The organism is Naasia sp. SYSU D00948 (genome assembly GCF_017916515.1).
GTDB lineage: Bacteria > Actinomycetota > Actinomycetes > Actinomycetales > Microbacteriaceae > Naasia.
In genome coordinates, this window is sequence record NZ_JAFMTA010000001.1 from 2,660,271 (window position 1) to 2,887,938 (window position 227,668).

The window sequence follows — 227,668 nt, forward strand, 5'->3', positions numbered from 1 at the left end:
CGGTGCCGGATCCGCGCGAGGTGGCCGCGGTCGCGCGAGGGCTGTATCACCTTCACCCAGGCGCCGTCGTCACCGTCCGCCCGACGGCGGGACCCGCGGGCGCCGTGTCCGTGTGCGAGGGATGAGAGACCTCCGGCACTAGGCAGAGCGGATGCGACACGCCACACTTGCTGGCGTGCCCGAGGAAGAGCGCGAAGCCGAGTTATCAGTCTGGACGGAATGTCCGCGGTGCCTGATCCCGCTGGAACTGGACGCGCTCGGCTCCGTCTATTACCTCGTCTGTCCCTGTTGCAGGAGAACGAGGATCGCGCTGTGAGTCGCCTCCCTTTCCACCACGAGAAGTGAAGCGTCAGAGAAAAGGGGAAGCCCCGCACCGGGGAGATGGTGCGGGGCTTCGGCCTGGGGAAGCGGTCAGACGAGCGGGTCGCGCTCCGTCGAGCGGGACGTGATCCGCTCGCCGCTCGCCGGGTCCACCGCCGACCGGGTCGTCGAGACCGACTGGCGGCGCCGCATGAGCAGCATCACGCCGAGCAGTACGCCGACGATGCCCGCGATCATGAGGATGTATCCGACGACATCGAGACTGATCCAGTCGAGCTGGATGTCCGTGGCGAATACGAGAATCGCGCCGATCACGAACAGCGCGATTCCGGTTCCGAGGCTCATTTCTGGTCACCTTTCTGCGGCCGCCCGATATCGGCTAGGCCGCGTGGATATGCCCAGAATAGGACTTGCTGTGAGTCCTGTTTATCGCCCTTGTGGGGGCGTCTCTTCATCCATTATCGTTTGCCGCCTTTTTCTTCTTTCCCGCCGTCGTCGCCGCGCGGCCGTGTCGGCGGCGGGGTGCGGCGCGGCTGGGCTATAACATGGACGTCGCGCCGCGGGCGCTCCTCCCCGAGAACACCAGGAATCTGCAATGGGAAAGCTGATCTACGGTCGCGACTCGTCCATCGAGGTCGAGGATCGTCTCCTCGCTCATCTCAAGCTCGCGGTCATCGCCAAGCTGCGCCGCGACGAGAAGTTCACCCTCTCGTGGACGCATGAGGGCGACTCCGGTCGCAGCACGATCTGGATCCACCCGGCGATCCCTCTGCAGTTCAAGTTCGACGGCAGTCGCGCTCCCGTGATCAACCGGGCGTGGGTCGAGGCGCTGATGGTCTCGGCGAACAGCACCGGAGGGCTGCAGATGATCCCGGAGCCGGCTCCGCAGGCCCAGCAGGTGCGTCAGTAGCGCGAGCTCGGTCCTCTCCGAGCAGGCCGGATAGGGCATTTCGTCCCGTCGTGGACAACTTGCTTCAGGTTTTGGTTGAAGGTTGCGCGCCGAGCGGCGCGCCCGATCCGGCTGTCGGAAAAACCCCTGGTCGTGGGGCGCTTCTAAGAGAAGCCCGCGCGTGTTCCGGAAGTCGCCTCGACGCTGTCCGCCGTTTGGGGGACCGGTCCAGGCTACCCCCGCGCCGGTTCCGGGGGGCAGGGGCTTCGTAGGCTGGCTGGGCCGTCGAAAGGAGACCCGATGCCCCAGACGCTCGCCCTTCCCTACGCGCCAGCGCCGCTCAAGCTCCACCCCAAGCAGGAGGAGCACCCGTTCGACACCTGGCTCCCGCCGGTGTCCACCGCTCGTGCCTACGCCCTGATGCTGTTCGGACTCGTCGGAGTCTTCGGCATCCCGCACTTCTACCTCGGCAAGCCCGTGAAGGGCACCGTCTGGCTGCTCACCTTCGGCGTCTTCGGACTCGGGGCCCTCGTCGACCTCTTCACGATGCACTGGCAGGTCAAGCGCATCAACGGCTGGCGCAGCGTCGGCGTCGGCGTCCACTGACCCGGTTCCTGCCGGCCATCCCGAGGGCGATCGACTCAAGGCCTTCCTTCTTCCCAGTCCGCCGACCTAGCCTCGGCGCATGGAGATACCACGCATTGGCCTGAGCGCTCGCGCCAGCCGTGAGCTCGACGAGCACGGGCACAGCGACCTGCACACGGCCGTCGGAGAGGCGATCCGCAGCGTGTCCGCCACGCACTGGGGACGGCCGATCGACGAGATCGAGTCCGTGCTCCGGGAGGCGGTGACCTCCGCCACGCACGATCGCGAGATCCTCTCGAGCGAGGCGATCCACGAGCTGGCCGAGCAGATCCACTGGAGCACCAAGCACGCCTGACCGCGGCGTAGTCCGCCTCCCGTGCGAGGCGGGGCGCCCTGCGGCCCGGCGCTACAGTGGGGGAGTCCCCGTCCCTGCAGGAAGACCGCCGTGACAGAACCCCTCTCGCCCGCCGCCGAAGCATCGACCGACAGCGCCGGGGGAGGGACGAGGACCGGGTTCGACCTGTTCCCCGACAAGAGCGTCGTCGCCATGCGGGTGGACGGCCAGCTGTGGGATCTCGCACGCGAGGTGCCGGACGGCGTCTCGCCCGAACCGGTCGCCATCGATTCCGCGGACGGCCTCAGCATCCTCCGCCACTCAACCGCGCACGTGCTCGCGCAGGCGGTGCAGTCCATCAACCCGGACGCGAAGCTTGGGATCGGGCCGCCGGTGACCGACGGCTTCTACTACGACTTCGGGGTCGGCGAGCCCTTCACGCCCGAGGACCTCAAGGCGTTCACGAAGGAGATGGAGCGCATCCAGCGCTCCGGTCAGCGGTTCCGCCGCCGCGTGGTCACCGAGGACGAGGCGCGTGAGCTCTTCGCGGCCGAGCCCTACAAGCTCGAGCTGATCGGCATCAAGGGATCCATCGGCGAGGGATCCGAGGACGGCGAGTCGGTCGAGGTCGGCGGCGCCGAGCTGACGGTCTACGAGAACGTCGACCCGAAGAGCGGCGAGGTCGTCTGGCAGGACCTCTGCCGCGGACCGCACGTCCCCAGCACCCGGGTGATCCAGAACGGCTGGGCGCTGACCCGGATTGCCGCGGCCTACTGGCGCGGGTCCGAGAAGAACCCGCAGCTGCAGCGCATCTACGGCACCGCCTGGCCGTCGAAGGACGAGCTCCGGGCGTACCAGGCGCGCATCGAGGAGGCGCAGCGCCGGGACCACCGGCGCCTCGGCGCCGAGCTCGACCTCTTCTCGTTCCCGGACGAGATCGGGTCCGGCCTCCCGGTCTTTCACCCGAAGGGCGGCATCATCCGCCGCGCGATGGAGGACTACTCCCGCAGGCGACACGAGGAGGAGGGGTACGACTTCGTCAACACCCCCCACATCACCAAGTCGAGCCTCTTCGAGGAGTCCGGGCACCTCGACTGGTACGCGGAGGGCATGTTCCCCGCGATGCACCTCGACGAGCTGCGCGACGAGCAGGGGCACTTGACGCGTCAGGGCGCGGACTACTACCTGAAGCCCATGAACTGCCCGTTCCACATCCTCATCTACCGGTCGCAGGCTCGGTCCTACCGCGACCTCCCAATGCGGATGTTCGAGTTCGGCACCGTGTACCGCTACGAGAAGTCCGGCGTCGTGCACGGGCTGACCCGGGTCCGGGGCATGACGCAGGACGACGCGCACATCTTCACGACGCAGGAGCGGATGAAGGAGGAGCTCACCCGCACGCTCGAGTTCGTCCTCGGGCTGCTGCGCGACTACGGGCTCACCGACTTCTACCTCGAGCTGTCCACGAAGGACCCGGACAAGTACGTCGGCGGAGACGAGATCTGGGAGCAGGCGACGGCAACGCTGGCCAAGGTCGCCGAGGAGTCCGGGCTCGAGCTCGTCCCCGATCCCGGGGGAGCGGCGTTCTACGGGCCGAAGATCTCCGTGCAGGCGCGCGACGCCATCGGCCGCACCTGGCAGATGTCGACCGTGCAGCTCGACTTCAACCTGCCCGAGCGGTTCGGGCTCGAGTACACCGCGCCCGACGGATCGCGGCAGCGTCCCGTGATGATCCACCGCGCGCTGTTCGGCTCGATCGAGCGCTTCTTCGGCGTGCTGCTCGAGCACTACGCGGGCGCCTACCCCGTGTGGCTCGCGCCCGTGCAGGTCGTCGGCATCCCCGTGGCCGACGAGTACGCGGACTACCTGGGAGGCGTCATCGACCGGCTGCGCGGCGAGCGCGTCCGCGCGGAGCTGGACGCGAGCGACGACCGCATGCAGAAGAAGATCCGCACGCACACCAAGGCGAAGGTCCCGTTCCAGCTGATCGCCGGCGAGGAGGACCGGGCAGCGGGCGCGGTCAGCTTCCGCTTCCGCGACGGCAGCCAGCGCAACGGCGTGCCCGTCGACGAGGCCGTCGCGCTGATCCGCGGGAGCATCGCCGACCGGCGCCAGGTGCTCACGGCGGACGACCTCGTATGACCGACGCGCCCTACTCGCCGGAGGAGTTCTCCGGCGAGTCCGTCGAGTCGTCGGCCGGCTTCGCCGGGGTCCCCGACGCGTTCCAGCGCCTGTGGACGCCGCACCGGATGGTCTACATCGAGACCGGCGGCCAGCCCGAGGACTGCCCGTTCTGCGATGCCCCCAGCCGGACCGACGAGGAGGCGCTCATCGTCGCCCGCGGGCGGACCGCCTACGTGCTGCTCAACCTCTTCCCGTACAACTCGGGCCACCTCCTCGTGTGCCCCTACCGGCATGTCCCGCTGTACGACGAGGCGACGGAGGAGGAGATCGACGAGATCGCCCGTCTCACGCAGACGGCGATGCGCGTGCTCCGCCAGGTGGCCGGCACCGACGGCTTCAACATCGGCATGAACCAGGGCCGGATCGCGGGGGCCGGCATCGCCGCGCACCTGCACCAGCACGTGGTCCCGAGGTGGGCGACGGACGCGAACTTCTTCCCGATCATCGCCCGCACGAAGGCGCTTCCGCAGCTGCTGGGAGACGTCCGCGCCAGCCTCGCCGCCGCCTGGCCGGGCGTAGAATAGAGGGGTGCCGGTGCGGGATGCACCGGCTCTTGGCGCGCACTCGGCGCGCAGACTTCGAGGATTGGCGACACGGACGTGACGGACAGCACCCAGAACCAGGGCAACGGCTCCTTCGGCACCAGCAGGGTCAAGCGGGGCCTGGCCGAGATGCTCAAGGGCGGTGTGATCATGGACGTGGTCACCGCCGAGCAGGCGAAGATCGCCGAGGACGCGGGCGCGGTCGCCGTCATGGCGCTGGAGCGCGTCCCGGCCGACATCCGCGCCCAGGGCGGTGTGGCCCGGATGAGCGACCCCGACCTCATCGAGCAGATCATCGACTCGGTCTCGATCCCCGTCATGGCGAAGGCCCGCATCGGTCACTTCGTCGAGGCGCAGGTGCTTCAGGCCCTCAAGGTCGACTACATCGACGAGTCCGAGGTGCTCTCGCCCGCCGACTACGTGAACCACATCGACAAGTGGGACTTCACCGTCCCCTTCGTCTGCGGCGCGACCAACCTCGGCGAGGCGCTCCGCCGGATCACCGAGGGCGCGGCCATGATCCGCTCGAAGGGTGAGGCCGGCACGGGCGACGTCTCCGAGGCGACCAAGCACATCCGTCAGATCAAGGGCGAGATCGCGGCGCTCGGCGCCAAGAGCCCCGACGAGCTCTACGTCGCGGCCAAGGAGCTGCAGGCCCCCTACGACCTCGTCGTCGAGGTGGCCCGCACCGGCCGCCTCCCCGTCGTCCTGTTCACCGCGGGCGGCGTCGCGACCCCGGCGGATGCGGCGATGATGATGCAACTCGGCGCGGACGGCGTCTTCGTCGGGTCGGGCATCTTCAAGTCCGGCGACCCGGCGAAGCGCGCGGCGGCGATCGTGCGGGCGACCACGTTCCACGACGACCCGATGGCGGTCGCGGACGCGTCGCGCGGCCTGGGCGAGGCGATGGTCGGCATCAACGTCGCCGACCTCCCCGCGCCGCACCGCCTCGCGACGCGCGGCTGGTGACGACCCCGAGGGTCGGTGTCCTCGCCCTGCAGGGCGATTTCCGGGAGCACCTGTCGGTGCTTCGGGGCCTCGGCGCCGACGCGCGCCTCGTCCGGCGTCCCGAGGAGCTCGAGGGCATCGACGGTCTCGTGATCCCCGGCGGCGAGTCGACGGTCATGGACAAGCTCTCGCGCGCCTTCGGCGTCGCAGAGCCGATCAAGGCGGCGATCGCGGACGGGATGCCGGTGTACGGCACGTGCGCCGGCCTCATCATGCTCGCGGACACGGTCCGGGACCGCATCGAGGGACAGCAGAGCTTCGGCGGCCTCGACGTCGTGGTCCGCCGGAACGCGTTCGGCACGCAGCTGGACTCCTTCGAGACCGACCTCGACATCCCGGAGCTGGGGGAGGAGCCGGTGCACGCCGTCTTCATCCGCGCCCCGATCGTCGAGGAGGTGGGGGAGAAGGCGCACGCCCTCGCCGAGCTGGAGGACGGCCGCGTCGTCGCCGTCGAGCAGGGCAGCCTCCTCGGGACCTCGTTCCACCCCGAGGTGACGGGCGACGACCGCTTCCACCGGTACTTCCTCCGCAAGCTCGGCTGACGGCCCCGTTCCGCGACCGGGGCCGTTCCGGTGGATCCGGGCCGGCGTCCCGGCCCGGATTCACCTAACCGGCCCGGGATGCGGTCCCCGCGGCGTCCGGTCCCGGTCCCTGCGACACGCGGCTCTACAATGGTCGGGCTGAATCGAGGAGGCGGATACGCATGTCGGGTCATTCCAAGTGGGCGACCACCAAGCACAAGAAGGCGGTCATCGACGCCCGGCGCGCCAAGTCGTTCGCCAAGCTGATCAAGAACATCGAGGTCGCCGCCAAGATCGGCGGCGCCGACATCACGGGCAACCCGACGCTCGCCGACGCCGTGCAGAAGGCGAAGAAGACGAGCGTCCCCAACGACAACATCGACCGCGCCATCAAGCGCGGCGCCGGCCTCACCGGCGAGTCGGTCGACTACCAGACGATCATGTACGAGGGCTACGGCCCGAGCGGCGTCGCGCTCCTCATCGAGTGCCTCACGGACAACAAGAACCGGGCCGCCGCCGAGGTCCGCACCGCGATGAGCCGCAACGGCGGCACGATGGCCGACCCGGGCAGCGTCGCCTACAACTTCAGCCGCAAGGGCGTCATCCGCGTCGAGAAGACCGACGGACTCACCGAGGACGACATCCTGGCAGCCGTGCTCGAGGCGGGCGTCGAGGACGTCACCGACAACGGCGACAGCTTCGAGATCGTCACCGACACGGCGGACCTGGTCGCGGCGCGCACCGCACTGCAGGAGGCGGGCATCGACTACGACTCAGCCGAGGCCGAGTTCGTGCCCGGAGTCGAGGTGCAGGCGGAGGCCGAGACCGCTCGCAAGGTCTTCAAGCTGATCGACGCGCTCGAGGACCTCGACGACGTGCAGAACGTGTTCGCGAACGTCGACGTCTCCGCCGAGGTCCTCGCCGAGCTCGAGAACGACTGAGCCCGCTGTGCGGGTCCTCGGCGTCGACCCCGGCCTGACCCGCTGCGGCGTCGGGGTCGTCGACGTCACGCCCGACCGGCGCGCGACGCTCGTCCACGTAAGCGTCATCCGCACTCCGCACGAGCTCCCGCTCGAGGAGCGGGTGCTCGCGATCGGCCGGGGAATCGCCGCGCTGCTCGACGAGCACCGCCCGACCGCGGTCGCGCTAGAGCGCGTCTTCGCGCAGCACAACGTCCGGACCGTGATGGGCACCGCCCAGGCGAGCGGGGTCGCCATGCACGTCGCCGCGGAGCGCGGGCTGGCCGTCGGCCTGCACACGCCCTCCGAGGTGAAGGCGGCGGTGACGGGTTACGGCTCGGCCGACAAGAAGCAGGTCGCGACCATGGTCGCGCGGGTCCTCGGACTCGACGCGCCTCCGACACCGGCCGACGCGTCGGACGCCCTCGCCCTCGCGATCTGCCACGCGTGGCGCCTCCCGCCTGTCTCGGCGCCGGCCGCGGGCGCGGCCGGGCTCACTCCTGCGCAGCGCGCCTGGCAGGACGCGGAGAAGGCGTCCCGCCGTCGCGTGCAGTGAGCTGCTGCGCGGATCAGGAGATCCCGTCCGGCACTCGGCGTGTCCTCCTGAACCGTGTGCGAATCCGGGAGTCTTTCCTGATCGGCGACGGATCTCCTGATCCGCGCAACTCGCGGGAGCCGGGACAGCGGGCGCGGAACGCGCGTCGAACACTCCTTCGACTCGCCGTGGCGGCTCCCGGGGACGGTCCCAGGGGCCGCCTAGCCTGACGGCATGATCTCCTCCCTTCGCGGCACGGTCCTCGGGCTGGCGGGAGGGTCGGTCGTCGTTGAGGTGGGCGGCATCGGCTACTCCGTCGCCGTCACGCCCCAGCACGCGCTGAGCCTCCGCACCGGCCAGGAGGTCCTCCTACACACGGCCCTCGTCGTTCGGGAGGACGACCTGTCGCTCTTCGGGTTCGCCGACGTGGACGCGCTCCGCGTCTTCGATCTGCTCCGCGGGGTGACGGGCGTGGGGCCGAAGTCCGCCATGGGGGTGCTCGCCTCGATGACCCCGGACCAGGTCGCGACCGCGGTCGCCTCGGAGGACGACTCCGCCTTCCGCAAGGTGTCCGGCATCGGGCCGAAGACCGCGAAGCTCATCGTCGTCTCGCTCGCCGGCAAGCTGTTCGCCCCGGCACGCCCCGCCGTCGCCTCCGTGCCCGCTGCCGTCGGCGCGGACGTCGTCGTCGCCCTCGTCGGTCTCGGCTGGCCCGAGCGGACCGCCCAGCAGACGGTCGACGAGATCCTCGCCGACGCCTCCGCCGACCGCTCGACGCCGGCGCTGCTGCGTGCCGCCCTGGCGCTGCTCGGACCGCGCCAGCTCAGCGGGACCGTGTCGTGAGCGATGTCACCGTCCGGCCGGAGCCGGAATCGGAGGCCGAGCTCGCCTTCGAGGGCGCGCTCCGTCCCAAGTCGCTCGGGGAGTTCGTCGGGCAGACGAAGGTGCGGGGCCAGCTCCAGCTGCTGCTCCAGGCCGCCACGATGCAGAGCCGCACCCCGGACCACATCCTGCTCGCGGGCCCGCCAGGACTGGGGAAGACGACCCTCGCGATGATCGTCGCGCACGAGAGCGGCCGGCCCCTCCGGATGTCGAGCGGTCCCGCGATCCAGCACGCCGGCGATCTCGCGGCCGTCCTCTCCGCGCTCATCCCGGGCGAGGTCCTGTTCATCGACGAGATCCATCGCATGGCGCGGTCCGCCGAGGAGATGCTCTACCTCGCGATGGAGGACTTCCGGATCGACATCATGGTGGGCAAGGGCGCGGGAGCGACGTCGATCCCTCTCGACCTCGCTCCGTTCACCCTCGTCGGTGCGACGACCCGCTCGGGTCTGCTGCCGAACCCGCTCCGGGACCGCTTCGGCTTCACGGCCCATCTCGAGTTCTACGAGACCGAGGAGCTCGAGAAGGTGCTGGAGCGGGCCGCCCGGCTCCTCGAGCTCGACTTCGAGAAGGCGGCGCTGCGAGAGATCGCCTCCCGGAGCCGTGGCACGCCCCGCATCGCGAACCGCCTGCTCCGCCGCGTCCGGGACTACGCCCTGGTGCACCGGACCGTCGCGGGTCGGGATGCGGTCGACGCGGCGCTCGAGCTGTACGACGTCGACCCGCTCGGCCTCGACCGGCTCGATAGGGCCGTCATGCACGGGATCCTCACACGCTTCGACGGGGGACCCGTCGGTCTCAACACCCTCGCGGTCTCCGTGGGGGAGGAGGCCGAGACGATCGAGTCCGTCGTCGAGCCCTTCCTGGTCCGCACCGGCCTGATCACGCGCACTCCGCGCGGTCGGGTCGCGACTCCCGCTGCGTGGGACCACTTCGGCCTTGCGCGGCGGGAGGCGTCGGTGCCGACCGCCCTCTTCGGCGACGGGCTATGATTCAGGGGACGCCGGCGCCTGCTGAGCCGGCCTTCGACGCGCTTTCCTAGCGCTCCCACACCGCGTCACTACACTGACCCGGACCTCTTCCGGAAGGCTTCCATCGTGGATCCGTTGACCATCGTCATGCTCGCAGTGCTCGCACTGCTCATCTTCTTCATGTTCCGCAACAGCCGGAAGCGGCAGCGCGACCTCGCCGAGATGGCCGAGAGGACCGTGCCCGGCGCGGAGGTCATGACCAGCTTCGGCGTGTTCGGCACCATCCTCTCGGTGGACGACGAGGAGAACCGGGTCCAGATCGAGACGAGCCCCGGCACCGTGCTCACCGTGCACCGCCAGACCATCGCGAAGGTCGTCGAGCCCCACGAGGTCGTCACCGACGACGAGGCCGAGGCCATCGAGGAGGGCGAGGTCGACCCCGGCACGCCCACCGAGGCGACGTACGGCGAGCGCACCACCGATGCGGTCGACGACACGAACCCGGCCACCCGCGCCCGCAAGAAGATCGACGAGTAGTCTGTAGCGTCGCCCGCCGGCCGCCGAGCGCGGCCGCGATGCTCCCTGCCACACGAGAAAGCTGAGTCCTGCCCTTGGCGAAGCCAACGAGCCCCGTCCGGAAGGCCTGGCAGTCCCTCGCCGGCCTGGGCGCGATCATCGCCGTCCTCGCCGGCCTCAACCTGCTCGGCGCCCTCACCGCGGGCGCCTCCTGGACCCCGAAGCTGGCCCTCGACCTCGAGGGCGGCACGCAGATCATCCTGGCGCCCGTCGTCGAGGGCGGCGAGGAGGTCTCGCAGGAGCAGCTCGACCAGGCGGTGGGCATCCTGCGGCAGCGCGTCGACGCCGCCGGTGTCTCCGAGTCGGAGATCAACACCCAGGGCGGGCAGAACATCGTCGTGTCCATCCCGGGTCAGCCGGACGAGGAGACGCTGCAGCGGATCGAGGCCTCCGCGAAGCTCGAGTTCCGTCCCGTGCTGCTCGCCGGGGTGCCGTCTCCGGACAGCATCACGGAGGAGGGCGCGACCGCGACCCCGACCCCGACTGCTCCCGCCACTCCGGCGCCGACGCCGACGGACCCGAGCGACCTCGCGCAGATCACTCCGGAGCTGCAGGCGCAGTACGACGCATTCGACTGCTCGACCATCGACCCGAGCGTCCCGGCGCCCGAGGACCAGCCTCTCGTCACCTGCGATCCGGACGGGGCGATCAAGTACCTGCTCGGACCGGTCGAGGTCAGCGGCGAGGACATCGACGACGCGACCAGCGGCCTCGTGCCCACCCAGACCGGCGGCAACACCGGCGTGTGGGCCGTGAACCTCGACTTCAACGGCGAGGGCACCGAGAAGTTCGCCGCGGTCACGACCCGGCTCACGGGTCTCGCCGAGCCCCAGAACCAGTTCGGCATCGTCCTCGACAAGCGGGTCATCTCCGCTCCCCGCTCCGAGGTCGTCATCACGGACGGCAACGCCCAGATCACCGGCTCGTTCACGCAGGAGACCGCGAAGTCCCTCGCGGATCAGCTGAAGTACGGCGCCCTCCCCATCAGCTTCGAGACGCAGAGCTCGGACACGATCTCCGCCACCCTCGGGTCGGAGCAGCTGCGGGGCGGTCTGATCGCCGGACTCATCGGCCTCGGCCTGGTCGTCGTCTACTCGCTGATCCAGTACCGGGCCCTCGGGCTCGTGACCGTGGCGTCGCTCGTCGTCGCCGCCGGGCTCACCTATCTGATCGTCACGCTGCTGTCCTGGCGCGAGGGATACCGTCTGTCGCTCGCCGGCATCGCGGGCCTCATCGTCGCGATCGGCATCACGGCGGACTCCTTCATCGTCTACTTCGAGCGCATCCGGGACGAGCTGCGCGACGGGCGCAGCCTGAACGGCGCGATCGAGGCGGGCTGGAAGCGCGCCTGGCGCACCGTCCTCGCCTCCGACGCCGTCAACTTCATGGCCGCGATCATCCTGTTCTGGCTCGCCGTCGGCAACGTCCGCGGCTTCGCCCTGACGCTCGGCCTGACGACGATCGTCGACATCATCGTCGTGGCGCTGTTCACGCACCCGCTGCTCCAGCTCCTCGGCAGGACACGCTTCTTCAGCGAGGGTCACCCGGCGTCCGGCCTCAACCCGCAGGCGCTGGGCGCGGTCTACCGCGGCCGCGCGCAGTTCCGGGCCCCGGTCGAGGCGAAGGGCCGGCTCGCGGCCAGCCGCGCCGAAGCCGTGCGCCGTCAGACGATCGCCGAGCGCAAGGCGGCGGCGGACACGAGCACGATCACGCTGGAGCGTCCCGAGGAGACCCCCGTCGAGTCCGGATCGGCCGACGCCCCGGCCGAGCGCAGGTCGGGAAGCGTCCCCGTGGAACGGACAGCCAAGAGCGGCAGGAAGGGGACGCGGTCCTGATGGCGAGCTTCTCCCAGTTCGGCAACGACCTCTACACGGGCTCCCGCTCGATCGACTTCGTCGGGCGCCGGCGGGTCTGGTTCACGATCTCCGCGGTCGCCGTGCTCCTGTCGCTGCTCGTGCCGTTCCTCCGCGGCGGCTACACCTTCGGCATCGAGTTCACCGGCGGGTCCGAGTTCCGGATCAGCGGGGTCGAGACGACGGACCAGACCCCGGCGACCGAGGCCGTCACGAGCGTCGTCCCCGACCTCGCTCCTCGCGTGTCCTCCGTGGGCAACGACGGCATCCGGGTCCAGACCGACCAGCTCGAGGACGAGGAGAGCGCCGAGATCCGGCAGGCCCTCGCGGACGCCTACTCGGTCCCCCTCACCGAGGTGACGGAGTCCTTCATCGGCCCGTCCTGGGGTGCCGACATCACCGGCCAGGCTCTGCGCGGCCTCCTGCTGTTCCTCGCGATCGTCGCGGTGTTCATGGCGCTCTACTTCCGCACGTGGAAGATGTCGGTCGCGGCCATGGTCGCCCTGCTGCACGACCTCGTGCTGACCGCCGGCATCTACGGCATCGTCGGCTTCGAGGTGACGCCCGCGGCTGTGATCGGCTTCCTCACGATCCTCGGCTACTCGCTCTACGACACCGTGGTGGTCTTCGACAAGATCCGCGAGAACACGCTGGGCGGCGAGGGGGGCGGACGGACGTTCGCCGACTCCGTCAACCTGGCGGTGAACCAGACGCTGGTCCGCTCGATCAACACGTCGATCGTGGCGATCCTCCCGGTCGCCGCCATCCTGTTCATCGGCGCGATGCTGCTCGGCGCGGGCACGCTCCGGGACATCGCGCTCGCCCTCTTCATCGGCATCCTCGTCGGCACCTACTCGACGATCTTCGTGGCCGCGCCCCTCTACTCCCTGCTGCGGGAGCGGGAGCCGGCGATCCAGAAGGAGACGAAGCGCATCCAGGAGACCCGCGCGAAGGGCGCCCTTCCGGTCGGATGATCTCGGTCGGGAAGACGGAGGGCCGGTGCTAGCGTTGAGGCCTTCGGAGGTGAGGGCATGACGGAGACATCGCCGACCACTACCTCCACGTCGCTGCGGCGGCTCGTGCCGCGCATCTTCTCGCGGGCGCAGCCGACGGGCGCGCTCGAGACGCTGCTCCGCACCGTCCGCACCCACCATCCGCGGGCCGATCTGTCCGAGATCGAGCGCGCATACGCCGCCGCGGAACGTGCCCATCAGGGCCAGAAGCGGGACAGCGGGGAGCCCTACATCACCCACCCGGTCGCGGTCGCGCAGATCCTCGCCGACCTCGGGATGGGGCCGAAGACGATCGTCGCCGGCCTGCTCCACGACACGGTGGAGGACACCGAGTACACCGTCGACAAGGTGCGCCACGACTTCGGCGACGAGGTCGCGATGCTCGTCGACGGGCTCACCAAGCTCGACAAGCTGAAGTACGGCGACAGCGCGCAGGCCGAGACCGTCCGCAAGATGGTCGTCGCGATGTCCAAGGACATCCGGGTGCTCGTGATCAAGCTCGCCGACCGGCTGCACAACGCCCGCACCTGGGGCTTCGTCTCCGCCGAGCGCGCCACGCGCAAGGCCAAGGAGACCCTCGAGATCTACGCCCCGCTCGCGCACCGCCTGGGCATCCAGACCATCAAGCTCGAGCTCGAGGACCTGTCCTTCGCGGTGCTCTATCCGAAGCTGTACGCGGAGATCGAGAGCCTCGTCCGCCAGCGGACTCCGCAGCGCGAGGGCTTCGTGCAGGACATCATCGACACCGTCCAGGAGGATCTGCGCGCCGCGAGGATCCGGGCGAAGGTCGTCGGCCGGCCGAAGCAGTACTACTCGATCTACCAGAAGATGGTCGTCCGCGGACGCGAGTTCGAGGAGATCTACGACCTCGTCGGCATCCGCGTCCTCGTCGACTCGCTGCGGGACTGCTACGCCGTCCTGGGCGCGATCCACGCGCGCTGGACGCCCGTCCCCGGCCGGTTCAAGGACTACATCGCCACTCCGAAGTTCAACCTGTACCAGTCGCTGCACACCACGGTCCTGGGTCCCGGCGGGCGACCGATCGAGATCCAGATCCGCACGCACGAGATGCACCAGCGGGCGGAGTTCGGTGTCGCCGCGCACTGGAAGTACAAGGAGCAGGTGAACGGAGGACGCGCCTCCGACCGGGTCTCCGCCGCCGACGCCGACATGGCGTGGCTCGCGCACATCACCGACTGGCAGGCCGAGACGGCCGATCCGGGCGAGTTCCTGGACTCCCTGCGCTTCGAGATCGGGGCGAAGGAGGTCTACGTCTTCACCCCGAAGGGGAAGGTCATCGGACTGCCCGCGGGCGCCACGCCGGTGGACTTCGCGTACGCCGTGCACACGGACGTCGGGCACCGCACGATGGGCGCCAAGGTGAACGGCCGCCTCGTGCCGCTGGACAGCGTGCTCGAGAGCGGCGACGTGGTCGAGGTGTTCACATCGAAGAACCCCGACTCGGGGCCGAGCCAGGACTGGCTGACCTTCGTCAAGAGCCCGCGCGCGCGGAACAAGATCCGCCAGTGGTTCACGAAGGAGCGGCGCGACGAGGCCATCGAGCAGGGCAAGGACGCGATCAGCCGCGCCATGCGCAAGCAGAACCTGCCGCTGCAGCGCCTCATGAACCAGGACGTGCTCGTCGAGGTCGCGGCGCAGATGCGCTACGACGACGTGTCGTCGCTGTACGCGGCGCTCGGCGAGGGACACGTCTCCACGCAGTCGGTCATCGAGAAGGTGCTCGCCCAGGTGCAGGGCGCCCAGGAGACCGAGGAAGAGGAGGAGATCGCCTTCCCGTCGCGCCGCACGCAGCGGACCCGGGGGAGCGACTCCGGTGTCCTCGTGCGCGGCGCCCCGGACATCCTGGTGAAGCTCGCGAAGTGCTGCACCCCGGTCCCGGGAGATCAGATCGTCGGGTTCATCACCCGCGGGTCCGGCGTCTCCGTGCACCGCACGGACTGCAACAACGTGAGCTCTCTCACCCGGCAGCCGGAGCGCATCGTCGACGTCGAGTGGGCGCCGTCCTCGAAGAGCGTCTTCCTCGTGCAGATCCAGGTCGAGGCGCTCGACCGGTCGGGGCTCCTGTCGGACGTCACGCGCGTGCTGTCGGAGCACCACGTGAACATCCTCTCGGCGACGGTGTCCACGTCGAGCGACCGCCTGGCTCTTAGCCGCTTCGTCTTCGAGATGGGGGACACGACGCACCTCGACCGGGTGCTCAACGCCGTGCGGCGCATCGACGCCGTGTACGACGTGTATCGCGTCTCCGCGGGCTGATCCGGTTCCGCTGAGGGGGCGCAGGCTCGGGGCCTTCGGCTCATGACGAGAGCGCGTCCGGTTCCTATCCTGTGTGCCATGAGCGGCACGACGGAGAAGGTCGATCGGTTCTTCGCCCGCTACGGGATGGCTCTGCTCGCCCGCGACGCCGGCGCTCTCGCCCGGATGTACGCGGTCCCCGGGCTCATCCTGTTCCCCGGGCAGTCCATTGTGGTGACGGAGCGCGCGCAGACGCAGGCGTTCTTCGAGTCCGCCTTCGGGCAGTACGCGGGCGTGAACGAGCTCGACCGGTACATCGCGATCGCCGCGGCGACACCGAGCAGCGTGTGGGCCGACGTCACCTGGAGCTGGCACGACGAGCCCAGGGAGCGGTTCATGTACCAGCTCGTGAACGGCGGTGAGGGGTACGAGATCGCCGTGCTGACGCGGATGCCCGTCGTGGGCTGACCCCGGGGGCGTGTCGGAGGGTCCCGCTACTGTGCAGCCAGACCCGAGAGGGGAGGCCGCACCCGGATGAGCGAGGACCTGTACGACGTGGACGCGCACATCGCGCGCGTGTGCGACGAGTACGGGCTGGGCTCGCCGCTCAGCGGCGGGAGCGCCGACCTCGAGGAGTCCCGGCGCCTCGTCGAGAGCCTGCAGGCGGATCGGGCCCGGCAGGCCGCGCAGGCGGCCCGGCGGCTGCGGACGGTCGACGAGCTCCGGCTCCTCTGGGAGCGCACGCGGGGCGCCTCGATGGCGCTCGGCCCACACGCGATCGCGTTCCGGTCGCTGCGCGCCCAGGTCGCCTCCGCGCTCGGAGTGCGCGAGGCGACAGCGGAGACGATGCTGTGGACCGCGCGAGCTCTCGTGCACGAGCTTCCCGCCACTCTGCGGGCGCTCGAGGAGGGGCGGTTCAGCGAGCGGCACGCGCGCATCCTGGCTCTCGCGGCCGCCGACCTCGACCCTGAGCAGCGCACCCTGCTGGAACGGCGTGCCCTGCCGCACGCCGCCGCGATGACCCCCGCGAAGTTCGAGCAGAAGGTCCGGATGCTGAGCGCCCTGCTCGAGCCCGAGAAGCTCGCCGAGCGGGCGCGGACGGCGAAGGACGAGCGCGATCTGGTGCTCGAGCCCGGCCGCGACGGCATGGCCTGGCTCCACCTCCACCTCCCCGCGGAGGACGCTGTGGCGGGCTTCAACTTCGCCGACGAGACGGCGCGCAGGCTGCAGGCCGAGCCGGGGGAGACCCGCACCCTGCCGCAGCTGCGCGCCGACGTCGTCCGCGACCTCGTCCTCGACGGAGCGGCCCTCCTGCCGCCCGCCGAGAGCGGGAGCGAGCTGCGGGAGCAGACGGCGCGTCCGCGCGGCGTCGTCCCCACCGTTCACGTGACCGCTCCCGCCCTCGCTCTCTCCGGCTCGCAGGACCTGCCGTCGGATCTCGACGGATACGGACCCATCGACCCGGAGACGGCGAGACGGCTGTGCGGTGCCGCCTCGGGCTTCTACCGCATCCTCACGGACCCCGGCACCGGCGCCGTCGTCCAGTTCGGGCGCGAGAGGTACGAGGTGCCGCCGGAGCTGCGGAGATTCCTGAAGCAGCGGGACGGCACCTGCCGGTTCGTGGGCTGCAGCCGTCCCGCCAAGCTCTGCGACATCGACCACACCGTCCCGTGGGAGGACGGAGGCGAGACGGAGGACCGCAACCTCGCGTACCTGTGTCGCGGCCATCACCGGGTGAAACACCGGGGCGGATGGTCGGTCCGCCACGATCCCGACCGGCCAGGGGTTCTGATCCGGAACGATCCGGACGGGTTCGAGTACCGGACAGAGCCGCGGATGGTCCTGACGCATCGCGGGGAACGCCCGGCGCAAACGCCTGCCCGACATCCAGCGGCGGGCATGAGCCTGCGGGTGCAGACCGAGTGGGCGGACGATCCGCCGCCGTTCTGACGGTCGCAGTTGGTCCGCTCCCGCTGGGCATTCAGCGTCGCGGCTCAGTTCCCGTCCCCAGGCGATGCCGGGTCGTCCGCCATCCGGGTCAGCCGGCGCACCCTTCTCGCCCGATGGGTGCTGAAGCGGCGCTCCTCGAGCATGCGGCCGAGCCGGTTCCGGGACTCCGTCCGCAGCAGCCGAGCCACCACGCCCGATACGCCCTCACCCCAGGCCTCGCCTCCGAGCAGATCGACCGCCGTTCGCAGCGGACTCGTGAGCCGCAGGTCCCCGATCCGCAGCACGTCGCCGTCCGCCAGCCGGACCTCGCGGATGTCGAGTTGCGGCGTCCCGGCCGCGCCCCGATCCTCGATCGGCACACAGCACTGCAGGGGCGACGGGACGCGTTCCGCGGCGCCCAGCACCCATGCGGCTGTGAGCCGGTCCGCCACCAGGCGGTCACGCAGTGTCAGAGCGACCGCCGCGGCCCGCGCCTCGCCCGTCTCCGGAAGGTCCGACGGACGCCACACGCCCGCGAGACAGTACAGCGTCCCGTCGAGGCGCAGGGCCTCCAGCTCGGCGGCGGGCAGTTCGATCGGACCGAGGAGGTCGGGCAGACGCATGCGGAGAGGGTGCCGCACCCGGAGGGGCGCAGTCCGGTGCTTCCTCGACCTGGGGAGAACCGTGCACGGCAGGGCGCGTGCAGGGGGCCCCGGTCGTCAGCTGCCGAGGGCGTCCAGCCAGATCCGCCGGGCCGCGAGGGCGTCCTCGGCCTCCTTGATCTTCCTCGCGTCCCCGGCGACGCGGGCCGCCTCGAGCTCGGCCTCGAGCTTCTCGATCGCCGAGTTCAGCTGGGCGGCCAGCCCCTCCGAGCGTGCCTTCGTCTCGGGGTTCGTCCGGCGCCAGTGCTCGTCCTCGAGGGACTTCACCGCGTTCTCGACCCGCCGGAGCCGGTCGCTGAGCGGCTTGACCTGGTCGCGCGGCACCTTGCCGATGGCGTCCCAGCGGCGCTGGATGTCCGTCAGCTTCGTGCGAGCCGTGCGGGCGTCCGTCTCCTTGAGGAGCGGCTCGGCCTCGTCGAGCAGGGCGACCTTCTGCTCGTAGTTCGCGGAGAACTCCTCGTTCTCGCGGGCGTCCACCTCGGCCTTCGCCGCGTACAGCACGTCGCCGGCCGCCTTGAACCGGGCCCAGAGCGTGTCGTCCTGCTTCTTCCCGGCGCGGCCGGCCCGCTTCCACTCCTCGAGCAGGTCCCGGTACTCCGGGATGCCCTGCGAGCCCTTCGACGCGAGCGCCTCGGCCCGGTCGACGAGCTCCTGCTTGCGGCGGCGCACGTCGCGCTGGGCGGCGTCGAGCTCGGCGAAGTAGGCGCGGCGGTGGTGCTCGACGGTGCTGCGCGCGGCCCTGAATCGCTTCCAGAGGTCGTCGGCGACGTTCTTGGGGAGCCTCGGCCCCTCCTGCTGCTGGTGCTGCCAGGCGGCGAACAGCTCGTCCAGGCGGGCGGTGGCCTGCTTCCACTGCGTGCTGGCGGGGTCGCCGGCCGCGATCGTCTCGGCCTCCGCGACGATCGCCTCACGATCCGCGACCGCGCGATCCAGCTCGGCCTTCGCCTCGGCGCTCTGCTTCTCGGTCAGCTCCGCGACGTTGCCGCTCAGCTGGCCGAGGCGGTCGAGCAGGTTCTGCAGGTCGCCGACCGCGTTCGCCGTGCGGACCGCGTTCTCGAGCTTTCGCACGGCCTTCGCGATGTCCGCGGCGGGCGCCCCGCGACGGGACCGCTGCTCGAGCAGTCCGACCTGGCCGGCGAGGTCCGCGTACTTGCGGCCGTAGTAGGCGAGGGCCTCCTCAGGCGTCGCCCCCGGGTACTGACCGACGAGCCGCTCCTCGTCGCCCTGCCGGACGTAGACGTTGCCCTCGTCGTCGACGCGCCCCCAGAGGGCGGGATCGGTGCTGGTCACGGGAATTCCCTCGAAGTCGCTGCACGCCGAAGGCAGCCCCGGCGCGCGATCAGCCTATTGCACCCCGCTCGCTCGGACTTTCGCTTTACCGGACTGTGATGCAGTCCGGTCGGGGGGCACAGCCGGACTGTGATGCAGTCCGGTCGGCGGGCACAGGCGGACTGTGATGCAGTCCGGTCGGTGGGCACAGCCGGACTGTGATCCAGTCCGGTCGGCGGGCGCAGCCGGCGGGCGGGAACCTCTACTGGACGGTCACCGAGGTGATCGTCGTCGGCACGGCAGGCGGCCCATCGGGGCTGCCGTCCGCGGTGCCCGCGTCGGTGACGGCGGCCTTGAGCTGGTCGAGGCCGCTCGTGACCTGACCGAGGACCGTGTAGCCGCCCGCCTCGTCGGCGGGGATCGTCGTGTCCTCGTAGACGAGGAAGAACTGGCTGCTGTTGCTGTACGCGTTGCCCGACTGCCGGGCGAGGGCGATGGTGCCGGCGGGGTAGACGTTGTCGGCGGGAGCGTTCTCGATCGGACCGAAGGCGAATCCGGGGTCGCCCGTGCCGTCGCCGTTCGCCGAGCCGCACTGCAGCACGAAGAAACCGCCGTTGGTGAGCCGGTGGCACGTCTTGCCCGGGTAGAACCCGCTCTGGGTGAGGCTCACGAACGCGGCGACGCCCTGCGCCGCGGCGGCGCCGTCGAGGGTGATGCCGAGCGGCACGTCGTTGAGGGTGAGCGTTCCGGTCCAGGTGCGGTCCTCGGCGAGCGCGGGATCCGGCACGGCGCCGGTGTTCGAGCCCTCGGGGGCGGTGGCCGACGGCGAGGCGCTCGGAGTCGGGGTCGGCGTCGCGACTCCGGGCCCGGCAGTGAAGTAGAGCAGCTGTGCGCCGACGGCGAGTCCGATGACGACGAGCGCGGCGACCGAGGCGAGGATGTTGTCCCGGCGCCGGCGGCGGATCCGCTCCTCGTGGAGCGTCTGCCGCGCCGTGTAGTCGCGCAGCCGCTGCCGCGCCTCCCGCTCGTCGCGTGTGCCGCGTCTTGCCACCGGAAATCCCTCCCGCCCGTCGTGCCGATCCAGCATAGGGGCGGCCCTCCGCCCGGCTCTGTCGGCCCCGCCGCCTACCATGTCAGCGTGAACAGCCAGCCCGGCCTGCGCACCGGCTCGACCCCGCTGGCGGTCCGGATGCGCCCGCGGACCATCGACGAGGTCGCCGGACAGCGTCACCTCCTGCGCCCGGGGTCCCCGCTGGTCGCGCTCGCCAGCGACCGCACGGGGGAGCGGGGCAACGTGTCGGTCATCCTCTGGGGCCCGCCGGGGACGGGCAAGACCACGCTCGCCCAGGTGATCGCGCTCAGCTCAGGGCGCCGGTTCGTCGAGCTGTCCGCGGTGACCGCCGGAGTCAAGGACGTGCGGCAGGTCATGGACGAGGCCCTCTCGCAGCGGGACCTCTACGGGCTCTCCACGGTGCTGTTCCTCGACGAGATCCACCGCTTCACCAAGGCCCAGCAGGACGCTCTGCTGCCGGGCGTCGAGAACGGCTGGGTCATCCTCGTGGCTGCGACCACCGAGAACCCGTCCTTCTCCGTCATCTCGCCGCTGCTGTCCCGGTCCCTCCTCCTCACCCTCGAGACCCTGACCGACGACGACCTCGGGACCCTCGTCGACCGCGCGGTCGCGGACGAGCGCGGGCTCGCCGGTCGTGTCGAGCTGGATCCGGAGGCGCGCGCGGCGATCATCCGGCTGGCCTCCGGCGACGCGCGCCGGGCGCTCACCGCGCTCGAGGCGTCGGCGGTCGCCGCGGCGTCCGCCGCGGCGGGCGAGCCCGACGCCCTCGAGGACGGGGAGAAACCCTTCATCACGCCGGACCTCGTCGCCCAGGCCGTCGACCGCGCGCTGCTGCGCTACGACCGGCAGGGCGACGAGCACTACGACGTCATCAGCGCCTTCATCAAGTCGGTGAGGGGATCCGACGTCGATGCCGCGATCCACTACCTCGCCCGGATGATCGAGGCGGGGGAGGACCCGCGCTTCATCGCCCGTCGGATCATCGTGTCCGCCGCCGAGGACATCGGCATGGCGGATCCGCAGGCGCTCACCATCGCGGTCGCCGCGGCGGACGCCGTGCAGTTCCTGGGCATGCCCGAGGGGCGGATCCCGCTCGCGGAGGCGGTCACGTACCTGGCGACGGCGCCGAAGTCGAACGCGTCGTACCTCGCGATCGACAAGGCCATCGCCGACGTGCGGGCCGGGCGGATCGGCCGCGTGCCGAAGCACCTGCGCGACGCGCACTACCCCGGGGCGCGGCGGCTCGGCCACGGCAAGGGGTACCGATACGCGCACGACGGGGAGCACGGCGTCGTCGAGCAGCAGTACCCGCCGGACGAGCTCCGCGGCGTCGACTACTACCAGCCGACCGGCAACGGCTACGAGCGCGAGGTCGCCGCCCGCCTGGAGCGGCTGCGGCGCATCGTCCGGGGCGGCTGAGGCCTCGCGACGCGCCCGGCCGGGTGCTAGAGTATTCGACGGCCTGAAACGGGTCCCGAGCGAGCGGCTGCGCGACGGACCGGTGAAGGAGCCGATGCCTGTAGCCGGCCGGTTCCGCGGCGACACCTTCTTCGTGGTCGAGCACTCGTGCTCGGCGAACAACTTCGCCGGACGCGCGACGCGTCCGGCAGCACAACGTCTGCAGACTCCTTCCGAAAGGCTTCCGTGTCCACCAAGTCACGCACCCGCAGCAAGACCCGGCTCTCCCGGGCTCTGGGCATCGCCCTCACCCCGAAGGCCGCCCGCTACCTCGAGAAGCGCCCCTACGCCCCGGGCGAGCACGGGCGCACCAAGCGCAAGACCGACTCCGACTACGCCGTCCGGCTCCGTGAGAAGCAGCGTCTGCGCGCCCAGTACGGCATCCGCGAGGCGCAGCTGCGCCGCGTCTTCAACGAGGCCCGCCGCACCGCCGGCCTGACCGGTGAGAACCTGGTCGAGCTGCTCGAGCTCCGCCTCGACGCGCTCGTGCTGCGCGCCGGCTTCGCCCGCACCACCGCCCAGGCCCGCCAGCTGGTCGTGCACCGCCACATCCTCGTCGACGGCGAGATCGTGGACCGCCCGTCCTTCCGCGTGAAGCCGGGTCAGCTCATCCACGTCAAGGCGCGCAGCGAGGGGACCGAGCCCTTCCAGGTCGCCGCGGCCGGCGGTCACGCCTCGGTGCTCCCGAAGGTCCCCGCCTACCTCGACGTCGACCTCGAGCGCCTGCAGGCCCGCCTCGTGCGTCGCCCGAAGCGCGCCGAGGTCCCGGTGACCGCCGAGGTCCAGCTCGTCGTCGAGTACTACGCCGCACGCTGACCTTCGCAACGTCGCTACTGTTGGAGCGGACCGTCCCCTCGGGGCGGTCCGCTCCTCGCATTCTCGGGAAGGAATAGGCCGATGGACGGTGGCGACATCGCCGGACTGATCGCGGCGGGCGTCTTCGCGATCCTCGTGGCCCTCATCGCGGTCCCGCTGCTCAAGCTGGGCAAGGTGTTCGACCAGACCACGATCGCCATCCGCGAGGCGACGGACGGCGTCACGCCGATCCTCAACGAGACGACGACGACGATCCGCGAGGCCAACAAGCAGCTCGCCCGCGTCGACACGATCACCGGCAACGTCGCCGAGATCTCCGGCAACGCGTCGGCGCTGGTCGCGCTGTTCGCCGCCTCCGTCGGCGGCCCGCTCATCAAGATCGCCGGCTTCAGCGCCGCGGTCCGCGCCGGCATCGCGGGCCTCCGTGGGGCGGAGCGGGCGGCGAAGTCCGGCAAGTCCCGCACGAAGTAGACTGAGCCGCTCCCCGCAACCACCGTCCCGAAGGGATCCTCATGAAGAAGGCACTGTGGCTGCTCGTGGGCGTTGCGATCGGAGTCGTCGCAGCACAGCGTCTCGGCAAGTCCTCGCAGAGCCAGAGCCAGGAGGGGCTGGGCAGCCTCGAGGCTCGGGCGCGGGAGTTCGGGAAGACGGTCGCCGACAGCTACCGGGCGCGCCAGGCAGAGCTGCGCGCCGCGATCGGCACGCCTCGCGACGCCGCGGACGACTTCCGCAACTAGTTCCCCGCGACGAGCGGCTCCGCCCCGTCGCGCCCACCTCCACAAAAAAGGTTCCATGCAGACTGCCGAGATCCGCCGGCGCTGGCTCGAGTTCTTCGGCGAGCGCGGGCACACCGTGGTGCCGTCCGCCTCCCTCGTGAGCGACGACCCGACCCTCCTCTTCACCGTCGCGGGGATGGTGCCCTTCATCCCGTACCTCACGGGACTCGTGCCCGCCCCGTATCCCCGGGCGACCAGCGTGCAGAAGTGCATCCGCACCCTCGACATCGAGGAGGTCGGCAAGACCACGCGCCACGGCACGTTCTTCCAGATGAACGGCAACTTCTCCTTCGGCGACTACTTCAAGGAGGGGGCCATCGGCTTCGCCTGGGAGCTGCTCACCGGGCCGGAGTCGCAGGGCGGCCTCGGCTTCGACGAGAAGGACCTGTGGGTCACCGTCTACCACGACGACGACGAGGCGGCGGGGCTGTGGCGGGAGATCGCCGGCATCCCGGAGAGCCGCATCCAGCGCCGCGGCAAGGCCGACAACTTCTGGCACACCGGGCAGCCCGGCCCCGGCGGCCCCTGCTCCGAGATCTACTTCGACCGCGGCCCGGCCTACGGCGCGGAGGGCGGCCCCGAGGCCGACGAGGACCGGTACCTCGAGATCTGGAACCTCGTCTTCATGCAGTACCTCCTGAGCGACGTGCGCGGGAAGACCGAGTTCGACATCGCGGGCGACCTTCCCCGCCGCAACATCGACACCGGCATGGGCCTCGAGCGCGTCGCGTTCCTCAAGCAGGGCGTCGACAACCTCTACGAGATCGACCAGGTACGCCCCGTCCTCGACCGCGCCGCGGACCTCTCCGGCCGCCGCTACGGCGCCGACCACACGGACGACGTGCGGATGCGCGTCGTCGCCGACCATGTGCGCAGCGCCCTCATGCTCATGGCGGACGGCGTCGCGCCCGCCAACGAGGGCCGCGGCTACATCCTGCGCAGGCTCCTGCGCCGCACCGTGCGGGCGATGCGCCTCCTGGGCGTCGAGGACCCGACGCTGCCCGAGCTGCTCCCGGCCTCGCGGGACGCCATGCGCGACGCATACCCCGAGGTGCAGCACGACTTCGACCGGATCTCCCGCACCGCCTACGGCGAGGAGGAGACCTTCCTCCGCACCCTGGCGGGCGGAACGTCGATCCTCGACGTCGCTGTGGCCGACACGCGCAGGTCGGGCAGCTCGCAGCTGCCCGGCGACACCGCGTTCCTCCTGCACGACACGTACGGCTTCCCGATCGACCTCACGCTCGAGATGGCGTCCGAGGCGGGCCTGTCCGTGGACCGCGACGCGTTCGACCGGCTCATGTCGGAGCAGCGCGCGCGGGCGAAGGCCGACGCGAAGGCGAAGAAGAAGGCGGTCGCCGACCTGTCGGCGTACAGCCCGTTCCGCGCGCACGGCGAGACGGTCTTCACCGGCTACGACTACCTGCAGACGGAGACGACCGTCCTCGGGATCCTCGCCGACGGCCAGTCGGTGACGTCGGCGAAGGCGGGGGAGACCGTCGAGGTCATCCTCCGGGAGACCTCGCTCTACCCGGAGTCGGGCGGTCAGGAGGCCGACGCCGGCACGATCCTCGGTGCGGGCTTCGAGCTCGAGGTGCTCGACGTGCAGCGCCCGGTCAGGGGCCTCATCTCGCACCGCGTCCTCGTGAGCTCGGGCGAGGTCGGGGTGGGCGACGCCGCCATGACGCTCGTCGACCCGGTGTGGAGGAAGGGCGCCACGCAGGCGCACTCCGCGACCCACCTCGTGCACGCCGCGCTCCGCCAGGTCCTCGGCCCCGACGCGCACCAGTCCGGCTCCTACAACAAGGCCGGCTACCTGCGTCTCGACTTCAACTGGAACAAGGCGCTGTCGCCCGCGACCCGCACGGAGATCGAGGACATCGCCAATCGCGCCATCCAGCAGGACTACGAGGTCGTGACCCGCATCCTCCCGCTCGAGGAGGCGAAGGCGATGGGCGCCATGGCGCTCTTCGGCGAGAAGTACGGCGACCAGGTCCGCATGGTGGACATCGGCGGACCCTGGTCGCGGGAGCTCTGCGCGGGCACGCATGTCGCCTCCAGCGCCGAGGTGGGGCTGATCAACCTCGTCAGCGAGTCGTCGGTGGGATCCACCAACCGGCGCATCGAGTCACTGGTGGGGCCCGACGCCTTCCGCGAGTTCGCCGCCGAGCGCGCGATCGTGAGCCGGCTGAGCGCCGAGCTCAAGGCGCCGAAGGACCAGCTGCCGCAGCGCATCGGCGACCTGCTGAGCCAGCTCAAGGCAGCGGAGCGCCGCATCGCCGAGTTCGAGCGGCAGGCCCTCGCCTCCCGCGTCCCCGCGCTGGCGGAGTCCGCCCGGCCGATCGGCCGCGTGACGGCGGTCCTCGAGTCCGTAGGGTCCCTCGCGTCCTCCGACGACCTGCGCTCGCTCGCCACCCGCGTGCGGGAGCGCCTCTCGGGTCAGGCCGCGGTCGTCGCCCTCGCGGCGGAGGTCGGCGGGAAGCCGGCCGTGCTCGTGGCGACCACGCCCGCGGCGCGCGAGGCGGGAGCGAAGGCGGGAGCCCTCGCCAAGGCCGCGGCGGGCGTGCTCGGCGGCGGAGGCGGCGGCAAGGACGACATCGCCCAGGGCGGCGGGTCCGACGCCGCGGCGATCCCCGCCGCGCTCGAGGCGATCGCGGCGCAGCTGCCGAGGTGAGCGGCGTGCGCCCCGGGGTGCGGCTCGCCGTCGACGTCGGACGCGCCCGCGTCGGCCTCGCCGCGAGCGATCCGGCGGGCTCCCTCGCCTTCCCCGTCGAGACGCTCCCGCGGGACGAGCGCGTCGTCCAGCGCATCGCCGCCGAGGCCGCCGAGCGGGACGCTCTCGAGATCGTGGTCGGCCTGCCGGTCTCGCTGTCGGGCGGTGACACACCGTCCACGACGGACGCGCGTGAGGTCGCGGCGGCCCTCGCGGCGGCGGCGCCCGTGCCGGTGCGCCTCGTCGACGAGCGGCTCAGCACGGTGAGCGCCCAGTCGGCCCTGCGGTCGGCCGGCCGGAGCACCCGCCGCTCGCGCTCCGTCGTGGACCAGGCCGCGGCGGTTATCATCCTTCAACACGCTCTCGACTCCGAGCGCGCCGGCGGCATCCCTCCCGGCGTCATCGTCGAGCCGGACTGAAAGCTTCTGATGTCGCATACTCCTCCGCCCCGCACCGACGCGACGGCGCCCAGCTGGGACGACCTGCTGGGCGCGGAAGCCGCCCGTGAGCGGGAGGCGGCCGACGTCGTCACCCGGCGCGAGGCCCGGGAGCGCGAGGCTGCGCACGCCGCCGGGCGGGTCCGGTCGCGGTCCCGCGACGTCTCGACGGAGAGCTTCGGCTTCCCGTCCAGCGAGCCGCCCCGCCGCCGCCGGCGCTGGATCGGCTGGATCGTCGCGCCGCTCGTCGTGGTCCTGCTCATCGGCGGCGGAGGGATCGGTGCCGCGTTCCTGATCATGCCCGACTGGCCGAGCCGGCTGGAGTCGCTGATGGCCGGGCCGGAGACCCTCGACTACGAGGGCTCGGGCAACGGGACCGTCGACGTCGTGATCCGCGAGGGCGACATCGGTTCGGACGTCGCCGTGACCCTGCAGCAGGCCGGGGTCACCAAGACGTTCGAGTCCTTCTACAACCTGCTGCTCGCCGAGCCGTCCCCGCCCGTGTTCCAGCCGGGCACCTACCGGCTGAAGGCGGAGATGAGCGCGCGCGCCGCTCTGATCGCGCTGCTCGACCCGGCCAACAAGCTCCAGAACGAGGTGCTCGTCGTCGAGGGCGAGCGGGTCTCCGACGCCCTGCCGACGATCGCCGCCGGCACCCAGCTGCCCCTCGACCAGCTGCAGGCCGCCGCGGCCGACGTCGCCTCCTTCGGCCTCCCGGCTGGGGCGCTCAGCCTCGAGGGCTTCCTGTTCCCCGCGACCTACCAGTTCCAGCCCGGCGTCACGCCGCACGACGCCCTCCAGCAGATGGTGGACCGGATGCGGCAGGAGCTCGACCGGCTGGGGGTGCCCGAGGCGGACCGGGTCCGCGTCGTCACGCTCGCGTCGATCGTGCAGCGCGAGGCGGGCAGCATCCAGGACATGCCGATGATCGCGCGCGTCTTCCAGAACCGCCTGGACCAGGGCATGCCGCTCCAGTCGGACGCGACGGTGCACTACGGGACTGGGAAGTCGGGGACGGTGTGGACGACTGACGCCGACCGCGCCGACGCCTCGAACCCGTACAACACGTACGCGAACCCGGGGCTGCCGGTCGGACCGATCGGAAGCCCGGGAGCGGACGCCATCGCCGCTGCGATGAATCCGGTCCCCGGCGACTGGCTGTACTTCGTCACCGTGAACCTGGAGACGGGCGAGACCGTGTTCTCGAACTCGCTCGGCGAGCACGAGGCGGCCGTCTCCCGGCTGCGCGAGTGGTGCAGCGCGAGCGACGCCAACGCCGCCTACTGTGGCTGACCGCCGGCTGGCGGTCCTCGGCTCGCCCATCGGGCACTCGCGCTCGCCCGCGCTGCACGGTGCCGCGTACCGGGAGCTCGGCCTCGACTGGGAGTACGACCGGCGCGAGGTGCGCTCGGGCGAGCTCGCGGAGTTCCTCGAGGGTCTCGACGGGAGCTGGCTCGGGCTGTCGCTGACGATGCCGCTGAAGCGCGAGGTCCTCCCGATGCTCGACACGGAGGACGACCTCGTCCGCCTCACCGGCGCGGCGAACACCGTGCTGCTCCAGGACGGGCGGCACGGGTTCAACACCGACATCGGGGGCATCGGCGCCGCCTTCGCCGAGCGGGGCGTGCCCCTGCTCGAGAGCGCCCTGGTCCTCGGCGGCGGCGCCACGGCGTCCTCCGTGCTCGTGGCGCTGCGCGACCACGGCGTCCGCAGCGCGACCATCGCGGCGCGCTCCCCGGAGAAGGCGGCCCCGCTGGCCGAGCTCGGCGACGCGGTCGGCGTGGACGTCACCCTGACCGGGCTCGACGATGACCTCCCGGTCGCGGACATCCTCGTGAGCACGCTGCCGGGGGAGGCGCCTCTGCCCGCGCTGCCGCCGTTCCCGCCGTCCGCGGCGCTCCTCGACGTCGCGTACGACCCGTGGCCGAGCCGGCTCGCGCAGGGCTGGGCAGGACCCGTGGTGAACGGCCTGGACATGCTGCTGCACCAGGCCCTCCTCCAGGTCCGCGTGTTCCGCAACGGGGATCCTGCCGCTCCGCTGCCCGGCGAGGACGCCGTGCTCAAAGCCATGCGCGACGCCGTGGGAGGATGAGAACCATGCTTCGATGGCTCACCGCCGGGGAGTCGCACGGTCCCGAACTCGTCGCGATCCTCGAGGGGCTCCCCGCCGGGGTGCCCGTCTCGCTCGACGGCATCCGCGCCGACCTCGCCCGCCGCAAGCTGGGCTACGGACGCGGATCACGGCAGAAGTTCGAGCAGGACGAGCTCGCGCTGTCCGGTGGCGTCGTCCACGGCCGCAGCATCGGCAGCCCGGTCGCCCTGCGCATCGGCAACACCGAGTGGCCCAAGTGGGTCGAGGTGATGAACCCGGAGCCGGTCGAGCTCACGGAGCGGTCCCGCGGTCGCGGCGCCGCCCTCACGCGTCCCCGCCCGGGCCACGCCGACCTCACCGGCATGCAGAAGTACGACTTCGACGAGGCCCGCCCGGTGCTCGAGCGCGCGAGCGCCCGCGAGACGGCGGCCCGGGTCGCGCTCGGCGCCGTCGCGCGCGCGTTCCTCGAGGAGCTCGGCGTCCGGCTGATCAGCCACACCCTGGCCGTCGGCCCGGTCCGCGTCCCGGAAGGCGCTCCGCTGCCCCGCCCCGCCGACCTCGCGTCGGTCGACGAGGATCCGCTGCGCTGCTTCGACCCCGCGACCTCCGCCCTGATGGTGGCCGAGGTCGACGCCGCCCGCCGCGACGGGGACACCCTCGGAGGGGTCGTCGAGGTCCTCGCCTACGGGCTCCCGCCGGGCCTCGGCTCGTACGTGCACTGGGACCGGCGGCTCGACGCGCAGCTCGCCGCCGCGATCATGGGCATCCAGGCGATCAAGGGCGTGGAGGTCGGCGACGGGTTCACGACGGCGACGCGCCGCGGCTCCGCCGCCCACGACGAGCTCGTGCCCGGCCCGGACGGCATCCAGCGGGTCACCGACCGTGCCGGCGGCACCGAGGGCGGCATGACGACCGGGACCGTCCTCCGGGTCCGCGCCGCGATGAAGCCGATCTCGACCGTCCCGCGCGCGCTCCGCACCATCGACGTGGCGACCGGCGAGCCCGCGTCCGCCCACCACCAGCGATCGGACGTGTGCGCCGTGCCTGCGGCCGGCGTCGTCGCCGAGGCGATGGTGGCGCTCGTGCTCGCGAACTCGGTGCTCGAGAAGTTCGGCGGCGACTCCGTGGGGGAGACCCGGCGGAACCTGGACGCCTACCTCGCCGCGATCCCGGAGGCCCTCCGCACGAGCCCCACCGCGGACCTCCGTGGCGTCTGACGTCTCCGGCCCCCTGCTCGTGATCATCGGGCCGCCGGGAGCGGGCAAGACCAAGGTCGGCAAGCGGGTCGCGCGGCGCCTCGGCCTGCCGTTCGCGGACACCGACAAGCTGATCGTCGCGCGCCACGGCGCCATCGCGGACATCTTCGCCGAGCACGGGGAGCCGTACTTCCGGGCGCTGGAGCGCGACACCGTGGTGGAGGCCCTGACGACGGAGGGCATCGTGTCGCTCGGCGGGGGAGCCGTGCTGGATCCCCGCACGCAGGCGGACCTGCGGGAGCGCAGGGTCGCGCTCATCATGGTCGACGAGGATGGGGTGGCCGAGCGCATCGAGGGCGAGAAGCGCCCTCTGCTCGCCGCGGGCGGCGTCGCCGCCTGGAAGGCGCTCGTCGATCAGCGCCGTCCGATCTACGAGGCGCTGGCGACCCGCACCTTCGACTCCTCCCACCGGCCGATGGACGACGTCGCCGCCGACGTGACGGAGTGGCTGCTCGAGGAGGGCGACCGATGACCGAGCCGACCCGCATCCCCGTCCGCGGCACGGATCCCTACGACGTGCTCGTGGGGCGCGGACTCACGGGCGCCATCCGCGACGCCCTCGGTCCCGGCGTCCGCAAGCTCCTGATCATCCACCAGCCGACGCTCGCCGTCCGCGCCGAGGCGCTGCGCGAGGAGCTCGCAGGCAGCGTCGAGGTCCTCCTCGCGGAGGTGCCGGACGGGGAGTCCGCGAAGCGGGTCGAGGTCGCCGCGTTCTGCTGGCAGGTCCTCGGGCAGGCCGACTTCACGCGGTCGGACGCGGTGCTCGGCTTCGGCGGCGGAGCGGTCACCGACCTCGCCGGGTTCGTCGCCGCGACCTGGCTTCGCGGCGTCGCCCTCGTGCAGGTCCCCACGACCGTGCTCGGGATGGTGGACGCCGCCGTCGGAGGCAAGACCGGCATCAACACCGCTGAGGGCAAGAACCTGGTCGGCGCCTTCTACCACCCGAAGGCCGTCGTCGCCGACCTTGAGCACCTCGACGGGCTGCCGCGGAACGAGATCCTCGCGGGCTTCGCCGAGGTCGCGAAGTGCGGCTTCATCGCCGTGCCCGAGATCCTCGACCTGATCGAGGCCGATGCCGACCGCGTGACCGATCCGACCGCGCCGGAGTTCCGCCGCGTCATCGAGCTCTCGATCGGCCTCAAGGCCGACGTCGTCTCCGAGGACTTCAAGGAGGCCGGCCGGCGCGAGATCCTCAACTACGGCCACACCCTGGGGCACGCGATCGAGCACGCCGAGCGCTACCAGTGGCGGCACGGAGCGGCGGTGTCCGTCGGGATGGTCTACGCGGCCGAGCTGGCACGCCTCGCCGGGCGCCTCGGCGACGCCGCGGTCGACCGGCACCGCTCGGTCCTCGGCTCGCTCGGGCTGCCGATGGAGTACCCGCTCGGCCGGTGGAACAGCCTCCTCGCGACGATGCGCCGGGACAAGAAGGCGCGCGGCTCGATGCTGCGGTTCATCGTGCTCGACGCCATCGCGAAGCCGACGGTCCTCCAGGGACCCGAGGACGCCCTGCTCTTCGCCGCTTACCAGGAGATCGCGAGCTAGCCGGAGGGCCAGATTAGGCGGCCCGATAGGCTGGCCGCCGTGACTCGCGTGCTGGTGCTCAACGGACCGAACCTCGGACGGCTGGGGACCCGCGAACCCGATGTCTACGGGCGGGGCACGCTCGAGGATCTGCGCCTGCAGCTCGAGGAGGACGCGCCCGACGATGTCCTCATCGACCTCCGGCAGACCGACGACGAGGGCACCCTCATCGGCTGGCTGCACGAGGCCGTCGACAAGCGGATGCCCGTCATCCTCAACCCCGCGGCCTTCACGCACTACTCCTACGCCCTCCGGGACGCGGTCGCGATCGTCACGGACTCCGGGCTGCCGCTCCTCGAGGTCCACCTCTCCAACCCGCACTCCCGGGAGGAGTTCCGGCACACGAGCGTCGTCACCGGCGTCGCGACCGGAGTGATCGCCGGTCTCGGCTTCGACTCCTACCGCCTCGCGCTGTCCGCGGTCCTGCGACGGTCCGGCTCCTAGCGCCCCCGCACATCCGCGCGCACGCGCCTCGACTACACTTTCCGGGGCGTTCCGGACGGCTCCGGCGCCCCTCCGCCTCACGAATAGGACCCCAATGGCCTCTACCGCTGACATCCGCAACGGCGTCGTCCTCAACATCGACGGCCAGCTCTGGAACGTCGTCGAGTTCCAGCACGTCAAGCCGGGCAAGGGCGGCGCGTTCGTGCGCACGAAGCTCAAGAACGTCGTGACCGGCAAGGTCGTGGACAAGACGTACAACGCGGGCGCCAAGGTCGACATCGAGAACGTCGACCGCCGCGACTTCCAGTACCTGTACCGGGACGGCGACGACTTCGTGTTCATGGACACCTCCGACTACGACCAGATCCACGTGCCCGCCACGGTCGTCGGCGACGCCGCCAACTTCCTGCTCGAGAACCAGACCGCGACGATCGCCCTGAACAACGGCAACCCGCTCTACGTCGAGCTCCCGGCCTCGGTCGTCATGGAGATCACCTACACGGAGCCGGGCCTGCAGGGCGACCGCTCGAACGCGGGCACCAAGCCGGCGACGATCGAGACCGGCTACCAGATCCAGGTGCCGCTGTTCGTCGAGATCGGCACCAAGGTCAAGGTGGACACCCGCACGGGTGACTACCTCGGCCGCGTGAACGACTGACGTGAGCGCACGCTCGAAGGCCCGCAAGCGGGCGCTGGACATCCTCTACGCCGCCGACGTCCGCCAGGTCCCCGTAGGCGACATCCTGGAGGCGGAGGCGCAGCGCGCCGCGGGGGAGCCGCAGCGCGCCGCCAGCTGGCTCTACGCGCGCGACATCGTCGACGGCGTCCAGGACCACCGGGCCGAGATCGACGACCTCATCGCCCAGCACGCGCAGGGCTGGACGCTCGCGCGCATGCCCGCGGTCGACCGCGCCGTCCTGCGGATCGGCGTGTGGGAGCTCGTCTACAACGACGAGGTGCCGTCCGCCGTCGCGATCGACGAGGCGGTGGAGCTCGCGAAGGAGCTCAGCACGGACGAGTCCTCCGGCTTCGTGCACGGGGTGCTCGCCGCGGTGGGACGGGCGGCCGCCGCCGGCTGACGACTCACGCACACGAACGGCCGAAGGGCGCCCCCGGTGAGGGGCGCCCTTCGGCCGTTCCTGTTCGGTGATGGGGGAGGGGTCAGCGGCGGACGCGGCGGCCGGAGAAGGCGGCGACCACCATCGCGGCGGCGATGAGGACCAGGTTCTTGGCGATGAACTCGCCCTCCATCGTGGCGAGGAGCGGGTTGCCGTCGGTGAAGACGACGCTCGGGTGCACGATGCCGACGAGGAACGTCGTGGCGAGGTGCGCGACGATCGCGGCGGAGACCCAGGAAACGAGGAACCCGGCGATCAGGGCGAGCCCGGCCACGACCTCGAAGACGCCGAGGCCGATCACGACCGTGTCGCCGGGCAGGAACGGCAGCATGCTCGCGACGAGGTCCGCGATCGGGCTCTTGCCGATGATCTTCAGCGCGCCGAACCAGACGAACACGACGCCGAGCGCGATCCGCAGTGCGGGGACCGAGGCGACCCGGAGGATCCGGAGCACGGCCTCCTCGGTCCGCAGCATCCATCCGAGCAGGCCGGGGGCGGGAGGCACCGTGCGGCCGGCGGCCTCGAGCGAGGAGGAGGCGGCGACGGGCTTGGCGGGGGTGAGGAGAGTGGACATTGCGGTGCCTTTCTGAGGGAGTCGGTGCAGTTCTTCTGCGTGTCTCCGAAGCTACGGAGACGCCCGTCCCGGGCCCCAGGGGAGCGGATCCCGACGTTTCCGGGACGCGTCCCGCCCTCCTGGGACCCCGGTGTCCCGCCCTCCCCGGGACACCGGCGCACGTCCGCGAGCGCACCCTGAAACGCCGAGTGCCTGTCCGCCGGCGGGGCGCGAATCCGCCACTTGCGCGGATCAGGAGTTCGCACGCCGATCAGGACGGAGGTGCCGTTTTCGTCGCGGATCAGGGCGACACGCCGGGCCCCGACCGGGATCTCCTGATCCGCGCAAGCCACGGAAGTCCTCCACACCGCCGCCTGCCGCCACACGTCACTCCGAGGGGGCTGGGGCCTCTCCGCCTGGCCTCCGCACGCGGCACCCTGTGGGGATGCCCGACCTCACCTCCGCGCTCCTCCGCCTCGAGGGTGTCGCTCACCTCCAGGACCTCCTCGCGGAGGAGTTCAGTCGCCATCAGGTGGCGGCGCTGCTCCACCAGGGCCGGCTCGTCCGTCCGCGCATCGGCTGGTATGCGGCTCCGTGGCACGATCCCGAGACCATCCGGGCCATCCGCGTGGGGGGCCGGTTGACGTGCACCTCGGCCGCCCGGTCCTACGGGCTGCCGGTGCCGTCCGACGGCCGTGTCCACGTGGCGCTCGCCGACAACGCGTCGCGGCTTCGTGCGGCCGCCGACGGCCGGCGTGTGTCCGCGGGCGAGGACCGGGCGGTGGTCTGGCACTGGAGCGACGCGCCGGGGAGGTACCGCGTCGACCCCACGGAGTGCCTTCGTGCTGCGAGCGCGTGCGTCCCGGCCCGCTGGTTCGTCGGGATGGTCGACAGCGCCCGACAGCGCGGCCTCCTGCCGGAAGAGCGGCTCGTCGCGCTCCGGGCCGAGCTCAGCAGGGAGAAGAGGCTGCTCCTCGACCGCAGCGACCCGGCCGCGGAGAGCATCCTCGAGTCCCTGCTCCGGGTCGGCCTCGAGGACGCCCGGCTGTTCCCCGAGACGCAGGTCCGGATCGGCGGCTTCCGGGTCGACTTCCTGCTTCACGGCTGGCTCGTGATCGAGTGCGACGGTGCGGAGCATCACGCCGGCCGCGATGAGTTCGAGAGCGACCGACGGCGGGACTCGTTCCTGAACCGGTCGGGCTACCGCGTGCTCCGCTTCTCGTACCGCCAGGTCGTCGACGGCTGGGCGGACGTGCTGGCCACCATCCGCGCCGTCCTCTACGCGGGACCCGGAGTTGCGCGGATCAGGACGGACGGGCGATCGGCCGGCGTGTCGTCCTGAACGGCGTCCGGGAGCGCCCCTGCGTCCTGATAGGCGTGAGTCGTCCTGATCCGCGGAAGGTAGGGTGGAGGGGTTCGACATCCTTTAAGGGCCGTCCTGTGAGGCGGGGAAGGAGGTCAGGTGGCTGCGCGTGCCGTGCTGCAGCAGGCTGACATTCAGCGGGCTCTGACCCGCATCGCCCACGAGATCCTCGAGCAGAACCGGGGCACCGAGGGCCTCGTGCTCCTCGGCATCCCGACCCGCGGGGTGGAGCTCGCCGAGCGCATCGGCAGCCTCCTCACCGAGTTCGCGGGCGAGCCGGGCTGGACCTGCCCCGTGGGATCCCTCGACGTGACCATGTACCGCGACGACCTCGCCCGGAACCCGGTCCGCAGCACCGCGCCGACCCGGCTGCCCGCCGAGGGCATCGACGGCCGCACCGTCGTCCTCGTCGACGACGTGCTCTACTCCGGGCGCACGATCCGCGCCGCCCTCGACGCCCTCGCCGACCACGGGCGTCCCGCCGCGGTCCGCCTCGCCGTCCTCGTCGACCGCGGCCACCGCGAGCTGCCCATCCGGCCCGACTACGTCGGCAAGAACCTGCCGTCCGCGGCGAGCGAGCGCGTCAACGTGCGGCTCACCGGGACGGACGGCGTCGAGGCCGTGACCATCGAGGACGGAGCCGCCGAGTGAAGCACCTGCTCTCCACCCGCGACCTGGACCGCGACGCCGCGCTCCGGATCCTCGACACCGCGGAGGACATGGCCGCGACCCAGCAGCGCGAGGTCAAGAAGCTGCCGACCCTGAGGGGCCGGACCGTCGTGAACCTGTTCTTCGAGGACTCGACCCGCACCCGCATCTCCTTCGAGGCCGCCGCGAAGCGGCTGTCGGCGGACGTCATCAACTTCGCCGCCAAGGGCTCGAGCGTCTCGAAGGGCGAGTCGCTGCAGGACACCGCGCAGACGCTCGAGGCGATCGGCGCGGACGGCATCGTCATCCGCCACTGGGCGTCCGGGGCACCGGCCGTGCTCGCCGCGAGCGGCTGGATCGCGTCCAGCGTCGTCAACGCCGGCGACGGCACGCACGAGCACCCGACCCAGGCCCTGCTCGACGCCTTCACCCTCCGGCGCCGCCTGCACGGGGAGGCGAGTCGGGGACGCGACCTCGACGGCGTCTCCGTCCTCATCGTCGGCGACATCCTCCACTCGCGGGTCGCGCGGTCCAACGTCTGGCTGCTCACGACCCTCGGCGCGCGCGTGACCCTCGTCGGCCCGCCCACCCTGCTTCCCCACGGCATCGGCGGCTGGCCGGTCGCGGCCGTCCACGACCTCGACGCCGCGATCGCCGACACCGCCCCGGATGCGGTCATGATGCTGCGCGTCCAGCGCGAGCGGATGAACGAGGCCTTCTTCCCGAGCGCCCGCGAGTACTCGGCGGGCTGGGGGCTCACCTCGTCGCGCTTCCGCGCCCTGCCCGAGCGGGCCGTCGTCATGCACCCGGGCCCCATGAACCGCGGCTTCGAGATCGCGTCCGAGGCCGCCGACTCGCCCCGCTCCACGGTGCTGGAGCAGGTCGCGAACGGCGTCTCCGTTCGGATGGCAGCCCTGTACCTCACTCTCGCCGGAGGCGCCGAATGACCAGCTACCTCCTCACCGGCGTGACCCTGCCCGACGGCCGCCGCGGCGACCTCCTCCTCGACGAGGGGATCATCGCCGAGGCGGGCACCGGGCTCTCCGCGGCCGGCGCCACGCGCATCGACGCGGACGGGCTGCTGGCGCTGCCCGGCCTCGTCGACCTCCACACGCACCTGCGCGAGCCGGGCGGCGAGGGGTCGGAGACGGTTCTCACCGGCTCCCGCGCCGCGGCCGCGGGCGGCTACACCGCGGTCAGCGCGATGGCCAACACGAGCCCCGTCGCCGACACCGCGAGCGTCGTCGAGCAGGTCCAGGCTCTCGGGGACGCCGCCGGGTATGTCACGGTGCGGCCGATCGGCGCCGTGACGCGCGGGCTCGCCGGCGAGCAGCTCGCCGACATCGGCGCGATGGCCCGGTCGCGCGCGAAGGTGCGCATGTTCAGCGACGACGGGTTCTGCGTCGCCGACCCGCTGCTCATGCGCCGGGCGCTCGAGTACATCCGCGGCTTCGGCGGCGTCCTCGCCCAGCACGCGCAGGAGCCCCGCCTCACGGTGGGCGCCCAGCTCAACGAGGGCCCCGCGAGCGCGGAACTCGGGCTCGCGGGCTGGCCCGCCGTGGCGGAGGAGGCGATCATCGCCCGTGACGTCCTGCTCGCCCAGCACACCGGCGCGCGCCTGCACGTCTGCCACCTCTCCACGGCCGGCTCGGTCGAGATCGTGCGCTGGGCGAAGAGCCGCGGCATCGCGGTGACCGCCGAGGTGACGCCGCATCACCTCCTCCTCACCGACCGGCTCGCCTCGGGCTACGACGCCCGCTACAAGGTCAACCCGCCGCTGCGGTCCGACGAGGACGTCGAGGCGGTGCGGGCCGGCCTCGCCGACGGCACGATCGACGTCGTCGCCACGGACCACGCGCCGCACCCGGACGACAGCAAGAGCTGCGAGTGGAGCGCCGCCGCCAACGGCATGGTCGGCCTGGAGTCGGCGCTCTCCGTCGTGCACGAGGCGATGGTGGACACCGGCCTCCTCGACTGGGCGGGCGTCGCACGCGTCATGTCGGAGGCGCCCGCGCGCATCGGCGGGATCGACGGGCAGGGCGAGCCCGTCGCGGCCGGCTCCGCGGCGGAGCTCACCCTCTACGACCCCTCCGCTCGCCGCGACTTCGGCCTCGGCGACCTCGCCGGCCGGAGCCGGAACTCGCCGTACCTCGGCCGCAGCCTCCCCGGACGCGTGGTCGCCGTCTTCCACCGCGGACGGCCGACCGTCCTCGAGGGCGAGCTGCGGGACGCCGCGGAGGTCGCAGGTGCCTAGCCAGCTGATCCCCACCCTCGTCCTGGCCGTCTTCGCCGCCCTGGCGGGTGTCGGGATGCTCGCCGGCTGGCGGCGCCGCGCCCGCGGGCAGGCCGCCCTCGGGCCCGTGGCCGAGCTGCCCACCGACCCCGGCGTGCCGGCGGCCACCGCCGAGGCGCTCTACGTGGCGACCACGCTCCGCGACCAGCCGCTCGAGCGGGTCGCGGTCGCGGGGCTCGGGCATCGCGCCCAGGCGACCGTGCAGGTCTTCCCGGGCGGCGTCTCGCTCGTGCTGACCGGCCGCGACGCCGCCTGGATCCCGGCCGCCGAGCTCGACGCCGCCGGCCTCGCGTCCTGGACGATCGACCGCGGCGTCGAGCCGGACGGCCTCGTCCGCCTCGGCTGGCGCCTCGGCGGCACCCCGGTCGACACCTACCTGCGCCCGAGGTCCGCCTCGGACGCCACCCACCTCCTCGACGCGGTCCAGGGCATCCTGCCCGGAGCGGTAGCGTCGAGAACCGACCCCAGCGAAAGAGAGAACTGAGTGCTTTCCCGCGAGCCAGCAGTCCTGGTCCTGGAGGACGGCCGCCGCTTCCGCGGCCGCGCCTACGGGGCCCGGGGGCGCACCTTCGGCGAGGCGGTCTTCGCGACCGCCATGACCGGCTACCAGGAGACGATCACCGACCCGTCCTACGCGGGCCAGATCGTCCTGCAGACCGCGCCGCACATCGGCAACACCGGCGTCAACGACGAGGACCCCGAGTCCTCGCGCATCTGGGTCGCCGGCTACGTCGTGCGCGACCCCTCCCGCGTCGTCTCCAACCACCGCGCGGTGCGCAGCCTCGACGAGGACCTTGTCGCCCAGGGGATCGTCGGCATCAGCGGCATCGACACGCGCGCCGTCACGCGTCACCTCCGGGACAAGGGCGCGATGCGCGCCGGGATCTTCTCGGGGGCGGACGCCGAGCTCGCCGAGGACGAGCAGCTCGCGCTCGTGCAGGACAGCCCGCGCATGGAGGGCCAGCACCTCTCGCAGGTGGTCTCCACGGCCACGAGGTACACCGTCTCGGCGACCGCGGAGCGCATCGGCTCCGTCGCGATCATCGACCTCGGGATCAAGGCCGCCACCATCCGCGCCCTCGCGGAGCGGGGCTTCGACGTGCACGTCGTCCCCGAGTCGGTCACGACCGAGGAGCTCTACGCCCTCGAGCCGAGCGCGGTCTTCTACTCGAACGGCCCCGGCGACCCCGAGGCCTCCGACGACCACGTCGAGCTCCTCCGCGAGGTGCTCCGGCGCGGCACGCCCTTCTTCGGCATCTGCTTCGGCAACCAGCTGCTCGGCCGCGCGCTCGGCTTCGGCACGTACAAGCTGCCCTTCGGGCACCGCGGCATCAATCAGCCGGTGCTCGACAAGCGGACGGGACGCGTCGAGATCACGGCGCACAACCACGGCTTCGCGGTCGACGCGCCGCTCGACGGACCGGTCGAGACGCCCGCCGGCTTCGGCCGCGCCGAGGTCACCCACGTCGACCTCAACGACGACGTGGTGGAGGGCATCGCCTGCCTCGACATCCCGGCGTTCAGCGTCCAGTACCACCCGGAGGCCGCGGCCGGGCCGCACGACTCCCAGTACCTGTTCGACCGGTTCCGCGACATGGTCCTCGCGAGCCGGCGGTCAGCCGCCGAGGCGATCGCCGTCGAGGCGGAGCCCGAGCTCAGCCCGCGGGACGTGTCCCCGCAGGCGGGAGCGGACGCTGCCGGGCTCGGCCACGAGACTCCGGGCCACGAGACAGGGGAGAAGGCCTGATGCCCAAGCGCGACGACATCCAGAGCGTCCTGGTGATCGGGTCCGGCCCGATCGTCATCGGCCAGGCGGTCGAGTTCGACTACTCGGGAACCCAGGCCTGCCGCGTGCTGCGGGCCGAGGGCGTCCGCGTGATCCTTGTGAACTCGAACCCCGCCACGATCATGACGGACCCCGACTTCGCGGACGCCACCTACGTCGAGCCGATCACCCCCGAGGTGATCGAGAAGATCATCGCCAAGGAGAAGCCGGACGCGATCCTGCCGACCCTGGGCGGCCAGACGGCGCTCAACGCCGCGATGGCCCTGCACGACCGCGGCATCCTCGACAAGTACGGGGTCGAGCTCATCGGCGCCAAGGTGGACGCCATCCGCAAGGGCGAGGACCGGCAGCTGTTCAAGGAGCTCGTCGTCGAGGCGGGCGCCGAGGTGGCCCGGTCCCGGATCGCGCACACGCTCGACGAGGCGCTCGAGTACGCCGAGGAGCTCGGCTACCCCCTCGTCGTCCGTCCCTCGTTCACGATGGGCGGCCTCGGCTCCGGCTTCGCGTACAACCCCGAGGAGCTGAAGCGCATCGTCGGCGACGGCCTCCACTCGAGCCCGACCGCCGAGGTCCTGCTCGAGGAGAGCATCCTCGGGTGGAAGGAGTACGAGCTCGAGCTGATGCGCGACTCGGCCGACAACACGGTGGTCGTGTGCTCCATCGAGAACGTCGACCCCGTCGGCGTGCACACCGGGGACTCGATCACGGTCGCGCCCGCGCTGACGCTCACCGACCGCGAGTACCAGCGGCTCCGCGACATCGGCATCGACATCATCCGCGCCGTGGGCGTCGACACCGGCGGCTGCAACATCCAGTTCGCGGTCGACCCGGCGACCGGCCGCATCATCGTCATCGAGATGAACCCGCGCGTCTCGCGCTCGAGCGCGCTCGCGAGCAAGGCGACCGGCTTCCCGATCGCGAAGATCGCCGCCAAGCTCGCGATCGGCTACCGCCTCGACGAGATCCCGAACGACATCACGCGCGTGACCCCGGCGAGCTTCGAGCCGACGCTCGACTACATCGTCGTCAAGGTGCCGCGGTTCGCGTTCGAGAAGTTCCCCGCGGCGGACGCCCGCCTCACCACCACCATGAAGAGCGTCGGCGAGGCCATGGCGATCGGCCGCAACTTCACGACGGCCCTGCAGAAGGCGCTCCGCTCCCTCGAGAAGCGCGGCTCGTCGTTCTCCTGGGCGCCGCACGTCGAGCCGGTGGCCGAGCTCCTGGCCCGGGCCGAGATGCCGACCGACGGCCGCATCGTCACCGTGCAGCGGGCGCTGTTCGCGGGAGCGAGCGTCGACGACGTCTTCCAGGCCACGGGCATCGATCCGTGGTTCCTCGACCAGATCGTGCTGATCAACGAGATCGCGGCCGAGATCGCGGCCGCGGAGGAGCTCGACGCCGGCCTGCTCCGGCTCGCCAAGGAGCACGGCTTCTCCGACGCCCAGATCGGCGAGCTCCGGGGACTCGACGAGGGCGAGGTCCGGGCCGTCCGGCACGCCCTGCGGGTGCGCCCGGTCTACAAGACCGTGGACACCTGCGCGGGCGAGTTCCCCGCGCTCACCCCCTACCACTACTCGTCCTACGACGAGGAGACGGAGGTGGAGCCGAGCGATCAGCGCAAGGTCATCATCCTGGGCTCGGGCCCGAACCGGATCGGCCAGGGCGTCGAGTTCGACTACTCGTGCGTGCACGCCGCGTTCGCCCTGTCCGCGGCCGGCTACGAGACCGTGATGATCAACTGCAACCCGGAGACGGTCTCGACGGACTACGACACCTCCGACCGCCTCTACTTCGAGCCGCTCACGCTCGAGGACGTCCTCGAGGTCGTCGAGGCCGAGAGCGCGACCGGCACCCTCGTCGGGGCCGTGGTCCAGCTCGGCGGGCAGACCGCGCTGGGCCTCGCGAAGGGGCTCGAGGCGGCCGGCGTGCCGATCCTCGGCACCTCGCCCGCGGCGATCGACCTCGCCGAGGAGCGGGGCCTGTTCGCGGGCATCCTCCGCGACGCCGGCCTCGTCGCCCCGAAGAACGGCACGGCCACGGACCTCGCGGGCGCCCTCGAGGTCGCCGAGTCCATCGGCTTCCCGGTGCTCGTCCGGCCCTCGTACGTGCTCGGCGGCCGCGGCATGGAGATCGTGTACGGACGCGAGCAGCTCGAGGACTACTTCTCGCGCATCGAGGGCCAGGGGATCGTCGGTCCGACGCATCCGCTGCTCGTCGACCGCTTCCTCGACGACGCGATCGAGATCGACGTCGACGCGCTCTACGACGGGGAGCGGCTGTACATCGGCGGGATCATGGAGCACATCGAGGAGGCGGGGATCCACTCCGGAGACTCGAGCTGCACCCTCCCGCCGGTCACCCTCGGCCAGACGCAGATCCAGGCGGTCCGGGAGGCCACGCTCGCGATCGCGCAGGGCATCGGCGTGCGCGGGCTGCTCAACGTGCAGTTCGCCATCGGCGCGGGCGTGCTCTACGTGCTCGAGGCGAACCCGCGCGCGTCCCGCACGGTCCCGTTCGTGTCGAAGGCCCTCGGCATCCCGCTCGCGAAGGCCGCGTCGCTGCTCATGGTGGGGGAGAGCATCGCGTCCCTCGTCGAATCGGGGATGCTGCCGGCGCAGGACGGCTCCCGCGTCCCGGCCTCGTCGCCCGTCGCGGTCAAGGAGGCCGTGCTGCCCTTCAAGCGGTTCCGCACGACCGACGGCCGCATCGTCGACACCCTCCTCGGCCCGGAGATGCGCTCCACCGGCGAGGTGATGGGGATCGACCGCGACTTCCCGCGCGCGTTCGCGAAGAGCCAGGACGCCGCGTACGGCGGCATGCCGGAGGGAGGGACCGTGTTCGTCTCGGTCGCCGACCGGGACAAGCGCGCGATCATCCTCCCGGTGCTCCGCCTATCCCAGCTCGGCTTCTCCCTTCTCGCGACCGAGGGCACGGCCGAGGTGCTGCGCCGGAACGGCATCGAGGCCACCGTGGTCGCCAAGCACAGCGAGCGCGGCGCCCCCGGTGCAGGCCCCACGATCGTCGACGTGATCGAGCAGAACGCGGTCGACGTCGTGATCAACACGCCGAGCGGCGGAGCGGCCCGAGCGGACGGCTACGAGATCCGGGCCGCGGCGGTCGCCGGCGACAAGCCGCTGTTCACGACCATCGCCCAGCTGTCCGCCGCGGTCGCGTCCATCGAGGCGACCCGGGCAGGATTCGAAGTCACGTCGCTGCAGGAATACGCTGATCAGCGCGCCGCCTCGGCTGGGCTGGCGGGGGACACCAAACCGGGAAGGAGCGCGATCGGATGACCGCATCGGAACCGGCGCCGTTCGGCGATCGGCTCGCAGCGGCTTTCGGCACCTACGGCCATCTGTGCATCGGGATCGACCCGCATGAGTACCTGCTGAAGGAGTGGGGGCTGCCGCTCAGCGCGGTGGGCGCGCACGAGTTCGGCCTGCGGGTCATCGAGGCGTGCGCGGGCCGGGTCGGGATCGTGAAGCCGCAGGTCGCGTTCTACGAGCGGTTCGGCTCCATCGGCTACCGGGTCCTGGAGGAGGTCCTCGTCGAGGCCCGCGCGGCGGGGCTCGTCGTCATCGCCGACGTGAAGCGCGGCGACCTCGGCTCCACGCTCGAGGCGTACGCCGAGGCGTGGCTCAGCCCGGGATCGCCGCTCGAGGCGGACGCCATGACGATCAGCGCCTACCAGGGCTTCGGGGCGCTCGAGGCGCCGCTGCGGTTCGCCGAGACGTCGGGGAAGGGCCTCATGGTGCTCTCGGCCACGTCGAACCCCGAGGCCACCGCGGTCCAGACGTCGATCATCCAGCGCGAGAGCCAGGCGGGGAAGACGGTCGCGGGCGGAATCGCGTCGCGGGTCGCCGACTGGAACGCCGCCCACCACGACGGCCAGCAGCTCGGGTCCATCGGAGTGGTGATGGGGGCGACCATCGACTTCGAGGACGTGGGGATCGACCTCGACGAGCTGGCCCGCGGGCCGGCCGCTCCCATCCTCGCGCCGGGCTTCGGGTACCAGGGGGCCGACTTCTCGCAGGTGCGCAGCATCTTCGGCGTGACCGCGGGCCAGGTGATCGTGACCGCCTCGCGCAGCATCCTCTCCGCAGGGTCGGAGGGGATCCGGGACGCCATCGACCGCCAGGTGGCGCAGGTGGCGGAGGCCTACGCGTGAAGCCGCCCGAGGTCGACCGGATCGCGGGCTCCCGCGCCGCCGTCGCGGCGCGGCGGGCCCGGGCCGAGGTGAAGCGGCAGATCGCGAGCGGCGAGCGGACGGCGAGCGAGGTCCTCGACGCCGCGACGCCCGACCACCCCGCGGAGTCCACCCTCCGCGTCAGCGAGCTGATCGGCAGCATCCCCTGGCTCGGCCCGACCCGCACCGCGCGGATCATGGCCGAACTCGGGATCTCGCCCTCGAAGCGGGTCGGGGGGCTCGGCGTGCACCAGCGCAAGCGGCTGCGCGAGTTCCTCGTCGAGCGGCAGAAGCGCAAGCTCGAGCCCGGCTCGCTCGTCGTGCTCGCCGGCCCGACCGCCGTCGGCAAGGGCACGGTCTCCGCGCACATCCGCGACAACTACCCGGACGTGCTGCTCTCGGTCAGCGCGACGACCCGGCCGCCGCGCCCCGGCGAGATCGACGGCGTCCACTACTACTTCGTCAGCGACGACGAGTTCGACCGGATGATCGAGGCGGGCGAGTTCCTCGAGTGGGCGACCGTGCACAACGCCTACCGGTACGGCACCCCGCGCGGGCCGATCACCCTCGCCCTCGCCGAGGGCAAGAACGTGCTGCTCGAGATCGACATCCAGGGCGCGCGGCAGGTCCGCCAGGTGTTCCCGGAGGCCCGGCTCGTGTTCCTCCTGCCGCCCAGCTGGGACGAGCTCGTGCGCCGGCTCACCGGCCGCGGCACCGAGGACGCGGAGGAGCAGGACCGGCGGCTGCGCACCGCGATGGAGGAGCTCGCGATGCAGGACGAGTTCGATTTCAAGGTCGTGAACGTCAACGTGCCGACCGCAGCCCGCGAGGTCGTAGAATTGATGCCGACTTCGCCCGGGGCCTGATCCCCGAGCAGACCAGGAGGAACCTCATGACCAGCACCAAGTCCGCGGGCATCATCGACCCGCCCATCGACGATCTGCTCAGCAAGGTGGACTCCAAGTACGCCCTCGTCCTCTTCGCTTCGAAGCGGGCCCGCCAGATCAACGACTACTACGCCGACCTCCACGAGGGCAGCCTGTTCGACAACGTCGGCCCGCTCGTGGACTCCTCGATCGACGACAAGCCCCTCTCGGTGGCGCTGCGCGAGATCAACGAGGACAAGCTCGTCGTCAAGGCTCTCTGAGCCTGACCCGGGAATGACATCGGGCGAGGGCGACCGCCTTCGCGTCGTCGTCGGCATCACCGGCGGCATCGCGGCGTACAAGGCGGTCGCCCTCGTCCGTCTCTTCGTGCTCGGCGGGCACGACGTCTCCGTCATCGCGACCGAGGCGGCGCTGCGCTTCGTCGGCAAGCCGACCCTGGAGGCGATCAGCCGGAACCCCGTCGGCACGGACCTCTACGAGGGCGTGTCCGAGGTGCGGCACGTCGCCCTCGGGCAGCGCGCGGACGTCCTCGTCGTCGCGCCGGCGACCGCGAACACGCTCGCGAAGCTCGCGCACGGCCTCGCGGACGACCTGCTCGGCACGACCGTCCTCGCGAGCGCGGCCCCGCTCGTCGTGGCGCCCGCGATGCACACCGAGATGTGGGAGCACCCGGCGACGGTCGCGAACCTCCGCGTGCTGCGCGAGCGCGGCGTCCGGATCGCCGGTCCCGGCACGGGAGCTCTCACGGGCTCGGACGTCGGCGCCGGCCGGATGGCGGAGCCCGACGAGATCTACGCCGCCGCCCTGGCCGCCGTCCGGCCCCAGGACCTCGCCGGCCGCCGCTTGCTCGTGACCGCCGGCGGTACCCGGGAGCCGCTCGACCCCGTCCGCTTCCTCGGCAACCGGTCGAGCGGGCGGCAGGGCGTCGCGATCGCCGAGGCGGCCCGCGACCGGGGCGCGTCGGTGATCCTCGTCGCGGCCCACCTCGAGATCCCGGCCCCGCACGGCGTCGAGGTCCACTCGGCCGGGAGCGCCCGGGAGCTCGCCGACGCCGTGGCGCGGCACGCGCGCGACGCGGACGCGGTCATCATGGCCGCCGCGGTCGCGGACTACCGGCCCGAGCGGGTCGCCGACGCGAAGCTCAAGAAGGACGCGCTCGGCGACGAGTACGACGTCCGTCTCGTCAAGAACCCCGACATCCTCCGGGAGCTGACCTCGGGCGCCCTCGCGCCGTCCCGCCGCGACGGACAGGTCGTCATCGGCTTCGCGGCCGAGACCGAGCAGGACCCCGAGCGGCTGCTCGCCATCGCCCGGGAGAAGGCCGCGCGGAAGGGCGTCGACTACCTCGTCCTCAACAGGGTGGGCTGGTCCGAGGGTTTCGGCACCGAGGGCAACGCCGTGACGGTGCTCGATTCGGCCGGCTCTATAGTGGGGGAGGCCGCGGGCGACAAGCTGTCGGTGGCCCACCGCATACTCGACGTGCTCGTCTGAGCCGCTGCTCGTCACACCGTTCGCGGGACGGGCCCCCGCCGACCGTTGGAGCCATCTTGGCAGCACTGCGCCTGTTCACCTCCGAGTCCGTGACCGAGGGACACCCCGACAAGATCTGCGACCAGATCTCCGACTCGATCCTCGACGCCCTGCTCGAGCAGGACCCGCAGAGCCGCGTCGCCGTCGAGACGCTCGTGACCACGGGCCTCGTGCACGTCGCGGGCGAGGTGAGCACGACGGGCTACGCCGACATCCCCGGGATCGTCCGCGGCAAGATCCGCGAGATCGGGTACGACTCGTCGGAGAAGAGCTTCGACGCCGACAGCTGCGGGGTCTCGGTCTCGATCGGCGCGCAGTCACCCGACATCGCCCAGGGCGTCGACCGCGCCCTCGAGGTGCGCGAAGCCGACGCCGAGGGCCGGCACAGCGACGACCTCGACCTGCTCGGCGCGGGCGACCAGGGCATCATGTTCGGCTTCGCGACTCACGAGACGCCCCAGCTCATGCCGCTGCCGATCTGGCTCGCGCACCGGCTCGCCGAGCGGCTCGCGCAGGTGCGCCGCGACGGCGTCCTCGACTACCTGCGGCCGGACGGCAAGACGCAGGTCACGGTCGGCTACGACGGCCGGGAGCCGGTGAGCGTCGAGACGGTGGTGCTCTCGACCCAGCACGCCCCGCACGTCGACACCGCCCGGCTCCAGGCCGAGGTGACCGAGGCCGTCATCCACCCCGTCCTCGAGCACGCTCCGCTGCACACCTCCGACGTCCGGCTCCTCATCAACCCGACCGGCAGGTTCGAGATCGGCGGACCCAAGGGCGACGCGGGGCTCACGGGCCGGAAGATCATCGTCGACACCTATGGCGGGGCCGCCCGCCACGGCGGCGGCGCCTTCAGCGGGAAGGACCCCTCGAAGGTGGACCGGTCCGCGGCCTACGCGATGCGCTGGGTCGCGAAGAACGCGGTGGCCGCCGGACTCGCCGAGCGGCTCGAGGTGCAGGTGGCCTACGCCATCGGCAGGGCGGCCCCGGTCGGCCTCTACGTCGAGACCTTCGGCACGGGTGCGGTGCCGGACGAGACGATCATCCGCTCCATCCGCGAGGTGTTCGACCTCCGGCCGGCCGCGATCATCCGCGACCTCGACCTCCTGCGCCCGGTCTACGCGCGGACCGCGACGTACGGCCACTTCGGCCGCGAGCTGCCCGGCTTCACCTGGGAGCGGCTCGACAAGGTCGACGACCTGCGCAGCGCGGCCGGGCTCTGACCGGGCGATGGACGGGGAGCCGCCCGCGGTAGCGCGGGTGCTGATCGACACCCCGCTGCCGCAGCTCGACCACCTCTTCGACTACCGCATCCCCGAGGAGCTCCGCGCCACGGTCCGGCCGGGCGTCCGGGTCCGCGTACCGCTGCGGATGGCGGGGCGCATCGCCGACGCGTACGTGGTCGAGACCGCGGCGACGTCCGAGGTGCCGGGGGAGCTGAGCCCGATCGAGGCGCTCGTCTCCGAGCAGCGCGTGCTCACCCCGGAGGTGTACGCCCTCGCCCGCGCCGTCGCGGACCGCGCCGCGGGCAGCGCGAGCGACGTCCTGCGGCTCGCCATCCCGAAGCGTCAGGTGCGCGTCGAGAAGGCATGGCGGGACGGGAAGCGCCCGCCCGAGCCGGACGGCCCGCCCGCCGCAGTCCCGGTCAGCGGCTACCCGGACGACGTGGCGTCGAGTGCCGGAGATCGCGTCGCGGCCGATGCGGTCCCCGGCCTCGTGCAGGCGGGCGATCGCTGGATCGGCGCCTGGGCCCTGACCCTCGCCCAGCTCGCGGTGCGTGAGGTGGCGGCCGGGCGCAGCGCCATCCTCGCGCTGCCGGACTACCGGGACCAGGACCAGGTGCAGGCGGCCCTGGACGCCGTGGCGGACGGCGCCGTCGTCCTCCGGCTGGACGCGCGGCAGACCAACTCCGAGCGCTATCAGGCCTTTCTCTCCGCGCTCGAGGAGCGCCCGTGCATCGTCATCGGCAACCGGTCGGCGGTGTACGCCCCGGTCCACCGCCTCGGGCTGCTCGCTCTCTGGAACGACGGCGACCCCCTGTTCGCCGAGCCGCTCGCCCCCTACGTCCACGCCCGCGACGCCGCGCTCGTGCGGCATCAGCAGTCCGGCTGCCGCCTCGTGCTGCTGTCGCTCTCGCGGTCCACGGCGGCGCAGCGGCTCGTCGAGCTCGGCTGGCTCCGCCCCGTCGCGCCGCGCGTGGTCCGCGCCCCCGCCGTTGTGCTGACGCCGGACGATCCGGGCGCGCCCCGCATCCCTCAGGCGGCCTGGCGCGCGGCGAGCCAGGCCCTCGCGACCGGGCCCGTGCTCCTGCAGGTCGCGCGCCCGGGCAGCGCCGCCCTCGACGCGATGCGAGCCGGGACCCCCATGGCCGCGGACGCCGGGCGCACGGCGCACGACCTCGCGCGGGCATTCCCCGGTGTCCCGGTGCGGATCTCGGACGGCGAGCGGCCGATCGAGCGGGTCGGGGACGAGCCCGCCCTCATCATCGCGACGCGCGGCGCCGAGCCCCTCCCCGACGGCGGCTATCGCGCCGTGCTGCTCCTCGACGGGCAGCGGATGCTGATGCGCGAGAGCGCGAGGGTCGCCGAGGACTGCCTCCGCTGGTGGTCCGCCGCCGCCTCGCTCGCGGCCCCGGGCGCGCCCGTGCACCTCGTGGGCGTGGGCGGCCCGATCGCGACCGCGCTGGCCACCTGGCGGCAGAGCGACTTCCTGTCCCGGGAGCTCGCGGACCGCCGCCAGCTGCGCTTCCCCCCGGCCGTCCGCGTCGCCACGGTGACGGGACCGCTCCGCCTGGTGGAGCCGCTGCTGACCGAGGCGGAGGCCGCGGGCGCCACCGTGGTCGGCAGCGAGCACGTCGAGGAGGGCGTGCGCACCGTCCTCCGCTTCGACTATGCGCACGGCGCTGCCGTCGCCGGGGTGCTGCGCACCGGCATCCTGCGCGCCGCGACGGGTCGCCGTCCCCGCTCCGCCGACGCGCGCGACCGCCGTCCCGCGCCGACCCTCCGCGTCCGTATGGACGACCCCGACGCCCTGTGACCTCGCGCCCGATCCGCGGGACCTACACTCGTTCACCGGATGCTCGGCCGGTCGTAAGCGCCGCGGGCAGGAGAGGCGAGGGATGAGGCTGGTCTTCGCGGGAACCCCCGCGGCCGCGGTCCCCAGCCTGGAGCGCCTCGCGGCAGGGCCCCACGAGATCGCGACCGTCCTCACCCGCCCCGATGCGCCCGTCGGCCGCAAGCGCGTGCTCACCCCGTCCCCGGTCGCCGCTCGCGCGGCCGAGCTCGGGCTCTCCGTCGACCGGCCGGCCGCGCTGGACGAGGAGTACCAGTCGCGGCTGCGCGACCTCGCGCCCGACCTCGGCGTCGTCGTCGCCTACGGCGCGCTGCTGCGGGCGCCGGTGCTCACGCTTCCCCGGCATGGATGGATCAACCTCCACTTCTCGCTGCTGCCGCGCTGGCGCGGGGCGGCGCCCGTCCAGCGCGCCCTGCTCGCGGGCGACCGGGAGACCGGGGCGAGCGTCTTCCAGCTGGAGCGCGGGATGGACACCGGACCCGTCTTCGCCACCCGCCGGCGCTCCATCGCCCCCGACGAGACCGCGGGGGATCTGCTCGAGGCCCTCGCCCGGGACGGCGCCGGTCTCCTCGCCGACGTGGTCGACCGGATCGCGGACGGCACCGCCGTCGCGGTGCCGCAGGAGGGCGAGGCCACCCTCGCCCCGAAGCTCACGCTCCTCGACGGCGCGATCGACTGGCGGGAGCCGTCGCAGCGGGTGCTCGACCGCATCCGGGGGGCCACGCCGGAGCCCGGCGCCTACCTCCTGCTCGGCGGCGACCGGCTCAAGGTGCACGCCGCCGCGCGCGTCCCGGACGCCGAGGCGCTCCCGCACGGTGTCATCCGCCTCGTCCGCGGGCGACTGCTGCTCGGCACCGCGGACGCGCCGGTCGAGCTGGTCCGGGTGCAGCCGCCCGGCGGCAGGCCCATGGACGGCGCCGCCTGGTGGCGCGGCCGCGGGGTGGACGCGCTGACCGCGGATCCCGTCGAGGTGCCGGCGTGAGCGCAGCGCCGGCCCGGAAGCCGGCCGTGCAGCCGGCCCGCCGCGTGGCGCTCGAGGTCATCCGCGCCGTGTCCGCCGAGGACGCCTACGCCAATCTCCTGCTCCCGGCCCGCGTGCACCGCGCCGGCCTCGGCACCGCGGACGCCGCACTGGCGACCGAGCTCACCTACGGCACGCTGCGGCGCTCCGGCTACTACGACCGCGTCATCGAGCTGGCCGCCGGGCGTCCGGCCTCCCGGATCGATCCGCCGCTGCTCGACATCCTCCGGCTCGGCGCCCACCAGCTCCTGTCGATGCGCGTCGCCCCGCACGCCGCCGTGAACGAGGCGGTGCTCCAGGCCAAGACCTCCGGGGTGCGCTCCGGCGCCGGCTTCGTCAACGGCGTCCTGCGCGCGATCTCCCGCGTCGACCGGGAGGAGTGGCTGCACCGGGTCCTCGAGGGGACCTCGGGCGAGGACGAGCGGCTGTCCGTGCTGCACTCGCATCCCGCCTGGGTCGTGCACGCCTTCCGCGAGGTGCTCGCCCTCGACGGTCGCGAGTCGGAGCTCACCTACCTGCTCGAGGCCGACAACGCCCCGCCCAAGGTCGGCCTCGTCGCCCTGCCCGGCATCGGGAACCGCAGGGCGGTCGGGCTGCCGCCGACCGAGTTCTCGCCGCTCGGCATGGTGCTCGGCGGCGGCGACCCGCTGAGCCTCCCCGCCGTCCGCGAGGGCAGCGTCCGCGTGCAGGACGAGGGTTCCCAGCTGGCCGCGCTCGCCCTCACTCGTGCGCGCCCGGTGGGACTGGGGGAGCGGTGGCTGGACATGTGCGCGGGACCCGGCGGCAAGGCCGCCGTGCTCGCGGCCGAAGCGGCGCAGGGCGGTGCATCCCTCCTCGCGAACGAGGTCGTGCCCGGCCGCGCCGACCTGGTGCAGAACGCGCTGGACGCCGTGCCGGGCGTGCACGAGGTCGTGGTCGGGGACGGGCGCCGCTTCGGCGACGGCGCCGAGGGGCTCTTCGACCGCATCATGCTCGACGCCCCGTGCACCGGGCTCGGCGCGCTGCGGCGGCGCCCCGAGGCGCGCTGGCGCAAGTCGGAGGACGACGTCGCCTCCCTCGTCCCGCTGCAGCGCGAGCTCCTCGCCTCCGCGGTCGCGGCGCTCAAGCCCGGCGGCGTCCTCGCCTACGTCACCTGCTCGCCCCATCGCGACGAGACGCGCGAGGTGGTCGCGGGCGCCCTCGCGGCGACTCCCGAGCTCGTGCCGCTCGACACCGGCGCCGTTCTCGCCGAGGTCACCGGAGGCGCCCTGCGGGACGCCGCCGTCGGCGAAGCCGTGCAGCTCTGGCCCCACCGGCACGGCACCGACGGCATGTTCATCGCCCTCCTCACCAAGGACGGCGGCCTCCCCAGGGCGTCGCGGGGCCGTCAGTAGACTTCCCGGGTGTCCCTGACGATCCACCCGAGCATCCTGGCCGCCGACTTCGCGAACCTGGAGCGGGAGCTCCAGCGCATCCAGGAGGCGGACCTGGTGCACGTCGACGTCATGGACAACCACTTCGTGCCGAACCTCACGCTCGGCCTTCCAGTGGTGCAGCGGCTCGCCGAGGTGAGCCCCCTGGACCTCGACGTCCACCTCATGATCGAGGATCCCGACCGCTGGGCGCCGGACTACGCCGCGGCCGGCGCCGCCTCCGTCACCTTCCACGTGGAGGCCGCCGCCGACCCCGTCGCAACTGCTCGAGCGATCCGGGAGCGGGGCGCGCGAGCCGCGATCGCGCTGAAGCCGGGGACTCCGGCGGACCCGTGGCTCGACCGGCTCGACGAGTTCGACATGGTCCTCGTGATGACCGTCGAGCCGGGCTTCGGGGGCCAGGAGTTCCTGCACCACACGATGCCCAAGCTCCAGCAGGTCGCCGAGGCCGCGGCGCGCGCCGGACGCGACCTCCGCATCCAGGTCGACGGCGGCATCTCCACGGCCACGATCGGGACCGCGGCGGCTCACGGCGCGAACACGTTCGTCGCGGGCTCGAGCGTGTTCCGTTCCGGGGATCCCTCGAAGGCGATCCAGGAGCTGCGGAGGGTCGCGCACCAGCACCCGGCGAAGGCGCTCCACGCGGACCGGTAGCCTGTTGCGGTGAAATCCTTCGACGACCTGTTCGCCGAGCTCGCGGACAAGGCCCGCACTCGGCCCGCCGGTTCCGGCACGGTCGCCGAGCTCGACGCCGGCGTGCACGCCATCGGCAAGAAGATCGTCGAGGAGGCCGCGGAGGTCTGGATGGCCGCGGAGCACGAGTCGGACGAGCGGCTCGCGGAGGAGGCCTCGCAGCTCCTCTACCACCTCCAGGTGATGCTCCTCGCCCGCGGCCTCGGTCCGGAGGACGTCTACCGACATCTGTGACCGGCTCCGCCTCGCAGCCCGGTTCGCCCACCCTCCCTCTGCCGAAAGCCCACATGCTGAAGATCGCAGTGCCCAACAAGGGCACGCTCAGTGAGACCACCGTCGACATGCTCCGCGAGGCGGGGTACGCGGTGCGCCGCGACCCCAAGGAGCTCATCGTCGCGGATCCCCGCAACGACGCCGAGTTCTTCTACCTCCGGCCCCGCGACATCGCCACCTACGTCGGATCCGGGGCGCTGGATGTCGGCATCACCGGACGCGACCTCCTCCTCGACTCCGGCTCCGCCGCGACCGAGGTGCAGGAGCTCGACTTCGGCGCCTCCACGTTCCGCTTCGCGGGACCGATCGGCCGCTTCGAGGCCCTCTCCGACCTCGAGGGCGCGCGGATCGCCACGAGCTACACCGGCCTCGTCGGCGAGTTCCTGCGCCGCGAGGGCGTCGCCGTCGACCTGATCCGCCTGGACGGCGCGGTGGAGTCCGCGGTGCGGCTCGGGGTCGCGGACGCGGTGGCGGACGTCGTCGAGACCGGCACGACCCTGCGCCGGCAGGGCCTCGAGATCTTCGGTCCCGTCATCCTGCGGTCGACCGCCGTGCTCGTGAGCGCGGACGCGTCGAGGCCGGGCATCGACACGCTCGTGCGCCGGCTCCAGGGCGTCATGGTCGCCCACCAGTACGTGCTGATGGACTACGACCTCCCCGCCGGGCTCATCGACGAGGCGTCGTCCATCACTCCCGGCCTCGAGTCGCCGACCGTCTCGCCGCTGCGCGACACCGGCTGGGTCGCCGTCCGCGTCATGGTCCCGCGCAACGACACGAACCTCGTCATGGACCGTCTCTACGAGCTCGGCGCGCGCGCCATCCTCGTGAGCCCCATCCACGCCGCCCGCATCTGATGTCGCTCGCCGTCCGGGTGATCCCCTGTCTCGACGTGGCCGCGGGCCGCGTCGTGAAGGGCGTCAACTTCAAGGAGCTGCGGGATCAGGGCGACCCCGTCGAGCTCTCCCGCGCCTACTACGAGCAGGGAGCCGACGAGCTCACGTTCCTGGACGTCACGGCGACGACCGAGGACCGGGCGACGATGTACGACGTCGTCACCCGTACCGCCGAGCAGGTGTTCATCCCGCTGACGGTGGGCGGGGGAGTGCGCTCGGTCGCGGACGTCGCCCGCCTGCTCGCGAGCGGCGCGGACAAGATCGGGATCAACAGCGCGGCCATCGCCCGTCCGCCCCTCATCGCGGAGATCGCCGACCGGTTCGGCGCGCAGGTCGTCGTGCTGTCGCTCGACGTGACGCGCGCCCCCGGGACGCCGTCCGGCTTCGTCGTGACGACGCACGGCGGCCGCCGCCTGACGGAGCTCGACGCGCTGGAGTGGGCGGCCGAGGCCGTCCGCCTGGGGGCGGGGGAGCTGCTCGTCAACTCGATCGACGCGGACGGCACGAAGGCGGGGTACGACCTCGAGCTCATCACCGCGATGCGCTCGGTGAGCTCGGTGCCGGTCATCGCCTCGGGCGGAGCGGGCGCCCTGCGCGACTTCGCCCCCGCGGTCCAGGCCGGCGCGGACGCGGTGCTCGCGGCGTCCGTGTTCCACTCGCGTTCGCTGACGGTGGGCGAGGTCAAGCGGGAGCTCGCAGCGGAAGGGATAGAGGTGCGGTCATGACCGACGCCGAGGCGATCGATCAGGTGCTCGCGCGGGCGCGCTTCGACGCGTCCGGGCTGCTGCCCGCGATCATCCAGGAGGAGGGCAGCCGCGACGTCCTCATGCTCGGCTGGATGAACGCAGAGGCGCTGCGCCGCACGCTCACCGAGGGGCGGGTCACGTTCTGGTCCCGCAGCCGGCGCGAGTACTGGCGCAAGGGCGACACCTCCGGCAACGTGCAGTACGTGCGCGGCGCCGCGCTCGACTGCGACGCGGACACGCTCCTCGTCACGGTGCACCAGGTGGGCCCGGCCTGCCACACCGGTGCGCACGCCTGCTTCGACGTCGACCCGCTCGAGCCCGTTCTCGGCGGGACCAGGGGAGGGGACCGTGCCTAGCACCACGCGCGCCGAGTTCGACCGGCTCGTCCCGGATCACCGGGTCGTGCCCGTCGTCCGCGAGCTCTTCGCCGGCGAGGAGACCCCGGTCGGCATCTACCGCAAGCTCGCGACGCGGGCGGGCGGGCAGGCCCGGCCGGGCACGTTCCTCCTCGAGTCGGCCGAGCAGGGCGGCATCTGGTCGCGCTGGTCCTTCGTCGGCGTGTCCTCCTTCGGCGTGCTCACCCAGCAGGGCGACGAGGCCGTCTGGCTCGACACGGGACTCGACGCCGAGCGCGCGCTCGGCACGGACCCGGTCGCCGGGCCGCTCGAGGCCATCGCCCGCCTCGTGGAGCGCTGGCGGACGCCGCGGATCGCCGGGCTGCCGCCGCTCACGGGGGGTCTCGTCGGCTTCATCGGCTGGGAGGCGATCCGCCAGCTCGAGCACCTGCCCGACGCGCCGCCCGCCGAGTTCGACGTGCCGGGGCAGGCGCTGAGCTTCGTCTCCGAGCTCGTGGTCGTCGACCACCAGAAGGGCACCGTCCTCCTCGTCGTCACCGAGCTGGCCGACGGCGACGCGGACTCCGGCCGGCTCTGGACGGAGGCGCAGGCGCGACTGGACTCGCTGCAGACCCGGCTCGCGGCGCCCCTCCCCGCCGACCTCGCCGAGGCCGACTTCGCGATCGTGCCGACGCCCCGGCTGCGGACCGAGCGGGCCGACTTCCTCGCCTCGGTCGACACCGCGAAGCAGTACATCCGGGACGGGGACATCTTCCAGGTCGTGATCTCGCAGCGGTTCGAGCTCGACACCACCGCGTCACCGGTCGACGTGTACCGGGTCCTGCGTGCGCTCAACCCGAGCCCGTACATGTACCTGCTGTCGCTCGAGCGGCCGAACGGGACGCCCTACTCGGTCGTGGGCTCGTCGCCCGAGGCCCTGGTCAAGGTGACCGGGGGCCGGGTGTACACGCACCCGATCGCCGGGTCGAAGCCGCGCGGCGCGACGCCCGAGGAGGACGCGGAGCTCGCGGAGACGCTCGCCGCGGATCCGAAGGAGCGCGCCGAGCACCTCATGCTCGTCGACCTCGCCCGCAACGACATCTCGAAGGTCTGCGTCGCGGGCACCGTCGAGGTCACGGAGTTCATGCGGATCGAGCGCTTCAGCCACATCATGCACCTCGTCTCGTCGGTCGAGGGCGAGCTGCGACCGGATGCGGACGCGGTCGACGTGTTCCGGGCGACGTTCCCCGCGGGCACTCTCTCGGGAGCGCCGAAGCCGCGCGCGCTCGAGATCATCGACGAGCTGGAACCCGCGCAGCGCGGCGTCTACGGCGGGGTGGTGGGCTACTTCGACTTCGCAGGCGACGCCGACCTCGCCATCGCGATCCGGACGGCCCTCCTGTCCGACGGCGTGGCGCGGGTGCAGGCGGGCGGCGGCCTGGTCGCCGACTCGGATCCGCCGTCCGAGTACCTGGAGTCGCAGAACAAGGCGGCGGCGCCGCTGCGCGCGGTCGCGATCGCGAGCGCCCTGCGGAGGGTCCGCTGACCGCGACCCCTCCCGATGCCCGGCGCCTGAGGAACCTCCTCCTCGGCGGCGTGCTGGCGGCGGCCGGGATCCTCCTCGTCGCGGCGAACGCGCCCTGGTTCACGGTCGCGCTGCGCGACGACCGCGGCACAGTCGAGGTGCCCGGGTCGGCCGCCGCGCCCGCGCTCAGCGGCCTCGCCCTCGCGTGCATCGCGTGCGTGGGCGCCGCGGCGCTCGCCCCGCGCGTCCTCCGCTACGTGCTCGCCGGCGTGCTCGCCGTCCTCGGCGCCGCGGCCGTCCTCGTCCCCGCCGCCGTGCTGGGCGATCCGCTCGGGGCCGCGGAGGGCAGCGTGTCGGCGGTCACCGGAGTGAGCGGCCGCGAGTCGGTCGGCGCCCTCGTCGGGGGCATCGCGGCCACACCCTGGCCGGGAGCGGCGCTCGTCGCCGGGGCGGCGCTCGTGGTGCTGGCTGTCGGCATGGCCGTCACCGCGAGTCGCTGGCCGGCATCCCGCCGCCGGTACGACGCGCCCGAGCGCGCCGCGGAGGCCGACCCGTGGGACGCCATCAGCCGCGGCACGGATCCCACCCGCGAGGCGGGCGACGGACGAGCCCCGCTAGACTCGGAGCCATGACCAACGCCTCCGAGCCCGGACACGGCGACTCGCCTGCTGCCTGGACCGCCGTCGCCGTCATGCTCCTCGGATTCGCCGTCGGCACGGTCGCGCTGTTCCTCGAGTTCACCTACCCGATGGAGCTGACGTGGCTCATCTGGGTGGGCGCCGGCCTCGTGGTGCTCGGCCTCATCCTCGGCTTCGTGCTCGCCCGGCTGGGCTACGGCGTCAAGGGCCCGAAGTACGCGCCCAAGTCGCACTCGTAGTCCGGTGTCCCTCCTCACCGACCTGGTCGAGGGAGCGCGGGCGGACGCCGAGGCGCGGCGCTCCTCCGTCTCCTACGCCGAGCTGGAGAAGCTCGCCGCCGACGCCCCGCCTGCTCTGGACGCGCTCGAGTTCCTGCGTCCCACCGAGCGGGTGAAGATCCTCGCCGAGGTCAAGCGCGCGAGCCCCTCGCGCGGCCGTCTCGCCGACATCCCCGACCCCGCAGCCCTCGCCGTCTCGTACGAGACCGGAGGCGCGAGCGCGATCAGCGTCCTCACGGAGCAGCGGCGCTTCCAGGGCTCGCTCGACGACCTCCGCGACGTGCGGGCGGCCGTGTCGCTGCCCGTGCTGCGCAAGGACTTCCTCGTCGACGAGTACCAGGTGCTCGAGGCGCGCGCGGCGGGCGCCGACCTCGTGCTGCTCATCGTCTCGGCCCTCGAGCAGCCGGCGCTCGCCCGGCTGCACTCGTTCGCGACCTCGCTCGGCATGACCGCGCTGGTCGAGACCCACGACGCCGACGAGGTGGAGCGCGCGCTCGACGTCGGCGCCGGCCTCATCGGCGTCAACGCCCGCGACCTCGCCACGTTCGAGCTCGACCAGGACCTGTTCGGCCGGCTCGCCGACCGCATCCCGAGCTCGGTCATCCGCGTGGCGGAGTCCGCCGTCAAGACCGCGGCCGACGTCGCCCACTACCGCCGTGCCGGCGCGGATGTGGTCCTCGTCGGCGAAGCCCTCGTCACGGGCGACCCCGTGGCCACCCTCCAGGAGTTCCTCGCCGCATGACCGATGACCTCGCCGGGCGCCTCGCTCACCTCGAGCCGCTCCCCGGCCCCTATTTCGGAGAGTTCGGCGGACGCTACTCGCCCGAGCCGCTCGTCGCCGCGCTCGACGAGCTGACGGAGGCGTGGGAGGCGGCCAAGGTCGACCCCGCCTTCAAGCTCGAGCTGGAGGAGCTGCACCGCAGCTACACCGGCCGGCCCTCGATCCTGACCGAGGTGAAGCGGTTCGCCGAGCACGCGGGCGGCGCCCGCATCCTGCTGAAGCGCGAGGACCTCAACCACACCGGCTCGCACAAGATCAACAACGTCCTCGGGCAGGCCCTGCTCACCCGGCGCATCGGCAAGACCCGGGTGATCGCGGAGACGGGCGCGGGCCAGCACGGCGTCGCCACGGCGACCGCCGCGGCCCTGTTCGGGCTCGACTGCGTCATCTACATGGGCGAGGTCGACACCGAGCGGCAGGCCCTCAACGTCGCGCGCATGAGGCTCCTCGGCGCCGAGGTCGTCGCCGTCAAGGCGGGGTCGCGGACGCTGAAGGACGCGATCAACGAGGCGATGCGGGACTGGGTCACGAACGTCGCCACGACGAACTACCTCTTCGGCACGGTCGCCGGTCCGCATCCGTTCCCCGCCATGGTCCGGGACCTGCAGCGCATCATCGGCGACGAGGCCCGCGAGCAGGTGCTCGCCCTCACCGGTCGGCTCCCGGACGCCGTCGCGGCCTGTGTGGGCGGCGGCAGCAACGCGATGGGCATCTTCACGGCGTTCCTCGACGACCGCGAGGTCGGCCTCTACGGCTTCGAGGCTGCGGGCGAGGGCGTCGACACGCCGCGGCACGCGGCCACGATCACGAAGGGCCGCCCCGGCGTCCTGCACGGCGCCCGCAGCTACCTGCTCCAGGACGAGGACGGCCAGACGCTCGAGTCGCACTCCATCTCGGCGGGCCTCGACTACCCGGGCGTCGGACCCGAGCACGCGTGGCTGTCCGACATCGGCCGGGCGCAGTACCGGCCGGTGACCGATGCGGCCGCGATGTCCGCGCTGCGCCTGCTGAGCAGGACCGAGGGCATCATCCCGGCCATCGAGTCCTCGCACGCCCTCGCCGGCGCTCTCGACCTCGGCCGTGAGCTCGGGCCGGAGTCCGTCATCCTCGTCAACCTCAGCGGCCGCGGGGACAAGGACATGACGACGGCCGCGCATTACTTCGACCTCCTCGACCGCGGCGCGGAGCAGGTGTGAGCGCCGCGGAGACGGCGACCGGGTCGGCCGCCGCCATCGCCGAGCGCCGCAGGGCCGGCACGGGCGCGCTCATCGGCTACCTTCCGGTCGGGTTCCCCGACCTGCCCACGAGCGTGGACGCGGCGGTCGCCCTCGTCGAGAACGGCGTGGACGTGCTCGAGCTCGGCCTGCCGTATTCCGATCCCGTCATGGACGGCCCGGTCATCCAGGCCGCCACGCAGCAGGCGCTCGCGAACGGGTTCCGGCTGCGGCACGCCTTCGAGGCGGTCGCCGCGGTGCGGGAGCGCGTCGACGCCCCCATCCTGCTGATGACCTACTGGAACCCGGTCCTGCAGTACGGCGTCGACCGGTTCGCCGACGACCTGAAGGCGTCCGGCGGCGCGGGCCTCATCACGCCCGACCTCATCCCCGACGAGGCGGGACTCTGGCTCGACGCCTCGAAGCGGACCGGACTCGACCGCGTCTTCCTGGCCGCGCCGTCATCCAGTGACGAGCGCCTCACGCGGGCCGTCGAGCTGAGCCGCGGCTTCGTGTACGCGGTGTCGACGATGGGCATCACCGGCGCGCGCTCCGACGTCGACCGCGCCGCTCGCGGCCTCGTGGAGCGGCTGCGGGAGGCGGGCGCGGAGAACGCCTGCGTGGGCCTCGGCATCTCGACCGCGGACCAGGTCCGCGAGGTGCTCGAGTACGCCGACGGCGCCATCGTGGGCTCGGCGCTCGTGAGCGCTCTCGCCGAGGGCGGCGTGAGCGCGGCGGCCGCGACGGCGGCGCGCCTCGCCTCCGGCACCAGCTGACGCCCCGTCCTCCCGTCCTTTCTCCCGTCGAGATGCCACCTGGTGCTGTCATCGCGCGCCTTTGAGCGCACCAGGTGGCATCTCGAGCGCGCTGCGGACCGCGAAGAACCGGTGACGCGGGGGCGCGGGTGGCGCCGCAGGACGGGGTCGCCGCTGTAGTAGCCTGAGCCATCGTGACGCCCCGCAGCATCCCGAGTCCGCCCCCGGAGTGGGCAGTGTTCGACGTCTGGATCTTCCAGATCCACACGTACGCGATCTGCATCCTCCTCGGCATCGTCGTCGCGATCCTGCTCACGTCGCGCCGCCTCACCAAGCGCGGCGCCGAGCCCGGCGTCGTCATCGACGTGGCGCTCTGGGCGGTGCCGCTCGGCATCATCGCCGCACGGCTCTGGCACGTGTTCACGCACCCCGGCGACTACTTCGGCGGCGACCGGACCATCGGCGACACGCTGTGGGGCATCATCCAGATCTGGGAGGGCGGCAACGCGATCTTCGGCTCCCTCGTGGGCGGCGCGGTCGGCGTCTGGATCGGGTGCCGGCTGACGGGGCTCCGCTTCTGGAGCTTCGCGGACGCCCTCGCCCCGGGCCTCCTCCTCGCCCAGGCCATCGGCCGCCTCGGCAACTGGTTCAACCACGAGCTGTTCGGCCAGCCGACCGACCTGCCGTGGGGCCTCGAGATCGAGTCCACGAACCCCGCGTTCCCCGCCGGTCTCGCGCCGGGGACGCTCTTCCACCCCACGTTCCTCTACGAGATGCTCTGGAACATCTTCGGCGCCGTGCTCCTGCTGCTCATCGAGCGCGAGTGGCGCCTGCAATGGGGCAAGCTCTTCGCCCTCTACCTCGTCTGGTACGGCCTCGGCCGGATCTGGTTCGAGTCGATCCGCGTCGACCCGAGCGAGGTGATCCTCGGCCTGCGCATCAACGTGTGGGGCGCGATCCTCGCGGTCGTGCTCGGCCTCGTGATCTTCCTCGTGCAGCGCCGGCGCCACACCGGCATCGAGCCGAGCCCGTACGTGCCCGGCCGTGAATGGGGCCGCGACGAGGACCAGGTAGAGTCGGTGTACACCGCCGAGGACTTCGAGCAGGACCGCGAGGATGTCGCGGCCGTGCCGGCGGGAGCCTCGGCCACAAGCGCGGGCTCCGCGGGGAACAGCGCCCGGCGCTAGCCGATCCGGCCTCACCTCGTCGAGATCCTGCCGCGAGCGGGGGAACCGTCAGCAAGGACGGGTCTTCCGTGCTGCACAATGGAATGCTGAGCACGGCACTGCTGAGGCTGCAGCGCTCCCGTCCCCTTCCCTGGGCCGCCGACGTCCCGCTCCTGCATCTTCCCCCTTCCTAAGGAGGTTCGATGACTTCCGCACAGCACGAGGTCGTCTCGCCCTATCGCGGCTTCTCCGCCGTCCCGGACGCCCAGGGCATGTACGACCCTCGGGACGAGCGCGACTCCTGCGGCCTCGCCATGGTCGCGACCATGCGCGGCGTGCCGGGCCACGACATCATCGCGGCCGCCCTCGGCGCCCTCCGCAACCTCGAGCACCGCGGTGCCGTGGGCTCGGACGCCGGCACCGGCGACGGCGCGGGCATCCTGACCCAGATCCCCGACGCGTTCTTCCGGGCGGTCGTGCCCTTCGAGCTGCCCGAGGCGGGTCAGTACGCGGTCGGCCTCGGCTTCCTGCCGACCGGCCAGGCCGAGCGCGAGCAGCTCAAGGAGTCCATCGCCCGCATCGCCGAGGAGGAGAACCTCGTCGTCCTCGGCTGGCGCGAGGTCCCGCACCGGCCCGAGGTCATCGGCAACCTCGCTCGCGGGGCGATGCCCGCGTTCGAGCAGCTCTTCGTCGCGAGCCGCCGCCACGACCGGGACGGCGTCCCGTTCTCGGGCATCATGCTCGACCGCCAGACCTTCCGCCTCCGGAAGCGGGCCGAGCGCGAGCTGAGCGCGTTCTTCTGCTCCCTGTCGAGCCGCACCCTCGTCTACAAGGGCATGGTCACGACGCTGCAGCTCGAGCCCTTCTACCCGGACCTCTCGGACGAGCGGTTCGCGTCGACGCTCGCGCTCGTGCACTCGCGCTACTCGACGAACACCTTCCCTTCCTGGCCGCTCGCGCAGCCGTTCCGGATGATCGCGCACAACGGCGAGATCAACACCATCCAGGGCAACCGGAACTGGATGCGCGCCCGCCAGTCGCAGCTCGAGAGCGAGCTCGTCGGCGACGTCCGCCCGCTGCTGCCGATCGTCACGCCGGGCGCCAGCGACTCCGCCTCCTTCGACGAGGTCGTGGAGCTCCTCAGCCTGACCGGCCGGTCCCTGCCGCACGCCGTCATGATGATGGTGCCCGAGGCCTGGGAGAACAACCCGGCCATGGACCCCGCACGCCGGGCGTTCTACGAGTACCACTCGTTCCTCATGGAGCCGTGGGACGGCCCCGCCGCGATCACCTTCACCGACGGATCCCTCGTCGGCGCGACGCTCGACCGGAACGGCCTCCGCCCCGGCCGGTGGGTGGTGACCGACGACGGCCTCGTCGTCGCCGCGAGCGAGATCGGCGTCATCGACATCGACCCGAAGCACATCGTGCGCAAGGGCCGCCTGCGCCCGGGCCGCATGTTCCTCGTGGACACGGTCGCGGGCCGGATCATCGAGGACGACGAGATCAAGGCCGAGCTCGCCGCAGCGGAGCCGTGGGGGGAGTGGCTCGAGCAGGGCCGCATCCACCTGCAGGACCTCCCCGAGCGCGAGCACGTCGTCCACACGCCGGCGTCCGTCACCCGGCGCCAGCGCACCTTCGGCTACACCGAGGAGGAGGTGCACATCCTCGTCGAGCCGATGGCGCGCGCGGGAGCGGAGCCCCTCGGAGCCATGGGATCGGACACCCCGATCGCCGTGCTCTCGAACCGGCCGCGCCTGCTGTTCGACTACTTCACCCAGCAGTTCGCCCAGGTCACGAACCCGCCCCTGGACTCGATCCGCGAGGAGGTCGTCACCTCGCTCGGCACCGCCCTCGGTCCCGAGGGCAACCTGCTGACCTCGGTCCCCGAGCACGCCCGCCGGGTCGTGCTGTCGTTCCCCGTGATCGACAACGACGAGCTCGCCAAGATCCAGCACATCGACCTGTCGCCCGGCAGCGCGACCACCACCGTCATCCGTGGCCTGTACCGGGTCGACGACGGGCCGCAGGCGCTCGAGCGGCGCCTCGCCGCGATGTGCCAGGAGGTCGACGAGGCGATCGAGCGCGGGGCGGAGTTCATCGTGCTCTCCGACCGCGACTCGACGGCGGACCTCGCCCCGGTCCCGTCGCTGCTCATGACCTCGGCGGTGCACCACCACCTGATCCGCCGCCAGAACCGCATGAAGGTCGGGCTCATCGTCGAGGCGGGCGACGTCCGCGAGGTGCACCACGTCGCCCTGCTCATCGGCTACGGCGCGGCGGCGGTGAACCCCTACCTCGCCATGGAGACCGCCGAGCAGCTCGTGCGGACCGGCCGCCTCAACGGGATGACCCCGGAGAAGGCCGTCCGGAACCTGATCAAGGCGCTCGGCAAGGGCGTGCTCAAGATCATGTCGAAGATGGGCATCTCGACGGTCGCGTCCTACAGCGGCGCCCAGGCCTTCGAGGCCGTCGGCCTGTCCACCGAGCTCGTCGAGCAGTACTTCACGGGCACCACGACCAAGCTCGGCGGCGTCGGGATCGACGTCCTCGCGCAGGAGAACGCGGCGCGGCACCGGGCGGCGTACCCCGACGACCCGGCCTCGATGGCGCACGAGAAGCTGTGGGTCGGCGGCGAGTACGCGTGGCGCCGCGGCGGCCCGCCCCACCTGTTCAACCCGGACACGGTCTTCCGGCTCCAGCACTCGACCCGCAACCGCCGGTACGACATCTTCCGCGACTACACGCGGCTCGTCGATGAGCAGGCGGAGGAGCTTCGCAGCCTCCGCGGCCTCTTCCGGCTGAAGACCGGGATGCGTCCCGAGATCCCGCTCGACGAGGTCGAGCCGATCGAGTCGATCGTCCGCCGCTTCAACACCGGCGCGATGAGCTACGGCTCGATCAGCAAGGAGGCGCACGAGACCCTCGCGATCGCCATGAACCGCCTCGGCGGGCGCAGCAACACGGGCGAGGGCGGCGAGGACGTCGAGCGCCTCCTCGACCCGGAGCGACGCAGCGCGATCAAGCAGGTCGCGTCCGGCCGCTTCGGCGTCACGAGCATGTACCTCACGCACGCCACGGACATCCAGATCAAGCTCGCGCAGGGCGCCAAGCCCGGCGAGGGCGGTCAGCTGCCCGGCCAGAAGGTGTACCCGTGGGTCGCCCGCACGCGGCACGCGACGGCGGGGGTCGGCCTCATCTCGCCGCCCCCGCACCACGACATCTACTCGATCGAGGACCTCAAGCAGCTCATCTTCGACCTGAAGCGCGCGAACACCGATGCGCGCATCCACGTCAAGCTCGTGAGCGAGAACGGCATCGGCGCGGTCGCGGCCGGCGTGGCGAAGGCGAAGGCCGACGTCATCCTCGTTTCCGGCCACGACGGCGGGACGGGCGCGAGCCCGCTCAACTCGCTCAAGCACGCGGGCACGCCGTGGGAGCTCGGCCTCGCGGAGACCCAGCAGACCCTCATGCTCAACGGGCTGCGGGAGCGCGTCGTCGTCCAGGTCGACGGCCAGATGAAGACCGGGCGCGACGTGATCATCGCGGCGCTGCTCGGCGCGGAGGAGTACGGCTTCGCCACCGCCCCGCTCGTCGTGGAGGGATGCATCCTGATGCGGGTGTGCCACCTCGACACGTGCCCGGTCGGCGTCGCCACCCAGAACCCGGAGCTGCGCGCGCGGTTCACCGGCAAGCCCGAGTTCGTCGTCAACTTCTTCGAGTTCCTCGCTCAGGAGGTGCGCGAGCACCTCGCGAAGCTGGGCTTCCGGAGCCTCGACGAGCTCATCGGGCACACCGAGCTGCTGGACGTCGACCGCGCCATCGCGCACTGGAAGGCGGACGGGCTGGACCTGACGCCCATCCTCCGCGGCCCTGCGTTCAGCGAGGACGAGCCGCGCGTCGGCCGCGTCCAGCAGGACCACGAGCTCGACGAGCACTTCGACAACCAGCTGATCCGGCTCGCGGCGGACGTCCTGGACCACGGCGGATCGGTCAAGCTCGACCTGCCCATCCGGAACACGGAGCGCGCGGTCGGCACGATGCTCGGCCACGAGGTGACCAAGCGCCATGGCGAGAACGGCCTGCCCGACGGGTCGATCGACATCACGCTGCGCGGCTCCGCGGGACAGTCCCTCGGCGCGTTCCTGCCCGGCGGGATCACGCTCCGGCTCATCGGGGACAGCAACGACTACGTCGCGAAGGGGCTCTCCGGGGGCTCCGTGATCCTGCGCCCGCCGGCCGACGCCGGGTACGTCGCCGAGGAGAACGTCATCGCCGGCAACGTGATCGGCTACGGCGCGACCCAGGGGACGCTGTTCCTCCGCGGGATCGTGGGGGAGCGGTTCCTGGTCCGCAACTCGGGGGCGACCGCCGTCGTCGAGGGTGTGGGCGACCACGCGCTCGAGTACATGACCGGCGGCCTCGCCGTGATCCTCGGCGCGACCGGACGCAACCTCGGAGCGGGCATGTCCGGCGGCACCGCCTACGTCCACGACCTCCGTCAGGAGGACGTCAACACGGCCGCGCTCGCCTCGGGCGAGCTCGTGCTCGAGCCGCTCGGCAGCGCCGACCAGGAGATCCTCCGCGACCTCCTCGAGCGCCACCTCGCCGAGACGGACTCCGCCGTGGCCGCGCGCCTGCTCGAGGACTTCGAGCAGGCCGCGGAGCGATTCACCAAGGTGCTGCCGCGGGACTACGCCGCGGTCATCGCCACCCGCCAGAGCGCCGTGGAGGAGGGGCTCGACCCCGACGGCGACGTGGTGTGGACGAGGATTCTGGAGGTGACCGGTGGCTGACCCCCGGGGATTTCTGAAGACGCGGCAGCGGGAGCTGCCGCCCCGCCGGCCGGTGCCGATCCGGCTCATGGACTGGAAAGAGGTCTACGAGCAGCACGACCCGACCGTGATCCGGCGGCAGGCCGGGCGCTGCATGGACTGCGGCATCCCGTTCTGCCACCAGGGCTGCCCGCTCGGCAACCTCATCCCGGAGTGGAACGACCTCATGTGGCGCGGCGAGAACCGCGCCGCGGTCGACCGGCTGCACGCGACCAACAACTTCCCGGAGTTCACCGGCAAGCTGTGCCCGGCCCCGTGCGAGGCGTCCTGCGTGCTGGGGATCAACCAGCCGCCGGTGACCATCAAGCAGGTCGAGGCGGCCATTGCCGAGGACGCCCTGACGAACGGGTGGCTCGAGCCGCACCCGCCGCAGCGCCTCACCGGCAAGACCGTCGCCGTGGTCGGCTCCGGGCCCGCCGGCCTCGCGGCCGCGCAGCAGCTCACGCGCGCCGGTCACACGGTCGCCGTGTACGAGCGCGACGACCGCATCGGCGGCCTCCTGCGCTACGGCATCCCCGAGTTCAAGATGGAGAAGCGGATCCTCGAGACCCGCCTGAACCAGATGCAGGCCGAGGGCACCCGCTTCCGCGCCGGCGTCGAGATCGGCCGGGACATCTCCTGGGCGGACCTCCGCGCCCGCTACGACGCGGTGATCGTCGCGACCGGCGCTCCGGTGCCGCGCGACCTGCCGATCCCGGGTCGCGACTTCGAGGGCGTGCACTTCGCGATGGAGTACCTCGTGCAGGCGAACCGCGCGGTCGCCGGCGACCAGGTGCCCGGCCAGATCAGCGCCGAGGGCAAGCACGTCGTCATCCTCGGCGGCGGCGACACCGGAGCCGACTGCCTCGGCACGGCGCACCGGCAGGGCGCGGCGTCGGTCACGACGCTCGCGATCGGCAAGCAGCCGCCGTCGGAGCGCCAGGCGAACCAGCCGTGGCCGATGTACCCGACCCTGTTCGAGATGCAGAGCGCCCACGAGGAGGGCGGCGAGCGGATGTACCTCGCCTCGACCGTCGAGTTCCTCGCCGACGACGAGGGGAACGTCCGGGCGCTGCGCGTCGCGGAGACGGAGTACCTCGACGGCCGGCGGGTGCCGAAGGCCGGCACGGAGCGCGAGATCCCGGCGGATCTCGTCCTGCTCGCGCTCGGCTTCACCGGCCCCGAGCAGCACGACCTCCGCGAGCAGCTCGCGATGCCCTTCGACGCCCGCGGTAACGTGGAGCGCGGTGGCGACTACCAGACCAGCACTCCGGGCGTCTTCGTGGCGGGGGACGCGGGCCGGGGTCAGTCGCTCATCGTGTGGGCCATCGCGGAGGGCCGCGCGGCAGCTGCCGCCGTCGACGCCTACCTCGAGGGGGAGACGGATCTCCCGTTCCCCGTGCGTCCCACCGACCGCGCTCTCGCGGTCTGACCAGTACAAGCCAGAAGGAATCATCCACGCATGAGACGTGCCAAGATCGTCGCGACGCTCGGTCCCGCGACCTCCTCGTACGAGCAGATCCGGGCGATCGTCGATGCCGGCGTCGACGTGGCGCGGCTGAACCTGAGCCACGGGGACTACTCCGTGCACGAGGGGGTCTACGCCAACGTCCGCAAGGCGGCCGAGGACAGCGGCCGCGCCGTCGGCGTCCTCGTCGACCTGCAGGGGCCGAAGATCCGGCTCGGCCGGTTCGCCGACGGGCCCTACGACCTCGCCGAGGGCGACACGTTCAAGATCACGACCGACGACATCATCGGCAACAAGGACATCGTCGGCACGACCTTCAAGGGCCTGCCGGGCGACGTCCAGCCGGGTGACGCGCTCCTCATCGACGACGGCAAGGTGCGCGTCCGCGTCACGGACACCGACGGCACGACCGTGACGACCCAGGTCGTCGTGGCCGGCGCGGTGTCGAACAACAAGGGCATCAACCTGCCGGGCGTCGCGGTCAACGTCCCCGCGCTCTCCGAGAAGGACGAGGCGGACCTCCGCTGGGCGCTCCGCATCGGGGCGGACATGATCGCCCTCTCCTTCGTGCGCAGCGCGGACGACGTCAAGCGCGTGCACGAGATCATGCAGGAGGAGGGGCGCCGGATCCCCGTCATCGCGAAGATCGAGAAGCCCCAGGCCGTCGACGCCCTCGAAGAGATCATCGACGCGTTCGACGCGCTGATGGTGGCCCGCGGCGACCTCGGCGTCGAGCTGCCCCTCGAGGCGGTGCCGATCGTGCAGAAGCACGCGATCGAGCTCGCGCGCCGCATGGCGAAGCCCGTCATCGTGGCGACGCAGATGCTCGAGTCCATGATCCACAGCCCGGTGCCGACCCGCGCCGAGACCTCCGACGTCGCGAACGCCGTCCTCGACGGGGCCGACGCGGTGATGCTCTCGGGCGAGACCAGCGTGGGGGAGTACCCGGTCGTCACGGTGCAGACCATGGCGCGCATCGTGGCCTCCACGGAGGACCACGGGCTCGACCGCATTCCGCCGCTCGGCACCAAGCCGCGCACCCAGGGCGGCGCGATGACCCTCGCGGCCGCCGAGGTGGCCGACTTCGTGGGCGCCAAGTTCCTGTGCGTGTTCACCGAGTCGGGCGACTCGGCACGCCGCATGGCGCGCCTGCGGTCGCCGATCCCGATGAAGGCGTTCACGCCCGAGCCGGGGATCCGGGACCGGATGTCGCTCATCTGGGGCATCGAGTCGTTCGTGGTCGACCGCGTGAAGCACACCGACCAGATGTTCCACCAGGTCGAGGACGTCCTCCTGCGCGAGGGCCTCGTCGAGATGGGGGACAAGGTCGTGGTGATCTCCGGATCCCCTCCCGGCATCCCGGGCTCCACGAACGACGTGCGGGTGCACCGCATCGGCGACGTGGTCGCCGGCGCCGCCCCGGTCTGGGCCTAGCAGCGGCGCGGTCGTGCCCGTCCTGACGGCGACCCCGCTCGCCGGGAACGACCGCGCCGATCCGCTGATCGTCCTGCCCAGTCTGGGCGGGAGCCACGAGGACTGGCGCGCCGCAGCTCAGCGGCTCGGCGCCCGGTGGCGGGTGTTCGCCGTCGACCTCCCGGGCCACGGCGCTTCGCCCGTCGCGACGGAGCCCTTCACGGTCGTCGACCTCGCGCAGGCGGTGCTCGACATCGTGGACCTGCTCGACGTCGACGACTTCGGCGTGGTGGGCACGTCCTTCGGCGGCGCGGTCGCTCAGGAGCTCGCCCTGGCGGAGCCGGAGGGTCTCGTGTTCACGGGGGTCGTCTGCTCCGCCCCGCGGATGGGCGACCCCGAGTCCTGGCGGGAGAGGGCCGCGACCGTCCGCCGCAACGGCACGGGGACGCTCGTCAGCACGCTCGTCGAGCGGTGGTTCTCGCCCGGGTTCGCGACGGCGCACCCGACGGTGGTCGGGCGGGTGCTCGCGGGCGTCGCCGCGACCGACGACGAGAGCTACGCCCTCTGCTGCGAGGCGCTCGGCGCCTGGGATGCGACGGAGCGGATCGGCGGCCTTCGAGTGCCGGTGGTCGCGGTCCGCGGCGAGCACGATCCCGTCGCGACCCCGGAGGCGATGCGCCCGCTGCTCGCGGCGAAGGGCGTCGTCGAGCGGATCATCCCCGGCGTCCGGCACCAGGCGGCGGTCGAGGCGCCGGACCTCGTCGCGCGGGCGCTCCTGGCCCCGCGGGCCTAGCCGCTTCACGATGGGGTCGCCGCCGTGGAAAGGTCCTCGCCGCGGCAGGCGGTCGCTCTGCGCCGCGTGCGTCCCGCCCGCCCGCCGCGTGCGGGTCCGGGACCGTGCCGGTGGTGAGACTCGAACTCACACGCCCTTGCGGGCGGAGCATTTTGAGTGCCCTGCGTCTGCCATTCCGCCACACCGGCCGTGCCCGCCCCCGCGGGACCGGCGCGCCCACCCTACAGTAGGCTCTCCCTGTGGCAGATCAGGCTGAAGCTCCGGCGGCACCGCGACGCGTCGTCGTCGCCGAGGACGAGTCGCTGATCCGGCTCGACATCGTCGAGACCCTCCGCGACAACGGGTTCGAGGTCGTCGGTGAGGCCGGCGACGGCGAGACCGCCGTCGCTCTGGCGACCGAGCTGCGCCCGGACCTCGTGGTCATGGACGTCAAGATGCCGCAGCTCGACGGCATCTCGGCCGCCGAGCGCCTGTCGAAGAACCGGATCGCGCCCGTCGTGCTGCTGACGGCGTTCAGCCAGAAGGAGCTCGTCGAGCGGGCGAGCGAGGCGGGCGCCCTCGCGTACGTCGTCAAGCCGTTCACGCCGAACGACCTCCTCCCGGCCATCGAGATCGCGCTGAGCCGCTACCAGCAGATCGTCACGCTCGAGGCCGAGGTCGCCGACATGGTCGAGCGGTTCGAGACCCGGAAGCTCGTGGACCGCGCGAAGGGCCTGCTCAACGAGAAGATGGGCCTCACGGAGCCCGAGGCGTTCCGCTGGATCCAGAAGGCGTCGATGGACCGCCGCCTCACGATGCGCGACGTCGCCCAGGCGATCATCGAGCAGCTCTCCGCCCCGAAGAAGTAGCCCTCCAGGAACCTGTCGACTTGCCGAAAAGTCGGCCCTAGCCGCCCTTTGGACCCGACTTTCCGGCAAGTCGTCGTCCTCCTGACGCGATCCGTGCCGCCACCCGGCGGACCGTCTCGTCCCGCCGCGCCGTGAGGTCGTCCGCGGTGAGGCGGAGCACGGACCAGCCGGCGTCCTCGAGCCGCTCCCGTCGCACGATGTCGCTCCGGAAGGTCCGCGCATCCGTCCGGTGGTAGTCGCCCTCGTACTCGATGACGAGACGAGCCTGCGGGTAGACGAGATCGCACTCCGCGACGAAGCGCCCTCCCTCGTCGGTGATGCGGCGGTTGATCTCCGGATGGGGCAGTCCGGCGCGCACGAGCAGGAGCCGGAGGCGGGTCTCCGCGGGGGACCGCACGCCCCGACGGACCTCGGCGAAGGCGTCCCGCAGCCGGCCGATGCACGGCCGGTTGTCATCCGAGACAGCGGAATGCATCGCGGCGTAGTCGCCCTCCGCGTCGCTGACGCCGTGTCCCACCACCGCGTCGCCGACCTCGATCAGCTCGTCGACCGTGAGCAGGGTGGCGAGCTGGCACCAGGTCTCGACCGGACTCGCGACCGGCAGACCGTCGACCAGGCGCATCATGCCGGGACGGTCGATGAGCTGGTGACCCCGGGCGCCGGCGACGCGGACGGCCCGGCCGGGTGCGAGCACGGACACGTGCACGGTCCGGTCGTCGGCCAGCCGCAGCGGCAGCGGCAGCCCGTGCAGCCGAGCGCTCGTGGTGTGGCTGAAGAACTGACCGTCCCGGAGCCGAGGCAGGTAGGCCATGCACAGCTCGCGCACGCCCTCCGGATCCGCGGTCACCGAGCGGACGCCGTGGAAGGGCCGAGCCAGGTCCTTGCGGTAGAGCCGCCGCCGGGGAACGCCGGCTCGCCGGGCCTCGGCGACGCCGAAGGGGGCCGCGTCGAAGGGTGCAGGAAGAGGGTCAGAGTCGCGCATCCGCACACGGTGGACCGGAGAGCGACTCTTCGCCGCCGCTCTCCACAGCTCCGCGGCGACTTGCCGGAAAGTAGTTCTCGGCGCGCCTGATTCCCGTACTTTTCGGCAAGTCGGCCGGGCAGGCAGCGCGGCAGCCGGCCGAGCTCCGCGGCTGCCCGCGGGGTCAGCGGTCGCGGAGCATGTTCGTCATGCGGATGGTCGAGAGCCGGCGACCCTCCTCGTCCCGCACGACCGTCTGATGCGTCGTCAGGGTCCGCCCCAGCACGAGCGCCTCGCACGTCGCCGTCACCCAGCCCTCGCTGATCGAGCGCGAGTGGGTCGCGTTGATCTCGATGCCCACCGCATAGCGTCCGGGTCCGGCGTGCACGGCTGAGGAGATCGAGCCGAGCGACTCCCCGAGGACCACGTGCGCCCCGCCGTGCAGGATCCCGACGACCTGGGTGTTGCCCTCCACGGGCATGCGCGCGACGGAATACGACGCGGACACCTCGACGAACTCGATGCCCATCTTCCTCGCCAGGGCGCCGCCGCCCGAGGTGATCAGCCGCTCCACGAGCTCCGGATCGAGGTCCTCGGGGAACGTCGTCATCGGTCCTCCTGGCCGCTCCGGGCCTGTCGGTCGCCGCGGTTAGGCTGGCAGGGTGTCAGAGAGCGATCAGCCTACCCTCCTGTTGATCGACGGCCATTCGCTCGCATTCCGGGCCTTCTACGCCCTTCCCGTCGACAGCTTCACAGCCGCGAACGGTCAGCACACGAACGCGATCCACGGCTTCCTGTCGATGCTGCTCCTGCTGCTGCAGAACGAGAAGCCGACCCACCTCGGGGTCGCGTTCGACATTTCCCGCTCGTCCTTCCGCACCAGGGACTACCCCGAGTACAAGGGCACCCGCAGCGAGTCCCCGCCCGAGTTCAGCGGCCAGGTGCCGCTGCTGCAGGACGCGCTGAAGGCGATGAACATCCCCACGATGACGAAGGAGGACTTCGAGGCCGACGACGTCATCGCCTCCCTGGCCAAGCGCGGCATCGAGGAGGGCTACCGCGTCCTGCTCGTCTCCGGCGACCGCGACGCCATCCAGCTCGTCAACGACAGGGTGACGCTGCTCTACCCGTCCCGGCAGGGCGTCAGCGACCTCACCCGGTACGACGTCGAGAAGGTCCGCACCCGCTACGGGATCGAGCCGTGGCAGTACCCGGACATCGCCGCCCTCGTCGGCGAGACCAGCGACAACCTCCCCGGCATCGACAAGGTGGGGGAGAAGACCGCGGTGAAGTGGCTCAACCAGTACGGGAGCCTCGAGGCCATCCTCGCGAACGCCGACCAGATCAAGGGCGTCGTCGGCAACAACCTCCGCGAGCAGCGCGACCGCGCGGAGCGCAACCGGCGGCTCAACCGGCTCGTCGACGACCTCGAGCTGGAGGTCGGACCGGCGGACCTCGAGCGCAAGCCCGTTGACGTGAAGGCGCTCCGCGAGCTGCTCGGCGGCCTCCAGATGCGCAACATCCTCGAGCGGATCCTCAAGTACGAGGGCGAGCGCGGCTCCGCCTCCTCGGCCGCGACTCCGGAGGCCGTGATCAAGGAGGAGCCCAGCCTCGCCCCGCCCGCGCCGGCACCCGCGCTGCTCCGCGGCGCGGAGCTGGCCGCCTGGCTCGAGCGGCAGACGGCGGCGCATCCGGGCGGACTCGGGCTGGCGGTCGAGCTGGCCGGGGACCGGATCCTCGGCATCGGCGTCGCAGGGGAGACCGAGTCCCTCACGGTGCCCTGGGTGCCGGGCAGCGCCGACACGGCGCCGTTCGAGGAGTGGCTCGCGGGTCCGCACCGGAAGCTGATGCACGAGGCGAAGCCGCAGCTCAAGGCGCTCACCTCCGCGGGTCTGCCGCTCGGCGGTCTCGCCTTCGACAGCCAGATCGCGGCCTGGCTGCTCCGGCCGAGCGGAGTCGACAAGACCCTCGGCGACGTCGTGCTGCGCTACCTCAACGAGGAGCTGCCCCAGTCGGATCCGAACCAGCTCGTCCCCGAGGACGACGGCGCCGGCGTCGCCACCCAGGCCTGGTTCACGTTCCGGGCCGTGGACGCCCTCCGCGGCGTCCTCGACGAGCGGGACACACGGGTCCTCACCGAGATCGAGCTGCCCACCCTCCGCGTGCTCGCGCGCATGGAGACCAACGGCGTCGCGGTCGACGCGCCGCTCCTCGCGTCGCTGTCGGGCGAGCTGGGCGAGCGGATCGAGAGCCTCGCCCAGGAGGCGTACGGCGTGGTCGGCCACGAGCTCAACCTCGGCTCGCCGAAGCAGCTCCAGCAGGTGCTCTTCGACGAGCTCGGCATGCCGAAGACCCGCAAGACGAAGTCGGGCTTCTCGACCGACGCGGACTCCCTCGCCGACCTCATGGAGACGCACCCGCATCCGTTCGTCGACCTGCTGCTCCAGCACCGCGACGCGAGCAAGCTGAGGCAGATCATTGAGACGCTCGAGCGGAGCATCGGCGGCGACGGGCGGATCCACACGACCTACGCGCTGACCGGCACCACGACCGGCCGGATCTCGTCCAACGACCCCAACCTGCAGAACATCCCGATCCGCGCCGAGGAGGGCCGGAAGATGCGCGCCGCCTTCGTGAAGGGCGACGGCTACGAGACGCTGCTGACCGCGGACTACTCGCAGATCGAGATGCGGATCATGGCGCACCTATCCCAGGACGCGGGGCTCATCGAGGCGTTCAACACGGGGGAGGACCTGCACCGGTTCGTCGGCGCACGGGTCTTCGGCGTGGACCCGGCGGACGTGACGCCCGCGATGCGGACGAAGGTCAAGGCCATGTCCTACGGCCTCGCCTACGGGCTCAGCGCCTTCGGGCTGTCCAAGCAGCTGCGCATCGACACGAGCGAGGCGCGGCAGCTCATGGGCGACTACTTCGCGCGGTTCGGAGCAGTGCGGGACTACCTCCGCAACGTCGTCGAGGAGGCGCGGGCCGACGGCTACACCGAGACGATCTTCGGCCGCCGGCGTCCCTTCCCGGACCTCAACAGCCCGAACCGCGTCCTCCGCGACAACGCCGAGCGGCAGGCGCTCAACGCGCCGATCCAGGGCTCCGCGGCGGACATCATGAAGCTCGCGATGATCGCGATCGACCGCGACATGCAGGAGCGGGAACTGCGGTCGCGCATGCTGCTCCAGGTCCACGACGAGCTCGTGTTCGAGGTCGCGGCGGGGGAGTGGGACGACGTCGAGGGCATCGTCCGGGACCGGATGGCGCACGCCGCCGAGCTCCGGGTGCCGCTCGACGTCCAGGTCGGCCGCGGCGACGACTGGGACGCCGCCGCCCACTGAGGCGACGCGGACACGACATCCAGGAGGAGCGATGGCCGGCCCTACACGACAGCCCCTGAGCGAGCTGCTCGGGGAGTCCTCGATCCGGCTCGACTGCCGGGCCGAGGACCGCTTCGATGCCGTGCGGCAGTGCGGGGACGCGCTCATGGCCTCCGGCGCCGTCACCGAGGCCTACGTCGAGTCGATGCTCGAGCGCGAGCACGCCGTCACGACGTACATCGGCGAAGGCGTCGCGATCCCGCACGGCACGCTCGCCGGGAAGGACGCCGTGCTGCGCAGCGCGATGGTCGTGCTCCGCTTCCCGGAGGGCGTGGACTGGGGAGGCGACCGCGTCGACGTCTGCGTCGGCCTCGCGGCATCGGCGGGCGGCCACGTCGCGCTCGTGGCCCGGCTCGCCGAGATCCTCCTCGATCCGGGCGGCGCGGAGCGCCTGCGGAGCGCCCGCACGGAGGAGGAGATCCTGACGCTCTTCGGCGCAACCGCCGCGCAATAGGCTCGATCCTCGTGACCGACGCGAGGACACCGACCGAGATCGACCGCATCGCCGACGGCTGGGTGGACACCCTGGTCGAGCTGTGCCCGGAGTGGGGCATCTGGCTGGGCCGCCCCGGCAACGAGGGCGCCTACAGCGACTACTCGCCCGAGGGGCGCGAGCGGGTGCTCGAGGCGGGCCGTCGCGTCGCGGAACGGCTGCGCGCAGCGGTCCCCGCTGATCCGGTCGACGAGGTCACCCGCACGGACCTCCTCCGCGAGCTCGACCTCGCCGCGGAGAAGCACGCCGCAGGCTTCCCTCTGCGCGACCTGAACGTCATCGCGTCGCCCGCCCAGGACATCCGCGACATCTTCGACCTCATGCCGACGGCGTCCGAGGCGGCGTGGACCCACATCGCCACGCGCCTCGCGAACGTCCCCGAGGCGCTCCACGGCTACACGCAGACGCTCCGGCGCGGCATCGAGCAGGGCGTCGTCCCTGCAGTGCGGCAGGTGCGCGAGGTCGCGAAGCAGGCGCGGGGCCACGCTGCGGGCGACGGCTTCTTCTTCGACCTCGTCGGCGGAGCGGCCGTGGACGGGATCCCCGTGAGCGACGGCCTCCGCCGCGACCTCGAGGCGGGCGCCACCGCGGCGGCCGCCGCCTACGCGGAGCTCGCGGAGTTCCTCGAGCAGGAGCTCGGACCCCGCGCACCGGAGCGGGACGCCGTCGGCCGCGAGATCTACGCTCTCGCGTCCCGCGACTTCCTCGGCGCCACCGTCGACCTCGACGAGACCTACGAGTGGGGCCTCGAGGAGCTCGCCCGCATGACGCGCGAGCAGGAGGAGATCGCGGACGCGATCCTCTCCGGCGCCAGCGTCCGGGAGGCGATCGCGCACCTCGAGAACGACCCATCGCACAAGCTCGCCGGCACCGAGGCGCTGCAGCGCTGGATGCAGGACCTCAGCGACCGGGCGATCGAGGACCTCGGCCGCACCCACTTCGACATCCCCGCCGAGGTCCGCGTGCTCGAGTGTCGCATCGCGCCGACCCAGACCGGCGGCATCTACTACACGGGCCCGTCCGACGACTTCGCGCGTCCGGGCCGGATGTGGTGGTCGGTGCCCGAGGGCGTCACCGAGTTCGACACCTGGCGCGAGGCGACGACGGTCTATCACGAGGGCGTCCCCGGCCATCACCTCCAGATCGGCATGGCGACCTACAACAAGGGCGAGCTCAACTCGTGGCGCCGCATCGCCGGCACCTCGGGACACGCGGAGGGCTGGGCGCTCTACGCGGAGCGCCTGATGGAGCAGCTCGGCTACCTGGACCAGCCGGCCGACCGGCTCGGGATGCTCGACGGGCAGCGGATGCGGGCGGCGCGCGTCGTCCTCGACATCGGCGTCCACCTCGAGAAGCGCCGCCCCGACGGCCGGGGCACCTGGGACGCCGACTACGCGCTGGCGTTCATGCGCGAGAACGTGAACATGGACGACGCCTTCATCCGCTTCGAGGTCGACCGGTACCTCGGGTGGCCCGGCCAGGCGCCGGCCTACAAGGTCGGCCAGCGGATCTGGGAGCAGCTGCGCGACGAGGTCCGGCGCCGGGAGGGCGCGGACTTCGACATCAAGCGGTTCCACCACCGGGCCCTCGACATCGGCGGCGTCGGACTCGACACTCTGCGCTCCGCGGTCCTCGGCTGACCCAGGCCGGAATGCCGGAAGCGCTCAGGATGTGTCCCGGAAGGTAACCCGGACGGGGCCGGGTGGAGCCCGACCCCCCGTCCGGGTTAGACTGTCCCGTTGTCTCGGTGGCATCGCGCCGCCCTGGCACGCACCCGTCCGCTCGCCGGAGCGAAGACAACATAATCCCTCTTCGTCATCGGCCTGAACTCTGTCCACTTCTGGAGCAACCACTACATGTCAACCGCTACGACCGCCCCGGCCACCAAGCAGATCGCGATCAACGACATCGGATCCGCCGAAGACTTCCTGGCCGCGGTCGAGAAGACCCTCAAGTTCTTCAACGATGGAGACCTGATCGAGGGCACTGTCGTCAAGATCGACCGCGACGAGGTCCTCCTCGACGTCGGCTACAAGACCGAGGGTGTCATCCCCTCCCGCGAGCTCTCCATCAAGCACGACGTCGACCCCAACGAGGTCGTGAACGTCGGCGACTCCGTCGAGGCCCTTGTTCTCCAGAAGGAGGACAAGGAGGGCCGGCTCATCCTGTCGAAGAAGCGCGCGCAGTACGAGCGCGCCTGGGGCGACGTGGAGAAGATCAAGGAGGCCGACGGTGTCGTCACCGGAACGGTCATCGAGGTCGTCAAGGGCGGCCTGATCGTCGACATCGGCCTCCGCGGCTTCCTCCCTGCCTCGCTCATCGAGCTGCGTCGCGTCCGCGACCTCACGCCGTACCTCGGCCAGCAGCTCGAGGCGAAGATCCTCGAGCTCGACAAGAACCGCAACAACGTGGTCCTGTCGCGCCGCGCCCTGCTCGAGCAGACCCAGTCCGAGAGCCGCAGCACGTTCCTCGCGAACCTGCACCCGGGCCAGGTCCGCAAGGGCGTCATCTCCTCGATCGTCAACTTCGGTGCGTTCGTGGACCTCGGCGGCGTCGACGGTCTCGTCCACGTCTCCGAGCTCTCCTGGAAGCACATCGAGCACGCCAGCGAGGTCGTCGAGGTCGGCCAGGAGGTCACCGTCGAGGTCCTCTCCGTCGAGCTCGACCGCGAGCGCGTCTCCCTGTCGCTCAAGGCGACGCAGGAGGACCCGTGGCAGGTCTTCGCCCGCACCCACGCGATCGGCCAGATCGCGCCGGGCAAGGTCACGAAGCTCGTGCCGTTCGGTGCGTTCGTCCGCGTCGCGGACGGCATCGAGGGCCTCGTCCACATCTCCGAGCTCTCCAGCAAGCACGTCGAGCTGGCCGAGCAGGTCGTGTCCGTCGGTGACGAGGTCTTCGTGAAGATCATCGACATCGACCTCGAGCGCCGCCGCATCTCGCTGAGCCTCAAGCAGGCCAACGAGGGCATCGACCCGAGCAACCACGAGTTCGACTCCGGCCTCGCCGCGCTGTACGGCATGGTCACCGAGTACGACGAGCAGGGCAACTACAAGTTCCCGGAGGGCTTCGACCCCGAGACGAACGAGTGGAAGGAAGGCTTCGAGGAGCAGCGCGCCAACTGGGAGCGCGAGTACGCCGAGGCCCAGGCCCGCTGGGAGCAGCACAAGGAGCAGATCGTCAAGAGCATCGCCGACGAGGCGGCCGGTATCACCGACACCCCGTCGACGTTCACGAGCGAGTCCCGCTCGTCCGGCGCCCTCGCCGACGACGAGCAGCTCGCCGCTCTGCGCGAGCGCCTCTCGAGCAACTCCTGATCGCCCGCTAGGCACACCAACTCGCCGCCCCGGATCCGTCCGGGGCGGCGAGTCCGTCAACGGGCGGGCGCGTCGCCGGGGCGCCCCGGTAGCGTGAAGAGGTGACCCTGCTCGGCCTCACCGGCGGAATAGCCTCCGGCAAGTCCACCGTCGCCGCCCGGCTCGCGGAGCACGGCGCGGTCGTCGTCGACGCGGACGTCCTCGCACGAGAGGCGGTCGCTCCCGGGAGCCGGGGGCTCGCGGAGGTCGTCCGCCAGTTCGGCGAGAGGGTGCTCCAGCGGGACGGCGGCCTCGACCGCCAGGCCCTCGCCGCGATCGTCTTCCGCGATCAGGACGCGCTCGCGCGGCTCAACGCGATCGTGCATCCCGAGGTCGGCCGTCTGTCGCGCGAGCGCTTCGGCGAGATCCTCACGGAGAACCCGCATGCCGTCGTCGTCTACGACGTGCCCCTGCTCGCCGAGTCCCGGAAGGCGGACGAATTCGACCGCGTCGTGGTCGTGCACGCACCGGCGGAGACCCGCGTGCGCCGCCTGGTGGAGCTGCGGGGCATGGACGAGGAGGAGGCGCGGCGGCGCGTGGCGGCGCAGGCGAGCGACGACGAGCGGCTCGCGGTCGCCGACGAGATCATCGACGCGGGCGGCACCCTCGACCACACCCTGGAGCAGACGGACGCCCTCTGGCGCCGCCTCACTCTCTGACGCCGTCCCGGCGCCGTCTCCGACGCGCCGCACCTCTCACTCAGCAGGAACGTCGGCCCTTCAGCAGGCGGATCGGGCGCAGAGATCCCTGCTGGACCCTCGATCCTCCTGCTGAGCGAAAGAGGGCGCGAGAGGGTCAGGGAGCGGATGGGGAAGCTGCCGCGAGGCGGCGGGCGACGGCATCCCGGCGGGCGGAGCCGAGGACCGCTGCCGCGTTCGCGAGGCTGATCGCGGCGAGGCCGACGAGCTCCGGCACCGACAGGACCTGGTGCAGGATCACGAAGCCCGCGAGGGCGGCCGCGGCCGGGTGCAGGCTCTGCAGAACGCTGAACAGGCTCCGAGGGATGCGGCGGAGCACGACGAGGTCCAGCGAGTAGGGCAGCGCCGACGACAGGACGCCCACTGCGAGGCCGATTCCGAGCACGAGCGGCAGGTGCTGCGGAGCCAGGTTCGCGAGTGCGACCGCGAGGAAGGGGAGAGTGCCGAGCGAGGCGACCACGCTGGCGACCGCGGTGCCCTGGACGCCGGGGAGGCGCGTCGCGGTCCGGGCGCCGAGCACGATGTACGCCGCCCAGGCGGCGCCGGCGAGGAGCCCGAGGGCCACGCCGATCGGGTCCAGGGCGACGACGCTGCCCGTCAGCAGCACGACGCCCGCGCCGGCGGCGAGTCCGCACACGACGTCGAGGATGCGCCGCGAGGTGAAGAGGGCGACGGCCAGCGGCCCCAGGAACTCGAGGGTGACCGCGAGACCCAACCCGATGCGCTCGATGGACGCGTAGATCGTCACGTTCATCACGAGCAGCGCGAGTCCGAGCAGCAGCGCCGGTTGCATCGTCCGGAGCCCGATCCGCCGGCCGACGATCGCCGGGAGCAGGACGAGCGCCGCGAAGAGCTGCCGCAGGCCCACCACGCCGACGGGTCCGAGGAGGGGGAGGAGCGTCGCGCCGAAGCCGGCGCCGGTCTGCACCGAGACGGCGCTGACGACGGGCCCGACCGCGGCGAGGGTGCCTCCCCGCCCCCGCGTCGTCTCGTCCCGCACCCCACGACGCTACCCCGGCTCGGCCGGCCCTCCGATCCCGCCGCGATCCGGGCCGGTTCGGCCTTTCCGGGCCGTTCCGCAGGCCCGGAAACGCCGGATCGGCCCGACTCGCGCGACTCCGCCCGGACCGAGCGGCGCGCTCCGTGCGCCATCCGCGAACCCGGGACCCGGTGTCGGAGGGCGAACCTACACTCGGAGGCATGCAAGCCACCCGAGCCGTGCGCCCCTTCGAGGTCGTCAGCGAGTACAAGCCGAGCGGCGACCAGCCCGCGGCGATCGCCGAGCTCGCCGGCCGCATCAACGCCGGGGAGGCGGACGTCGTCCTGCTCGGCGCGACGGGCACCGGCAAGTCGGCGACGACGGCCTGGCTCATCGAGCAGGTGCAGCGCCCGACGCTCGTCATGGCGCACAACAAGACGCTCGCCGCGCAGCTCGCGAACGAGTTCCGCGAGCTGCTGCCGAACAACGCCGTCGAGTACTTCGTCTCCTACTACGACTACTACCAGCCCGAGGCGTACGTCCCGCAGACGGACACCTTCATCGAGAAGGACTCGTCCATCAACGCCGAGGTCGAGCGGCTCCGCCACTCGACCACCAACTCGCTGCTCAGCCGCCGCGACGTCGTGGTGGTCTCCACCGTGTCCTGCATCTACGGCCTGGGCGCCGCCGAGGAGTACCTCGAGGCGATGGTCGCGCTGCAGGTGGGGGAGCGCATCCCGCGTGACCGGCTCGTGCGCCGGCTGATCAACATGCAGTACGAGCGCAACGACTACGACTTCTCGCGCGGCCGCTTCCGCGTCCGCGGCGACACGATCGAGATCATCCCGGTCTACGAGGAGCACGCCGTCCGGATCGAGATGTTCGGCGACGAGATCGAGGCGCTCTACTCGCTGCACCCGCTGACCGGCGAGGTGCTGCAGCAGATGGACGCTGTCTCGATCTTCCCGGCCACCCACTACGCCGCCAGCCCGGACACGATGAAGCGCGCGATCGGCACGATCCGCGTCGAGCTCGCCGAGCGGCTGAAGGAGCTGGAGTCGCAGGGCAAGCTCCTCGAGGCCCAGCGGCTGCGGATGCGCACCACGTTCGACCTCGAGATGATGGAGCAGATCGGCTTCTGCTCCGGCATCGAGAACTACTCCCGGCACATCGACGGGCGAAAGCCGGGCGAGGCGCCCAACTGCCTCCTCGACTACTTCCCCGAGGACTTCCTCACGGTCATCGACGAGTCCCACGTCACCGTCCCGCAGATCGGGGCGATGTACGAGGGCGACGCGTCCCGGAAGCGGACGCTCGTCGAGCACGGCTTCCGGCTGCCGAGCGCCATGGACAACCGCCCGCTCACGTGGGAGGAGTTCAAGGCCCGGGTCGGCCAGACGGTGTACCTGTCGGCGACGCCCGGGCGCTACGAGCTCGGCATGTCGGACGGCGTCGTCGAGCAGATCATCCGTCCCACGGGCCTCGTCGACCCCGAGATCGTCGTCAAGCCGTCGAAGGGGCAGATCGACGACCTGCTCGAGGAGATCCGCATCCGGGTCGAGCGCGACGAGCGCGTGCTCGTCACGACCCTCACCAAGAAGATGGCGGAGGAGCTCACCGCGTTCCTCGGCGAGCACGGCGTGAAGGTGCGGTACCTGCACTCCGACGTCGACACGCTCCGCCGCGTCGAGCTGCTCACCGAGCTGCGCGCGGGCGTCTACGACGTCCTCGTCGGCATCAACCTCCTCCGCGAGGGCCTCGACCTGCCCGAGGTGTCGCTCGTGGCGATCCTGGACGCCGACAAGGAGGGCTTCCTCCGGTCCTCGACGTCGCTCATCCAGACGATCGGCCGCGCCGCCCGCAACGTGTCCGGCGAGGTCCACATGTACGCGGATAACGTGACCGACTCCATGGCGAACGCCATCGAGGAGACGAACCGGCGCCGCGAGAAGCAGGTCGCCTACAACGCGCAGCACGGCATCGACCCGCAGCCGCTGCGCAAGCGCATCGCCGACATCACGGACGTCCTCATCCGCGAGGGCGCGGACACCAAGGAGCTGCTCGCCGCCCGCGGATCCGGCAAGCGGTCCCCGACGCCGAACCTGCGTCGCGGCGGGCTGGCCGCGGCGGGCGCCACCGAACTCGAGTCGATCATCGCGGACCTCAACGACCAGATGCTCCAGGCTGCGGCCGAGCTCAAGTTCGAGCTCGCGGCGCGGCTCCGGGACGAGGTGTCCGAGCTGAAGGGCGAGCTCCGGCAGATGGCGAAGGCCGGCCACCTGGTCTGACGTCGCGCCGGCTCAGCCGAGGCCTCGCCACCCGGCGGCCCGCCCGGTGAGGCGACCGATCGGAGGCCCACGCCGGGCCTCCCGGACGCGCCGGGCGGCGACCGCCGACAGCGAAACGCGACCGGGGTGTCGGAGGGTGCGACCTACACTTCTGGGGTGCCGATTTCACACGTCCACGGACCCAAGCTGAGCGTACGCGGCGCCCGCGTGCACAATCTGAGGGACGTCGACCTCGAGATCCCGCGCGACTCCCTCGTCGTCTTCACCGGCCTCTCCGGGTCGGGCAAGTCCAGCCTCGCGTTCGACACCATCTTCGCCGAGGGCCAGCGGCGCTACGTCGAGTCCCTCTCCGCGTACGCCCGCCAGTTCCTCGGCCAGGTGGACCGACCCGACGTGGACTTCATCGAGGGCCTCAGCCCTGCGGTGTCGATCGACCAGAAGTCGACGAACCGCAACCCGCGCTCGACGGTCGGCACGATCACCGAGATCTACGACTACATGCGCCTCCTCTGGGCGCGCGTCGGCATCCCGCACTGCCCGCAGTGCAACGAGCCGATCTCCCGCCAAAGCGTCCAGCAGATCGCCGACCAGCTCATGGAGCTCCAGCCGGGCACCCGGTACCAGGTGACCGCCCCCGTCGTGCAGCAGCGGAAGGGCGAGTTCGTCGACCTGTTCAAGGAGCTCGCCGCCAAGGGCTTCTCCCGCGCGATGGTCGACGGCGAGATGGCGCAGCTGACGAACCCGCCGACGCTCAAGAAGCAGTTCAAGCACGACATCGCCGTCGTCGTGGACCGGCTCGTGGCCTCCGACGACCTGCTCACGCGACTCACCGACTCCCTCGAGACCGCCTTGCGGCTCGCGGACGGCGTCGTCCAGATCAACTTCGTCGACCTCGAGGGCCCGGAGGCCTGGCGGACCTACTCCGAACGCCTGTCCTGCCCGAACAACCACCCGATCCAGCTCACCGAGATCGAGCCCCGGACCTTCTCCTTCAACGCGCCGTTCGGCGCCTGCCCGGAGTGCTCGGGCCTCGGCACGCGGATGTCCGTCGACGCGGACCTCCTCCTCGGGGACCCGGACCTCAGCATCCGCGAGGGCGTCATCCTGCCCTGGGCGAGCCAGGGCAAGGGCCTCTACAACTACTACGAGCGCCTCCTCGTCGGCCTTGGCAAGGACCTCGGCTTCTCCCTCGACACGCCCTGGAAGCGGCTGCCCGAGGAGGCCCGAAACGCGGTGCTGCTCGGCAACGACTTCGAGGTCCGCGTGCGGTGGAAGAACCGCTACGGCCGCGAGATGAGCTACACGCAGGGCTTCGAGGGCGTGATCCCGTACCTCGAGCGCAACTACATCCAGGCCGAGTCGGACGCCGCCCGCGCGCGCTGGGCCGAGTACCTCCGCGAGGTGCCCTGCCCCGTCTGCGACGGCAAGCGGCTGAAGCCCGAGGTGCTCGCCGTGCTCGTGAACGGGCACAGCATCGCCGACGTGTCGGACCTCAGCCTCGCCGAGGCCAGCACGTTCGTGAACGGCCTGACCCTGAACGAGCGCGACGTGAAGATCGCCGCGCAGGTGCTCCGCGAGATCCGGATGCGGCTCGACTTCCTCATCCAGGTCGGGCTCAACTACCTCACCCTGTCGCGCTCCGCCGGCTCGCTCTCCGGCGGCGAGGCCCAGCGCATCCGCCTGGCCACGCAGATCGGGTCCGGCCTCACCGGCGTGCTCTACGTGCTCGACGAGCCGAGCATCGGGCTGCACCAGCGGGACAACCGCCGGCTCATCGACACCCTGGTGAAGCTCAAGAACCTCGGCAACACCCTGATCGTCGTCGAGCACGACGAGGACACCATCCGCACCGCGGACTGGATCGTCGACATCGGACCGGGCGCCGGCGTGAACGGCGGTGTCGTCGTCCACTCCGGCGACTACGCGTCGCTGCTCGACGACCGGGAGTCGATCACGGGGGACTACCTGGCCGGCCGCCGCGCGATCGAGGTGCCGAAGAAGCGGCGACCGATCGACAAGAAGCGCAAGATCACGGTCGTCGGCGCGCAGGCGAACAACCTCAAGGACGTGACGGTCGACTTCCCGCTCGGCGTCTTCGTCGCGGTCACCGGTGTGAGCGGCTCGGGCAAGAGCACGCTCGTCAACGACATCCTGTACCGGCAGCTCGCCAACCGGCTCAACGGCGCCCGCAAGGTGCCGGGCAAGCACACCCGCGTCAGCGGCCTCGACAACCTGGACAAGGTGGTGCACGTCGACCAGGCTCCGATCGGCCGCACCCCGCGGTCGAACCCGGCGACCTACACCGGCGTCTTCGACCGGATCCGGACGCTGTTCAGCGAGACCGTCGAGGCGAAGGCGCGCGGCTACCAGCCCGGCCGGTTCAGCTTCAACGTCAAGGGCGGCCGCTGCGAGAACTGCCAGGGCGACGGCACGATCAAGATCGAGATGAACTTCCTGCCCGACGTGTACGTCACGTGCGAGGTGTGCCACGGCGCCCGCTACAACCGGGACACGCTCGCGGTGCACTACAAGGGCAAGAACATCGCCGAGGTCCTCGACATGCCGATCGCCGAGGCGGCGGACTTCTTCGAGCCCATCTCCGCCATCCACCGGTACCTGAAGACGCTCGTCGACGTCGGCCTGGGCTACGTGCGCCTGGGCCAGAGCGCCACGACCCTGTCCGGCGGCGAGGCGCAGCGCGTGAAGCTCGCCACCGAGCTCCAGCGCCGCTCCAACGGCCGCACGGTCTACGTGCTCGACGAGCCCACCACGGGTCTGCACTTCGAGGACGTCCGCAAGCTGCTGCTCGTCCTCAACTCGCTCGTCGAGAAGGGCAACACCGTCATCACGATCGAGCACAACCTCGACGTGATCAAGTCGGCGGACTGGATCATCGACCTCGGTCCGGAGGGCGGCGCCGGCGGCGGCACCATCCTGGCCACGGGAACGCCGGAGCAGATCGCCCGCGTCGAGGAGAGCTACACCGGCTCCTTCCTCGCGGAGATCCTGCATCCGGAGCGCGAGCTCTCGCGCGCGTCCTGACCGGGGCGCACGTGCCACAGACCCTCAGCTACCGGCCCGCGGCCGGTGAGATCCCGACCGAGCCCGGGGTGTACCGGTTCTCGGACGCGAGCGGCCGCGTGCTCTACGTCGGCAAGGCGAAGAACCTCCGCGCGCGCCTCAGCAACTACTTCCAGAACCCGTACTCGCTGCACGAGCGGACCCGGCGGATGGTCACGACCGCCGCCGGCGTCCAGTGGACCGTCGTGGCGAGCGAGTTCGAGGCGCTGCAGCTCGAGTACACCTGGATCAAGGAGTTCAACCCGCCGTTCAACGTCAAGTTCCGTGACGACAAGACCTACCCGTACATGGCGGTGACCCTCGGCGACGAGGCGCCGCGCGTCATGGTGACGCGGAACCGGCGGATTCCCGGCGCCCGCTACTTCGGGCCCTACCCGAAGGTCTGGGCGGTCCGCGAGACGATCGACCAGATGATCCGGGCGTTCCCGATCCGCACGTGCTCCGACTCGAGCTACAAGCGGGCGATGGAGTCCGGGCGGCCGTGCTTCCCGGGACAGATCGGACGCTGCGGCGGCCCCTGCTCGGGGAAGGTGACGATCCAGCAGCACCGGGCGATCGTGGACGAGTTCGTCGCCTTCATGGCGAACCCGGATCCGAGGATGATCGCCGAGCTGACCCGCGCGATGAAGCAGGCGGCCGCGGACTTCGACTACGAGCGCGCCGCCGAGCTCCGGGACCGCATCGGTGCTCTCGAGAACGTGCTGGAGTCGAGCGCGGTCGTGCTGCCCGAGACGGTCGAGGCGGACGTGTTCGGCATCGAGCACGACGAGCTGGCGGCCGCCGTGCAGCAGTTCCGCGTGCGCGGCGGGCGGGTGCGTGGGGTCCGGTCGTGGGTCGTCGACAAGGAGCTCGAGGTCGGGCTCGGCGAGCTCGTCGACTCGGTGCTGCAGAGCGCGTACGACGGGGGAGAGCCGCCGCCGAGGGAGATCATCGTCCCCGAGCTGCCGGACGACGCGGAGGCGCTCGAGCAGCTGCTGTCCGGGCTGCGCGAGCGCGGCAGCGTCCGCCTCCGTGCGGCGCAGCGCGGTGACAAGGCCGCGCTCCTGCAGACCGCGACGCTCAACGCCAAGCAGGCGCTGAACCTCTACAAGACGCGCCGGAGCGCCGACTACGTCTCCCGCAGCAAGGCGCTGACCGACCTGCAGGAGGCGCTCGAGCTCGACGAGGCGCCGCTGCGGATGGAGTGCTTCGACGTCTCGCACCTGGCCGGCACGAACATCGTCGCCTCGATGGTGGTCTTCGAGGACGGCCTGCCGCGCAAGGACCAGTACCGCCGCTTCAACGTCGCCGACTCGTCGGACGACACCGAGTCGCTGTACCAGGTGCTGAGCCGCCGGCTCGGCTACCTGACGTCGAGCGAGGAGCGCGGCAGGCAGGACCAGGAGCGGGACGAGCTGCTCGACGAGGAGCCGGACGAGGTCCTCGACGGCGGAGCCGAGGACGACGCCGACGACGCGGACGACGACGCGGACCTCGACGACGTCCCGGTCGCGCCGCGACGCCCGGGGAAGTTCTCCTACCGGCCGAACCTCCTGATCGTCGACGGCGGGAAGCCGCAGGTCGAGGCCGCGGCTCGGGCGATCCGCGACACCGGGGTGCAGGGCATCGCGGTGGCGGGCATCGCGAAGCGGCTCGAGGAGGTCTGGCTCCCGGGCGGCGACTTCCCCGTGATCCTCCCGCGCAACAGCGACGCCCTCTTCCTCGTGCAGCGCATCCGGGACGAGGCGCACCGGTTCGCGATCGCGCACCAGCGCACGCGGCGCAAGCGGGACATCACGTCCGTGCTCACGGAGATCCCGGGCCTCGGGTCCGCCCGCGTGCGCGAGCTGCTCCGGCACTTCGGGTCGGTGGCGAAGCTGAAGCAGGCGTCCCCGGACGAGATCCAGCAGGTGAAGGGCATCGGGCCGCAGCTCGCATCGACCATCCACGAGCGGCTGCACGCCTGAGCGGACCGCTCTCGCGCTACCGGTAGCCTGAGACGACAGACAGGAGCCGGTGGATGAGCTCGGAGAGCAGAGTCGAGGAGGCCGTCGTCGCCGGTCCCGCTCCGGGACGGCAGTCGGTCATCATCGTGACCGGCATGTCCGGCGCGGGCCGCACGACCGTGGGCAACGCGCTCGAGGACCTCGGCTGGTACGTCGTCGACAACCTGCCCCCGCAGATGCTCGTGCCGCTGCTCGAGGTCGCGGAGCGGGCGGGGCAGAGCCTCCCGCGCATCGCCGTCGTCGTGGACGTCCGCGGCGGATCGCTGTTCTCCGAGCTGCGCGATCGCGTCCAGCAGCTGAAGGCCGGGACCCACGTGCGCGTCCTCTTCCTCGAGGCGAACGACGCCGTGCTCGTGCGGCGGTTCGAGCAGGTCCGGCGCCCCCACCCGCTGCAGGGGGAGGGCACCCTCCTCGACGGCATCACCGAGGAGCGGGCGCGGACCGCCGCGATCCGCGAGCAGGCCGACATCGTCGTCGACACCTCCGAGCTCAACATCCACCAGCTGTCGCGCACGATCACGGAGCTGTTCAGCGAGGCGGACACCCCGGGCGTCCGTGTGACGCTCACGAGCTTCGGGTACAAGTACGGCCTCCCCACGGATGCCGACATCGTCGCGGACGCCCGCTTCCTGCCGAATCCGTACTGGGTGCCGGAGCTCCGGCCCGGCACGGGGCTCGACCCGGACGTGAGCGGCTACGTGCTGGACCAGGAGGGCGCGGAGGAGTTCGTCGACGGCTACTCGGCCGCACTGCTGCCCGTCCTGGCCGGCTACCGGCGCGAGAACAAGCGCCACGCGACCATCGCCGTCGGCTGCACGGGCGGCAGGCACCGCTCGGTCGCGATCGTCGAGGAGCTGGCGAAGCGGCTGCGCGCCCAGCCCGGCGTAAGCGTCAGCGTGAAGCACCGGGACCTGGGTCGGGAATGACTCCCAGAACCCGGCCGGGCGAAGGATGCGAGACTGGGGGGATGGGGAGAGGACGAGACTCGTGGCGCTGACAGCGGATGTGAAGGACGAGCTCGCCAAGATCGAGGTGGGGAAGACGACCGTCCGCGCGGCGGAGTTGGCCACGATCCTGCGGTTCGCGGGCGGGCTCCACATGATCTCGGGGCGGATCGCGGTGGAGTCCGAGCTGGACTCCGCCCAGGTGGCGCGGCGCGTGCGCAAGGACCTCGCGGACCTCTACGGCGTCCGCGGCGACGTCGCCGTCATCTCGGCGTCCGGCGTCCGCCGCACCAACACGTACGTGGTCCGGGTGATCGAGGGCGGCGAGACACTGGCGCGCCAGACGGGCCTGCTCGACGCGCGCCGCCGCCCGATCCGCGGCCTGCCGAACCGCCTCACCACCGGTTCCCCCGAGGACCTCTCGGCGATCTGGCGCGGAGCCTTCCTCGCTCGCGGCACCCTCACCGACCCGGGCCGCTCGGCGGCGCTCGAGGTGACCTGCCCCGGCAACGAGACCGCCATGGCGCTCGTCGGCGCTGCGGGCCGCCTCCAGGTGCCCGCGAAGGCCCGCGAGGTGCGGGGCGTGCACCGCGTCGTCATCCGCGACGGCGAGGCGATCGGCGACATGCTCGAGGCGATGGGCGCCGCGGAGACCCGCCAGAACTGGGAGGACCTGCGCCAGCGCCGGGAGGTGCGGGCGACGGCGAACCGCCTCGTCAACTTCGACGACGCGAACCTGCGCCGGTCGGCCCAGGCCGCGGTCGCCGCGTGCGCCCGGGTCGAGCGCGCGCTCGAGATCCTCGGCGAGGACGTCCCCGACCACCTCCAGTACGCCGGGCAGCTCCGGCTGGCGCACCGCGACGCGAGCCTCGACGAGCTCGGCCATCACGCGGACCCGCCGATGACGAAGGACGCGGTCGCCGGCCGCATCCGCCGCCTCCTCGCGATGGCCGACAAGCGCGCGATCGAGCTCGGGATCCCCGGCACGGAGGCGAACCTCCCCGCCGACCTCGAGGACTAGGCGGCCCCTCCGGCGGACTCCGGTGGACGGGCCGAGATCGCCTCAGCCCGCCGAGCGGACCCAACCCGCCTGGCTGGGAGCGCCCTCAGCGTCCGCTGACAGTCGCTCCGCCGCCTCAATAGACTGAGGACGACCCGGGGGAACCTCCGCGAGAGCCCGCTCCCGGGCGACGAGAGAGGACGACTGGACATGGCCGAGTACACGCTTCCCGAGCTGCCCTACGACTACGGCGCACTGCAGCCGCACATCAGCGCGACGATCATGGAGCTGCACCACAGCAAGCACCACCAGACCTACGTGAACGGCGCGAACACCGCCCTCGCCCAGATGGCCGAGGCGCGCGAGTCCGGCAACCTGGCGAATATCAACAAGCTCCAGAAGGACCTGTCGTTCAACCTCGGCGGTCACGTGAACCACTCGATCTTCTGGACCAACATGTCGCCCGACGGCGGGGACCGGCCGACGGGCGAGCTCGCAGCCGCGCTCGACGACACCTTCGGCTCGTTCGACAAGTTCCAGGCCCACTTCACCGCGGCGGCGGTCGGCGTGCAGGGCTCCGGATGGGCGCTGCTCGCCTACGACTCGATCGGCGGCAACCTCGTCATCGAGCAGCTGTTCAACCAGCAGGACAACATCCCGGCCCTGAGCGTCCCGCTCCTGATGCTCGACGTGTGGGAGCACGCGTACTACCTCGACTACAAGAATGTGCGTCCCGACTACGTGAAGGCGTGGTGGAACGTCGTGAACTGGCAGAACGTGCAGCAGCGGTTCGAGGCCGCGCGGTCGACCGCGGGCGGTCTGGTGCTTCCGTCGTAGCACTAGGCTCGGTAGGGCGGGTCCCTGGAGGGGCCCGCCCGAGACGCCTGCGGCCACCGCCGCAGCTCATCACAACGGCGTCCGAGTGACGCCCCGTCGTCAGGAGATTTCCTTGGTTCGTGTCGGCATCAACGGCTTCGGCCGCATCGGCCGCAACTACTTCCGAGCCGCGCTCGCGAAGGGCAGCCCGCTCGAGATCGTCGCGGTGAACGACCTCACCGACAACGCGGCGCTGGCCCACCTGCTCAAGTACGACTCGATCACGGGCCGCCTCGACGCGGACGTGACGGTCGAGGGCGACTCCATCGTGGTCGGCGGCAAGCCGATCAAGGTCCTCGAGCAGCGCGACCCCGCGCTGCTGGGCTGGGGCGACCTCGGCGTCGACATCGTCATCGAGTCGACGGGACGCTTCACCAAGGCGGAGGACGCGCGCAAGCACATCGAGGCGGGTGCCAAGAAGGTCCTGATCTCCGCGCCGGCCACCGGCGAGGACGCCACCTTCGTCATGGGCGTGAACCACGAGACGTACGACCCGGCGACGCACAACATCATCTCGAACGCGTCCTGCACCACGAACTGCCTCGCGCCGCTCGCGAAGGTGTTCAACGACGAGTTCGGCATCGAGCGCGGCCTGATGACGACCGTTCACGCGTACACCGCGGACCAGAACCTCCAGGACGGCCCCCACAAGGACCTCCGCCGCGCCCGCGCCGCTGCGATCAACATCGTCCCGACCTCGACCGGCGCCGCCAAGGCGATCGGCCTGGTGCTGCCCGAGCTGAAGGGCAAGCTCGACGGCTTCGCCCTCCGTGTCCCGGTTCCCACCGGCTCCGTCACGGACCTGACGGTCGAGGCGACCAAGAGCGTGAGCGTCGACGACATCAAGGCGGCGTACCGGGAGGCGGCGAGCGGCTACCTCGACGGCATCCTCAAGTACACCGAGGACGAGATCGTGTCCTCCGACATCGTCACCGACCCGCACTCCGCGATCTTCGACGCGGGCCTGCTCCGGGTCCTGGGCAACCAGGTGAAGCTGTCGGCGTGGTACGACAACGAGTGGGGCTACTCCAACCGCCTCGTCGACCTCACCGAGTACGTCGCCGAGCGGCTCTGACGTCCTCCTGATGGCGCTGCGCACTCTCGAGTCCCTCGGGTCGCTCGCCGGGAAGCCGGTCGTCGTCCGGTGTGACCTCAACGTCCCTCTGAAGGACGGGGTCATCACCGACGACGGCCGGATCCGGGCCTCCCTCACCACGCTTCACGCCCTGCTCGAGCAGGGCGCCCGGGTGACGGTCATCTCCCACCTCGGGCGTCCGGACGGCAAGCCGGAGGCGAAGTACAGCCTCCGTCCCGTCGCCGATCGCCTCGGGGAGCTCCTCGGCCGGCCCGTCCGCTTCGACGGACGCGCGCCGGCGGACACCAGCCCCGAGCTCGGCGAGGGCGAGGTCCTCCTGCTCGAGAACCTGCGGTTCGACCCGCGGGAGACGAGCAAGGACGCCGCGCAGCGCGAGGAGTACGCGCGCGAGCTGGCCCGCTTCGGCGAGGCGTTCGTGTCCGACGGCTTCGGCGTCGTGCACCGCAAGCAGGCGAGCGTGTACGAGCTGGCGAATGCGCTGCCGAGCGCGGCCGGCCGCCTGGTCGCCGCCGAGCTCGAGGTCCTCGACCGGCTCACCGAGAATCCCGAGAAGCCCTATGCGGTCGTCCTCGGCGGATCGAAGGTCAGCGACAAGCTCGGCGTCATCGACCACCTGCTGCCGCGCGTGGACTCGCTCCTCATCGGCGGCGGCATGCTCTTCACGTTCCTCGCGGCCCAGGGGCACCCCGTCGGCAAGAGCCTCCTCGAGCAGGACCAGCTGGACACCGTCCGCGGGTACCTCGGCCGCGCCGAGGAGCTGGGCGTCCAGCTCGTCCTGCCCACCGACGTCGTCGTCGCCGAGAAGTTCGCGGCGGACGCGGCCAACGAGGTGGCGCCGGTCGACGGCATCGAGTCGACCCGCTTCGGCGCCGACGGCATCGGGCTCGACATCGGTCCCGACACCGCCGCCCGCTTCGCCGAGATCGTCGCCGGGTCGAGGACCGTCTTCTGGAACGGCCCGATGGGCGTCTTCGAGTTCCCGGAGTTCGCCGCGGGCACCCGCGCCGTCGCCGACGCGCTGACGAAGGTCGGCGGGCTCTCGGTCGTGGGCGGCGGCGACTCCGCGGCGGCCGTGCGCGCGCTCGGGTTCTCGGACGACCGGTTCGGGCACATATCGACTGGTGGGGGAGCGAGCCTCGAGTTCCTCGAGGGCAAGAGCCTGCCCGGACTGGAGGTCCTCGGATGGCAGCCGTGACCGAGCGCGTCCCGCTCATCGCCGGCAACTGGAAGATGAACCTGGACCACCTCCAGGCCATCGCGTTCGTGCAGAAGCTCGCCTGGACCCTCAAGGACGCCGGGCACGACTTCCGGGAGACCGAGGTCGCGATCTTCCCGCCGTTCACGGACCTGCGCTCGGTGCAGACCCTCATCTCCGCCGACAAGTACGAGATCGCCTACGGCGGCCAGGACCTCTCACGGCACGACTCGGGCGCCTACACGGGCGAGGTCTCGGGCGCGTTCCTCGCCGCGCTGGAGGCGAAGTACGTGATCATCGGCCACTCGGAGCGGCGCAGCTACCACGCCGAGACCGATGAGGTCGTCGGCGCCAAGGTGCAGGCCGCGCTGCGGCACGGCCTCGTCCCGATCGTCTGCGTCGGCGAGACCGCCGAGGACCTCGAGGCCTTCGGCCCGAGTGCGGTGCCGGTGAAGCAGCTGCGGGACGCCCTGGTCGGTGTGCCGGCGGACGCGGAGATCGTCGTGGCGTACGAGCCGGTGTGGGCCATCGGGTCCGGCCAGGCCGCGTCGCCCGAGCAGGCGCAGCAGGTCGCCGGGGCGCTCCGCTCCCTCCTCGCCGAGGTCCTGTCCGCCGAGGCGGCCGCGGCGACTCGCATCCTCTACGGCGGGTCGGTGAAGGCGGCGAACATCGCCGGGTTCCTGCGGGAGCCGGACGTCGACGGCGCGCTCGTCGGCGGGGCGAGCCTCGACCTCAAGGAGTTCTCGAGCATCGTCCGGTTCCGCAAGCACGTCGGCGCCTAGCCGAACGACCGCGGAGGTCCGGCGCCGCCGAAACCCCTGCAGACCCCTGACCTCAACCCCCGATCGCCCTCTCTGCTCCTGACATAGGCTCGGACTCCCAGCCACCGGGAGGAGAGAGGGCGATTCGGTGAGTGCACCGCAGGCTCTCCTCGGCGGGCGCTACCGGCTCGTGCGCCGCATCGCGGCGGGCGGGATGGGCATCGTCTGGGAGGGCTGGGACGAGGTCCTCGAGCGGCCGGTCGCCGTCAAGCAGCTGCGGACCGAGGTCGGCGTCAGCGAGGCGGAAGCCGAGCTCGCGAAGAACCGCGCCATGCGCGAGGCGCGCATCACCGCGCGACTGCACCACCCGCACGCCGTGCCGGTCTTCGACGCGGTCAAGCACGAGGGTCAGCCGTGCCTGATCATGCAGTACCTCCCGTCCACGACGCTCGCCGCCGTGCTCCGGGAGCGAGGACCGCTGCCTCCGGCGGAGGCGGCCCGCATCGGGGCGCAGATCGCCTCCGCTCTCGCCGCGGCGCACAAGCTCGGGATCGTGCACCGCGACGTGAAGCCCGGCAACATCCTCCTCACCGAGGACGGGAACGCGCTGATCAGCGACTTCGGCATCTCGCACGCGCTCGGTGATGCCACCCTCACCTCCACGGGCCTGGTGCACGGCACCCCCGCCTACCTGGCGCCCGAGGTCGCCCGCGGCGCGACCTCCGGTTTCCCGTCCGACGTGTTCTCCCTCGGGTCGACCCTCTACGCCGCGACCGAGGGGGCGCCGCCCTTCGGACTGGACTCCAACTCGATCGCGCTCCTGCACAAGGTGGCGGCCGGGCGCTTTCCGCCGCCCGTCCGCAGCGGGGCGCTCACGCCGATCCTGCTCGAGATGCTGGACTCGGATCCGGAGTCGCGGCCGTCGATGGGCGACGTCGCCGCCCGGCTGGAGACGCTGGCACAGGCGGCGCGCGCCGATGAGCGCGCCGGCACCGTGACCATGCCGCTGCCTCCGCCGGTGCTGCCCCCGCCGCCCACGTCGAGCGCGGGCGAGGAGGATCCGCCCTCGTCCACCGGGGAGCCCGCCTCCGAGGAGCCGGAGGAGGCCGTTCCGCACGACGACCTCACCCTGATCGCGCGGCCGGACGAGGACGGCGAGGGAGCAGCGGCCGGCGACGGCGGCTCCGGCGATGTCGGCTCCTTCGACGACGGCTCCTTCGACGACGGGGCCGCCGGTCGCGCCGAGGAGACCGTGCCGGGGTCGGGCGAGGAGGGACCGGCCGAGGAGCAGGGGACCGGCGAGCAGGCCCCGCCGCCCGATGCCGGCACGCCCGTTCCCGAGAGCGCGACGAGGGACGCCGAGGGGGAGGCGACGCCCACCCCGGCGCAGGCCGCCGTGCCCTCCGCGGCGCCGCAGCCGACCCCTCCGCCAGGCCCTCGGACGGTGGAACCGCTGCCGTGGTTCGTGGCCGATGCGCATCAGCGGCCCTCGGCTCCTGCGCCGAGAGGACGCGCCGCCGATCAAGAGGCCGGTGAACGACCCGGCACGCCGGCGCCCGTCGCCCATGCCGGCGGCCGCGAGCGGGGCCGCCGCCTCGCCGCGATCCTGACCGTCGCCATCGTGGCCGCGGTCGCGCTCCTGGGCGGCAGCCTGCTGATCGGGCGGCTGGCCGAGCGCGACCTCGTCGGGGACTCCCGCCCGAGCGCCACCGCGACGCCTCGGGAGAGTCCGTCCGCCTCCGCCCAGCCCTCGGTCACGCCGTCCGCGACGCCCTCCGCAGCGGCGCCCACCGAGGACCCGGAGGCGACCCCCGTTCCGCCGGCGGCGACGACACCCGCTCCCGAACCGCAGCCCCCGCCGGCCGCCACGCGCGAGGAGCAGCTCGCGCAAGCGGTCACGTCCTACTACGCCCTCATGCCGGACAACACGGACGCGGCCTGGCCGCTGATGACCGCGGACTACCAGACCAACCATGCGGGCGGCAGGGCCGCCTACCAGCGCTTCTGGGACGCGGTGTCGGAGGTGTCCGTGAGCGGCGTCCGCGGCATCGCGCCCGATCAGGTGGAGGCTGTCGTGACCTACGTCTACACCGACGGCAGCGTCGTCGACGAGCTCACCGCGTACCGGCTCGTGGACGAGGGCGGCACGCTCAAGATCGCCGCGACGACCGTGCTCAGCAGCGTCCGCCGGTAGGCGCAATAGGGCTCGGATCAGGTGCGGCGACCTGGCACGGCGGGCCGACCGCCTATACTCTGTTCAGTCCGGCGGTGCCGGTTCCCGACGAAAGGCAATGCGTGGAGATCCTCGCGGTCGTGCTCCAGGTGGTGCTCGGCATCACCAGCCTGCTGCTGACCATGCTCATCCTGCTGCACCGCGGACGCGGTGGCGGCCTCTCCGACATGTTCGGCGGCGGCGTGACGTCCAACCTCGGCGCGTCCGGAGTGGCGGAGCGGAACCTCAACAGGATCACGGTCATACTCGGCCTGGTCTGGGTGGCCTGCATCGTCGTGCTCGGCCTCATCACCCGATTCGACGTCGCCGCCTGACGGCGGATCACACACCCGAGGGGGAGAAATGGCATCAGGAGGCAGCGCTATCCGCGGCTCCCGCGTCGGCGCGGGACCAATGGGCGAACAGGACCACGGCTTCCACGCGGAGCGCGTGGCCGTGTCCTACTGGGACGCGCTCGGCAACGAGACGGTCCGCTACTTCGCCGCGAACCTGCCGGCGGACGAGATCCCGGACGTGATCGACTCGCCGTCGAGCGGTCTGCCCGCGGGACGCGACAAGGACAACCCGCCGGCCGTGCAGAAGACCGAGCCGTACAAGACGCACCTGGCTTACGTGAAGGAGCGCCGCACGGAGGAGGAGGCGCAGCAGCTGCTCGACGAGGCGCTGACGCAGCTCCGCATCCGCCGCGGCAAGATCCCCGCCCAGGACTAGGTGCACGAAGAAGGCCCCCGACCATCCGGTCGGGGGCCTTTTCGCATGCGCCGCTGTACGGGGCGGGCGGGTCTAGTAGGTGCTGGCGATGAGGGAGGCGGGGACGTCCGCCGCCGCCTTCTTGTCCACGAAGAAGACGGTGCGCTTGCGGCCCTGCACGCCGGCGACGGGGACCTCCTTGGCGGATGCTCCGGCGAGGGCGAGGCCGAGCGCGGGCGCCTTGTCCGCACCTGCCAGGACGAGCCAGATCCGGTCGGACGTGTTGATGGCCGGCAGCGTGAGACTCAGCCGGTCGGCGGGCGGCTTCGGCGCGTTCCGGACCGCGACCACCGTCTTGTCCGCGTTGCGGTCGCCGTCCCGGTTCGGGAAGAGCGAGGCGATGTGCCCGTCGGGACCGACGCCGAGGAACGTGATGTCGAACCTCGGCAGGTTCCTGCCCTCCGGCGCGGCGAGCACGAGCTGGTCGGCGTACGCTGCCGCCGCCTCGTCGATGTCGGAGATCTCGTCGCTGGCGGGGAACGGGTGGATGTTGGACGCCGGCGTCGGCAGCGCGTCGAGGAGGGCCTCCCTCGCCTGGACCGCGTTGCGCTCGGGGTCGTTCGCCGGGAGGAACCGCTCGTCGCCCCACCAGAAGTGGACGCGCAGCCAGTCGACGGTGTCCCGGGCGGGGGAGTCGCGGATCGCGCGGAGGGTCGCGCCGCCCACACCGCCACCGGTCAGCACGACGTGCGCCTCCTCGTTCTCAGAGAGGAGGTCCAGCATCTTGGTGATGAAGCGCGCGGCTACCGACGCCACCAATGCGTCGGTGTCGGGATGCACGATCACCCGGCGTTCGTTGGTCACCTTCGGCCACCTTTCACGGGTTCCGCCACACTAGCATTCGCGGAAACCGGCTCGTGGAGCCTCGGCAGACCATGGGTGATCACCTCGCCGTAGAGGTCGTCGGTGCCCAGGAAGCGGAGCTCCTCGGCCAGGCAGTCGCGGAGATTGCGACGGGGGAGGGAGATGTCGTGCGTCGGCTTCCCGGGCTGCGTCAGCGTCGCGACGCTGCCCTGGGGACGGTCGAGCTCGATGATGCCCGACCGGCGCACGAGCCGTACGGCGTGGATGCCGCTGCCGTGGTCGGACACCTCGTGGCTCACGGGCGCGTCCAGCTGCAGGCCCAGCCAGGCGGCCAGGAGGCCGGTCGAGGGGGAGTCGTCCGCGCCGTAGACCTCGGCGCCGATGACCGGCTCGTACGGCGGCTGGTCGAGGACCGCGGCGAGCTGTGCACGCCAGAGCGTGAGGCGCGTCCAGGCGAAGTCGGTGTCACCCGGGGAGTACGAGTGCGAGAGGTGATCGAGGAAGCGCAGCGGGTCCGGCTGCGACGACGCGTCGGTGATGCGCCGGGTCGCGATGCGCCCGATGGGGGACTGCGAGACGACGTCCGGGGCGCGGCCCGGCCACCAGGCGACGACGGGCGCGTCCGGCAGCAGGAGCCCCGTCACGAGGGTCTCCTCGTTGCTCGCCGCGGCGCCGTAGGCGCGCAGCATGACGACCTCGCTCGCGCCGGCGTCGCCGCCGACCCGGATCTGGCCGTCCACGCGGGGCGGGACGTCGGACCGGGAGTCCTCGTCGTGCGAGACGACGATGACCCGCATGGGGTGCTCGCGCGAGGCCTCGTTGGCGGCCTCGATCGCCTCCTCCTCGTGGCCGATCTCGGCCGCGATGACGAGCGTCAGCACCCGGCCGAGGGCGATGACGCCGCCCTCCTCGCGGATTTTGACGAGGGCCTTGGAGACCCCGGCCGTCGTGGTGTTGGGCAGGTCGACGATCACGGGCGCCTCCAGGTGCGGCCGTCGCGGGCCATGAGGGCGTCGGCGGACGACGGGCCCCAGGTCCCCGGGTAGTACTGTTCGGGCTGGCCCTGCATGGACCAGAACTCCTCGATCGGATCGAGGATCATCCAGGAGAGCTCCACCTCGCGGTGGCGCGGGAAGAGCGGCGGCTCGCCGAGGAGCACGTCGAGGATCAGGCGCTCGTAGGCCTCCGGGCTCGCCTCCGTGAAGGCGTGCCCGTAGCCGAAGTCCATGGTGACGTCGCGCACCTGCATGCCGGCGCCCGGGACTTTCGAGCCGGACCGGATCGTCACGCCCTCGTCGGGCTGGACCCGGATCACGATCGCGTTCTGCCCGAGCATCGTGGTCTGCGCCTCGGCGAACAGGTACTGCGGTGCGCGCTTGAACACGACCGCGATCTCGGTCACCCTCCGCCCGAGCCGCTTGCCGGCCCGGAGGTAGAAGGGCACCCCGGACCAGCGGCGGGTGTCGATGTCGAGGCGCATCGCGGCGTAGGTCTCGGTCAGGGAGTTGGGGTTCATCCCCTCCTCCTCGAGGAAGCCGGTCACCTTCTGACCGCCCTGCCAGCCCCCGGAGTACTGGCCGCGCGCCGTGGAGTGCGCCAGGTCCTTCGGGAGGCGGACGGCGGAGAGGACCTTCTCCTTCTCGATGCGCAGGTCGCGCGCGTCGAACGAGACGGGCTCCTCCATGGCCGTCAGCGCGAGCAGCTGCAGCAGGTGGTTCTGGATGACGTCCCGCGCCGCGCCGATGCCGTCGTAGTAGCCCGCACGGCCGCCGACGCCGATGTCCTCGGCCATCGTGATCTGGACGTGGTCGACGAAGTTCGCGTTCCAGATGGGCTCGTAGAGCTGGTTCGCGAAGCGCAGCGCGAGGATGTTCTGGACCGTCTCCTTGCCGAGGTAGTGGTCGATCCGGAACACGGAGTCGGGCGGGAAGACCGACTCGACGACGTCGTTCAGCTCGCGGGCCGTCTTCAGGTCGCTGCCGAACGGCTTCTCGATGACGACGCGCCGCCACTCGCCCTCCTTGGGCTGCGCGAGCCCGGAGCGGCGGAGCTGCTCCGTGACCTGCGGGAACGCCTTCGGCGGGATCGACAGGTAGAACGCGTGGTTGCCCATCGTCCCGCGCTCGGCGTCCAGCTCGTGGATGGTGCGCTTGAGCTCGTCGAACGCCGCGTCGTCGTCGAAGGTCCCGGAGACGAACCGGACCCCCGCCTTCAGCTGCGTCCACACGTCCTCCTCGAAGGGCGTGCGCGAGTACTGCTTGACGGCTTCGTAGACGACCTTCTCGAAGTCCTGGTCCTCCCAGTCGCGGCGCGCGAAGCCGACCAGGGCGAACCCCGGCGGCAGCAGTCCGCGATTGGCGAGGTCGTAGACCGCCGGCATCAGCTTCTTGCGGGAGAGGTCTCCGGTCACGCCGAAGATGATCAGGCCGCTGGGCCCCGCGATGCGGTTGAGGCGGCGATCAGAGGCGAGACGGAGGGGGTTGTAGTCCGGTGTGATGGCGACCGGCATGCACGACTCCTAGCGTGGACGGGCGAGCCCGTCAGGTTCGAGGACTGAGTGCGTCGAACAGCGCCGTCGTTGCCGCGTCGGACGTGAGGTTGAGGCGCAGCACCGGACGCCCGTGCTCGGCGAGCACGGTGGCGTCTCCGGCGGCCTGCGCCTGGATGAGCTGACCGAACGTGAACGGGCGGTCCGGGATCTCGAGGTCCTGCTCCGGGTCGGCGGTGATCTGCAGGAACACGCCGACGGCGGGGCCGCCCTTGTGGTACTGGCCCGTCGAGTGCAGGAACCGCGGTCCCCAGCCGAAGGTGACCGGACGGTGCACCTCGGCGGCGATCAGGTTCCGGGTCTCCTCGAGCCGGGGCAGCGCCAGCCGGTTCACGTAGGCCTGGATCGACAGGTAGCCGTCCGGGCCGACCTTCGAGAACAGCGACTCGAGCGCGCTCCGCAGGTCGCCGACGCCGGAGACGACGTCGTCGGTCCCGCGGACCTCGATGCCGCCCTCGCTGAACGCGGGAGCGGTCGGCTCCGGCCGGGCCTCGAGGAGGCCGCGCGCCGCGACCTTGGCGGACTCGACGTCCGGCTGGTCGAAGGGGTTGATCCCGAGCAGGCGGCCGGCGACGGCGATGGCGTACTCCCACACGAGCAGGAGCTCGCCGAGCGTTCCGCTCATCACGACCTCGCCGCGTCCGACCTCCTCGGAGTGCCGGCTGAGCGTCGCATCGCCCACGAGGCGCACGATCAGGAGGTCCTCCGGACGGTCGCTGAGCTCGGGGGAGTCGGGGTCGAGGACGACCGGGAGGAGGCCCTTGCCCTCCTTGCCCGTCGACTCGGCGACGAGCTGCTCGGCCCAGTCGGCGAAGCCGACGATGTGCGTGCCGTCCGCGACGATGCCCGTCTTGTCCTTCAGCGGGCTGGTGCCGGCGAGAGCGGCGCCCAGGACGAGACCGGGATTGTCCTCCTGGTCGACCGCGAGGTACACCAACTCCGATTCGGCCTCGTCGAGCAGCTCGGCGATGTCGGCGCCCGCGAGTCCCGAGGGCACGAGGCCGAACGCGGTCAGCGCCGAGAAGCGTCCGCCCACGTTGGGGTCCGCGTTGAAGACGCGGTAGCCGGCGTCCCGGGCGGACCGGTCCAGCGGCGAGCCGGGGTCGGTCACGACGATGATCCGCTCACGCGGGTCGATGCCGGCATCGCTGAACGCCTTCTCGTAGGCGCGGCGCTGGCTGTCGGTCTCCACCGTCGATCCCGACTTGGACGACACGACGAGCGCGCTGCGCTCGAGCCGATCGTTCAGGGCGGCGAGCACCTGACCCGGGTCGGTCGAGTCGAGGACGGTCAGCGGCACGCCGGACGTGCGTGTGATGACCTCGGGCGCGAGCGACGAGCCGCCCATCCCGCCGAGCACGATGTGGTCGACGCCCTTCGCCCGCAGCTCCTCCCGGACCGCGACGATCTCGGCGACGAGAGGCCGCGAGACGGCCACGGCCTCGGTCCAGCCGAGCCGCTTGGACGCCTCCTCGATCGCGGCCTCGCCCCAGAGGTCCGGGTCCTGACCGGTGATCCCGGACGCCACCCTGTCGGCGACGAGCTGGGGCACGACCCGCTCGATCGCCTCCCGGGCGGCGCCGCCCGCCAGGATCCGGACGCTCACTTGGCGCCCTCGAGCGCGCTCGTCACCGTCTGGACGAGCTCGTCCCAGGACACATTGAACTTGTCGACGCCCTCGCGCTCGAGGAGCTCGGTGACCTCGTCGAAGTCGATGCCGAGGCCGTCGAGCGCGCTGAGCACCCGCTGGGCCTCGTCGTACGAGCCCGTCACGGTGTCGCCCGTGATGTTGCCGTGGTCGAACGTCGCGTCGAGCGTCTTGCCCGGCATCGTGTTCACGACCCCGTGGGTCACGAGCTGCTCCACGTAGAGCGTGTCGGGCAGGTCGGGGGACTTCACGCCGGTCGACGCCCACAGCGGGCGCTGGCGGTTGGCGCCGCGCTCCTGCAGGCCGATCGCCCGCTCCGTGCCGAACTGCTCGGTGAACAGCTTGAAGGCGAGCTGGGCGTTCGCGATGCCCGCCTTGCTCTTCAGCGCCTTCGCCTCGTCCGAGCCGAGGGCGTCGAGCCGCTTGTCGACCTCGGTGTCCACGCGGGACACGAAGAACGAGGCGACCGAGTGGATCGTCGACAGGTCGATGCCCGCCTTCTCGGCCTGCTCGAGGCCGGTCAGGTAGGCGTCGATGACCTCGGCGTAGCGCTGGAGGCTGAAGATCAGCGTGACGTTCACGCTGATCCCCGCAGCGATCGCCGCGGTGATCGCGGGGAGCCCGGCCTTGGTGGCGGGGATCTTGATCATGACGTTGGGCCGGTCGACCTTGGCCCAGAGCGCCTTGGCCTCCTGGATGGTGCCCTCGGTGTCGTGCGCCTTGCCGGGCTCGACCTCGATCGAGACCCGGCCGTCGTAGCCCTGGGTCGAGTCGTAGATCGGGCGGAACACGTCCGCCGCGCGCTGCACGTCGGCCGTCGTGATCTCGAAGATCGCCTTCGCGACGTCGGCGCCCGAGGCGGCGAGCTCGCGCACCTGCTCGTCGTACGCCTCACCCTTGGCGAGGGCGGAGGCGAAGATCGTCGGGTTGGTGGTCACGCCGACCACGTTCTTGTCGGCGATCAGCCGGTCGAGCGCGCCGGAGTTCAGCAGCTCGCGCGACAGGTCGTCGAGCCAGATGCTCACGCCCGCGGCGGAGAGGGCGGCAGTGGGGGTGGTCGTGGCGGATGCCGTGTCGGTCATCGTTGTTCCCTCTTTCCTGATAGCTCGTGGGCCGCGTCAGACCGCGGCCAGGGAGTCCTTCGCGGCGGCCACGGCGGCCTCCGCGGTGAGTCCGAACTTCTCGTAGAGCGTCTGGTAGTCGGCCGACGCACCGAAGTGCTCGATCGAGACGCTGCGGCCGGCGTCGCCGACCCAGGGCCGCCAGCCGAGCGCGATGCCCGCCTCGACGGAGACCCGGGCCTTGACGGCCGCGGGCAGGACCTTCTCGCGGTACTCGTCGTCCTGCTCCTGGAACCACTCGAGGCAGGGCACGGACACGACGCGGGCGTTGATGCCCTCGTCGGCCAGCTGGGTCCGGGCCGCGAGCGCGATCTGGACCTCGGACCCGGTCGCGAGGAAGATCACGTCGGGCGTCCCGTTGGGCGCCTCGGCGAGGATGTAGGCCCCGCGGGCCACGTTGCGGGCGTGCGCGAGCGTCTCGCCCTCGGCATCCCCGTCGCCGCGCTCGAACACGGGAAGGTTCTGCCGGCTCAGCGCGATGCCGGCCGGTCCGTTGTGCCGGGAGAGCATCGTCTTCCAGGCCCACGCGACCTCGTTGGCGTCGGCCGGACGCACGACGTCGAGGCCGGGGATCGCGCGCAGCGCGGTGAGCTGCTCGATCGGCTGGTGCGTCGGCCCGTCCTCGCCGAGGGCGATGGAGTCGTGGGTCCAGACGAAGATCGACGGCGCCCCCATCAGCGCGGCGATCCGGACCGCCGGGCGCATGTAGTCGCTGAAGATCAGGAACGTGCCGCCGAACGGACGCGTGTTGCCGTGCAGCACGATGCCGTTGAGGATCGAGCCCATCGCGTGCTCGCGGATGCCGAAGTGCAGGACGCGGCCGTAGGGGTTGCCGGTCCACTCGTGGGTGGACCACTCGGGCGGCAGGAACGACTCGGCCGAGCTGATCGTCGTGAGGTTCGACTCCGCGAGGTCCGCGGATCCACCCCAGAACTCCGGCATCAGCGGGGCGATCGCGTTGATCACCTTGCCGGACGCGGCACGGGTGGAGACCGCCTTGTCCGTCGGGAAGACGGGCAGGGCCTCCTCGAGGCCCTCGGGCAGCTGCTGCGCCTCGAGCCGGTCCCACAGCGCCTTGCGCTCGGGGTTGGCCTCCGCCCAGGCGTCGAAGCCCTTGCGCCACTCGGCGTGCTCGGCCTGGCCGCGCTCGACGGCCTTCCGGGTGTGCTCGAGGACACCCTCCGGGACCTCGAAGGTCTTCTCGGGGTCGAAGCCGACGACCTCCTTGAGCGCGCGCAGCTCGTCGGCGCCCAGGGCGGAGCCGTGGATCTTGCCGGTGTTCTGCTTCTTCGGGCTCGGCCAGCCGATGATCGTCTTGAGGACGATGATCGACGGGCGGTCCGTCTCCGCCTTCGCGGCCTCGATGGCCCGGTGGAGCTCGTGGGCGTCCTCCACGTACTCGCCGGTCTTCTTCCAGTCGACCGTCTGCACGTGCCAGCCGTAGGCCTCGTACCGCTTGGCGACGTCCTCGGTGAACGCGACGTTGGTGTCGTCCTCGATGGAGATCTGGTTGGCGTCGTAGATGACGACGAGGTTCCCGAGCTTCTGGTGACCCGCGAGCGAGGAGGCCTCGCTCGTCACGCCCTCCTGGAGGTCGCCGTCGCTGGCGACCACGTAGATGAAGTGGTCGAACGGGCTCTGCCCGGCGGGCGTCTCAGGGTCGAACAGGCCGCGCTCGTAGCGGGCGGCGTAGGCGAACCCGACCGCGGACGCGAGACCCTGGCCGAGGGGGCCCGTGGTGATCTCGACACCGTCGGTGTGGCCGTACTCCGGGTGGCCGGGGGTCTTGGAGCCCCACTTGCGGAGGTGCTGGAGGTCCTCCAGCTCGAGGCCGTAGCCGGCGAGGTAGAACTGCACGTACTGGAACAGCGATGCGTGCCCCGCCGAGAGGATGAAGCGGTCGCGCCCCACCCAGTCGTTGTCGCTCGGGTCCCGGCGCATGACCTTCTGGAACAGCAGGTGCGCGACGGGGGCGAGGCTCATCGCCGTCCCCGGATGCCCATTGCCCGCCTGCTCCACCGCGTCCGCGGCGAGGATGCGAGCGGTGTCTACTGCCTTGTCGTCAATGGGGTCCCATTGGAGATCTGCCACTGGGGGAGAGCCCTTCTTCATGAAGTTGTACGGCCCGGGCGCCGAGCCAGTCGTACGGCCCGTGGTCAGGCCATATCGGCCCGCTGTCAGGCCTGTTCAAGTATAGGAGGGCCCCTCGGAGCCGCCCTCGCCCTTGACGTAACGGGGCTTCTCCGGGTCTGCTCCCGGGCGCACCGTAGAATCGAGCGCGGTGAGCACAGCAGTAGAACCGGAGCGCGGCGCGGAGGCGACGCCTCGACGGGCGACCCTCGGCACCAAGGCGAGGGCCTACCTGGCGCTCACCAAGCCCCGGGTGATCGAGCTGCTGCTCGTGACCACGGCGCCCGTCATGATCCTCGCTGCGGACGGCATCCCGGACCCGTGGCTCGTCCTCGCGACCCTGTTCGGCGGTGCCCTCAGCGCCGGTTCCGCGAACGCGTTCAACTGCTACCTCGACCGCGACATCGACAGCGTCATGCACCGCACGAAGCGGCGTCCGCTCGTCACGGGGGAGGTGACGCCGCGCGAGGCGCTCGTGTTCGCGTGGATCCTCGGCGTGGTCTCGACGGTGTGGCTCCTGGTCTTCACGACGCCGCTGGCCGCCGTCCTCTCCGTCGCCGCGATCCTCTTCTACGTCTTCGTCTACACGATGTGGCTCAAGCGCCGGACCGAGCAGAACATCATCTGGGGCGGGATCGCGGGATGCTTCCCCGTGCTCATCGGCTGGGCCGCGGTGACCGGGAGCCTCGACTGGGCCCCGTTCATCCTCTTCATGGTCGTGTTCCTGTGGACGCCGCCGCACTACTGGCCCCTTTCGATGAAGTACCGGGACGACTACGAGTCCGTCGGCGTGCCGATGCTCGCAGTGGTGCGGTCCCGGCAGACCGTCGGCCTGCAGACGATCCTGTACGCGTGGGCGACCGTCGCGTGCTCGCTCCTGCTCGTCCCGGTGGCCGGGATGGGCCTCGTCTACAGCCTCTCGGCCGTGGCGTCCGGCACCTGGTTCGTCTACGAGACGCACCGCCTCTACGGGCTCGCCATCCGCGGTGAGGAGCCCCGCCCGATGCGGGTGTTCCACGCCTCGATCACCTACCTGACGCTGCTCTTCCTCGCCGTCGCGATCGACCCGCTGCTCCCGTTCTAGGCCAGCGCACCTGGCCCTCAACAGTCAGAATTTGCGCCCAACAGCACGACACGCCGCTGCACGTGCTGTTGGCCGAAGTTCAGCCTGTTGAGCGCCAGTTCCGAGGGCCGCTCAGGCGCGGCTGCCGATGCGGCCGAAGCGCCACACCGAGAGGGGGACGAAGACCGCCAGCAGGACCGCGATGCCGATCAGCACGGCCTGGACCGGGTTCTGCATCGTCCACGTGTCGCCCACCTGCATGCCCGGGGGGACGTTGCCGAACAGCTGCCGCGCCGCCAGCACCAGCGCGGACACGGGATTCCACTCGGCGAAGATCCGGAGCGGCGTCGGCAGGTTCTCGCTCGGCACGAACGCGTTCGAGATGAACGTGAGCGGGAAGAGCACGATGAAGGAGACGTTGTTGATGACCTCCGGGCTGCGCACGCTCAGTCCGATGAAGACCATCACCCAGGACAGGGCGTAGGCGAACGCGAGCAGCAGGACGACGCCGGCCAGCCCCTCGAGCAGGCTGGAGCGCACCCGCCAGCCCACGACGAGGCCCGTGAGGATCATCACGACCATCGAGATCGAGTTGATCAGCAGGTCGCCGTTCGTCCGGCCCACCAGCACGGCCGAGGGGCGCATGGGAAGCGTCCGGAACCGGTCGATGATGCCGTCCCGGATGTCCTGCGCGGTGGCGTAGCCCGACCAGGTGGCGCCGAACACCACGGTCTGGGCGAAGATGCCCGCCATGATGAACTCCTTGTAGTCGGAGCCCGGGATCTGGATGGAGCCGGAGTAGACGTAGCTGAAGAGCAGCACGAACATGATCGGCTGCAGCGTCGTGAAGACGAGGACGTCCGGGACGCGCTTGATCTTGATGAGGTTGCGCCGGGTCGTGATCCACCCGTCGGAGAACCAGGCCGCGAGAGGCGACGGCTCCCGGGGGACCGGGGCCGCTTCGAGGGACGTGGTGACGCGATCCGCTGCGACGGTCATGATCCCTTCCTTCCTTCCGTCTCGTCCGCCTCGCCGTCCTCGGCCGCGTGACCGGTGAGGCGCAGGAAGACGTCGTCGAGTGTCGGGCGCTGCATCCCCGCGTCGTGCAGCTCGATGCCCTGCCGGGCGAGCTCCGCGAGGACCTCCGCGAGAGCGGGCGCGCCCTCGGCGACCGTGACGCTCGCCGCCCGCCCGTCGCCGGACACGTCGGGGGCACCCGTGCCCACCCGCTGCAGCGCGGCGACGGCCGCGGGCAGGTCGTCCGCCGACACGAGCGTCAGCTGGATGCGCCGTCCGCCGACGCGGGCCTTGAGCTCGTCGGCGGTGCCGCGCGCGATCACCTGCCCGCGGTCGATCACCGCGATGTCGTCGGCAAGCCGGTCGGCCTCCTCGAGGTACTGGGTCGTGAGGAGGACGGTCGTGCCGGCCGACGCGAGGCTCTCGATGACGTCCCACATGCCGAGCCGGCTGCGGGGATCGAGCCCCGTGGTCGGCTCGTCGAGGAACAGGACCGCCGGGGAGATGACGAGGGCGCATGCGAGGTCGATGCGCCGCCGCATGCCGCCCGAGAACCCCTTCACCGGCCTGCTCTTCGCCTCCCCGAGGTCGAAGAGCGCGACCAGCTCCTCGGCTCTCCGCTTCGAGTCGGTGCGACTCAAGTGGTAGAGACGCCCGACCATATCGAGGTTCTCGAGCGCGGTGAGATTCTCGTCGACCGCGGCGTACTGGCCGGCGACGCCGATCCTGCGCCGGATCTCCTCCGGGTCCTCCCGGACGTCGATGCCGTCGATCCGCGCCCGGCCCGAGTCGGCGCGGATGAGCGTCGTGAGCACCTTGACGGTGGTCGACTTGCCGGCGCCGTTCGGCCCGAGGAGCCCGAACACGGTGCCCTGAGGCACGTCGAGGCTGAGCCCGTCCAGCGCCTTCACGACGGGTGCCTTCCGGGGGTGATAGGTGACCCTCAGGTCCTCCGCTTCGAGGAACGCCATGGGCCGGGATGGTACTCCCGGCCGGTGACATCGACGCGACCCAGACCGGGGTCACCGCCCGGTCGCCCGCGGTGCCCCCCGGGCTAGCGGGGCAGCGCCCGCGCGGGCTGCCGGGTGGCGAGCACGACCGCGGTGGCCGCCGCCGTGATGAGGCACGCGAGGAGCATGTGCGCGGCGACGAGTCCCGCGGGCAGGCCGCTGCGTGCCTGGGTGATGCCGACCGCGATCTGCAGCACCTCGGCCGCGAGCAGCAGGAGGGCGTACCGCCGCACCAGCGGGGCCCGGCGGGAGAGGACGAGCAGCACGAGGCTGAGCCCGAACATGGCGTAGGCGGGCCAGCTGTGCACGTGCTGCAGCAGCTCCGGGTTCAGGCCGTTGCGGGCCGCCCCGCTGTCCCCGGCGTGCGGCCCGGATCCCGTCGTCACGATGCCGACGACGATCGTCACGAGGGCGAGGACCGCGACCGCCCACGCGGTCGCCCGGGTCGCGGCGGGCACGACGTCGGCGCGCTCCGCGACGGGGTGGTGGACGCGCCACACCAGCAGCGTGGACAGCGCGACCAGCCCGATCGACACGACGAAGTGCAGCCCGACGACGTAGGGGTTCAGCTGCGTGAGGACGCTGATCCCGCCGATGACCGCCTGCGCCGGGATGCCGAACGCGATCAGCAGCGCGGGCAGCACGAGGCCCCGGCCCGAGCCGGCGGTCCGGACGACCGCCAGGAACAGCAGGATCGCCCCCGCCACGAGCACGAAGGTGAGGAGCCTGTTGCCGAACTCGATGAAGCCGTGGATGCCCATCTCCGGCGTGACGACGTACGACTCGTCGGTGCACCGGGGCCAGGTGGGGCAGCCGAGGCCCGAGCCGGTGAGGCGGACCGCCCCACCGGTGCCGACGATGAGCGTCTGCAGGGCCAGGTTGATCCACGCGATCGCCCTCGTCCACCGGGTCACCTCGGCGGGCATCAGGCGTGCGCGCACGCCTGCGGGGGAGGGGGCTTCCGCCCGGGTGTCTACGGCCACCGTTCGCCTTCCGCGCGCGTACCGCGCCCTGTAGCATTGATGGGGTTAACGAACACAGCCCACTGCCGTCCTGGCAGGTCAGCGTCGAAATCGGGAGTCCTCCCGAGGCAGTGTTCAGTCTAGGCACGACGAGCCCCGGGCCCTGAGATCGGGCGGTCCGCCGCCCTGAGGGAACCCTGTGCGAGGGAATGCCGGGATGCTCCGTCTGGTTGCCCCAGACGGGAAGAGAGGTACACATGTCCGACGTCTTGATCGACCGCCCTGAGCTCGCGACCCTCGGCCAGTACGAGTTCGGCTGGGCCGACACCGACGCCGCCGGCGCGACCGCTCGCCGCGGTCTCTCGCCCGAGGTCGTCGAGAACATCTCGGCCCTCAAGAGCGAGCCCGAGTGGATGCGGAAGAACCGCCTCAAGGCTCTGCAGATCTTCGAGCGCAAGCCGATGCCCATGTGGGGCGCCGATCTCTCCGAGATCGACTTCGACAACATCAAGTACTTCGTGCGGTCCACGGAGAAGCAGGCCCAGAGCTGGGAGGACCTGCCCGAGGACATCCGCAACACCTACGAGAAGCTCGGCATCCCGGAGGCGGAGCGTCAGCGCCTCGTCGCAGGCGTCGCGGCTCAGTACGAGTCGGAGGTCGTCTACCACCAGATCCGCGAGGACCTGGAGAAGCAGGGCGTCATCTTCCTCGACACCGACACCGCCCTCAAGGAGCACCCTGAGTTCTTCGAGGAGTACTTCGGCACAGTCATCCCGGCCGGCGACAACAAGTTCGCCGCGCTCAACACGGCAGTGTGGTCGGGCGGCTCGTTCGTCTACGTGCCCAAGGGCGTCCACGTCGAGATCCCGCTGCAGGCCTACTTCCGGATCAACACCGAGAACATGGGCCAGTTCGAGCGGACGCTGATCATCGCCGACGAGGACAGCTACGTCCACTACATCGAGGGCTGCACGGCCCCGATCTACAAGTCGGACTCGCTGCACTCCGCGGTCGTCGAGATCATCGTCAAGAAGAACGCCCGCGTCCGCTACACGACCATCCAGAACTGGTCGAACAACGTCTACAACCTCGTCACCAAGCGCGCGATCGCCCACGAGGGCGCGACGATGGAGTGGATCGACGGCAACATCGGCTCCAAGGTGACGATGAAGTACCCGTCCATCTACCTGGTCGGCGAGCGCGCCAAGGGCGAGACCCTCTCCGTCGCCTTCGCGGGCCCGGGTCAGCACCAGGACGCCGGCGCGAAGATGATCCACATGGCTCCGTACACGCAGAGCTCGATCGTCTCCAAGTCGATCGCGCGCGGCGGCGGCCGGGCCGGGTACCGCGGCGAGGTCCGCGTGGACGCCAATGCCCACCACTCGGCGAACACCGTCCGCTGCGACGCCCTCCTCGTCGACACCATCTCGCGCTCGGACACCTACCCGGCCATCGACATCCGGGTCGACGACGTCCAGCTCGGCCACGAGGCGACGGTCTCCAAGGTCAGCGAGGAGCAGCTGTTCTACCTCATGTCCCGCGGCATGCCGGAGGACGAGGCGATGGCGATGATCGTCCGCGGCTTCATCGAGCCGATCGCTCGGGAGCTTCCCATGGAGTACGCCCTCGAGCTCAACAAGCTCATCGAGATGGGCATGGAAGGCAGCGTCGGCTGAGTGACTGACACGGCAGGAACGAACACGGCAGGCACCAAGGGGCTGGCGACCGCGGACGGCGAGACCGCCGTCGAGGTGACGGGGACCGGCACGCGGCCGGCGATCATCGCCGACGCGACCAGCCGGCACGGCGTCGCGCCCGTCCAGACGCGCAACGAGCGCTTCACCTCCACCGACGTCCACGACTTCCCCGCGGTCACGGGCCGCGAGGCGGCGTGGAAGCTGACGCCGGTCGACCGGATCTCCGCGCTGCTCGACGGGCTCCTCGACGGCACCCGGTACGAGTTCGAGGCGCCCGAGGTCGAGGACGTCGACATCTCCTGGGTGACCCGCAGCGACCCGCGGATCGGGCTCGCCGGCATCCCGGAGGAGCGGGCGTCCGCGAACGCGTGGACGATGTTCGAGGGGGCCCTCGCCGTCACCGTCGGCGGCGAGGAGCACCGCGAGGTCACGATCTCGCGCTCGGGCTTCGGGCGCGAGCCGCGGGCGGCGCACACCCTCATCGAGGCGAAGCCGTTCAGCGACGCCCTGGTCGTCCTCGACAACTCGGGTCCGGCCCTCCTCAGCGAGAACGTCGAGATCCTCGTCGGCGACTCCGCCCGCCTGACGGTGGTCACGGTGCAGGACTTCGACGACGATGCGCGCTACGTCGCGACCCACTTCGCGCGGGTCGGGCGCGACGCGTCCCTCCGCCACGTCGTGGTGTCGCTCGGCGGCGAGGTGGTCCGGGTGAACCCGGCCGTCACCCTCGCCGGCACGGGCGCCGAGGGTGAGCTGTACGGCGTCTACTTCGCGGACTCCCACCAGCACCTCGAGCAGCAGGTCTTCCTCTTCCACAAGGCGGCGAACACCCGCGGCCGCGTCAACTACAAGGGCGCCCTCCAGGGCGACGGCGCGCGCACCGTCTGGATCGGCGACGTCCTGATCGGCCCCGAGGCCGTGGGCACGGACAGCTACGAGCAGAACCGCAACCTGGTCCTCACCGACGGCACGCGCGCGGACTCGGTGCCCAACCTCGAGATCGAGAACGGCGACATCCAGGGCGCCGGCCACGCGAGCGCGACCGGTCGCTTCGACGACGAGCAGCTCTTCTACCTGCGCGCCCGTGGCATCCCCGAGCAGGAGGCACGCCGCCTCGTGGTCCGCGGCTTCCTCGAGGAGATCGTGCAGAAGATCGGGTACAAGCCCCTCGAGGAGCGGCTCTCCGCCGCCATCGAGATCGAGCTCGAGGAGAGCGCCCGATGAGCGGCGTCCGCGTCTGCTCGGTCTCGGAGGTCCGCGTCGATCAGGCCCTCCGGGTGATGGTCGACGGGACCGCCGTCGCGGTCGTCAAGGACAGCGCCGGTGAGATCCACGCCCTCGGCGACACGTGCACGCACGGCGACATCTCGCTCGCCGAGGGCTTCGTCGAGGACGACACCCTGGAGTGCTGGGCCCACGGCTCCCGCTTCGAGCTCAAGTCGGGCCGCCCGCTCTCCCTCCCGGCCTACGAGCCGGTCCCCGTATTCGATGTGACCGTCGTCGACGACGACGTCTACGTCGACCCCGTCCCCAAGCGCGTCGACGCCTGAGCGTCGAAAAGAAGAGGTAGCACCATGTCCACTCTCCAGATTTCCGGCCTCCAGGTCAGCGTCGAGACCGACCAGGGCAGCAAGCAGATCCTGCGCGGCGTCGACCTCACGGTGAACGAGGGCGAGATCCACGCGATCATGGGCCCGAACGGCTCCGGCAAGTCGACCCTCGCCTACGCGATCGCGGGCCACCCCAAGTACTCGGTCGACGGCGGCTCCATCACGCTCGACGGGGAGGACGTCCTCGAGATGAGCGTCGACGAGCGGGCCCGCGCCGGTCTGTTCCTCGCGATGCAGTACCCTGTCGAGATCCCCGGCGTCACCAACTCCAACTTCCTGCGCACCGCGAAGACCGCGCTCGACGGCGAGGCCCCCGCGATCCGCGGCTGGGTCAAGGACGTCCGCGACGCGATGGGCCGCCTCCGCATGGACAGCTCCTTCGCCGAGCGCAACGTCAACGAGGGCTTCTCGGGCGGCGAGAAGAAGCGCAACGAGATCCTCCAGCTGGAGCTCCTCAAGCCGCGCTTCGCGGTGCTCGACGAGACGGACTCCGGCCTCGACGTGGACGCGCTGCGCATCGTGTCCGAGGGCGTCAACCGCGCCAAGGAGAACACCGGCCTGGGCATCCTGCTCATCACGCACTACACACGCATCCTCCGCTACATCAAGCCGGACTTCGTGCACGTCTTCGTGAACGGCCGCGTCGCGGAGGAGGGCGGGCCGGAGCTCGCCGAGCGCCTCGAGGACGAGGGGTACGACCGCTACCTCTCCGGCAGCGCGGTGACGCTCTGATGGCCACCGTCTCGCTCACCCCGGAGCGCTTCGATGAGATCACCGAGGCGCTCAAGGACGTCGTCGACCCCGAACTCGGGGTCAACGTCGTCGACCTCGGCCTCATCTACGACCTGGGCTGGGACGACGAGAACGACGCGCTCATCATCTCGATGACGCTCACGTCCGCGGGCTGCCCGCTGACCGACGTCATCGAGGAGGAGACCGCGCAGGCCCTCGACGGCCACTGCGAGCGGTTCCGCATCAACTGGGTGTGGATGCCGCCGTGGGGCCCGGAGCGGATCACGGACGACGGGCGCGAGATGATGCGCGCCATCGGCTTCGCGATCTGACGCCGCGGAGCGTCCCCGCTTCCTCTCTGGCGCCCGACCGGCGTCTCCTTGCGCTCAACAGGCACTTCGTGGTCCAACAGCACGACACGCCGGGGCTGATGCTGTTGAGGGCGTTCCTGCCTGTTGAGCGGGAGTGAGCGTTCCTCAGCAGTAGGGTCGGGGCATGACCGTCCCCGCCATCAACCTCTGGGCCGTCCTGCTCGCCACGCTGTCGAGCATGGTCGTCGGCTTCGTCTGGTACTCGCGTCCCGTGATGGGCGACCGCTGGATGAGGCTCACCGGCATCACCGAGGAGCAGATCTCGAAGTCGCCGGTCGGCGCCTACATCGGGACGATCCTGGCGAGCTTCGTGACCGCGCTCGTGCTGGCGGGCGCTGCGTCCATCTCGCAGGCCTACTACGGCGGGAGCTCCCTGCTCAACGCGGTCGTCACCGCGCTGATCCTCTTCGCGGGCTTCACCGCCGCGCGGTTCGTCACGCATGACGCGTTCGACCGGCGCCCATGGGCGCTGACGCTCCTGAACCTGGGCTACGAGCTGATCACCCTGCTCGTCATGGCCCTCATCATCGGCCTCTTCGGCGTCACCGAGGGCGTCCCCTCCTGACACCGAACCGCCCGCTCCGGTGCCCTAGGGGACCGGAGCGGGCGGTTCGGGAGGATTGGGTCAGCGAGCCTTGCGGTCCGCGGCGAACCAGCCGAGGCGGATGACGCCCGCGGCGATGGCGGCCTTGATGACGCCGCCGAGGATGAACGGGTACAGGCCCGCCTCGAGCGTCTGCTGCAGGTTCAGGCCCAGCGAGGCCGCAAGCCACGGCAGGCCCACCGCGAACACGACGGCGGAACCGGCGAGGTAGCTGACCATGCCGCCGAGGAACTTGCGGTCCCAACGGCGCTCGGCGAGCCAGCCGGTGAGCGCGGCGGCGAGGACGAAGCCGGCGATGTACCCGCCGGTCGGGCCGAGCACGGTGGCGAGGCCGCTCTCCCCGTCGCTGAAGACGGGGAGCCCGAGCATCCCGACGGCGGCGTAGAGCACCATCGAGAGGGTGCCGCGCAGGGCGCCGAGCGTGCCGCCGACGAGCAGCACCGCGAGGGTCTGACCGGTGATCGGGACGGGCCAGAGCGGTACCGCGACCTGGGCGAGTCCCGCGGTCAGCGCCGCTCCGGCGACCACGAGCGCCGCGTCGGAGACGAGGCTCCGAGGCACGACGCGATCGGCGAGGACGGGACGGCGAGCGAGCGAGACGGAGGTCATGCTTCTCCAGGGAATCGACGGTGCGCCGGGCCGGGCGGCCGTCGGCGGAATTTATACTAGGGGGCCGTCGTTTTCGGGCTCTGGTGCCCCGTCTCCTGAAGTAAAGGACGTTTGCTGTGCTCGCCGTGCATGACCTCGAGATCCGGGTCGGCGCACGCCTGCTCATGGAGAACGTGAACTTCCGGGTCTCCGCCGGCGACAAGGTCGGGCTCGTCGGTCGGAACGGGGCCGGGAAGACGACGCTCACGAAGACCCTGGCGGGGGAGACGCTGCCGACCGCCGGGCGGATCGAGCGCTCCGGGGAGATCGGCTACCTCCCTCAGGACCCGCGCTCGGGCGACCCGGAGGAGCTCGCGCGCACGCGCATCCTCAACGCCCGCGGCCTCGGCTCCCTCGTGCTCGGCATGGAGAAGGCGACGCTCGAGATGGCGAGCGACGACGAGGCCGTCGCCACGGCGGCCCTCAAGCGCTACGGGAACCTCAACGACCGCTTCCTCGCGCTGGGCGGCTATTCGGCGGAGGCGGAGGCCGCCTCGATCGCGAGCAACCTCAACCTGCCGGACCGGATCCTGGATCAGCCCCTCAAGACCCTGTCCGGCGGTCAGCGGCGCCGCATCGAGCTCGCCCGCATCCTGTTCTCCGGCGCCGAGACGATGATCCTCGACGAGCCGACCAACCACCTCGACGCGGACTCGGTGGTCTGGCTCCGCGACTTCCTCAAGGCCTACGCGGGCGGGGTCATCGTCATCAGCCACGACATCGAGCTCGTCGGGGAGACGGTCAACCGCGTCTTCTACCTGGACGCGAACCGGACCGTCCTGGACGTCTACAACATGGGCTGGAGGCAGTACCTGCGCCAGCGCGAGGCGGACGAGGAACGGCGGAAGAAGGAGCGCGCGAACGCCGAGAAGAAGGCGTCGGCCCTCCAGCTGCAGGCCGCGAAGTTCGGTGCGAAGGCGACCAAGGCCGCGGCCGCGCACCAGATGGCGCGCCGGGCGGAGAAGCTCCTCGCGGGGCTCGAGGACGTGCGTCAGCAGGACCGGGTGGCGAAGCTGCGGTTCCCCGAGCCCGCACCCTGCGGCAGGACGCCGCTCATGGCGTCCGACCTCAGCAAGAACTACGGCTCGCTCGAGATCTTCACCGCGGTGGACCTCGCGATCGACCGGGGGTCGAAGGTCGTCGTGCTCGGCCTCAACGGCGCGGGGAAGACGACCCTGCTGCGGATCCTCGCCGGCGTCGATCAGCCCGACACGGGCCGCATCGAGGCGGGCCACGGCCTCCGCATCGGCTACTATGCGCAGGAGCACGAGACGCTCGACGTGAACCGCAGCGTGCTCCAGAACATGATGTCGGCGTCCCCGGACCTCACCGAGACGGAGGCGCGGCGCGTGCTCGGGTCGTTCCTGTTCACCGGCGACGACACGAGCAAGCCGGCCGGCGTCCTCTCGGGCGGCGAGAAGACCCGGCTCGCGCTGGCGATGCTCGTCGTGTCCTCGGCGAACGTGCTGCTCCTCGACGAGCCCACCAACAACCTGGACCCGGCGAGCCGCGAGGAGATCCTCGGCGCCCTCGCCGGCTACAAGGGAGCCGTGGTGCTGGTCAGCCACGACGAGGGCGCCGTCGAGGCGCTCAACCCGGAGCGCGTGCTCATCATGCCGGAGGGCACCGAGGACCTCTGGACGCGCGACTACGCGGAGCTGATCAGCCTCGCCTAGCCGCGGTGCGCGCGGTCGAGGAGCGCGTCCTCCTCGTCGGCGTCACTTCGCTTCCCGGCCTTTCGAGCGGCGCGCTCCGCGGCCTTCCGCTGCTCCTCCGGGTCGTCCGCGTTGCGGTAGCGGTACTCCTGCCGGATCGCGAAGGCGAGGCCCGCGAACCCGAGCAGCCCGAAGGCGATCCACTGCATCGCGTACGACAGGTGCGGGCCCTCGTCGACCGCCGGTCGCTCCCGCGGCATCGGCCGCTCGGCGGGCGCCGGGTCCTCGGAGGCCAGGAGGCCGTAGGCGCCGGTCTCGATGGGCTGTCCGAGGATGCGGGCCGCTTCCTCGAGCTGGATCGAGGCCAGGACGCCCGAGGCGGTCGTCCCGCCCGCCACCCTCGGCTCGCCGGGCTTGAGGCGGGCGACGACCGTCACCTCTCCCTCCGGCGCCTCCGGGACCTCGTCCGGTCCGAAGCCGGTGCTGCCCGCGGGGACCCAGCCCCGGTCGATCAGGAAGAGGCGGCCGTCCTCCGTCTCGAACGGCACGAGGACCTCGAATCCCGCCTTGCCGCCGTTCGGCCGGTTCCGGACGAGCAGCTGATCCGCCGTCCGGTACGTGCCCGTCGCCTCGACCGGCTGCCACTCCTCATCAGGCGAGAACGGAAGGGCCTCGGCGAGCGGGATCGGGTCGGCGTCGTAGTTCTGCTCGACGAGCGTGATCCGGTCCACCTTGTCCTCGCGCCGGGACACCTGCCACCAGGACAGGGCGGCGCAGCCGGCCGCGAAGACGAGCACGAGCACGAGGTAGCGCGCCCAGCGGCGCGAGAGCACGAAGCGCCAGCGGTTCACCGCGCCTCCGGGAGGGAGTCGACGACCTGGACCGGGAAGTCGCGCGCGGCGAGGTAGTCCCGCAGGTAGTCGCGGTGGTCGTCACACGCGAGCCACACCTTGCGGCGGGACTCGTCGTGGATGCGGGGATTGCGCCACTCGACGCTGCAGGTCGCGGGCGAGTCGCATCCGGCCCGCGAGCAGACCAGGGTCGTCACGACGCGCGCTGGTGCTCGGCAGGGCCGTCGTCGTGGAACCGGGGCGCAGGCAGGGCCGCATAGGGCGCGACCGGCACGGCGCGCGCCGCCGGCTTCGAGCGGACGTTCGCCACGACGACCGCGAAGTAGGGGAGGACCAGGGCGGCGAGCACCATGACGAGGATCCACCAGCCCTGGACGAAGAGCAGCGAGACGACGCAGAGGGTGCGGATCCCCATCGCGATCGAGTACTTCACCATGCGGGAGCGGCGCTCCTCCTGCGGGGAGAGAGGGAGCGTCGTGATCGACTGGGTGGGGGTCCGCTTGCTCATCGGCGCCTGCAAGACTACGCCGCTCACGGAGGGCCCCGGTTCGCTGAGCGTCACCCTTCAGCGAACGCTCGGCTCCTCCCCACCCGTAGGCTGGGGAGGTCGGGCGAGTCGAGGAGTGTGCGTGGCGAGGACGGTTCTGATCACGGGCGGCAACCGCGGCATCGGCTACGCCATCGCCGAGGAGTTCGTGCGGCGCGGCGACCGCGTCGCCGTCACCTCGAGGTCGGGCTCGGGTGGGCCCGATGGCGCAGTCACGGTCGCGGCCGACGTCACGGACGCGGCGAGCGTCGATGCCGCGTTCACCGAGGTCGAGAAGCAGCTGGGACCCGTCGAGGTCGTCGTGGCGAACGCCGGGATCACCCGCGACACGCTCGTCCTGCGGATGAGCGAGGAGGACTTCACGAGCGTCCTCGACACCAACCTCACGGGCGCCTTCCGGGTCGTGAAGCGCGCGTCGAAGGGGATGCTGAAGGCGCGCTTCGGCCGGGTCGTGCTCATCTCGAGCGTCGTGGGCCTCTACGGCGGCGCGGGCCAGGTCAACTACTCCTCGTCGAAAGCCGCGCTCGTCGGCATGGCCCGCTCACTGACTCGCGAGCTGGGCGCCCGGGGGATCACCGCGAACGTGGTGGCGCCGGGGTTCATCGAGACCGAGATGACGGCGGCACTGCCGGAGGAGCAGCAGGCCGAGTACAGGAAGGCGATTCCGGCGGGCCGGTTCGCCTCCTCGGACGAGGTGGCGAAGGTCGTGGCGTGGGTCGCGTCCGACGACGCCGCGTACATCTCCGGAGCGGTCATTCCGGTGGACGGCGGCCTCGGGATGGGGCACTGACCTCAGCGGAGAGGGAACGGTCTGAGTGCGGGCGACACGACTTCCGCGCCGAGGGCGCTGCCGACGCGCCGAGCGCCCGGCGACGGGTCGGGGTCGTCAGCCGCGCAGGCCGAGCACCGGGAGGAGCTGGGTGAGGTCGCGCTCGTCGATGAGGATGTCGGCGACGTCCCGCACGGGCGGCTTGGCGTCGAAGCCGACCGAGAGGCCCGCGACTCCCATCATCGGCAGGTCGTTGGCGCCGTCGCCCACCGCCACCGTGCGCTCCAGCGGCACGCCGCAGTCCTCCGCCCACTCCATGAGGGTGGCCGCCTTGCTCGCCCCGTCCACGACGGGGCCGAAGACGCGGCCCGTGAGCCGGCCCTCCTCGACCTCGAGCCTGTTCGCGCGCCAGTAGTCGAGACCGAGCCGCTCCGCCAGCGGGTCGAGGATCTCGTGGAAGCCACCGGAGACGGTCGCCACGCAGCCGCCCGCGGCGTGCACGGCAGCGATCATCTCGGGCACGCCGGGAGTGACCGTGATGCGCGCACTGACCTCCTCGAACACGGCCACCGGAAGACCCCGCAGCGTGGACACGCGCTCGCGCAGGCTCTGCTCGAAGTCGAGCTGCCCGAGCATCGCCCGCTCCGTGATCTCCGTGACGAGGTCCCCGCTGCCCGCGGCATCCGCGAGCAGCTCGATGACCTCGTCCTCGATCAGCGTGGAGTCGACGTCGAGCACCACGAGGTGCCGGGCCGGCCCGGCCCTCACGGGGTGACCCGGACGCCCTTGCCGACGACCGTGATGCCGGACTCCGTCACCGTGAAGCCGCGCTCGCGGTCCCGCTCCGGGTCGATGCCGATGCGGGCGCCCTCCTCGACCACGACGTTCTTGTCGAGGATCGCGCGGGAGACGACCACGTTGGGCTGGACCTGGGCACGGTCGAAGAGGACGGCGTCGGTGACGACGGAGCCGCCGGCGATCGTCGACCACGGACCGATCACACTGCGCTCGACGCGCGCGCCGGAGATGACCGAGCCCAGCGAGATGATCGAGTCGACCATCGTGCCCTGGTTGCCGTGCGCGTCCCGCACGAGCTTCGCGGGCGGCGAGTTCACCTGCTGCGTGTAGATCGGCCACTCCTCGTTGTAGAGGTTGAAGACCGGGAGAGCGGAGACGAGGTCCTGGTGGGCCTCGAAGAACGAGTCGATCGTCCCCACGTCCCGCCAGTAGTAGCGGTCGCGATCGGTCGCGCCGGGGACCACGTTGCGGTTGAGGTCGTAGACGGCGGCGTCCCCGCGGGCGACGAAGCCGGGGATGATGTCCCCGCCCATGTCGTGCTTGGAGCCCTCCTTCTCCGCGTCCGCGCGCACCGCGTCGATGAGGGCGTCGGTGTTGAAGATGTAGTTGCCCATCGAGGCGAGCACCTCGCCCGGGGAGTCCGGGAGGCCCTTCGCGTTCTTGGGCTTCTCCAGGAACTTGGTGATCCTCGTGGGCCTGCGCTGGTTGGTCTGGATGACGCCGAACTGGTTCGCGAGGGAGATCGGCTGCCGGATGGCGGCCACCGTCGCGCCGCAGCCGGACTCGATGTGCGCGTCGATCATCTGGCTGAAGTCCATGCGGTACACGTGGTCCGCGCCGACGACGACGACGATGTCCGGCTTCTCGTCGTTGATCAGGTTGAGGCTCTGCAGGATCGCATCGGCGGAGCCGGTGTACCAGCGCGGCCCGAGCCGCTGCTGCGCCGGGACGGACGCGATGTACGAGTTGAGGAGGCTCGAGAGCCGCCAGGTCTCCGCGACGTGCCGGTCGAGGCTGTGCGACTTGTACTGGGTCAGCACCACGATCTGGGTGAGCCCCGAGTTGATGAGGTTCGACAGCGCGAAATCGATGAGCCGGTACGTGCCCCCGAACGGGACCGCCGGCTTCGCCCGATCCGCTGTCAATGGCATCAGGCGCTTCCCTTCACCGCCCGCGAGAACGATGCCGAAAATCTTCTTCGATGCCATGGGGACACCATATAGGCGCACGCCCCCGCTCCGGAACGCACTCGCCCCCTCGCGAAGCACCCCGGTGCGAGGGACCACTGCTGGGCTAGCGTGTGCTCATGCGAGTCGATCTTCTGACCAGGGAGTATCCGCCGGACGTGTACGGCGGGGCCGGCGTCCACGTCGCCGAGCTCGTCCGGGCGATGCGCGGCGACATCGACGTCGTCGTCCGCTGCTTCGGGAAGCCGCGCGAGGAGCCGGACACCCACGCGTACCTCGTGCCCCAGCAGCTGGCGAACGCGAACCCCAGCCTCGCCACGCTCGGCGTGGACCTGCAGATGGCCCAGGACGCCGAAGGGGCGGACCTCGTCCACTCCCACACCTGGTACGCCAACGCCGCGGGACGGCTCGCGCAGCTCCTGCACGGCATCCCGCACGTCCTCACCGCGCACAGCCTCGAGCCTCTGCGGCCCTGGAAGGCCGAGCAGCTGGGCGGCGGCTACCGCGTGTCGAGCTGGATCGAGCGCGAGGCGTACGAGACGGCGGACGCGGTCATCGCGGTCAGCGAGGGCATGCGACGGGACATCCTCCGGTCCTACCCGTCGCTCGACGAGTCGAAGGTCTCGGTGATCTACAACGGCATCGACCTCGAGGACTGGCACCCGGTGCACGACGACGAGCTCCTGCGCTCGCTCGGCGTCGATCCGGACCGTCCCTCGGTCGTCTTCGTGGGCAGGATCACCCGCCAGAAGGGCCTGCCGTACCTGCTGCGCGCCGCCCGTCAGCTGCCGCCCGAGGTGCAGCTCGTGCTCTGCGCCGGCGCGCCGGACACGCCCGAGATCATGGCGGAGGTGTCGGATGCGGTGCGCGTCCTCCAGCAGGAGCGCACCGGCGTCGTGTGGCTGGACCGCCTGCTCAGCAGGCGGGAGCTGTGCACGGTGCTCGGCGCCGCAACCACGTTCGTCTGCCCGTCCGTCTACGAGCCGCTCGGCATCGTGAACCTCGAGGCGATGGCCTGCGGGGCCGCAGTGGTCGGCACCGCGACCGGCGGCATCCCCGAAGTCGTCGCCGACGGCGTGACGGGGCGGCTCGTGCCGATCGAGCAGGTGCAGGACGGCAGCGGCACGCCGATCGACCCCGACCGCTTCGTGGCGGACCTCGCGGCGACCCTGACGGAGGTCGTGTCCGACCCGGAGACCGTCCGTCGGTACGGCGAGGCGGGCCGCAGGAGGGCCGAGGAGGAGTTCAGCTGGCACCGGATCGCGGAGGACACCCGGGCGCTCTACGCCACGCTCGTCGGCCGCTCCTGACCCGCGGGACCGCCCGGATAGTGTTGGACCCATGACCACGGTTCTCGAGCTGTCCGACGTGTCGGTGACCCGAGAGGGCACCGTCATCCTCGACTCGGTCGACTGGACCGTGGACAGTTCGGAGCGCTGGGTGATCCTCGGCCCGAACGGGGCCGGGAAGACGACGCTGCTGCAGATCGCCGCCGCCTTCCTGCACCCCAGCCGCGGGGTCGCGAAGGTCCTCGACCACCGCATCGGGGGCACGGACCTGTTCGAGCTCCGGCCGCGGATCGGCTTCGCCTCGACGGCGATGGCGCGTCGTATTCCGGGTTCGGAAACAGTCCTCGACGTCGTGCTCACCGCGGCATATTCCGTCACCGGCCGGTGGAACGAGGAGTACGAGGACATCGACGTCCGGCGGGCGCAGCGCGTGCTGGGGGAGTGGAAGCTGAGCCACCTCGAGCGCCGGCGCTTCGGGGAGCTGAGCGACGGCGAGCAGAAGCGCGTCCAGATCGCCCGGGCCGTCATGACGGACCCGGAGCTCCTGCTGCTCGACGAGCCGGCGGCCAGCCTCGATCTCGGGGCGCGGGAGGAGCTCGTGGCCCTTCTCGGCGGCTACGCGAGCTCGCCGTCGGCGCCCGGCATCGTCATGGTCACCCATCACGTCGAGGAGATCCCGGTCGGCTTCACCCACGCGCTCCTGCTCGACGAGGGCCGCGTGGTCGCGGGCGGACCGGTCGACGAGGTCCTGACGTCGGAGCGCCTCACGGAGACCTTCGGGCTCCCGCTCGAGGTGACCCAGACCGATGGCCGGTTCACCGCCCGCGCGAGCTGATCCCTGCTATCCTTGTCTGTCGGCCCTTCGGCCGAGACGACCCGGACGACGTTCGGGTCCAGAGACTTTCCGTTTCCCCTTCTCTCCAGATCTGAGGTTCGTCCGCCATGAAGTCCGGCATCCACCCCGAGTACGCCCCCGTCGTGTTCCGCGACCTCGCGTCGGGTCAGAGCTTCCTCACCCGCTCCACGGTGTCCAGCGGCAAGACCATCGAGTGGGAGGACGGGAACACCTACCCCGTCATCGACGTCGAGATCTCGTCCGCGTCGCACCCGTTCTACACGGGCAAGCAGCGCATCCTCGACTCCGCCGGTCGCGTCGAGAAGTTCAACTCGCGCTACAAGAACTTCGGCAAGTAAGCCGCAGCTTCACGAGAAAGGGGCGCCCTTCGGGGCGCCCCTTTCTCGTCTCTCAGGACTGAGCGCGTCGCGCCCGCGGGGTCGTGCGGAGACACCACCGTCAGGTACGGGGTGGCGGATGTCCGCACGACCCGCGGCAGCCCGGGTTCCGCGTGGCGAGCCCTCAGTCCTTGCCGGAGCTCGTCGCGTCGAGCAGCTCGGTGGCGGTTCCCTGTCGATGGTCACCTCGTGGCCCACTCCGGCAGTTCGGCGGGAACGACCGGGTCGGATCACCGGGACGAGGTGTGCTGCCGGGGAGCGCTCCAGGCGGGCCGGTTCGGCGGTTCCGGGCCGTCGTGGCGGCCCGCGAACGCCGGATCGGCCCGGGGTGGGGATGGTGGCGCGGTCAGCGGCAGGGCCAGAGGCCCGAGGTCGTGAACTCGGGGTCCTTCGTGCGGCGCATGTAGTCGGCGAAGCGCTCCGCCTGCTCGCGGCACCACTCGACCTGCATCGAGTGCAGGCGCTCCAGCTCGACGCCCAGCTCGACCGGGTACCGGGCCGCCATGGCTTGCGCCAGACGGCCGGCGGCGATCGCGTCCGCGCCCGCGTCGTGGGCGTCCGTGAGCTCGACGCCGTAGAACGCCGCCGTCACCTCGAGCGTCCGCTTGCCCTTGCGGTACCGGTCGAGCGCCTTGTCGAGGACGAGCGGGTCCACCACAAGGCCCCGGCCGTCGAGCGGCTCGAGACCGTGCCGGTCCGCCTCGCGGGCCAGCAGTGTGAGGTCGTAGGGCGCGTTGTAGACGACGAGGGGCAGGCCGCGGCGGTGCACCGTGCGGATCGCCGAGAGGATCTCGGGGATCACCTCGGCCGCCGGACGCCCGTACCGGCGGGCGCGGGCCGTGCTGATGCCGTGCACGGCGGAGGCCCCGTCGGGGATCTCGACGCCGGGATCGAGCAGCCAGTCCTTCCGCTCGACGACGACTCCGCAGTCGTCGAGGACACCCACATGGGCGCTCACGATCCGGGCCGTTTCGGTGTCGATGCCGGTGGTCTCCAGATCGAAGACGCCGACGCAGCCCGTCCACTCCGGAAGCGCGGCCGCCGCCTCGAGGGCGGCCTCGGCCTCGTCCACGACGGGAGCAGCATCGATCTCGACCTCGTCGACATCGAGCAGGGCGGGAGTGACGACCCGCATCGGCGCCCCGTGACCTGCGAAGCCCCTGCCGCGCGCGGAGGCGACGGCCCGCTCGGCCTGCTGGGCGGCGGCCTCGCCCTCCTCGCCGACACCGATCTCGAAGAGCGGGAACTCGGGGAGGGCGGCCCGGTACCGGGCGTCGAGCGTCGTCACGCGGTCAGCCTAGGAAGGGCCTCCGACGGCGTCCGGGAGGCTGCTCGCGCGTCGCGGAGACGCCGTCGTCAGGCGCCGGGGCGGGTGAGCTTCAGCCAGAAGAAGCTCTGCGTGCCGAGCGTCAGGGTGACCGTCCCGTCCTCGCCGACGGTCGGGAACCGGCCGCCGCCGAAGAGATCGGTGAGGCGGGCGCCGGCGAAGTCGGGAAGGTTCACCGTGACCGAGATCGGGTTGTGGGAGAAGCTGAACACGCAGAGGACGTCCTCCGGCTGGTCGCCCATCTGCTGACCGCTGCCGGGGTAGGAGCGGACGAACGCCAGCGCCGACTCGTGGTCGGTCTCCTGCACGTGGAGCTTGCCCAGGCCGAAGGTCGGGTGCGCCTTGCGGACGTGGATCACGTTGCGCACCCAGTGCAGGAGCGACCGCGACTGGGCGAGCTGCGCCTCCACGTTGATCAGCGAGTAGTGGTAGACGAGGGACTGCACCACGGGCAGGTAGAGCTTGCCCGGATCCGCCGTGGAGAATCCGGCGTTGCGGTCGGGCGTCCACTGCATCGGGGTGCGGGACGAGTCCCGGTCGGCGAGCCAGATGTTGTCGCCCATCCCGATCTCGTCGCCGTAGTACAGGAACGGGCTGCCCGGCAGGGAGAAGAGCAGGGCGTGCGCGAGCTCGAGCTCGGCGCGCGAGTTGTCGAGCAGCGGAGCGAGCCGGCGGCGGATGCCGATGTTGGACCGCATGCGCGGGTCGTACGCGTACCAGCCGTACATCGCCTGCCGGTACTCCTCGGACACCATCTCGAGGGTGAGCTCGTCGTGGTTGCGGAGGAACACGCCCCAGGCCGCGCCCTCCGGGACGTCGGTCGTCTCGGAGAGGATCCGCACGAGCTCGGTCGACGTCTGGGAGCGCAGGGAGTAGAAGATGCGCGGCATCACCGGGAAGTCGAACGCCATGTGGCACTCGGGCTCCTCCTCGGTGCCGAAGAACGCCGCGACCTCGCGCGGCCACTGGTTCGCCTCCGCCACGAGCATCCGTCCGGGGTACTCGAGGTCGAGCATCCGGCGGAGCTTCTTGATGAACTCGTGGGTGGGCGGCTCGCCCTCGCCGTTGCCCTCGTCGGACTCGTACAGGTAGGGGATGGCGTCGAGCCGGATGCCGTCGACGCCCAGGTCGAACCAGAACTTGATGATGTCGATGACGGCCTCGTGCACGGCCGGGTTCTCGAAGTTGAGGTCCGGCTGGTGCGAGAAGAACCGGTGGAAGAAGAACTGGCGCCGGACCGGGTCGAACGCCCAGTTCGAGTCCTCGGTGTCGATGAAGATGATCCGGATGTTCTGGTACTTCTCGTCGGTGTCGCTCCAGACGTAGAAGTCGCCGTACGGACCGTCCGGATCCTCCCGGGACGCCTGGAACCAGGGGTGCTGGTCCGAGGTGTGGTTGAGCGGGAAGTCCATGATCACGCGCATGTTGCGCTCGTGCGCCTTGGTGACGAGCTCGCGGAACTCGTCCAGGGTGCCGAACTCGGGCAGCACCTGCTTGAAGTCGGACACGTCGTAGCCGCCGTCGCGCAGCGGCGACTGGTAGAAGGGCGGGAGCCAGAGCGCGTCGACGCCCAGCCACTGCAGATAGTCGAGCTTCGAGATGAGCCCGCCGAGGTCGCCTGTCCCGTCGCCGTTGCTGTCGGCGAAGCACCGCACCATCACTTCGTAGAAGACCGCTCGGCGATACCACTGGGGGTCGAGGGACAGGCCGGGCAGTGTGATCGGTGCAGTGAAGCTCACTCGCAGGTCCCTCCGGCATGGGTTTCGCCTCATCCTACGGTCGGCCGTCCGGCGGCCCGGCGGCCCGGGGCCCCCCTTGCGCCGCCCGTAGACTGTGGCCGATGAAGGTCGTGCCGTCCCCCCATCCCGTGGCGATCGAGGGGCGGCCCGCCGAGATCGAGGTGCTCGGCGCTCGGACCCGGTACTGGGAGTACGGGGCGTCGGCCGAGGACGCCGAGGTGACGCTCGTCGCGGTGCACGGCTTCCGAGGCGATCACCACGGCCTCGAATCGATCGTCGCGTTCCTCTGCCACCGCTCTCCGCGGCTCCGCGTCATCGCGCCCGACCTTCCCGGCTTCGGCGTCTCGGAGCCCCTCGCGGACCGGCCGCACGACATCGACGGCTACGGCGCCTGGCTGTCCGAGTTCCTGGACGCGCTCGGCGTGCGGGGCACGGCCGTGCTGCTCGGCCACTCGTTCGGCACGATCGTCGTCTCGGCGGCGCTCGCCTCCGGGCTCCCGGCGCCGCGCGCGATCCTCGTGAACCCGATCGCCTCGCCCGCGCTGAGCGGTCCGAACGCGATCGGCACCCGGCTCGCGGTCTTCTACTACTGGCTCGGCGCCCGCCTGCCGGAGCGGCCCGGCTTCGCCCTGCTGCGGTGGCGCGCCGTCACGCGCGGCATGAGCGTCACCATGGCGAAGACCCGGGACCGGGCGCTGCGGCGGTGGATCCACAACCAGCACGACCGCTTCTTCGGCGCGTTCGCCAGCAGGGACGTGGTGCTCGAGGCGTTCCGCGCGTCCGTGAGCAACGACGTGAGTCACTTCGCCGAGCGGATCCCGGTGCCGGTGCACCTGCTCGCGGCCGAGAAGGACGACATCACCCCCGTCGCGGACCAGTACCGCCTCAAGGAGCTGTTCCCGCAGGCGACCCTCCAAGTGCTGCCGGGGGTCGGGCACCTCATCCACTACGAGGTGCCCGACGAGGCCGCGCGCGGCGTCGAGCGCGTCCTCCTCGACGGCGGGACGATCCAGGAGCCGGAGCAGCCGGTGGCCTCAGCCGCGGACCGCGGCCCTCGTGTCGTCGTCGACTGCCGGTACGTCCGCGCCGACGGGCGGCACGACGGGATCAGCCGGTACTCCGCCGAGCTCGTGACCGCGCTCGCGCGCCGGATGCCGCTGACGATGCTCATCAGCGATCCGGGTCAGCTGAACCTGCTGCCCGACATGCCGTGGCATCGGGTCTCGCCGCCCACCAGCCCTCTCGAGCCGCTCGTCGCCCGTCAGGTCAACCGCGCGGAACCGGACGTCGTCTTCAGTCCCATGCAGACGATGGGCACCCTGGGCCGCCGCTACCGGCTCGTGCTCACCCTGCACGACCTCATCTACTACCGGCACCGGACGCCGCCGGCCCAGTTCTCCTGGTGGGTACGCACGCTCTGGCGGCTCTACCACCTCGCGTGGTGGCCGCAGCGCGTCCTCCTCAACCGTGCCGAGGCCGTCGTCACCGTGTCGGAGACGACCAAGCGGCTGATCGCCGAGCACCGGCTCACTCGGCGGCCGGTGGTCGTGGTGCCGAACGCCGCGGCGCCCTCGCCGGAGCCGGTTCCCCCGAGGAGCGGACCGGCGCGCAAGACGCTCGTCTACATGGGCACGTTCCTCGGCTACAAGAACGTCGAGACCCTGGTGCGGGCGGTCGCGCTGCTGCCCGGCTACGAGCTGCATCTCATGAGCCGGGTGCGACCCGACGACCGGCAGCGCCTGGAGTCGGTGGCCCCCGGGGCCCGGCTCGTGTTCCACAACGGCGCGAGCGACGAGGAGTACCGCCGGGAGCTGCTCGAGGCGACCGCCCTCGTGTCCGCGTCCCGCGACGAGGGCTTCGGCATCCCGCTGGTGGAGGCCATGAACGTCGGCACGCCGGTCGTCGTCAGCGACATCCCGATCTTCCGCGAGGTGGGCGGCGACGTCGCGCTGTACGCCGATCCGGACGACCCGGCCGCGTTCGCGGACGCGATCCGCCGGCTGGAGAAGCCGGGGGAGTGGGCCGCCCGCTCTGCGGCCTCCCTCGAGCGAGCGGCGGTCTACAGCTGGGACGCGTCCGCCGAGGTGCTCGCGGACCTGCTGCTAAAGCTCGCCGCAGAGTCGCCGCTCAGGCGACCCCGACGACCTCGCCGCCGGTGAGCTCCACGAGCCGATCGGGCGTGATCGGGAACACCGCTGTCGCGGTGCCGGCGGCCGCCCAGAGCAGCTCGTGCCGCAGCAGCGCCTCGTCGACCAGGGTCCGCAGCGGCCGCGGGTGACCGAGCGGCGGAACGCCGCCGATGCTGTAGCCGGTGGCCTCCTTCACCGTCGCCGCGTCCGCCTTGCCGACCCTGCCGCCCAGGACGTCCCCGAGGCGGGACACGTCGACCCGGTTGGATCCGGACGCGAGCACGAGGAGCGGCGTCGGCTCCGCTCCAGGCGCGGTGAGCGTGAACACGAGGCTCTTGACGATGGTCTCGACGGGCACGCCGAGGGCCGCGGCCGCCTCCGCCGCCGTGTGGGCGCGGTCCGGCGTCTCCTGGACGGCGCCGTCCTCGCCGAGCTCGATCAGCGTCCGGCGGAACCGCTCAGCCAGCGGATGCATCGCTCGCCACCTCGAGCACCGGCTCGCTCCAGGGGCGCCCGTTGAACTCGACGAGCCCGATCTCGCCGTCCCGGTACGCGAACCGATGCGCGGACCCGTTGGGGATCAGCTGCCCGGCCTCCGGCCACACGTGGCTGGTGGCGTCGCGGACGAGCGTCCCGATGACGCCGCCGTGACTGACGACGAGCACCGACTGGCCGGGATGCTCCTCGGCGAGCGCGACGAGCGCCGGCCGGACCCGCTCGAGCACCATCTCGGGCGTCTCCCGGCCCGGCACGTTCCCGTGGTAGCGCTCCTCGGCCTCCGCGCCGGTCAGCCCCTCCGCCTGGCCGTAGTGGCGCTCACGCAGCTCCGGAACGAGCTCGACCGTGTCGATGCCGAGCTCGCGGGCGATGATCTCCGCCGTCTCGCGGGCCCGGACGAGCGGACTCGACACGATGGCGTCCCACCGCTCCTCGGCGAGCAGTCGCCCCGCCTCCCGCGCCTGCTCCCGCCCGGTGTCGTTGAGGGGGATGTCGCTCGACCCCTGGATCCGGCGGGCGAGGTTCCAGTCCGTCTGGCCGTGGCGGACGAGGACGAGGTGGGTCACGGGGGCTCCGGGGGCGCAGGGACGGGGTCGGGGCTCAGCCGAGCAGACGCGAGGACAGGGCCTCCAGCGTCTCCGACGTGCCGGCATCCAGCTTAACGCTCGCCTTCCGGTCGCCCTTCGTCTCGCCGCGGTTCACGATCACGACGGGCAGCCGGCGGCGCCGGGCGAGATCGAGGAGGCGCACGCCCGAGTTCACCGCGAGCGAGGAGCCGGCGATGAGCAGCGCATCCGCACGCCGGATGAGGGCGCTGGCCTCGGCGAACTTCTCGGCAGGGACGAACTCGCCGAAGAAGACGACCTCCGGCTTCAGCATCCCTCCGCACACCGAGCAGTCCGGGACGGCGAAGTCGTCGACGCCCACGACCTCGGCGTCGCCGTCCGGGTTGATCACGACCGACTCCGGCCGCTCCAGCCACGGGTTCGCCGCCTCGATGCGCTCCGCGATGCTGCTCCGAGCGAAGGTCTGCCCGCACTCGAGGCAGCGCACGAGGTCCACCGTCCCGTGCAGGTCCACCACGTGCTGCGATCCCGCCTTGAGGTGCAGGCCGTCCACGTTCTGGGTGATGACGCCGTTCACGACGCCGGCGGACTCGAGCTCCGCGAGCACCCGGTGGCCTCGGTTGGGCTGGGCGGCGTCGAACACCCGCCAGCCGAGATGGCTGCCCGCCCAGTAGCGGCGCCGGAACTCGGGCCCGGAGAGGAACTGCTGCACCGTCATCGGCGTGCGCTTCGGCGCGCCGGCCCCGCGGTAGTCCGGGATGCCGGAGTCCGTGCTCATCCCCGCCCCGGTCAGCACCGCGACCGTGCGCCCGCGCAGGAGGGCGGCAGCCTCGTCGAGCTCGGCGGCGGACGGAGCATCGCGGGGCGCTAGCGTGGACATGGACCTCCCTGCGACAAGAGTAGACAGGGGGGCGGGGAAGGCCGGACATGCGGGTGGTGCCCATCGAGGGGCTCGACCGACCGGAGCTGCAGGACTTCACCCGGCTCACGGACGTGAACCTCCGCCGCCTCCGGGAGCCGGCCGGCGGTCTCTACCTGGCGGAGTCGACGAAGGTCATCGAGCGGGCGGTGGGCGCAGGACACCGGCCGCGGGCGGTGCTGTCGCGCGAGGCCTGGCTCCCGGAGCTCGAGCGCATCCTGGCGGCGTTCCCCGATGTCCCCGCGTTCGTCGGCGAGGACGAGGTGCTCCAGGAGCTGACGGGCTTCCACCTCCACCGGGGCGCCATCGCGTCGATGCACCGGCCGGCGCTGCCGGATCCGGCGGACCTCCTGCGCGATGCCCGCCTCGTCGTGGTGCTCGAGGACATCGTCGACCACACGAACGTCGGGGCGATCTTCCGGGCGGCCGCGGGGATCGGCGCCGACGCGGTCCTCGTCACCCCGCGCTGCGCGGACCCGCTGTACCGGCGCAGCGTCCGCGTGAGCATGGGGACTGTGCTGCAGGTGCCCTGGACCCGCCTGCCGGAGTGGCGGGACGCCGCCCCGCTGCTGCACGGGCTGGGGTTCACGATCGCGGCTCTCGCCCTTGCGGATGACGCGGTGCCGCTGGACCGCTACGCGGCGCAGCGGCCCGACCGGGTGGCGCTGGTGCTCGGCTCCGAGGGCGACGGGCTGAGCCGGGACGCGCTGCGGGCGGCCGACACGGTCGTCACGATCCCCATGCGGCACGGCGTCGACTCCCTCAACGTCGCCGCCGCCAGCGCGGTCGCGCTCTGGGCGCTGCGGCCCGCCTGAGCGGGACGGGAGCGGGCGCGGCTCCGAGCGGTGCGAGGGTGCCGGAACGCGTCCGGCACCCTCCCGCTCAGCAGCTCGGCTTCGCGACCGTGACCGTGATGACCGTGTCGGGGCGCGCGGCGGTACCGGGAGGCGGGTCCTGCCCGACCGGCTTGCCGTCGAGGTTCGCGTCGACGACGCACCTCTCCTGCACGCCCGCGAAGCCTGCGGCGTTGAGGGCGGCCTGCGAGTCGGCGAACGTGTTGAGTCCTGCGACCGCGTCGGGGACCGTCCGCAGCGAGCCGTTGCTCGTGAACACCCGGACGAGCTCACCGGCGGGGGCGGATCCCGAGGGGCTCGTGCCGATCACGGTGCCGGCCGGCTTGTCGGAGTCCTGCTGCCCGCCGTCCTCGAACTCGAAGCCGGCGTTCTCGATCTTCTCGCGGGCCTCCTCGAGGCTCAGGCCGACGACGTTCGGGATGCCGTAGGTCCTGCCCGTGAGGACCCGACCGGACGGGCTCGCGAACGCCTCGCCGCCCCATTTGTCGGCCGCGACGTTCATGATGCGCGGCCAGATGAGGTGCCGGAGGGTGGCCGCCTGGCCGGCCGGCAGGCGCGTGTTGCGGAGGTTGACGTGGCCGGTCACGTTGAACACGCCGACCACGGTGGTCGCCGTGCTCGAGCCGCCCATCATCCACGTCGCCCACGCGTCGTCGGTCGTGCCCGTCTTGCTGAACATCGGCACGTCGCTGTTGATCCGGCTCGCCGACGGCGCACCCGTGCCCGCACGGAACGCCTGCTGGAGGGCGAGGGTCGCACCGGCCGCGACGTTCGGGTCGATGGCCTGGTTGCAGGTGATCGGCGGGATCGGCACGTCGCTGCCGTCCTTGGCGACGATCCGCTCGATGCCGATCGGCACGCAGTAGTTGCCGCCCGCCGCGATCGCGGCATACGCCGCGGCCATCGTCAGGGGCGCGATCTCGTTGGTCCCGAGGACCGTGGTGGGGTACTTCTCGAGCTCGCGACCGTCGGCGCGGTGCACCCCGAGCGCCGCCGCGGTGTTGCGGATGTCGCAGAGGTCGAGCTCCTTCGCCATGGCGAGGTAGCCCGTGTTGTAGGAGTTCACCGTGTTGACGAGGGCGGTCCACATGCCGCCCTCCTCGCCGCCGTCGTTCTTCGGGTTCCAGCCGCGCTCGGCGATCACCGTGCCGCCCTCGCAGGAGTCGCGGAACGCGCCCCAGTTGTCGCGGCGTCGCGCGTCGACGGCCTCGTTGAGGCCGTGGCCCTGCTTGAGCCACTCGAGGAGCGTGAAGACCTTGTACGTCGAGCCGGGCTGGAACCCGCTCGAACCGCCGTACTCGCGGTCGGTGTTGTAGTTGACCGCGGTGGCGTTCGGGTTGTTCTGCAGGACGGCGGGGTCGTCCGAGTAGTCCTTGTTCTGCGCCATCGCGAGGATGCGCCCCGTGCCGGGCTGCACCGTCACGGCCACGCCGCCGATGTTGACCCCGTCCCACGACTTGGGCACGGTGTCGCTGATGGCGGAGAACGCGGCGTTCTGCAGCTCCATGTCGAGCGTGGTGTAGACGTCGTAGCCCGCGCGGACGAAGTTGCGCCAGCGGGTCTCCTCGTCGGGGCCGAAGATCTCGTTGTTCTTGAAGATGTTGGTGACGTAGTCGCAGAAGAAGCCCGCGCCCGCGTCAGCGCCGGCGCAGCCGACCTCGGGCTGGGTGATGCGGGGCTCGACGGGAGCGGCGACCGCGGCCTCGTACTCCTGCTGCGTGATCATCTTCTCGTCGAGCATCTTGTCGAGGATGTAGTCGCGCCGGACCTTGTTCGCCGCGTAGCCGTTGGCGGCGCCGTTCGTCGTGCTGTCCGGGTAGTCCAGCCGGAACTTCTCGGGGTTGTTGACGATCGCCATCAGGCTCGCCGCCTGCGGCAGCGTCATGTCCCGTGCGTTGACGCCGAAGTAGTAGTTGGACGCCGCCTCGACGCCGTAGACCCGCCCGCCGAACGCGACGATGTTGAGGTAGCCGAGGAGGATCTGGTCCTTCGTGTACTTCTTCTCGAGCTCGAGGGCGTAGCGCATCTCGCGGAGCTTGCGCGCCTCGGAGACCTCGGTCGCCTTGTCGAACGCCGCGTCGATCTCCTCCTGGGTGCTCGCATCCCGGATGAAGTTCTGGATGTTGACGTTCTTGACGTACTGCTGCGTGATGGAGGAGCCGCCCTGGACGCTCCGGCCCAGCGCGTTGTTGATGACGGCGCGGATGGTGCCCTGCAGGTCGATGCCGCCGTGGTCGTAGAAGCGAGGGTCCTCGCCCGCGACGAGGGCGTCCTTCGCGTACAGCGACACGCTCTCCCACGGCACCTCGACGCGGTTCTGGTCGTAGAACTGCGCGAGGAGGTAGGGCGTCCCGTCCGGGTTGTTCGCGTAGATGTTGGTCCGCTGCGCCAGGTCGCCGATCTCGAGGTACGCCGGAAGCTCCTCGAAGATGCCGATGGTGTCGGCGGCGGCGACACTCGACACGGCGATCGCCGGAGTGACGGCGGCGGTCGCGAGGACGCCCGCCGCGGCACTCATGCCGACGAAGCCGAGGAGAGCGGCGAACTTGCTCGGGATGCGCGATGAAGGCAAGAGGAAGGCCCTTTCCGCCGACAGGATACGTGACGACGGAGAAGGAACCGGCCCGCGTCGCCGGATCGTGATGGAACGGGTGCGCGGTCCGGACGGCCGCCGCGTCTGCCCGGGATGCGGGCCGCGCGCACGTATCCTGAGCGCGTGTCGAAGCGCCCCCTGACGCGGAAGCAGGTGTTCCGCCGGCGGAGGATCGCCGTCTTCGGCACCCTCGCCGTGGTGGCCGGCGCGGCGGTCTACGTGCCGGCGGCGGCCGCGGCGGAGATCCCGGAGGCCGTCGCCGCGATCAGCGCTCCCGCCGTCGCGCCCCAGCCGGCCGCGGTGCCCGACTTCCCGGAGTACGGGCGCGGCGCGATCGGCGCCGTGGGGTTCGAGGGGGTGCTCGCTGCGAGCGGCGAGCAGGGGCCGTTCCCGATGGCGAGCATCACCAAGGTCGTCACCGCCCTCGTGGTCCTCGACGCCAAGCCCCTGGCCGCCGGCGAGCAGGGCCCGGCCATCGAGTTCACCCAGGCCGACATCGAGGCCTACAACGAGGTGCTCGCGCAGAACGGATCGCTCCAGCCGGTGCGGCCGGGACTGGTGCTGACCCAGCGGCAGGTGCTGGAGACCGTCCTGATCCCCTCCGCGAACAACTACGCGATCTCGCTCGCCCGCTGGGCGTACGGATCCGTCGACGGCTATCTCGCGGCCGCGCGCGCCTGGCTCGACGCGCACGGGCTCGAGGACACCACGGTCGTCGACACCAACGGGCTCTCCGCCGGGAACACGAGCACCCCGGCGGACCTGGTGGAGCTCGGCAAGCTCGCCCTGGCCCAGCCCGCTCTCGCCGAGATCGTCGCCCTGTCGGCCTCGTCCGCGCCCGGCGTGGGCGAGTTCGCGAGCACCAACAAGCTCCTCGGCACGGACGGCGTCGACGGGATCAAGACGGGGACGACCGAGGAGGCCGGCGCGTGCCTGCTCTTCTCGACCGACGTGCAGGTGGGGTCCTCGACCGTCACCCTCGTCGGCGTGATCCTCGGCGCGCCGACCCACCCCGTGCTGAATCAGGCGGTGCTCGCTCTGCTCGACAGCGTGGCTCCCGGCTTCCACGAGGTGACGCTCGCGACCGCCGGCGACGAGTACGCGCGCTACACGACCGAGTGGGGCGAGAGCGCGGACGCCGTCGCCGCCGAGAGCGCCACGGTGCTCACCTGGTCCGACACACCGGTCACCGCCTCGGTGACGACCGACCCCGTCGAGGAGGCCCGGGAGGGCACGCAGGTCGGACGCGCCGAGTTCCACGTCGGGGATCGGACCATCAGCGTGCCGCTCACGCTCGACGAGACGATCGACGCCCCGGATCTCTGGTGGCGGGTCACCAACCCGCCCTGGGCCCGCTGACGCCGTCGGCGCACGTCGTGCGGGACTAGAGGGCCGGACCCCGCGGGCCGGCGGGGAACGGCGCCGCCTCCGGCCGCTTCGGCGCGATGTCGTCACCGGAGGACACCCGGCGGATGCGCCGGATCACCCACGGGACGAAGTACTCCCGCGCCCAGACGAGGTCCTCGGTCCGCGCCCGGCGCCAGGTCCGCGGCGGCAGCGGCTCCGGGCTCCTCGGCTGCAGGTCGTTCGGCACGCCGAGGGTGTCGAGCACCATGCGGGCGACCGTGTGGTGGCCGAGCGGCGCCATGTGCAGGCGATCCGCCGCCCACATCTGCGGATCCTGGAGCTCGGTGAGCGCCCACTGGTCGGCGACGAGCGCGTCGTGGCGCACGGCGACGCGTCGGATGTTCTCGTTGAAGATCGCGATGCGCCCGCGGAGCCGACCGAACACGGGGGAGAAGCGGACGTCGACGCCCGTGAACAGGACGATGGTCGCCCCGGTCGCGGACAGCCGGGAGACGGCCTCGTCCAGGCGCTCCTCGATCACGTCGGGGTCCCCGCCGGGGCGGATGACGTCGTTGCCGCCCGCCGACAGGGTGATGAGGTCCGGCTGCAGCGCGATCGCCCGCTCGACCTGCTCGTCCAGGACCTGGCGGATGAGCTTGCCGCGGACCGCGAGATTCGCATAAGCGAAGTCGTCCACCGAGGACGAGAGCACCTCCGCGACCCGGTCCGCCCATCCGCGGTGGCCACCGGGGCTGTCCGGCTCCGGGTCGCCGATGCCCTCGGTGAAGGAATCGCCGAGGGCCACGTACCGGCGCCAGGGATGCGCTTCCGTCATCGATCCGCCTCCGTCCGCTTTCGGGGAACGATCCCATTCTGCAACCCGCCGGTGACACGCCGGGGGCCGGGCGTGTCCGATGCCCTTCGGTAACATTCGATCGAGTGAGCACTCCGCATCTCTTCGACCCGGTCCGGGGCACGAGCGCAGCGGAGATGGGCCCCACCGGCTGGCCGGGGGGACTGAGCCCCTCCTTCCCCGACCGTGCCGCGTGGGGCACCGCCCCGAAGCTGCGGGCCTGGCAGCAGGAGGCGCTCGCCGCCTACTTCGAGCGCGAGCCGAAGGACTTCCTCGCCGCCGCGACCCCGGGCGCCGGCAAGACGACGTTCGCCCTTCGCCTCGCGAAGGAGCTCCTCGGCCGCCGCACGATCGACCGGGTCATGGTGGTCGCCCCGACCGAGCACCTCAAGCGCCAGTGGGCCGAGGCCGCCGAGCGGGTCGCGATCCACCTCGACCCGACGTTCCGGAACAAGGACCGCTGGTTCGGCCGCCACTTCCACGGCGTCGCCGTGACCTACGCGCAGGTCGTCGCGGACGCGCCGCTGCACCGGCGGCTGACGGAGGCGGCGAAGACCCTCGTGATCCTCGACGAGGTGCACCACGGCGGTGACGCGCTGAGCTGGGGCGATGCCATCCGCGAGGCGTACGAGCCCGCGACCCGGCGCCTCTCGCTGAGCGGGACGCCGTTCCGGTCCGACACCGCCCCCATCCCCTTCGTGGACTACGTCCGGGACGAGACCGGGGGCCGCGTCTCCCGGACCGACTACAACTACGGCTACGACCGCGCGCTCGTGGACGGCGTCGTCCGGCCCGTCATGTTCATGGTCTACGCCGGGTCGATGCGCTGGCGCACCACCGCCGGCGAGGAGATGGAGGCGAAGCTCGGCGAGGGCAACACGAAGGACATCACGTCGCAGGCCTGGCGGACCGCGCTGGACCCGGCGGGCGACTGGATCCCCTCCGTGCTGCGCGCGGCCGACCAGAGGCTGACGGAGGTCCGGAAGGGAGTGCCCGACGCCGGCGGCCTCGTCATCGCGACCGACCAGTTCGCGGCTCGGGCGTACGCGCGCATCCTGGAGGACATCGCCGGCGAGGAGGTGACGGTCGTCCTCTCCGACGAGAAGGCGGCCTCCGAGCGCATCGCGGAGTTCGCGGCCAACGAGAAGCGCTGGATGGTCGCCGTCCGGATGGTGTCCGAAGGCGTCGACATCCCCCGGCTCGCCGTGGGCGTCTACGCGACGTCGGCGTCCACGCCGCTGTTCTTCGCACAGGCCATCGGCCGCTTCGTCCGCGCCCGGCGGCGCGGCGAGACGGCCTCGGTGTTCCTGCCCAACGTCCCGGGCCTCATGGCGCTCGCGAACGCGATGGACGTGCAGCGGGAGCACGCCCTCGACCGGCCGCGGAACGAGGACGAGAACGGGCTCGACGAGGACGCGCTCACCGCCGCGAACCGCGAGGAGAAGGCGCCGGACGGGCTGCAGCAGGAGTTCGCGTTCCAGGCGATCGGCTCCGACGCCACCTTCGACCGGGTCGTGTACGAGGGCGGCGAGTTCGGCTTCGAGGCCGAGATCGGCAGCGACGAGGAGCTGGACTTCATCGGCATCCCGGGCCTGCTCGAGCCCGAGCAGGTGCGCGAGCTGCTGCTGCACCGCCAGTCCCGGCAGGAGAAGCGCCGCAAGGGCAAGCCCGCGGAGGTCCCGCGTCCCGCCGACGAGCCGGCGCCGATGTACCGGAACCTCAAGGAGCAGCGCAGCCTCCTCAACAGCCTCGTCGGCCTGTGGTCGAAGCAGACGGGGGAGTCGCACGCGATGATCCACGCGGAGCTGCGGCGCACGTGCGGCGGCCCGGCCGTCGCGCAGGCCAGCGTGACGCAGCTCCAGTCACGGATCGAGCTGCTGCGCAAGCGCATGGGTGGACACTGATCCCATGGCCTGCCTCGTCCTGCCGGTGATCCCGCGTCCGCAGCCGCCGGCGAGCCGGCCGGAGGGCTGACCGATGCAGACGTTCCTCCCGTATCCGTCCTTCACGGAGAGCTCGGCCGTGCTCGATTCGCCGCGGCTCGGCAAGCAGCGCGTCGAGACGCTGCAGATCCTGCGGGCGGTGCTCCTGCCGAGCTACGGCTGGCAGCCGCACCCCGTCACCCGGATGTGGCGCGGGTACCTCCCCGCGCTCACCGTCTACGGGCTGGCGAACGTCGACGCCTGGGTGCAGCGGGGCCACGCCGACAGCACGCGGGAGCTGATCGCCGAGTTCGCTCCCGACGTCGTCGGGCGGACGCAGGAGGAGCTCGCCGAGCGCGGGATGCTGCCGCCCTGGATCGGGAACGAGGAGATCCACCGCAGCCACCGGTCGAACCTCATCCGCAAGGACCCCGACTTCTACGGTCCGCTGTTCCCCGGCACGCCTCCCGACCTCGACTACGTGTGGCCGGAGCCGGGGGAGCGGGCGGCCGCGCCCGACGGCCGGCCGCTGTGGATCGTGCGGCCGCGGAGCGCGAGCGAGTCCGAGGAGTGGCTCGACGAGGGGATCGTCGGGATCTGGGACCGGTCGCCCGTGGGACGCGACACCGCGAACTGGCGGGCCCAGCTCGCGCTGTTCGTCGAGGCGCTCGAGCCGGGGACCGAGGTCGCGACCCTCGTCGGGAACTCGCCGGTGCTGCATCGCGCCCGCATCACCGGTGACGCGCAGATGCGGCAGCTCGAGTCCGGCGCCGTCCTGCTCGTCCGGCCCGCCGAGTACAGCGGGACGCTCGCGCGCGCCGACTTCACGGTGCCCGCGGTGCTGCAGGATCCCCGCTCGCTCTTTCCCGCGCCGCTCGCGGACGGGCGGTGAACGGAGCCGAGGTGCGGGCCCGCTGATCGCAGCCCGGGAAGCGAGGGCGCCGGTCAGCGCAGCTCGGTGAGCAGGGCGGGCAGCTCGTCGAGCAGCTCCCGGGCGAGGAAGCCGAGGGGCCCGATCCGCGCCGAGAGCCGGTCGCCCGCCGCCGCGTGCAGGTAGGTGCCCCAGCACGCGGCCTGCTCCGCCGAGGCCCCGCGAGCCCATACGCCGGCCACCGCACCGGCCAGCACGTCGCCGCTGCCGGAGGTCGCGAGTCCCTCGTGCCCCGTGGTGATGCGCCAGCGCCGGCCGCCGGGCTCCGCTACCGAGCTGAGGCAGCTCACGACCGCGCCGTAGCGGTCGGCGAGCTCGGCGGCGTCCTCCTCGGGATCCCCGGGATCCCGGCCGAGCAGGAACGCCGCCTCGGTCCCGTTCGGGGTGAGCACGAGGCGCCCGGCGAGCCGCTCGACGACCTGCGGCTCGTGCGCGAGCGGCCCCAGGGCGTACGCGTCGAGGAGCACCCGGGTGTCGTCCCCGACGAGCTCGGCCAGCGTCCGGAGCAGCGCGGCGGCCTCGTCGGCGTCGTCGAGGCCGGGCCCGGCGAGGACGCATCCCGCGGACGCGATGTCGTCCGCGAGCAGGCGGATGCCGTCGCCGCGGACGGTCCCGCTCCCGGTCTCGGCGAGGCCCACCACGCCGGCTTCCGGCACGGTGACCGCGACGGCGGGCGCCACGGTCTCCGCGATGCCGAGGGTGAGGCGCCCGGCGCCGACCCGCAGGGCGGCGACCCCGGCCAGGAGGGCGGCCCCGGGGGTCTTCCGCGCCCCGCCGATCACGAGGACGTCGCCTCTCTGCTGCTTGGTGCTCGGCGCCGCGGGAAGGGGCCAGTCGCGGAGCGAGGCGGGCGTGACCGGCTCAGCCGACATGGCGCTCCCCGGCATGCTTCGTCACCTCGGCGTCGCGCGTCCGCAGAAAGCCGACGTCGCCGACGACGTCGGACGTCCAGATGCCGGATCCGGAGGGCCGAACGAGGCGGGTGATGGAGCAGTTGGCGACGGGGTTCCGCCGAGCGCCCTCGAGCAGCGTCCCCTCGTCGATGCGCTCGCACACGTACCGGAAGAGCGTGATGACCGCGTCGTGGCAGACCACCATCACCCGGCGCCCGTCCTCGTCCCGGTCGATGTCGGCCAGCACGGACCGGATGCGCAGGGCGACGTCCGCCCAGGATTCCCCTCCGGGCGGCCGGTAGTAGAGCTTGCCGAGCCAGCGGCGGCGCTCGGCCTCCTCGGGGTGCAGCCGGCGCACGCCCCGCCAGGTGAGGGCGTCCAGGATGCCGAGCTCGCGATCGCGGAGCCGCTCGTCGAAGCGCGGCATGAGGTCCAGGCCCGCCGCACCGGACGCGATCTCCGCGGTCTGCTGGGCCCGGCGGTAGGGGGAGACCCAGAGCGCCTGGGGACGCCGGTCGTCGGGCCAGGTGGCGACGTGGCGGCCAAGGGCCTCGGACTGCTCGCGGCCCGTGTCCGAGAGGACGACATCCGCGTCCCGGGCGGGCACCATCACGCGGTCGGCGCGGCTCCGGTCCGCCTTGTCCGCCGCGACGTTCCCCTCGCTCTGCCCGTGCCGGATCAGAACCAGCTCGACGGCTCCCATGCCCCCGACCCTAGGGCGTGGTTCCCCCGGGTCGCGCGCCGGGCCCCGATCTCGCCGGGGGGCTTGCGCGCCGGCCCCGAAACTCCTCCCCGCCCGCCGCCTGGGAGAATCGAGGGGTGAACCGCGCCTCCCCGCTGACCTCGGAGCCGAGCGCCGCGACCGTGCGGCGGTGGCGCCGCTACCTGGCCGACGAGCAGGCGGAGGCGCAGATCTACCGGGACCTCGCGGTCCGGCGCACGGGCGAGGAGCGGGCGATCCTGCTCGCACTGGCCGACGCGGAGGGGCGGCACGAGGCGCACTGGCGCGAGCTGCTGGGCGACCGGCTGACGAGCGAGCCGCGCGTCGACCTGCGGACCCGGGTGCTCGGCTGGTTCGCCCGCCGCTTCGGGTCGGTGTTCACCCTCGCGCTCATGCAGCGGGCCGAGTCCCGCACCCCGTACGCTGCGGACGACGACGCGACCGACTCGATGGCGGCGGACGAGCGCATCCACGAGGAGGTGGTCCGTGGCCTCGCCGCACGCGGCCGGAGCCGCATCTCGGGGACCTTCCGCGCCGCGGTCTTCGGCGCGAACGACGGCCTCGTGAGCAACCTCGCGCTCGTCCTCGGCGTCGGCGCGACCGGGGTGGCGCCGCAGACCGTCCTGTTCACCGGGCTCGCGGGCCTGCTCGCCGGCGCGCTGTCGATGGCCGCCGGGGAGTACGTGTCCGTGCACTCGCAGCGGGAGCTGCTGGCGGGGTCCCGGCCGAGCCCGGAGGCGCGGCACGCGATCGCGGATCTCGATGTCAACGAGAACGAGCTGGCGCTCGTCTACCGGGCGCGCGGGATGAGCGAGGAGGACGCCCACCGCCGGGCCGAGTCGGTGCTCGGGGGCCGCGAGCCCCTGGGGTCGGTGGAGTCCGGGGTGGACGAGCACGAGGCGCTCGGCACAGCCCGGGGAGCGGCGCTCTCGAGCTTCGCGTTCTTCGCGTCCGGGGCGCTGATCCCGGTGCTGCCGTGGCTGTTCGGGATGAGCGGCATCCCGGCGATCCTGCTGGCGGCCGCGCTCGTCGGCCTCGCGCTGCTCGGCACCGGAACGGTGATCGGCCTGCTGTCCGGGACCTCGCTGCTGAGCCGGGCTCTGCGCCAGCTGCTGATCGGCTACGGCGCCGCCGCCGTGACGTTCGTGCTCGGGCTGCTGTTCGGGACGACGGTGGCATGACGGTCGCGCGACGGGCCCTGGTGAGCGGGCGGGTGCAGGGCGTCGGGTTCCGCTACTCGTGCATCGAGGAGGCGCGCCGGATCGGCGTGGCCGGCTGGGTCCGCAACCTCGCCGACGGGCGCGTCGAGGCGCACCTCGAGGGCGAGGCCGCCGCGGTGGACGCCCTGGTCTCGTGGCTGCACGAGGGTCCGCCCTTCGCCCGCGTCGACTCCGTCGAGGTGCGGGACACCGAGCCGATCGGGGCGACGTCCTTCGGTCTCGCCTGAACGGCCGGGGCCGGCGGCGGGCCGAGCTCCGCCGTGCTCAGTGGAAGTCGCGGGAGACGCTGCGCGCGCCGATCGTGAGGACCTCGAAGCGGTCGGCGACCACGTTGATCACGCCCTCGGGGGAGCGCTCCAGGATGCCGCGGATGATCATCGCGGGCGCCTCGCGGGCGATCCGCCGGTAGCGCTGCCACACGCCGACGCTGCAGACGATGTTGACCATGCCGGTCTCGTCCTCGAGGTTGAGGAACGTCACCCCGGCGGCGGTCGCGGGACGCTGCCGGTGCGTCACCACCCCGCCGATCTCGATGCGGCGGCCCGTCTCCGTCCGCGCCAGGTCGGCGTAGGTGAGGACGCCGCGCTTCGCGAGCCGGTCCCGCACGAACCGCATCGGATGCTGCTCCGGTGAGATCCCGGTCGCCCACAGGTCGGACGCGACCTGCTCCGCCGGCGTCAGCATCGGCAGCAGCGGCGGCTGGACCACGATGCTCGTGCCGGGCAGGTAGTCCGGGTGCTCCTGGGCGGCGGCCCCGGCGCCCCACAGGGCCTCGCGTTGGCCGAGGCCGAGCGAGGCGAACGCGCCGGCCGCCGCGAGCGACTCCAGCTGCGGCGCGGTCAGCCCGACGCGGCGGGCGAGGTCGGCCTGGCTCGTGTAGTCGCCGTGCCGCTCCCGCTCCTCGACGATCCGCTCGGCGAGCTTCTTCCCGATCGACGCGACCTCGGCGAGCCCGAGCCGGACCGCGTAGTTCCCGTCCCGCCGGTGGAGGGAATCCTCGACCGGCGCCGTCGGGTCGAACCGCTCCGAGACCGGCGGCTGCTCCCGCTCGAGGCACGCATCGCGTCCCGTCGCGGCCGGCTTCCCGTCCGCCCACACCAGGTCGACGAGGTTCGTGCCCCAGCGCCGCCCGTGCCCCGGTCCCGCCGTGGCCCGGAACTCCGCGATCCTCTCCGTGGACGGCTGCCGCAGCGGCTCGAGGTCGGCCTCGACGCCCGAGAGGAGGAGGTCGGGGCGGCGGACCTCGACGCCGTGCCGGCGGGCGTCCGCGGTGAGGGACTGCGGAGAGTAGAAGCCCATGGGCTGCGCCCGCAGCAGCGCGGCGAGGAAGATCCCCGGATAGTGCAGCCGCGTCCACGAGCTCGCGTAGACGATGAGGGCGAAGCTGATCGAGTGGCTCTCGGCGAAGCCGAAGTCCGCGAACGCCTCGATCTTCCGGTAGATCTGGTCGGCCGTGTCGTCGTCGATGCCGTTGGCCGCCATCCCGGCGTACAGCTTGTCCCGCAGCGAGTCGATCTTCTCGAGCCCACGCTTCGAGCCCATCGCGCGGCGCAGCAGGTCGGCGTCCTCGCCCGTGCAGCCGCCGACCTCCATGGCGATCTGCATGAGCTGCTCCTGGAAGATCGGCACGCCCAGCGTCCGCTCGAGCACCGGCTTCAGCTTCGGGTGCAGGTAGGTGACCTTCTCCTCGCCGGTGCGGCGCCGGACGAACGGATGCACGGCCTTGCCCTGGATCGGCCCTGGCCGGATGAGGGCGACCTCGACGACGAGGTCGTAGAAGACGCGGGGCTGCAGCCGGGGGAGCGTGCCCATCTGGGCGCGGCTCTCCACCTGGAACACGCCGACCGAGTCGGCGCGGCACAGCTGGTCGTAGACGCCCTGCTCCTCCTTCGGCATCGTGTCGAGGTCCCACCGCTCGCCGAGGTGCCTGTCGGCGAGGTCGAACGCGTACTGCATCGCCGCGAGCATGCCGAGCCCGAGCAGGTCGAACTTCACCAGGCCCATCCAGGCGCAGTCGTCCTTGTCCCACTGCAGGACGGTGCGCTTCTCCATCCGCGCGTTCTCGATCGGGCACACCTCGCCGACAGGACGGTCGGTGAGCACCATCCCGCCGGAGTGGATGCCGAGATGCCGGGGGAACTTCAGCACCTGCTGCGCGAGGTCGACCACCGGCTGCGGGATGTCGTGGTCGTCGCTCTGCACGTCGCCGCCCCAGCGCTCCACCTGACGCGACCAGGCGTCCTGCTGGCCGGTCGAGTGGCCGAGCGCCTTCGCCATGTCCCGGACCGCGTTCTTCGGCCGGTACGTGACGACGTTCGCGACCTGGGCGGCGTTGCGGCGTCCGTACTTCTCGTAGACGTACTGGATGACCTCCTCGCGGCGGTCCGCGTCGAAGTCGACGTCGATGTCCGGCTCCTCGTCGCGCAGGCTCGACAGGAAGCGCTCGAACGGCAGGTTGTAGCGGATGGAGTCGACCGCGGTGATGCCGAGCAGGTAGCAGACGGCGGAGTTCGCGGCCGAGCCGCGGCCCTGGCAGAGGATGCCGCGACCCTTCGCGAACATCACGATGTCGCGGACGATGAGGAAGTAGCCGGGGAAGTCCTTCGCCTCGATGACGTCGAGCTCGCGCGCGATCCGGTCGAGGGTGGACCGCGGCGCGTCCGGGTACTTCACGGGCACGGCCTCCCAGACGAGCTGCCGGAGCCAGCTCATCGGGGTGTGGCCCTCCGGCACCTCCTGCTTCGGCAGGTTGGGGCTCGCGCTGCGCAGGGAGAAGGCGAGATCGGCGGCGAGGTCCACCGTCGCCGCGACGGCGCCCGGGTAGCGGGCGAAGCGGGCGGCCATCTCGGCGCCCGAGCGCAGGTGCGCCCCGCCCGCCGCGGGCAGCCAGCCGTCCATGTCGTCGAGGCTGCGCCGGGCGCGGACGGCGGCGAGCGCGGAGGCGAGCCGATGCTGCCGCGGCGTCGCGTAGTGCACGGCGCCGGTGGCGAGCAGCGGGAGGCGGCGGGATGCGGCGAGCTCGGCGAGCGCGTCGTTGAGCACGGAGTCGAGCGGCTCGCCGCGGTCGAACAGCTCGACGGCGACGTTGTCCCGGCCGAAGAGGTCGGCGAGGCGGTCCAGCTCGCGGCCGGCGGCGGCGAGGTCGAGCGGGGCGTCCGGCGCGGGCTGCAGCGCCTGCCGGACGAGCCCCTTGCGGCAGCCGGTGAGCACGAACCACTGCCCGCCCGCGGCATCCGCGAGCTCGCCGAGGTCGAAGCGGGGGCTGCCCTTCTCGGCGCCGGGTGCGAGCTGGGCGTTCGTGATCGCGCGGGCGAGGCGGTGGTAGCCCTCCTGCCGCCGCGCGAGGACGACGAGGTGGCTGCCCTCGGGGTCCGGGATCCCGTTCTGCGGACGGTTCAGGCCGAGGGCGAGCTCGGCGCCGAACACGGTCCGCACCGCGTGCTTCTCGGCGGCCTCGGCGAGCCGGACCACGCCGTAGAGCCCGTTGTGGTCGGTGACGGCGAGGCCCTCGAGGCGGAGGCGGGCGGCCTCCTCGAGCAGCTCCTCGGGGGAGGAGGCGCCGTCGAGGAAGCTGAAGTTGGAGTGGGCGTGCAGCTCCGCGTACGGCACGACCGGGCCCTCGAGCGGCGGCAGGGCCGGGGGCTTCGGCCGGTACGGCGCCCGCTTCGGCGACCAGGCGGGGCTGTCGCCGCCGTCCGCCTCGGGCGGGCGCGGGCTGGGACGGCGGTGATCGGAGAGCCGCCGCTCGAACTCCGACCACGGGATCGGAGGGTTGTTGTACGCCACACTCCAGTTTCGAACACATGTTCGAACCCTGCAACTGCAGGTCCCGCCGCGCTGGTCCTGTCCTCGGTGTCCCCGGGCCGGGCCGGGACCGCCGCTTCTCCTCCTCTCCTCCTCTCCGTGGCTGCCCATCTGCGCGGATCAGGAGACTCGACGCGGATCAGGACTTCACGCCCGGTCCGATCGCCGTTCAGGACGACACGCCGCGTCGCGGATGCCATCTCCTGATCCGCGCAACACCCACCAGCCCGGAGTCGGCCGCGCGGTGCCCCCGCTCGCGCCCCCGTTACAGTGGCGGGATGCGGATCCTCTCCTGGCACGTCCACTCCGCCTGGACGACGGGGTTCGTGCAGGGGAGTCACGACTACCTCATCCCGGTCGCTCCGAACGGGGACGGCGAGCTCAAGCCGTACTGGCCAGCAAGCACCGTCGCGGTGCCCGAGGAGCAGCTGGCCGACACGGCCGTCGACGTCGTCGTCCTGCAGAACATGGCGGAGATCGAGACGACCGAGCGGCTGCTCCGCAGGCGCCTCGGGGCCGACGTGCCGGCCGTCTTCGTGGAGCACAACACGCCGAAGGGCGACGTCCCGTACACGCGGCACCCGCTCGCGGACCGCCGCGACATCCCGCTCGTCCACGTCACCCACTTCAACCGGCTCATGTGGGACAGCGGTGACGCGCCGACCACGGTCATCGAGCACGGCGTCCCGGATCCCGGTCACCTGTACACGGGGGAGCTCGAGCGTCTCGGGTACGTCATCAACGAGCCGGTCCGCCGCTGGCGCGTCACGGGCACGGACCTCCTCCCGGCGTTCGCCGAGGTGGCTCCGATCGACGCCTGGGGCATCAAGGCCGACCTCCTGCCCGGCGCGCTCGGACTCGGGCCGGACCGCATCGCCTTCGCGGGCAACCTCGATCCCGCCGAGCTGCACGCCCAGCTCGCCCGGCGGCGCGCCTACCTGCACCCCATCCGCTGGACCTCGCTGGGGCTGTCGCTCATCGAGGCGATGCACCTCGGGATGCCCGTGCTCGCGCTCGCGACGACCGAGGCGTACCGGGCCGTGCCGCCCGAGGCCGGCGCGATCTCGATGGACGTGGACGAGCTCGTCGCGATGGCCGCTCGCCTGATCGCGGATCCGGACGAGGCCCGCGAGCGGGGAGCGGCGGCCCGCCGCTTCGCGCTCGAGCACTACGGACTGGCGCGCTTCCTCGAGCGCTGGGACAAGGTCCTCGCCTCCGTCGCGCGCTGACGCGGCGGGGCCCGTGCCGAGTCGCGGCGGGCACGCTCCGGGCGGGCATATGCCGGGCCGGCATCTGCCGGGGGTCAGCAGCTCCGGCGTCGTCGATATCACGTGCAGCGGGCTGGACCGCCGACGCCGATCAGGACAACCCCGTGCCGGATCCACTGCGCAGCGGACAGAATCCTGCCGAGGGCGAGGAGGAAGCCGATGGCGGAGTTCGCGCGGCCCGGGGCCGAGCAGTGGGTGCCGGAGGACGGCGGGCTCGACGCCCTCCGTACGGCGGCACCGGAGTGCCGGGGCTGCGAGCTGTACCAGGACGCGACGCAGGTCGTCTTCGGCTCCGGGCCCGAGCGGGCGCGCCTCATGCTCGTCGGCGAGCAGCCCGGCGACTCGGAGGACAAGGCGGGGGAGCCGTTCGTGGGTCCCGCCGGTCGCCTCCTCGCCGACGCCCTGGATGCGGCCGGCGTGAAGGCGGAGGACGCATACGTCACGAACGCGGTCAAGCACTTCCGTTTCGAGCTCCGGGGCAAGCGGCGGCTGCACAAATCCCCCGCCGTGGCGCACATCGAGGCCTGCAATCCGTGGCTCGCGGCTGAATTCCGGACGGTGCGGCCGGACATCGTGGTCGCCCTCGGCGCCACAGCCGCCCGCGGCGTCCTCGGGCGGCAGGTGAAGGTGCTCGCCGAACGGGGCCGCGTCCTCGACGACCGGCCGGTCGCCGCGGCCGAGGCCCGCGTCGTGCTCACCGTGCATCCGTCCGCCGTGCTCCGCCTCCGCGGCACCCCCGACTTCGACCCCGAGTTCGACGCGTTCGTCGCCGACCTCCGGACCGCCGCCGCCCTCCTCTGACCCTCGTACCTCGCGCTCAACAGGCACTTCTGCCCTTCAACAGCAGGACATGCCGCAGACCCTGCTGTTGAAGCGGCTCTCCGCCTGTTGATCGCAAGGCGGCCGCGCGCTCAGTCGTAGCGGGCCTCGGCCCACCAGGAGTCGCCCTCGAGGACGAGGAGCCAGGCCTCGCCGTCGTCGTCGACCACCTGGAAGCGGGAGAGCCGGCGCCCCTGCTCCGGATCCCACCAGCGCTCCTCGACCGTCCACGGGCCCGTCCAGGCGCGGACGGGACGGGCGTGGCCGGTGTTCGGGGCGGCGAAGCGGGCGGGTGGCCCGGACAGGACGCCCCGCTCGTCGACGGAGACCGGCGCGCCGTCGGGTGCGAGGACGGTGCACATCCGCCGGTCTCGGAACACGGTCGCCGGCGGCAGGCCGGGCAGCGCACCGGGCCACGGCCGATCGGCGGGGCGGGGCACCGACCCGCGATCGCCCCACGGGACGAGCACCTGCCGGTCCGCGAGCATCCGCCCGCCGCCGATCGTCGCCGTGAGCACCGCCTCGTGTCCCAGCATGCTCTGCACTCGCGAGAGGCCGTGGTGGATGCGCTCGTCCGGCGCCGCGCCCCACAGCCCCTCCTCGTGACCGGCGGCCGCGTCGACGCTCTCCGGGAGCACGCGGATCCGGGTGAGAGGGGAGCCGAGCCCGCTGTCCACCGCGCCGGTGCCCTGCAGCTGCCAGCGGACGCGGTCCACCACCTCGGCGGGGGTGAAGGATCGCGGATGCAGCCAGTTGCGCTCGGACAGCTCGCCCCGCTCGGTGGTGATCTCCACCCGGATCGCCGTGCAGACGAGCCCGAGCCCCCGCAGCCGCTCCAGGAACCGGTCGGCTGCGGCGCGGAACCCGAACGTCGCCTGGTCGATCCGGTCGAGGGGCGGCTCGAAGTCGACGGCTACGTCGAGCTCGTCCGGCGGGATGCGCGGCACCACCCGGCGCCCGTCGAGGCCCGCGGCGAGGCGGTGGGCGGCGGCGCCGTCGGGGCCGAACCGGTTCCGCACCTCGAGCTCGGGAAGCGCGGCGAAGGCGCCCAGCGTCGGGAGGCCGAGGCGGCGCAGCAGCACCGCGAGGTCGGGCAGGCCGAGGATCGTCACCGGCAGCGGGGCGAGGAACGCCGGGGACCCGCCCTCGGGCACGATCCGCACCCGGTCCGGCCCGCTCCGCCGCGCCGCCTGCTCCGCCGCGAAGGGCCCGTCCGCGATGCCGATGCGGGCGTCCGCGACCCCGAGCCGCTCGAGGCACGCGAGCAGCTCGCGCGCCGCCGCGTCCTCGCCGCCGTAGTAGCGGGCGGGACCCTGCATCCTCAGGGCCGCGGTGCCCGGCCGGAGCACCTGGACGCCCGGCATGAGCTCCTCGACCCCGTCGAGCACGGGGTCGAACGCACGGGCGTCGAGCGCGGGGTCGTAGGGGAGAGCGACGAGGGCGGCGCACCGCGACTGGGCCTCGCGGATGCGCAGGCCACGGCGCACCCCCTCCGCGCGGGCGGGTGCGGAGCAGGCGAACACGTCGCCGCGGTCGGTCAGGGCGAGCGGAGCGTCCGCGGGCAGGCCGGCGGCGCGCGCGGCCGCGCGGACCGGCCAGTCCGGACACCAGAGCACGAGGGTGCGGAGAATCTCGGCCATGTCAGCCCGCCCGGACCTCGAGCCCCTCGAACGCCTCGAGCGGCGGCACGGGGGAGAGGCGCGGGGCCACGGCGGGACGCGCGGGCTCCGCGGCTGCGGCGGGACGCGCGGGCTCCGGGGCCGGGGCGAGCGGAGCAGGGGCCGGAGGACGGCGGGACGCTGCGTGCTGGGCCGGCTCGCCGACCCGGGCGCCGGCGTCGGGTCCCGGCAGCCGGACCCAGCGGGAGCGGGAGCGCATCCCGCGGCTCTCCACGGCCACCTCGACCCGGCGTCCGCGGAGGATGCCGTGCCCCGCGCCGATGCCCTCCCACTCGCTGCGCACGATGCGGAGGCTCGCCTCGCATCCCGGCCAGTCCCCGAGGGTGATGAGGGCGGCCTCGCGCTTGCGCAGCCGGGCGGCGAGCCGTCCCGCGTCCGCCTCCGTGATCCGCCCCGCGGGACGCAGGACCACGACGGGCAGGACGTCGACGAGGGCCGCGGTGACCGGCAGCCACTGGTCGCCGGGCTCCGGCACGAGGACGAGCCGCTCCAGGTCGATGCCGTGGGCCTCGGCCGCCTGGGCGCCGAACTCGGGGACCCCGACGACGGCGCACCAGGACCCCGCCGCGGACGGTGCGGACAGCATCGCCATGGCCAGCGTCGTCGACCCGAGGACCGAGTAGGAGGCGCCCGCCCGCATCATCCCGTCGGGCAGGAGCCCGGCGAACAGGGGAGAGGTCGCGATCGTCGTGGTCGAGAGCCGGGTGGACTGCATCTCCCGGATCCGGGCCTGCAGCTCGCGCACCTTCTCGTCCGCCGCAGCGGGGGAGGAGAGGGCGAACGCGGTCACACTCCATGTTCGAACATGTGTTCGAACCAGTCAATCCCGCGGGCGGCCCCTCAACGAGGGCTGGCGTCACGCCGTCCGAGCCGTGGAGCTGCGCGGATCAGGAGATCCCCGGCGACACGCCGACGCGGCTCCTGAACCGCGTGCGAAACCGCCGGTTTCTCCTGATCCGCGCACAATCTCCTGATCCGCGCAGAGGCGGCCTCAGGCCGACCCCGGTCAGGTGTCGGTGGTGAGGCCCTGCTGCTTGGCCCAGGGGGTCTCGCCGGTCGTGCCGTCGCCCGTCGGGAGATCCGCGTCGTCGCCCATCGAGTCGCCGCCCGAGTTGAGCGCGCCGATCGATGGCGCATCGCCGCCGACGACCCCCTCGGTGAGGTTCGGCGTCGGTGCGGCGCCGGCGTTGCTCACGCTGCCGAGGGCGCTGTCGCCGCCCAGCCGGTCCTGCGTGCCCTTCACCTTGTCAAAGTCGTCGAGGGTGAGGAGGCCGTCCGGGTCCTGCGGATCGGACTTCCCGGTGAGCCGCTCGCCGACGCTCGCCTTGCTGTCCTCCGCGACGGGCTTGTCCTCGTGATCCGGAGGCGGCGGCACGCTGCGCTCGGACATCAGACCTCCGGTCCCGTCGCCTCGGCCTGCCGCGTCTCGACCGGGCCGCTCGGGCCCTCGTCGCGCAGCCCGACGATCTCCTCGCCGGCGAGCTCGTTGTCCGGGAGGAACGGCTCGCCCTCGCGCTCGGCGCCGCCCGTCGGACCCTGGTTGCTGTCGCCCACGCCGGGGAGCACGGTCTCGCCCGCCACCGCGTCGTTGGCGACGGTCTGCTTCCCGGTCGCGTCGACGGCCTCGTCGTCGTACGCGCCGCCGTCGGGGATGGTGTCGCTCATGCGCCCTCCTTGGGTTGGTTGTCCTCACGCTACGCCGGGCCTCGCGCGGCCCGCATCCGAGGCCGGAGGGGGTGGACGGGACGCCGTCAGTCGCTACGATTGCGCGTCCCGGACCGGGTCCCGGCGCGTCTCGGACCCGGACCCCCGACGCGTCCCGGACCGGACCCTGACCCGACCGAGAGCCGTCCCGGAGCCGGGACGGTGGCCGGGGCGGCGGCTCAGCCGATGCGCTCCAGCAGGTCGTTCTGCTCGATCGCCGGGAGGGAGAGCACCCGGTAGCCCTCCGTCTCGAAGAAGACCGTGATGCGGTCCTCCTCGACGCTCATGACCGTTCCCTCGCCCCACTCGCGATGCCGCACCGGCGCGTCGACGGGGAAGGGCACGCCGGCGGCATCCTCGACGGCGCTCTCCTCGTGCTGCTCGTACGCGGTGCCGGAGGTGCAGGTGTCGCAGTTGCCGCAGGGCTCCTCGAGCCGCTCGCCGAAGTAGGCGAGCAGGAACTGCCGCCGGCAGGACGTGGTCTCCGCGTACTGGCGGACCATGGCCACGCGGGACTCCTCGATCCGCTCGCGCTGCGCCGACTGCTCGACCGCCCGCTCGACGGCCTTCTCGGTGGGGAGCCCGCGCACCGCCGCGATCGCATCGCCAACGGCCCGCACCGCCCCCGCCTCCGTCAGCAGGTTGACGAGGTCGGCGACGCGGCGTCCGGTGAACCCGGTCTCGGCCGCCAGCGCCTTGAGGTCGACCGGGCGCCCGGCCGCGACGAGCGCGGAGTGGACGGTCGCGAGCTTGCCGCGGTCCGGCTTGCTCGACGCGAAGAACTTCCGGAGCCCCAGGTCCTCCGCTCGGTAGTGCAGCGCCGCGATCGCGGGTTCGCCGTCCCGGCCGCAGCGCCCCAGCTCCTGGTAGTAGTCGTCCACGGCGCCGGGGATGGCCTCGTGCACGACGAAGCGGATGTTGGGCTTGTCGATCCCCATGCCGAACGCGCTCGTGGCGACCACGACGTCGTACTGGTCGTCGCGGAAGCCCTCGTGCAGCTCGCGCCGGGCCTTGGCGCCGATGCTGCCGTGGTAGGCGGCGGAGCGCAGACCCTGCCCCGAGAGCTCCTCGGCGTACTCCTCGGTGGCGCGCCGGGTGGCGACGTACAGCAGGCCGGGCTTCGGCAGCTCCATCACCTGGGCGATGACGGCCTCACGCTTCTGGCGCTCCTCCTGGTGACGGACGACCTCGAGCCGGATGTTCGGGCGGTCGTAGCCGCGCGTGATGAGCTGCGGGGACCGCATGCCGAGCCGGTCGACGATCTCCTCGCGGACGGGAGCCGACCCGGTCGCCGTCATGGCGAGGACGACCGGACGCCCGACCGCCTCGATGGCGGTGCCGAGGCGCAGGTAGTCGGGTCGGAAGTCGTGGCCCCAGGCCGACACGCAGTGGGCCTCGTCCACGACGAACAGCCCGGGCGCGAGCCGCGCCAGCCGGTCGACGACCTCGTCGTTGGCGAGCTGCTCGGGCGAGAGGAAGACGTACTCGGCCCGGCCGGCCTCGAGCTCCCCCCAGGCGCTCTCGGTGGCGCCGTCGCTCTGGGCCGAGTTGATGGCCACCGCGTCGGGCGCGTCCTCCTCCGCCTCGATGCCGGCGACCTGGTCCGTCTGCAGCGCGATGAGCGGCGACACGACCACGGTGGGACCGGGGAGGATCGCGCCGGCGATCTTGTAGATGGAGGACTTGCCGTAGCCGGTGGGCAGCACCCCGAGGACGTCGGAACCTTCGAGCAGGGCCTCCACGGCCTCGCCGATGCCCGGCCTGAGCTCGCTCCAGCCGAACAGCTCGGCGGTCTCCCGGATCTTCGCGCTGGTCATCCGGACAGCGTAGGCGGGCCGGGGAACGAGGCGGCGGGGCCTTGACCGGACGGCCTCCTCAGGCGAAGGAGGGGCCGATGCGGCCCAGCATCCGCCACACGGTGCGCGTGAGGTCGGGGTGCTCGAGGGCGATGCGGCGGAGCACGCCGAACTCGAATCGCTCCGCCTCGCCGGAGGGAGCGGAGGGGTGGTACGCGTGCGAGCGCGCCTCGTCGAGGCCGAGCAGGGCGATCGTGTCCGCCCGGAGGATCCACACGACCTTCTCGTCGACGGTCGGCAGGTCGGGGATGAACTGCCAGGGATCCTCGCCGTCGCGGCACCGGCGCTCGATCTCCGCGTCGAGTTCGTCGCGCGCCTCTGCTCGCAGCGTGTCCAGGGTGTCGGTCGGATCCACGGGTGCCCCCTTCCTGCGACGACCCTACGACACGGCATCCGGCGTATCCCGCAGTGCGACACGGTGGAGCGACGGGTCGGAGGGCACCCGTAGGGTGGATAAGCGACGAACCCGAGGATGGTCAATGACGTCATCAACCCTGTCCCTCCAGCTCTACACAGTGCGGAACGCGATCAGCGAGGATCTGCGCGCCGCGCTCGAGCGCGTGGCCGCTCTCGGCCTCCGCCAGGTGGAGCTCTACGGCTTCGTCGACAGGGCGGACGAGTACGCCGCCCTCCTGCCCGAGCTCGGGCTGACCGCGCCGTCCGCCCACGTGGACCTGTTCCGCACGACCGAGCCGGCCGCCGCCTTCGCCGCCGCCCGGACCATCGGCATCCCCACGGTGATCGTCCCGTTCTCCCCGCCCGAGCGCTGGACCTCCCGCGAGGAGGTCGAGGCGGTCGCCGACCAGCTCAACGCGCTCGTCGAGCCCGCGCGGGACTCCGGGCTCGAGGTCGGCTACCACAACCACTGGTGGGAGTTCGAGGATCTCGGCGGAACGCCGGCGCTGGAGGTCCTCGCCGACCGGCTGGACCCGGCGGTCGTGCTCGAGCTCGACACCTACTGGACCGCGGTCGCGGGACTGGACCCGATCGCCGTCCTCGGCCGGCTGGGGGACCGGGTCCGGTTCCTCCACGTCAAGGACGGACCGGCCAACCGGGAGACGCGGGAGCAGGTGCCGGCGGGCCAGGGGACGCTGGACGTGCCGGGCATCCTCAGCGCGGCGCCGCGCGCTCTGCGGGTGATCGAGTTCGACGACTACGCGGATGATGTGTTCGACGGGATCCGGGGAAGCATCGACTTCCTCGTCGGGAAGGGAGAGTCGCTGTGACGGGAACGGGACCTGTCGGGGTCGGTCTGATCGGTGCGGGGAACATCAGCGATCAGTACCTGACGACGCTCACGGCGCTGCCGGATGTCCGGGTCCTCTTCGTCGCGGACCTCGACGAGGCGCGTGCGGCCGCCCAGGCGGAGAAGTACGGCGTGCCGGCTTCGGGCTCCCCGGACCAGCTGCTCGCCGTGCCCGAGATCGAGATCGTCGTCAACCTGACGATCCCCGCGGTGCACGCCGACGTCAGCCGGGCCATCATCGACGCCGGGAAGAACGTCTGGAGCGAGAAGCCGCTGGCGCTCGACCGCGACAGCGGGAAGGCGCTGCTGGAGGAGGCGAAGCGGCGCGGCCTGCGCGTGGCCTGCGCACCGGACACCTTCCTGGGCACGGGCCTGCAGACCGTGCGGCGCCTCCTGGACGCGGGTGAGATCGGCACGCCGCTCACGGCCCTGACCCTCTTCGAAAGCGGTGGGCCGGAGCGCTGGCACCCGAGCCCCGCGTTCTTCTACGCGCGGGGCGGCGGCCCGCTATTCGACATGGGTCCGTACTACCTGACGACGCTCGTGCAGGTGTTCGGCCCGGCCAAGTCGGTCTACGCGCTGTCGTCGACCTCGCACCAGACGAGGACGGTCGGCTCCGGCCCTCTCGCCGGCCAGACGATCTCGGTGGAAGTGCCGAGCTTCGTCGGCGCGATGATCGAGTTCGAGAGCGGCGCCAGCGCGCAGAGCATCTTCAGCTTCCAGTCCCACCGTCCGCGCGTCGGGGTGGTCGAGATCGCCGGCAGCGAGGGCCTGATCGTCGCTCCCGACCCCAACATGTTCAAGGGGACGGTCGAGATCCACTCGGACGGCGAGTCGCGGACGGTCGAGACGGAGTTCGAGTGGGTCCGCGGTGTGGGCGTCCTCGACCTCGCGCGGGCGATCCGCAGCGGCGAGACCGAGCGCGCGTCCGGCGCCCTGGCGTACCACGTGCTCGACATCATGTCCTCGATCGCCGAGTCCGCCGAGAAGGGCCGTCCGGTCCCGGTCGCCAGCACGGTGGAGCGGCCCCCGGCCCTTCCCGAGGACTGGAACCCGGCGGAAGCCACCCTCTGACCCGGTGTTCGAGGTCGCCGTGACCTACCTCCTCCGCAGCACCGCCGCGGGGGAGGAGGTCCTCCTCGGCCGCAAGCTCACGGGCATCGGCGCGGGACGGGTCGTCGGCCCCGGCGGCAAGCTCGAGCCGGACGAGACCCCGGCGGAAGCCGCCGTCCGCGAGGTGGGCGAGGAGGTCGGGATCACGGTCACGACCGCGGCGCTCCAGCCGGTCGCGCGGCTCGAGTACGAGTTCCCGCACCGGCCCCAGTGGAGCCAGGCGTCGACGGCGTTCCTCGCCCGGGACTGGTCGGGAGAGCCGCTCCCGAGCCGCGAGCTCGCGCCCGAGTGGTTCCCGGTCGGCGAGCTGCCCCTCGACCGCATGTGGGACGACGCCCGGCTCTGGCTGCCGCGGGCCCTCAGCGGGTCCTTCGTCCGGGCCGCCTGCGTCTACGCCGAGGACAACAGCAGCGTCGCCTCCTGGGCCGAGGAGGAATCCGGCGGGAGCGGGCCGTGACCCACCGGTTCCTGCCGGAGTTCTGGCGGGACCTCGGGGAGGACGGCGACGCCGTCGACCTCGTGCGAACGGACGGGAGCGACGTGCTGCCTCTGCTCCCGTCGCCGCTGCCCGTGGGCATCCTCGCCCACGATGCGGTCGCGGCGGCCGCCCTCGAGGCCGCGCAGCTGACGGGGACCCCCGGGCCCCTGGCGCTCGACGCCCGTCGCGTCGCGTCGGCGTACACCGGCGAGAGGCACTTCCGCATCGACGGCGCGGCTCCGAACTGGTGGGCGGAGCTCTCCGGCTTCTGGCCGACCGGCGACGGCTGGCTGCGCACGCACGCCAACTACCCGCACCACCGCCGGCGGCTGCTCTCGGCACTCGGGCTGCGGGACGACTCCGGACGCGAGGCGCTCCTCGCCGCGCTGGCGGAACTGCCGGCGCTCGAGGCGGAGGAGCGCATCGTCGGCGCCGAGGGCGTCGCGGCCGCCGTGCGGACCCCGGCGGAGTGGGCGCACTCGGAGCAGGGGCAGGCGGTGGCGGGCGCCCCGGCTCTGCAGCTCGGGCGCCTGAGGGAGGGCCGGGAGCGGCCCCTTCCCGCACCGCGACCGCAGGCGCCGCTCGACGGGGTCCGCGTGCTCGACCTCACCCGGGTCATCGCGGGACCCGTCGCCACGGGGACCCTCGCGCTGCTCGGCGCCGACGTCCTCCGGATCGACCCTCCCGATCTGCCGGAGCCCGAGCCGCAGTGGCTCCTCACCGGGATGGGGAAGCGTTCCGCCCTCCTCGACGTGCGGCGGGAGCAGGACGAGCTGGACCGGCTGATCCAGGACGCGGATGTCGTCGTGACCGGCTACCGACCGGGATCCCTCGACCGGCTCGGCCTCGCTCCCGAGTCGCTGGCCGAGCGACGGCCGGGCGTCGTCGTCGCGCGGCTCACCGCGTGGGGGAACACGGGGCCCTGGGCGGGCCGGCGGGGCTTCGACAGCATCGTCCAGGCCGCGACGGGCATCGCCGCCGAGACGGGCACGCCGGGAGCCCTGCCCGCGCAAGCGCTCGACCACTCGGCCGGGTACCTCCTCGCCGCGGCGGTCCTCGCCCTGCTGCGGCGCAGGACCGAGCGCGGCGGGTCGTGGGTCGCCGAGACCTCGCTCGCCGGCCTCGCTGCCGCACTCCTCGCCGCGCCGCGACCGCATCCCGCCGTCGCGGTCCCGCTGGTGCCGGAGGTCCTCGAACGGGACACGCCCAGCGGCCGCCTCAGCTATCCGGCTCCCGCTCTCCCGTCGCCTCCCGCCGCCGACGACTGGGCCGAGGTCGGCGCGCTCTGGGGGGCGGCACAGCCGGCGTGGCGCGGCCTCATCGGGCCTTCCTAGGGAGCGCTCCTAGGCTGGAGCGCATGCGACCGGCGGGAACGAGGATCGTCGGCGTCGACGTCGCCCGGGGGATCGCGGTCCTCGGCATGTTCGTCGCGCACGTGCTGCCGGACGGCGGGACGGAGAACGTCGCCGACGGCCGCTCCTCCGTGCTCTTCGCAACGCTCGCGGGCGTATCCCTCGGGCTCATCACGGGCGGCGCCGATCCGGCGCCTCGCGCCGAGCGAGGCCGGCTCCTGGGGTCCGTCGCCCTCCGGGGGCTCGCGCTCATCGCTCTCGGGCTGCTCCTCTGGACCCTCGACAGCGGCATCGCGATCATCCTCGACTACTACGGCAGCTTCTTCCTCGTCCTGCTCCCGGTGCTGTTCGCGCCGCGCGCCGTCCTCGTGCCGATCGCGCTCGCCTGCCTCACGGTCGGCACGGCGGTGCTGGGCGCCGCTCCCGACGACCCCCGCGAACTGATCGGCTCGGACTGGCTCCTCTGGCTGCCGACCGAGTGGTGGGTGACCGGGTACTACCCGGGCCTGCTCTGGCTCGGCTATCTCCTCGTCGGTCTCGTGCTCGCGCGCTCCGACCTGAGCCGCCGCGCCACGCAGATCGCCATGGCCGTGGGCGGCGCGACCGCGAGCATCGCCGGGTACGGGGGAGCGGCCCTCCTCGGGCGCGACGCCTCCGCACACTCGAACACCCTGTGGGAGGGTCTCGGCGCGGGCGGACTCGCCGTCGCGCTGATCGGGGTCCTCCTGCTGGCAGCGAGGGGCTGGGTCGCGACCGGCCTGTGGCCGCTCGCGGCCGTCGGCTCCATGCCGCTGACGATCTACACGGCGCAGATCATCGTCCTCGCCCTGTTCCGGGGAGCGCATCCGTCGGGCGCGGACGCCGCCGACGAGTGGGTCCTGCTACTGGGCCTCGTCGCGGGCGGACTCCTGGCGGCGTCGCTGTGGAGGGCGGTCGCCGGCAAGGGCCCCCTGGAGCGCGTCATGGCGCGCGTCTCGAATCTCGCGTAGCCGCGCCGAACGCGCAGGACGCGCCCCTGTCAGGGCGCATCCCGCGCGCCCGAACACGGGCGTCTGCGTCGCGCCTGCGCCGCTAGGACTCGGAGCGGGCGCCGCCCGGGTTGGGGATCGCCTCGAACTCGGCCCAGGCGCGCTCGTACGCGGGCTGGTTGCGCGTCGTCTCGAAGAAGCCGTCGAAGATGGCCTTGTTCCCGTGCTCGGGCAGGTCACCCTGCTCGAGGGTGCGCCTCGCGAACTCGCCGATCTCGTCGTCCCGGCCGGTCTGGTCGCCGAGCCACTGCGCGAAGCTCTGCCGCATCAGTCCTCGCCCTCGGCCTGCGACGGCTTGCCGTTGCTCTCCAGCACCTCGTGCTCCTGGCCCTGGTCCGGGTCGTCGCCCTCGGCCTGGGACGGCTTGTTGCCCTGCATGGTTGCTCCTTCACGGGTCGGGGTGCCCCTGCTCAGCGCAGGAGCACCGGTCCCGCGCCGATGGCGACGCGGAAGAGTGCGTACGGATACGTCCGGCAGTCCGTCCCGCCCTGGTAGCGGGCCTGACGATGCAGCTGGTTCGCGGTGACGTAGAGATGACGGTCGGCCGCGACGGACAGGGTGTCCGGCCAGAGCAGCCGCTCGTCGTGGACGAGCGTCTGCAGCTCGCCGGAGGGGAGCCGCCGGAGGATGGCGTTGTGCTCGTAGTCCGTGGCGTAGAGGACGCCGGACTCGTCGGTCTCGAGCCCGTCGCTCGCGCCGCCCTTGTCGCCCTCGTCGGCGACGGTGGCGGCCACGTCCTCGTCGCTCACCCGGCGGTCGACGAGCGCCTCCGTGCTGACCGAGTACCACCGGCGCGACGCGAGCGGGCAGTACCAGAGCCGCTCCCCGTCGGCCGAGATCGCGATGCCGTCCGACCCCATGGCGACGGGCGCGGTGCTCCCGTCCTCGCTGCGCTGCAGGAAGACCCGGCCCTCGACGACCGGCTGGAACTCGTGCGTCGGCAGGGCCTTCGTCGACGGGTGGTCGTGGAGGCGGCGCCAGGCGTCCCCCGTGGCCAGATCGACGACGATGATCCCGTTCGGCCCCTGGTCCGACGAGTCGGTGATGTAGGCGACGCCGGCCTCGTCACGGCGCAGGTCGAACCGGACGTCGTTGAGGTAGGTCGTCGGCAGCGCCACGTGCGGATCGAAGAGGATGACCTGGACCACCTCGTCGGTCGCGAGGTCGACGCACACGAGCTTCGGTCCGCCGTGCTCGGTGGGTGCGAAGAGCGGGCTCCCCGTGTCGAGCACCCACAGACGGTCGACGGCATCGACGACGATGCTCTGCACGGAGACGAAGGCGTCCGGATCCGCGTTCGAGGACGGGGTGTTCCACGCGACCGACGGGAACGGAGTCGGGACGCCTTCGACGAGCTCGACGACGGTCGCCGCGACGTCGTCGCCCCACTTCGGGTAGTTGACGAAGATGCGGCCCGTCGACGAGACGCTGACCCCCGTCGGCATCGGGCCGTCGTCGAACGTGTGCACGACCTCGAGCTCGCCCAGCGGACGATCCGTCGAGTCCAGGCCGTGGTCCGGTCCCGGTCCCCAGAAGCTCATCGACGCCACCTCCCTGCCTCCCTTTCACGGTAGGCCGCGGCCCCGGCGGTGTCACGGGGTTGTGGAGCAGGCCCGGTTTCGGCGATCGCCCGAGGACGGGTCGGACCCCGGTCCCGCTCGCCTTTGACCCGCCTTCCCCCTGTGCGTACGTTCTCACCCATGCCGCATCCGGTCCCCACGGTGGTCCCTCTCGGCGGCGAGTGGGAGGTCCGCGAGGCTCTCGGGGACACCTGGGAGTGGTACGTGCGCCCACGCATCGAGGCCGGCAACAACGCTGCGGACGCCGCCGACGCGGTGGGCCGGGCGCCCGGGTGGCTTCCGGCCACCGTGCCCGGATCGGTCGTGACGGACCTCGCGGCAGCCATGGAGATCCCCGACCCCCGCGTGAGCCGGAACAGCCGTGCCGCCGAGTGGACCGGGGGCCGCTCCTGGGTGTACCGCCGCCTCGTCGAGGTGCCCGAGTCCGAGCCGGGCTCGTCCGTCGTGCTCGAGCTCGACGGAGTGGATCCCTCCGCGCGCGTGTTCTGGGACGGGACGATGATCGCCGAGGTCGCCGGCCTGTTCCGTGCGGCGCGGCTGCCCGTCCCCGCGGAGCCCGGGCCGCACACCCTCGCCGTCGTGCTCGCGCCGGTGCCGGCCAGCGAGCCGCAGGTGGGCCGGACGGAACGGGTGCGCATCCATGCGCCCCGGATGAACTACGGCTGGGACTTCTGCCCGCCCTTTCCGCATCAGGGCATCTGGAAGGGCGTGCGGCTCCGGATCGCGAGAGAGCCGCTCGGTGCGGTGAGCGTCCGCACCGAGCTCGTGGGCGACAGCGGTCGCGTGGTCGTCGCAGCGGACCGGGAGGTGACGACCGAGGTGCTGCTCGACGGGTCGCCGGTCGCCGGCGGGGGAGCGGTGGTCGACGTTCCCGCCGCGGAGCGCTGGTGGCCGGCCGGACTCGGTCCGCAGCGCCTGTACGAGGTCCGGGTGCGAAGCAGGGACGACGAGCGCACCTTCGCGGTCGGCTTCCGCACTGTCGAATTCGTCCGCAACCCGGGCTCACCCGAGTCCGCACTCCCGTATTCCGCCGTCGTCAACGGCGTGCGGGTCCCGCTCGTCGGCTGGAACTGGGTCCCCGCCGACGCCCAGTACGAGCAGGGTGGGGGCGCCCGACTGGCCCATCTCCTGGCACTGGCGGCGGAGTCGGGCGCTCGGCTCCTCCGCGTCTGGGGCGGCGGCTTGATCGAGACCGAGGAGTTCTACCGCCGGTGCGACGAGGCCGGGCTGCTGGTCTGGCAGGAGTTCTCCCAGTCCAGCTCCGGCGCACAGAGCGCCCCCGCGGCCGACGACCAGTTCGTCGCCTACCTGCGCGCGGAGGCGCAGGCGATCGTGCCGACGCTCACGCACCATCCGGCGCTGATCATGTGGGGCGGAGGCAACGAGCTCGACCAGGACGGAGTCCCGCTCGACGAGGCGCGGTCCCCGGCCCTCGCCGCCCTCGCCGACACCGTCCGGCGCTGCGATCCCGGCCGCCACTGGGTGCCGACGTCGCCGTCCGGGCCGGCCTTCCACAACCGCCTCGACGTGATCGAGACCGCACCCGAGGACCAGCACGACGTGCACGGACCGTGGGAGCACCAGGGCCTCGCCGCCCACTACCGGCTCTACAACGCCGGTCGCTCCCTCGCCCACACCGAGTTCGGGGTCGAGGGCATGACCAATCGTCGGGCCCTCGACGGGCTCATCCCGGCGGAGGATCAGGAGCCCGCCGACCGCCGCAACCCCGTCTACCGGCATCTCGGCGACTGGTGGAACAACGCGGAGCTCGTCGAGCGCTCGTTCGGCGGACGCCTCCGGGGCGTCGAGCAGCTGCGCCGGGCCAGCCAGTGGCTGCAGGCGACGGGCCTCGCCTATGCGGTCGAGGCGGACCGGCGGCGCGCTCCGCGGTGCTCGATGGTGCTGCCGTGGCAGCTCGACGAGTCGTTCCCGAACGCGTGGTGCACGTCGGCGGTCGACTTCTCCGGTGAGCCGAAGCCGGCGTTCTGGGCGGTCGCCCGTGCCTTCGCCGCGGACCGGGTGACGGTGCGCACGGAGGCCGCGGCGTGGGCGGGCGGAAGCCCCGCGGCTGAGGCCTGGGTGTGGTCCGAGCGCGGACGTCCGGAAGGACGCGTCGCCCTGAGGGCTCGGACGCTCGACGGCGGCATCGTCGCCGAGGAGAGCTGGACGGTGGAGCGCGTGCGGGATCCGGTGCCCGTCGGCTCCCTCGCCCTCCCGCCACGCGACGGGCTCTTCCTCTGGGAGGCGGAGTGGGAGGGGAGCGGCGGCGAGGTGCTCGACCGCGAGCTCGTCCTCGCGACCGGCGGCGCCGACCTCTCCGCGCTCCTCGACCTGCCCCGCGCGGAGGTGGAGGTGTCGGCGGACGAGGAGGGGGTCACCCTTCAGCACCACGCGGGTCCGGCGGTGGTCGGGCTGGTGCTGGCCGACGCGCGCGAGCCGGGCGTCCCCGGGTTCGTCGTCGCCGAGGGGGACCCGCGTCCGCTCCTGCCGGGGGAGCGCCGCCGGATGCGGGTCAGGGCGCGCGATGGGGGGCCCTGGCGGATGCGGGTCGAGGGCTGGAACCTCGAACCCGTGACGGTGGGGTGAGAGTCAGGTCGTGCGGAAGCCGGAGGCCCGGTGGGTTCCGTCGCAGAAGGGCTTGATCGTCGACAGGCCGCACCGGCACAGCGCGACCGTCCTGCGCGTGCGCGGGATCGGCTGTCCGTCCGGGGTCACGATGTCGACGTCGCCACGGACGAGGAAGGGACCGTCCGGGCAGGCCACGACCTGAGGCACGTCCTCGCGCCGATGCGAGCCGCCTCCTCCGTCCACGTCAGCCACGTTACGCGGCGCCGGGAGGACGGGCGAATCGTCGCCGCAGCTCGGCGGCAGGGGTGCCGGCCCGGCGCAGCCGGCGGCCGGCGTACGGCATGCCGCCGGTGACCCGGCGCAGCAGCGCGATCCAGATGCAGAGCGCGCGCTCAGCGGCCCACGCCGGCGCCCACAGGGCGGACGTCGGCGGGTAGACGCGGGCGCCGCCGTGGCGTCGCCTCCCGACCTCGGCCAGCAGCACCACCGCGCCGACCCCGGCGAGGAGCAGGCGCGGACGCCGCAGCCCCGCGATCGCGGCGGGCAGCAGGGCGAGCTCAAGGGCGAGCCGCGGCGGCTGCGCGAAGTCGTCGTAGGCCTGCCGCACCCGCTGCCCGAGGAAGTGCCGGGCCGTGGGCGGGATCCGGCGCACGTACAGGTCGGGCGCGCGCACCTCGCGTCCTCCCGCGGCGCGCACCGTGCGGATCAGCTCCAGGTTCTCGAAGAGCACGTCGCCGTCGTAGCCGCGCGTGCGCTCGAGGATCGAGCGCCGCACGGCGAGCGTGCCGGGATAGTCGGCGCCGAGCGCGCGGTTGAGCAGCGACCTGCCGGTGTCCCAGCGGGCGTGCCACGGCAGCGGCCGGAACACGTTCTGCGGCCGGACGAGGTCCGCGTGCCGCAGCATGCCGACCAGGCGACGCAGCTCCTCCTCGCCGTAGCGGACGTCGTCGTCGGCGAGGACCAGCGCCTCGTGCCGGGCGAGGCGGACGCCGGTCAGCACCCCCGCCACTTTGCCGTTCGCGACGGGGCTCGGGTCGGGCGGGACGTGCCGGACCAGCCCCGCCCAGCGCGACGCGTGCGCCGCGAACACCGGGGGAGGAGACCCGTCGACGACCGTCACGTCGACGAGGGCGGTGATCTCCCGCAGGTAGTCCGTCAGCTCGTCCAGGCCGCTGTCCTCGCTCCAGCGCAGCGGCAGCACGTATTCCGCGTCCAGGCGCCGATCTGCCACAGGATCCGCGCCGAGGCGACCGCCGGGAAGTCCCGTCACGCGGCGACGGCGAGGGGCGCACGGAGCGACGTCCTGCCGGCCGTCCATGCCTCGCGCATGTGGTCGGCGGCCCAGCCGTCGACCGTGAGGGAGGCCGCGGCGCCGAACAGGACGTCGTCGAGGAGGTCCGGCTCGGTCTCCACGAATCCGCCGGCCAGGTCCCGCGCCGCGATCTGCTCGTGGACGGCGTCCGCCTCCACGTGCTCGTCGAAGTACCAGGTGACGTCCTCGTCGTACCCGAGGCGCCGGAAGCCGTTCCCGTACATCCGGTTGGGGAGGGCGGACGTCATCTCGAAGGCGGCCAGGTGGCCGACGATCGCGCCGCGGAGGCGGCGGTGCAGGCCGAACATCGACATCTGATTGAGCGCGGCGAGGGTGATCGCGGGGACGTTGTCGACGTAGCGGCCGTAGGTGTCGTCGAGGCCGGCGCCGCGCATGGCGAGCGCGAAGATCGCGGAGTGCATCCGCTGGGGCCGGCCGCCCCCGTACTCGTCCGACTGGATCTCGACGAGCGCCGCCTTCGCCCGGCCCCGCAGGCGCGGAATGGCCCAGCTGTGCGGGTCCGCCTCCTTGAGGGTGTAGATGGAGCGCTGCACGAGGAACTCGTGGAGCTGCTCGTCCGTGGCCTGCTTCGCGACGAAGCGGGACAGGCTCGGACCCGACGTCGGGGCCGTCAGATCGAACAGTGTCCGCGCGACGGCGTCGGCCGTCGGCTCGGGACGCGGCGGCACGGGGACGACCGCGCGCAGCTCCGCCTCGAACGCCGCCTCGATCTCCGCGCGCGTCGCGAGCAGTGCCGGATCCCACTCCAGGTCCGGCACACCGTCGATGCCGCCGTAGGCGAACTCGTAGAGGCAGAACAGCGTGAGTTGGAGGTCCTCGTCCCGCACGATCTCGGGACTCTCCGCGACGACGTTCCGGACCGCTTCGGCGAACTCGATGCGCGCCGCGTTCGCCGCCGGTGTGCCGGGCGCGAGCTCGAGCACGGAGAACAGACGGGCACTCGCCTCGCCTCTGGCTTCGGGGATCCTCATGGCGCACCTCTCCCGCCGCTGCTGTGCCGGCGTTCCGGTGCCCCAGTTTCCCGCCGCGGGCGCACCCGGGTCACCCCCTACCGTGCAGGCAGGGAGTTGTGGCAGGGTTCCCGATCAGCCGCCGATCGCGGCCGCCGAGCTCCAGCGCAGAAGACCCGCCACGCCCGACGAGTCGGGCAGCAGCGGACCCGGCACCAGACGGACCGATGCATCGGTGAGGACGGCCGCGCGGATCAGCGCCTCCGCGGCCGGCACCGTCCCGAGGATGCCCGCGGGCGTCGCCTCCTCGGGAGCCGCAGCCACCCAGGGCTCCGCATCGAGCGCGAGCAGGGTGCGTTCGGCCAGGGCCGCCGGGTCGAGGAAGAGCACCTCGACCTGCGCCTGGCGGACCGCGTGCACGAGCGACCCGACGCCGTGCTCCGCCGCTCCGCCGTCCCTGCCGAGCTCCTGCCGGAGCCGGTCGAGCTCGGCGTCCCGGTCCTCCCGCGCCACGCGGTCGAGCTGCTCGTCCACGAAGGTCTGCAGCGTCTCCTCGGAGGCCCCCTCGGGGCGCGTGTTCGCGTTGAGCTCCGCGACGAGCTCGCGGGTCGCGGAGGCGAGGCGGTCGATGAGGAGCTGCCTCGCCCGGACGTCGCCGGAGAGGATCACGAGGCGCGGTCGGTGCTCCTGCACGAGCCTGTCGACGACGGCCGCGAGCTCCGTCTCGTTCTGCTTCCAGATCTCCTCGGTGTGGTGCTGGAACCGCAGGTGCGCCCACCCGCCGCCCTGGAACTTCTTGATCGCGTCGGTGCGCCCCTGCGTCTGCTCGGTCACCTCGGGCGCGACCTGGCTCGAGCGGTAGAGGCTGACGTCTCCGCCGTCCCGCGAGGCCTCCACGACGAGGTAGACGATCTCGTCTGGCCGGGCGGTGAGCAGCGGCAGCAGCTGCGGGATCGGCCCCGCCTCGGCGAGCTCGGGTCCGTTCGGGGCCCCCGGGGTCACGAGGTTGCAGACGATCCGCCCGTCGCGCAGGAGGACGTAGCGCGAGATCGGGCCGGGCACCCCGTCGGTCCCCTCGATGGCGTCCTCGATCAGCGAGAGCTGCTCGGCGGACACGCCGACGGCACGCAGCCGGTCGAGCACCGAGCGGCGCCGGGCGAGGGCGACTCCGCGAGGATCCGAGGTGTCCATGGAGGCGTCGGTGTAGACCGTGATCCAGGAGCCGCCCTTGCGCAGCTCGTCCACGATGTCGGCGAGCGCGGCGTTCGGATGCTGTGCCATGTTCTTCCTCCTCCGCCGACCGCTCGGCCGGCTGGTCGATGGGTCGGGGGCCGCTCAGGCCCGGTCTTCGGCTTCCGTGACGGTGCCCTCCGCGAGCTCGTCCGATGCCGGCCGCAGGTTCCCGGTGATGCCCGAGGCGGCCTCCACCTCCGCACTGTCGGTGTCGTCCGGGTAGCTCACCACCTGGCGCCACTCCTCGACGTGGGAGGGTCCGTGCCCCTGGACGATCGGCTGGGCCTCGTGCTTCAGCTCGTCGTCCAGCTTCGGGTTCGCGCGATTCGTCCCCTGCTCCGACATGTCGTTCCCCTTTCCTCTCGCTCCACGCTATGACCGTCCCCCGAGCCCGGCTCTCAGCGGGGCATCAGGAACGTGAGAAGGGGCCACCGTCTCCGGTGGCCCCTCCTGGACGCGGCGCTACTTCTTGAAGATGTCCTTCACGTCCTCGCCGGCCTGCTTGAGGTTCGCCGCGGTCTGGTCGCCCTGACCCTCGGCCTCGAGCCTCTCGTCGCCGCTGGCGCGGCCCATGCCTTCCTTGGCCTTGCCGGCCATCTCCTCGCCTGCGTTCCTGATCTTGTCGTCGAGCCCCATAGCTGTACCTCGCTTCCGCTCATCGGACATGTGCTGGCGCCAGATTCCTCGCGTTCGCTGAAAGTCACCTGAGCGCTTCTGAGTGACGCCCCCGGCCCGAGGGCAGGTTCGCGCGAGCGGAGTGCAAGCCCCTGACGCGGAAGGGCTGCGGGCCTAGCGTGAGGGGACAGGCACGTGAGGAGTCGCCATGCCGATCCTGCAGCGCACCAGGTCGATCGAGGACAGGGGGCCGACCCTGCTGCGTTCGGTGGCTCCCGGCGTCCACCGCCTGTCGCACGCCCACACGAACAGCTACCTCATCGAGGACGGCGACGCGCTCACGATCGTGGACGCGCTGTTCCCCACGACGTGGCGGGTCCTGCAGCGCGCCCTCGACGCGATCGGCTTCCGGCCCGCGCAGGTCCGCGCACTCGTGCTCACTCACGCGCACTTCGATCACCTCGGGGTGGCGCGGCGGATGCAGACGGAGTGGGACCTGCCCATCTGGGCGCATCCCTACGAGGGGTTCATCGCACGGCATCCCTATCGGTACGCCCACGAGAACCCGCGGTCCTTCTACCCGATCCGGCATCCCAAGGCGATCCCGATCCTCTCCGCCATGACGGCCGCGGGCGCCTGGAACGTCCGCGGCGTCGAAGGCCTGAGCTGGTTCTCCGCGGGTGACACCCTCGAGGTCCCCGGACGGCCGGTGGTCGTGTTCTCACCCGGGCACACCTTCGGGCACTCCGCGCTGCACCTGCCCGACCGGAACGCCCTGATCACGGGCGACGCCCTGGTCACCCTGGATCCCTACACGGGCGAGACCGGACCCCGGATCGTGGCCGGGGCGGCAACGGCCGACAGCCGCGAGGCCATGGGGTCGCTCGAGGTCCTCGCCGCGACGGGGGCGCGCCTCGTCCTCCCCGGACACGGCGTCCCGTGGCGCGAGGGCATCGGAGCGGCCGTCACGGCCGCGCGCGCCGCCGGTCCCGCCTGACGCGGCGGCGGCGTTCAGGCCTCGCGGCTGTCGGCCGCGTCCGTCTGCGACGCGCCGAGCGCCTCGTCCGAGTCCTCGCCGTCCTCATCGGGCGCGAGCTCCTCGGTGGCGCCGGGCTCGGTGCCGAGCGACGCGGTGTCCACATTCACGCCCACCGGGCGATCCGGGTGGCTCGGCTGGGCCGCCTCGAGGTCGTCGGTGGTCGACGCGACCGCGGCGACGGACGCGACGGTCGGCGGCTCGGGGACCTCGGTGTCGCGGGGGCGCTCGCTGCTGTCCGTCATCGGGGCTCCTCTTCTCGGCGTCCCTCGACTCAACAGGCGCCGCGCATCGGCGGCAAGGGGGTTGCGACGGGTACGAAGTCCTCGCGGTGGTGTCGCCCACAGGTCTAGCCTGTGCTGCAGCATCCGAGGCGGATGCGGGCTGCGAAGGAGCGGCGCATGCGAGTTCTGCGCGGAACACTGATCGTCGGGCTGGTGGCGGCGCTCGCCGCGGCGGGCTTCGCGGGGTCCGGCTCGTCGCCCCGGGCCGCAGCGGTCGACGGTCAGGTCAGGTTCACGGCGTCCGGGGACTTCACCGCGAACAGCAACGCGCGTGCCGTGTTCGCCAGCATCGGTGAGCTGAAGCCGGATCTGCACCTCGCCCTCGGAGACCTCTCCTATGGCGTCGCCGGTCAGGAGCAGGCCTGGTGCGACGCGGTCATCGCGGGCGTCGGCGCCGGCTTCCCCTTCGAGCTGCTGTCCGGCAATCATGAGAGCGACGGCCGGAACGGCAACATCAACGACTTCGCCGCGTGCCTGCCGAACCAGCTGCCGGGACTCATCGGCACCTACGGACGCCAGTACTACGTCGACGTCCCCCGGGGCGCGCCCCTCGTGCGCTTCGTCATGATCTCGCCGGGCCTCGCCTATCCCGACGGGATCTGGAGCTACGCCGCCGGCACAGCGCGGTATCACTGGACGGCGGCGGCGATCGACGGCGCGCGCAGCGCGGGCATCCCCTGGGTGATCGTCGGCATCCACAAGCCCTGCTTGTCCACGGGCGAGTACGGCTGCGACCCCGGCACGGACATCATCAACCTCCTACTGGACAAGCGGGTCGACCTCGTCCTGCACGGTCACGAGCACCTCTACCAGCGGACGGCCCAGCTGACGACGGACGCCGACTGCACGGCGCTTCAGGCGGGGGTGTACAACGCGGGCTGTGTCGCGGATGCCGACTCCAGCATGGTCAAGGGGGCGGGCACCGTGTTCGCCACGGTGGGAACCGGTGGGCAGGTGCTTCGTGAGGTCCACGCGACCGATCCCGAGGCGCCCTACATGGTCGCGAACCAGGGGTCGAACCTGAACGGCACGTTCGGCTCGCTGGAGGTGACAGCCACCGGGACCGCGCTCAGCGCACGCTTCGTCCGTGCCGCAGGGGGCACCTTCACCGACTCGTTCAGCATCGGGCCGCCCCCGCCGGGCGGCAACACCCCGCCCCTCGCATCGTTCACGTCCTCCTGCACCGGACTCACGTGCACGGTCGACGGCAGCGGATCCACGGACAGCGACGGGACCATCGCCTCGCACTCCTGGAGCTTCGGCGACGGCGGCACGGCGACCGGGACGACGGGCTCTTGGACCTACGCTGCGGACGGCACGTACACGATCTCGCTCACCGTCACCGACGACGACGGAGCCACGGCCGTCACGACCCGCTCCGTGACGGTCGGTGCGCCCCCGCCTGCCGGCGTTCTCGCGCAGGACGCGTTCGATCGCACCGTCTCGAACGGCTGGGGAACCGCGCCCACCGGCGGCCCCTGGAGCGTCACGGGCACCACCGGCCGCTACGCGGTGGCGGAAGGCGTGGGCACGGCGGCTCTCACGGCCGGCTCGACGATCCAAATGAACCTCTCCGGCGTGAACTCGACCGCGACCGACCTGCGCCTCGACTACAGCGTCGACAAGCTACCGGTGAGCGGCAGCGTCTACCTGTCCGTCGCCGGCCGCCGGGTCGTCTCGGTCGGGGCGTACCAGGCGAAGATGGTCCTCAGCTCGGCAGGACGGCTGACCCTCGCCCTGACGCGGGTGGGCTCGACCGGCACGGAGACCTTCATCCAGCCCGCCGTCGTCGTGCCGGGGACCTATGCGGCGGGTTCCGAGATCTCCGTGCGCATCCGCGTGACCGGCACGGATCCGTCGACGATCCAGGCTCGGGCATGGCCATCAGGGCAGCCGGAGCCGACGGGCTGGCAGAGGAGTGCCGCCGACAGCACCGCGGCGCTGCAGACGGCCGGAGGGGTCGGTCTGGTCGTCTACCTGTCGGGCGGCACCACGAACGCTCCGCTCCAGCTCCGGGTGGACGACCTGCTCGCGACCGCGCCCTGACCTCAGCCCGCGGGCTCGAGGGCGGGCGCCGAACGGGTGAGCCGGAGGAATCCGGCGAGCTCCGACAGCGCCTCCGGCGTCGCCGGGAGGTAGTCGGCGAGGGCGGGGGAGTGCACGAGGTAAGCCGCCCACTTCGCGCGCGACACCGCCACGTTCAGCCGGTTCCGGAGCAGCAGGAAGGCGATGCCGCGGGGCACGTCGTCGGCACTGGAAGCGGTGAGGGAGACGATCGCGACGGGAGCCTCCTGGCCCTGGAACTTGTCCACGGTCCCGACCGGCGTCTCTCGGAAGCCGGCCTCGTCCAGCCGTCGCCGGAGGAGCTCGACCTGCGCGTTGTAGGGCGCCACCACGATGACGTCCGACGGCCGGAGGGGATCGGCCTCCCGCCCCACGGACGGATCCGTCCAGGGAAGGCCCACGGAGGCGCGGACCAGCTCGACCACCCGGTCGGCCTCCTGGGGGGACTCGAGGGAGTTGCCCTCCGCGGCCACCGGGATCGGGTGCAGCCCGGGCTCCACGCCGTCCAGGCGACGGTCCGTCGTCTCCGGCAGGCGGGAGGTGAGGCGACCCTCGTAGGACAGGTCCGACACCGCGGCGCAGAGCGCCGGATGCATGCGCCAGCTCTGGTCCAGGAAGTAGCCGAGGCCGGCCGGGAGCACGTCGTGGCCGTCGGAGAGCCACCCGAGTGCGGAGGCGTCGACCGGCTCCGGGTGCAGGCCCTGGCTCACCTGGGGCAGCTGCTGCGGGTCGCCGAGCAGCAGCAGGTTCCGGGCACTCATGGACACCGAGATGGTGTTGGCGAGCGAGAACTGCCCCGCCTCGTCGATGACGAGGAGATCGAGCATGTTCCGGGGGACCTTCGAGGGGTTGGCGAAGTCCCAGGCGGTGCCGCCGAGGACGAATCCGCTGCTCTTCCCCCCGAGCACGAAGTTCATGACCTGCTTCGTGTCGCCGAGCACTGTCCACTCGGGAGGGCTCTCGTATCCGTGCTTCGGAGCCCTCTTGCCCACCTTCGCGGGCTCCACCCCGAGGTCGACGACTCGGCGGAGGAGGTTCTCGACCACCTCGTGCGACTGGGCGACGACGCCCACCCGCCAGCCCTGCTCGACCAGCCGCGCGACGACCGATGCGCCGACGAAGGTCTTGCCGGAGCCGGGCGGCCCCTGCACGGCGAGGTAGGACCTGTCGAGCGCCCGCAGGGCGGCGACGATCGCCGCGGTCGTGTCGCCCTCCTGGACGGGCGGCAGCTGCCCCCCGGCGCGGAGCCGCGGCGGCCTCCGGCGCAGGAGGTCGAGGGCCGCGACATCGCCGAGCAGCGGCAGCTCGTCCGCCACCTGCTGGCCCCACTCGAGGATCGCCGCGCGCTGCGGTCCGGTGAAGATCGGCCGGGCGGGCGTCAGGGCGACCGGGAGCGCCATCCAGAGGTCGACGCCCTCTCCGGCGGTCTCCTCGAGCACGACCTCGGTGCCGCCCGGGGTCTCGGTGACCGACAGGACCTCCGTGCCGTCGTGCTCGCCGCGCTGGCCTTCAGGGACGTCACGGCAGCACGGCGGGACAGGGCCGTCGTACATGATGTGCGGCTGATCTCCCACGCCAAGCCGGCTGGCCGGCGCGAGCCGGCCGCGGATGCGGAGGATGCGGCTCTCCGAGCGCTTCTTCCCGCGCAGCTCCCACTCCGAGACGACCTCGGCCTCCTCGACGACGAGGACGTCGCGCTGGTCGGCCCACTCCTCGATCGGCGTGATGGCCCGGTTGAAGTGCTCCCACCAGTAGGTCTTGTCCTCGCGCCGGTGGTACTCGATCGCCGCGGCGGCGAGAGCGATCGCCTGCTGGTCGGGCGTGCGGTCGACGGCCGGGATGCCCTCGATCGCGGCCAGGAGCCGGTCGCGGACCCGGTCCTCGTCGCGCGCCAGGCGGGAGTCGCGCGGCTCCTCGAGCTGGACCTGCCGGCGCCGGGGGACCCCCGCCTCGTCCGCACGTTCGAGGAGCCAGTCGCGCAGGCGCAGCGTCGACACGCAGTCGTAGCGGTTGTACTCCTCGATCTCCGCCAGCTGCGCGGCGGCCTCGCTCTCCCGCCCCGCATCCCGCAGGGCCGCGTACTCCACGTACGCGACGATCGAGTCCGCCGCGTTCGTCACGTCGCTCCGGCGGAGCTCCTCGCCCATGTACAGCGGCTCGAGCTTCTTGAGGCTGTACGAGCGCTCCGAAATCCGGATGCTGTGCATGACGATCGGATAGAGGTCGACGAACACGTGCTCGCGGAGCAGCTCGTCGAGCATCGCCTCCCCGACACCGTGCCGGGCGCAGAGCTGCTGCAGGTGGCTGCGCTCGTAGTCCGCGTAGTGGTAGATGTGCATGCCGGGGTGGCGCCGGCGCCGCTCCGTGACGAAGGCGAGGAAGTCCAGGAGCGCCTGCTTCTCCTGCGCGCGGTCGTGCGCCCAGAAGGGGCGGAAGTGCTCGCGCCCGCCGTCGTGGTCGATGACTCCGAAGAGGTACTCCAGGCCCCAGAAGCGCGCGTCGCCGTCGTTCCAGAGGGGGTCGCCCTCGAAGTCGAAGAAGATGTCGCCGGCATCCGGGGCCGGAAGCGCGGCCAGACCCGCGGTGTCGTGGACGCGGTACCGGACCAGGGGAGGACCTTCCGGCCCCTGCTCCGGGGCGGACAGCTGCATCCGCGCCTGGTCGCGCAGCTTCTCGAGGGTCGCCGCTCCCACCCCGTCCACCTCGCCGGTGCTCGCCGCGAGCTGGTCGATCGTGCGGATGCCGTGCTCCGCGAGGTGCATCCGCTGCCCGGACGTGAGACGCGCGACCAGGAGAACGTCGCGGGTCGCCTCGACCTGCTCTGAGCACGCGGCGCACCGGCCGCAGGCGGTGTAGCCGGGAGCGCCCCACGGCAGCGGGCCGTTCGCCGCCAGCCGCGCGCCGATCATGTCGAGGAGCCGGGCGATCCGCTCTCGGTAGACGGGAAGGATGTCCGTCAGCCGGTGCGTCGAGGTGCTGCCATCGCCCAGCAGGAGGTGCACCCGCTCCCCGACCGGGATGTCGAGCGCCTCGAGCTGGAGGGCGTAGGCCGCGAGCTGGAGGAGCGCGGAGATCTTGGCCCGGCGCGCCAGCTTGGTGTCGTAGACCTCGTAGACGGGACCGTCGGGCGTCCCGGTGCGGACGAGGAAGTCGGCGAACCCGACGAACCGGCCGTCGTAGAACGTGCCCTGGAAGACGACATCCGCACCGTCGCGGAGCGCCGTCACCGTGGCGTCCATGGCGGCTCGAAGGGCCGGAGCGTCCGTCGACGGCTCCGGCCGGGCGATCTCCGCCACGCCGCCGGGCATGCCGGGGGTGTGCACCCCGAAGCGGGCCGCGAAGGCGGCGAGGGCCCGCGCCTCGTGCTCGCCGCCGAGCTCCGCGGCACGCTGCTGCATGTAGTCCTCGGGCTCCTCGACGGCGGGGATGCGGCCGAGCTTCGCGTCGAGGAGGCGCATCAGGGCCCACTCGCACTTCACCGCCGCGGTGAGATCGCTGGCGCTGTGGTGCACCACTCCGTCACGGACGAACATCCGGCTCGCCTCCTCTCCTTCGGTGTACCGGGAGGCTACAGGCGGCCGCCGACAGCGCCCTCCCGCAGCTCGGCCGCGTACGCCGTGAGCGATCGGGTGTAGCGGCCGAGGTGCGGCGCCAGCGCCTCGAGGACGACAGCGAGCCCCTCCCGCGGGCGTCCGGCGCTGCTCAGCGCGAGGCCGAGGAACGCGCGCACCTCGTCGGTCAGCTGGTCCTCCGCGCGGCGGAGCTCGGCCTCGAGGAGCTCGACGGCCTCGCCCGCGCGACCGACGCTACGCAGGGAGCTCGCGAGCTGGATCACCGCCTGCCGCCGCCGCTCGGGCCCGAGACCGAGCGCGAGAGCGCGCTGGTAGAGCCCCACGGCGGAGAGCTCGTCCCCCAGCGCGTCGAGGGCCGACGCCCGCTCGTAGAGTCCGTCCGCCTCGGGCCCCTCCTCGGCGAGGTCCGCCATCCGGGCCAGGAACTCCTCCGGCGAGAGGCGGTCGAACTCCTCCCACGCCGCCGCGATGCGCTCCTCCCAGGTCGCCGGCTGCATCGCGCCATTCTGGCCCGGGTCCGTGGCAGGCGGAAGCGCGACTCGCACTCCCTCGTGACGGGGGCCGCCGCTAGTGTCCGACCATGTACTACGTCTGCTTCTACACCGTCGCCGACCCTTCTCGGATCCCCGAGGTCTACCCGCTGCACAGCGCGTTCGTCGACGAGTTCGCCGAGGGCGGCGGGATCGCGATGATCGGGACGTTCGGCGATCCGCTGGCCGAGGGCTCGATGTGCGTCTTCCGCTCGCAGGAGGCCGCCGAGGACTTCCTCAGCCGGGACCCGTTCGTGACCCAGGGCGTCGCGTCGCCGTCGCCGCTGCGCCAGTGGGACCCCCTCGAGTACGACTCGAACGGCACCCCGCTCGCCGGCTGAGCCGCTGGGGCGTTCCCTGCGACATCCCCACTTCCATTCCGCTGAGAGAATGCTTCCAAAGGCACAATCGGGCTGGACTTCGGAAGGGGAATCGTGGCGGGGCAGACGCAGGACAGGGGTCAGGTGCGCGGCGTGCTCGCGTCGCTGAAGGGCGCGTGGAGGAGGGTGGCCGGTGCCCGCGGCGGACACCCGCAGCCCACGCCGGAACCCGCCGAGCTGCAGACCTCCGTCGACGAAGCGCCGGCGGACGAGACGACGGCACCCGACGCTCGCGTATCGGCACCCGAGGTCCCGGACTACGCCGTTCTCGACGCCACTCCCGCCGACGAGGTCGTCGAGTCCGAGGAGGATGCCCTCCCGGACGCCGGTGGGCCGGCCCGCGATGCGGAGCCCGGGGAGGCCGCGGGGCAGCGGCCGCTCGCCGGTCGACAGGAGTCCGCCGAGCACGAGCCCGTATCGGAGCCGCTCGAGGTCGCGAGTGCGGAGGCCGCCGAGGTCGTGAAGGCGCCGAAGGCCGCCCAGTCCAAGCCCGCGAAGGCCGCGCCGGCCCCGCGTGCCACCGGCACATCGCCCTTCATCGCTCCCGCCGCCCCCGACGGCGGTCCCGACGCCTCGTGGACCGTCGCGCAGCTGCGGGCGCTCGCGAAGGAGCGCGGGGTCCGGGGCTACTCCTCCATGACCAAGCCGCAGCTCCTGGGCGCTCTCAACGGCCCCCAGGCGTAGCAGGGGAATAGCGCTCGCCCGGGCCGCGCTGACCCGAGCGTGAGCAAGCGCATCGGATTCCTCTCGTTCGGACACTGGCAGCCGGTCCGCGGATCGCTGGTGCGGACGGCGGCGGACGCGCTGCAGCAGACGGTCGAGCTCGCCGTCGCGGCCGAGGAGGTCGGCGTCTCCGGCGCCTTCGTCAGGGTCCATCACTTCGCGCCGCAGCTCGCATCGCCGTTCCCGCTGCTGGCCGCGATGGCCGCCCGCACCTCGACGATCGAGCTGGGAACGGGTGTGATCGACCTGCGCTACGAGAATCCGCTCTACCTCGCGGAGGAGGCGGCGGCCACGGACCTGCTGAGCGGCGGGCGCCTGCAGCTCGGCATCAGCAGGGGATCGCCCGAGACGGCGCTGCGCGGCTACGAGGCGTTCGGCTACGTCCCCGCCGAGGGAAGCACCGACGGCGAGATGGCCCGCGAGCACGCGGCCCTGTTCCTCGCCGCGATCGAGGGCGCGGGCGTCGCTCACGCGAACCCCGAGATGACCGGTCAGACGGGCCTGCTCGCGATCCAGCCCCAATCGCCGGGCCTGCGCGAGCGCATCTGGTGGGGTGCCGGCACCCGCGCGACCGCGGTGTGGACCGCCGAGCAGGGCCTCAACCTGATGAGCTCGACGCTTCTCACGGAGGACACCGGCGTGCCGTTCGACGAGCTGCAGGCCGAGCAGATCCGCATGTTCCGCGACGCGTGGTCCACGGCCGGCTGGGAACGGCAGCCCCGGGTGTCCGTCAGCCGCAGCATCCTGCCGCTCATCGACGACGAGACCCGCCACTACTTCGGGCTGCGGGCCCAGGCCGACGCCAAGGACCAGGTCGGCCGGCTCGACGGCGGCATCGCCCGCTTCGGCCGCAGCTACATCGGCGAGCCCGACCGGATCGCGGAGGAGCTCGCACAGGATGCGGCGGTGCGCGACGCCGACACGGTGCTCGTCACCGTGCCGAACCAGCTCGGCGTCGACTTCAACGCCCGCATCCTGGAGTCCGTGGTCCGCGACATCGCTTCCGCGTTGACGTAGTCCGCCGCGTCGGGCGACGCGACGGGAACGCGTCGTCCTGCGAAGGGCCGCCGCACACGCGACACTGGACCCATGAGCTCCTCGTCGTCGGGTCCCGCAGCAGAGCCGGTCACCGCACCGCCGGTCACCGCGCCGCCGGCGGCGTCCGAACCGGTGGAGCGGAACCCGTGGGCGCTCCTGCCGTCGCTCGTGGTCGCCTCCGGCGCCGTGCTCATGTTCGGGATGCACCAGGACCTGGTGGGCTACCTGCTGCTCGCCGCGGGCGTCGCGGCCGGGCTGCTCGTGGGCCGCCAGCTCGCGGGGGACCTGCTGCTCATCGCCATCGGCCTCGGGATCGTGGGCAGCATCTCGGTCGAGGCGAACCTCGACTACCTCAACATGCTGCTGTTCGGCACGGTCCTGACCCTCTCCGTCCTCGTGCCGTACCTGATCGACCGGTACGTGTACCGGCACCACACGATCCGCTTCCCCCGCCGCCGCGGGAAGCCGTGGACCCGCCTGGAGAAGGCCTGGCTGGTCATCGCGGTGCTGCTCGCCTGGCTGATCCTGCCGACCTACTTCATCCGGTCGGGCGCCTACCAGAACTGGCCGCCGATCGCGGCGCCGGACGAGATCGCGCGCCTCTTCGTCGGGGTGAACGTGGTGGGCATCTGGGACGAGCTGTTCTTCATCTGCACGGTGTTCACGCTGCTGCGCCGGCACCTGCCCGACTGGCAGGCGATCCCGGTGCAGGCGATCATCTTCGTCTCGTTCCTGTGGGAGCTCGGCTACCGGGAGTGGGGGCCGTTCCTCACGATCCCGTTCACCATGGTGCAGGCCTACGTGTTCACGAAGACCCGGTCGCTCCCGTACGTCGTCACGATCCACCTGCTGTTCGACGCGATCGTGTTCCTCGTCCTGGTCCACGCCCACCACAGGGACTGGCTGCAGATCTTCCTCTACTAGTCGGCGCCGTGCCCGAACCCGAGGTCGCGGAGGGTCCGCTCGACGTGGATCCACGACGACGTCCTGCGCGCCCGGTCCTCGATGCGCCGCCCGAGGCCGATCAGCTCCTCGCGCAGCACCAGCTCGTCCTCGTCGAGGCCGTCCTCGAAGCCCTCGGCCAGCAGGTAGGGATGCCGGTCCGTCGCGAGCGCCATCATCGCGTCGAGGAACACCTCGAGCGCCCGTGACGACGAGCCGGGCCGATCCTCGCCCTCGGTCTCGGTCCGCACGAACGCCAGGTCCTCGCGCCAGATCGTCATCTCGAGCGGATCGTCCCGCAGCGTGAGGACGGTCCCGATGGTCATGACGCCCGGTGCCCCGGCCGCGCGGCGGACGTCGTGCACGATCTCGTGGAAGTGGTCGTCCGCCAGCCCGAACCCGACGAACAGCAGGTGCCGGGTCATCATGGACGCCGCCACGAGAGCGCTGTAGGCCGCCCGCTCGGCATGGAAGCCGATGTAGTCGTCCCTCGTCAGCACGATGCTGTCGCGGTCCGTCACCGTCCCGTGCAGCTTGAGGAGCCACCGGGCGCTGGGCCTGCCGTCGCCGGGAAGGACCGAGCGCGGCAGTCCCGCGTCCTCGGCGGCGCGCTCGAAGAGCTGGTCGTAGTTGAGGGTGATCGCCTGCTCGGCCCTCAGGGAGGCGAGCAGGGCGGGCGCGAGTCCGTACCGGCGCACGTCGACGATGTCGATGATCGCCGAGGCGAAGCCGCCGTCCGGGTCGTCGGTCACGGGGGAGCGCAGGAACGCGGCGCGGAGGAACGCCGCCTGGTCCCGCGCGTCCCGCCGTCCGTTGAGGAGGCTCTCCCGCTCGGCGTCGCTCAGGGCCACCGCGTCGGCGAGGCGCTCGATGAGCCCCGGCCAGTTCGGCGCCCCTCCGGTCACGCTGACGCCCGCGCCCATGAACGGCACGAGCCGTCCGGCGCGGGCCTCGGCCGCGAGGCGCTCCGCCTCGTCGAGGAGGCCCGGCGCGAGGCAGCTCCAGGACCCGGGCCGGCTCCGCCGCAGCTGCTGCGCGAGGGCGTAGGCGGGTTCGTCCGAGAGGACGAGGACGACGTCGACCCCGAGCCGCGCCGCGGTCCCGGTCGCCTCGTCGAGCAGGGTCGTGAGCAGCGAGCCCTGCGCCAGCCGCCCTCCGCCGCCGCGGGAGCCGAAGAACGGCATGGCCAGGAGCGGGACCGGACGGAAGCGAGCGGTCCCGAGGTCCTTGGCCCGCTTGCGCTCGGCGATCCGGGCGCCGAGCTCGAGGAAGGCGCGGACGGCCGGCCGGAGCTCGTCGGGAGAGCGGAGCGCCTCGAGCGGTCCCGCGGTGAGCACCGGCGCGGGCCGCTCCTCGTCCCCGGCCAGCTCGGCGACGAGGGAGCGCCCGCCGGTGAGATCGTCGAGCTCGGACCGGTCGAGCCGCTCCCGCAGGTCCGGCAGCACGGTGCGCCAGGCCTCCGTGATCCGCGCCCTGGCGTCGGTCGGCAGCAGCCAGGCGTCGCAGGCCAGGTGCGCGATGTTGCCGCGCACCACGAAGAGGTGGGACGTCGCGGCGCTCATGGCTCGATTGTCCCCGCTCCTCAGGGCGCGGCGCGCGGGCTTGCGGGAGTCAGCGGCGGGGCGGCTGCCGGAGGTCGAGGGCGGAGAGCGAGGGCCGGGCGGGTCCGCGCAGCGGCACGCCGCCCGGCGAGCGCCGCGGCGAACGCCGGCGGACGAGGGTCGCGCCCGCGGGACGGTACGCACCGCGGGACCGGAGTCGCGCCGCGACCCGGTCGCCCACCACGAAGGCGTACACGAGGGCGAGACCGGCGAGCATGGCGCAGGCACCGGCGAGGGCCAGGGGACCGTCGACGGCCGCCGTGATGAGGAGCAGCGGGACGGCACCGGCGGCGGTCAGGCCGGTGGCGAGCAGGACGGTGGTCCGGCGGTCGACGCTCGCCGCCGTGGCGGAGTCCCGCGCTCCGAGGAGGGAGATGTGGGCGACGGGGAAGTCGGACAGGACGAGGAGCACGATCGGGACGGACGCGAGAACCCCGAGGGTGCCGGCCTTGTCCAGGTCCATGGTCGCGAGGACCGCCGCGCCGAGCGCGAGCACGGCGAGGTCCAGGATCACGAGTCCCGAGAGGTAGAGCGTGCGCACCGTTGCGCCTCCTTCCGTCGTCAGTTCGGCGCGAGCACGTCCTCGTGCACGGCCGCGTACCTGCGGGCCCCTCTCCACAGCCGCAGGGACAGCGGCAGGAAGAGGGCGTAGGTGACGATCAGGACGGCGAGGACGACCGTGGACAGCAGGTCCGGACGGTCCTCGGCGAAGACGGTGGAGGGCAGCTGCGCGAGCAGCAGGCCGGCGTAGAGCAGCGTGAGCTGCGCGATCTGGAAGGGCACGTAGCTGGCGAGGACCCGCGCACAGCCGACCACCCGGTCCTCGCGACCGGACAGAAGCGGGTCGACGCGGCCCTGTCGGATGCTCCTCACGACCGCCCGCCCGTCCGCGTCCTCCCGCTCCTCGCGCAGCCGGCGGGCGAGCGGCCACGCCGCGATCAGGCACGCCGCACTCCCGGCGATGCATGCGAGGGACACGGCGAGGGCGACGAGGACCCAGAGTTGACGGAGACTCTGCAGGCCGCCCGCCGCGGCGATCGCGAGGACGCCGGCCCCGGCGACGAGCAGCGTGCCGAAGGCCCACAGCTGGACCGTGCGGGTCTTGCGGAGCATGACGTCCCTGCTCCACTCCGCGGGCGGAGGGGGCGGCCTGAGGGCGTCGTGACGCCGGACGGCGACGGCAGCGGGGACGTTCACCGCGCTCACGACCGCCACGGCCGCCAGGAAGGCGACCGGCTGCCACAGCGGGACGCGATCGTCGACCGCGAGGAGGAGCAGCAGGCCCGCCCCCACGAGCTGCACGACGACCGTCGCGGACAGCATCCGCGCGAGGTCCTTGCGACCGGTGCCGCGCCAGGGTTCGACCGGCCAGGACTGCAGGAAGGCGCCGAGCACGAGAGGCGGAAGGGCGAGCAGGATCAGCGCGACCGCGACGAGGAAGAACGAGAGCCCGTCCGGCTCGAGGCCGGCCGCGATCGCACCGGCGGTTCCGAGCGCGAGCAGGGCGATGGCCGCGAGGACCAGGAGGACGACGTAGAGCACTCTCACGGGTGCTTCGTCCGTCCGCACATCGTCATGCTCCGCCGGGTCCAAAGGGTGGGCTCCCAGCATAGGACGAATCTGGACGCTCTCCGTGTGTCGGCTGGAGGCGGCATCCGCTTTCCGCGCGATTCGCGTGCAGGGGCGGACCGGACCATTGCTTCTCGGGCCGCGAGAGCACGGAAACCGCACCCCGGGCCGCGGTCAGGCGCGCTCGATCACCACCAGGGGAGCGGAGGTCGGCTGCTCCGACCCGCCGGCCGGCTCCACGGTGATGCCGACCAGATCGCCGGGGCGCAACCGGCCCTCCAGGACCTTCGACCCGGGCGTCCCCTCGTCCACCAGACCGGCGGGCCGCGCCGACTCGTCGAGATACCAGAGCTCGTAGACGGTGCCCTCGTCGAGCGGAGGGAGCGACTCCCAAATCAGGGCGGACGTCTCGAGCTGATCCGACCACAGGAGCTCCACCCCCTCGCCTCCTGCGAGGGGCACCGGCACCCGCCGGGCGTCGCCGGCGCTCTCGAGTTGCGCGAGGGTCACCCCGGTGTCCCGGGGCGACGGCACGACCGACGTGACGACGGCCAGGACGAGAAGCACGGTCGCGAGCGCGGCCGACACCCACAGGATCGGCGTGCCGCGCGCGGGTCCCGCTCCGGCGCGCTGGGCGAGGCGGAGCGCGCGTCTCCGCGGCGCCACGTCGCGGGTCCGCACGCGCGGCTGCTGCGGCGTCTCTGTCACCCGGGCGAGGAGCTGCTCGCGAACGGCGGGATCGGGCGCGAGCGGCGGAACGGCGAGCCCGAGGGCGGCGGCGGTGTCGGCGAGCTCGGTCACCTCGCTGCGCATGTCCTCCCACTTTGCGAGGCATCCCTCGAACGCCCGGCGCTCGTCCTCGTCGAGCGCGTTCAGGACGTACGCCCCGCTCAGGTGGTGCAGCTGCTCTCGGGACATCATCGGGTCACCCCCAGTTCGTCGCGCAGGCGGATGAGTCCATCCCGCAGCCGCGTCTTCACGGTGCCGACGGGGATGTGCAGCATCTCGGCGACCTCGCCCGAGCTGTAGCCGCCGTAGTAGGCGAGGGAGACCGCCTCCCTCTGCAGCGGCGTGAGCCGCTCCATGGCGCGTCGCACGCGCTCGTGCTCGACCCGCAGCTCCGCGGCTTCGGACACGCTGTCGTACTCGATGCGGAAGTCGCGGATCCCCTCGCGGGTCTCCCGGTCGCGTGCGCTCTGCGCGGAGCGGATCCGGTCGATCGCCCGCCGATGCGCCATCGTCAGGATCCACGTGAGTGCCGTGCCGCGGGACGGGTCGTAGCGGGGTGCCGTCTGCCACACCTCGAGGAACACCTCCTGGACGACCTCCTCGGACTGGGCGCGATCGCGGAGGACGCGGATGACGAGCCCCAGGACGCGCGAGGCCACCAGGTCGTAGAACTCGGCGAACGCCTGCCGGTCGCCCTCGGCGACACGCGCGAGGAGCGCGTCGGCCGGGGAGGCGGCGATGGCGTCGGGTGTCCTCGTCTCGCGGGAGCGGCCGAGCACGTCAGGCCGCCGCTCGGCGCGGGGGCGCGACGGTTCGGCCCGGGAAGATCGCGGTCTGGCACATGGAGGGGCTCCGGGTAGGGGACGTCGGGAGAGAGGAGGGGGACGGGCGCCGGGTGGGAGCGCCCGTCCGCCCGGCTAGTGGATGTCCTGGTTCTCCGCGATGCCGCTCGCGAGGGCCTGCGCCGTCATCGGCATGTGCGAGGCGGCCGCCTTGAGCAGGTCGTAGTAGGCCGGGTCCCCCGCGATGTTGGCGTCGATCGCCGCGATGAGGCTGGTCGCGTGCATCTCGAGCTCGCCCTGCACGGCCTCCGCGGACAGCTCGGGAGCGACCGAGTGCATGAGCTCGCCGAACGAGACGGCGTAGGCGCCGAGGCCGCTGGTCGCGGCATCGGTCCTCGCCTGGTCTCCCGTCGCCTTGCCGAGCGTGTACTCGACGAACAAGGGGATGTGCGACCGCCAGGACTCGAGGAAGGGCTCCTCGGCGTCGGGGTAGATGCTGCCCACCGCCGTGGCGATGTCCACGGAGTTCTCGTCGAGCGCTGCGACCGCGGCTGCCGTCTTCGGCGCCGTCAGGTCTCCGCCGTCGGTCAGCGCCTGGTTGATCGCGGCGCCCGCCAGGTACACGTGGTCGGCGAGCAGCGCGGTCAGAGCGGCTCGGAGGCCGGCACCGTCGCTGTTGACGGTGTCGGTGTGCATCTCCTCGGCCATCGGCGTCTGGGCGGCCTCGGCGGTGGCCGCGGGCTCCGTCGACGTGCTCATCGAGCAGCCGCTCAGAGCGATCACGGTCGCCAGTCCGATGCCGGCGAGGGGGAGTGCTGTGCGCATTGGTCGTTCTCCTTGGTGTGAGTGCACGTTCAGATGCAGGTCGGTCGGACTCAGGTGCTGCCGCGTCAGCGGACGGCGGTACTGTCCGCGCGGGCGCGACAGATCCCGCTCATCCCGCCCCTGTCCGCCGGCCGGCCGCTGGCGCCGCCTCCGGGAGGCGGCATCCGGGGCGGTGGAGACCCTGTGCATCCCGAAGGCGCCAGGGCCGGGGCCGGCAGAACGAGCGCATCCCGAGGGGTGACCTCTGCTGCCGTGATGATCGACATGCAGCGGATTCGGCGCGGGTCCCCGCACCGCTTGGTCCGATCTCAGGGACCGTCCCCGCGCGGCTCGGTGCGCCGGCGAACACGGCGCCGAATCGTCAGGCCAGTCGGACCGCGCCGTCGCTCAGGAGAAAGCGGCCCGACGCGATGCCGGCGTCGAGCGCCTCGTCGACCCACGGGCGCGCGGGCACCGGGATCCGGGGATAGCCGAGCAGCGCGGCCGCCTGCGTCACGAGTTCGCCCCGGATCAGCTCGGCGACGTCGCCGAGGACGAACTCCATGGCGTTCTGCAGCTCCTCGCGGCTGATGTCGACGATGCGCCGGTCGTTGGGGTCGCCGACCCGGCGGGCGCCGCGCCAGGTCGCGGGCTTGACGCCGTTCGGCCACGCGAAGTCGTCCAGCACGCGGAACTGCGGGCCGACGACGCGCGCCATGTGGTAGCGCCGCTGCGGGTCGAGTCGCGGGATGCCGAACCGGCGGGCGGTCAGCGTGATGAGGCGCTGCAGGGGCATGGGCCCCTCGACGTCGAGGATCTCGTTGGCGGTGCGGATCAGGCCGGGGGCCGCCAGGCGAAGGCTGCGCAGGATCTCGGGGGAGCCGATCTGCTCCTCGGGAGCAGGGATGTAGGGGCTGACCGTGATCCCCGTCCTCGAGCGCGTCGTCGGCGGTCGCGGCACCCGGGCCCTCGCCCAGTACTGCGGCCCGGTGACCGTCGCCTCCTGCTCGGCCGGCGGCTCCTCGGCCGGCGGCTCCTCGGCCCGCCGCACCGCTGCGATCATCGCCGCATCGAAGCTGCGGGGTGCACGGCCCGCCCCGCCGAACTCGGCAGCGGAGAGCGGGTCGGAAGGCATGGTTCCGAGGATAGAAGTGAGGGCCCGTTCAATCCCGCAGCCGGGGCCGGTGTCGCGCGGAAAAGAGCCGGTGTCCTGCGGAGAAGGGGAAGAGAGCCCGGAGGGGAGCCGAGGCGGCCTCGCCGTGAGCGCGGCCGTGTGCGCGGGCGGTGCGAGGGCTGGCGGGCTCCCCTGGGGCGGACCTAGCGTCGACAGGGCGGCGGGGACGGACCCCGCAGCACGCAGAGGAGATGCACATGGCGACGTACGACGTAGCGGATCGATCGGCGATCGTGACGGGAGCGGGCTCCGGCATCGGCCGGGCGATCGCCGTCCTGCTCGCGCAGAGCGGGGCGTCGGTGCTGGTCACGGACCTCAAGCAGGACGCCGTCGGAGAGGTGGTCGAGGAGATCCGCTCGGCCGGCGGGACAGCCGAGGGGTTGGACGGGGACGTCGCGGACCCCGAGTGGTCGGTGAGGGCCGTCGAGGCGGCGGGCCGGCTCGCGCCGCTCAAGATCGCGGTGAACAACGCCGGGATCGGCGGACCGATCGCCCAGCTCGGCGAGTATCCGCTCGACGGCTGGCGGAAGGTCCTCGACATCAACCTCGACGCGGTCATGTTCGGCATGAAGGCGCAGCTGCCGGTGATGGCCGAGAACGGCGGCGGAGCCATCGTCAACATGGCGTCCATCCTCGGAAGCGTGGGCTTCGCGAACTCGAGCGCCTATGTCGCCGCGAAGCACGGCGTGGTCGGACTGACGAAGAACGCCGCGCTGGAGTACGCGGCGCAGAAGGTCCGCGTCAACTCCGTCGGACCGGGCTTCATCCGCACCCCGCTCGTGGAGAGCAGCCTCAGCCCCGAGGCGCTCGAGTTCCTCCAGGGCAAGCACGCGCTGGGCCGGCTCGGCGAGCCGGCGGAGGTCGCGCACCTCACGGCGTTCCTCGTGAGCGACGCGGCGAGCTTCATCACGGGCGCGTACTACCTCGTGGACGGCGGCTACACCGCCCAGTGACGCGGCCGGTCCGGCTCGGACCGCGGGCCGCCCGCCGTCCGAGCCGGACCTTCCGGCTATCCGAAGATCACGCGGTCGAGGTACGCGTTCCGGAACTTGAGGTCGGGGTCGAGCGAGCCCGCGATGCGGGTGAAGTCGCCGATCCTCGGGTAGAGGCCCGAGATCTGTCCGGCCCCGAGCTCGAAGAGCTTGCCCCAGTGGGGACGGGCGGAGAACGGCGCGAGCGCCCGCTCCAGCTCGGGCAGGAGCGCGGTCACCGCGGGCTGGTCCTGCACCCACGTGAAGTGCAGCGCGACCGCGTCGGCACCGTACGCGGGGCTCAGCCAGAGGTCGTCGCCGCGCACCGATCGGATCTCGGAGATCTGGAGGAGGGGCGCGATCCGGTCGGCGATCGATGCGACCGCCTGCAGCGCCTCGACGCCGTGCTCGAACGGCAGCAGGTACTCCGACTGGAGCTCCTCACCGGCGCTCGGGGTGAACGCGAGCTTGAAGTGCGGGAGCCGGTCCAGCCAGGGGCCGGGGACGCCGAGCTGCGGCGTCGCGTTGAGCGACGGCATGCTGGCGATCGGGTGCCGGTCGACCGGTGCGGGCGTCGCACCGAAGAAGTCGCCGCCCGGCTCAGGCTCGCCGGTGCGGCGCTTCACCCAGACCTGGTCGATCAGCGGCTCCCGCCAGGAGGTGAACAGGCTGACGCTGTACGCGGCGCCCATCACCTCGGGGAAGCTCTCGAGGGCGGCCGCCAGCGGCAGGCCGTCGAACACGTGCTGCGCCACCTCGTAGGTCGGCTCCACGCGCAGCTCCACCGCGGTCAGCACGCCGAGGGCGCCGAGCGCGACCACGGTTCCCGGGAAGTCGTCGTCGGCGTCGCGGGCAAAGCGGCGCAGCTCGCCGGTCCCGTCCACGAGCTCGACCGCCGTGACGGCCTCCGCGAGCGAGCCGTTGCGGAGGCCGGAGCCGTGGGTGCCTGTGGCGATCGCGCCCGCGATCGAGATGTGGGGGAGGGACGCGAGGTTGCCGAGGGCCCAGCCCGCCTCGTTGAGCTCACCGGCGACGGCGCCGTAGCTCGCCCCCGCGTTGACCCGGACCGTCCGCAACTGCTCGTCGACGGTCACCTCGGCCGGCATGGACGCGAGCGACACGAGGTCGCCGGGGCTGTCGGCCAGGTCGTTGAAGGAGTGCCGGCTGCCGAGCGCGCGGATCGCGGGCGAGCGGCGGACCACCTCCTGCAGCTCGTCGACGCTCCGCGGCGAGTGCACGGTGGCCGCGCGGTACTCGTAGTTGCCTGCCCAGTTCGTCCCGGCGCTGACCGTCGTCACGCTTCCTCCTCGACTCGTACAGGACATCCTTCCCTCTCGCCGGGTCCGCGGGAAAACGGAAGGGCCCCCGGAGCGTGTCCGAGGGCCCTTCCGGGTCGTGCGGGAGCGGTCAGCCGCAGGTGTAGGTGACGCCGTCGACCTCCCAGACGCCCTCGCCCAGCTCGTTGCAGATGGCGACGACGTTGTTCGTGGCGGCGACGCCGAGCCAGATCGAGATGCCGATCAGGATGGCGCCGAGCACCATGAGGACGATCGAGATCCAGATGCCGGCGGTCGCGGGACCGTTCGGGTAGCCGGCCTTCTTCGACTGCGACTTGGCGATGATGCTGAGGATCAGGCCGACGAGCGGCACGAGGAACGCGAGGACCAGGCCGGCGATGCCGAGTCCCTTGCCGGGAACGGCCGCGGGGGTGGTCTGGACGGGGGCGGGGGCGGAGCTGCTCATGGGTGTCTTCCTTGAATGTCGGCGGAGGCGGCCTCTCGTCGGCCACGGGAGCGAGGCTATTGACGCTCCGGTGCCGGGAGGGGACCGCCGCGCGCACTGCAATGTTTCTGCTATCCCCGTTTTCGCCCCCAGTTCGAGGGAGCACGCAAGGGGTTCCGTCCCTGGTCCGGGCGGAGTTGGCTGGAGGCGACGCGAGGAGGTTCCTGTGGCGGACGGCGACGTGGAGACGATCAACAAGCGCGGACAGTGGGTGAACTCCGTGGAGGGCGACAGTGCGCGCTCCTCGAGCTTCTCCAGCAGGGACGAGGCGATCGAGGCCGGCCGGGCGCTGGCCGAGGAACTGGGATCCCGGCACACCGTCCGCGACGACGAGGAGCCCACCGGGGTCATCACCGATCCCGGTCAGGACTGAACCGGATCCCGCGAGGAGGAGCAATGCCCGACAGAGAGGACGACCTGCCGTCGACCCTGAAGCGGTCGCCCAAGCATGCGCAGGAGATCTTCGAGAAGACGCTCGAGTCCGCCGAGGAGACCTACGGGGAGGGCGAGCGGGCGCGGCGGACCGCGTTCGCCTCGCTGAAGCACTCCTACGAGAAGGTCGGCGACCACTGGGAGGAGAAGGAGGAGCGCGGACCGTCGGACAGGAAGGCCGCAGGCGGCGCGGACTCGCCGGGGGAGACCCAGGGCGGCGTCGACGCCAACGCCTCGAAGCAGCACCTGCTCGACGTCGCGAAGCGGCTCGACATCTCCGGGCGCTCGTCGATGACCAAGGACGAGCTCGTCGACGCCATCCAGAAGGCCAACAACCGGGCGACGCGCAAGGCCCGCGAGTCTGAGTGATCCGGCTCCTCCCTCCCCTCGCGCTCGACAGGCGGTCCCCTGGCGCTCAACAGGCAGTTCGGGCTTCAACAGCAGGACACGCCGCCACGGAGCCTGTTCGCGGCGATCCTGCCTGCTGAGCGCAAGGAGGTGAGCGCGTCCCGGCTCGGGCGGTGCGCCGCACGGCGACGCCCGAGCCGGGGCGCCCGCCCCTCAGCGGGTGAGGACGCCGGCGCGGGGTCCGGCGAGGATGCCGTTCGGGTCCGCGGCCCGGCGGAGGGCGTGCAGGCGCTCCACGACCTCGGGCCGCCAGACGCGGTCGAGGACGTCGGGGCCGTTGGCGCGGCCCACGAAATTAATCAGCAGCTCGTCGGCGCGCCACGGCTCGAGCGCCGCGAAGACGGCGCCGATGGCCTGAGGGACCGCCGTGTCGAGCAGCTCGGGAACCGGAGCCCCCAGCACGAACACGCTGTACGCCGCGTCGCGGCCGCTGACCGCGTTCGGCTCGAGCGGCTGCTCCGCGAGCCGGCCGCCGAGCGTGCGGATCTCGATCCCCACGAGCGGCAGCTGGGCGCCCGGGCCGAACACCGAGTAGAGGGTGTCGATCGTCTCCTGGCGAAGCGAGGTGAGCAGCATCCCGCCCTCGTTGCCCGGCATCGGCTCCGTCGGGTCGTTGTGGATGAGACCGATCTGCGAGTACGGAAGCACACCGACGGCGTCGATGAGGGGCGTCGCGACCGCGCGCATCGGGGCGAGGACCTCCTCGGCCTCGTCGGCGTCGTCCACCGAGGCGAAGCGGAGGTGGGCGACGTACCGGCCGCGGAGGGGCTCCGGCAGCTCCGGCAGCGGCGGGAGGTTCATGATCGCGATCGAGGCGCTCGCCGTGACCGGCAGGGCCGCGGACCAGGAGCTGAACGCGTCGAGGACCGCCTTCACGTCCTCGGTCCCGTAGAAGAGGCCGCCGCCGTAGATCGTCTCGATCGGGAACGCGTGCAGCGTGACCGCGGTGACGACACCGAAGCCGAGCTTCCCGCCGCCGCGGAGCGCCCAGAACAGCTCGGGGTTGCTGTCGGCCGAGGCCACGACGAGCCCGTCGGCGGGGGTGACGATCTCGATCGAGCGGATGTGGTCCGCGGTGAAGCCGTAGCTGCGGGCGATCGGTCCCATGCCCCCGCCGAGGACGTAGCCGACGACCCCGACCTCGGGGCTCGATCCGCAGAGGACCGCGAGTCCGTGCGGGGTCACCGTCTCGACCACCTCTTTCCAGGGCGTGCCGGCGCCCACGCGGACCACGCGGTCATCGAGGTCGAGCTGGACGGAGGCGAGACCGCGCGTCGAGATCGCGATGCCGCCCTCGGTGTCGGCGAGGACGCCGTGGCCGAGGCCCAGAGCGGTCACGGGCACCTCCCGCTCCTGCGCCACCCGCAGCGCGGCGGCGACGTCCTCGGCCGAGCGGGCCGCGACGACGACGTCGGGATCGTGCCGGGTGTGCAGGTTGAAGACACGCAGCTCCTCGCGGAAGCCGGCGTCGGCCGGAAGCAGGACGGTGGAGGCGCCGGCGGCGCGCAGCGCGTCTGCGAGAGCGGATGACAGGGTCGAGTCGGAAGACACGGAAGAACTCCTCGGGAAGCAGGCCGGCGCCGATCGCCGGTCGGGTTAGGGACGGCAGCGACGCTAGTGAGGCGGACAGCACGGGTGGGATCGTTCCCGCAGGTGCAACGTTCCTGTTCTGCCCCTGCAATACGGGGGCGTGGCGGAGCCGCGGAAGGGGGCGGGAGGGGCGGAGCGAGGACGCGGACCTCCGGCCCTTGCGCCGGGGGCAGTTGGCCGTCGCAGGCCGCGTCAACCCGGGGGCGCCTCACCGGGCGAATCTCCGCGGCGGAGTATCGTTCTGCCTGGCCCCGCCGCTGATCGCCGCGGCCTGATCTCCCGGCCAGGGACGCCCCAGCGGCCCTTCCCGCCTCGACCAGCGTCCCCGGAGCCGCTGACCCGATCCCACCCGATTCCGCGCCCACCTTCGGAGCCCCCGTTGAGTTCCCTCCCGAGCCTCGACGGCTATCAGGCCGTCCTCTTCGACCTCGACGGCGTGCTCACGCCGACGGCCGACCTCCACATGCACGCCTGGCGGGCCATGTTCGAGGAGCTCTTCACCGCCAAGCGCGTGTCCGAGCCGTACACGGACGACGACTACTTCCGGTACCTGGACGGCAAGAAGCGCTACGACGGCGTCGCGGGCCTGCTCGAGTCGCGGGGCATCGTCGTCCCGTGGGGCACCCCCGACGACCCGTCGAGCGCCGACACCGTCTGCGGCATCGGCAACCGCAAGAACGACGTCTTCTCGCGCATCCTCGACGAGGAGGGCGTCGAGCCCTACCCCGGCTCGCTCGCGCTGCTCGACCGCCTCCGGGCCGAGGGGACCCCGATGGCCGTGGTTTCGAGCTCGAAGAACGCCGAGCGGGTCCTGGTCGGGGCACACCTCCGGGACCTCTTCCCGGTCGTCGTCGACGGCGAGGTCGCCACCCGGGAGCACCTGGCGGGCAAGCCCGCGGGCGACATGTTCGTGTACGCGGCCCGCGCGCTCGGCAGCGATCCCGCCGCCAGCGTCGTGGTAGAGGACGCGATCTCCGGCGTGGCGGCGGGCCGCGCCGGCAACTTCGGCCTTGTGATTGGCGTGAACCGCGGCGTGGGGGAGAAGGCGCTCAAGGACGCGGGCGCCGACGTCGTGGTCGAGGATCTGGGGGTCCTCGTGAAGGGGGAGTCATGAGCGACCACAAGCCGACCTCGAAACGGCCGACGCTCGATCGGGACCGGTTCCCGGTGGACCCCTGGGCCCTCCGCGAGGTCGTCTACCACCCCGAGGCGATGCCCCTGTCCGAGACGCTGTTCGCGGTCGGCAACGGCTTCCTCGGGATGCGCGGCAACAGCGCCGAGGGCCGCGTCGCGCACGAGCACGGGACGTTCCTCAACGGGCTGCACGAGACGTGGAGGATCCGCCACGCGGAGCAGGCCTACGGGTTCGCCGAGGTGGGCCAGACGATCGTCAATGCGCCCGACAGCAAGGTCATGCGCCTCTACGTCGACGATGAGCCGCTCGCGCTCGACGACGCGGATCTCCTCTCCTACGAGCGCGTCCTCGACTTCCGCACGGGCGTCCTGCACCGCGAACTCCTCTGGCTGACGCCCGCCGGCAAGCGGGTGCGGGTGGTCACGAGCCGGATGGTCTCCTTCCCCGAGCGCCACCTCGCGGTCATGACGCTCGAGGCGGAGCTGCTCGACGCGGACGCCCCGATGACGATCTCCTGCCAGCTCATCAACCGGCAGGACGGCGAGGACGAGTACGGCCACGGCGGCGAGGAGCACGAGGAGATCGACCCCCGCCGAGCGGAGCGGATCAACGACCGGGTGCTCCTGCCCGGCGAGTACTGGCAGCGCGGGGACCGCAGCGTCCTCAGCTACCGGGTCGCGAATTCGGGCATGCGCGTCGCGGTGGCCGCCGACCACGTGATCGAGACGCGGAACGAGTGGCGCTCGGAGAGCACCATCCAGCCGGACCTCGCGAAGAACGTGTTCAGCGTCCAGGCGCGGCGCGGAGTGCCGGTGCGGGTCACGAAGATCGTGGCGTACCACTCGTCGCCGACCACCCCGACCCGCGAGCTCATCGACCGCTGCCAGCGGACCCTCGATCGCGCGGCGACCGAGGGGATCCCGTCCCTCTACAAGCGCCAGCGGGAGTGGCTGGACGCGTACTGGTGGCGCTCGGACGTCGACATCCCGGGGCAGCCCGAGGTGGCCCAGGCCGTGCGCTGGAACCTCTTCCAGCTCGCGCAGGCGACCGCGCGAGCCGACGGCCTCGGCATCCCCGCGAAGGGTGTCACCGGCAGCGGCTACGGCGGCCACTACTTCTGGGACACCGAGGTCTACATGCTGCCCTTCCTCGCGTACACGAGCCCGCTCTGGGCTCGGAACGCGCTGCGGGCCCGCCAGGAGATGCTCCCGCGCGCCCGCGCGAGGGCCCGGATGCTGAACGAGGACGGCGCGCTCTTCCCCTGGCGCACGATCAACGGCGAGGAGGCGTCCGCCTACTACGCGGCCGGCACCGCGCAGTACCACATCAACGCGGACATCACGTATGCGCTCGCGAAGTTCATGCACGCGACCGCGGACATCGCGTTCCTCGCCAACGGCGCGATCGACATCGCGGTCGAGACGGCGCGGATGTGGTTCACGCTCGGCTTCTGGCGCAGCAACGGCGGCGAGACGTTCCACATCCACGGCGTCACGGGCCCCGACGAGTACACGACCGTCGTGAACGACAACCTGTTCACGAACGTCATGGCGCGCTTCAACCTCATCTACGCGGCGCGGAGCGTGCGCGAGCTCGCCGAGCTGCGTCCCGAGGCGTACACCCGCATGGTGGCCCGGCTGAACCTCCGCGAGGAGGAGCTGGACGAGTGGGAGCGCGCCGCCGCGGCCATGGCGATCCCGTACTCCGAGGCGCTCGGCATCCATCCGCAGGACGCGCACTTCCTCGAGCGCGAGGTCTGGGACCTGTCGAGCACGCCGGAGGAGATGAAGCCGCTCCTCCTGCACTACCACCCGCTCGTGATCTACCGGTTCCAGGTGCTCAAGCAGGCGGACGTCGTGCTCGCGCTGTTCCTGCTCGGGAACCACTTCACGCGCGAGGAGAAGCTCGCGGACTTCGAGTACTACGACCCGATCACGACCGGCGACTCGACCCTGTCGAACGTCGTGCAGTCGATCGTCGCGGCGGAGATCGGCTACCAGGACCTCGCGCTCGAGTACTTCCTGCACAGCCTCTTCGTGGACCTGGCGGACCTGCACAAGAACACCCGCGACGGGGTGCACGTCGCCTCGTGCGGCGGCGTGTGGAGCGCGCTCGTCAGCGGCTTCGGCGGCATGCGGGACTACGACGGCGTCCTCACGTTCGATCCGCGGCTGCCGGCGTCCTGGCCGGAGCTCGTCTACAAGCTGATCTGGCACGGCACCCGGATCGAGGTGATCCTCCGGGCGAAGTCCATGCGGGTCCGCGTCGTCGAGGGGGAGGACCCGGTGTCCTTCTTCGTGCGGGGCGTGCCGTACCAGGTGGCGCCGGGCGTCGACGCCGACATTCCGCTTCCGGACCAGGGTCCGCTCGTGGCCGGCAGCCCGGGCCTCAGCCCGAAGGTGCGCCGCCGCCGCGACGACGGCTCGCTCATGGTCCCCTCGGTCCCGACGTACACGGAGCCGATCCCGATCGTCGCGACCCTGCCGCCCCCGGACGACGAGTCGAGCGAGTCGCAGGACGCGGCGAGCGGGCGCCGGCGGCAGACGCACCGCCCGGTCTCGGAGCGGGTGCCCGAGCGCGTCGCGGAGCGGATGAGCCGCCGGTCGCCGGACACCTCGATGGGCGAGCTGGACTCGGCCCAGCCCCAGCCCGACGAGGCGGTCCGCTAGCGCTGCCCGCGCAAATCAGGACCGCCCGGCCGCGGGGACTCCTGCGCGGATCAGGAGATTGCACGCCGATCAGGACCGCTGATCGGTTTCCGTCGCGGTTCAGGACGACACGCCGTGCCGGGCGCCGGATCTCCTGATCCGCGCACGCACCGGGTCGAACCTCGACGGTGATCTGGTGGGGCCTGCGCGGGCGGGTGGCCGAACCCTCAGCCCGTGAGCGGCGGAGGGCACGGCCGATGCACCCATGACCCCGCGCCGCCTCAGCGGACGAGGGCGAGCTTGCCGCCCGGATGCGTGCTCCTCAGCACCTCGAGCGCCGCCGGCGCCTCGCCGAAGGGGAACGTCCGGCTCATGGGCACCACGAGCTTCCCCTCGGCTGCGAGCCGGACGAGCTCGCCGCGCACCTCGTCGCGGAACGCCTTGCTGTCCGGCCGTCCGCCGCCGGTCACGTGGATGCCCTCCTGCTTGCCGCGCTCGAACGCGGCGATCGTGACGATCCGGTCCCTGTCCGGGGTCACGGCGAGCGAGACGTCGATCGCCTCCTCGGTGCCGACCGTGTCGAAGGACGCGGCGATGCCCTCCGGCGCGGCGTCGCGCACCCGCTGCTCGAGACCGTCGCCGTAGGCGACCGGGATGGCGTCGAACTCGCGGACCCTGTCGAAGTTGCGCTCGCCCGCGGTGCCGATCACCCGCAGCCCGCGCAGCCGCGCCAGCTGGAGGAGGCTGACGCCGACCGAGCCGGAGGCGCCGTGCACGAGGACCGTCGATCCGGACGGCGGCTCGACGAGCCGGAGCATGTCGGCCGCTGTGGTGCCGACGAGGAGGAGGTTGGCGGCCTCGGGGAAGCCCAGGTTCGCCGGCTTCGCGAACACGTCGCGCGCGGGAACGGTGAGCTCCGTCGCGTACCCGCCCGGCACCCGGAACGCGAGCACCGGGTCGCCGACCGCCCCGCCGCCCGTGGCGATCCCGGTGTCCGGTCCGATGGCGGACAGCACGCCGGACACCTCGTGTCCGAGCCGCATCGGCAGCTTGCTCCGGTCGCCCTCGCGCCCGATCTGCTTGTAGTCGGTCGGGTTCATGCCTGCGGCACGGACCTCGATCGTCACCTCACCGGGTCCCGGCTGTGCCACCTCCGCGTCGATTTCCTCGAGGACCTCCGGCCCGCCGAAGTCGGTCGCCACCCACGCTCTCGCCATGCGTCCAGTCAACTCCGGACACCGGCCGGACGCGAAACGGCGACTCGAGCGCGCGTCGCGGGTCGCGCGAACGGTCGCCCCCTCGCACCGGGCTCGCGGGCGTCCGTACGACCCGGCGCCCGCGCATCCGCGCCGTCCGCGCCGCACGCGGCCCCGTGAGCGCGTCACCCGCGTGCGGCGCGGAACGCCCTCCACCCGCCGTAGCGCGTGATGTCCTCGGCGCCGTCGACCGCGAAGGGCTCGACCAAGAAGCCGCGCACCTCGGATCCGTCGTCGAGGAGCACCGACCCGATCGCCATCGGTGACGGCAGGGCGGCCACGAAGTCGCCGAACGCGGCGGCGCTGAGCCGCCACAGCTCGAGCTCGAGCGCCGCACCGTCCTCGGGGACGCGGACGACGCCCGGCTTCGGCGGCGTGGTCGGCAGGAGGTACAGCCGATACTCGGCGGCCGTGCGCGCCGGTCCGACCAGCTCGGCGCCGCGGTCCGTCAGCTGCGCGTTGAGCGGCTGGCCGGACAGGTGCGCTCCGGCGACCGCGAGCACCACATCCGGGTAGCTCACGAGGCGACCCTCCTCGCGATGCGGGCCAGCGCGGCGTCGGAGAAGGAGGGGCCGACGAGCTGGACCCCGAAGGGCAGGCCGTCGACCTCGCCCGCGGGCAGTGCGAGCGCCGCGAGGTCCAGCAGGTTCGCGAAGTTGGTGAACCGGCCGAGCCGGGAGTTCACCGCGATCGGCTCCGCCGCGACCTCGGCGAGGGTCGGATGCTCGACCGTCGTCGGCAGCAGCAGCGCGTCGACCCGCTCGAAGATCGCCGCGGCGGCGATCCCGTATTCCTCGAGCCGCTCGAAGTCCTCGAAGAGCCGCCAGGCCGGGACGTCCGCGGCGCGCGTGATGATGGCGCCGACGACCGGGTCGACCTCGCCGGGGTGCTGCTCGATGAACCGGCCGACGGCGGTGTACCGCTCCGCGACGAAGGCGCCCGAGTACAGCATCCGGGCCGCCTCGAGCAGCGGCTCGATGTCGACCTCGACGAGTTCGGCGCCTGTTCCCGCGAACCGCTCCACCGTCTCGGCGTAGCGCTCCGCCCATCCCGGCGCGAGGTCGCCGAGCGCGCCGGGGTGCGGGACGCCCAGGCGGACCTCCGGGGACGCCGCGCCGGGGGAGTCGGAAGCGCTCCTGGCGCGGGGATCGCGGGGATCGGGACCCGCCATGATGCGCACCGCCTGCTCGGCGAGGTCGAGGTCCGCGGACATCACGGTGACGACGTCGAGCGTCCGGCAGGCCGGCACGACACCGGCCGCGGAGATCCACCGCTTGCTCGGCTTCACGCCGTAGAGGCCGTGCAGCGCGGCCGGCACCCGTCCGGAGCCGGCGGTGTCGGTGCCGAGCGCGAAGTCGGCGGCGCCGAGCGCGACCGCGACCGCGGACCCGCTGCTCGATCCGCCCGAGATGCGCGTCGCATCCCGCGCGTGCCGAACCGCGCCGTAGGGGCTGCGCGTGCCGACGAGACCCGTCGCGAACTGGTCGAGGTTCGTCGTGCCGAGGACGACGGCGCCCGCGGCCCGGAGCCGGGCCACGACCGTCGCGTCCTCGTCCGGGCCGTACGCGAAGGCGGGGCAGGCCGCCGTCGTGTCGAGTCCCGCCACGTCGATGTTGCCCTTCACGGCGAAGAGCGCGCCGGCGAGGGGAAGCTCCTCACCGCCCTCGACCCGCTCGAACACCGCGGCCACCTCGACCGCCACCTGCTCCTGCGGCCGCAGCTCGATCCAGGCTTCCGGCCGCTCGCCCTCCTCGAGGAGGCGGTAGCGCTCGGCCACGAGCTCCTCGGCGCGGGTGGACTCCGCCGTCGTCGTGCTCACGCGGCCTCCTCCTCGTCCTCGATCTCGTCGAGGTCCTCCTCGAGGACCACGAGCACCGTGCCCGGTCCGACCTCTGCGCCCAGCTCGGTCGCGACCCGTGCCACCCGCCCCGCGATCGGAGCCACGACGGGCGCCTCCATCTTCATGGCCTCGACCGCGAGCAGGGTCTGACCCGCCTCCACCACGTCGCCCGCGGCGACGTCGATGCGGAAGACGTTCGCGGCGAACGGCGCCTCGACGCTGGTCGCCCCGTCGGGGACCTCCACGTCGGCCACGGGTGCCGCGGTGCTCGCCGCCGCCGCGCGGTCGAACTCGCCCGCGAGCTCCCAGGCGTTCCGCTCCGCCCCGAACGCCTCGGCCTGCCGACCCCGGAACTCCTCGATCGACGCAGCGTTCTCCTCGAGGAAGCGCTCGTAGTCCGCCATCGCGAACTCGCCCTCCTCGATCCGCAGCTCGTGGCGGCTGGCGGCCATGTCGGCGCGCAGCTCGGCGAGCTCCTCCGGCTCGACGGGGTACCACTTGATGCGGTCGAAGAACCGGAGCAGCCAGGGCACGCCGGGCTCGAACGATCCGCGCTGGCGCAGAGTCGACCAGACGGGCACGGTGCGGCCGACGAACTGGTAGCCGCCCGGGCCCTCCATGCCGTAGATGCAGAGGTACGCGCCGCCGATGCCGACCGCGTTCTGCGGCGTCCAGGTCCGGGCCGGGTTGTACTTGGTGGTCACCAGTCGGTGCCGCGGGTCGAGCGGGGTCGCCACGGGCGCCCCCAGGTAGACGTCCCCGAGCCCGAGGACGAGGTACTCGGCGTCGAAGACGGTGCGGTACACCTCCTCGACCGAGTCGAGCCCGTTGATGCGGCGGATGAACTCGATGTTCCAGGGGCACCACGGGGCGTCGTCGCGCACCCCGGCCATGTAGCGGCGGATCGCCTCCCGCGTCGAGGGGTCGTCCCAGGACAGCGGCAGGTGCACGGTCCGGCTCGGCACCCGCAGGTCGCGCGTGGCCGGGAGCCCGGCGTCGACGTCGAGGACCACCTCGGCGACCTCCGCGACCCTCGCGAGGTCGGGATCGAAGTGCACCTGCAGCGAGCGGATGCCGGGCGTGAGCTCGATCACGCCGGGGAGCAGTCCCGAGTCGATCCGCCGCTGCACCCCCTCCATCAGCGCGTGCACGCGCATCCGCACCGCGAGGTCGAGCACCATGTCGCCGTACTCGACGAGGACGTTGTCGTCGCCGCTGCGGCGCAGGGTGACCGCGGGGGCATCCTCCCGCTCGGGAACGGTGGAGAGGATGCCGCCGTCCAGCACCGGCGGCCGGCCGGCCTCGAGGGGAGTGCCGGGCTCGGCGCGGAGGGCGATCGCCTGCTCGTCCGTCACCGGGATGAACCGGACGGTGTCGCCCGGCCGCAGCTGGCCCAGCTTCCAGAGGTCGGAGGTCGTCACGGTCGCCGGGCACGTGAAGCCGCCGAGGCTCGGGCCGTCGGGACCGAGCAGGATCGGCAGGTCCCCCGTGTAGTCCACCGCGCCGACGGCGTAGGGAGTGTCGTGGATGTTCGACGGGTGCAACCCGGCCTCGCCGCCGTCCGTGCGCGCCCAGGTGGGCTTCGGGCCGGTGAGCCGGACGCCCGTGCGGGCCGAGTTGAAGTGCACCTCCCAGTCGGTGGCGTAGAACACCTCCATGTCCTCCCGAGTGAAGAACTCCGGAGCGGCGTGCGGCCCCTCGAGCGCGGCGATCCGCCACTGCTTCGGGATCACGGGACGGGCGGACTCCGGCACCTCGTGCACCTTGTGCGGCACGTTGGGGCGACGGATGGCGACCACGTCGCCGGTGCGGAGCCCGCGCCCCGCGTGCCCGCCGATCTCGCCGAGGTCGAAGGTGCTCGCCGAGCCGAGGACGAGCGGCACGTCGAGCCCGCCCTCGACGAGGACGTAGGTCCGCATGCCGGCCGTCGCCGTGCCGATCGACAGCGTCGCGCCGGCGGGCACGGTGATCGGCGTCCACGGCTCGCCGCGCTCCCCGCCCACGGTGATGGGCGCTGGGGCGCCCGTGACGACCACCCGGGTGTCGACCGAGAAGCGGAGGTCGATGCCCGTCATGGTCGTCTCGATGCCGGGCGCGGCGTCCGCGTTGCCGAGCGCGCGGTTGCCGAGCCGGAACGACAGGGCGTCCATGGGACCCGACGGCGGGATGCCGACCGGCCAGTACCCGATGCGGCCCGGCAGGTCCTGGATGCTGCTCAGCATGCCGGAACGGAGCACCTCCACCCGGGGCGTGCGGTCGCGGACGTGCGCCAGCGTGCCGGTCGAGTGCCGGGCCGCGAGGACCTCGGGCGTCGCCGCGATCGCGCGCAGCATCCCGATGTTGGTCGCGACGCCGTCGACGCGCGTGGCGTGGAGCGCGTCGGCGAGCGCCCGCCAGGCGGCGGCGCGGTCCTCGCCGTGCACGATCACCTTGCCGAGCATCGGGTCGTAGTGCGGGCTGACCTCGGCGCCGACCTCGAGCCAGGTGTCGACGCGCGCGCTCTCGGGAAGGGCGAGCCCGGTCACCGTGCCGGAGCTCGGCAGGTTGCCGAGGTCGGGGTTCTCCGCGTAGATGCGGGCCTCGACCGCGGCGCCGGACTGCCGCAGGGGCGTGGCGACCACGTCGGCGTCGCCCTGCGCGAGGCGCAGCATCCACTCCACGAGGTCGACTCCGAAGACCGCCTCCGTGACCGGGTGCTCGACCTGGAGACGCGTGTTGACCTCGAGGAACGCGGCCTCCTGGCGGACCGGGTCGTAGATGTACTCCACCGTGCCGGCCGAGCGGTACGAGACCGACTCGCAGAGCCGGCGGGCGGCGTCCGTGATCGCCTGCCGCACGGCGTCGGGCAGGTCCGGGCTCGGGGTCTCCTCGACGACCTTCTGGTTGCGGCGCTGCAGGGAGCAGTCGCGGTCGCCGAGGGTGACGACGGTGCCGAGACCGTCGCCGAACACCTGGACCTCGACGTGGCGGGCGCGCTGGATGAGGCGCTCCAGGAACACACCGGACGAGGAGAAGCTGGCGCCTGCGAGCCGCCGGACGTTGTCCCACGCGCCCCGCAGCTCCTCCGCGGTCGCGCACGCCTGCATGCCGATGCCGCCGCCGCCGGCCGTCGCCTTGAGCATGACCGGGTAGCCGATCTCCTCGGCGGCCGCGAGGGCGTCGTCGACGGTCGGCAGCAGCGAGGTCCCCTCGAGCAGCGGCACGCCGGCGGCCCGGGCCGCGTCGCGGGCCGTGTGCTTGGTGCCGAACAGCTCGAGCTGCTCGGGCGTGGGACCGACGAACACGATGCCGGCGTCCGCACACGCGCGGGCGAAGTCGGCGTTCTCGGAGAGGAAGCCGTAGCCGGGGTGGATTGCACCCGCGCCCGTCTCGAGCGCGGCGGCGATGATCTTGTCCGCCCGCAGGTAGCTCTCGGCGGCGGGCGCCGGGCCGAGATGGACGGCGACGTCGGCGAGGAGGGTGTGGGCGGCTCCGCGGTCGGCGTCGGAGAAGACGGCGACGGTTCGCAGGCCCAGCTTCTTCGCGGTGCGGATGATGCGGACCGCGATCTCGCCGCGGTTGGCGACGAGCAGGGTGTCGAAGCGGCTCACGGGGTCTCCTCCGGCGCGGTGATGATCATCTCGGCCCGGCTCGGGTTGAAGCCGTTGCACGGGTTGTTGATCTGCGGGCAGTTGGAGACGACGACGAGGGTGTCCCGCTCGGCGCGGAGGCTGACGCTGAGGCCGGGGGAGGAGATGCCGTCGACGATGCCGAGCGCGCCGTCCGGATCGACCGGCACGTTCATGAACCAGTTGACGTTCGACACCTGGTCGCGCTTGCCCATGCCGTACTTCGCGAGCTCGGCGAGGAAGTTGTCCGCGCAGGCGTGCTGGGACCAGGTGTGGTGTCCGTAGCGGAGCGTGTTCGACTCCTTGGAGCAGGCGCCGCCGAGGGTGTCGTGCCGGGCGACGTCCGTGGCGACGACGGTGAGCAGGGCATCGTCCTCGGCCGTGCGCAGCACGGAACCGGTCGTGAGGAACACCGAGCCCTGAGCCGACAGGGTCGTCTGGGCGCTGTAGGCGTTCGCGGTGTCGTCCGCGTCGTAGGCGAGGAAGTCGACCGCCTGGTTTCCGTCGACGTCCACGATCGTGAGGACCTCGCCGGCCTTCAGGATCGCGGACCACGGGCCGCGCGGCGGGATCACCTCGCGGCGCAGCACGCGCCCGGCGGTGCCCGGGATGGTGTCGGTGGCGGTCATGCGATCCCCCTCGCGGTCAGGTAGTCGGCGGTGTTGTCGAAGGCGCGGCGCCCCTCGGGCGTCGCGGTCCACAGCGGGTCCTCGGGCGAGGTCGCCTCGCCGGTCCAGGCGTGCACGTCGACCGGGCCGCAGGTGTACTGCTCGCGCGGGTCGAGCGGATGCGCGGTGTTCGCGAGCAGGACGACCGTGGGCATCTCGAGTCGGAGCGTGACGGTCGCGCCGGCGCCCGCGGAGCCGAGCCACCGGCCCGATCCGTCCTCGGCGACGCGGACGCCCTGGAAGAACGAGACGCTCGGGGCGATGTCCCGGCGGCCGAGGCCGTGCTTGGCGCCGGCGAGGACGAACAGCTCACGGCCGGCGGGGGAGGCGCCGTGCGCCGTCCCGTCGCCGTAGCGGCCCGTGTTGCGGGCGAGCGACGAGGTGCCGAACACGGTGTCGTGGTGGGACGAAGTGTCGTCGACGATGCTCGCGAGCACGCGGCCTTGGTCGGAGAGGAGCAGCTGGCCGCCGCCGAGGTAGACCTGCCACTGCACCTTGACGGTGTCGGCGACGTTGAGCCGCTCGTGCGTCTCGAGCGCGTTGTAGAGCAGCACGGAGACGCTGGCGTCTCCGGTGAGGTCGGTGAGCCGCAGGTGCGTGCCCCGCGCGAGGACCTTGTGCGTGTAGTTGCCGCCGGCGAGTCGCTCGACCCAGACGAGCCGCTCCTGCTCGACGCCGGCCGGCGCGCTGCCCCGCCGCCAGGCCGGAACCGCGGGCTGAGCCTCGACGACCGTGCCCTCCTGCGCCCGGGCGTGCTCCCGCGCGCCTCGCGTCGTCGCGGTCCCCTCGACCGCGTCCACCTCTATCGACATCGCCCCTCCGGTTTCTGCTCAACGACAGAAACGAGTGTGGAAGGACGCTGTGTCGCCGACGTGCCGGGGACGTTTCGGTCGTGTTTCGGTTGCCGCGAGAGCGCCGTGCGGGGGGTCCGCGGCACATGCACGCATCCGGAGGAACCTCACGGATCCGGAGGGTGCTCACGGATCCGGAGGGTGCTCACGGATCCGAAGGAAGCTCACGGATCCGGCGGGAGCTCACGGATCCGGAGGGAGCCCACGGATCCGGAGGATCGTCACGGATCCGGAGGATCCGGCAACACGCCGGCGACCAGCCGCGGCGACTCCGCGTGTCGCCGGTGGCTCCGGATCCGTGCAGCTTCTCCGGATCCGTGCAGCTTCTCCGGATCCGTGCGCTTGCCGGGATCCGTGCAGTCGCTCCGGATCCGTGTCCGTGCAGCCCCGCCGGATCCGCGCGAGGCCCTCTGCTAGCGTGAGCGCGTCATGCCCCGCCCCACCGGTCGTCCCCGCGCCCAGGGGGAATCGCCCACCGGACTCGGGACGCGCGAGGACATCCTGCAGGCCGGAGCCCGCCTGTTCTGCGACACCGGCTACGGCAGCACGAGCACCCACGCACTCGCGCGCGAGGCGGGCGTCCGCCAGGCGACGCTGTACCACTACTTCGCCGGGAAGCACGAGGTGCTCCTCGAGCTGCTGCTCGGCACGGTCGCCCCGTCGCTCGCGACGGCGCGCACCCTGCTGGACCGGCCGGAGCCGGCCGCGGCGCGACTCTGGGCGCTCTGCGCATCCGACGTGCGCCTGCTCTCCGGCGGCGACGTGAACGTCGGCTCCCTCTACCTGCTGCCCGAGCTGGCGGATCCGCGCTTCGCGGAGTTCCACGCACGGCGGGCGGAGCTGCAGGAGACCTACGCGCAGCTGGTGGCGCAGTGCTCGCCGGACCCCGCCTGGTCGCGCCGCATCGCGCCGCTCGTCCTCGACCTCGTCGAGAGTGTGATCCTGCAGCGCCGCCGGGATGCGGACTGGATCGATGAGGAGTCGGGCCCGATGATCGCGAACGCAGCGCTGCGGATCGTGGGCCTGGGGGAGCAGGCGGCCGAGGCGGCGGCGGATGCGGGCCGCCGCATCCTCGCCGGTCTTCCCGAGGACGAGGACGGGCTGAGCGATTTAACACGCTCGTAGCACGAGCGAAAAGCTCCGGGAACGCGACGGGTCGATGTTCGTACTTGTCGCTTGACAGAAATCCCCGGCGGGCACCACTGCCGCCTCGGCCCCGGGAGCATCGTGATCATCATCGGAGTGGGACTCACCGTCCTCGCCGTCCTCATCGTCGGCATCCTCGTCGCCCGAAAGGTCGACGGAGACAGCGCCAACTACCTCGTCGCGGGGCGCCGGCTCGGCGTCCCGCTCGTCGCGGTCTCGCTGACCGCCGCCGCCGTCGACTCGAACGCGACCGTCGGCAACACCGACCTCACCTCGCAGTTCGGCTTCTGGTCGGGCGCCTCGCTCGCCCTCGGACTCGCGCTGTGCCTGCTGCTGACCGGCATCTTCCTCGCCAAGCCGATGAACAGGATGAAGCTGTTCACACTCGCGGACTTCTTCCGCATCCGCTACAACAGGCCGACAGAGGTCGTCGCGTCGCTGATCATGATCCTCGCGTTCACGACCCTGCTCGCCGGCAACCTCGTCGCGTGCGGCTTCCTGCTCGAGCGCTTCGCCAACATCCCCTACGAGTGGGGCGTCATCCTCGCGGTGTCCCTCGTGCTCGCCTACACGATCGCGGGCGGCCTCTTCTCGGACGCGTACACCGCCGTCATCCAGACCGTCATCACCGTCGTCGCGGCGATCGCCCTGCTCCTCTGGGTCGCGTTCTCGTTCGGCATCGTGGTCCCCGAGGGCATGGGGCCGTTCGACCTCGGCCAGCTCAGCGACCCCGCGCAGGGCGCGCCGATCAACTGGGCGACGCTCGTCGCGCTCGGCGTCGGCGACATCGTCGCGATCGACTTCATGCAGCGGATCTTCGGCGCGAAGTCGCCCGAGGTCGCCCGCCGCGCCTGCTTCATCGGTGCCGCCGGAACCGCCGCGATCGGCACGATCTTCGCGCTCGTGGCCCTGTCCGCGACCGCGGTGCTCGGCATCACCGTCGAGGAGGGCCCGATCCTCTTCACGCTGCTGGCGGACTACGCGCCGCCGCTGCTCGCGATCCTCGTCCTCTCCGGGATCGTCGCGGCGTCGTTCTCGACCGCCTCGGGCGCGATCCTCGCGACGTCCGCGGTCGCCGTCCGGAACGTGGTGGGCGTGCGCCGCACGGTCGGCGGGCCGGACCCGCTGCTGCGCTGGACGCGCCTCGCGATGCTGCCCATCGTGGTCATCGGCTCGTTCCTCGCGATCCGCGTGAGCCAGACGGGCATCCTGCTGACGCTCGCGTTCGACCTCATGCTCGCCTGCCTCGCGGCGCCGTTCATCCTCGGCGTCTTCTGGAAGCGTCCGGGGGTCACGGCGGCGCTCGGCGCGGCCGCGGCGGGCCTCGTCGTCAGGCTCGTGTTCCTCGCGCTCACGCCGACCCTCTACGGCGTCGAGAACGACCTGTTCTACATCCCGAACACGCTCGTCGGACCGGAGTTCGACGGATGGGCCACCCTGGTCGCGGCGGCGGTCGGCTTCGGGACGTACGCCCTCATCGGCGCCCTGCACCGCCGCTCGGATGCGCAGCTGCTGAACGAGCTGGCGGAGCTCGCGGAGCTGGAGCTCGAGCAGAGCGAGGTCCGCGACGAGCCGGAGCGCGTCCCGGCGGTCTGATCCGCGCCGACACCGAGGCGGCTGCCGGGCGATGCGTCCGGTGGCCGCCTCCGTCGTCGTGCCTGCGCGGGCTTGGTGCTCTTTCGTGCCCGCGGACGAGTCGCCGACGGGGGAGCCGCTCGTCGTCGTCAGCAAACGAGGTCTCGCACACCGTCGCGATCTAGTCCCTGACGGTCTGTCGCACGCACATCCGAGGCATCAGGGTGCGGCCAGGCGCGTCGACCGCTCGGCCGCACCTTCTGCAAGCTCCGACGGCGGCTAGGACTCCTAGCCGCCCAGGACTCCCATCGCTCGGCTAGCACTCCTAGCCGCGGAGATCGCCCGACTCCCGGCTAGGACTCCTAGCCGCCGAGCGCGGCCGTGATCCCGGTCAAAGCGAGGTTGCCGAGCAGCATCCCGACGCCGGCCGTGCCGACCGCGAGACCGGCGGCCCAGGCGCCGCGGACGAGGCGGGCGCGGTCGACCTCGCCGTCCAGCTCGGCGAAGCGCACGCGGGCGTCCGGCACCGGATCGGCGGACTCCGCCCAGACGCCCTCCTTCGACAGACGTCGGGCGAGCTCGTCGACGACGTCCTGCTCGAGGACCCTCGGCAGGGATCGCAGCCACCGGACGAGGCGCTCGGCCCGGACGACGGGGACCTTCGGCTCCTCGCGGACCGTGAGCGATGCGACGCCGACGAGGACGATCACCGGGGTGACGTCGATCCCGAAGGCGCCCGTTCCCGCCATCGTGCCGATGAGGCGGACGCCTTCGCGCTGCGCCTTCTCGATGTACGCGTGCCGGATGCCGTTGACGAGCAGGGCGTTCCCGGCCGTCCACACCCGCTTGCCGGCGTGGTGCTTCGTGTTGAGGACGAAGACGCCGGCGGGCCCGATGAGGACGTGGTCGAGATCCGCGGCGTGACCGATCGGCAGCGAGTGGAGCACGCGCCAGCCCTCCGGGAGACGCTCCAGGAGTTCGCCGACGAGCAGCTCGCCCTTCGCGCCCCGGTACCAGGCGAGGTCCTTCTCGCCGATGGGCGAGCGTCCGAGCATCCGCTCCAGACGAGTCCGGGGCTGCTGCCGCTCCTGCCGGCGGACGACCTCCTCGATGAGGAGCTGGGCGGGCAGGCCGTGCCGGGTGGCGCTGGTGGAAGTCGCGGTCATCATGGGATCGCCCACGCTACTGCCGCCCGGATCAGGGGAAACAGTTCCCAGTTGGGGTGCCCCTCGAATCGGGTACGCGGGCATCGCGCCGGTTCCGCAGACGCCGGTCCTCCCCGTCGAGATGCCACCTGGTGCTGCCAAACCGCCCGGATGAGCGCACCAGGTGGCACTTCGAGCGGCCCTTGGTAGGGGAGACTCGATCCCGATGCCCCTCCTCGACCGGATGCCCGCGACCGATGATCCGGACACCGCCTACAGCGCCTTCGTCGACTGGGCGGGGGAGCAGGGGTTCTCCCTCTACCCGGCGCAGGACGAGGCGATCATGGAGATCGTCACCGGGTCCAACGTGATCCTCGCCACGCCGACCGGCACCGGGAAGTCGCTCGTCGCCGTGGCCGCGCACGCCACCGCCGTCGCCCAGGGCAGGCGCACCTTCTACACCGCGCCGATCAAGGCGCTGGTCAGCGAGAAGTTCTTCGCGCTCGTCGACATCTTCGGCGCGGAGAACGTCGGGATGGTCACCGGCGACAGCTCCGTGAACGCCGACGCCCCGATCATCTGCTGCACCGCCGAGATCCTCGCGAACCTCGCGCTCCGCCGCGGCCCGGACGCAGCCGTCGACCAGGTCGTGATGGACGAGTTCCACTTCTACTCCGACCCCGACCGCGGCTGGGCCTGGCAGGTGCCTCTCCTGACCCTGCCCCGCGCGCAGTTCGTGCTCATGTCGGCGACCCTCGGGGACGTCAGGGCCATCGCCGACGACCTCTCCCGCCGCACCGGCCGACCCACAGCGCAGGTGACCGGCGTCGAGCGTCCGGTCCCGCTGCACTACTACTACGCGATGACCCCGGTGCAGGAGACGGTCGAGGAGCTGCTGCACGGCGCGCAGGCGCCGGTCTACATCGTCCACTTCTCGCAGGCCGCGGCGATGGAGCGGGCGCAGGCGCTGACGAGCATCAGGGTGATCGACCGCGAGGCGCGGGACCGGATCGCCGAGGAGATCGGCGGCTTCCGCTTCACCACCGGCTTCGGCCGCACCTTGAGCCGCCTCGTCCGCGGCGGCATCGGCGTCCACCACGCCGGGATGCTGCCGAAGTACCGGCGGCTCGTCGAGCAGCTCGCCCAGCGCGGACTGCTGCGCATCATCTGCGGCACCGACACCCTCGGCGTCGGCATCAACGTCCCCATCCGAACCGTCCTGCTCACCGCGCTCACGAAGTACGACGGGACGCGGATGCGCCACCTCACCGCGCGGGAGTTCCACCAGATCGCGGGACGCGCCGGACGGGCCGGCTACGACACCGCTGGGACCGTGCAGGTGCAGGCGCCCGAGCACGAGATCGAGAACGCGAAGGCGATCGAGAAGGCCGGCGACGACCCGAAGAAGCGGCGCAAGATCATCCGCAAGAAGGCACCGGAGGGCTTCGTGTCCTGGGGCGAGCCGAGCTTCCGCAAGCTCGTCGAGGCCGAGCCGGAGGCCCTCACCAGCAGCATGCAGCTGAGCGCGGCCATGCTCATCAACGTCATCGGGCGCGGCGGCGACGTCCTCGGCAACGTCCGCGCGCTCGTGTTCGACAACCACGAGCCGCCGCACCGCCAGTACACGCTCGCCCGCCGGGCCCTCGGCATCTACCGGACGCTGAAGACCGCGGGCGTCGTCGAGGTCGCCGACGGCCAGGTCCGCCTCCTGGTGGACCTGCCGCCGAACTTCGCACTCAACCAGCCGCTGTCGCCGTTCGCGCTCGCCGCGTTCGAGCTCCTGGACCCCGAGTCGCCGACGCATGCCCTGGACGTGATCAGCGTCATCGAGGCGACCCTCGACGACCCGCGGCCCGTCCTCTCCCAGCAGGAGTTCCGGGCCCGCGGTGAGGCGGTCGCGGCGATGAAGGCCGAGGGGATCGAGTACGAGGAGCGGATGGAGCTGCTCGAGGACGTCACCCACCCGCGGCCGCTCGCCGAGCTGCTCGAGCAGGCGTTCGAGACGTTCGCGCAGAGCCAGCCGTGGGTGCGGGACTTCGAGCTCAAGCCGAAGTCGGTCGTGCGCGACATGTTCGAGCGCGCCATGACCTTCGGCGAGTTCGTCTCCTTCTACCAGCTCGGCCGCAGCGAGGGCCTCGTCCTCCGCTACCTCAGCGACGCCTACCGGGCGCTCAAGCAGACGGTGCCGGATGCCGCCACGGGGGAGGAGCTGCGCGACATCCTCGAGTGGCTTGGCGAGCTCGTCCGCCAGGTCGACTCGAGCCTCGTCGACGAGTGGGAGCAGCTCGTGAACCCGGCCGCCGACCCGGACGCCCCGGTGGTGCCGCCGCCTCCGCCGAGCGTGCTCACGAACCGGCGCGCGTTCCTGGTGCTCGTCCGGAACGAGCTGTTCCGCCGCGTCCAGCTCGCCGCCCTCGATCGGGCGGACTCGCTCGGCGAGCTGGATGCCGATTCCGGCATGGACGAGCAGAAGTGGGCGGATGCGCTCGACGCGTATTACGCCGAGCACGACTCGATCGGCACCGGCCCCGATGCGCGCGGGCCGCGAATGCTCCTCGTCGAGGAGGGACCCTCCGTGTGGAAGGTCCGGCAGATCCTCGACGACCCCGCCGGCGACCGCGACTGGGGGATCGACGCAGAGGTGGACCTCGCCGCGTCGGAGGAGCAGGGCGTCGCCGTCGTGCGGGTGCTGGGGCTCAACCGGCTCTAGGCACAGGATCGGCGGACGCGGTCCGGGTTTCCAGACCGTTGGTCCCGCGGCCGCGGGCGAGGAGGACGGACAATACCCGCATGACCGCGTCCGGCACGTCGACCGACCTCCTCGCGCGGGACGCTCGTCCGGTCCTCGACCACGACAACGCCGCCGTGCGCGTCCTCCGCGTCGTTCTCGGCCTGCTCGGCTTCGGCACCGTGATCGCGAACATGTTCATCATCGCCGCGGAGCCCGAGGGCCTCGACGCGGTGAACTACCTCAGCTACTTCACCAACCAGAGCAGCCTCTACGCGGGCGCGGTCCTCGCCGTCTCCGGACTCCTTCCGCGGAGCCGGCTGCCGCGCTGGTGGGACGGCTGGCGCGGCGCCGCGGCGGTGTACGCGGCCGTCACCCTCGCCGTGTTCGCCCTGCTCCTCGAGGGCACGCCGGCGGCGGGGGAGACGACGCCGTGGGTGGACCTCGTGCTGCACAAGCTGATGCCGGTCGTCCTGATCCTCGACTGGCTCCTGATCCCGTCCGCGACGCGTGCGCGGTGGTGGAGGCCCCTCGCGTGGATGGCGTATCCGGTCGCCTACCTCGCGTACGCGCTCGTCCGAGGCGCCGCGGTCGGCTGGTACCCGTACCCCTTCCTCGATCCTCGGGAGGTGGGCGGATACGCAGGACTCGTCGGCAGCGCCGGGGCGGTCGTCGTCGGGTTCCTCGCGGCGGCTCTCGTGTTCGACCAGCTGGGCCGGCTGCGGCGGCGACTCCGTCAGCGGCGCGGCGACGGGAGAGCGTAGGAGCGCGTCCGATCCCGGATGCGAGACGGGATTCGGAGCGCGCTGCGACACGGCGCGCGGTGTTGCAGCGGCATGACGGTGCGACACGCCCTCTTCGAGGCGACACGCCGACGGCGCCCAGCCGCGACACCGCGCTGTCCGATCAGCGTCGTCCCTGATCAGCGATTGGGTAACGATCCCACATCAGCGCTGGGGCGGTGTCACAGGCGGTCCATAGGATGACGCCAAGGTCTCGACGACGAGATCACGATTCGAGGAGGAATCATGCGCTTCCGCACTGGTGCGGCTCTCGCCGCGATCAGCGTCGCCCTGCTCGCCGGATGCTCCAGCACGGCGCCCACCGGAGGCGGCGGTGGCGGCGGGGAAACCGAAGGCGCCGGGGGCGGGAGCGAGGGCCCGTTCACGATCGGCGTCAGCAACGGCTTCGTGGGCAGCGAGTACCGGACGCAGATGATCGAGGACATCCAGACCGTCTTCGACGAGTACAAGGAGAACGGGACGCTCGACGAGCTCGTCCTCGAGAACGCCGACACCGACGTCAACGGGCAGATCCAGCAGGTGCGCAACCTCATCAACCGCGGCGTCGACGCGATCATCATCAACCCGAACTCGGGCACGGCCCTCGACGCCGTGTTCCAGGAGGCGCTTGGCCAGGGCATCCGCATCTACGCGATCGACCAGGCGGTGGAGACCGAGGAGGTCGTCAACGTCGGCATCGATCAGCCGCTCTGGGCCGAGACGAGCGCGCAGTGGCTCGCCGAGCAGGTCGGCGAGGGCGGCCGCATCGTGGTCGTGAACGGCATCGAGGGACACCCCGCGAACGAGGCCCGCTGGAACGCCGCGAAGGCGGTCTTCGACGAGGCCGGCGTCGAGGTGCTGGCGGTCGCGAACGGCGACTGGGACCAGGCGACCGGGCAGCAGGTGATGAGCGACCTGCTCGCCACCTACACGGACATCCAGGGCGTGTGGACGCAGGACGGCATGGCGCAGGGCGTCCTCCGGGCGGTCGAGGCTGCGAACCGCACGGGCGACATCATCGTCACCGGCGAGGCGCGCAACGGCTACATGCGGATGTGGTCCGAGCTGAAGGAGGGCGGCTTCGAGAGCATCGGCGTCGTGAACCCTCCGGGCACCGGAGCGACCGCGCTGCACTTCGCGGTGAGCCAGCTCGAGGGCCGGGAGCTCGACGAGTCGAAGACCGAGAACGGCGACATCGTGCTCGACCTCGAGGACCCGATCACGAACGACAACTTCGACGAGGTCTGGGCGGAGGTGCAGGACCGGCCCGACTCGTACGTGCTCGACTCCGTCCTCACACGGGACGAGGTCAACGCCTACTTCGTCGGCTGACCCCGGACGCCGCAGTTCCGCCGATCGCTCCCGTCCTCCCGATCTGTCGGGGGGATGGGAGCGGACGCCCGTCCCGAGAGAAGAGGCTGCAGTGTCGCTCCTCACCATGACCGGTGTCTCCAAGAGGTACGGAGGCGTCCGCGCGCTCGACGGCGCGAGCTTCGAGCTCGAGGCCGGTGAGGTCCACGGCCTGCTCGGGCCCAACGGTTCGGGCAAGTCGACGCTCAACAAGGTGCTCGCGGGGACGGTGAACCCGGATGCGGCGACCATCGTGCTGGACGGCCGACCGGTCGAGATCCGCGGCCCGCGAGACGCCGCCGCGCGGGGGATCGCAGCGGTGTACCAGCAGCTGTCCCTCGTCGACAGCATGACGGTCGGCCAGAATCTGGTCCTCGGGGTCGAGCCGAGCCGCGCGGGCTTCGTGTCGAACAGGGCGAGCGCCGCGGAGATCGACGCCGTGCTCGAGCGGATGCGCCGCGGTCTCGGCCCCGGCGTGACCGCCGGCACCGAGGTGTCCGGGCTCTCGCCGGGGCAGCAGCAGCTCGTCGAGATCGCGAAGGCCGTGCTCCGGAAGCCGCGCATCCTGATCCTCGACGAGGCGACGGCGAGTCTGCACCGGGACCAGGTGAACCTCGTCTTCGAGATCGTGCGCGAGCTCACCGCCGCCGGCACGTGCGTCGTGTTCACCTCGCACCGGCTCGAGGAGGTGAGGACGATCTGCGACCGCGCCACGATCCTGCGCACGGGGAGGACCGTCGCCACGGTGACGGTCGCCGAGACCACCGAGTCCGAGCTCGTGCGTGTCATGGTCGGCGACGTCGCCCAGCCGGAGCGGCGCACGGCCACGCCGTCCACCGACGAGGTCGTCCTTCGGGTCCGCAACCTGTCCGCGCCGGGGGTTCACGGGATAGACCTCGACGTGCACCGCGGAGAGATCCTCGGCCTGGGTGGCCTGCAGGGACAGGGGCAGTCGGAGCTGCTGCTCGCGCTGTTCGGCGCGACCGCGACCCCCTCCGGCGAGATCGACGTCAACGGGCGCCGCGTCACCAACTCGTCGGTCGTGCGCGCGACCGGCAACGGGTTCGCCCTCGTGCCCGGCGACCGGGGTTCCCAGGGCCTGTTCATGCAGCGGTCCATCCAGGAGAACCTGTCCATCGTCAGCCTCCGCCGCCGCCTGCTCGCCGCCCTCGGCATCTCGATGCGCAAGGAGCGGACCGTCGCCGAGGACGCCGTCCAGCGCCTGCGGATCAAGATCGGCGGCCTGGACGACCCGGTCACGACGCTCTCGGGCGGGAACGCGCAGAAGATCGTCATCGCGAAGTGGCTGCTCAACGAGCCGGCCGTGGTCCTCCTCGACGACCCGACGAAGGGCGTCGACATCTCCGCGAAGGCCGAGATCTACTCGATCATCCGCGAGCTCTCGAGCGCGGGCGTCGCCGTGATCCTCAACTCGAGCGACGACGTCGAGCTCGCCGAGCTCTGCGACCGGGTCGTCGTCCTGTACGAGGGCCGCGTCCGCACCCACCTCGTCGGCGACGAGATCACCTCCGAGAACCTGGTCAGCGCCGCGCTGCTCATCGGCGAGGGCGACCAGGGCACCGTCGAGGAGCAGCCGGCCGCCGCGGACGGAGGAGCCCGATGAGCACCGGACTCGACAACCGGGCCGCCGGGACCCGCGCCGTCGCCTGGATCCGCCGCGTGCAGATCGCCTCCGTCGTGACGTGGAGCCTGCTCGCGGCGGTCGTGATCGTCAACGCGCTCGTCCAGCCGACCTTCTTCACGCTGTACTCGATCACGAGCACGTTCGCGACGTTCGTCCCGCTCGTGTTCGCGGCCGTCGCACAGGCGATCGTCGTGATCGGCGGCGGGCTCGACCTCTCCATCGGCACGATCGTCGCGCTGTCGAGCGTCGTCGCGCTGAAGGTGATGAACGGCAGCGACGCCCTCATCGGGCTCGGCTTCCTCGCGGCCCTCGCGACCGGCGCGCTGTGCGGGCTGGTCAACGGGATCCTCGTCGCCGTGGTCCGCCTGCAGCCGCTCATCGTCACCTTCGCCACGGCGTCCGTGTTCGGCGGCGTGACCCTCGTCGTCCTGCCGAGCCCCGGCGGAGCGGTGCCGCCGGCGATGTCGCAGGGGTTCCGGCTCGCCTTCGCCGGAGTCCCCGTGCCCGTCTGGTGCGTCCTCGCCGCCGCGGCGATCTGGCTCGCGCTCTCCCGGACGCGCTTCCTCCGCCACGTCTACGCGGTCGGCGGCGACGCCCTCGCCGCCTTCGCGTCGCTGGTCCCGGTCGTCCGCATCCGGGCGCTCAGCTACGTCGTCGCCGGAGCCCTCGCGGGGCTCGCCGCGATGGGGGTGCTCGGGAACACCGGATCGGGCGACCCGTTCATCGGCGCGGACATCGCGCTGGACTCCATCGCGGCGGTCGTCCTCGGCGGCATCGCGCTGCGCGGCGGCCGCGGCGGCGCGATCGGGGCGATCGCGGGCGCGATCATCCTCGCTCTCGTCACCAACGTCCTGTTCTTCCTCAACGTTCCCACCACGTTCCGGGAGCTCGCGAGCGGCCTCGTCATCATCGCAGCGCTCGCGCTGTCGGTCCTGACGACGCGGAAGGCGGTCGTCCGGTGAGCGCCGTTCCCGCCACCACCGACCGGACCGCCGCGCGGCTGCGCCAGGCGGCCCGCAACCCGGTGGTCATCGCGTCGCTCATCGCGATCGCGCTCGTCGTCGTCGGGCAGCTCGTCTCGCCGGGCTTCGGCTCCTACAACCAGATCATCAGCATGCTGCGGATCGCGAGCTTCCTCGGGATCATCGCGATCGGGCAGACGATCGTCATCCTGTCCGGCGGCGACGGCATCGACCTCAGCGTGGGCAAGGTGGCGACGCTGGGCGCGATCATCGGCGCCCGCGTGATGGACGGCACCGACGCGAACCTCGCAGGCGGCATCCTCATCCCGCTCGTCGTCGGCGCGGCGATCGGTCTCGTGAACGGGCTCGGGATCGTCTACCTGCGCATCCCGCCGTTCGTGATGACGCTCGGGATGCTCGGCGTCGTGCAGGGCATCATCCTCGCCTACACCGGCGGCACGGCGGCCGGCCGGGCAGCGCCGTTCCTCACGGAGCTGGTCAACACCCGCTGGCTCCTCGGCGCCCCGGGCGTGCTGTTCCTGTGGGTCCTGCTCATCGTCGTCGTGACCCTCGTGCTGCGCCGCACCCGGCCGGGCTGGAACCTCTACGCCGTGGGCAGCAACCGGACCGCCGCGCGGCTGAGCGGCATCCGCGTCAATGCGACGGTCATCGGCGCCTACGTCGCATCCGGAGTCTGCGCGGTGCTCGCGGGGCTCGCGCTGCTCGGCTACACGGAGTCGGTGTTCCTCAACCTCGCCGACGACTACACCCTGCCCTCCATCGCGGCCGTCGTCATCGGCGGCACCCTGATCGCGGGCGGCGTCGGCGGGTACCTCGGCTCGGCGATCGGCGCGGTCGTGCTCTCGGTGCTGCAGAGCCTGCTCACGACGCTCAACATGCCCGAGTCGCACCGGACGATCGTGAACGGCGTCATCCTGCTCGCCCTGCTCGCCCTCTACGGACGGCAGCGGAAGCTGAGATCCTGACCCAAGGAGTCCCCATGCCCTCACGCACCACCCTCGGCGTCGGACTCGTCGGCGCCGGCTTCATCGGCCAGTTCCACGTCCGCTCCTGGCAGGGCGTCCGGGACGGCGACATCGTCGCCGTCGGGTCGCGGACGCTGGACGCGGCGCGGGACCTGGCCGCGGAGGCGCAGCGGACCGGTGTCGGCTCCGACGTCGCGGCGTACGACGACGTCGCGGAGCTCGTCCGCGACCCCCGCGTCGAGGCCGTCTGGGTGCTCACGCCGAACCACACCCGGCTCGACGTCATCCGCACGATCACCGACGAGGTGCGATCCGGGCGCGCGCAGCTGAGGGGGATCGCCATCGAGAAGCCCCTCGGGCGCACCGTCGCCGAGGCGCGCGAGATGCTCGACCTCGTCACCGGGGCGGGCCTGCTGCACGGCTACCTCGAGAACCAGGTGTTCTCGCCCGCGATCACCCGCGGCCACGAGCTGCTGTGGAGCCGCGGCGCCCCCAGCGCCGGCTCGCCGTACCTGGCGCGGGCCGCGGAGGAGCACTCCGGACCGCACCGCACGTGGTTCTGGAACGCCGCGACCGAGGGCGGCGGCGTCCTCAGCGACATGATGTGCCACTCGGTCGAAGCGGGCCGCTACCTCCTCACGCCGCCGGGCACCGATCCCGCCGCCTGGCTCACGCCGGTCTCGGTCACCGCGACGATCGCGTCGCTCAAGTGGGGACGCGAGCGCTACGCCCGCGAGCTCATGGAGGCGTATCCCGGGGTCGTCGACTACCGGCAGGAGCCGAGCGAGGACTACGCGCACGCCGTCTTCGAGTTCGTCAACGGCGACGGCGAGCCGGTCGTCGTGGAGGCGACGACCTCCTGGAGCTACGTCGGCGCGGGGCTGCGGCTGTCCTTCGAGCTGCTCGGCCCCGAGTACTCGATGAGCTCGAACACGCTCGACACCGAGTCGACGGTGTTCCTCTCCCGGCGCCTCGAGCAGGCGGAGGGCGAGGACATGGTGGAGAAGCAGAACGCCGAGCAGGGCCTCGTGCCGGTCGTCACCGACGAGTCGATGAGCTACGGGTACACCGCCGAGAACGCCGCCATGACGCGAGCCTTCCTCCGGGGCGAGCAGCCCGCGGAGTCGCTCGAGAACGGGGTGGAGGTGGTCCGCCTGCTCATGGCGGCGTACAAGTCGGCCGAGACGGGGCGCGCGGTCGACCTCGGCGAGCCCCTCGACGACTTCGTGCCCGCCGTGGCACGAGGGGAGTGGAACCCCCGCCGGCAGCGCTAGCGCCGCTCGGCAGAAGTCGAGCAGAGGTCGGCGCGCCCCCGTTCCCGAGGGAGCCGGGTGCCCGGCCTTCCGATATCTCGCCGCTGATCAGCCACTTCACACCGGGGAAACGAAGCCCGTGAGCCCTCGAAACATCCGTCCGCTGGAATCGACCCGTCGGTCGGGTCTGACGTCGCACGGGTGACGTCCCAGCACTCGACCGCACTCGACGAAGGCGGGGAAGTCGGATGAAGGCACTGAAGCACCCAGCGGCGCAGATCGGGATCGCGGCCGTGGCGGGGATCGTCTTCGGCCTGCTCGTGGGCGAGTGGTCGGCCAACCTCAAGTTCGTCGGCGACCTGTTCATCCGGCTCATCCAGATGGCGATCGTGCCCCTGGTCATGTCTTCCGTCATCGTGGCGACCGGGTCGATCGCCGGCAGGGGCACGGGGAAGCTCGCTCTCCGCACCTTCGGCTGGATGATCGGGTTCTCGATCCTCGCGGCCCTGCTCGCCTGGGGGCTCAGCGTCCTCTTCCAGCCCGGGCTCGGCATGGTGTTCGGCGGCGAGGTGGACCCGGCGCTCGAGGAGTCGGCCGGGCAGGCCACCGGGTGGCAGGACACCATCCTCGGCTTCGTCTCGACCAACATCTTCGGCGCGATGTCCACGGCGACGATGGTGCCGATCATCGTCTTCTCGCTGATCTTCGGGGCGGCCCTCAACAGCTACGCGAGCCGGACCGGCAACACCCTGGTCCTCAGCTTCTTCGACCAGCTCCAGCAGATCGTGCTCACGATGATCCGCCTCGTCATGCACGTGGCGCCGATCGGCGTGTTCGCGCTGCTCGCCGCCCTGACCGGGGACGTCGGCTTCGCGGTGGTCACGAGCGCCCTCTCGTACCTCGGGACGACGGCGCTCGGCGTCGTCATCCTCACCGCCGTGTTCGTGCTCGTCGTGACGCTGCGCACCGGGCTGAACCCCGCACGTCTGCCGGCCAAGCTCGCCGAGCAGACCGCGATCGCCGTCACCACGACGAGCTCGGCGGTGACCTTCCCGACGGTGCTCAAGAACACGGTCGAGAAGGTGGGCGTCAGCCAGCGAGTGGCCAACTTCACGCTGTCCGTCGGCCTGACGATGGGCTCCTACGGCGCTGTGCTCAACTACATGATCGTCGTCATGTTCCTCGCCCAGTCCGGCGGGGTGGAGCTGGACCCGGGGCAGATCGTCCTCGGCATGGGGCTCGCGATCCTGCTCAACATGGGCACCATCACGGTTCCGGGCGGCTTCCCCGTCGTCGCGATGTTCCTCGGCACCACGCTGGGTCTCCCGCTCGAGGCCGTCGGCCTGCTGATCGCGGTCGACTGGTTCACCGGCATCCTCCGCACCTTCCTCAATGTGAACGGCGACACGATGGTGGCGATGCTGGTCGCGAAGTCCTCGGACGAGATCGACCGGGACGTCTACAACGGCGCGAAGGCGGTGAGCGCCGAGGCCGTCGCTCCCGGCGAGCACGCGAAGCAGTTCGCGCTGGCCGACCAGGCGGACTGAGCACCGCCGCGCCGCCGCGCGGGCGCCGCCGGCGGATGCTTCGCCGGTGACGTCGCCGGTCACCCGCCCTCGACGATCCGCACCTCCCCGTCCGAGCTGAGGAACACCGAGCCCGTTGCGGGATCGACGGCCACCGCGATCCCCAGGGTCTGGAAGCCCTCAGGCGTGGCGTCGGCCGGCCGGAGCAGCTGGACGACGGTCAGCGTCGCCAGGTCGAGGACGCCGACGGACCACCGCCGGCAGCCGGTGACGTAGGCGCGACGAGCGGACGGATCGACAGCGATGTCGAAGGGGCCGCCGGGCGCGCGATCGCCGCAGCGGAGGACGCGCAGCACCTTCCGAGTGGCCGTGTCGACGACGGTCACGGTGCCCCAGCCCTCGTTCAGCGCGAGCAGCATGCCGCCGCCCTCGTCCACCGCGAGCTTCCCGTGCCCGGTCAGCGGCCGGTAGGACCCGATCGCGAACCGGTCGAGGATCTCCAGGCTGGTGGTGTCGATCGCCGTGACACCCTCGCCGTCGCTCACGAAGAGGACCCCGAGGTCCGGGTCCACCGCGACTCCGCGGGGGTGGGGCCCCACGGGGATGAGCCCGAGGAACTCCCGCGTGCCGGTGTCGACAACGGCGACGCCCGGATCGCCGGACGCGACGAAGAGCCGTGATGTCGAGGGGTCGAGCGCCATCCGGCCCGCGTGGGCCGTGCCGCGGAGCTCGATCCTGCCGAGGATCTCGTGGGTCGCCGCGTAGAGGACCGTGACCGCGCCGACGCCCCGGCCGTCCTCCGCCACGTACACCAGCCCGTCGTCGACGAGGATCGTGCCGGGACCCCCCTCGATCGCGATCCGGTCCACGACCTGCCGCGATCCCACATCGATCACCACGATCCCGTCGTCCGTCGGGGCGTAGAGCTCTCCGGTCCCCGCGGCGAACGCGATGGAGTCGGGCGTGACGATCGGCCCGGTGGGGATCTCCGCCGAGACCTCGGGCACCACGGAGGGCGCGGTGATCGTCGCGTCGGCCGCCGGCAGGGGCGAGCCCGCCGGCGTGGGCCGCGGCAGCGACGTTTCGTCCTGAGGGGCGCAGCCGCCGACTGCGACGACGGCGAGGGCGATGACGCCGAGCCGACGAGCCCCGGCTGCACGCATGACGAGCCTCCTTCCCGGCATCCTCCTCGGGACCTCGCCTCGGCACCAGGGCGAGCTCCGGGAAGCTGCAGGTAGAGCCCGCAGGCGCCGAACCGCCGCTCCCGTGCACCGGGCGATCGAGGCGTGCCGCTTGAATGGATCCCGGGGGAGAGGAGACACCATGGCGACACGAGCCCGGCGGGCATCGAGGACACAGGTCGGCGGCTGGCTGCTGGCCGGGGCCGGCGCGCTGCTGCTGCTCGCGTTCTTCGGCCCGTACATCGGCGTCTCGATCGACGGCTGGCTGATGAACCTGCTCTTCCACGCCGCGCTCGCGGCCGGCTTCGGCTTCCTCGCCGCGAACTCGACCGGTGCGATCCGCGTCGCCTTCGCGGTCGCCGCCCTCGGCTGGGGGATCCGCATCCTCGGCATCTTCCTGACCATCGGCGGGCTCTTCGGCCTCGGCGACCTCCTCGCCGTCGTCGGCGGCATCGTGGGCGCCTCGCTGCTCCTCTCCGCGACGAAGACCGCGGGCCGCGCCGGCGCGATGATGCTGCTGATCGCGACGATCCTCAGCCTCACGTACGTCTTCCCAACGCTCGTCGCCTTCCTCGGGCCGGTCCTCGAGACGGTGCCGGCCGTGTTCGGCGGAGCGCTCCTCGCGGCGGGCGTCCTGCTCACCCGCCGATAGGCGCGACGGGACACCACCGAAGTCGGGCCCATCGGCCGTAGCAAGAGCGGACAGGTCGGTCTACCCTCCGTCCAATGAGCGATCCCGAGCCGGACGTCCGACGATCCCCGGTGCTCGGAATCGCCGCCGTCGTCGTCGCTGCCGCGGCCATCCTCAACCTCGTGTTCCCGGTCCTGGGGCCGCTCGCGGTGCTCGGCGCGCTCGGACTCGGCATCGCCGCCGTCGTCACGGGGCGGGGACGCTGGCCCGGGGTCGCCGCCCTCGCTCTCGCGGGGGCGCTGCTCCTGGCGTTCGTCGCGTCCGGTCTCGGGTTCACGTTCAATCCGAGGCAGCAGGGGATGCTGGCCGCCGCCGCGGCCATCCCGCCGCCCGAGGGCTTCGAGGTGGCGGATCCTCCGGTCGGGATCGGGTACTGCGGATGGTTCGCCATCGCGTGCGACCAGGCGGAGGTCGTCTGGTCCTACCGCCCCACCGAGGCCCGCTCCGATGCGGCGGCGCTCTGCCGGCCCTACCTCGAGTGGGCCGAGGCGAGGGGCGTGCGCAACGTCTTCGTCCTGCCGGCGAGCGAGTGGCGCGGCTGGTACGACGCCGAGGCGGACGGGATGTACGGGAAGGGCGGCGAGCGCACCTACACGGTCGGCTCGGAGGAGGCGCTCCGGGTGTGCCTCGACGTCGTCGGTCACCCTCCCCGTGCGGATGCGCCCCTCGCGGAGCGCCTCCTCATCGTGGGGACGACGTCGCTCGAGAACGAGTCCGACATCTTCGTCGCGCAGATCGCGCGATCGCAGAGCATCCCCGACGGCAGCGACGACCCGAGCCGCGGCCCGTTCATGATCATCGGCTCCCTGCACAAGCGCTGACCCGTCCCGCCCACTGGCGCCCCTGCGGCACTATCGTCGCTCCCACAGCGCTGCCGGATCGGGAGGAGCACCCATGGAACGAGTGACCGGGATCGGCGGCGTCTTCTTCCGCGCCCGCGATCCGGAGGCGCTGAGCGCCTGGTACGACACGTACCTCGGCATCCCGCGGACGCCCACGAGCTACGACTCGCCGGTCTGGCTGCAGGAGCCCGGGCCGACGATCTTCGCGCCCATGCCCGACTCGGAAATGTTCCGGCCCGGTGCGCAGTTGTTCGTCAACTTCCGCGTCAACGACCTGGACGCGATGGTCCGCCAGCTGCAGGGGGCCGGCGTCGCCGTCGAGGTCGACGCCGAGACCTACCCGAACGGCCGCTTCGCCGCGCTCGAGGACCCCGAGGGCAACCAGATCCAGCTGTGGCAGCCCACGACTCCGGATGCCGACCGCACGCGCGAGCACGACTGATCCGCTGTCCCCGCTGTCGGGGCTTCGCGCGACCTTCCCGGGGGTGTCCGCCTCACCTTTCGCACGGCAGCTCCGACCCGCCCGCTGCAGGGGACGACCGCCCGCTCCCGGCGCCCGGCTCCCGTCGCCGAGCGTTCTCACCGCGTTTGCTTGCCGTCCTCTTCGGCGGTGCAGTGTGGCGGGCAAGCATCCCGGACGATCATCGCCTCACGGCGCGTTCGGGACGCCGGGTATGAGGAAGGGAGTGGTCATGCAGGACATCGTTACCGACAGGCGGGCTGCGATCGTCGGGACAGGGGAGCCGTCCGGGCTTCCCCCGCTGATCACCCCCGACCTCGACCTGGTCGAGTGGCCGTGGCACGAGGGGACCGAAGAGGACCCCGCCTGGTACCTCACCGACTGACGGTGCGGCGAGAGCCGGTCGCGTAGCGGGCGCGACCGGCTCAGTCATTCCCCGGCCCGGCCCGGTTAGCGTGGACGGGATGTCGCCACGTTCCCGTCCCGTGCTCGCCTGGGCGATCGACGTCGTCCTGCTCGTCGCGTTCGTGCTCATCGGACGCGCGAGCCACGGCGAGGGCCTCGCGGGGTTCGTCACGACGCTGCTGCCGTTCCTCGTCGGCTTCCAGACGGGCTGGCTGCTGCGCTCCGGTCAGCCGCCGTTCGCGGTGCTCCGGTCGGGCGCCGTCGTCTGGCTCGCGACCCTCGTGCTCGGGCTCGCCCTCCGCGCGCTCAGCGGCGGCGGCACCGCGCCGTCCTTCGTCGTGGTCACCGCCGTCGTCCTCGGAGTGTTCTTCCTCGGCTGGCGCGCCCTCGCCGTCGTGGTCGGCCGCCTGCTCGGGCGGCGGGGAACGCCGGCTCGGCGGCGGCTGGGGGGAGGCCCGAGCAGCTGACGCGTGCGCGGCCGTCCGCGATCGGCGGGGCCTGGTGTCAGCTCGGCAGCTCGACGTTGAAGGAGCGGATCTCCGTAATCTGCCCTTCGACGAAGTCGTAGATGTCGCAGGACGCGACCTCGGACCGGTCGCCCGTCGAGTCCACGTAGTGGGCGATGCTGTCCACGACCACGGTGTCGCCGGATGCGACGGACCGGAAGCGCTCGAACTCGGTCTGGGTGCCCTTCAGCTCCGCCTCGGTGGCCTCGAGCAGCGCGACGACGGCGTCCTTGCCGACGAGCGGCTGCTCACCCACGAGGGTCCAGACGATGTCGTCGGCGAGCCGGGGGATCGCGGGTTCGAAGTGGTGGCTGGAGATCGCTCGCGCGACGTCTTCGTTGGTGAGCTCCATGCCGTCACTGTGGCATCCCTCGCTCCACGCGGCCGCTGAGGGCGGCGGCGTGTCACGCCCGGTTCTGCAGCCTTACGGCCCGCCCTGCCAGTGGTCGATCCGGTGGTAGTCCGGTGCGAAGCCGTGGTCGACGCCCCACAGCACCGCCTGAGTCCGGCTCTCGACGCCGATCTTCCGGTAGATGCTGCGGATGTAGGACTTCACCGTGTTGGGGCTGAGGTAGGTGATCCGGGCAACCTCGGCGTTGCTCTTGCCCTGCGTGATGAGCGCGAGGATCTCGGACTCCCGGTCGGTGATGCCCTCGCGGCGCCCCGGCCAGTCGAGTCCCATGGCCGTCCCGGCACGCGGCGGCGGCTCCTGGAACACCTGCTCCCCGGCGGCGATGCGCTCGATCGCCGCGACGAGCTCGCGTGCGGGCATGGTCTTCGAGAGGTAGCCGTCGACGCCCTGCTTCCGGGCGTTCTCGATCAGCTCGGGGGCGAAGTTCCAGGTGTAGATCGCGACCTTGCGTCCTCGCGCGTTCCGCACGATCGCCTCGATGGCTTCGGCTCCGGACTCCGGCTGGGCGAAGGAGTCGTACAGGACGACGTCGACCTCGTCGTTCACCGCGTGGTTGGCGTCGATCTCGGCGACGACGATGCGGTCCTTGTACTTGTCGAACATGTGGGCGAGCCCGATGAGCACCACGTCGTAGTCGTTGACGAGTGCCACGCAGATCGGCTTACTCAGGGCCGCCATAGGGCAAGACGCTACCCCCCGCAAGGGTGTAGTCAAACACCTTGAAGGGTGGTTGATTTACCCGTATCCCGGCACACGTCCGGGCGGAACCGCACGCCACTGCGTGCGCTAGGGAAGGCGGACATCATGGGTTTGATCTGGACGATCCTCGGCCTCATCGTCATCGGCCTCATCGCGGGCGCGATCGCACGTCTGGTCGTGCCGGGCAAGCAGGACATGTCGATCGGGATGACCATCGTCCTCGGCATCGTCGGGTCGTTCGTCGGCGGATTCCTCGGATTCCTGCTGTTCGGCGCGGACCCGGCCGGCGGCTTCCTGCAGCCCGCGGGCATCATCGGCTCGATCATCGGCGCGATCCTCGTGCTCGTGATCTACCTCGCCGTCTCGCGCCGGCGCGGCGCGAGCACCCGTCGCGTCTGACCTCGGTCCCGGCCTGGCGCTTCTGACGCCGTCACGGATCCCAGCGTCCGGTCGTCCTCCTCACCCGGGGGCGACCGGACGCTTCGTCGTGCGCGGGCCCACTGCGAGCCTGTCGTGGGAGAAGGGCGCCGGTTCGCCGGCCCGGCTCAGGCGATGAGCTGGTGAAGGTCGACGCCGAGCAGGATCACCGGCCACACCAGGATCGCGAGGATCCCTTCGATCAGGTTGCCGACGATGTTCCACTCGACGAGGTAGCCGCGGAAGCTCGCGACGACCACGCCGATGAGGAGGTAGATGATGCCTACCAGGCTGATGCCGCCGCCGCGTCCCATCGCTGAAACCTCCCGCACCCCATCCGGCCACCCTGCCGGATGAGGCGATCGTAGACCCGGGGACCTGCGGCGTTCGAGATCCCTGCACAGTCCGCTCTTGCGGCGTCGACGGACGGCTTTGCCGTTTCGCGTCGGTCGCTAGGTTGAGCGCATGCTCACGGTGCGGGCGTTGAACCGGACGCTGCTGCGCCGGCAGCAGCTGCTCGAGCGCACGTCGATGCCGACGCTGGATCTGGTGCGGCACCTCATCGGCCTGCAGGGGCAGGACAGCCTGCCGCCGTATTTGGCGCTCGCCGCCCGCCTCGACCCCTTCGACCCGGCCGAGCTCTCCGGCGCGATCGAGCGGGGAGAGGCGGTCCGGCTGCTCACCATGCGCGGGACGGTCCACGTGCTGGCGGCCGAGGACGCGCTGGTGCTCCGGCCGTGGGTCCAGCCCGTGCTCGACCGGATCAGCGGCGCCAACCAGACCAACCGCGAGGCGCGCGGCGTGCCGGTCCCGGATCTCGTCGCGGCGACCCGCCGCATCCTCGACGACGGGCCGGTCACGGCGAAGGGGCTGGGGGAGAGGCTCGCCGAGGAGTTCCCCGGCGTGCCGGCCCGCGCTCTCGCGCAGCGGGCCCGCGAGCACGTACCCCTGGTCCAGCTGCCGCCGCGCGGCCTCTGGCGCCGATCGGGGGGACTCGTCTACCAGACCCTCGAGCATCACCTCGGCCGGCCGATGCGCGAGCCGGACGTGCGCGAGCTCGTCCGCCGCTACCTCCGCGCGTTCGGCCCGGCGACGCCGGCGGACATGTCGGCCTGGTCCGGCGTCACCAAGCTGGGTCCGGTGTTCGAGGCGGTGCGCGAGGAGCTCGTCGAGGTGCCGGGCGCGGACGGCCGCACGCGCTTCGACCTGCCCGGCGCGCCCTACGGCGATTCGGACGAGCCCGCGCCCGTCCGGATGCTCGGGACGTACGACAACGTCTGGCTCTCCCACGCCGACCGCTCGCTGATCACGACGCCGGAGGCGCGCGCCCGATGGCTCGGCAGCAGCGGCGGGGTCGCGAGCGTCGTCCTCGTCGACGGATTCATCGGCGGCCTGTGGCGCTGGCGGAACGAGGACGTCCAGCTGGAGCTGTTCGCGCCGCTCACCACCGGACAGCGCGACGAGCTCGACGAGGAGGTCGAGCGCGTGCGGGGCATGCTGCGCGGCTAGCGTCATCCGGATCCCTTCCGCCGGCTTCTAGGCTCGTCCCATGACGCTGACGCAGGAGAGCCTGACCAACGCCGGATTCGCGGGCTTCGTCCCGGTCGCCGACCTCGCGACCGCCACCGTGCCGGCCGAGCCGGGCGTCTACGTCGTGCTCCGCGAGGACGGGAACCAGCCTGCGTTCCGCGCCGAGAGCGTCGGAGGCTGGTTCAAGGGTCACGACCCCTCGGTGCCGGTTGCGTCCCTCGACGATGCGTGGGTACCGGACGCGCAGCTCCTCTACGTGGGCGGCACCGGGAACGGCGAGAGCGAGGCGACCCTGCGCAGTCGGCTCGAGCAGCTGAGGCGCTTCGCCGCCGGCGAGCCCGTCGGGCACTGGGGCGGCCGCTACCTCTGGCAGCTCTGGGACCGCCACCGCCTCCTCGTCGCGTGGATGCCCGTGCCCGCGGCCGAGGTGAGGGACGTGCAGCGTGAGCTCCTCGCCGAGTTCTGGGACGAGCACGAGGCCCTGCCGTTCGCCAACCTCCGCTGGCCCTGACCGAGTCCGCGACGTCGGATCCCGACCGCGGTTCGGGCCGACCACAATCCCGCCGACCGCGTTTCCCGCCGAGATGCCACCTGGTGCTGTCAGAACCGCTAGATGGCAGCACCAGGTGGCATCTCGAGGGCTCGGTGGGCGCCGTGCGTCAGGCGGGAGCTGCGGCGAGGCCCGGGATCGGACGGCCGTCGCCCCAGGCGGTGATCGCCTCGACGGCGATCCGCGAGTGCTCGACCACCACGTCCGCCGATGAGCCCGCGATGTGCGGGGTCAGCGTGACGTGGTCCATACCGAACAGCTCGTCGTCGGGCGACAGGGGCTCGCGGTGGAAGACGTCGAAGCCGGCGCCCGCGATGCGCTTCTCGCGCAGCACCTCCCGTAGCGCCCCCTCGTCGATGATCGCCGCCCGGCCCGCGTTGATCAGGTAGGCATCAGGACGCAGGAGTGCGAGCTCGCGGCGGCCGAGCAGCCCCTCGGTGTCCGGGGTCAGCGGCACGTGCACGCTCACGATGTCGGCCGTCGACAGGACCTCGTCGAGGTCCACCACGTCCGCCTCTTCGCCGAAGGCGTCAGCCGGCAGGAACGGGTCGTACACCTTGACCGTCATCCCGAACGCCCGCGCCCGTCGCAGGACGCGGCTGCCCACGGCGCCGCCGCCGAGGATGCCGAGCATGCGTCCGCCGAGCCCGATGCCGGTGAACTTCTCATAGGACTCGAACACGTCCGACTCGGACCAGTTGCCCGCCCTCAGCCACCTCTCGGCGGACGAGAGGTGCCGGACCGTCGCGAGCAGCAGCGCGAAGGTGAAGTCGGCGGTGACCTCGGCGTTGCGCCCCGGGGTCGTGGCGACCGGGATGCCGCGGCGCGCGCACGCGGCGAGGTCGACGTTGACCGGGTTGGCACGGCAGGACACCACGAGTCGCAGTCCGGGTGCGAGGTCGAGCGTCGCGTCGTCCACCTCGTCCAGCTCCGTCACAAGGACCTCGGTGCTCGCGAGCACGGCCGCGGGAACGCGGTCGGCGAGCGGCCCGCCGGCCCGTGAAGGCGGGAGGACGGTGACGTCGAAGCGCCGGCGGAGCTCCGCCACGGCACCCTCACTGAAAGGTGCAGTGATGAGGATGTGCGGACGTTGCCCTGCCGCTGTCACGATTGCTCCCTCTTCCGTCGCTGGTCGCCGACTCTCCAGTCTGTCGCAGTCCCGTTGCGTGCTCGGACAGGGCGCCGGGGACGGCCTGAGCCCGCGGATCAAGTTCCCAACGCCAGGTCTGCACGGATCAGGAGATCCGGCTGCATGCCGCGTCTCCGCCGGTGACGAGATCCCGTCCGCGGCCCCGTCCAGCACGGATCCGGAGATTCGCCCGCCACGCCGAGGTCAACGGCCGCCCGACTCGGCATGTCGCCCGATCCTCCGGATCCGCGCAGATCCTCCGGATCGGTGCAGGTCCTCCGGATCCGTGCAGGTCCTCTGTCCTGAGGTCCTCCGGCTCTGCAGTTCCTCCAGATCCGTGTCGCCGCAGCGCCGCGTCAGGACCGCAGCGCCCGCAACGCCTCCCACTGCGCGCGCGCCGAGTCCCGGATGTCGAGAAACACCCGGTGCGCTGCCGCGTAGTAGGCGTGGGCGTCGGGGTCCGGCTCGAAGGTCGTCGTGCCCGACGACATCCGCTCCACCGCAGTCTCGAGGTCGGGGACCTGCCCGGACGCGACGAGCGCCACGATCGCCGCGCCCCGCGCGCCCACCTCGGCATCGCCGCGCCGGACGGGCCGTCCCGACACGTCGGCAAGGATCTGGCACATCAGGTCCGAGTCGGACCCGCCGCCGCAGACGGCGATCGGACCGCGCAGCTCGAGCAGGTCCAGCGACTCCGTGAGCGAGTGCACGAGACCCTCGTAGACGCTGCGGAGCAGCTCGCCCGGGGTGGTCGTGACGCTCATGCCGTGCCAACTGGCGGACGCGTCCGGGTCGACGAACGGGGCGCGCTCGCCGCTGGGCGAGCCGTAGGGCAGGTACAGGACGCCTCCGGATCCGCGGGGAGCCGCAGCCGCTGACCGCTCGACCGTGCGCCAGTCCGCGTCCTCGAGCCGCAGCGTCGCGCGGACCCAGTCGAGGTTGGGCGTGCCGCTCATCGTCGAGAACGCCTCGATCACCTGGGTGCCGCGACCGGTCGCGAGCGTGATGCCGAAGTCCGTCTTGAGGCCGTCGCGGGAGGCGTGGGTGACGCCGACGGTCCCGGTCGTGCCCAGCACGATGAAGCCCGTCTCGGCCTCGACGGCGCCGAGCCCGACGGCGGAGGCCACCGTGTCGACCAGGCCCACGGCGACCGGAATGCCGGCCGGAAGGCCCAGCTCACGCGCGGCAGGATCGCTCAGCGTCCCGGCCACCGAGTACGGGTCCTGCACGGGAGGCAGCAGGCGCCGCAGCTCCTCCTGCCCGAGCTCCGCGAACAGCCGGTCCGAGTACCCGATCTCCTGAGTGTCGAGGTACGTGCGCGACGCCTCCGAGGGGTCCGTTGCCTTCTCGCCGGTGAGCCGGAAGCGCACCCAGTCCTTGCAGTTGAGGTGCAGGGCGGCGCGGCCTACGATCTCGGGTTCAGTCTCCGCGAGCTCCGCCAGGAGCACCGGCAGCGCACCCGCGAAGAGCGGGGATCCGGTCGCCTCGTGCACGGCGCGGGCGCGGCCGTCCTCGAACCAGCCGCGGACGCGATCCCCGGCCCGGCCATCCATCCAGAGCGCCGCGCTGCGGACCGGACGGTCGTCGGCGTCGAGCAGCCACGCGCCATCGCCCTGGCCGGTCACGCCGATCGCAACGACGTCGGCGCCGGGCACCTCCGCGAGCGCCTCGCGAATCGTGTGCACCGTCGCGCGCCACACCTCGTCCATGTCGCTCTCGGCCACGCCGCCGTCCTCGCGCGTGACCGCGACCGAGTAGCGGGCGAGGGCGAGGATCCCACCGTCGGGGGAGAAGAGCACCGACTTCACCGACGTGGTGCCCGCGTCGATGCCGAGGACGACCGGCGTGCGGTCCGTCATCCGATCGCCGCGGCCCGCACCGCGGTCGTCCGCCTCGCCTGCTTGGCGATGAGGAAGGCGAGCGTGAGGGCGACGAGCAGCACGAGACCGCGGAGGGCGGCCTTCGCGTTGAAATCGAGCCCGAGCAGGTCCAGCCCGTTGTTCAGCATGCTCAGGAACAGGACGCCGGCGAGCGTGCCGAGGACGTTCGGGCGCGCCCGCGGGTGCATCGAGGCGCCGATGAAGACCGCGGCGATCCCGTCGAGGAGGTACGAGAAGCCGGCCATCGGCGTGTAGATGCGCAGTCCGGAGCTCAGCAGGATGCCCGCGACGGCGCACGTGACCCCGGCGGCGATGTAAATCCCGGCCCGGTAGCGGCGCGTGCGGAGGCCGGCGGTGCGGGCGGCGCTGTCCTGCAGCCCCATCGCCTCGATCCGGACGCCGTGCTTCGAGCGCTGCAGGTACAGATAGAACACGACGAGCACGATCCCGACGAGGAGGACCTCGTTCGGGATGAACAGAGTCGAGCCGCTCGTCAGGGCGCGGAAACCCTCGGGCGCATCCCGGTAGTTGATGTTCGCGCCGCCGCCCGTGCCGATCTGCTGCAGGCTGCGACCGATGAAGAACGTGCCGAGCGTCGCGAGGAAGGGCGTCACCCCGAGCGTCACGATGAGGAACGCGTTGACGGAGCCGACGAGCGCACCGCCCGCGAGGGCGCAGAGCACGGCGAGCGGCCAGGGCAGTCCGTAGGTCGCCATCGCCGCGATCGCGAACCAGGCGCCGAAGTCGAGTGCCGTGCCCGCCGAGAGGTCGATGCCGCCCGACGAGATCACGAGGGTCAGCGCGAGCGCGATGAGCAGCAGGATCATGCTGCCCTGCAGCGCGTTCAGGAGGTTGCTGCCGCTCAGGAACGACGTGGCCTGGACGCTGAAGAACACGAAGAGGGCCGCGAAGGCCGCGAGGAACGCGTACCGGGCGATCCACGATCCGCTCGAGCGGAGGGCGCCGACGAGGCCGGGGCGGGTGTCGGTGGTCGTCACTTGCGCTCCCGGTGCTGCAGGGCGGCCGCGGCCACGACGATGAGGATGAGCACGCCCTTCCAGCCGTCGATCCAGGAGTTGTTGACCCGGGTCAGGACGAGCCCGTTCGAGAGCAGGGCGACGAAGGTCGCGCCGAGCATCGCGCCGAGGACGTTCACGACGTTGCGGGGCGAGAACGCGGCGCCGATGAACGTCGCGAGCATCATGTCGACGAGGAGCCGCTCGTCGATGCCGGGGCTGCTGCCCGAGCCGCGCGCGACGAGCAGGACGCCCGCGACGGCGGCCGCGACGCTCGCGAGCACGAAGGTCGACGCCACGATCCGGGTGGTCCGGATGCCGGCCGAGCGCGCGGCGTCCAGGTTCCCGCCGGTGGCCTGCAGGTTCATCCCGTACCGGGTGCGGTGGACGAGGAAGGCGACCACCGCGAAGACGAGCAGCATGATCCAGACGGCGACCGGGAGGCCGAGGAGCTCCTCGTCGCGGATGTAGAGGATCGCGGGATC

At 72.0% G+C, this 227,668-nt stretch carries 212 protein-coding genes, 1 tRNA gene and 1 pseudogene (2 of these 214 only partly in view); 138 read left to right on the forward strand and 76 right to left on the reverse strand.

The genetic code is table 11. The features are described 5' to 3' along the window. Window positions 1-125 carry the end of a hypothetical protein gene (locus J3P30_RS12440; protein WP_210481333.1) on the forward strand. It extends 241 nt beyond the left edge of the window, so the window shows 125 of its 366 coding nt (coding positions 242-366); its start codon lies beyond the left edge, outside the window; it ends in the stop codon at window positions 123-125. Between the two features lie 286 nt (window positions 126-411). Here the strand turns inward: J3P30_RS12440 and J3P30_RS12445 are convergent, their stop codons facing one another. Continuing rightward, window positions 412-666, reverse strand: coding sequence for a DUF6458 family protein (locus J3P30_RS12445; RefSeq protein ID WP_210481334.1), 255 nt, complete (start codon window positions 664-666; stop codon window positions 412-414). A gap of 250 nt (window positions 667-916) precedes the next feature. On the opposite strand from J3P30_RS12445, the gene J3P30_RS12450 reads away from it, so the two are divergent. The 17 genes from J3P30_RS12450 (at window position 917) to J3P30_RS12530 (ending at window position 17,379) form a co-directional block, all read left to right on the forward strand. Next, window positions 917-1,231, forward strand: a complete 315-nt coding sequence (locus J3P30_RS12450; protein WP_210481335.1) for a hypothetical protein — start codon at window positions 917-919, stop codon at window positions 1,229-1,231. A gap of 279 nt (window positions 1,232-1,510) precedes the next feature. Then, the gene (locus tag J3P30_RS12455) at window positions 1,511-1,816 is read left to right on the forward strand and encodes a TM2 domain-containing protein (protein ID WP_210481336.1); all 306 of its coding nucleotides are present in this window, start codon (window positions 1,511-1,513) and stop codon (window positions 1,814-1,816) included. 79 nt (window positions 1,817-1,895) lie between these two features. Next, window positions 1,896-2,150, forward strand: a complete 255-nt coding sequence (locus J3P30_RS12460; RefSeq protein WP_210481337.1) for a hypothetical protein — start codon at window positions 1,896-1,898, stop codon at window positions 2,148-2,150. 192 nt (window positions 2,151-2,342) lie between these two features. Beyond that, a complete protein-coding gene (gene thrS, locus J3P30_RS12465; protein WP_210481993.1) occupies window positions 2,343-4,271 on the forward strand; it encodes a threonine--tRNA ligase in 1,929 nt (642 codons plus the stop codon). After that, window positions 4,268-4,837 carry an HIT domain-containing protein gene (locus J3P30_RS12470; RefSeq protein WP_210481338.1) on the forward strand — a complete coding sequence of 190 codons (570 nt, stop codon included), beginning with the start codon at window positions 4,268-4,270 and terminating at the stop codon, window positions 4,835-4,837. The genes thrS and J3P30_RS12470 overlap by 4 nt, the downstream gene beginning before the upstream one ends. 75 nt (window positions 4,838-4,912) lie before the next feature. Next, window positions 4,913-5,824: a pyridoxal 5'-phosphate synthase lyase subunit PdxS gene (gene pdxS, locus J3P30_RS12475; protein ID WP_210481339.1), complete on the forward strand. Its 912-nt coding sequence runs from the start codon at window positions 4,913-4,915 to the stop codon at window positions 5,822-5,824. After that, window positions 5,818-6,405, forward strand: coding sequence for a pyridoxal 5'-phosphate synthase glutaminase subunit PdxT (gene pdxT, locus J3P30_RS12480; protein WP_210481994.1), 588 nt, complete (start codon window positions 5,818-5,820; stop codon window positions 6,403-6,405). The genes pdxS and pdxT overlap by 7 nt, the downstream gene beginning before the upstream one ends. Before the next feature lie 161 nt (window positions 6,406-6,566). Next, complete coding sequence (locus J3P30_RS12485; protein ID WP_210481340.1) at window positions 6,567-7,325, forward strand: YebC/PmpR family DNA-binding transcriptional regulator; 759 nt, start codon at window positions 6,567-6,569, stop codon at window positions 7,323-7,325. A gap of 7 nt (window positions 7,326-7,332) precedes the next feature. Continuing rightward, window positions 7,333-7,899 carry a crossover junction endodeoxyribonuclease RuvC gene (gene ruvC, locus J3P30_RS12490; protein ID WP_210481341.1) on the forward strand — a complete coding sequence of 189 codons (567 nt, stop codon included), beginning with the start codon at window positions 7,333-7,335 and terminating at the stop codon, window positions 7,897-7,899. Between the two features lie 213 nt (window positions 7,900-8,112). Continuing rightward, complete coding sequence (gene ruvA, locus J3P30_RS12495) at window positions 8,113-8,721, forward strand: Holliday junction branch migration protein RuvA (protein WP_210481342.1); 609 nt, start codon at window positions 8,113-8,115, stop codon at window positions 8,719-8,721. Then, window positions 8,718-9,752 carry a Holliday junction branch migration DNA helicase RuvB gene (gene ruvB / locus J3P30_RS12500; protein WP_210481343.1) on the forward strand — a complete coding sequence of 345 codons (1,035 nt, stop codon included), beginning with the start codon at window positions 8,718-8,720 and terminating at the stop codon, window positions 9,750-9,752. Before ruvA ends, ruvB begins: the two co-directional genes overlap by 4 nt. A 105-nt stretch (window positions 9,753-9,857) precedes the next feature. Continuing rightward, a complete protein-coding gene (gene yajC / locus J3P30_RS12505) occupies window positions 9,858-10,268 on the forward strand; it encodes a preprotein translocase subunit YajC (RefSeq protein ID WP_307807496.1) in 411 nt (136 codons plus the stop codon). A gap of 74 nt (window positions 10,269-10,342) precedes the next feature. Then, entirely contained in the window at window positions 10,343-12,142 is a 1,800-nt protein-coding gene (gene secD, locus J3P30_RS12510) for a protein translocase subunit SecD (protein WP_210481344.1), read from the forward strand. Further along, a complete protein-coding gene (gene secF, locus J3P30_RS12515) occupies window positions 12,142-13,134 on the forward strand; it encodes a protein translocase subunit SecF (protein WP_210481345.1) in 993 nt (330 codons plus the stop codon). Before secD ends, secF begins: the two co-directional genes overlap by 1 nt. A gap of 57 nt (window positions 13,135-13,191) precedes the next feature. Beyond that, window positions 13,192-15,450 carry a bifunctional (p)ppGpp synthetase/guanosine-3',5'-bis(diphosphate) 3'-pyrophosphohydrolase gene (locus J3P30_RS12520; protein ID WP_210481346.1) on the forward strand — a complete coding sequence of 753 codons (2,259 nt, stop codon included), beginning with the start codon at window positions 13,192-13,194 and terminating at the stop codon, window positions 15,448-15,450. 78 nt (window positions 15,451-15,528) lie between these two features. Continuing rightward, a complete protein-coding gene (locus J3P30_RS12525) occupies window positions 15,529-15,897 on the forward strand; it encodes a hypothetical protein (protein ID WP_210481347.1) in 369 nt (122 codons plus the stop codon). Between the two features lie 66 nt (window positions 15,898-15,963). Further along, a complete protein-coding gene (locus tag J3P30_RS12530) occupies window positions 15,964-17,379 on the forward strand; it encodes an HNH endonuclease signature motif containing protein (protein WP_210481348.1) in 1,416 nt (471 codons plus the stop codon). A 44-nt stretch (window positions 17,380-17,423) separates the two neighbouring features. Here the strand turns inward: J3P30_RS12530 and J3P30_RS12535 are convergent, their stop codons facing one another. From J3P30_RS12535 to J3P30_RS12545, 3 genes are all read right to left on the reverse strand, one after another. Beyond that, on the reverse strand, window positions 17,424-17,981 hold the full coding sequence (locus J3P30_RS12535; protein WP_210481349.1) for a type IV toxin-antitoxin system AbiEi family antitoxin: 558 nt from the start codon (window positions 17,979-17,981) through the stop codon (window positions 17,424-17,426). Between the two features lie 96 nt (window positions 17,982-18,077). After that, window positions 18,078-19,310 (reverse strand): DUF349 domain-containing protein, encoded by a 1,233-nt coding sequence (locus J3P30_RS12540; RefSeq protein WP_210481350.1) that lies wholly within the window; start codon window positions 19,308-19,310, stop codon window positions 18,078-18,080. Window positions 19,311-19,551: 241 nt separating this feature from the next. Then, entirely contained in the window at window positions 19,552-20,340 is a 789-nt protein-coding gene (locus J3P30_RS12545; RefSeq protein ID WP_307807497.1) for a peptidylprolyl isomerase, read from the reverse strand. 138 nt (window positions 20,341-20,478) lie between these two features. Between J3P30_RS12545 and J3P30_RS12550 the strand changes: the two genes are divergently transcribed. The 14 genes from J3P30_RS12550 (at window position 20,479) to nusB (ending at window position 33,016) form a co-directional block, all read left to right on the forward strand. Continuing rightward, the gene (locus J3P30_RS12550; RefSeq protein WP_210481996.1) at window positions 20,479-21,780 is read left to right on the forward strand and encodes a replication-associated recombination protein A; all 1,302 of its coding nucleotides are present in this window, start codon (window positions 20,479-20,481) and stop codon (window positions 21,778-21,780) included. Between the two features lie 225 nt (window positions 21,781-22,005). Next, complete coding sequence (gene rpsD / locus J3P30_RS12555; protein ID WP_210481352.1) at window positions 22,006-22,635, forward strand: 30S ribosomal protein S4; 630 nt, start codon at window positions 22,006-22,008, stop codon at window positions 22,633-22,635. 81 nt (window positions 22,636-22,716) lie between these two features. After that, complete coding sequence (locus J3P30_RS12560; RefSeq protein WP_210481353.1) at window positions 22,717-23,106, forward strand: DUF948 domain-containing protein; 390 nt, start codon at window positions 22,717-22,719, stop codon at window positions 23,104-23,106. Window positions 23,107-23,147: 41 nt separating this feature from the next. Next, on the forward strand, window positions 23,148-23,372 hold the full coding sequence (locus J3P30_RS12565) for a hypothetical protein (protein WP_210481354.1): 225 nt from the start codon (window positions 23,148-23,150) through the stop codon (window positions 23,370-23,372). Window positions 23,373-23,427: 55 nt separating this feature from the next. Next, window positions 23,428-26,085, forward strand: a complete 2,658-nt coding sequence (gene alaS, locus J3P30_RS12570) for an alanine--tRNA ligase (RefSeq protein ID WP_210481355.1) — start codon at window positions 23,428-23,430, stop codon at window positions 26,083-26,085. After that, window positions 26,082-26,543, forward strand: a complete 462-nt coding sequence (gene ruvX / locus J3P30_RS12575) for a Holliday junction resolvase RuvX (protein ID WP_210481356.1) — start codon at window positions 26,082-26,084, stop codon at window positions 26,541-26,543. The genes alaS and ruvX overlap by 4 nt, the downstream gene beginning before the upstream one ends. A 9-nt stretch (window positions 26,544-26,552) precedes the next feature. Then, window positions 26,553-27,854: an endolytic transglycosylase MltG gene (mltG, locus tag J3P30_RS12580; RefSeq protein ID WP_246852770.1), complete on the forward strand. Its 1,302-nt coding sequence runs from the start codon at window positions 26,553-26,555 to the stop codon at window positions 27,852-27,854. Then, the gene (locus J3P30_RS12585; RefSeq protein WP_210481357.1) at window positions 27,847-28,653 is read left to right on the forward strand and encodes a shikimate dehydrogenase; all 807 of its coding nucleotides are present in this window, start codon (window positions 27,847-27,849) and stop codon (window positions 28,651-28,653) included. The genes mltG and J3P30_RS12585 overlap by 8 nt, the downstream gene beginning before the upstream one ends. 5 nt (window positions 28,654-28,658) lie before the next feature. Then, entirely contained in the window at window positions 28,659-29,870 is a 1,212-nt protein-coding gene (gene aroC, locus J3P30_RS12590) for a chorismate synthase (protein WP_210481358.1), read from the forward strand. Further along, complete coding sequence (locus J3P30_RS12595; RefSeq protein WP_210481359.1) at window positions 29,860-30,381, forward strand: shikimate kinase; 522 nt, start codon at window positions 29,860-29,862, stop codon at window positions 30,379-30,381. The genes aroC and J3P30_RS12595 overlap by 11 nt, the downstream gene beginning before the upstream one ends. Beyond that, a complete protein-coding gene (aroB, locus tag J3P30_RS12600; protein WP_210481360.1) occupies window positions 30,378-31,454 on the forward strand; it encodes a 3-dehydroquinate synthase in 1,077 nt (358 codons plus the stop codon). The genes J3P30_RS12595 and aroB overlap by 4 nt, the downstream gene beginning before the upstream one ends. A 39-nt stretch (window positions 31,455-31,493) precedes the next feature. Beyond that, window positions 31,494-31,937: a type II 3-dehydroquinate dehydratase gene (locus J3P30_RS12605; RefSeq protein ID WP_210481361.1), complete on the forward strand. Its 444-nt coding sequence runs from the start codon at window positions 31,494-31,496 to the stop codon at window positions 31,935-31,937. 94 nt (window positions 31,938-32,031) lie between these two features. Continuing rightward, window positions 32,032-32,595 carry an elongation factor P gene (efp, locus tag J3P30_RS12610; RefSeq protein WP_210481362.1) on the forward strand — a complete coding sequence of 188 codons (564 nt, stop codon included), beginning with the start codon at window positions 32,032-32,034 and terminating at the stop codon, window positions 32,593-32,595. Window position 32,596: 1 nt separating this feature from the next. Then, window positions 32,597-33,016 (forward strand): transcription antitermination factor NusB, encoded by a 420-nt coding sequence (gene nusB, locus J3P30_RS12615; protein WP_210481363.1) that lies wholly within the window; start codon window positions 32,597-32,599, stop codon window positions 33,014-33,016. An 82-nt stretch (window positions 33,017-33,098) separates the two neighbouring features. Here the strand turns inward: nusB and J3P30_RS12620 are convergent, their stop codons facing one another. Further along, window positions 33,099-33,629, reverse strand: coding sequence for a DoxX family protein (locus J3P30_RS12620; protein ID WP_210481364.1), 531 nt, complete (start codon window positions 33,627-33,629; stop codon window positions 33,099-33,101). 424 nt (window positions 33,630-34,053) lie between these two features. On the opposite strand from J3P30_RS12620, the gene J3P30_RS12625 reads away from it, so the two are divergent. The 31 genes from J3P30_RS12625 (at window position 34,054) to J3P30_RS12775 (ending at window position 69,591) form a co-directional block, all read left to right on the forward strand. After that, the gene (locus J3P30_RS12625) at window positions 34,054-34,950 is read left to right on the forward strand and encodes an endonuclease domain-containing protein (RefSeq protein WP_210481365.1); all 897 of its coding nucleotides are present in this window, start codon (window positions 34,054-34,056) and stop codon (window positions 34,948-34,950) included. Between the two features lie 120 nt (window positions 34,951-35,070). Then, complete coding sequence (gene pyrR, locus J3P30_RS12630) at window positions 35,071-35,622, forward strand: bifunctional pyr operon transcriptional regulator/uracil phosphoribosyltransferase PyrR (RefSeq protein WP_210481366.1); 552 nt, start codon at window positions 35,071-35,073, stop codon at window positions 35,620-35,622. Then, window positions 35,619-36,566 carry an aspartate carbamoyltransferase catalytic subunit gene (locus J3P30_RS12635; protein WP_210481367.1) on the forward strand — a complete coding sequence of 316 codons (948 nt, stop codon included), beginning with the start codon at window positions 35,619-35,621 and terminating at the stop codon, window positions 36,564-36,566. The genes pyrR and J3P30_RS12635 overlap by 4 nt, the downstream gene beginning before the upstream one ends. Then, window positions 36,563-37,873: a dihydroorotase gene (locus tag J3P30_RS12640; RefSeq protein WP_210481368.1), complete on the forward strand. Its 1,311-nt coding sequence runs from the start codon at window positions 36,563-36,565 to the stop codon at window positions 37,871-37,873. The genes J3P30_RS12635 and J3P30_RS12640 overlap by 4 nt, the downstream gene beginning before the upstream one ends. Next, window positions 37,866-38,396, forward strand: coding sequence for a hypothetical protein (locus tag J3P30_RS12645; protein ID WP_307807498.1), 531 nt, complete (start codon window positions 37,866-37,868; stop codon window positions 38,394-38,396). Before J3P30_RS12640 ends, J3P30_RS12645 begins: the two co-directional genes overlap by 8 nt. Next, on the forward strand, window positions 38,397-39,659 hold the full coding sequence (gene carA / locus J3P30_RS12650; protein ID WP_210481369.1) for a glutamine-hydrolyzing carbamoyl-phosphate synthase small subunit: 1,263 nt from the start codon (window positions 38,397-38,399) through the stop codon (window positions 39,657-39,659). Further along, window positions 39,659-42,991 carry a carbamoyl-phosphate synthase large subunit gene (gene carB, locus J3P30_RS12655; protein WP_210481370.1) on the forward strand — a complete coding sequence of 1,111 codons (3,333 nt, stop codon included), beginning with the start codon at window positions 39,659-39,661 and terminating at the stop codon, window positions 42,989-42,991. The genes carA and carB overlap by 1 nt, the downstream gene beginning before the upstream one ends. After that, window positions 42,988-43,866 carry an orotidine-5'-phosphate decarboxylase gene (gene pyrF, locus J3P30_RS12660; RefSeq protein WP_210481371.1) on the forward strand — a complete coding sequence of 293 codons (879 nt, stop codon included), beginning with the start codon at window positions 42,988-42,990 and terminating at the stop codon, window positions 43,864-43,866. The genes carB and pyrF overlap by 4 nt, the downstream gene beginning before the upstream one ends. Continuing rightward, window positions 43,863-44,750 (forward strand): guanylate kinase, encoded by an 888-nt coding sequence (gene gmk / locus J3P30_RS12665; protein WP_307807499.1) that lies wholly within the window; start codon window positions 43,863-43,865, stop codon window positions 44,748-44,750. Before pyrF ends, gmk begins: the two co-directional genes overlap by 4 nt. Window positions 44,751-44,776: 26 nt before the next feature. After that, window positions 44,777-45,031, forward strand: coding sequence for a DNA-directed RNA polymerase subunit omega (gene rpoZ / locus J3P30_RS12670; protein ID WP_210481372.1), 255 nt, complete (start codon window positions 44,777-44,779; stop codon window positions 45,029-45,031). A gap of 13 nt (window positions 45,032-45,044) precedes the next feature. Next, window positions 45,045-46,262: a bifunctional phosphopantothenoylcysteine decarboxylase/phosphopantothenate--cysteine ligase CoaBC gene (coaBC, locus tag J3P30_RS12675; protein WP_210481373.1), complete on the forward strand. Its 1,218-nt coding sequence runs from the start codon at window positions 45,045-45,047 to the stop codon at window positions 46,260-46,262. Between the two features lie 56 nt (window positions 46,263-46,318). Then, window positions 46,319-47,524 carry a methionine adenosyltransferase gene (gene metK / locus J3P30_RS12680; protein ID WP_210481374.1) on the forward strand — a complete coding sequence of 402 codons (1,206 nt, stop codon included), beginning with the start codon at window positions 46,319-46,321 and terminating at the stop codon, window positions 47,522-47,524. 37 nt (window positions 47,525-47,561) lie between these two features. Next, complete coding sequence (locus J3P30_RS12685; protein WP_307807500.1) at window positions 47,562-49,337, forward strand: primosomal protein N'; 1,776 nt, start codon at window positions 47,562-47,564, stop codon at window positions 49,335-49,337. A gap of 82 nt (window positions 49,338-49,419) precedes the next feature. Then, entirely contained in the window at window positions 49,420-50,355 is a 936-nt protein-coding gene (gene fmt / locus J3P30_RS12690; RefSeq protein ID WP_210481376.1) for a methionyl-tRNA formyltransferase, read from the forward strand. After that, window positions 50,352-51,767, forward strand: coding sequence for a transcription antitermination factor NusB (locus J3P30_RS12695; RefSeq protein WP_307807501.1), 1,416 nt, complete (start codon window positions 50,352-50,354; stop codon window positions 51,765-51,767). The genes fmt and J3P30_RS12695 overlap by 4 nt, the downstream gene beginning before the upstream one ends. A 9-nt stretch (window positions 51,768-51,776) precedes the next feature. Next, window positions 51,777-52,460 (forward strand): ribulose-phosphate 3-epimerase, encoded by a 684-nt coding sequence (rpe, locus tag J3P30_RS12700; RefSeq protein WP_210481377.1) that lies wholly within the window; start codon window positions 51,777-51,779, stop codon window positions 52,458-52,460. 9 nt (window positions 52,461-52,469) lie between these two features. Next, window positions 52,470-52,733, forward strand: a complete 264-nt coding sequence (locus J3P30_RS12705) for a phosphoribosyl-ATP diphosphatase (protein ID WP_210481378.1) — start codon at window positions 52,470-52,472, stop codon at window positions 52,731-52,733. Window positions 52,734-52,786: 53 nt separating this feature from the next. Next, entirely contained in the window at window positions 52,787-53,626 is an 840-nt protein-coding gene (gene hisG, locus J3P30_RS12710; RefSeq protein WP_210481379.1) for an ATP phosphoribosyltransferase, read from the forward strand. Beyond that, window positions 53,626-54,390 (forward strand): imidazole glycerol phosphate synthase subunit HisF, encoded by a 765-nt coding sequence (gene hisF, locus J3P30_RS12715; RefSeq protein ID WP_210481380.1) that lies wholly within the window; start codon window positions 53,626-53,628, stop codon window positions 54,388-54,390. Before hisG ends, hisF begins: the two co-directional genes overlap by 1 nt. After that, on the forward strand, window positions 54,387-54,767 hold the full coding sequence (hisI, locus tag J3P30_RS12720) for a phosphoribosyl-AMP cyclohydrolase (protein ID WP_210481381.1): 381 nt from the start codon (window positions 54,387-54,389) through the stop codon (window positions 54,765-54,767). Before hisF ends, hisI begins: the two co-directional genes overlap by 4 nt. Continuing rightward, complete coding sequence (locus J3P30_RS12725; RefSeq protein WP_210481382.1) at window positions 54,760-56,292, forward strand: anthranilate synthase component I; 1,533 nt, start codon at window positions 54,760-54,762, stop codon at window positions 56,290-56,292. The genes hisI and J3P30_RS12725 overlap by 8 nt, the downstream gene beginning before the upstream one ends. Before the next feature lie 50 nt (window positions 56,293-56,342). Then, window positions 56,343-56,903, forward strand: a complete 561-nt coding sequence (locus J3P30_RS12730; protein WP_210481383.1) for a Trp biosynthesis-associated membrane protein — start codon at window positions 56,343-56,345, stop codon at window positions 56,901-56,903. Further along, window positions 56,900-57,148: an HGxxPAAW family protein gene (locus J3P30_RS12735; protein WP_210481384.1), complete on the forward strand. Its 249-nt coding sequence runs from the start codon at window positions 56,900-56,902 to the stop codon at window positions 57,146-57,148. The genes J3P30_RS12730 and J3P30_RS12735 overlap by 4 nt, the downstream gene beginning before the upstream one ends. Window positions 57,149-57,152: 4 nt before the next feature. Then, window positions 57,153-57,929 carry an indole-3-glycerol phosphate synthase TrpC gene (gene trpC / locus J3P30_RS12740; RefSeq protein ID WP_210481385.1) on the forward strand — a complete coding sequence of 259 codons (777 nt, stop codon included), beginning with the start codon at window positions 57,153-57,155 and terminating at the stop codon, window positions 57,927-57,929. Then, complete coding sequence (trpB, locus tag J3P30_RS12745; protein WP_210481386.1) at window positions 57,926-59,164, forward strand: tryptophan synthase subunit beta; 1,239 nt, start codon at window positions 57,926-57,928, stop codon at window positions 59,162-59,164. Before trpC ends, trpB begins: the two co-directional genes overlap by 4 nt. Continuing rightward, entirely contained in the window at window positions 59,161-59,958 is a 798-nt protein-coding gene (gene trpA, locus J3P30_RS12750; RefSeq protein ID WP_210481387.1) for a tryptophan synthase subunit alpha, read from the forward strand. The genes trpB and trpA overlap by 4 nt, the downstream gene beginning before the upstream one ends. 170 nt (window positions 59,959-60,128) lie before the next feature. Beyond that, window positions 60,129-61,124 carry a prolipoprotein diacylglyceryl transferase gene (gene lgt / locus J3P30_RS12755; RefSeq protein ID WP_210482001.1) on the forward strand — a complete coding sequence of 332 codons (996 nt, stop codon included), beginning with the start codon at window positions 60,129-60,131 and terminating at the stop codon, window positions 61,122-61,124. 182 nt (window positions 61,125-61,306) lie between these two features. Next, window positions 61,307-65,899, forward strand: coding sequence for a glutamate synthase large subunit (gene gltB, locus J3P30_RS12760; RefSeq protein ID WP_210481388.1), 4,593 nt, complete (start codon window positions 61,307-61,309; stop codon window positions 65,897-65,899). Beyond that, window positions 65,892-67,349: a glutamate synthase subunit beta gene (locus tag J3P30_RS12765; protein ID WP_210481389.1), complete on the forward strand. Its 1,458-nt coding sequence runs from the start codon at window positions 65,892-65,894 to the stop codon at window positions 67,347-67,349. Before gltB ends, J3P30_RS12765 begins: the two co-directional genes overlap by 8 nt. 30 nt (window positions 67,350-67,379) lie before the next feature. Beyond that, window positions 67,380-68,819, forward strand: coding sequence for a pyruvate kinase (gene pyk, locus J3P30_RS12770; RefSeq protein WP_210481390.1), 1,440 nt, complete (start codon window positions 67,380-67,382; stop codon window positions 68,817-68,819). Window positions 68,820-68,832: 13 nt separating this feature from the next. Further along, window positions 68,833-69,591 (forward strand): alpha/beta fold hydrolase, encoded by a 759-nt coding sequence (locus J3P30_RS12775; protein WP_210481391.1) that lies wholly within the window; start codon window positions 68,833-68,835, stop codon window positions 69,589-69,591. A 105-nt stretch (window positions 69,592-69,696) separates the two neighbouring features. Here J3P30_RS12775 and J3P30_RS12780 read toward each other — a convergent pair. After that, window positions 69,697-69,779: transfer RNA gene (locus tag J3P30_RS12780), tRNA-Leu, on the reverse strand. 51 nt (window positions 69,780-69,830) lie between these two features. On the opposite strand from J3P30_RS12780, the gene J3P30_RS12785 reads away from it, so the two are divergent. Further along, window positions 69,831-70,439 (forward strand): ANTAR domain-containing response regulator, encoded by a 609-nt coding sequence (locus J3P30_RS12785; protein ID WP_210481392.1) that lies wholly within the window; start codon window positions 69,831-69,833, stop codon window positions 70,437-70,439. Between the two features lie 37 nt (window positions 70,440-70,476). Here the strand turns inward: J3P30_RS12785 and J3P30_RS12790 are convergent, their stop codons facing one another. Further along, the gene (locus J3P30_RS12790; RefSeq protein WP_210481393.1) at window positions 70,477-71,421 is read right to left on the reverse strand and encodes an endonuclease domain-containing protein; all 945 of its coding nucleotides are present in this window, start codon (window positions 71,419-71,421) and stop codon (window positions 70,477-70,479) included. A gap of 163 nt (window positions 71,422-71,584) precedes the next feature. Further along, window positions 71,585-72,010: a PaaI family thioesterase gene (locus J3P30_RS12795; RefSeq protein WP_210481394.1), complete on the reverse strand. Its 426-nt coding sequence runs from the start codon at window positions 72,008-72,010 to the stop codon at window positions 71,585-71,587. Between the two features lie 52 nt (window positions 72,011-72,062). Between J3P30_RS12795 and polA the strand changes: the two genes are divergently transcribed. The 5 genes from polA (at window position 72,063) to coaE (ending at window position 79,291) form a co-directional block, all read left to right on the forward strand. Then, window positions 72,063-74,747, forward strand: coding sequence for a DNA polymerase I (gene polA / locus J3P30_RS12800; protein WP_210481395.1), 2,685 nt, complete (start codon window positions 72,063-72,065; stop codon window positions 74,745-74,747). 31 nt (window positions 74,748-74,778) lie between these two features. Then, window positions 74,779-75,240 carry a PTS sugar transporter subunit IIA gene (locus tag J3P30_RS12805; RefSeq protein ID WP_210481396.1) on the forward strand — a complete coding sequence of 154 codons (462 nt, stop codon included), beginning with the start codon at window positions 74,779-74,781 and terminating at the stop codon, window positions 75,238-75,240. An 11-nt stretch (window positions 75,241-75,251) separates the two neighbouring features. Further along, window positions 75,252-76,919: a DUF885 domain-containing protein gene (locus J3P30_RS12810; protein ID WP_210481397.1), complete on the forward strand. Its 1,668-nt coding sequence runs from the start codon at window positions 75,252-75,254 to the stop codon at window positions 76,917-76,919. Between the two features lie 216 nt (window positions 76,920-77,135). Beyond that, window positions 77,136-78,593, forward strand: a complete 1,458-nt coding sequence (gene rpsA, locus J3P30_RS12815; RefSeq protein ID WP_210481398.1) for a 30S ribosomal protein S1 — start codon at window positions 77,136-77,138, stop codon at window positions 78,591-78,593. Window positions 78,594-78,694: 101 nt separating this feature from the next. Beyond that, a complete protein-coding gene (coaE, locus tag J3P30_RS12820) occupies window positions 78,695-79,291 on the forward strand; it encodes a dephospho-CoA kinase (protein ID WP_210481399.1) in 597 nt (198 codons plus the stop codon). Between the two features lie 136 nt (window positions 79,292-79,427). Here coaE and J3P30_RS12825 read toward each other — a convergent pair whose 3' ends face one another. Continuing rightward, the gene (locus J3P30_RS12825; protein ID WP_210481400.1) at window positions 79,428-80,330 is read right to left on the reverse strand and encodes a DMT family transporter; all 903 of its coding nucleotides are present in this window, start codon (window positions 80,328-80,330) and stop codon (window positions 79,428-79,430) included. 200 nt (window positions 80,331-80,530) lie between these two features. Here J3P30_RS12825 and uvrB point away from each other — a divergent pair, with 200 nt between their 5' ends. The 12 genes from uvrB (at window position 80,531) to J3P30_RS12885 (ending at window position 96,479) form a co-directional block, all read left to right on the forward strand. Then, complete coding sequence (uvrB, locus tag J3P30_RS12830) at window positions 80,531-82,597, forward strand: excinuclease ABC subunit UvrB (protein WP_210481401.1); 2,067 nt, start codon at window positions 80,531-80,533, stop codon at window positions 82,595-82,597. A 156-nt stretch (window positions 82,598-82,753) separates the two neighbouring features. Further along, window positions 82,754-85,639, forward strand: a complete 2,886-nt coding sequence (uvrA, locus tag J3P30_RS12835) for an excinuclease ABC subunit UvrA (protein ID WP_210481402.1) — start codon at window positions 82,754-82,756, stop codon at window positions 85,637-85,639. A gap of 11 nt (window positions 85,640-85,650) precedes the next feature. Further along, window positions 85,651-87,624 (forward strand): excinuclease ABC subunit UvrC, encoded by a 1,974-nt coding sequence (gene uvrC, locus J3P30_RS12840; protein ID WP_210481403.1) that lies wholly within the window; start codon window positions 85,651-85,653, stop codon window positions 87,622-87,624. Window positions 87,625-87,677: 53 nt separating this feature from the next. After that, entirely contained in the window at window positions 87,678-88,589 is a 912-nt protein-coding gene (gene rapZ, locus J3P30_RS12845) for an RNase adapter RapZ (protein WP_210481404.1), read from the forward strand. A gap of 61 nt (window positions 88,590-88,650) precedes the next feature. Continuing rightward, the gene (gene whiA, locus J3P30_RS12850) at window positions 88,651-89,628 is read left to right on the forward strand and encodes a DNA-binding protein WhiA (RefSeq protein ID WP_210481405.1); all 978 of its coding nucleotides are present in this window, start codon (window positions 88,651-88,653) and stop codon (window positions 89,626-89,628) included. A gap of 189 nt (window positions 89,629-89,817) precedes the next feature. After that, window positions 89,818-90,444: a superoxide dismutase gene (locus J3P30_RS12855; RefSeq protein WP_210481406.1), complete on the forward strand. Its 627-nt coding sequence runs from the start codon at window positions 89,818-89,820 to the stop codon at window positions 90,442-90,444. Between the two features lie 112 nt (window positions 90,445-90,556). Continuing rightward, window positions 90,557-91,558, forward strand: a complete 1,002-nt coding sequence (gene gap, locus J3P30_RS12860; RefSeq protein ID WP_210481407.1) for a type I glyceraldehyde-3-phosphate dehydrogenase — start codon at window positions 90,557-90,559, stop codon at window positions 91,556-91,558. A gap of 10 nt (window positions 91,559-91,568) precedes the next feature. Further along, window positions 91,569-92,774, forward strand: a complete 1,206-nt coding sequence (gene pgk / locus J3P30_RS12865) for a phosphoglycerate kinase (protein WP_210481408.1) — start codon at window positions 91,569-91,571, stop codon at window positions 92,772-92,774. Then, window positions 92,762-93,556 carry a triose-phosphate isomerase gene (gene tpiA, locus J3P30_RS12870; protein ID WP_210481409.1) on the forward strand — a complete coding sequence of 265 codons (795 nt, stop codon included), beginning with the start codon at window positions 92,762-92,764 and terminating at the stop codon, window positions 93,554-93,556. The genes pgk and tpiA overlap by 13 nt, the downstream gene beginning before the upstream one ends. Window positions 93,557-93,683: 127 nt before the next feature. Continuing rightward, on the forward strand, window positions 93,684-95,729 hold the full coding sequence (locus J3P30_RS12875) for a serine/threonine-protein kinase (protein WP_210481410.1): 2,046 nt from the start codon (window positions 93,684-93,686) through the stop codon (window positions 95,727-95,729). 101 nt (window positions 95,730-95,830) lie between these two features. Next, the gene (secG, locus tag J3P30_RS12880; RefSeq protein ID WP_210481411.1) at window positions 95,831-96,082 is read left to right on the forward strand and encodes a preprotein translocase subunit SecG; all 252 of its coding nucleotides are present in this window, start codon (window positions 95,831-95,833) and stop codon (window positions 96,080-96,082) included. A 28-nt stretch (window positions 96,083-96,110) separates the two neighbouring features. Next, entirely contained in the window at window positions 96,111-96,479 is a 369-nt protein-coding gene (locus tag J3P30_RS12885) for an RNA polymerase-binding protein RbpA (protein WP_210481412.1), read from the forward strand. 72 nt (window positions 96,480-96,551) lie between these two features. Here J3P30_RS12885 and pgl read toward each other — a convergent pair whose 3' ends face one another. Genes pgl through tkt form a run of 6 tightly spaced genes read right to left on the reverse strand, consistent with a single transcriptional unit; the run spans window position 96,552 to window position 104,730 of the window. Then, window positions 96,552-97,322 (reverse strand): 6-phosphogluconolactonase, encoded by a 771-nt coding sequence (gene pgl / locus J3P30_RS12890; RefSeq protein ID WP_210481413.1) that lies wholly within the window; start codon window positions 97,320-97,322, stop codon window positions 96,552-96,554. Next, window positions 97,319-98,296 carry a glucose-6-phosphate dehydrogenase assembly protein OpcA gene (locus J3P30_RS12895; protein WP_210481414.1) on the reverse strand — a complete coding sequence of 326 codons (978 nt, stop codon included), beginning with the start codon at window positions 98,294-98,296 and terminating at the stop codon, window positions 97,319-97,321. The genes pgl and J3P30_RS12895 overlap by 4 nt, the downstream gene beginning before the upstream one ends. Then, entirely contained in the window at window positions 98,293-99,831 is a 1,539-nt protein-coding gene (gene zwf / locus J3P30_RS12900) for a glucose-6-phosphate dehydrogenase (protein WP_210481415.1), read from the reverse strand. Before zwf ends, J3P30_RS12895 begins: the two co-directional genes overlap by 4 nt. A gap of 31 nt (window positions 99,832-99,862) precedes the next feature. Beyond that, window positions 99,863-101,476 carry a glucose-6-phosphate isomerase gene (locus J3P30_RS12905; protein WP_210481416.1) on the reverse strand — a complete coding sequence of 538 codons (1,614 nt, stop codon included), beginning with the start codon at window positions 101,474-101,476 and terminating at the stop codon, window positions 99,863-99,865. Continuing rightward, entirely contained in the window at window positions 101,473-102,600 is a 1,128-nt protein-coding gene (tal, locus tag J3P30_RS12910; RefSeq protein ID WP_210481417.1) for a transaldolase, read from the reverse strand. Before tal ends, J3P30_RS12905 begins: the two co-directional genes overlap by 4 nt. Window positions 102,601-102,636: 36 nt before the next feature. After that, window positions 102,637-104,730, reverse strand: coding sequence for a transketolase (tkt, locus tag J3P30_RS12915; protein ID WP_210481418.1), 2,094 nt, complete (start codon window positions 104,728-104,730; stop codon window positions 102,637-102,639). A gap of 190 nt (window positions 104,731-104,920) precedes the next feature. Between tkt and J3P30_RS12920 the strand changes: the two genes are divergently transcribed. After that, window positions 104,921-105,853 carry a heme o synthase gene (locus J3P30_RS12920; RefSeq protein ID WP_210481419.1) on the forward strand — a complete coding sequence of 311 codons (933 nt, stop codon included), beginning with the start codon at window positions 104,921-104,923 and terminating at the stop codon, window positions 105,851-105,853. A 111-nt stretch (window positions 105,854-105,964) separates the two neighbouring features. On the opposite strand, the gene J3P30_RS12925 is transcribed toward J3P30_RS12920, so the two are convergent. The 3 genes from J3P30_RS12925 to J3P30_RS12935 all read right to left on the reverse strand — a co-directional run bounded on the left by J3P30_RS12925 (window position 105,965) and on the right by J3P30_RS12935 (window position 108,785). After that, window positions 105,965-106,831, reverse strand: a complete 867-nt coding sequence (locus J3P30_RS12925) for an ABC transporter permease (RefSeq protein WP_210481420.1) — start codon at window positions 106,829-106,831, stop codon at window positions 105,965-105,967. Then, entirely contained in the window at window positions 106,828-107,820 is a 993-nt protein-coding gene (locus tag J3P30_RS12930; protein WP_210481421.1) for an ATP-binding cassette domain-containing protein, read from the reverse strand. Before J3P30_RS12930 ends, J3P30_RS12925 begins: the two co-directional genes overlap by 4 nt. Window positions 107,821-107,903: 83 nt before the next feature. After that, the gene (locus tag J3P30_RS12935; RefSeq protein WP_210482002.1) at window positions 107,904-108,785 is read right to left on the reverse strand and encodes a COX15/CtaA family protein; all 882 of its coding nucleotides are present in this window, start codon (window positions 108,783-108,785) and stop codon (window positions 107,904-107,906) included. 293 nt (window positions 108,786-109,078) lie between these two features. Here J3P30_RS12935 and sufB point away from each other — a divergent pair, with 293 nt between their 5' ends. The 6 genes from sufB to J3P30_RS12965 all read left to right on the forward strand — a co-directional run bounded on the left by sufB (window position 109,079) and on the right by J3P30_RS12965 (window position 113,796). Continuing rightward, window positions 109,079-110,497, forward strand: a complete 1,419-nt coding sequence (gene sufB, locus J3P30_RS12940) for a Fe-S cluster assembly protein SufB (RefSeq protein WP_210481422.1) — start codon at window positions 109,079-109,081, stop codon at window positions 110,495-110,497. Window positions 110,498-110,599: 102 nt separating this feature from the next. After that, window positions 110,600-111,742: a SufD family Fe-S cluster assembly protein gene (locus J3P30_RS12945; RefSeq protein ID WP_307807552.1), complete on the forward strand. Its 1,143-nt coding sequence runs from the start codon at window positions 110,600-110,602 to the stop codon at window positions 111,740-111,742. Beyond that, window positions 111,739-112,068 (forward strand): non-heme iron oxygenase ferredoxin subunit, encoded by a 330-nt coding sequence (locus J3P30_RS12950; protein ID WP_210481423.1) that lies wholly within the window; start codon window positions 111,739-111,741, stop codon window positions 112,066-112,068. Before J3P30_RS12945 ends, J3P30_RS12950 begins: the two co-directional genes overlap by 4 nt. Window positions 112,069-112,092: 24 nt before the next feature. Beyond that, a complete protein-coding gene (gene sufC, locus J3P30_RS12955) occupies window positions 112,093-112,860 on the forward strand; it encodes a Fe-S cluster assembly ATPase SufC (RefSeq protein WP_210481424.1) in 768 nt (255 codons plus the stop codon). After that, window positions 112,860-113,192, forward strand: coding sequence for a metal-sulfur cluster assembly factor (locus tag J3P30_RS12960; RefSeq protein ID WP_210481425.1), 333 nt, complete (start codon window positions 112,860-112,862; stop codon window positions 113,190-113,192). The genes sufC and J3P30_RS12960 overlap by 1 nt, the downstream gene beginning before the upstream one ends. A 163-nt stretch (window positions 113,193-113,355) precedes the next feature. Continuing rightward, a complete protein-coding gene (locus J3P30_RS12965; RefSeq protein WP_210481426.1) occupies window positions 113,356-113,796 on the forward strand; it encodes a DUF1761 domain-containing protein in 441 nt (146 codons plus the stop codon). A gap of 60 nt (window positions 113,797-113,856) precedes the next feature. On the opposite strand, the gene J3P30_RS12970 is transcribed toward J3P30_RS12965, so the two are convergent. Beyond that, complete coding sequence (locus tag J3P30_RS12970) at window positions 113,857-114,444, reverse strand: biotin transporter BioY (protein WP_210481427.1); 588 nt, start codon at window positions 114,442-114,444, stop codon at window positions 113,857-113,859. 116 nt (window positions 114,445-114,560) lie between these two features. On the opposite strand from J3P30_RS12970, the gene abc-f reads away from it, so the two are divergent. Beyond that, window positions 114,561-116,159, forward strand: coding sequence for a ribosomal protection-like ABC-F family protein (abc-f, locus tag J3P30_RS12975; protein WP_210481428.1), 1,599 nt, complete (start codon window positions 114,561-114,563; stop codon window positions 116,157-116,159). On the opposite strand, the gene J3P30_RS12980 is transcribed toward abc-f, so the two are convergent. The 3 genes from J3P30_RS12980 to J3P30_RS12990 are packed head-to-tail and all read right to left on the reverse strand — an operon-like array spanning window position 116,156 to window position 117,497. Beyond that, window positions 116,156-116,989, reverse strand: a complete 834-nt coding sequence (locus tag J3P30_RS12980) for an SURF1 family protein (protein ID WP_210481429.1) — start codon at window positions 116,987-116,989, stop codon at window positions 116,156-116,158. The genes abc-f and J3P30_RS12980 overlap by 4 nt on opposite strands. Then, on the reverse strand, window positions 116,986-117,186 hold the full coding sequence (locus J3P30_RS12985) for a hypothetical protein (RefSeq protein WP_210481430.1): 201 nt from the start codon (window positions 117,184-117,186) through the stop codon (window positions 116,986-116,988). Before J3P30_RS12985 ends, J3P30_RS12980 begins: the two co-directional genes overlap by 4 nt. Then, window positions 117,183-117,497, reverse strand: coding sequence for a DUF3099 domain-containing protein (locus tag J3P30_RS12990; RefSeq protein ID WP_210481431.1), 315 nt, complete (start codon window positions 117,495-117,497; stop codon window positions 117,183-117,185). Before J3P30_RS12990 ends, J3P30_RS12985 begins: the two co-directional genes overlap by 4 nt. Window positions 117,498-117,612: 115 nt before the next feature. Here J3P30_RS12990 and fabG point away from each other — a divergent pair, with 115 nt between their 5' ends. Continuing rightward, window positions 117,613-118,326 carry a 3-oxoacyl-ACP reductase FabG gene (gene fabG / locus J3P30_RS12995; RefSeq protein WP_210481432.1) on the forward strand — a complete coding sequence of 238 codons (714 nt, stop codon included), beginning with the start codon at window positions 117,613-117,615 and terminating at the stop codon, window positions 118,324-118,326. Window positions 118,327-118,422: 96 nt separating this feature from the next. On the opposite strand, the gene serB is transcribed toward fabG, so the two are convergent. Both serB and glgC read right to left on the reverse strand, forming a co-directional pair. After that, window positions 118,423-119,073, reverse strand: coding sequence for a phosphoserine phosphatase SerB (gene serB, locus J3P30_RS13000; RefSeq protein WP_307807503.1), 651 nt, complete (start codon window positions 119,071-119,073; stop codon window positions 118,423-118,425). Continuing rightward, a complete protein-coding gene (gene glgC, locus J3P30_RS13005) occupies window positions 119,070-120,311 on the reverse strand; it encodes a glucose-1-phosphate adenylyltransferase (protein ID WP_210481433.1) in 1,242 nt (413 codons plus the stop codon). Before glgC ends, serB begins: the two co-directional genes overlap by 4 nt. Window positions 120,312-120,409: 98 nt before the next feature. Between glgC and glgA the strand changes: the two genes are divergently transcribed. From glgA to J3P30_RS13020, 3 genes are all read left to right on the forward strand, one after another. Next, window positions 120,410-121,600 carry a glycogen synthase gene (gene glgA / locus J3P30_RS13010; RefSeq protein WP_210481434.1) on the forward strand — a complete coding sequence of 397 codons (1,191 nt, stop codon included), beginning with the start codon at window positions 120,410-120,412 and terminating at the stop codon, window positions 121,598-121,600. Window positions 121,601-121,631: 31 nt separating this feature from the next. After that, entirely contained in the window at window positions 121,632-122,414 is a 783-nt protein-coding gene (locus tag J3P30_RS13015; RefSeq protein ID WP_210481435.1) for an ABC transporter ATP-binding protein, read from the forward strand. A 107-nt stretch (window positions 122,415-122,521) separates the two neighbouring features. Then, a complete protein-coding gene (locus tag J3P30_RS13020) occupies window positions 122,522-122,773 on the forward strand; it encodes a type B 50S ribosomal protein L31 (protein WP_210481436.1) in 252 nt (83 codons plus the stop codon). A 385-nt stretch (window positions 122,774-123,158) separates the two neighbouring features. Here J3P30_RS13020 and J3P30_RS13025 read toward each other — a convergent pair whose 3' ends face one another. Continuing rightward, a complete protein-coding gene (locus J3P30_RS13025) occupies window positions 123,159-124,100 on the reverse strand; it encodes an exonuclease domain-containing protein (protein ID WP_307807504.1) in 942 nt (313 codons plus the stop codon). A 68-nt stretch (window positions 124,101-124,168) separates the two neighbouring features. Further along, a complete protein-coding gene (gene treS, locus J3P30_RS13030) occupies window positions 124,169-125,878 on the reverse strand; it encodes a maltose alpha-D-glucosyltransferase (RefSeq protein ID WP_307807505.1) in 1,710 nt (569 codons plus the stop codon). Between the two features lie 101 nt (window positions 125,879-125,979). Between treS and J3P30_RS13035 the strand changes: the two are divergent. Together J3P30_RS13035 and J3P30_RS13040 are read left to right on the forward strand one after the other, a co-directional pair. Further along, a pseudogene (locus tag J3P30_RS13035) lies at window positions 125,980-126,876 on the forward strand (alpha/beta fold hydrolase); the annotation flags it as partial. A 30-nt stretch (window positions 126,877-126,906) separates the two neighbouring features. Beyond that, window positions 126,907-128,037, forward strand: coding sequence for a glycosyltransferase family 1 protein (locus tag J3P30_RS13040; protein ID WP_210482006.1), 1,131 nt, complete (start codon window positions 126,907-126,909; stop codon window positions 128,035-128,037). On the opposite strand, the gene J3P30_RS13045 is transcribed toward J3P30_RS13040, so the two are convergent. Genes J3P30_RS13045 through J3P30_RS13055 form a run of 3 tightly spaced genes read right to left on the reverse strand, consistent with a single transcriptional unit; the run spans window position 128,006 to window position 129,951 of the window. Beyond that, window positions 128,006-128,482 carry a YbaK/EbsC family protein gene (locus J3P30_RS13045; RefSeq protein WP_210481438.1) on the reverse strand — a complete coding sequence of 159 codons (477 nt, stop codon included), beginning with the start codon at window positions 128,480-128,482 and terminating at the stop codon, window positions 128,006-128,008. The two genes, J3P30_RS13040 and J3P30_RS13045, sit on opposite strands and share 32 nt — an antisense overlap. Continuing rightward, entirely contained in the window at window positions 128,466-129,071 is a 606-nt protein-coding gene (locus J3P30_RS13050) for a histidine phosphatase family protein (RefSeq protein WP_210481439.1), read from the reverse strand. The genes J3P30_RS13045 and J3P30_RS13050 overlap by 17 nt, the downstream gene beginning before the upstream one ends. A gap of 34 nt (window positions 129,072-129,105) precedes the next feature. Continuing rightward, window positions 129,106-129,951 carry a Sir2 family NAD-dependent protein deacetylase gene (locus J3P30_RS13055; protein ID WP_210481440.1) on the reverse strand — a complete coding sequence of 282 codons (846 nt, stop codon included), beginning with the start codon at window positions 129,949-129,951 and terminating at the stop codon, window positions 129,106-129,108. A gap of 47 nt (window positions 129,952-129,998) precedes the next feature. Between J3P30_RS13055 and J3P30_RS13060 the strand changes: the two genes are divergently transcribed. Beyond that, complete coding sequence (locus tag J3P30_RS13060; protein ID WP_210481441.1) at window positions 129,999-130,805, forward strand: RNA methyltransferase; 807 nt, start codon at window positions 129,999-130,001, stop codon at window positions 130,803-130,805. A gap of 67 nt (window positions 130,806-130,872) precedes the next feature. Here J3P30_RS13060 and J3P30_RS13065 read toward each other — a convergent pair whose 3' ends face one another. Next, entirely contained in the window at window positions 130,873-133,416 is a 2,544-nt protein-coding gene (locus J3P30_RS13065; RefSeq protein WP_210481442.1) for a transglycosylase domain-containing protein, read from the reverse strand. Window positions 133,417-133,560: 144 nt separating this feature from the next. On the opposite strand from J3P30_RS13065, the gene J3P30_RS13070 reads away from it, so the two are divergent. Next, window positions 133,561-134,796 carry a D-alanyl-D-alanine carboxypeptidase family protein gene (locus tag J3P30_RS13070; protein WP_210481443.1) on the forward strand — a complete coding sequence of 412 codons (1,236 nt, stop codon included), beginning with the start codon at window positions 133,561-133,563 and terminating at the stop codon, window positions 134,794-134,796. A gap of 25 nt (window positions 134,797-134,821) precedes the next feature. Here the strand turns inward: J3P30_RS13070 and J3P30_RS13075 are convergent, their stop codons facing one another. Further along, on the reverse strand, window positions 134,822-135,619 hold the full coding sequence (locus tag J3P30_RS13075; protein ID WP_210481444.1) for an SGNH/GDSL hydrolase family protein: 798 nt from the start codon (window positions 135,617-135,619) through the stop codon (window positions 134,822-134,824). 155 nt (window positions 135,620-135,774) lie between these two features. Between J3P30_RS13075 and J3P30_RS13080 the strand changes: the two genes are divergently transcribed. Next, window positions 135,775-137,541 (forward strand): DEAD/DEAH box helicase, encoded by a 1,767-nt coding sequence (locus J3P30_RS13080; RefSeq protein WP_210482007.1) that lies wholly within the window; start codon window positions 135,775-135,777, stop codon window positions 137,539-137,541. 73 nt (window positions 137,542-137,614) lie between these two features. Further along, on the forward strand, window positions 137,615-138,451 hold the full coding sequence (locus J3P30_RS13085; RefSeq protein WP_210481445.1) for an MSMEG_6728 family protein: 837 nt from the start codon (window positions 137,615-137,617) through the stop codon (window positions 138,449-138,451). Between the two features lie 53 nt (window positions 138,452-138,504). On the opposite strand, the gene J3P30_RS13090 is transcribed toward J3P30_RS13085, so the two are convergent. Together J3P30_RS13090 and J3P30_RS13095 are read right to left on the reverse strand one after the other, a co-directional pair. Beyond that, entirely contained in the window at window positions 138,505-139,362 is an 858-nt protein-coding gene (locus J3P30_RS13090; protein WP_246852773.1) for an NAD(P)H-hydrate dehydratase, read from the reverse strand. Further along, a complete protein-coding gene (locus J3P30_RS13095; protein WP_210481447.1) occupies window positions 139,352-140,086 on the reverse strand; it encodes a histidine phosphatase family protein in 735 nt (244 codons plus the stop codon). The genes J3P30_RS13090 and J3P30_RS13095 overlap by 11 nt, the downstream gene beginning before the upstream one ends. Before the next feature lie 116 nt (window positions 140,087-140,202). Here J3P30_RS13095 and J3P30_RS13100 point away from each other — a divergent pair, with 116 nt between their 5' ends. Continuing rightward, on the forward strand, window positions 140,203-141,285 hold the full coding sequence (locus J3P30_RS13100; protein WP_307807506.1) for a VIT1/CCC1 family protein: 1,083 nt from the start codon (window positions 140,203-140,205) through the stop codon (window positions 141,283-141,285). After that, a complete protein-coding gene (locus J3P30_RS13105; protein WP_210481448.1) occupies window positions 141,282-141,551 on the forward strand; it encodes an acylphosphatase in 270 nt (89 codons plus the stop codon). Before J3P30_RS13100 ends, J3P30_RS13105 begins: the two co-directional genes overlap by 4 nt. Window positions 141,552-141,588: 37 nt before the next feature. Here the strand turns inward: J3P30_RS13105 and J3P30_RS13110 are convergent, their stop codons facing one another. Next, entirely contained in the window at window positions 141,589-145,110 is a 3,522-nt protein-coding gene (locus tag J3P30_RS13110) for an error-prone DNA polymerase (RefSeq protein WP_210481449.1), read from the reverse strand. 296 nt (window positions 145,111-145,406) lie between these two features. Here J3P30_RS13110 and J3P30_RS13115 point away from each other — a divergent pair, with 296 nt between their 5' ends. Both J3P30_RS13115 and J3P30_RS13120 read left to right on the forward strand, forming a co-directional pair. Next, window positions 145,407-146,357, forward strand: a complete 951-nt coding sequence (locus J3P30_RS13115; RefSeq protein ID WP_210481450.1) for a glycosyltransferase — start codon at window positions 145,407-145,409, stop codon at window positions 146,355-146,357. Window positions 146,358-146,555: 198 nt separating this feature from the next. Beyond that, entirely contained in the window at window positions 146,556-147,197 is a 642-nt protein-coding gene (locus tag J3P30_RS13120) for a UdgX family uracil-DNA binding protein (RefSeq protein ID WP_210481451.1), read from the forward strand. Between the two features lie 110 nt (window positions 147,198-147,307). On the opposite strand, the gene J3P30_RS13125 is transcribed toward J3P30_RS13120, so the two are convergent. From J3P30_RS13125 to J3P30_RS13150, 6 genes are all read right to left on the reverse strand, one after another. Then, entirely contained in the window at window positions 147,308-148,855 is a 1,548-nt protein-coding gene (locus J3P30_RS13125; protein ID WP_210481452.1) for a DNA polymerase Y family protein, read from the reverse strand. A 1-nt stretch (window position 148,856) separates the two neighbouring features. Beyond that, entirely contained in the window at window positions 148,857-149,684 is an 828-nt protein-coding gene (locus J3P30_RS13130; protein ID WP_210481453.1) for a hypothetical protein, read from the reverse strand. Window positions 149,685-149,900: 216 nt separating this feature from the next. Beyond that, a complete protein-coding gene (locus J3P30_RS13135; protein ID WP_210481454.1) occupies window positions 149,901-150,284 on the reverse strand; it encodes a hypothetical protein in 384 nt (127 codons plus the stop codon). Next, window positions 150,284-150,559 carry a hypothetical protein gene (locus tag J3P30_RS13140; protein WP_210481455.1) on the reverse strand — a complete coding sequence of 92 codons (276 nt, stop codon included), beginning with the start codon at window positions 150,557-150,559 and terminating at the stop codon, window positions 150,284-150,286. Before J3P30_RS13140 ends, J3P30_RS13135 begins: the two co-directional genes overlap by 1 nt. A gap of 218 nt (window positions 150,560-150,777) precedes the next feature. Further along, window positions 150,778-152,415: a RecQ family ATP-dependent DNA helicase gene (locus J3P30_RS13145; protein ID WP_210481456.1), complete on the reverse strand. Its 1,638-nt coding sequence runs from the start codon at window positions 152,413-152,415 to the stop codon at window positions 150,778-150,780. Window positions 152,416-152,473: 58 nt separating this feature from the next. Beyond that, window positions 152,474-152,809, reverse strand: a complete 336-nt coding sequence (locus J3P30_RS13150) for a hypothetical protein (protein WP_210481457.1) — start codon at window positions 152,807-152,809, stop codon at window positions 152,474-152,476. A 124-nt stretch (window positions 152,810-152,933) separates the two neighbouring features. Here J3P30_RS13150 and J3P30_RS13155 point away from each other — a divergent pair, with 124 nt between their 5' ends. Genes J3P30_RS13155 through J3P30_RS13175 form a run of 5 tightly spaced genes read left to right on the forward strand, consistent with a single transcriptional unit; the run spans window position 152,934 to window position 157,632 of the window. After that, on the forward strand, window positions 152,934-153,680 hold the full coding sequence (locus tag J3P30_RS13155) for a sugar phosphate isomerase/epimerase (protein ID WP_210481458.1): 747 nt from the start codon (window positions 152,934-152,936) through the stop codon (window positions 153,678-153,680). Next, complete coding sequence (locus J3P30_RS13160; RefSeq protein ID WP_210481459.1) at window positions 153,677-154,774, forward strand: Gfo/Idh/MocA family protein; 1,098 nt, start codon at window positions 153,677-153,679, stop codon at window positions 154,772-154,774. Before J3P30_RS13155 ends, J3P30_RS13160 begins: the two co-directional genes overlap by 4 nt. Window positions 154,775-154,778: 4 nt before the next feature. Beyond that, complete coding sequence (locus J3P30_RS13165; RefSeq protein ID WP_210481460.1) at window positions 154,779-155,270, forward strand: 8-oxo-dGTP diphosphatase; 492 nt, start codon at window positions 154,779-154,781, stop codon at window positions 155,268-155,270. Further along, window positions 155,267-156,625 carry a CoA transferase gene (locus J3P30_RS15640; RefSeq protein ID WP_210481461.1) on the forward strand — a complete coding sequence of 453 codons (1,359 nt, stop codon included), beginning with the start codon at window positions 155,267-155,269 and terminating at the stop codon, window positions 156,623-156,625. Before J3P30_RS13165 ends, J3P30_RS15640 begins: the two co-directional genes overlap by 4 nt. 23 nt (window positions 156,626-156,648) lie before the next feature. Then, a complete protein-coding gene (locus J3P30_RS13175; RefSeq protein ID WP_210481462.1) occupies window positions 156,649-157,632 on the forward strand; it encodes a DUF418 domain-containing protein in 984 nt (327 codons plus the stop codon). Between the two features lie 82 nt (window positions 157,633-157,714). On the opposite strand, the gene J3P30_RS13180 is transcribed toward J3P30_RS13175, so the two are convergent. Next, on the reverse strand, window positions 157,715-157,939 hold the full coding sequence (locus J3P30_RS13180) for a hypothetical protein (protein ID WP_210481463.1): 225 nt from the start codon (window positions 157,937-157,939) through the stop codon (window positions 157,715-157,717). A gap of 142 nt (window positions 157,940-158,081) precedes the next feature. Next, window positions 158,082-159,212, reverse strand: coding sequence for an L-dopachrome tautomerase-related protein (locus J3P30_RS13185; protein ID WP_210481464.1), 1,131 nt, complete (start codon window positions 159,210-159,212; stop codon window positions 158,082-158,084). 159 nt (window positions 159,213-159,371) lie between these two features. Between J3P30_RS13185 and J3P30_RS13190 the strand changes: the two genes are divergently transcribed. Next, a complete protein-coding gene (locus J3P30_RS13190; RefSeq protein ID WP_210481465.1) occupies window positions 159,372-161,837 on the forward strand; it encodes a hypothetical protein in 2,466 nt (821 codons plus the stop codon). A gap of 3 nt (window positions 161,838-161,840) precedes the next feature. Here the strand turns inward: J3P30_RS13190 and J3P30_RS13195 are convergent, their stop codons facing one another. From J3P30_RS13195 to J3P30_RS13220, 6 genes are all read right to left on the reverse strand, one after another. Continuing rightward, entirely contained in the window at window positions 161,841-162,062 is a 222-nt protein-coding gene (locus tag J3P30_RS13195; protein ID WP_210481466.1) for a CDGSH iron-sulfur domain-containing protein, read from the reverse strand. 10 nt (window positions 162,063-162,072) lie between these two features. Beyond that, on the reverse strand, window positions 162,073-163,050 hold the full coding sequence (locus J3P30_RS13200; RefSeq protein WP_307807507.1) for a glycosyltransferase: 978 nt from the start codon (window positions 163,048-163,050) through the stop codon (window positions 162,073-162,075). Between the two features lie 35 nt (window positions 163,051-163,085). After that, window positions 163,086-164,123 carry an iron-containing redox enzyme family protein gene (locus J3P30_RS13205; protein ID WP_210481468.1) on the reverse strand — a complete coding sequence of 346 codons (1,038 nt, stop codon included), beginning with the start codon at window positions 164,121-164,123 and terminating at the stop codon, window positions 163,086-163,088. 114 nt (window positions 164,124-164,237) lie between these two features. Then, window positions 164,238-165,383, reverse strand: a complete 1,146-nt coding sequence (locus J3P30_RS13210) for a Vms1/Ankzf1 family peptidyl-tRNA hydrolase (protein WP_210481469.1) — start codon at window positions 165,381-165,383, stop codon at window positions 164,238-164,240. 54 nt (window positions 165,384-165,437) lie between these two features. Further along, a complete protein-coding gene (locus J3P30_RS13215; RefSeq protein WP_210481470.1) occupies window positions 165,438-165,680 on the reverse strand; it encodes a hypothetical protein in 243 nt (80 codons plus the stop codon). Window positions 165,681-165,797: 117 nt separating this feature from the next. Further along, on the reverse strand, window positions 165,798-165,971 hold the full coding sequence (locus J3P30_RS13220; protein WP_210481471.1) for a CsbD family protein: 174 nt from the start codon (window positions 165,969-165,971) through the stop codon (window positions 165,798-165,800). Between the two features lie 187 nt (window positions 165,972-166,158). Between J3P30_RS13220 and J3P30_RS13225 the strand changes: the two genes are divergently transcribed. Then, window positions 166,159-166,947 carry an MBL fold metallo-hydrolase gene (locus tag J3P30_RS13225; protein ID WP_210481472.1) on the forward strand — a complete coding sequence of 263 codons (789 nt, stop codon included), beginning with the start codon at window positions 166,159-166,161 and terminating at the stop codon, window positions 166,945-166,947. A 14-nt stretch (window positions 166,948-166,961) separates the two neighbouring features. Here the strand turns inward: J3P30_RS13225 and J3P30_RS13230 are convergent, their stop codons facing one another. Beyond that, complete coding sequence (locus tag J3P30_RS13230; RefSeq protein WP_210481473.1) at window positions 166,962-167,231, reverse strand: hypothetical protein; 270 nt, start codon at window positions 167,229-167,231, stop codon at window positions 166,962-166,964. A gap of 156 nt (window positions 167,232-167,387) precedes the next feature. Here J3P30_RS13230 and J3P30_RS13235 point away from each other — a divergent pair, with 156 nt between their 5' ends. Next, the gene (locus J3P30_RS13235) at window positions 167,388-169,316 is read left to right on the forward strand and encodes a PKD domain-containing protein (RefSeq protein WP_210481474.1); all 1,929 of its coding nucleotides are present in this window, start codon (window positions 167,388-167,390) and stop codon (window positions 169,314-169,316) included. A 2-nt stretch (window positions 169,317-169,318) separates the two neighbouring features. Here J3P30_RS13235 and J3P30_RS13240 read toward each other — a convergent pair whose 3' ends face one another. Then, window positions 169,319-172,867: a bifunctional RecB family nuclease/DEAD/DEAH box helicase gene (locus tag J3P30_RS13240; RefSeq protein WP_210481475.1), complete on the reverse strand. Its 3,549-nt coding sequence runs from the start codon at window positions 172,865-172,867 to the stop codon at window positions 169,319-169,321. Between the two features lie 35 nt (window positions 172,868-172,902). After that, window positions 172,903-173,403 carry a tetratricopeptide repeat protein gene (locus tag J3P30_RS13245; RefSeq protein ID WP_246852774.1) on the reverse strand — a complete coding sequence of 167 codons (501 nt, stop codon included), beginning with the start codon at window positions 173,401-173,403 and terminating at the stop codon, window positions 172,903-172,905. 83 nt (window positions 173,404-173,486) lie between these two features. Here J3P30_RS13245 and J3P30_RS13250 point away from each other — a divergent pair, with 83 nt between their 5' ends. The 4 genes from J3P30_RS13250 (at window position 173,487) to J3P30_RS13265 (ending at window position 176,501) form a co-directional block, all read left to right on the forward strand. Next, complete coding sequence (locus J3P30_RS13250; protein WP_210481476.1) at window positions 173,487-173,777, forward strand: YciI family protein; 291 nt, start codon at window positions 173,487-173,489, stop codon at window positions 173,775-173,777. A gap of 93 nt (window positions 173,778-173,870) precedes the next feature. Beyond that, window positions 173,871-174,500 carry a Rho termination factor N-terminal domain-containing protein gene (locus tag J3P30_RS15645; protein WP_210481477.1) on the forward strand — a complete coding sequence of 210 codons (630 nt, stop codon included), beginning with the start codon at window positions 173,871-173,873 and terminating at the stop codon, window positions 174,498-174,500. Between the two features lie 39 nt (window positions 174,501-174,539). After that, on the forward strand, window positions 174,540-175,556 hold the full coding sequence (locus tag J3P30_RS13260) for an LLM class flavin-dependent oxidoreductase (RefSeq protein WP_210481478.1): 1,017 nt from the start codon (window positions 174,540-174,542) through the stop codon (window positions 175,554-175,556). Window positions 175,557-175,628: 72 nt separating this feature from the next. Next, window positions 175,629-176,501 (forward strand): CPBP family intramembrane glutamic endopeptidase, encoded by an 873-nt coding sequence (locus J3P30_RS13265; RefSeq protein WP_246852775.1) that lies wholly within the window; start codon window positions 175,629-175,631, stop codon window positions 176,499-176,501. Here J3P30_RS13265 and J3P30_RS13270 read toward each other — a convergent pair. The 7 genes from J3P30_RS13270 to J3P30_RS13300 form a co-directional block, all read right to left on the reverse strand. Beyond that, window positions 176,498-178,081, reverse strand: coding sequence for an SIR2 family protein (locus tag J3P30_RS13270; protein ID WP_210481479.1), 1,584 nt, complete (start codon window positions 178,079-178,081; stop codon window positions 176,498-176,500). The genes J3P30_RS13265 and J3P30_RS13270 overlap by 4 nt on opposite strands. 49 nt (window positions 178,082-178,130) lie before the next feature. Further along, a complete protein-coding gene (locus J3P30_RS13275) occupies window positions 178,131-178,661 on the reverse strand; it encodes a hypothetical protein (RefSeq protein ID WP_210481480.1) in 531 nt (176 codons plus the stop codon). A gap of 20 nt (window positions 178,662-178,681) precedes the next feature. Continuing rightward, complete coding sequence (locus J3P30_RS13280; RefSeq protein WP_210481481.1) at window positions 178,682-179,668, reverse strand: hypothetical protein; 987 nt, start codon at window positions 179,666-179,668, stop codon at window positions 178,682-178,684. A gap of 195 nt (window positions 179,669-179,863) precedes the next feature. Next, entirely contained in the window at window positions 179,864-180,610 is a 747-nt protein-coding gene (locus tag J3P30_RS13285) for an anti-sigma factor domain-containing protein (RefSeq protein WP_210481482.1), read from the reverse strand. Continuing rightward, window positions 180,607-181,197, reverse strand: a complete 591-nt coding sequence (gene sigK / locus J3P30_RS13290) for an ECF RNA polymerase sigma factor SigK (RefSeq protein WP_210481483.1) — start codon at window positions 181,195-181,197, stop codon at window positions 180,607-180,609. Before sigK ends, J3P30_RS13285 begins: the two co-directional genes overlap by 4 nt. 138 nt (window positions 181,198-181,335) lie before the next feature. After that, complete coding sequence (locus J3P30_RS13295) at window positions 181,336-182,025, reverse strand: hypothetical protein (protein WP_210481484.1); 690 nt, start codon at window positions 182,023-182,025, stop codon at window positions 181,336-181,338. A gap of 361 nt (window positions 182,026-182,386) precedes the next feature. Then, window positions 182,387-183,139, reverse strand: a complete 753-nt coding sequence (locus tag J3P30_RS13300) for a hypothetical protein (RefSeq protein WP_210481485.1) — start codon at window positions 183,137-183,139, stop codon at window positions 182,387-182,389. Window positions 183,140-183,375: 236 nt separating this feature from the next. On the opposite strand from J3P30_RS13300, the gene J3P30_RS13305 reads away from it, so the two are divergent. Beyond that, the gene (locus J3P30_RS13305) at window positions 183,376-184,131 is read left to right on the forward strand and encodes an SDR family NAD(P)-dependent oxidoreductase (protein ID WP_210481486.1); all 756 of its coding nucleotides are present in this window, start codon (window positions 183,376-183,378) and stop codon (window positions 184,129-184,131) included. 56 nt (window positions 184,132-184,187) lie between these two features. On the opposite strand, the gene J3P30_RS13310 is transcribed toward J3P30_RS13305, so the two are convergent. Beyond that, the gene (locus J3P30_RS13310) at window positions 184,188-185,447 is read right to left on the reverse strand and encodes an FAD-binding protein (RefSeq protein WP_210481487.1); all 1,260 of its coding nucleotides are present in this window, start codon (window positions 185,445-185,447) and stop codon (window positions 184,188-184,190) included. A gap of 109 nt (window positions 185,448-185,556) precedes the next feature. Continuing rightward, window positions 185,557-185,892, reverse strand: coding sequence for a hypothetical protein (locus J3P30_RS13315; RefSeq protein WP_210481488.1), 336 nt, complete (start codon window positions 185,890-185,892; stop codon window positions 185,557-185,559). 205 nt (window positions 185,893-186,097) lie between these two features. Between J3P30_RS13315 and J3P30_RS15650 the strand changes: the two genes are divergently transcribed. Continuing rightward, complete coding sequence (locus tag J3P30_RS15650) at window positions 186,098-186,304, forward strand: DUF2188 domain-containing protein (protein ID WP_210481489.1); 207 nt, start codon at window positions 186,098-186,100, stop codon at window positions 186,302-186,304. A 23-nt stretch (window positions 186,305-186,327) separates the two neighbouring features. After that, window positions 186,328-186,732 carry a ChaB family protein gene (locus J3P30_RS13325; RefSeq protein WP_210481490.1) on the forward strand — a complete coding sequence of 135 codons (405 nt, stop codon included), beginning with the start codon at window positions 186,328-186,330 and terminating at the stop codon, window positions 186,730-186,732. A 192-nt stretch (window positions 186,733-186,924) separates the two neighbouring features. Here the strand turns inward: J3P30_RS13325 and J3P30_RS13330 are convergent, their stop codons facing one another. Next, on the reverse strand, window positions 186,925-188,322 hold the full coding sequence (locus J3P30_RS13330; RefSeq protein WP_210481491.1) for an FAD-binding oxidoreductase: 1,398 nt from the start codon (window positions 188,320-188,322) through the stop codon (window positions 186,925-186,927). A gap of 418 nt (window positions 188,323-188,740) precedes the next feature. Between J3P30_RS13330 and J3P30_RS13335 the strand changes: the two genes are divergently transcribed. Together J3P30_RS13335 and J3P30_RS13340 are read left to right on the forward strand one after the other, a co-directional pair. After that, window positions 188,741-189,475 (forward strand): HAD family phosphatase, encoded by a 735-nt coding sequence (locus J3P30_RS13335; RefSeq protein WP_210481492.1) that lies wholly within the window; start codon window positions 188,741-188,743, stop codon window positions 189,473-189,475. Continuing rightward, window positions 189,472-192,165, forward strand: a complete 2,694-nt coding sequence (locus J3P30_RS13340; RefSeq protein WP_210481493.1) for a glycoside hydrolase family 65 protein — start codon at window positions 189,472-189,474, stop codon at window positions 192,163-192,165. The genes J3P30_RS13335 and J3P30_RS13340 overlap by 4 nt, the downstream gene beginning before the upstream one ends. A gap of 260 nt (window positions 192,166-192,425) precedes the next feature. Here the strand turns inward: J3P30_RS13340 and J3P30_RS13345 are convergent, their stop codons facing one another. From J3P30_RS13345 to J3P30_RS13370, 6 genes are all read right to left on the reverse strand, one after another. Next, the gene (locus J3P30_RS13345) at window positions 192,426-193,361 is read right to left on the reverse strand and encodes an NADP-dependent oxidoreductase (RefSeq protein ID WP_210481494.1); all 936 of its coding nucleotides are present in this window, start codon (window positions 193,359-193,361) and stop codon (window positions 192,426-192,428) included. A gap of 164 nt (window positions 193,362-193,525) precedes the next feature. Further along, window positions 193,526-193,921, reverse strand: a complete 396-nt coding sequence (locus J3P30_RS13350; protein ID WP_210481495.1) for a hypothetical protein — start codon at window positions 193,919-193,921, stop codon at window positions 193,526-193,528. After that, window positions 193,918-195,219 (reverse strand): allophanate hydrolase, encoded by a 1,302-nt coding sequence (atzF, locus tag J3P30_RS13355; RefSeq protein WP_210481496.1) that lies wholly within the window; start codon window positions 195,217-195,219, stop codon window positions 193,918-193,920. Before atzF ends, J3P30_RS13350 begins: the two co-directional genes overlap by 4 nt. After that, window positions 195,216-198,830, reverse strand: coding sequence for an urea carboxylase (gene uca / locus J3P30_RS13360; RefSeq protein WP_210481497.1), 3,615 nt, complete (start codon window positions 198,828-198,830; stop codon window positions 195,216-195,218). Before uca ends, atzF begins: the two co-directional genes overlap by 4 nt. Further along, on the reverse strand, window positions 198,827-199,477 hold the full coding sequence (locus J3P30_RS13365) for an urea amidolyase associated protein UAAP2 (RefSeq protein ID WP_210481498.1): 651 nt from the start codon (window positions 199,475-199,477) through the stop codon (window positions 198,827-198,829). Before J3P30_RS13365 ends, uca begins: the two co-directional genes overlap by 4 nt. Beyond that, window positions 199,474-200,328, reverse strand: coding sequence for an urea amidolyase associated protein UAAP1 (locus J3P30_RS13370; protein ID WP_210481499.1), 855 nt, complete (start codon window positions 200,326-200,328; stop codon window positions 199,474-199,476). Before J3P30_RS13370 ends, J3P30_RS13365 begins: the two co-directional genes overlap by 4 nt. 468 nt (window positions 200,329-200,796) lie before the next feature. Here J3P30_RS13370 and J3P30_RS13375 point away from each other — a divergent pair, with 468 nt between their 5' ends. Both J3P30_RS13375 and J3P30_RS13380 read left to right on the forward strand, forming a co-directional pair. Continuing rightward, window positions 200,797-201,492 carry a TetR/AcrR family transcriptional regulator gene (locus J3P30_RS13375; RefSeq protein WP_210481500.1) on the forward strand — a complete coding sequence of 232 codons (696 nt, stop codon included), beginning with the start codon at window positions 200,797-200,799 and terminating at the stop codon, window positions 201,490-201,492. A gap of 51 nt (window positions 201,493-201,543) precedes the next feature. Further along, window positions 201,544-203,109: a sodium:solute symporter family protein gene (locus J3P30_RS13380; RefSeq protein WP_210481501.1), complete on the forward strand. Its 1,566-nt coding sequence runs from the start codon at window positions 201,544-201,546 to the stop codon at window positions 203,107-203,109. Between the two features lie 341 nt (window positions 203,110-203,450). Here the strand turns inward: J3P30_RS13380 and J3P30_RS13385 are convergent, their stop codons facing one another. Beyond that, the gene (locus tag J3P30_RS13385; protein ID WP_210481502.1) at window positions 203,451-204,257 is read right to left on the reverse strand and encodes a nuclease-related domain-containing protein; all 807 of its coding nucleotides are present in this window, start codon (window positions 204,255-204,257) and stop codon (window positions 203,451-203,453) included. A 202-nt stretch (window positions 204,258-204,459) separates the two neighbouring features. Between J3P30_RS13385 and J3P30_RS13390 the strand changes: the two genes are divergently transcribed. From J3P30_RS13390 to J3P30_RS13425, 8 genes are all read left to right on the forward strand, one after another. Then, window positions 204,460-206,943, forward strand: coding sequence for an RNA helicase (locus tag J3P30_RS13390; protein ID WP_210481503.1), 2,484 nt, complete (start codon window positions 204,460-204,462; stop codon window positions 206,941-206,943). Between the two features lie 80 nt (window positions 206,944-207,023). Next, a complete protein-coding gene (locus tag J3P30_RS13395; RefSeq protein ID WP_210481504.1) occupies window positions 207,024-207,725 on the forward strand; it encodes a Pr6Pr family membrane protein in 702 nt (233 codons plus the stop codon). 264 nt (window positions 207,726-207,989) lie between these two features. Further along, window positions 207,990-209,075: a substrate-binding domain-containing protein gene (locus J3P30_RS13400; protein ID WP_210481505.1), complete on the forward strand. Its 1,086-nt coding sequence runs from the start codon at window positions 207,990-207,992 to the stop codon at window positions 209,073-209,075. Between the two features lie 91 nt (window positions 209,076-209,166). Next, complete coding sequence (locus J3P30_RS13405) at window positions 209,167-210,717, forward strand: sugar ABC transporter ATP-binding protein (protein WP_210481506.1); 1,551 nt, start codon at window positions 209,167-209,169, stop codon at window positions 210,715-210,717. Further along, window positions 210,714-211,700, forward strand: coding sequence for an ABC transporter permease (locus J3P30_RS13410; protein ID WP_210481507.1), 987 nt, complete (start codon window positions 210,714-210,716; stop codon window positions 211,698-211,700). The genes J3P30_RS13405 and J3P30_RS13410 overlap by 4 nt, the downstream gene beginning before the upstream one ends. After that, window positions 211,697-212,686 carry an ABC transporter permease gene (locus J3P30_RS13415; protein WP_210481508.1) on the forward strand — a complete coding sequence of 330 codons (990 nt, stop codon included), beginning with the start codon at window positions 211,697-211,699 and terminating at the stop codon, window positions 212,684-212,686. The genes J3P30_RS13410 and J3P30_RS13415 overlap by 4 nt, the downstream gene beginning before the upstream one ends. Before the next feature lie 14 nt (window positions 212,687-212,700). Further along, window positions 212,701-213,960 (forward strand): Gfo/Idh/MocA family protein, encoded by a 1,260-nt coding sequence (locus J3P30_RS13420; protein WP_210481509.1) that lies wholly within the window; start codon window positions 212,701-212,703, stop codon window positions 213,958-213,960. A gap of 227 nt (window positions 213,961-214,187) precedes the next feature. Beyond that, window positions 214,188-215,486 carry a dicarboxylate/amino acid:cation symporter gene (locus tag J3P30_RS13425; protein WP_210481510.1) on the forward strand — a complete coding sequence of 433 codons (1,299 nt, stop codon included), beginning with the start codon at window positions 214,188-214,190 and terminating at the stop codon, window positions 215,484-215,486. A gap of 59 nt (window positions 215,487-215,545) precedes the next feature. Here J3P30_RS13425 and J3P30_RS13430 read toward each other — a convergent pair whose 3' ends face one another. Continuing rightward, the gene (locus J3P30_RS13430; RefSeq protein WP_210481511.1) at window positions 215,546-216,628 is read right to left on the reverse strand and encodes a hypothetical protein; all 1,083 of its coding nucleotides are present in this window, start codon (window positions 216,626-216,628) and stop codon (window positions 215,546-215,548) included. 160 nt (window positions 216,629-216,788) lie between these two features. Between J3P30_RS13430 and J3P30_RS13435 the strand changes: the two genes are divergently transcribed. The 5 genes from J3P30_RS13435 to J3P30_RS13455 all read left to right on the forward strand — a co-directional run bounded on the left by J3P30_RS13435 (window position 216,789) and on the right by J3P30_RS13455 (window position 219,511). After that, entirely contained in the window at window positions 216,789-217,298 is a 510-nt protein-coding gene (locus J3P30_RS13435) for a hypothetical protein (RefSeq protein ID WP_210481512.1), read from the forward strand. Between the two features lie 74 nt (window positions 217,299-217,372). Next, window positions 217,373-218,158, forward strand: coding sequence for a hypothetical protein (locus J3P30_RS13440; protein ID WP_210481513.1), 786 nt, complete (start codon window positions 217,373-217,375; stop codon window positions 218,156-218,158). 73 nt (window positions 218,159-218,231) lie between these two features. Next, the gene (locus J3P30_RS13445; protein WP_210481514.1) at window positions 218,232-218,621 is read left to right on the forward strand and encodes a VOC family protein; all 390 of its coding nucleotides are present in this window, start codon (window positions 218,232-218,234) and stop codon (window positions 218,619-218,621) included. 250 nt (window positions 218,622-218,871) lie between these two features. After that, window positions 218,872-219,024: a hypothetical protein gene (locus tag J3P30_RS13450; RefSeq protein WP_210481515.1), complete on the forward strand. Its 153-nt coding sequence runs from the start codon at window positions 218,872-218,874 to the stop codon at window positions 219,022-219,024. Window positions 219,025-219,103: 79 nt separating this feature from the next. After that, on the forward strand, window positions 219,104-219,511 hold the full coding sequence (locus J3P30_RS13455; protein WP_210481516.1) for a DUF3054 domain-containing protein: 408 nt from the start codon (window positions 219,104-219,106) through the stop codon (window positions 219,509-219,511). A 37-nt stretch (window positions 219,512-219,548) separates the two neighbouring features. Here J3P30_RS13455 and J3P30_RS13460 read toward each other — a convergent pair whose 3' ends face one another. Continuing rightward, a complete protein-coding gene (locus tag J3P30_RS13460) occupies window positions 219,549-219,902 on the reverse strand; it encodes a nuclear transport factor 2 family protein (RefSeq protein WP_210481517.1) in 354 nt (117 codons plus the stop codon). 72 nt (window positions 219,903-219,974) lie between these two features. Further along, complete coding sequence (locus tag J3P30_RS13465; RefSeq protein WP_210481518.1) at window positions 219,975-220,640, reverse strand: response regulator transcription factor; 666 nt, start codon at window positions 220,638-220,640, stop codon at window positions 219,975-219,977. Between the two features lie 132 nt (window positions 220,641-220,772). Here J3P30_RS13465 and J3P30_RS13470 point away from each other — a divergent pair, with 132 nt between their 5' ends. Further along, the gene (locus J3P30_RS13470) at window positions 220,773-221,060 is read left to right on the forward strand and encodes a GlsB/YeaQ/YmgE family stress response membrane protein (RefSeq protein ID WP_210482011.1); all 288 of its coding nucleotides are present in this window, start codon (window positions 220,773-220,775) and stop codon (window positions 221,058-221,060) included. Between the two features lie 146 nt (window positions 221,061-221,206). Here the strand turns inward: J3P30_RS13470 and J3P30_RS13475 are convergent, their stop codons facing one another. Then, on the reverse strand, window positions 221,207-221,392 hold the full coding sequence (locus tag J3P30_RS13475; protein ID WP_210481519.1) for a hypothetical protein: 186 nt from the start codon (window positions 221,390-221,392) through the stop codon (window positions 221,207-221,209). A 151-nt stretch (window positions 221,393-221,543) separates the two neighbouring features. Here J3P30_RS13475 and J3P30_RS13480 point away from each other — a divergent pair, with 151 nt between their 5' ends. After that, window positions 221,544-222,587: a winged helix DNA-binding domain-containing protein gene (locus J3P30_RS13480; RefSeq protein WP_210481520.1), complete on the forward strand. Its 1,044-nt coding sequence runs from the start codon at window positions 221,544-221,546 to the stop codon at window positions 222,585-222,587. A 40-nt stretch (window positions 222,588-222,627) separates the two neighbouring features. Beyond that, window positions 222,628-223,119 carry a hypothetical protein gene (locus J3P30_RS13485; RefSeq protein WP_210481521.1) on the forward strand — a complete coding sequence of 164 codons (492 nt, stop codon included), beginning with the start codon at window positions 222,628-222,630 and terminating at the stop codon, window positions 223,117-223,119. Between the two features lie 148 nt (window positions 223,120-223,267). Here the strand turns inward: J3P30_RS13485 and J3P30_RS13490 are convergent, their stop codons facing one another. The 4 genes from J3P30_RS13490 to J3P30_RS13505 all read right to left on the reverse strand — a co-directional run. After that, complete coding sequence (locus J3P30_RS13490) at window positions 223,268-224,461, reverse strand: NAD(P)-dependent oxidoreductase (RefSeq protein WP_307807508.1); 1,194 nt, start codon at window positions 224,459-224,461, stop codon at window positions 223,268-223,270. A 182-nt stretch (window positions 224,462-224,643) separates the two neighbouring features. After that, the gene (locus J3P30_RS13495) at window positions 224,644-226,146 is read right to left on the reverse strand and encodes an FGGY-family carbohydrate kinase (RefSeq protein WP_210481523.1); all 1,503 of its coding nucleotides are present in this window, start codon (window positions 226,144-226,146) and stop codon (window positions 224,644-224,646) included. Further along, the gene (locus J3P30_RS13500; protein ID WP_210481524.1) at window positions 226,143-227,165 is read right to left on the reverse strand and encodes an ABC transporter permease; all 1,023 of its coding nucleotides are present in this window, start codon (window positions 227,163-227,165) and stop codon (window positions 226,143-226,145) included. Before J3P30_RS13500 ends, J3P30_RS13495 begins: the two co-directional genes overlap by 4 nt. Further along, window positions 227,162-227,668: the end of an ABC transporter permease gene (locus J3P30_RS13505; RefSeq protein WP_210481525.1), read on the reverse strand. It continues 513 nt past the right edge of the window; the window shows 507 of its 1,020 coding nt (coding positions 514-1,020); the start codon falls outside the window, past its right edge; the stop codon is at window positions 227,162-227,164. The genes J3P30_RS13500 and J3P30_RS13505 overlap by 4 nt, the downstream gene beginning before the upstream one ends.

What these genes read in the sequence shown, in the direction of transcription:
- uvrB (WP_210481401.1), top strand. Translation starts at nt 80,531, where the DNA reads ATGCAAGCCACCCGAGCCGTGCGCCCCTTCGAGGTCGTCAGCGAGTAC.
- J3P30_RS12485 (WP_210481340.1), top strand. Translation starts at nt 6,567, where the DNA reads ATGTCGGGTCATTCCAAGTGGGCGACCACCAAGCACAAGAAGGCGGTC.
- aroC (WP_210481358.1), top strand. Translation starts at nt 28,659, where the DNA reads ATGCTTCGATGGCTCACCGCCGGGGAGTCGCACGGTCCCGAACTCGTC.
- J3P30_RS12455 (WP_210481336.1), top strand. Translation starts at nt 1,511, where the DNA reads ATGCCCCAGACGCTCGCCCTTCCCTACGCGCCAGCGCCGCTCAAGCTC.
- J3P30_RS13075 (WP_210481444.1), bottom strand. Translation starts at nt 135,619, where the DNA reads ATGACGGAAGCGCATCCCTGGCGCCGGTACGTGGCCCTCGGCGATTCC.
- efp (WP_210481362.1), top strand. Translation starts at nt 32,032, where the DNA reads ATGGCCTCTACCGCTGACATCCGCAACGGCGTCGTCCTCAACATCGAC.
- J3P30_RS13105 (WP_210481448.1), top strand. Translation starts at nt 141,282, where the DNA reads ATGACGGTCGCGCGACGGGCCCTGGTGAGCGGGCGGGTGCAGGGCGTC.
- J3P30_RS12525 (WP_210481347.1), top strand. Translation starts at nt 15,529, where the DNA reads ATGAGCGGCACGACGGAGAAGGTCGATCGGTTCTTCGCCCGCTACGGG.
- J3P30_RS13485 (WP_210481521.1), top strand. Translation starts at nt 222,628, where the DNA reads ATGACGCTGACGCAGGAGAGCCTGACCAACGCCGGATTCGCGGGCTTC.
- J3P30_RS12925 (WP_210481420.1), bottom strand. Translation starts at nt 106,831, where the DNA reads ATGACCGTCGCAGCGGATCGCGTCACCACGTCCCTCGAAGCGGCCCCG.
- J3P30_RS13045 (WP_210481438.1), bottom strand. Translation starts at nt 128,482, where the DNA reads ATGCATCCGCTGGCTGAGCGGTTCCGCCGGACGCTGATCGAGCTCGGC.
- J3P30_RS12990 (WP_210481431.1), bottom strand. Translation starts at nt 117,497, where the DNA reads ATGAGCAAGCGGACCCCCACCCAGTCGATCACGACGCTCCCTCTCTCC.
- tpiA (WP_210481409.1), top strand. Translation starts at nt 92,762, where the DNA reads ATGGCAGCCGTGACCGAGCGCGTCCCGCTCATCGCCGGCAACTGGAAG.
- J3P30_RS12795 (WP_210481394.1), bottom strand. Translation starts at nt 72,010, where the DNA reads ATGACGACGTTCCCCGAGGACCTCGATCCGGAGCTCGTGGAGCGGCTG.
- gltB (WP_210481388.1), top strand. Translation starts at nt 61,307, where the DNA reads ATGACTTCCGCACAGCACGAGGTCGTCTCGCCCTATCGCGGCTTCTCC.
- J3P30_RS13180 (WP_210481463.1), bottom strand. Translation starts at nt 157,939, where the DNA reads ATGCGGCAGAGCTTCGCGCAGTGGCTCGGCGACCAGACCGGCCGGGAC.
- J3P30_RS13175 (WP_210481462.1), top strand. Translation starts at nt 156,649, where the DNA reads ATGCGACCGGCGGGAACGAGGATCGTCGGCGTCGACGTCGCCCGGGGG.
- J3P30_RS12965 (WP_210481426.1), top strand. Translation starts at nt 113,356, where the DNA reads ATGACCGTCCCCGCCATCAACCTCTGGGCCGTCCTGCTCGCCACGCTG.
- J3P30_RS13300 (WP_210481485.1), bottom strand. Translation starts at nt 183,139, where the DNA reads ATGCCTTCCGACCCGCTCTCCGCTGCCGAGTTCGGCGGGGCGGGCCGT.
- J3P30_RS13120 (WP_210481451.1), top strand. Translation starts at nt 146,556, where the DNA reads ATGGCGGAGTTCGCGCGGCCCGGGGCCGAGCAGTGGGTGCCGGAGGAC.
- J3P30_RS13015 (WP_210481435.1), top strand. Translation starts at nt 121,632, where the DNA reads ATGACCACGGTTCTCGAGCTGTCCGACGTGTCGGTGACCCGAGAGGGC.
- J3P30_RS13465 (WP_210481518.1), bottom strand. Translation starts at nt 220,640, where the DNA reads ATGGCGGCCCTGAGTAAGCCGATCTGCGTGGCACTCGTCAACGACTAC.
- J3P30_RS13475 (WP_210481519.1), bottom strand. Translation starts at nt 221,392, where the DNA reads ATGGGACGCGGCGGCGGCATCAGCCTGGTAGGCATCATCTACCTCCTC.
- J3P30_RS12805 (WP_210481396.1), top strand. Translation starts at nt 74,779, where the DNA reads ATGGCCGGCCCTACACGACAGCCCCTGAGCGAGCTGCTCGGGGAGTCC.
- J3P30_RS13240 (WP_210481475.1), bottom strand. Translation starts at nt 172,867, where the DNA reads ATGTTCGTCCGTGACGGAGTGGTGCACCACAGCGCCAGCGATCTCACC.
- J3P30_RS13270 (WP_210481479.1), bottom strand. Translation starts at nt 178,081, where the DNA reads ATGAGCGCCGCGACGTCCCACCTCTTCGTGGTGCGCGGCAACATCGCG.
- J3P30_RS12950 (WP_210481423.1), top strand. Translation starts at nt 111,739, where the DNA reads ATGAGCGGCGTCCGCGTCTGCTCGGTCTCGGAGGTCCGCGTCGATCAG.
- J3P30_RS12855 (WP_210481406.1), top strand. Translation starts at nt 89,818, where the DNA reads ATGGCCGAGTACACGCTTCCCGAGCTGCCCTACGACTACGGCGCACTG.
- alaS (WP_210481355.1), top strand. Translation starts at nt 23,428, where the DNA reads ATGCAGACTGCCGAGATCCGCCGGCGCTGGCTCGAGTTCTTCGGCGAG.
- J3P30_RS13365 (WP_210481498.1), bottom strand. Translation starts at nt 199,477, where the DNA reads ATGACCGCCACCGACACCATCCCGGGCACCGCCGGGCGCGTGCTGCGC.
- J3P30_RS12460 (WP_210481337.1), top strand. Translation starts at nt 1,896, where the DNA reads ATGGAGATACCACGCATTGGCCTGAGCGCTCGCGCCAGCCGTGAGCTC.
- hisI (WP_210481381.1), top strand. Translation starts at nt 54,387, where the DNA reads ATGACCGACGCCGAGGCGATCGATCAGGTGCTCGCGCGGGCGCGCTTC.
- pgk (WP_210481408.1), top strand. Translation starts at nt 91,569, where the DNA reads ATGGCGCTGCGCACTCTCGAGTCCCTCGGGTCGCTCGCCGGGAAGCCG.
- coaBC (WP_210481373.1), top strand. Translation starts at nt 45,045, where the DNA reads ATGACATCGGGCGAGGGCGACCGCCTTCGCGTCGTCGTCGGCATCACC.
- J3P30_RS12885 (WP_210481412.1), top strand. Translation starts at nt 96,111, where the DNA reads ATGGCATCAGGAGGCAGCGCTATCCGCGGCTCCCGCGTCGGCGCGGGA.
- J3P30_RS13055 (WP_210481440.1), bottom strand. Translation starts at nt 129,951, where the DNA reads ATGTCCACGCTAGCGCCCCGCGATGCTCCGTCCGCCGCCGAGCTCGAC.
- J3P30_RS13370 (WP_210481499.1), bottom strand. Translation starts at nt 200,328, where the DNA reads ATGTCGATAGAGGTGGACGCGGTCGAGGGGACCGCGACGACGCGAGGC.
- J3P30_RS13385 (WP_210481502.1), bottom strand. Translation starts at nt 204,257, where the DNA reads ATGATGACCGCGACTTCCACCAGCGCCACCCGGCACGGCCTGCCCGCC.
- J3P30_RS13125 (WP_210481452.1), bottom strand. Translation starts at nt 148,855, where the DNA reads ATGGCCGAGATTCTCCGCACCCTCGTGCTCTGGTGTCCGGACTGGCCG.
- J3P30_RS12535 (WP_210481349.1), bottom strand. Translation starts at nt 17,981, where the DNA reads ATGCGTCTGCCCGACCTCCTCGGTCCGATCGAACTGCCCGCCGCCGAG.
- J3P30_RS13230 (WP_210481473.1), bottom strand. Translation starts at nt 167,231, where the DNA reads ATGACGGACAGCAGCGAGCGCCCCCGCGACACCGAGGTCCCCGAGCCG.
- J3P30_RS13140 (WP_210481455.1), bottom strand. Translation starts at nt 150,559, where the DNA reads ATGAGCGACACCATCCCCGACGGCGGCGCGTACGACGACGAGGCCGTC.
- J3P30_RS12445 (WP_210481334.1), bottom strand. Translation starts at nt 666, where the DNA reads ATGAGCCTCGGAACCGGAATCGCGCTGTTCGTGATCGGCGCGATTCTC.
- glgA (WP_210481434.1), top strand. Translation starts at nt 120,410, where the DNA reads ATGCGAGTCGATCTTCTGACCAGGGAGTATCCGCCGGACGTGTACGGC.
- J3P30_RS13395 (WP_210481504.1), top strand. Translation starts at nt 207,024, where the DNA reads ATGACCGCGTCCGGCACGTCGACCGACCTCCTCGCGCGGGACGCTCGT.
- carB (WP_210481370.1), top strand. Translation starts at nt 39,659, where the DNA reads ATGCCCAAGCGCGACGACATCCAGAGCGTCCTGGTGATCGGGTCCGGC.
- fmt (WP_210481376.1), top strand. Translation starts at nt 49,420, where the DNA reads ATGAGGCTGGTCTTCGCGGGAACCCCCGCGGCCGCGGTCCCCAGCCTG.
- J3P30_RS13205 (WP_210481468.1), bottom strand. Translation starts at nt 164,123, where the DNA reads ATGAGGATCCCCGAAGCCAGAGGCGAGGCGAGTGCCCGTCTGTTCTCC.
- J3P30_RS12450 (WP_210481335.1), top strand. Translation starts at nt 917, where the DNA reads ATGGGAAAGCTGATCTACGGTCGCGACTCGTCCATCGAGGTCGAGGAT.
- J3P30_RS13345 (WP_210481494.1), bottom strand. Translation starts at nt 193,361, where the DNA reads ATGGCGAGAGCGTGGGTGGCGACCGACTTCGGCGGGCCGGAGGTCCTC.
- J3P30_RS13455 (WP_210481516.1), top strand. Translation starts at nt 219,104, where the DNA reads ATGTCGCCACGTTCCCGTCCCGTGCTCGCCTGGGCGATCGACGTCGTC.
- J3P30_RS12735 (WP_210481384.1), top strand. Translation starts at nt 56,900, where the DNA reads ATGACCAACGCCTCCGAGCCCGGACACGGCGACTCGCCTGCTGCCTGG.
- J3P30_RS12470 (WP_210481338.1), top strand. Translation starts at nt 4,268, where the DNA reads ATGACCGACGCGCCCTACTCGCCGGAGGAGTTCTCCGGCGAGTCCGTC.
- J3P30_RS13425 (WP_210481510.1), top strand. Translation starts at nt 214,188, where the DNA reads ATGAAGGCACTGAAGCACCCAGCGGCGCAGATCGGGATCGCGGCCGTG.
- J3P30_RS13080 (WP_210482007.1), top strand. Translation starts at nt 135,775, where the DNA reads ATGGGCCCCACCGGCTGGCCGGGGGGACTGAGCCCCTCCTTCCCCGAC.
- J3P30_RS12530 (WP_210481348.1), top strand. Translation starts at nt 15,964, where the DNA reads ATGAGCGAGGACCTGTACGACGTGGACGCGCACATCGCGCGCGTGTGC.
- J3P30_RS13215 (WP_210481470.1), bottom strand. Translation starts at nt 165,680, where the DNA reads ATGTCGGAGCAGGGGACGAATCGCGCGAACCCGAAGCTGGACGACGAG.
- J3P30_RS13435 (WP_210481512.1), top strand. Translation starts at nt 216,789, where the DNA reads ATGGCGACACGAGCCCGGCGGGCATCGAGGACACAGGTCGGCGGCTGG.
- J3P30_RS12935 (WP_210482002.1), bottom strand. Translation starts at nt 108,785, where the DNA reads ATGCCCGCCGAGGTGACCCGGTGGACGAGGGCGATCGCGTGGATCAAC.
- pyk (WP_210481390.1), top strand. Translation starts at nt 67,380, where the DNA reads ATGAGACGTGCCAAGATCGTCGCGACGCTCGGTCCCGCGACCTCCTCG.
- J3P30_RS12560 (WP_210481353.1), top strand. Translation starts at nt 22,717, where the DNA reads ATGGACGGTGGCGACATCGCCGGACTGATCGCGGCGGGCGTCTTCGCG.
- rpoZ (WP_210481372.1), top strand. Translation starts at nt 44,777, where the DNA reads ATGACCAGCACCAAGTCCGCGGGCATCATCGACCCGCCCATCGACGAT.
- J3P30_RS13440 (WP_210481513.1), top strand. Translation starts at nt 217,373, where the DNA reads ATGAGCGATCCCGAGCCGGACGTCCGACGATCCCCGGTGCTCGGAATC.
- trpB (WP_210481386.1), top strand. Translation starts at nt 57,926, where the DNA reads ATGACCGATGACCTCGCCGGGCGCCTCGCTCACCTCGAGCCGCTCCCC.
- J3P30_RS13115 (WP_210481450.1), top strand. Translation starts at nt 145,407, where the DNA reads ATGCGGATCCTCTCCTGGCACGTCCACTCCGCCTGGACGACGGGGTTC.
- rapZ (WP_210481404.1), top strand. Translation starts at nt 87,678, where the DNA reads ATGAGCTCGGAGAGCAGAGTCGAGGAGGCCGTCGTCGCCGGTCCCGCT.
- aroB (WP_210481360.1), top strand. Translation starts at nt 30,378, where the DNA reads ATGACCGAGCCGACCCGCATCCCCGTCCGCGGCACGGATCCCTACGAC.
- J3P30_RS13430 (WP_210481511.1), bottom strand. Translation starts at nt 216,628, where the DNA reads ATGCGTGCAGCCGGGGCTCGTCGGCTCGGCGTCATCGCCCTCGCCGTC.
- thrS (WP_210481993.1), top strand. Translation starts at nt 2,343, where the DNA reads ATGCGGGTGGACGGCCAGCTGTGGGATCTCGCACGCGAGGTGCCGGAC.
- J3P30_RS13250 (WP_210481476.1), top strand. Translation starts at nt 173,487, where the DNA reads ATGTACTACGTCTGCTTCTACACCGTCGCCGACCCTTCTCGGATCCCC.
- tal (WP_210481417.1), bottom strand. Translation starts at nt 102,600, where the DNA reads ATGACCGACACGGCATCCGCCACGACCACCCCCACTGCCGCCCTCTCC.
- J3P30_RS13400 (WP_210481505.1), top strand. Translation starts at nt 207,990, where the DNA reads ATGCGCTTCCGCACTGGTGCGGCTCTCGCCGCGATCAGCGTCGCCCTG.
- J3P30_RS12790 (WP_210481393.1), bottom strand. Translation starts at nt 71,421, where the DNA reads ATGCGCGACTCTGACCCTCTTCCTGCACCCTTCGACGCGGCCCCCTTC.
- J3P30_RS13095 (WP_210481447.1), bottom strand. Translation starts at nt 140,086, where the DNA reads ATGGGAGCCGTCGAGCTGGTTCTGATCCGGCACGGGCAGAGCGAGGGG.
- J3P30_RS12550 (WP_210481996.1), top strand. Translation starts at nt 20,479, where the DNA reads ATGCGCCCGCGGACCATCGACGAGGTCGCCGGACAGCGTCACCTCCTG.
- J3P30_RS13325 (WP_210481490.1), top strand. Translation starts at nt 186,328, where the DNA reads ATGCCCGACAGAGAGGACGACCTGCCGTCGACCCTGAAGCGGTCGCCC.
- J3P30_RS13410 (WP_210481507.1), top strand. Translation starts at nt 210,714, where the DNA reads ATGAGCACCGGACTCGACAACCGGGCCGCCGGGACCCGCGCCGTCGCC.
- J3P30_RS13085 (WP_210481445.1), top strand. Translation starts at nt 137,615, where the DNA reads ATGCAGACGTTCCTCCCGTATCCGTCCTTCACGGAGAGCTCGGCCGTG.
- J3P30_RS13285 (WP_210481482.1), bottom strand. Translation starts at nt 180,610, where the DNA reads ATGATGTCCCGAGAGCAGCTGCACCACCTGAGCGGGGCGTACGTCCTG.
- J3P30_RS13480 (WP_210481520.1), top strand. Translation starts at nt 221,544, where the DNA reads ATGCTCACGGTGCGGGCGTTGAACCGGACGCTGCTGCGCCGGCAGCAG.
- J3P30_RS13185 (WP_210481464.1), bottom strand. Translation starts at nt 159,212, where the DNA reads ATGAGCTTCTGGGGACCGGGACCGGACCACGGCCTGGACTCGACGGAT.
- J3P30_RS13375 (WP_210481500.1), top strand. Translation starts at nt 200,797, where the DNA reads ATGCCCCGCCCCACCGGTCGTCCCCGCGCCCAGGGGGAATCGCCCACC.
- zwf (WP_210481415.1), bottom strand. Translation starts at nt 99,831, where the DNA reads ATGCCGGTCGCCATCACACCGGACTACAACCCCCTCCGTCTCGCCTCT.
- J3P30_RS13265 (WP_246852775.1), top strand. Translation starts at nt 175,629, where the DNA reads ATGAGCTCCTCGTCGTCGGGTCCCGCAGCAGAGCCGGTCACCGCACCG.
- glgC (WP_210481433.1), bottom strand. Translation starts at nt 120,311, where the DNA reads ATGGCATCGAAGAAGATTTTCGGCATCGTTCTCGCGGGCGGTGAAGGG.
- J3P30_RS13190 (WP_210481465.1), top strand. Translation starts at nt 159,372, where the DNA reads ATGCCGCATCCGGTCCCCACGGTGGTCCCTCTCGGCGGCGAGTGGGAG.
- J3P30_RS13450 (WP_210481515.1), top strand. Translation starts at nt 218,872, where the DNA reads ATGCAGGACATCGTTACCGACAGGCGGGCTGCGATCGTCGGGACAGGG.
- J3P30_RS12620 (WP_210481364.1), bottom strand. Translation starts at nt 33,629, where the DNA reads ATGTCCACTCTCCTCACCCCCGCCAAGCCCGTCGCCGCCTCCTCCTCG.
- J3P30_RS12930 (WP_210481421.1), bottom strand. Translation starts at nt 107,820, where the DNA reads ATGGCGTTCCTCGAAGCGGAGGACCTGAGGGTCACCTATCACCCCCGG.
- J3P30_RS13220 (WP_210481471.1), bottom strand. Translation starts at nt 165,971, where the DNA reads ATGGGGCTCGACGACAAGATCAGGAACGCAGGCGAGGAGATGGCCGGC.
- hisF (WP_210481380.1), top strand. Translation starts at nt 53,626, where the DNA reads ATGTCGCTCGCCGTCCGGGTGATCCCCTGTCTCGACGTGGCCGCGGGC.
- mltG (WP_246852770.1), top strand. Translation starts at nt 26,553, where the DNA reads ATGTCGCATACTCCTCCGCCCCGCACCGACGCGACGGCGCCCAGCTGG.
- J3P30_RS12520 (WP_210481346.1), top strand. Translation starts at nt 13,192, where the DNA reads ATGACGGAGACATCGCCGACCACTACCTCCACGTCGCTGCGGCGGCTC.
- J3P30_RS13495 (WP_210481523.1), bottom strand. Translation starts at nt 226,146, where the DNA reads ATGACGGACCGCACGCCGGTCGTCCTCGGCATCGACGCGGGCACCACG.
- ruvA (WP_210481342.1), top strand. Translation starts at nt 8,113, where the DNA reads ATGATCTCCTCCCTTCGCGGCACGGTCCTCGGGCTGGCGGGAGGGTCG.
- J3P30_RS13235 (WP_210481474.1), top strand. Translation starts at nt 167,388, where the DNA reads ATGCGAGTTCTGCGCGGAACACTGATCGTCGGGCTGGTGGCGGCGCTC.
- J3P30_RS12565 (WP_210481354.1), top strand. Translation starts at nt 23,148, where the DNA reads ATGAAGAAGGCACTGTGGCTGCTCGTGGGCGTTGCGATCGGAGTCGTC.
- J3P30_RS12625 (WP_210481365.1), top strand. Translation starts at nt 34,054, where the DNA reads ATGCCCGACCTCACCTCCGCGCTCCTCCGCCTCGAGGGTGTCGCTCAC.
- rpsA (WP_210481398.1), top strand. Translation starts at nt 77,136, where the DNA reads ATGTCAACCGCTACGACCGCCCCGGCCACCAAGCAGATCGCGATCAAC.
- sufB (WP_210481422.1), top strand. Translation starts at nt 109,079, where the DNA reads ATGTCCGACGTCTTGATCGACCGCCCTGAGCTCGCGACCCTCGGCCAG.
- J3P30_RS13315 (WP_210481488.1), bottom strand. Translation starts at nt 185,892, where the DNA reads ATGAGCAGCTCCGCCCCCGCCCCCGTCCAGACCACCCCCGCGGCCGTT.
- J3P30_RS13460 (WP_210481517.1), bottom strand. Translation starts at nt 219,902, where the DNA reads ATGGAGCTCACCAACGAAGACGTCGCGCGAGCGATCTCCAGCCACCAC.
- J3P30_RS13135 (WP_210481454.1), bottom strand. Translation starts at nt 150,284, where the DNA reads ATGTCCGAGCGCAGCGTGCCGCCGCCTCCGGATCACGAGGACAAGCCC.
- J3P30_RS13445 (WP_210481514.1), top strand. Translation starts at nt 218,232, where the DNA reads ATGGAACGAGTGACCGGGATCGGCGGCGTCTTCTTCCGCGCCCGCGAT.
- J3P30_RS12640 (WP_210481368.1), top strand. Translation starts at nt 36,563, where the DNA reads ATGACCAGCTACCTCCTCACCGGCGTGACCCTGCCCGACGGCCGCCGC.
- J3P30_RS13145 (WP_210481456.1), bottom strand. Translation starts at nt 152,415, where the DNA reads ATGACCAGCGCGAAGATCCGGGAGACCGCCGAGCTGTTCGGCTGGAGC.
- J3P30_RS13245 (WP_246852774.1), bottom strand. Translation starts at nt 173,403, where the DNA reads ATGCAGCCGGCGACCTGGGAGGAGCGCATCGCGGCGGCGTGGGAGGAG.
- J3P30_RS13295 (WP_210481484.1), bottom strand. Translation starts at nt 182,025, where the DNA reads ATGCGCACAGCACTCCCCCTCGCCGGCATCGGACTGGCGACCGTGATC.
- J3P30_RS13060 (WP_210481441.1), top strand. Translation starts at nt 129,999, where the DNA reads ATGCGGGTGGTGCCCATCGAGGGGCTCGACCGACCGGAGCTGCAGGAC.
- J3P30_RS13305 (WP_210481486.1), top strand. Translation starts at nt 183,376, where the DNA reads ATGGCGACGTACGACGTAGCGGATCGATCGGCGATCGTGACGGGAGCG.
- J3P30_RS13090 (WP_246852773.1), bottom strand. Translation starts at nt 139,362, where the DNA reads ATGTCGGCTGAGCCGGTCACGCCCGCCTCGCTCCGCGACTGGCCCCTT.
- J3P30_RS12970 (WP_210481427.1), bottom strand. Translation starts at nt 114,444, where the DNA reads ATGACCTCCGTCTCGCTCGCTCGCCGTCCCGTCCTCGCCGATCGCGTC.
- J3P30_RS13210 (WP_210481469.1), bottom strand. Translation starts at nt 165,383, where the DNA reads ATGGCACAGCATCCGAACGCCGCGCTCGCCGACATCGTGGACGAGCTG.
- J3P30_RS13225 (WP_210481472.1), top strand. Translation starts at nt 166,159, where the DNA reads ATGCCGATCCTGCAGCGCACCAGGTCGATCGAGGACAGGGGGCCGACC.
- J3P30_RS13340 (WP_210481493.1), top strand. Translation starts at nt 189,472, where the DNA reads ATGAGCGACCACAAGCCGACCTCGAAACGGCCGACGCTCGATCGGGAC.
- J3P30_RS13390 (WP_210481503.1), top strand. Translation starts at nt 204,460, where the DNA reads ATGCCCCTCCTCGACCGGATGCCCGCGACCGATGATCCGGACACCGCC.
- J3P30_RS13420 (WP_210481509.1), top strand. Translation starts at nt 212,701, where the DNA reads ATGCCCTCACGCACCACCCTCGGCGTCGGACTCGTCGGCGCCGGCTTC.
- J3P30_RS12960 (WP_210481425.1), top strand. Translation starts at nt 112,860, where the DNA reads ATGGCCACCGTCTCGCTCACCCCGGAGCGCTTCGATGAGATCACCGAG.
- J3P30_RS13155 (WP_210481458.1), top strand. Translation starts at nt 152,934, where the DNA reads ATGACGTCATCAACCCTGTCCCTCCAGCTCTACACAGTGCGGAACGCG.
- J3P30_RS13020 (WP_210481436.1), top strand. Translation starts at nt 122,522, where the DNA reads ATGAAGTCCGGCATCCACCCCGAGTACGCCCCCGTCGTGTTCCGCGAC.
- pyrF (WP_210481371.1), top strand. Translation starts at nt 42,988, where the DNA reads ATGACCGCATCGGAACCGGCGCCGTTCGGCGATCGGCTCGCAGCGGCT.
- hisG (WP_210481379.1), top strand. Translation starts at nt 52,787, where the DNA reads ATGCTGAAGATCGCAGTGCCCAACAAGGGCACGCTCAGTGAGACCACC.
- secF (WP_210481345.1), top strand. Translation starts at nt 12,142, where the DNA reads ATGGCGAGCTTCTCCCAGTTCGGCAACGACCTCTACACGGGCTCCCGC.
- sufC (WP_210481424.1), top strand. Translation starts at nt 112,093, where the DNA reads ATGTCCACTCTCCAGATTTCCGGCCTCCAGGTCAGCGTCGAGACCGAC.